Here is a 230,686-nt window from a genome sequence, read left to right on the forward strand (position 1 = left end):
TAATTTTTAACATCAAATTTTGCATTAACATCATATAAAATTTCTTATAGAAGTCGTCATACCATTTTTCAGCGTTTGGTATTTGTAAAAAGTTATAGGGGCCACCTAATAAATCAGTTATTCGCCGACAAATGTTCAAGTAATCCTCGAGTAACAGTTCATTATGATAATCAGCCTGTATCGTAACAATCACTAATTTTCCCCAGATAACGTTTGATTGACGAAAAAGGGGCTTTATTTGTAAATCTTGAAAAAGCCAATGTGGAATTTGCATTAGTGAGCTTCCTCTAACATAGCAATAGTTTTGCCAGCTTCGATAATTGGTTGAATTATAAAATATTCCAGTTTGAATTTGCTTCATTAGTTTTCGATAAACGCTGAGATTTCCTTTACTTGCTTTTACAGAGATTTGAGCTGATGAAAGCCACTTCGCATAGTCATAATAAGTTGAAAATTGCATGACCTGATAATAAATTTTCTGACTACAATCAATTTTAAGCTGGTAATGCACTTCCAATACTTGTAATTTTGAACGCCAATACAATAAATAAATTCCTAAATTTTTCCTGAAATAAGCAAATTGCGCAATTTTGTCGCCAGTTAATTTTCTTTCGAGATAGGGTTCGCCTAAAATCCAAATTACCGGGATTTTTAAAGACTGATACCCTTTATTTCGCTGCTTATGCCGTTCTGCCGATAGCGGACTGCACTGAAATTCAATAGCTGTTTGATGCTGGCCATTTGTTAACAAAACATCTGGACGCTGCTGAATCGCAGGAAAGTAAACTTCTAAATCACCCTCTAGGTTGGCACCTTTGAAAAAATTAAGAATTGCTAGTTTTCCAACAAGATGGCGTTCCGATTCATTTTCTAGTAATGCAAAACACGCGGCATTTTGACGATGTGCAAAGTGTGGCAACAGGATTTTTCCCCGTCTTAATCGCACTTGCTTGTGACACACGGGACAAAAGTATGAATCTTTCTTCCGCAACTTTTTATCAGCAATGACTAATTGATTATCCTTGGTTAATGCTGTCAGCATTTCTATCATCTCCAAAGATAAATACGAAAAAAACCACCAATTATTTTTAATTGGTGGTTCCTCTATTTGATAAAATACTTTCTGGTTAATTCAAATGCTGAATTTTCCATTATTCGTTTACCATGCTCTTCAAGCACATCAACAGTGACTTGTGTCTTGTCAGCATACTCGTAAGCAACTGCCAATTCATCACTAATAGATCCCTTTGATGCTTCATTTAAATCATAAATAAATTCAAGATAGTAATCTCCTTGATACTTGTAAAGACTTGTTTTAGCATCTGATAAATGCATCAGTTGAGCAATAGCAATCAATCCTTCGAAATCATGAAGCTTGATAATAACGTCATGAATTGGTACTTCTACCTTACTTCCGGCTTGTTTATTGATTGTGTATCCACCCTTGTCTTTCGATTGACTTGTTGACGAGCTCTTCCCATCAGCTACATTATTATCCGTCGCCATTAATTGTTGTCTCAAAAAGTCAGGTACCTCTTCTTCAGTACCATCCTCAACCATTGACTCAGAATCGTCTTCCTCATCATCCGTGTCACCCTTACTAATAAAGAGTTCTAATCCATTTCGATTTGGCAAGACCTGGAATGTCACTGCATCATTTTGTTGAAATTGGTGATCCACATCCACTTCTTCTAAAATGCTGTAAAAGAAGTTTTCAATTTGCTTGTGATTTCCGAGCAGATCAAGGACTGTGATGCCACGTTCTGATAAATCTTCGTTCCCAATGAGAACTCGAATCGTATTTTCATTAATTCTTTCCATCTTCATGAATAAGCACCCCTTTCTCTGCGCTTAGGGTATAATCCTACAGCTTCAATTCTATAAGAATTTGAGTAAAAGTAAAGGATAAGCGTTCCTTTTAGGTGATTATAATGGAATTTTTAATATTTGTAACTTAATTTAACTAAATTTCAGGGCTCTATACTTTTTCCTGTTGATGAACTACCAATGTGGTAATCTATTAACAGGATTTTTTTGAAAAAAAAAGAGGCCCACAGGTCCCCACACACAAAAAAATCCACCCACTACAGCATCATCAAAGGATGTGAGAAACCATGAACCCTATAGATAATAATATAAAATTTTCACTCAGTATTAAAGACCCAAATGTTATTTTTTTCAGTTATAAGCATCAATTCATAAAATCAAAACCTGCTAAAGTCTATGTTGCCAATGTAAAAGCCACTTATACAAGGTGTCCTCAATGTGGTTTTGAAAACTTTAGTCATAACGGACACTATGTGTCACGCGTTTCATATCCGTCGGCCAACGCTAGTGAGCCCGTCTATCTTGAACTTCATAAAGAACGATTAATCTGTAAAAATTGTGGAAACTCGGTAATGGCAACAACAGACCTCGTCAATAAGTATTGTAATATTTCCAAAGCTACCAGACAAAAAATATTCATGCATCTTCAGGATGATCGTACTCAGACTAGTATTGCTTTAGATAATAGTGTTTCTCCCAGTACCGTTTGTCGCTATTTAGACAACTATGATGATCTATTTCGGAGAAATTATCATTCTTTACCTGAGCACTTATCTATGGATGAATTTCGTGGTGTTGGCGGCGATTTCCACTTTCTTTGTATTAACGGTGATGGTGATCATGAAATTCAACAGATCCTACCGGATCGCTTTAAACAAACTATTATTGATTACTTTAATAAGTTTGACAGCACCGCTAGAAAGCAAGTAAAGACAGTTTCTCTGGACCTTAATAGTTACTATCAAGATATCGCCAGATTGGTATTTCCAAATGCCAAAATAATTGTCGATCGTTTTCATATTGTTGCGATGATGACTAGATCTTTTAACCAAAGTCGCGTTCAAATTATGAAAGAATACAAGAAACAATCCAAGGAATATCGGATGCTTAAATTCTCCTGGAAACTTTATTTAAAACACTTCGATGAGCTTGAGATTAAAAAAACATTTTTCGATCGACACCTTAGGAAACAAGTAACTCAACTCGAAAGAGTTCAGTTAGGTCTAGATGTTGATGAAAGACTGTTAAATACTTATAACGCCATGCAAGGCATTATGATATGTCTTAAAAATCACGACAAAGATGGTCTTGTTCAATATTTATATAACAACGATAAGCTTAGCTCGCAAATGAAAGATGTTTTAACCACATTTAAAAAGAATCTTGAAATAGTCCTCAATGCCAGTGAATCAAAGTATTCTAATGGTCCAATTGAAGGGATCAATAGAATGATTAAGCAAATTCAAAGAACTGCCTTCGGTTTCCGAAATTATCACCACTTAGTTTCAAGAGTTAAATTACAACAAATGAGAACCAAACCAAACAAAAAGACACTGTTAGAAGTTGCATAACTTCTAACAGTGTCCCAAATTCATCTATCAACAGGATTTGACAAAGAGCCTAACTTCTAACAGTGTCCCAAATTCATCTATCAACAGGATTTGACAAAGAGCCAATTTCAGCTCGTTGCCTTGCTTCTTCAAACTCAAGGACTCGAACGTGCTTCGGCAAAAAGCGTCTAATTTCATCATCATTATAGCCGACCTGTAATCGCTTGTTATCAATCAAAATTGGTCGCCTAAGCAATCCCGGATGAGCCTCAATCATGCTAATTAACCGGGTTAAGGGGATATCATCTAATCCAAACTTTAACTCTTGAAATTCTTTCGACCTTGTTGAAATAATATCTTCAGTTCCGTTTTCTGTCATTTGTAAAATTTGCTTTATCTCATCTCGAGTTAGCGGATTAGCAAATATATTTTGTTCAGCATACTCAATATCATGTTTCTGTAACCAAGCTTTTGCTTTTCGACAAGATGTACAACTGGGTGACGTGTATAGTGTGACAACCATAGTGTGACCTCCTTCAGCTAAATAAATCGTTGCAACATATTAAGTATAAACTATAGTAATCATAATTTAAACCCAATTCACTGAAAGACCACACTAATGTCATGGTTAATTCACTATTTCTAAATTTGATAAACTTTTCGTAATTCAGCGTGTTGAACTGGAATTAAGTTTCCTGCACTTTGTTGTGCCTGACGTGTTAATTCTTCTAAATCTCCATTTTGCGGTAAATGAGTCAACAATAAGTTCTTTGCCCCAGCAAGCTTAGCCAACGTGCCTGATTCACTCGCTGTCAGATGCCACTTTTTTCCTCGTTTATCATCAAAGAAGTTCGTATCAGTCAGCAGTAAGTCTGAATTTTTTGAAAATTCCACCATTTTGTTAAAGTAATTCGTATCTGCTGTAAAAACCAATATTTTACCAGTTTCCCGTTCCGTGATGCGCATGGCAAAAGCAGGAACAGGATGCTGGGTTTCCAGAAAACTAATTTCAAATGGACCAAGTACAAGTTCTTTATCTTCACTATATGGCCTTCCAATCGTGGAATTTGGCCAATTAAGTGCTCCAAAGTTTAGTGGGTCTTGCGTATGACCATAAATTGGTAATAAATCCTGTGACCGATTTTGTGGGTGAAGCTGCCAATAGTATTGAAGGACTCCTATGTCTGCAGTATGGTCATGATGATAATGGGACAAAACGACCGCATTTAATTGAAGCGGATCCAAAACTTTTTCTAGACTTAACAATGCCCCGCTTCCGCAGTCAATTAAAAGATTGAACTGATTACTTTGCACAAGATAACTACTAGTACCAACACCATTTTGAGGATAGCCACCGTAGTATCCTAAGACAGTTAATTTCAATTTACTCGCCCCTTTATGTTGTAACTTTTAGTGTAAATCCTCTTTTATCCAAAGTAAACATTTTCTATTAGCCTCAATAATTAGTATAATGAAAGTAGGTTAGGAGGTCTTTTGTATGTTAAAGCAAATATCTATCACCTTTGGCAGCTACGCCATTCTGAATCAACTTAGAGAAAAGCACTCAGATCGACAACAGTTATTGGTGCAATCAGACAATACAAACGATGACATTGCGCTCATCGATGTTTCTGGTCAAAAAAACATTTTTAAATCTGGGGTTGTTTACGATATCAAGTCTCATGCTGGGGATTCGGATTGGAATAAAAACTTCTATTCCTTTATCTATCTTAAAAATTTATCACCTGACGACCAAAAAGTTTTCAATGCGACCGCAAATCAATTGGTCAATTCTCCAGAACTCCCACAAGGTATGCAAGCAATTTACTTTATGAAAGAGTTGAAAAATAGGGGCAATAATATTATCTTGACGACGTGGACGGACACTCAAGAATTCAACAGTTGGACTCATAGTGACGAGTATGCAAGATTTAAAGGCTTTGATACACCACTCCACGATTACCGAATTGTTACCTACTTTAAATATGTTGAAAATAATAAATAAATTTAACCTTAACGGCCCTAACAGATGAACTCTGCTAGGGCCGTTTGCTACTTAATTTTTAGAGTTAATGCGTTAATAGCAACAATAATTGTACTTAGTGACATAACGGCAGCCCCAACCATGGGATTGAGCATAAATCCAATCGGAGCCAAAATTCCAGCAGCAAGCGGAATCGCGAGTATATTATATCCGGCCCCCCACCACAAATTCTGAATCATTTTTCGATTTGTTGCTTTTTCAAGCTCAATTAAGGTGATAATTGCTTCCGGATTCGAGTTAACTAAAACCACATCAGCAGAGTCGATTGCAATATCCGTTCCAGAACCAATTGCAACGCCAATCGATGCTTTCGCTAAACTAGGAGCATCATTAACACCGTCTCCAACAAACATAGAAAATCCGTGTTTTTCAAAATCAGTTACGGCTTTCTGTTTTTCTTCTGGCAGAAGTCCAGCTTTAATTTTCTCTATACCCAAATTATGGCCAACCGTTTTTGCCGCCATTATGTTGTCTCCTGTTAACATAACTGGAATAATTCCCAAACTTTTAAGGCTTGAAATGGTTTCCTTTGCTGTGGATTTAATTTCGTCAGCCTCCGCAACAAGTCCAATAACTTTAGATTTAGTTAGTAAGAAACTAACTGTGTTGCCATCATTTGCGAGCGTTTTGAATTGGTCACGGTCGTATGAAATTTCGTTCCTATCCAAATATCCGGATGACGCAATCTGATATTCATTGCCATCAATTGTTCCTTTCAGCCCGACCCCCACAATCTGTGCTGTATTTTCAGTATGTGCTGCAGTTATTTCTTTCTTTTTTGCAAAGTCCAAGATTCCAGTAGCTAGTGGATGAGTCGCGCTACTCTCAAGTCCAGCCAATATTTTTGTGATCTCGTCATCCGTAAAATCCTCTGATAAACTAATTAAGGCTGTTACTGTAAATTTACCTTCAGTGAGAGTCCCCGTTTTATCAAGTAAAACGTATTTTAATTTATTTATTTTTTCCAGGACTGTTTTGTTTCGAATTAGTAGTCCATTTGTCGCTGCGATAGAAGTACTTCTTGCAGTTACGAGTGGTATTGCGAGCCCAAGCGCATGTGGACAGGCAATGACTAATACGGTTACCGCAATTGGTAAGGCGACCGTTAAATCACTCAGAAATAGCCAAATACTAAATGACAATATACTAACAAAGAGTGCAGCATAAAATAAATAGCCAGCAACTTTATCAGCTCTATTTTCTAGTTTTGATTTATTCGTCTGAGCAGACTGAACTAAATCCATAATTTGAAAAAGATAACTATCCCGACCTACCTTAGATATCTTAAATCTAAATGTCCCGTTACCATTCAGTGCGCCTCCAATGACTTTATCATTCTTTCCTTTTCTAATTTCCTTTGATTCTCCAGTAATCAGAGACTCATTAACCGATGTTTGACCATCAATAATAACGCCATCTGCAGGAATTTGTTCTCCTGCTCTAACTTCAAGTATTTGATCCATTTTTAATTTGGCTACATCAATATCAATAATAGAATCGTGATCAACTAAATGCGCCTGTTTTGGTATTAACTTTGCCAAATGATTAACATCAGATCCCGCACTCATAACAGCGTTCATTTCTATCCAGTGGCCTAAAAGCATTATATCTATTAATGTTGCGAGTTCCCAAAAGAAATTAGTAATCATCGACGTAACTTGAAAAATGTTGTTTGCAATAATAGCGTATAAACTATAGACATATGCCACTAATATTCCCATTGAAATCAGCGTCATCATCGCTGGCTTTTTCTTATGAAGTTCACCCCTTGCCTCGCTAAAGAAAGGTTGACCACCAACAAGAAAAAGTACGGTTCCAATTACAGCAACTAAATAATCAGATCCTTCAAAGAAAAACTGAAATGGCAGTTTCATTCCCATCATAGGCGACATTAGAATAATCGGCACTGTTAGCACAAGGGAAATCCAAAACCTAAACTTCAAGCTTTTCATGTTCATCATTGGCGGCTCGTGACGAGTACCCTTTCCATCATGTTCACCATTTACGTGCTTCATATCGTCCATATTATTCTTCCTCTTTTGTACGCTTTGAAAGACAGTCACATGCAATTTCGTCTGGAGCAGTTTTTAGCTTATTATTTAATTCATTGATTAAATTGTTAATGTCATTTTTGCTTAATTTTAAATTTTTAACAACACTGAGTAGCGTGTCCCCCGCACACATCGCACACATATTGTTAAAAGTTTCTACAGCTAATTTTTCATTTGACTTATTCTCAGCTATCAGTGGGAAATAAGTGAATGAATTTCCATCTTTTTCGGCTTCTAAATAATCTTTTTTAACCAATCGACCGATTAGCGTTTTAACAGTAGATGCTTTCCAATCCATTTTATCGGAAAGATAAGAAGTAATTGTGCGACTCTTAGCTTTTTTCAATGTCCAAACGACACGCATAACTTCCCATTCGGCTTCCGAAATATTTAGAATTTCTGTCATAACTTCATCTCCTAATTGTGTTTACATATGTAGTCTACCATGGATGCCTGAATCCGTAAACAATGGCCCTCGAAAACTAGTTTTTTACACAAAAACTGACTAACATTAGTGGTGAATCATAATTCGACGGAATTATGATTCACCACTTTTATATTCTGTTAAAGTGGAAATGAAGTTGACATGTCGAATTGCTTTTTGGCGCACCTTACGGTGACGTCGTAACAAAAAACGGCAACTTCATCCGGTTCACCAATGAGCTCGCTCGAAGTCTGTTGGCTATTAAAGTCGTGTATTGAAAATTGAGATGAGTGAATCGATGAATACAACTTTTATGTAGGTGGTGTTTGATGATGCTTGATATGGAAATCATATTTGGTATTGATGTCAGTAAACATAGTTCAAACGTAGCCATTTTGATTGATGGCAGGACGTTTAAAGAATTTAAAATAACCAATAACCGACCAGGTTACAAAATACTTGATGATGCGCTTAACAGTTTTAGATCGCCGAAGGTAATTTTTGAATCTTCTGGCATCTATTCCCGAAGTATACGGTCCTTTCTTCAAAGGGAAAATTGGAATTATACGGAAATTAACCCATTAGCAGCAAAAAAAAGACATGGATGGGTTTAGGCATAATAAAAATGATCGGTTAGATGCCGTTTCATTAGCAATGGCAATGGCACAACATCATTATCAGTCGACCTTTAAGGAAAAAGCTGTGTATGGCGAGCTTCACGACTTGGAGCGAACCTATCAAGAATTCAACGAAGATATTGTACGAGCTAAAAATCGATTACATCAAAAGTTGCAGCTTACTTTCCCAGAGGTGGAACAATTTATAAGCACGACCGATGGTGCATTGTATTGGCACGTCGTGCAACAATTTCCACATGCCAGCCTTGTATTAGCAATCGAATTACCAGCGTTAGCCCAATTCATTTTAAAGGCTACACCAAAAAACATGAGTGAGAAGCGTGCATTCGCTCTAGCTAGGCATCTTCATGATTTGGCAAGTCAATCTGCCCCCGCAGTTGATTACAACGCTCACGCAGTTCACTCCGTTATTTATCTAGCTAACGAGGTTGAACACTTAAGCGGACTTAAGGCAGATATTATTGAGGAAATGACTAAGATTTCAAGCTTACTTGCCGAAATCCCAATCTTAGAATCAATTCCGGGATTCGGTATTAAAACAGCAGTTTGTCTCTTAGCTGAGTTAGGTGATATTAGCCGATTTCATAGCTCCAATGCCATTAATGCATACGTTGGAATTGATTTGATCCAGTATCAATCTGGGGATTTCGAGATGATGCAGCATATTCGAAAGCGCGGTAATCCATATGCAAGAAAAATATTATTTAAAGCTGTCTTAAACATGATGAGTGTCGCCAAATATCATCCATCGAATATCAGTATTTTTTATCAACGCAAAAAGCAATCTTCTAGTGAATCACACACTAAGAAGATTGCCATAGCTGCGATGGGACGTCTGATTAGGACCATCTACCACCTAATTAAAAATAATGAATTATATGATTCAACACAATTCTCACCAGAGAAATAAATCATAATTCATTCACACACAATTATAACACCTCAAAAAATCAATAACACCAGAGGTGCTATTTATCATACATTTATTCGGTAATACAATCTATAAAACACGGGAAAAAATCTTAAAGTACTGCTCAAAAAAAAGAGAACCCCATAAAATAGAGGTTTCTCTTGACTAATCGTAGAAAAATAGCCATTACCTAATTGAAGTAGGTAATGACTATTTTTAAAACAACATCATAAACTTAATAAAATTGACGGTCCGTACGAGACTCGAACTCGTGATCTCCTGCGTGACAGGCAGGCGTCCTAACCAGCTAGACCAACGGACCATAATTGCGGGAGCTGGATTTGAACCAACGACCTTCGGGTTATGAGCCCGACGAGCTACCAGACTGCTCCATCCCGCGATAATTTTAATAAAATGATGACCCGTATGGGACTCGGACCCATGTTACCGCCGTGAAAGGGCGGTGTCTTAACCGCTTGACCAACGGGTCATATTATTGTTAACGGAGAAGGAGAGATTCGAACTCTCGCGCCGCTTACGCGACCTATACCCTTAGCAGGGGCACCTCTTCAGCCACTTGAGTACTTCTCCAAAAAGTGGGCCTAAATGGACTCGAACCATCGACCTCACGCTTATCAGGCGTGCGCTCTAAACCAACTGAGCTATAGGCCCATTGAAAATGAACGAAGCGGGTAACGAGAATCGAACTCGCGACAACAGCTTGGAAGGCTGTGGTTTTACCACTAAACTATACCCGCATAACTAAATGGCGCGGGACGGAATCGAACCGCCGACACACGGAGCTTCAATCCGTTGCTCTACCAACTGAGCTACCGAGCCAAAACGGTCCGTACGAGACTCGAACTCGTGATCTCCTGCGTGACAGGCAGGCGTCCTAACCAGCTAGACCAACGGACCATAATTGCGGGAGCTGGATTTGAACCAACGACCTTCGGGTTATGAGCCCGACGAGCTACCAGACTGCTCCATCCCGCGATAATTAAAAAGGAGGATGAGAGATTCGAACTCTCGCGTGGTTTGACCCACCTGACGGTTTTCAAGACCGTTCCCTTCAGCCAGACTTGGGTAATCCTCCATGATATTTAAATGTGATCCGTAAAAAGCATATAAACTCACATACACCAATGGACCTTGTAGGACTCGAACCTACGACCGAACGGTTATGAGCCGTTTGCTCTAACCAACTGAGCTAAAGGTCCAGGTTCTGAGACCTAATCGCGGCGGGGGGGATCGAACCCTCGACCTCCCGGGTATGAACCGGACGCTCTAGCCAGCTGAGCTACACCGCGAAGTGTTAAATAAAACACTATTAAAATTTTATTTAATCGGGAAGACAGGATTCGAACCTGCGACCCCCTGGTCCCAAACCAGGTGCTCTACCAAGCTGAGCTACTTCCCGTTAAATGCACCCAGTAGGAGTCGAACCTACAACCTTCTGATTCGTAGTCAGACACTCTATCCAGTTGCGCTATGGGTGCAAAATATTAAGTTAATGCCGAGGACCGGGATCGAACCGGTACGGTCATCACTGACCGCAGGATTTTAAGTCCTGTGCGTCTGCCAATTCCGCCACCCCGGCGTTATTTTGGCATAAGCGGAAGACGGGATTCGAACCCGCGACCCCCACCATGGCAAGGTGATGTTCTACCACTGAACTACTTCCGCAATAATTTGGTACAATGCCGACTAGAAGATTCGAACTTCCGACCCCCTGTTTACAAGACAGGTGCTCTGACCAGCTGAGCTAAGTCGGCATAACTATAAGTCGGTACGCTTCTTTGAAGCAATGAGCCGTGACAGTCTCGAACTGTCGACCCTCTGATTAAAAGTCAGATGCTCTACCAACTGAGCTAACGGCTCAATGGAGGATACAGGGCTCGAACCTGTGACCCTCTGCTTGTAAGGCAGACGCTCTCCCAACTGAGCTAATCCTCCATGATCGCGTGGCAACGTCCTACCCTTGCAGGGGGCGATCCCCCAACTACTCTCGGCGTGCTAAAGCTTAACTTCTGTGTTCGGCATGGGAACAGGTGTATCCTTTAGGCTATCGCCACCACACTATTGAGAACTTGAGCTCTCAAAACTAGATAATATCAATTCCTTCAGAGAACACCACTTTGTGGTTAAGTCCTCGACCGATTAGTACTGGTCCGCTCCATGCATCGCTGCACTTCCACTCCCAGCCTATCTACCTGATCATCTCTCAGGGGTCTTACTTCCTTAATGGAATGGGAAATCTCATCTCGAGGTGAGTTTCACACTTAGATGCTTTCAGCGTTTATCTCATCCATACATAGCTACCCAGCGATGCTCCTGGCGGAACAACTGGTACACCAGCGGTATGTCCATTCCGGTCCTCTCGTACTAGGAACAGATCCTCTCAAATTTCCTACGCCCGCGACGGATAGGGACCGAACTGTCTCACGACGTTCTGAACCCAGCTCGCGTACCGCTTTAATGGGCGAACAGCCCAACCCTTGGGACCGACTACAGCCCCAGGATGCGATGAGCCGACATCGAGGTGCCAAACCTCCCCGTCGATGTGGACTCTTGGGGGAGATAAGCCTGTTATCCCCAGGGTAGCTTTTATCCGTTGAGCGATGGCCCTTCCATACGGTACCACCGGATCACTAAGCCCGACTTTCGTCCCTGCTCGACTTGTCTGTCTCGCAGTCAAGCTCCCTTCTGCCTTTACACTCTATGAATGATTTCCAACCATTCTGAGGGAACCTTTGGGCGCCTCCGTTACTCTTTAGGAGGCGACCGCCCCAGTCAAACTACCCACCTGACACTGTCTCCCACCACGATTAGTGGTGTGGGTTAGAGTGTTCACACAGCCAGGGTCGTATCCCACCAGCGCCTCTGCCGAAACTAGCGTTCCGGCCTCTACGGCTCCGACCTATCCTGTACAAGCTGTGCCAACACCCAATATCAAGCTATAGTAAAGCTCCATGGGGTCTTTCCGTCCTGTCGCGGGTAACCTGCATCTTCACAGGTACTTTAATTTCACCGAGTCTCTCGTTGAGACAGTGCCCAGATCGTTACGCCTTTCGTGCGGGTCGGAACTTACCCGACAAGGAATTTCGCTACCTTAGGACCGTTATAGTTACGGCCGCCGTTTACTGGGGCTTCATTTCTGGGCTTCGCCGAAGCTAACTCATCCACTTAACCTTCCAGCACCGGGCAGGCGTCAGCCCCTATACGTCATCTTACGATTTTGCAGAAACCTGTGTTTTTGATAAACAGTCGCCTGGGCCTATTCACTGCGGCTACACTTGCGTGCAGCACCCCTTCTCCCGAAGTTACGGGGTCATTTTGCCGAGTTCCTTAACGAGAGTTCACTCGCTCACCTTAGGATTCTCTCCTCGACTACCTGTGTCGGTTTGCGGTACGGGTAGTTAAACATTCACTAGAAGCTTTTCTCGGCAGCGTGACATCAGGTGCTTCCCTACTTAATTCGGTCCTCATCACAACTTGTCTACTCGGTCACCAGCATTTGACTGCTAACCAGACTCGTTGCTTGAACATTCTTATCCAACTGAATGCTCACCTTAGCCTTCTGCGTCCCTCCATCGTTCAAACACGTTTAACTAGTACAGGAATCTCAACCTGTTATCCATCGTCTACGCCTCTCGGCCTCGACTTAGGTCCCGACTAACCCTGGGAGGACGAGCCTTCCCCAGGAAACCTTAGTCATTCGGTGGACCAGATTCTCACTGGTCTTTCGCTACTCATACCGGCATTCTCACTTCTAAGCGCTCCACTAGTCCTTACGATCTAGCTTCTCTGCCCTTAGAACGCTCTCCTATCACACAACCTTACGGTTGTATCCACAATTTCGGTAGTATACTTAGCCCCGGTACATTTTCGGCGCAAAATCACTCGGCTAGTGAGCTATTACGCACTCTTTAAATGGTGGCTGCTTCTGAGCCAACATCCTAGCTGTCTATGCAACTTCACCGCCTTTTCCACTTAGCATACATTTAGGGACCTTAATTGGTGGTCTGGGCTGTTCCCCTTTCGACGATGGATCTTATCACTCACCGTCTGACTCCTGGATATAAATCTATGGCATTCGGAGTTTATCTGAATTCAGTAACCCATGACGGGCCCCTAGTCCAAACAGTGGCTCTACCTCCACGATTCTTTACTCCAAGGCTAGCCCTAAAGCTATTTCGGAGAGAACCAGCTATCTCCAAGTTCGTTTGGAATTTCACCGCTACCCACACCTCATCCCAGCACTTTTCAACGTACACGGGTTCGGCCCTCCAGCGCGTTTTACCGCACCTTCAGCCTGGACATGGGTAGGTCACCTGGTTTCGGGTCTACATCTACATACTGAAACGCCCGTTTCAGACTCGCTTTCGCTACGGCTCCGTCTCTTCGACTTAACCTTGCATGTAAACGTAACTCGCCGGTTCATTCTACAAAAGGCACGCTATCACCCATTAACGGGCTCTAACTAATTGTAGGCACATGGTTTCAGGAACTATTTCACTCCCCTTCCGGGGTGCTTTTCACCTTTCCCTCACGGTACTGGTTCACTATCGGTCACTAGGGAGTATTTAGCCTTGGGAGATGGTCCTCCCGGATTCCGACGGAATTTCACGTGTTCCGCCGTACTCAGGATCCTGAACTGAGGGCTCTCGATTTCGCTTACTGGACTTTCACCATCTGCGGTTAGGCTTCCCAACCTATTCAACTATCGAAAGCTTTGGTAACTCAAATGTTCAGTCCTACAACCCCAACAAGCAAGCTCGTTGGTTTGGGCTGTTCCCCGTTCGCTCGCCGCTACTTAGGGAATCGATTTTTCTTTCTATTCCTGTGGGTACTTAGATGTTTCAGTTCCCCACGTCTGCCGTTACTTGAGTATGTATTCCCCAAGCAACAATCATCGACTAAGATGATTGGGTTTCCCCATTCGGAAATCTCCGGATCAAAGCTTACGTACAGCTCCCCGAAGCATATCGGTGTTAGTCCCGTCCTTCATCGGCTCCTAGTGCCAAGGCATTCACCATGCGCCCTTCATAACTTAACCTAGCTATCACTTCGTGATAACGGTTAATTGAGTATGTTACGCGATATAAACTTGTTTCAAAACTCAAAAAATACGCGGTGTTCTCGGCTTTAATTAATTTATTACAATAAAATTAAAGGAAAAAATTGATATTATCTAGTTTTCAAAGATCAAATTCCTTGACCCATTAGGGTCAATGGAGAATAGCGGGATCGAACCGCTGACCCCCTGCTTGCAAAGCAGGTGCTCTCCCATCTGAGCTAATTCCCCATATTAACATGTTTTCGCATGTCGAGTGGGCCTGAATGGACTCGAACCATCGACCTCACGCTTATCAGGCGTGCGCTCTCACCAACTGAGCTACAGGCCCAAATAGCTGTTCTCACATTTTTGAGAGTAAACCCCTCAAAACTAAACAAAGTTTCGACTTATGTGCAACCTTCCGTATTATCCTTAGAAAGGAGGTGATCCAGCCGCAGGTTCTCCTACGGCTACCTTGTTACGACTTCACCCTAATCATCTGTCCCACCTTAGGCGGCTGGCTCCCGAAGGTTACCGAACCGACTTTGGGTGTTACAAACTCTCATGGTGTGACGGGCGGTGTGTACAAGGCCCGGGAACGTATTCACCGCGGCATGCTGATCCGCGATTACTAGCGATTCCAACTTCGTGTAGGCGAGTTGCAGCCTACAGTCCGAACTGAGAACGGCTTTAAGAGATTAGCTTACCCTCGCGAGTTCGCGACTCGTTGTACCGTCCATTGTAGCACGTGTGTAGCCCAGGTCATAAGGGGCATGATGATTTGACGTCATCCCCACCTTCCTCCGGTTTATCACCGGCAGTCTCACCAGAGTGCCCAACTTAATGCTGGCAACTGATAATAAGGGTTGCGCTCGTTGCGGGACTTAACCCAACATCTCACGACACGAGCTGACGACAACCATGCACCACCTGTCATTCTGTCCCCGAAGGGAACGCCTAATCTCTTAGGTTGGCAGAAGATGTCAAGACCTGGTAAGGTTCTTCGCGTAGCTTCGAATTAAACCACATGCTCCACCGCTTGTGCGGGCCCCCGTCAATTCCTTTGAGTTTCAACCTTGCGGTCGTACTCCCCAGGCGGAATGCTTAATGCGTTAGCTGCAGCACTGAAGGGCGGAAACCCTCCAACACTTAGCATTCATCGTTTACGGCATGGACTACCAGGGTATCTAATCCTGTTCGCTACCCATGCTTTCGAGTCTCAGCGTCAGTTACAGACCAGACAGCCGCCTTCGCCACTGGTGTTCTTCCATATATCTACGCATTTCACCGCTACACATGGAGTTCCACTGTCCTTTTCTGCACTCAAGTTTATCAGTTTCCAATGCACTTCTTCGGTTGAGCCGAAGGCTTTCACATCAGACTTAACAAACCGCCTGCACTCTCTTTACGCCCAATAAATCCGGATAACGCTTGCCACCTACGTATTACCGCGGCTGCTGGCACGTAGTTAGCCGTGGCTTTCTGGTTGGATACCGTCACAACGTGAACAGTTACTCTCACGTTCGTTCTTCTCCAACAACAGAGTTTTACGAGCCGAAACCCTTCTTCACTCACGCGGCGTTGCTCCATCAGACTTTCGTCCATTGTGGAAGATTCCCTACTGCTGCCTCCCGTAGGAGTTTGGGCCGTGTCTCAGTCCCAATGTGGCCGATTACCCTCTCAGGTCGGCTATGCATCATTGCCTTGGTAAACCATTACTCTACCAACTAGCTAATGCACCGCGGGTCTATCCAAAAGTGATAGTCGAAACCATCTTTCAAACGAAAATCATGCGATTTTCGTTGTTATACGGTATTAGCACCTGTTTCCAAATGTTATCCCCTACTTTTGGGCAAGTTACCCACGTGTTACTCACCAGTTCGCCACTCATCCGATGTTAATTATCAGTGCAAGCACTTCAAATCAACGGGATGCGTTCGACTTGCATGTATTAGGCACGCCGCCAGCGTTCATCCTGAGCCAGGATCAAACTCTCATTTTAAAATGATAAGCTTTAGCTCATTATTTGTTTTTGTTGCTTACGAATTGACTTCGTTTGTTACATTTTGGATCCAACCTCGATGGGTTGAATCGCCCTGCACATTTGATTCGTCGAAACTTTGTTCAGTTTTCAAAGGTCTATTCTCGCCGCTCATAACAACTAAGCAGCTTAATAAGTATAAAATACTGTGTCTGGAAAGTCAAGCTCGAAATTGAATAAATATTCAATTTCGTTTGCTGACTACTGGAAATCGACAACTATTAAATCTTATCAAATGTTGCTCATCATTGTCAAGCATTTTTGAAGTTGGATTTAGAAAATTTTTCATTTCGTAAATCGGCATCAATTGCCGTTCCCAATGAATCACAACAGGTAATATCTTATCAACAATTGTCACTCTGGTCAAGAGCATATTTTGATTTTAATGAAATTAAATAAAAAGAAGACAATCAGTTTTGATTGTATTCCATGTAAATTCATTCATTTAAGTTCGGGGGCATCAGTCTTGTACTCAGCTGTTACTTTCCCCTTGTTCTTAGCTTGTGCACTTGTCGGCTCTTTTTTCTGTGCTTTCTTCAATTGATCTAAGCCGTTTTCCAACTTATAGTTATACTTTTTCTTATTAGTCTTTTCAAAGCCATCTGGTTCATAGAACCTGAGCAAATCGCCATAAATTACACGATCCGACAGTGATAGCTCAGTTGTCACATGGTTTTGTAAGGCAGAGACGTCAGCCTTTTGCTGCTTTGTAAGCTTTAATTCGTCTCCTGTCTTCGTATCATAAACCGTTGTCCCAACTTTCGTATACTTCGGACTGACAAAATTACCATTTCTAAATGCAACGAGTTGTTTCCGATTTTTAGAGAGTAAGTCATTTCCGAATTGAACAGTAGTGGTATTTTTTATGCCTAATAAGTCTAGCAACGTCGGTAGAACATCAATTTCACCACCGTACGTATGATTGACGCCGCCCTTTAGTCCATCTGCATGAATCATAAATGGTACTTTCTGGAATTGAGCTAAATCATAGCTAGTAATCTTACTTTTTCCGAGTAATTTTGCAATTGCTGGTCGGTGATTGTTTGAAATACCGTAATGGTCACCATATAAAACGAACATACTGTTCTTATATAAGCCCGCCTTTTTAAGGTAGCTAATTAATTCACCAAACGATTGATCCAAATAGTGGGCAGTCTGTGCATATGAGTCAACAGTCTTGTCGCCCGTCTTAGTTTCTGGAAAATCTGTATCCTCTTTCCCAATTTCATATGGGTAATGATTAGTAAGCGTGATTAATTTAGCATAGAAAGGCTGTGGTAATTGCTGCAGGTATTTTGCAGACTGGTCAAAGAATATCTTATCCTTCATTCCATAGCCTACATTATATTCTGCCTTTTGCTTATAGTAGCTAGAACTGAAAAAGTAGTCATATCCCCATGATTTATAAGTGTTATCCCTATTCCAAAAACTAGGGACATCGCCGTGAAACGCCGCCGTCGTATATCCATTTTGATCTAAAATTGACGGTGCGGCCTGGAATGTATTCTGAGTTCCATAGGTGGTCATTGCTGACCCCTGAGATAAACCAAATAAAGAGTTCTCAAGCATCATTTCGGCATCGGAAGTTTTCCCTTGGCCCACTTGATTGTAGAAGTTGTCAAAACTCAACGTATTCTTGTTATGGAAAAACTTGTTTAAATTAGGCGTAACTGTCTTACCATCCACCTTATAATCAATTAAAAACTGCTGAAAGCTTTCCAAATGAATAACAAACACGTTTTTGCCCTTCTCCGTACCATAATATTCGGTATTTGCAGAAGCGCGGTTCTTTTTTAAGAATTTCAAGACACTACGCATATCGCTTGAACTTGCATTAGCTCTTGTAGAACTCTCTTTTTGCGATTGATAGGCACTAAACGCAGCAAACTCATTTAAACCAAGGTACTTAACAATGTAATTATTATCAAATGTCCGAGTCAATAAACCAGATCGATCAGCATTAGCCATCCCAAACTCGGCACCTATTAAACCTAACGACACCACAGTCATTGTGAAGGCATATCTGCGTTTCAATGGTCGCTTATCAATCTTGATCACCTTAAAAACTAACAACAAGATTAAGAGAATGACGTCTAAATAGACTGCAAAGTCACTCGGATGAATGATTTCACTAAGACTCTTACTCAAATTATTCGATACATCCCCAGATCCTTTTATAATACCGACAGAAAGAAAATCCGAGAATTCTCGATAGTAAACGATATTTGCAAAAATCCAGGTTGACTCCAAAAAGCTGATAATCATCATCAGCCAATAGGCCAAGCGTCCACGGAAGTATAAAGCAATTCCAAATATCAGTAAGCCTGCAGGAATTGGATTTATGAGTAACAAAAACTCTTGAACACTTCCTTTAGCGCCCAACGTAAATTCAGTTTGATAAACAATATAGGTTTTAATCCAAAATAGAACAATAGTTAGAAAGAAAAATCCCCATATGGAGTTCCTTTTTCCTAATACCTTTTTAAAAAAGTTCGACATATTCGAGCCTCCGCATAATATTAACAAGCTAAATTATATCTGAAATTCAGAAATTATCAATTTCTAACAGAATTCTTCAGCAAAACTTCAAACTATCCTGAAGTAAGGCCTGCTTTCCACAGTTCACATTCGATCATTTGTCCGAGTTATTTTCCTGAACCTTATTTGGCTTAATCCACATGGCAACTAATCCAGATATCATTCCAAAATAATAAGTCAGCAGCCGCCATAGTATCATAGCCAAAACTAATTTGCTATGACTAGGTATGAAACTCGCAAATAGCGCCTCAAAGCTGAATTCTGCTCCCCCTGCACCACCAGGAATCGGAAACAACGATATGACCATCACGATGAGCACGTGCAAACTTGTTACCATTAAGATATTTACCTGCGAGTAACCTAACGCAAGCATAATGAAGTATGGAATTAAATAGTAGAAGAACAGTTGGAGAAAAGTGAGCCCAATTACCTTTAAAAGCAACGGCCAACGGTGGGCAATTCTCACACTTTCTAGATAAAAGGTATCAATTTTACTATCAAATTTTTTCTGTTGTTCCTGATATTTGTCATCCTTTGAAAACCATTTAACCGGAACAAGGAGAATTCGGATTAACCTTTTTGTAAACGATGGCCAATACATAATTAATAGTAGTCCAATTATGACTGCCAAGTGAATTAAGAATCCCAAAATAACAAATAGCGACAAGTAGCTCAGCTTTGATGCTAAGTAATGGAACCCAATAATCAAGCTAATTAAAAAATTAATAACAATTAGGCCTTGGAAAACAACAAACTTCATCAATAAAACAGAACTAGCACGACCGCCATCCACACCAGTTTGGAGCATCGCAAATAATTGAGCAGGTTGTCCACCCGATGAGAAAGGAGTAATGCCATTAAATAGCTGTTCTATCATCGGAATTCGTAAAGCGTCTTTAAAGGTAAACCCTTCTAATCGGTCGTCCATAAACACCTTTACAATATAACCTTCAATTCCAATGTATAGACAAATACAGATTACTGCAACGAACATCCAGTATGGGCTAATGTTGACTAAATCATGCATCAGCGTTTTAAAGTCGACATCTCTTAGCGATAGCCCAATGACCAAAAGACCAAACAAAAACATAATGGCTACAACGATTTTATTTCTTCTAGTCACTTATTTACCCTCTTTGGCTTGTTCCCGGTAGAAATCTTCCCATATTTTTACAAGTCGATCTTCCGAATAATAGGCAGCAGCACTTCTTGCAACTTCCTGAAAATGAGTAATCATTTCTGGTGAGCTCTCTAACTCAACCAACTTATCAAACATTTCGTTAACATCTTTTGCTGGAACGTAGTCGTCTTCAATTATCGCTGGATACAGATCTAAATCTCGTAATAGAACTGGGGTTCCGGTGCTAAATGATTCCAAAATGGACATTGGAAATAGCTCACTATAGGATGGTAAAAGAAAAACATCGCTTAAATTATAGTAATCAACTAACTTGTTTCGATCTACAATTCCAGGGAAACTAAGATTTTCCGGTGGATTATCGACAACTTTTTTTAGTTCAGAATACCCATCCGTGATGCGACCAAATGAGAATCCCCCCGCCCAAATAAATTGTATGTTAGGTAGTCGCTTGGCTAATTCAATAAAGTCGAAAAGACCCTTTCGCTCCTGTATTTGACCAACACCCAAAACAATAAATTTCTTTGTATATCCATACTTCAAGCGTAACTTCTTTTTTTCTTCAGCGCTGGATTCATAAAATTCTGTACGACTAACAAAATTGGGAATGTAGGTTATATCCTCTTTTTTGATTCCATACGCCTCTAATTTTGGAATAAAAGTAGGATTTACAACCACTAAGTGATCCATCCGCTTATAAAACGCAATGACGTAGTGATAAAAGATTGATCGAAACGGCTGCGGTATTTTCAGACTTCCTTCAAGCGTTTCCGGTAAAAAATGCACATATCCTATTTTTCTTCCTAAAAACGAAAAAAAAGTAGACAGAAAAAAAGGAAAGTTGATTGTATGGTAATGACTAATATCAGCTTTACGATATTTATTTATTTCAACAGATAACTTATTTTTTGCACGGTTAGAAAGTAACTTGACTAGTTCAAGATAAGCACTTCCAACCCCCTGTCCCTTAACCTTATCAGCTGTTGAAAACATATTAATTTTTAGCATTTCCAGAGTCTCCCCATCTACTATTAATCACTAATTCCTTCTGAGCTTTCATGTACATCTTCGTATGACAATCTTGCATCTTGATAGAATTCAATGATGTTTTGACCAAAAGTATCCGATGATATCTCTGAAAGCCGCTTATCCAAAATTTCCTGATTTTCATATTTTTTATCATTTATTAAATAGTCTGTGACTAACGACACCATTTCTTCAGGCTTATCAAAATTAGCCCCTAAGGCTCGATCAGTTAGCAACTCTTCTGTGTAAGGGCTTCTTTTAACGACCGTTTTCAATCCAGCCGCTAACGCTTCAATGTACGTTAATCCCTGTGACTCAGAATCTGAGGCAGACAGAAAAACATTGGCCATATGGTAATAGTGGAACACCTTGTTATTATCAATTTCTCCAGTAAATTTTACATTCTCCTGAAGGTTTAGCTGTTTAACCTGATCCTCCAACGCCTCTTTTGCGGGGCCATCCCCAACAATCAATAGTTGTGCATTAGGAACAGTGCTCAGGATTTCTGGCATGCCATCAATAACCGCTGCAATATTTTTTTCAAATGCAAGCCGGCTTAACGATAAAATAACTGGTGTCTCTGGCTGGTACCCCAATTGTTTCCTCAAGTTTTCAGAATCTGGTTGCTCAAATTTATGTAAGTCAACCCCTGTCGGTATAATTCGAATGGGTGTTTTTACGCCATAAGACGTCAATGTATCAAGTACTCGTTCACTTGGCGCAACAATCCCCGTCATATGATAGCAAAACGCTAATGTCATTTGTTTAACATGAACGGGTTTCAGTAGTTTCCCCTTCGCAACGTAATGCAAATAATCCTCATACATCGTGTGGTAGGTATGAATACATGGTATCTCTAAATTTCTTGCGACAAATTTTCCAATCCAGCCCATCGAGAACTCAGTTTGAGTATGAATAATATCTAAATTTAGTTCTTTCGCAATTTCGTATGCATGAAACAGTCCCCGAACTGCTATTCTGCGATCTGTAAATGAAACAAATGGGATACTCGGAAATCGAAATATGTTCCGCTCGTACGTATCCTTATCGACGTGTGGATCCGTTGTGGTAAATATATATACTTGGTTGCCTTGCTTTTCCAATTCATCTCTCAAAGTCTTAATTGAAGTAGCAACGCCACTCACTTGAGGAAAGTAAGTATCCGTAAATAACCCTATGTTCACGTTGATTCCCTCCTAAGTCTTGCTGCTTACTTGATTAGTTAATATCTCGATTCAATTCAATTGCTTTAATTATATTGGTTTGCCTTTTTCATTGCAAACATGTTTCAACGTTTACGAGACATTCATCCAAATCTTAATTATCAAACCGTGTCTACTTGGGATTGCTAGTAATTATAAAGATTCAATAAAAAAGAGCCAAGACAAAATAGTCTCGACTCTCCTAAATACGATTTATTTATTAAAAATCATTTTAAACTATCCATGGCTTCTTCTACCATGTTTTTAACTTCATCATTTGTTTGAGCTTGTAATGCTTTCTCAACTAATTTTGCAGCCTTCTTTGAATCAAGTTCCTTGAACAGCGAACGTGTTTTCAAAATTGAAGTTGCACTCATTGAGAATTCATCCAATCCCATTCCAAGTAATAATGGAACTGCAATTTGATCTCCAGCCATTTCACCACACATTGCAGCAACCTTACCCTCTTTGTGGGCAGAGTCAACAACGTGCTTAATTAGCCGAAGAATAGCAGGGTTATAAGGTTGGTACAAATAAGAGACTCGTTCATTCGTACGATCCGCAGCCATAGAGTAACCAATCAAATCGTTCGTTCCGATACTCATGAAGTCCACTTCTTTAGCAAACTGATCTGCAAGAACAGCTGCTGCAGGGATTTCAATCATGATTCCCAACTTAATGTCGCCAACTTTTTGACCTGCATCAATCAGCTTTTGACGTTCTTCGTTATAGATAGCCTTAGCTGCACGGAATTCATCCAGCGTTGCAATCATAGGGAACATAATCCATAAGTTTCCAAAATTAGAAGCTCGCAACAATGCGCGCAACTGCGTTCTGAAAATATCATCGCGATCCAAACTAATTCTGATTGCTCGATAGCCCATAAATGGGTTCATTTCAGCAGGAAGTGGTAAATATGGAAGCTTCTTGTCGCCACCAACATCCATTGTTCGAACAACAACTGGTTTATTATCTAGCTTTGAAACAGCAGATTTATATGCCTCAAATTGTTCATCTTCAGTTGGCAGTTCCGCAGAATTCATATAGAGGAACTCACTTCGGAATAAGCCAATCCCTTCGGCTCCATTATCAAGAACAGCCTGAATATCTTGAGGTGTTCCAATATTTGCAGCAATGGTGTGATGCACACCATCCTTTGAAAGCGTCTCAGCAGTCTTAAGCTTCTCCCACTCGTCTTTTTGCTTTAAGTAATCTTGTTCCTTCTTTTCATACTTAGCAATTTCTTCATCAGTAGGATCCACCAAAGCTTCGCCGTCCAAACCATTAACGATGACAACATCGTCTTCATTGATGGTCTTGGTTGCATCTCCTGACCCAACAACGGCTGGTATTTCTAGTGTGCGAGACATAATGGCTGAATGTGATGTCCGGCCCCCGATATCCGTAATAAAGCCCTTAACGTATTTTCGATCTAATTGTGCTGTATCACTTGGTGTTAAATCATGTGAGACAACAATAACTGGTCGGTTAATTAAAGCTGGATTTGGAAGTTCGACACCAAGCAAATGAGATAGCACACGTTTACGAACATCGCGGACATCCCCGGCTCGTTCTTGCATGTAGGCATTATCAGTCATTGCTTCAAACATTGAAATATACTGGTCAGTTACATCAGTTAATGCTTGTTCTCCATTAACCTTTTGATCACTAATTTCTTTGTTAATTGCACCAATCATTTCTGGATCAGAAAGAATTGTAATATGTGCTTCAAAAACTTCAGCTTCTTCTTCGCCTAAAGTTTCTTTAGCTTTGCTCTTAATGATTTCAAGCTCAGCCTTTGAAGCATCCATTGCGTCTTGCATCTTCTGCACTTCACCATCAACATCAGTGATCGTTTGCTTACTAAATGATAGATCAGGATCTACCAATCGATAAGCTTTCGCAATTGCAATACCATCACTGGCAGCAATTCCTTTTAGTACCTTTTTCATTATTCAGATAAGCCTTCTTTTTTCATGGTTTCTGAAATAGCTTCGATGGCATCTTTCTCGTCGTCACCTTCAGCTGAAATAGTAATGTCGGTATTTTGACCAACACCTAATGACATAACACCCATAATAGACTTCAAATTAACTGATTTGTCGCCATATTGTAAGGTAACTTCTGAATTGAACTTACTTGCTGATTGAACCAAAAGTGTTGCTGGACGTGCGTGGATACCTGTTTCTGCAGTTACGTGAAAATCGCGTTTTTCCATAATTAATCGATCTCCTTAAATTTTATCTGATTTATTTAGACACCTATTTCAAGCCTAGCCACAATTGTGAAAACGCTAAGAAACCCTTGAATTTCCGTGCCTTTAACTTTAAGAATAGCAATTCTTGCCTAAAAATACAAGCATTTCATTAAACGCTTTCATTATGGCTAGTTCTACTTTTCTTCTCTATCGTAAATATATTGAACTTTACCGCCTAATTGAGCCTTGCCAACAATTTTTTTACGATCATCTGCCGCAAGATAGGCATCATGAAACGCCATAAATTCATCCGGCTCTACCTCAAAATCTTCAATCTGACCATTTCTAAGCTGTTCTAGCAGTGCAACATAATCCCTCGCCATCTTATCACCTCTCTTCCTCCTCGTATTATTAAAATTAATATCTTTTAGTTTTTTGTTCAATGTTTAGATGTTGCGTGATATTCTCTAGTTGTTCATTGGATTTAGGTCCAACTGGTATAGGCTTAATTCCTCCTGCAGTTTAATCTGCTTTAATAGCATGCCGCCCAGGCAATTCGAACAACCGCAAACCACAAGCTGTAGTGACTGAATTGATTTGTTTTCACTCGCGTGAAAACGCAGCTAAATTAGTTTCTGTCTAGTCTACTTATATTGCGAGGATGCCCGTAGAATTGTAATTAGGGAACATCATGCAGCACCTAAGCTTATTCAATCAAATAAAAGTGAAAGGAGGTCCTATCCCATGAACTTATTTATTGGTATTGACGTTGGTAAACTTAATCTAAGTTATTGTGCAATTAACTCAGATGACCAATGCCTATTTCAGGATGAGGCAAGTAATGATTTAAACGGTGCTTCTCAAATCAAACAAGCTATTCTTGCAGAAACCAAATTATCGGATTACCAAAAGGTAATCGTTGGTATGGAGGCAACTTCTGTCTATAATTTTCATCCAACTACGTTTCTGTCTGAAGACCAAGAGTTACAAAAAAATCAGCTCGAGGTTATTACCATTAATCCTTACACTTCTCATCATTTTAGTGAATTGTTTGATGATGGTAAAACCGACGAGGTAGATGCAAAACAGTTAGCCGAATTAATTCGTGTGAAACCATTGGGAACATCAGTTGTGCGTCAGGAAAAATATATGGCATTACAACGCTTAACCAGGGAACGGTATCATCTTATTCATCAACTAGTAGATGCTAAAAATCAATTTTTAAATAATCTCTACTATCGCTGCAATACCTTAGATCAAACACTACCCACATCTGTTTTTGGTTCGACGATGATGTCTTTAATTACTGATGAAGAACTAAGTCTAGATGAAGCTGCTGCAATGCCACTAGATCAGTTAGCTGTTAAATTACAACAGCTAGGTCATGGTAAATTTGGTAATCCAGAAGAAGTAGCTAAAGCCATTAAGAAGGCCGTTCGGTCTTCCTATCGACTATCTAAAGCAGTTACTGAATCAGTAGATTCAATTCTGGCGGTTTATGCTGAAATTATTCGTACACTTCAAGCACAAATTACAAAGCTCGATAAATCAATTCAACAACTTTCAGTGCAAATTACCGAAATCAAATGTCTCACTAGTATTCCTGGAATCGGTGCCGTATTTGCGGCGGGTATTGTATCCGAAATTGGTCAAATAACTCGTTTTCCAAATGAAAGTCACATTGCTAAATATGCTGGCTTAGCTTGGATGCCACATGAATCAGGAACTAGTATCCGGCAATCCACTCCTCGTACCCGTAAGGGTAACCAATATCTACGTTACTACTTAGTTGAAGCTGCCAACTCAGTAAGACGTTACGATCCAACATTCCAACGTTACTATCAAAAAAAATATAAAGAGGTTCCTAAGTATCGTCACAAACGAGCTGCCGTTTTAACAGCACGTAAGTTGGTTAGATTAGTAGACGTTCTAATTCGAAATAATCAACTTTACGTACCACCAGAAACTGGTATAGCTGAATAAATGACGATAACGGAAACGAGCGTAGCTCGGTGAAATTCTTACTTTCAGCGGGCTGGGGTAGATATGCTCTAAATTAACAAATTTTACGGGCTTTCAGGCTTATCACCTTCTTGACTTATTACCACAAGGCTATTTTACCCTATTTATAGTAGAAAACTCATCTGAAGATTAAATAGTTGCATTATGGGACAGATTGAAGTAAAACTAAACGTAATTAGCAGTGCTTGTGTTTGACTGCTAGTTCCAAAAAGTTCCGATTAACGGGCTAACTTATTGAGTTCTAAAAGTTGCACTCTAACTCGAAACGGGTATAATAAAAATAAAGGTCAAAGAAGGTCAAACTTTTTCAAGACCTTCAATCCTACTTTTGGTGTGAACCAGAAAGGAGCTTAAAAATGCTCTGTCAGAACTGTCACGAACGTGAAGCAACCATTCATCTATTTGTTAATGTGAATGGTCAAAGGCAACAGGTCGATTTATGTCAGAACTGTTATCAGCTTCTTAAAAACCAACAAGGAAATATTGAAAATGGAGGTAGTCAAATGGCACAAGATCCATTTGGATTCGGTAACTTAGACGATATCTTCCGCGCAATGCAAGGCGGATCTCAACCAAATTCCAACCAATCTAATTTTCAGCAACAGGTTCCGCCTACCCAAGCCAGTCGAGGAAACGGCGGTCAAAACGGTGGTACCCTACTTGGTCAATTTGGAACGAATTTAACTGAAATGGCTAAAAATGGAAAAATTGATCCTGTCATTGGTCGAGATAAGGAAATTAGTCGGGTCATTGAAATTTTAAATCGTAGAACCAAAAACAATCCCGTTCTCATCGGTGAAGCCGGTGTTGGTAAAACAGCGGTTGTTGAAGGCCTCGCGGAAAAAATCGTTGAAGGCGCCGTTCCACAAAAACTAATTAACAAACAAATTATTCGCTTAGATGTTGTTTCGCTTGTTCAAGGAACCGGAATTCGAGGTCAGTTTGAGCAGCGAATGCAACAGTTAATGAAGGAAGTCCAAGAAAATTCTGACGTCATTCTCTTCATTGATGAAATTCACGAAATTGTCGGAGCTGGAAATGCTGAGGGCGGCATGGATGCAGGTAACGTTTTGAAACCCGCCCTTGCCCGCGGCGAATTCCAACTAGTTGGTGCAACAACTTTAAATGAATACAGAGATATTGAAAAAGATCAAGCACTTGCTAGACGGCTGCAGCCAGTTACAGTTGATGAACCTTCCCCCGAAGAAGCTATCAAAATTTTAAAGGGTATTCAAAAGAAGTATGAAGATTATCACCATGTTCATTACACTGATGAATCAATTGAAGCAGCAGTCAAACTTTCCGACCGCTATATTCAAGATCGATTCTTACCTGATAAGGCAATTGACCTACTTGACGAGTCCGGTTCAAAAAAGAACCTAACGATTAATGTGGTTGATCCCAAGGATATTGAGCAAAAGGTTAAGGATGCCGAAGCTCAAAAGCAAAACGCCTTAAAGCAGGAAGATTATGAAAAAGCAGCTTATTATCGTGATCAAGTCACGAAACTTGAAAAAGCGAAGGATAGTCAATCAACTGAGTCTGCTGGTGGCGTTCCTAAGGTTACTGAAGAAGATATGCAGAAGATTGTTGAAGAGAAAACGGATATTCCAGTTGGCGAATTGCAATCTAAAGAACAACAACAGTTGAAAGATCTCAGCTCTGATTTGGAATCTCACGTCATTGGTCAAAATGAAGCGGTAGATAAAGTTGCTCGGGCCATTCGTAGAAACCGAATTGGGCTAAACGGGACTGGCCGTCCAATTGGTTCATTCCTGTTTGTCGGTCCTACCGGTGTTGGAAAAACCGAGCTTGCTAAACAGTTAGCAAATGAATTGTTTGGCTCGGAAGATTCAATGATTCGTTTTGACATGTCTGAATACATGGAACCCCATTCAATTTCTAAATTAATCGGGTCCCCACCTGGCTATGTTGGATACGAAGAAGCTGGTCAATTAACGGAACAGGTTCGGCGTCATCCTTATAGTTTGGTACTTCTTGACGAAGTTGAAAAGGCTCATCCAGACGTTATGCACATGTTCCTACAAATTCTGGATGATGGTCGATTGACTGATTCACAAGGTCGTACCGTTTCCTTCAAGGATACGATAATCATCATGACGTCAAATGCCGGATCTGGTGACGCTGAAGCTAACGTTGGTTTTGGTGCTGCATCAACCGGAAAAACTCATTCTGTTTTGAATCAACTAACCAACTACTTTAAGCCTGAATTTTTAAACCGGTTTGACGATATTATTGAATTTAACTCTCTCAGCAAAGAAAACTTGATGAAGATTGTTGATTTGATGATTAATAACGTGAACGGAATGCTTGCACAACAAGATATCCACGTTCATGTAACCACCCCAGTGGAGGAAAAATTAGTTGAATTAGGCTATGATCCTTCTATGGGTGCCCGTCCACTCCGACGTGTCATTCAGGAACAGATTGAAGATCGAATTGCAGATTACTATCTTGATCATTCGGACACGAAGAACCTTACCGCCAAAATGAGTAATGGTGACATTATCATCGAGACGGCAACAACTACTGAAGAATAAGACAAAACCCCAAGTCAAATTGACTTGGGGTTTTTGTTATCTTCACGAACCCCCCGTAAATGCGGTATACTGTGACTATTACAAAAGATAGAACGGAGGTGAGCTTGTTGCCATTATGGAACTGGATTAAGAGTATCCTGACACCTAATCAAAATAAATCACACAGCTATCAATCCAAACATAGACCGAAACATCATCCAATTATCAAGAACAGAGTGAGCTCACCTGCTCCAACGACCACTTCCAAAATAAATCGACCGAAAAATTCAGATAATTCTACAGAAGAATCGGTAAATTCAGTTCTAGAAACCCATGAAAGACCAGATTCATTGCTCGTCATTCTGTATCTTGATGAACGTCATAAAATGCTTCTTCAGCCCCAAGTTATTGGCGGTCAGATTGGTAATCCAATTAACTTTCAAGTCCAACAGATCGACAACTATTCAATGACCGGAATTGACGGCTATACGGCCAATTTTCCATCCGAATATGCCATCATGACCCTACGGTTTAGCAAACAACATGGTAAGCCTGTCATTAGTTACGCAATAGACTATGACACGAATAATCTTTTGGCCCCTCCTGATTACCATGAAGGACTTCTAAATGAGCCATTCAGTATTGAACCAACAAAAATTAATCACTATAAACTAATTCGCGTTCAGGGACAAATGATTGGCGCCTTTAACCAACAAGTTCAAGCAGTATTCGCGTTTTATCGTCAGCAAGATTGGCAAACTGTTCAAGAAGTTGGTATTTATATCAAACTCAATAAACAAAAAACAATTTTTAATGAACCTGATGGAGACCAACAAACCTACACTTTCCCGAAAAATTCAATTTGGCGAGTCTTTCGAGAAATTGTCAAAGTTGATGGCACTACTTGGTATAACCTTGGTGGTCCGCAATGGCTAACAAGTAATTGGACAATTATCAGGACCCAACCAATGCAACCTGCATTAGATACGAAGCTTCACTCATTTCATGCTGTTGCGACTCAACTTGATGCCTCAATAGATTTTGTGCAAAATGAATCCGTTAATTACTATGATCAACCATACGGCCAAATTATCGGCAAACTAGCACATGGAACCAAGGTAAAGATCATTGAGCAACTCCGTGATGAGCAGAAACTGCTTTGGTATCGACTAGACAATAATGGCATTATTTCAGAAAAGTACATCAAACTCACAAAATAAGGACCGTGGCGAGTAATCGCCGCGATCCTTATTTTTTAATCTTCTGTAATAGCTTGATATTCGTTATCAACCCTATTTCGATTTTGCAGACGTTTATTAATTTCTAGCACAATCGTTGGAATAAACATCGTTACAACGACAATCAACCAAGCCATTGGTGGTAATGAAACTAACTCAAATAGATTTTGGAGTGGCGGTAAAATTGCAACTGCCAGAACTAGCACAACCGCAATGGTCATCCCCATGTTCAACGTTGGGTTTGATTTAAAACTCGCAACTCTGAGACTTTCTCTCGTTTTAATTGCGTAGATATCAATCATTGACCCCAAGGCTAGAACTAAGAAGAGCATTGTCATTCCTATAGCTGCGCCACCATTTGACATCCCAAAACGACCAAACGCGTAAATACTAAGGGTTAAAATAGTAAACGTGACGGCTCTAATCGCAACGCGCGTTCCTAATCCATTTGCAAATATACTCGTTAACTGAGTAATTGGCTTTTGTTTCATAACGGACTTTTCGCCTGGTTCACGACTTAGGTAGAAGCCTGGAATCCCGTCAGCAAGCACGTTAATTAATAATAGCTGCTCAGCAATTAGTGGCGCGCCCCACCCGATTGCCACGGAAAAGATCATAAGGAACAGTTGGGCAAAGTTAACCCCAATTAAAAATTCAACTGCTTTCAATATATTTTGATAGACTGTTCGTCCTTCTGAAACCGCAGCAACAATGGTGGCAAAGTTATCATCCGTTAGCACCATATCAGCGGCTCCCTTAGAAACTTCGGTACCCGTAATTCCCATTGCGATCCCCACGTTTGCGGCCTTCAGTGCGGGCGCATCGTTCACGCCATCTCCAGTCATGGCCACAACGGCACCTTGCTCCTGCCAAGCGGTCACAATCCGAATTTTATCTTCAGGTGATACTCTAGCGAATACCGTTGTCCCCTCAATTTGGTCCATTAGCTGCTCATCCGATAGCTTTCGTAATTCCGTACCCGTTAGGACGCTATCACCAGCATTTAAGATCCCAATTTTTTTAGCAATTGCTTTCGCAGTTTCTAAATGATCTCCCGTAATCATGACGGTTTTTATTCCAGCGCCATGCGCTTCACTAATTGCAGCTATTACTTCTTCTCTAGGTGGATCAATCATCCCTACTAAACCTAATAAGTCTACTTCATCCTGTAAGTTCTCAATCGATTCAGTTGGAACACCATCAAAAACTTTATATCCAACTGCTAGTACTCGTAAGGCTTCACGACCAAAAGCATCGTGATTTTTAAGTGCCTCCGCATATTCAGCCGTATCTCGATTAATCGGTAACCGGTCAAAGGCACCTTTGACAATGAGTAAGCTTTTATTATTTGGTAGCTTTTGTAAAGTTGCCATTGTTTTCTTTGTTGAATCAAATGGATCTTCAGCCAACCTCGGCGAATCATTTTCCAAAGAATTTCGGGACATTCCAAATTTGTGTAGTAATCTAACGATTGCTAATTCAGTTGAATCCCCGATTTCAAGCGCCAAATCATTTTCATCCTTGGTAATTTGAGCATTTGTCGCGAGTCCAAACATTTTTAAAAGTTTGGCTTGATGATCATCTAATACATCGACTTCATTGACCGCTGTAAGACCACCTTCGTTTACCCACAATTTAGTAATCGTCATTTTATTTTGGGTAAGGGTTCCAGTCTTGTCAGAGGCAATGACGTTAACATTTCCAATTGTTTCAACCGCACTAACCCGACGCATAATCGCATTTCGTTTTGCCATTTTTTTGACACCATGGGCAAGACTAATTGTGACGATAATTGGTAACGTTTCCGGTACGGCTGCAACCGCAAGTGAAACGCCAATCATTAGGCTACTTGCTAGTGGGTCACCATGAAGAAACATCCCTAGAAGAAAAATAATGATTCCTCCCGCAATGGCAACTCCAGATAAAGAGCTGACCAATCGGTTCAATCGATTTTGAAGCGGTGTTTGCTTGACCTTTGTTTGATTCAACATGCCAGCAATGGATCCTAACTCAGTCTGCATACCAATTTCGGTAACCACAGCCGTCGCATTTCCTTGGGTAACAGCAGTTCCCGAGAAAACAATATTTTGATAATCTCCAATTTCTTCGGGTTCTTCTCGTAACGGCTCTGAAATCTTATCCACAGGCAAACTTTCACCCGTTAGAATTGCTTCGTCTATTGAAAGGTTACTTGCCGTAATAAGGCGCGCATCCGCAGGAACCTGACTTCCTGGTTCAAGTAAAATAACGTCTCCGACCACTAATTCTGTTGCATCAAGCATTATTTTTTGGCCATTTCTCAACACTTGAACTTCATGCACACTGAGTTTCTTTAACGCAGATAAGGCCTGCTCTGCACTATGTTCCTGATACATGCCAATCATAACGTTAAGAACTAAAATACTTCCAATCACAATTGGCTTTGTCCAACCGCTATCAGTTGTTAATGCTAAATAAATTGATAAAACAACTGCAAACAGTAAAACAAGTGACGCGATGTCGGAAATATGTCGACCAATTTGCTGAAAAATATTGGGCTTCTTCGCCTCTGTTAAAACATTTTTTCCGTTTTCTTCCTGTCGACGAACAACCTCGGCGTCGTTTAAGCCGCTAGTTTGATTCGTCGAATAGTTCTGTACAATTTCTTCTATGGGTAGCTGGGTATTGGTCATCTTCATCTCTGACAGTCCTTTCTTGGTACTCTGTTAGGGATCAATAATCAAACTCGCTTATTGATATAGTTTCGTTAATTCCTCTAACTATCATTCTAAAGGAAAATCCACTTTTTAACAACTATTAATTATCGTTACCATAAAATAAATCTAATATAATTCACAATTTGGACAAACAAAAAGACTTCCCATCAGCGATGTGAAGTCTCTTCGATATCATTCAGGCCTCTTGCTTTGCCTGATTCGTCTTTAACTCTTTTTGCTTTTGTAATTCGGCCAAATGCACTTCATGCGTTAAAAATGCGTGAGTTCGTGCAGCATAGTCATTTTCTTTTCCTAATTTAACGAGGTAGCCATTAATGAAATCAACTTCCGTTGGGCGATAATTATGCATATCCTGATACATTGAGGGATAGTGCAGTGGATTAGCAACTTTACTAACATAATTAACGCTGTCTAATTCTTCTTGACGTGTATTAATCATCTTGACACCGGCTCGTTCACAAACATCATATGCTTCATTAATTAATTGTCGACTCATATCATCTGCACCTTTGTACGCAGCATATTCGCCCATTGTCATTTCAAACATGGTACATAACGTGTTCACAACTGAATTAAAAACGACCTTTGCCATCAATGTTCCTTTAAAGTTTGTCGTCAACGTCGGATTAAACTGTGCTTTTTCTAATTCAGTCACCAATTTATGCGTGAAATCATCAGGTTTTTCAGTATAATTCGCTAAATTCATTGTTCCGGCACCGCGCGCACCGATGAAATCGACATCGCCTGGCCCGTTTAATACGGTCGCAACCAAGGCTGTTCCGGCAATTAGTTTCTCTGGCGCAAAGTAGTTAAGTAATTTTTCTACGTGTCCCATCCCATTCATGCAGGTAAAAGCGTATTGAGTTGGCTTAAAAAATGCGTGACACCGTTTCAAAACGTCCGCTAGTTGCATTTGCTTCGTGAAAAAAATGTAGCAATCGGGATCTCCCTTATATTCTTCCGGATAATAGACATTAACGGGTACTAATTCCCGATCTTGATGATCACGTGAAACGTAAACGCCACCCTGCTCACGCATCTTTTCGACATGCGGTTCCCAGGTATCCACAAAATCAACCTGATTTCCTGCCTCTTGTAGTAAAACGCCATAACGCAATCCCATTGCGCCTGAACCAACAACCGTAAATTTCATATGTATGTCTCTCCTTATCATTTGACCTAATTATGTATGCCTTAAATTGGATCCTTTAATATCTAAAATTTCCAATCAAGTTAGGTAATAATTTAAGCCTAAAAATGTGAGAAGTCAAATTAATTTATAATCATATTTTAATAATATTGAAGGTATCAAAAAAACCTATCTCGAAAGATAGGCTTTGATGTTTAAAGATTAATATCCATATTAAAGGTTAGTTTTGAAAGATTCAGGCTCTCTGAAAGTAAGTCATAGGTAAATTGCGTTGTTTTCTCATTCATTTCCGTCGCAATTTCATGGTTCTGACGAGTTAAGAAAGCAGTCAATTTTTCTCCACTAAGTGAACTGGCTTCTCGATCTGCATCAGCAATATGAGTTCGGAATCGTTCCTTCGCTGCTGTCACAAAATCGGTGTCTGATTCAATAAATTGTTGGTAATGAGATTCCACCACCGCTGATAACTTTCGGTACGTCCAGTAAGCACTCTTACCATCCATTTTAACCGGAGTAGTTTGGTAACTAACATCTGTATCCGTTGCATTTGCGTAAAAGGGAACGTATGGACTAAATGCCGGAACGCCAAAGTTCAACCAGAAAATAGCTGATTGTGCTTCCGGTACATCATTTCTAATTTGTAACACGTGTGAGTTTTGCGTCCGATTCATTGAAATTGGTCGGAACTTCGTCTTCAATTCCTCTGGACCATTTCCTAATGGATCATAGTCCGTTTCATTATAGTGAGAGCTTAAGATATACTCAATATCCTCAACACTAATCTTTTTATCTGTATGGCAAATAAATGGTAATTCATTCGAATCTGGTTCCTGTTCGATTTCTGGATTTAAGTAACGTTGGCCAAACCATACTCTAGGTGTATTGTAATGGCGGTCTTTTTCATTACTTGTGCCAAAAATATGGCGGAAATTCCAGCCCTTTGCATCAGGATTTAGGTGATTTTTCTTAACAAATTCCTGGATACCTTCTGAAAACTTAAAATTGATGGCATCATCAAAGTCAACGTTTTGAATGGCAACTTGATTTGCAGTAATCACGTATGCATCATCAGGGATTCGTTGGGCAACCCAGTGGTGTCCCGTTACAATTTCCATATACCAAACTTCGTCCTTATCACTAAAAAGAACCCCGTTTCCTTCAGGAGAGCCAAACTTTGCAATTAAATTACCAAGATAGTCTACGCCCTCCGCTGCAGAATCAATAAAAGGTAAAACCATCGTCTGAAGTGAATCTTCAGCCAATCCATTTTTAACGAGCGGATCATAAGCGAGTGATTTAGCGTTTCCGTAGACACTTTCAGTCGCACTCATTGCAACGTTATGCTCGTTAAAACCGCTCTCATCGTACACGCCCTCTTTATCGATGTTAACGTTTGGCGTTGCCATGTAACGATAACCATTTTCAGGTAATTCAGCCGTGAACCCATTTTGATTGGAAACTAGGGTCTCATGACGATCACTGACAGCCTCATGAACGTAGAATCGTTGTGGCGTTAGTGGCAAAAATGTATCATCATTTCGGGCAATCAAAGTGGATCCGTCAATCGACGCTTTTTTCCCGACTAAAACGGATGTACAAGCTGATAAATGTTTCTTTTTCATAATTAGGACTCCTCAAAAATTTAGATAGTTTCATTTTACACCTTTCACAAAGAATATTTAGATCCCCCATTAATAAAAGACCGGAAATTCTCATGATATCGAAAATGAAAGCGTTGACATTTATGCTATATCGTTTAAAATAAAATTGTAGGCAATTAGTTTATTCCTACTTGTGATTTTTATTACAATCTTTAGAGTATCTATATTTGGGAGGCAATATCATGAAGGTTATTGTTATTGGCTGTACGCATGCCGGAACATTTGCAACACAACAAATTTTAACGGAACACCCTGACTTTGATGTCACTGTATATGAAAGAAATGATAATCTCTCGTTTCTTTCCTGCGGGATTGCCCTTTGGGTCGGCGATCACGTTTCAGATCCAGATAAAATGTTCTATTCATCTCCAGAAGCACTTACTTCACTTGGCGCAAGCATGAAGATGCAACACGATGTTTTGAGTGTTGATACAGATGCCAAAACACTCGAAGTCAAAGATTTAGTTAGTGATGAAACTAGTACTGAAAGCTACGATAAGTTAGTCATCACCACTGGTTCTACCCCTGTCATTCCACCTATTGAAGGTGTTAAAGATAATGACAAGGTAAAGCTTTGCAAAAACTTTGCGGATGCTAAATCTATTAAGGCTGCTTCAAACAACATTAAATCTGCAGTTGTGATTGGTGCTGGTTATATTGGTGCTGAACTTGCAGAACAATTTGCTGTAACTGGTAAGAAGGTTACCTTAATTGATGGCTTAGATACCGTTTTGGCTAAAAATTTTGATTCAGAAATTTCAGACAGAGTTGCTAAAGATTATACCGACAACGGTGTTACCTTAGCAATGGGCGAAATGGTTAAATCATTCTCTAATGATGGCGATCAAATTACGGTCACCACTACAAAGGGAAGTTACACGGCTGATTTAGCTGTCCTTTCAGCTGGATTCCGTCCACGGACCGAATTAATGAAGGGCAAACTAGATATGCTGGATAACGGCGCAATTATCACTGATGAATATATGCAAACCTCTAATCCAGACATCTTCGCAGCAGGCGACTCATCAGTTGTTAAATACAATCCAACGGGTAAGGATGACTATATTCCTTTGGCCACTAACGCTGTTCGACAAGGTATCTTAATTGGCCATAATATCGTTAAACCAACTGTTAAATATCTAGGCACCCAAGCCTCATCAGCAGTTGCCCTCTTTGGTAAAACCTTAGCTTCATCAGGCTTAACTGTCGGCGGTGCAAAAGCTCGTGGCGTTGAGGTTGATAGTGTAACTCTCGAACAAAATTATCGTCCAGAGTTCATGCTTTCAACAACCCCAATTCTCATGCGCTTAGTTTGGGATCCTAAAACTCACGTCGTCCTAGGTGGTGCTTTCTATAGCGAATATGATTGTGCTCAATCTGCCAACCTCATTTCACTTGCCATCCAAAACAAGATGACTATTGAAGACTTATCAATGGTCGACATGTTATTCCAACCAAACTATGACCAACCATTAAACTACGTAAACGCTGTGGCAATGCAAGCTGTTGCTAAAGCAACGAATGCTTAAAAACATCATGGTAATCAAAAAAGTGGCCGAGACAAAACATTAGTTTTGTCTCGGCCACATCTTTTTACTATTACTTTTCCTAATCAGGCTCCAAAAGGCACTAACTTCGTGTCGTTGTCGATTGCACTAAGCCAAAGATCGGCAAGTGTAAGTCGCAACTCCCTACGCCTAACTACGATTAACAAACAATCCAGGTACGGGATTATTCGTTAATCTAGGCTACGCTCGGAAGCTAACCACCTTTTGTCACACCTTCTTTTACAACTTTTCTGATAACTCAACGTTCGGATACTTATCCTTAAACCAATTTTCAGCAAATCGATTTTCAAATAGGAATAACGGATCTCCATTACGATCTTTAACCAAAATATTTCGACTTGATCCCATCTTTTCATCAAGTTGATCCGGATTTATCCATCGGGCCTTTTTGGTACCCATTGGTTCCATAATAACATCGGAATTGTATTCATTTTTCATTCTAAACTGGAAAACTTCAAATTGAAGTTGACCAACTGCTCCCAAGATATAATCACCAGTTGAGTATGATGTATAGAGCTGAACCGCCCCTTCTTGAACTAGCTGTTGGATCCCTTTGTGGAATGATTTTTGCTTCATCACATTTTTTGCGGAAACTCTGACAAATATTTCCGGCGTAAATTGTGGTAATTTATCAAACTTAACATCATTTTTGCCAGTATAGATACTATCGCCAATTTGGTAATTTCCAGTATCGTAGAGACCAATGATGTCACCGGCAACTGCACTATCGACGTTTTCACGCGTATCCGCCATAAACTGAGTGACGTTTGAAAGTCTCATTTTTTTTGACGTTCGCTCTAAGGTAACGTCCATCCCATGCGTAAACTTGCCAGAACAAATTCTCACAAATGCAATCCGATCTCGATGATTAGGATTCATGTTCGCCTGAATTTTAAAGACAAATCCTGAAAAGTTTTCGTCAGTAGGTTCAATTTCACCATCATTTTGCGTGCTATGGGCAGCCGGTCGTGGCGCATACTTCAAGTATATTTCGAGGAACGTTTTCACGCCAAAGTTCGCCAACGCAGACCCAAAGAAAACTGGTGTTTGATCGCCAGAGATAATCTTATCTTCATCAAATGAATTCCCAGCGTCTTCGATGAGTTCCATATTATCGCGAGCGTCTTGATACCAAGAATCCTGTTTTAGCTCTTCGTCATCACTTAAATCGCCATTTTCATCAAGGGCTAAATGATCTGAATCGGCATTTGCACCCTCACCAGATTTAAATAGTGTAACTTGGTGATTATAGCGATCATATAGTCCCTTTAATTCTTTACCCATCCCAATGGGCCAGTTCATAGGGTATGCTTCTATCCCCAAAACTTCCTCTAATTCACCAATCAAATCCATTGGTTCGCGACTATCACGATCCATCTTATTCATAAAGGTAAAAATCGGGATACCTCGCATCTTACATATTTGGAAAAGCTTCTTTGTTTGGGGCTCAATTCCCTTAGCAGCATCAATAACCATGACAGCTGAGTCCACGGCCATTAAGGTACGGTAGGTATCTTCAGAAAAGTCCTCATGTCCTGGTGTATCCAAAATGTTAATTCGTTTGCCTTCATAGTCAAACTGCATGACCGAACTTGTCACAGAAATACCACGTTTTTGCTCGATTTCCATCCAATCCGATTTAGCGAAGTTGCCACTTTTACGGGCTTTAACAGTCCCCGCCTCTCGGACAACGCCTCCATACAGCAATAATTGTTCCGTAATGGTTGTTTTCCCCGCATCAGGGTGAGATATGATGGCAAACGTTCTTCTTGAGTTCACAGCGTCTGCTAATTTAACTTCACTCATGTTAGTCTCCTTTTTTCGGTCAAAACCGAAACTCGATATTCAATCACAATGCTTGTATTGTACCACAAACTGTACTTTTCTCGCTGATATTTTAACGACCTATGCTAAACTAGAAACATTAAAACGAATCGGGTGATATTATCTTTGCAAATACTCAAATTTATATTTTAAAATCAATCTTAATAATAGGGCTTTTTATCCTTGCAGTGGGTGCGGTGGGCTTTTTGATACGGAAGCGAAAACACACCTCCCAAACTGGCCCTATCGGTTTTATGATGATTGGTGCTTTAATCTCGCTCATTTCAATTATCATTATGGTTACTTTCTTCAAATCATACGCGGGCGTTCCACTTAAGAAAGCTGATTATTACGAAGTAACTAGCTATGTCAAAAATATGAAGATTGCAATGAACTCCCATAGCTCGCAAAAGGAAAATCAAGCAGAAGATAATATTGTCTATCTTGCAAAAGCCAGTAAGTTTAGTGCTTCAACGATAGCCCTGACTAAGACTGCTAAAAGATCAAGCAACCTTCAAACTAAAAAAACATCCTACACAAAATTTTCAACTGACTTAGTTCAAAAACTAACTGATAATCCAGATGAGCAAAAGATCTTAATCCATCAAATTAAAAGTCATGCTAAATTAGATTAACTAGATTACACTTTTTAAAAATTTGACCCACCGAAAAACCCCTGATAATGGATTTTATGCCATTATCAAGGGTTTTTTTATTAACTATTTTTCTCAATTTGATGGACTACATAGTTCACAACTTTAAGTGAACTTAATCCGTCATTTATGGCACAGAAGCGTTTGTAAAACTTCATGAATTTCTTGTTTTCAGCCATATCTGAATTTGCTAATCCAGATTGAATACCTTCTAGAAGTTCCGATTCATTTTGGGCAATCTGACCAGGAAGCTCCCGTTCGTAATCAAGATAAAAGCCCCGTAGTTCATCCTTATACAAGTGATAATCATACGGATAAAATAAAATTGGTCGTTTCAAATAGGCGTAATCGAAGAATACCGATGAATAATCTGTAATCAGCATGTCTGAAACTAAATACAAATCCGATATATTTGGATAACTGGAGTAATCATAAACAAAATCCTGATAATCACTAATGTCTAACGCGTTCGAAATTAAGTAGTGCATTCTTAAAATCAAGACCGTATCTTCGCCGAACTTTTTCTTAAAGTCGGACAAACTAAATGGTAGCTCAAACGTGTATTTACCCTTCGCAGCAAATTGGTTATCACGATAAGTTGGGGCATACATGACAACTTTTTTATCTAACGGTATCCCAAGCTTAATTTTCAATTCACGGACATCATCTTTTGAAGAATTAATTAATTCATCATTTCTAGGATATCCAACTTTTAAGATTTGGTTATTGTACCCAAACGCCGAACGAAAGATTCGTGTGGAATAATCATTAGGTGAGACCAATGCATCCCATCTATTTGCTTCCTTCACAAAGTTCACGTGATACTTCGCCGTTGTCGTACCAGGCATCGACACATTTTCAATGTCCAATCCTAATTTTTTCAGAGGTGTTCCATGCCAAGTTTGAATATAAGTCAGGTAATTTGGCTTTCTTACCCACGAAGGAAAACGGGCATTACTAATCCAATATTGGGCTTTTTCCAATGTGCGGACCCATTTAGCGGTTCGTCGAATAATGTAAGCAATTCCGTTCTCTTTACAGAAAGCCTTCTGACTCCGATCAATCGACCAGATGAAATTAAATCCAGGATATAATTCCTTAAATAGCTTATAGATTGCGTATGGACTATCACTAACCTGACGCCCTCCAAAGCTTTCAAAAATAATAGTAGATTGATCAAATGGCCGGTGTCCACGTTTAAATAATCTCCGTAAGCGCACCAAGTTTACTTTTTCCATGAGGTCGCGTCCCGTTTGTGCACCATTAGCAGCCTTTTCCGGAATCGTGGCTAATTTTTCGCTGAATGTTGGTGCGGGAAAGCTCTTAATTAACAGTCCGTTATCTAAGCTCTTATCTAACATCAAGACCTGTTCCTTGGTAAGCTGAGCCTGAATCTTTTGACCAGCCAGCGTTTTTGCGAGCATGATTCGTTGCTCTAAAAGTTGACCATCATAGTTAAATTGAATATATATTTCTTGAATCGAATCAGATGGAATATCTTTCAGCGGTATTCTCGCAATAAATAAGCCCTTAAGACCACTCTTTTCAATCGGGTACTCCATATGGCTAGTTGTATCTTTGCCGCGAAGAATCATTTTCATGTTTTCCAAGGGAATTCCATCAATTAATCGATGACCCGTAATCTGTAGTTGATCTTCAGATAAATTGGCTGCACTGGCCGTGAAAGCCATCTTTGATTGATGGGTATGTAAATTTAACACTGCCATTTCTGCACTATCGGCGCTCGCCTGAATATAACTCTCTAGTGAGGTTTGATGGCGATCACTCAGGTATTCACTTTCCACCTGAATCATATAATCATTATCTGAATTGGTGAAACTTAGGTAAATTTGCCAATTAAATTCACTTTGACCATTATTTTCAAATTCAAATTTTATTGGATTAATTTTTATCCTAAATATATTATCCTGGTCCATTTTAGTAACCGGTATATTAATTGATGCTAGGCTACTCTTTTCAAGAAAATTTACCGTTAACTTTTCAAGAGGGCTTGGCACATCAATCAGTTCAAATTCCAGTTCTTGTTCTTGTTTTAACTGACGTAAATCTGAAAGTATTACTCGCACAATTAACGGCTCCTTAATAATTAAAAATCAGTTGTTCTGATAAATAAGTTGCTAGTCTAATGTTGTCATCCATATCAACATAAAAATCTGCATTAGAATCTGCACACTGCTTAAGCACCATGACGTAAAACTTAAAGACGTCTTGATATTGCTCAAATGTCTCATTATCCAGCACTTCGAAATCTCGAACTTCCTGGCTAAATTGAGAAACGATTTCCATCTGACTATCCACTACTTTATTATTTGACTCATTGTCGTTAGTTAAACGAACCGCTGCAGGCAACTTGATGACTGAACTGCTACCTAAACTATAAGTCAATTGTTGCTGGCAACTTTGATCAATGAATTGGAAAGTAACTTCACCCTTTTGGTTTAGCAGCTGACTTTCTTCTAATCGTCCTTGATTAAAATAATTCAGACTAATTAATTTTCCATCTGCATTATAGTTAGCACTACGGAAAGGCTGATGGCTCTCGTTAAATTGGGTAACTCTTACCAAATGACCATTCGTTGCGTTCACTATTTTTTCAGCTTTAATATTTCCAGTCTGAATAAACCGAGTAGCGGTCAATTGATCAGTCATCTTAAACTCAAACTTAGTTAATGATTCATCAACGACCACGACTTCATCCCCTTGTAGGGCAATTCCAGGTTTGGACGCAAATATTTCGCTTAAATCTTGAACATTAATCTTAGCGAGTTGCTTTTCTTTAAAGGCTTGATTGAAAAGTTCTCGTGCCTTACGAGTTCCAGACATATTTACAAGTGCCAATACAACCTTAATTTCATAATTACGATCCAATAATTGCTTAATTTTTCTTTTTAACCGATTTTTTTGCACACCGTTTAAGGACGTTATCAAAAATACTGCTTGATTCATTATTTGCCTCCGCATGAAAATAATAAAATATCCCTAGCCGTGACTGGGGATATTAAGCGTTCATTCAGTTATTCTATTCTTTCCAGTCTTTTTTATCTTGCAATCCTAGGTCCTGCTTAATCTTAGTCGTTGAAATTCCTTCAGTTCTTGGAAGATAAATAACTTCACAATAATCTTTCAAGAAATCAAATTTACCTTCCCAGTCATCACCCATAACGAACGTGTCAATATCGTACTTTTGCACGTCCTTTATTTTTTGATCCCAGTTAGTTTCCGGAATTACTTCATCAACATAGCGAATTGCTTCCAAAATATACTTGCGATCTTCGTATGAAGTATAAGCACGTTTCCCTTTTTCAGCGTTGAATTCATCTGATGAAACGCATACTGTCAAATGATCGCCAAGAGCTTTTGCGCGCTTGAGCAATCTAATGTGGCCCTTGTGTAGTAAATCAAAGGTTCCATAAGTAATTACTTTTTTCATATTATCTCCTGCTTAATTATAAATTAATACACTTATTATATCATGAATTGACACTCTTATCACAACACCATAAATACTAGCATATTTAGCTCTAAGGTCAACAAAATTTAAAAAATCATGCTTTTTCTTTAGGCTTTTCAGGTTCACTTTTCCTAGACTCTGACTGAAGTTGCCAAATGTTATAGAAATATTGAACCATTACTTTCACAACCGCATACAACGGTATTGCCAATATCATTCCCATTAAACCAGCAATGTTCCCCGCCGCCAGCAATATCACAATAATCGTTAGTGGATGAATTTTAAGTGTCTTTCCAATGATGTTTGGATAGACGACGTTGCCGTCCACTTGCTGCACAACTAAAACAACGATAACAACGTAAAGAATTTGTAAGGTACTATCTCCAAATGCCACGATTAAAGCCGGTAGAATGCCAATGTAGGGCCCAACATACGGAATGATGTTACAAATACCCGCAAAAACGCCAAGTAATAGTGCGTACCCTTGTCCAACCAAAACATAACCAATGGCCGTGAACGTTCCAACGAATAGGCACTCAATAATTTGCCCACCAATGTATTTAGAAATCGTTTTACTCATTTTAGACAGCAGGTCAATCGTTTGATCCGCATGGCGAGTTGGAATTATTTTTTTGATTGAAGGTAAAAACTTATGCCCATCTTTCAACATGTAGAACAACATTACGGGTACCGTAATTGCCACAACTGCAAAGCTCGTAATGGTACTGATAACAGTCCCAATACTTTCAGTTAATTTATTTAAAAAACTACTTGCATAAGAGGATGCCGATTTTTCAACTTCATTCATATACTGACTCAAATCAACATTTTTTAACCACGGTTGATTGGCCATTTTCTCAACCAAGTCCTGAGTTGTCGAAGCCAAAGCCGGTATATTTGAAATCATGTTTGCAACTTGCTGGATTAATCGTGGTAAGAGCCAAACTAAGCCAAGAATCAAAACAGCTAATAATACAAGAAATACAACGGTAACTGACCACGTATGGCTAATATGTTTTCCTCGTATTTTGATTTTTTCGAGTAGCCGAACAACTGGACTTAGTAAATAATATAAAATTCCTGCTAACAAAATTGGGATAAAAACCACTTGGAAAAATGTGCCAATTGGCGCAAATAAGAAACTAATTTTCGTGCAGACCCAAATAACTGCCACAACAATCAGGATTTCCAACGACCAAAACATCATGGGTGAATTTTTTATTCTTGAATACAACGTCATTCCCCTCTCCTGAACTAATTAGGGCTTATTATACAATACTGACCTTATTTTTCCCACGAAAAAAAGGTTGCCCATCTTATAAATGTGCGACCTTTTCGTCTTACCCATTAAAATACGGAAATTAATCTAACTGATTTAGTCCCAAAATATCATTAATATCACTCTCAAAAATAGGAATATTTTTGCAAAACAAAAAGCGAGATTATAAAAATCTCGCTTTTCCGACCTGAAGGTAATGATATAAATAGACAGCTTACTTATGTTGCGAAAGGTCTTGATACCGCTTGTACCATAGATTTACGTACTCTTCTGAAAACGGGCCCTTTTTATTATTAATCCAATCGACCAACGTCAGTACGTTGCCCTTTAAAATTCGATCAATCTCGGGTCCATAATTCCAACGTTTACTAAAATCTTCATACTCATCAGCATCCAATAGCCGCTTCTCACCGTCTGGAAAAACTTTAACGTCTAAGTCGTAATCGATATACTTTAAAGCTTCTTTATCCAGAACAAATGGTGAAGCTAAATTACAGTAATAAGAGATCCCGTTATCACGAATCATCGCAATAACATTGAACCAGTAGTGCTTGTGGAAATAGACGACTGCGGGCTCTCTAGTCACCCAGCGGCGGCCATCATCTTCGGTGACCAATGTATGGTCATTTACCCCAATAATGGCATTTTCACTTGTTTTAAGTACCATCGTATCGCGCCAAGTTCGATGTAAGCTGCCATCGTGCTTATAGCTTTTTATAGCTACAAAGTCACCTTCTCTAGGTCCCTTAACTTCACGCGCCATCATAACCCTGCTTTCTGCGTATAGCGGGTAATTCACAATTCTTTGACATTATATCAGATATTCGGATTATTGCGTAGTTTTTTGGCTAATCGCCGCTAGAAATAAGCTTCTCAATCAACCCGTTAATGTCTTCCATTGTGAAGCCTTTACGAAACAGCGCTTGTTTCGTTTTCATGATGCGCGTTCTCTCGCGTTCACCGCGAAAATGATGCCAGCTTTTCTCCCCTTGCTTTTGAAGGAGTTCTGCTTGCTTATCCATATCAGGTTTTACTTCGAGTTCACTCATTATTTGGGTAACGACATCCCCACCAAATCCGTTCGACATTAACCCTTGTCGAATCTTCTGATTCATCATTGATAACGGATTTTTTTCATACCGCTTAGCTAATTTTTGACCAAGTTTGAGTCCATTTTCGACCTGAACTTCTTCTGGATAATCTTGTAGTCCCTTTTCGATATCTATCTCTCCAATTCCTTTTTGACGCAAATGGGTTGTTATTGTTCTGGGACCTTTTGTTTCCAATCGAACCTGCGTATGAACATAACTTTCAGCATAGTTCGTATCATCTACAAAATTTTGTTCACGCAGTTTTTTTAAAACCTGTTCAATAACCTCTGGTGAAATATCAATTCCCAAAAGCTTATCGCTGACTTCCTTTTCTGATCTAAGTTGTGATGCAATGTAGTCGAGTGCTCGATTATACGCCTTGGAAACCTCATCCGCCTTGGTTAGCTCCGCAATCAAGTCATCCGTCAATTCCATCCCTTTGAAAACTCTAAATTTAATCATGACTGATTCGCTAATTGGAAAGGCATATTTATCATTTACGTAGACGTTATATCTACCTTTACGTTTTTGCGTCTCAATTTTTGAAATAACCTTGCTCAACTAAACCCCTCCTAGATTAATAGCCAAAAATTCACAATTGACCAAATTTTTGCTATACTTCATACGTAGAAATTGAAAGAATGAGGATGACTAAATGGCAACTGCACATGTAGTATACGCAACGATTACTGGCAATAACGAAGATGTTGCCGACATTATCACTGAACAATTTGAAGACTTAGGAATCGATGTTACTGAGACCGAAATTTCTCAAACAGATGTAACCGTCTTTAGTGACGTCGATATTTGTGTTATTTGTCCATACACTTACGATGAGGGTGCACTTCCTGAAGAAGGCATGGACTTCTTCGAAGACTTACAGGAATTAGACCTTTCAGGTAAGATTTTTGGCGTTGCCGGGTCCGGTGATGTTTTCTATGAAGATGATTACAACGTTGCAGTTGATAAGTTTGCGGACGCCTTTAAAAAAGCCGGCGCAAATCAAGGTAGCAATGCCGTTAAAATTAACCTTGAACCCGACGAAAAGGACATTGACGCCCTTGATCACTTTACAAAAGAATTAGCTTCTAAAATTAACTAGATTCGTTTCTGTGGTTTCTTAACCGGAGTCCGTTTAACCTGCTTAGGTTGAATGGGCTTCTTTTTTGTCGGAACGGGTGCTTGTTTTCGATTATTCCTTCTAAACTTAACCGTTTGCGCCCGAGTTCGATTAATGAGCCTTGAAAAATTTAAATCTTGCTCTTCAATTTGACCAGTAAACAACTCCTGAACCGCTGAATTAATGACTGCTCCAATCAACAATATTTCGCCAAGATAATTTAGCCAGAACATCAATACAATGAAGGTTCCAATAGTCTTGTAACCAGTAATACTTCTTGCAAAATAACGGAGATAAACGGTGAACAGTTGTGACAACAGAATCCAGCCCGTAGTCGTAACAATTGCTCCCGGCCAAACGTAACGCCACTTTACTTTCGCGGTAGGCACAAAGTAAAAAAGAAGTAAGGACAGCACAAACACACTTAGCATCGATAACGGCCACTTAATGTTAGCAAAGGTATTCGTAATATAGCCCGGTATCTCAACAAAATTTCGGAGCCCTTCTAATGCTAATTGTCCAAAACTGAAGACCACCATAATTAAGAATAGAAAAACAATTAATAGTAACGTCCAAACAAATGAAATTAGCCGATTGAGGATGGCGTTTGGTTTCTTGATTCCATACGCTAAATTAACCGTTCGTTGAAACGCCGCAATAGCCCGACTTGCCGACCATAGTGTCACCACAATCCCGATCGACAGAACGCCACTACCCCCCTGCCCTAAAAATGAATCAACAATTGGTTTTAGGGTGTTGAAAACCGTTGTCGGGATAACTGGCTTAACGTATGACATGATGTGACTTGTGCTAATATTGAAGTACGGTAGCATACTCCCAATCACCAATAGGATTGGTAAGGTTGAAAGTAAGGTATAGTACGCCAAAACGACCGACGAGTCAGACACGTTGGCCATTTTAAAGTGTTTAATTGTAATCTGGATAAGGTCCTTCGTTTGATTTTTAACCCTTTCCCACATGACAATTTCCTCTCGTTAACTAAATTGTTTTTTAATGGCAGCTAAGATTCGCTCTGCAGCATGACCATCGCCATACGGATTTTTCGCATCCGCCATCTCTTTATAAACTTCGTGATTTGTGAGTAATTCCATCATTGCAGATCGAACTTTTTCAGGATCCGTTCCAACTAATTTTAACGTACCTGCGTCAACTCCCTCAGGCCGTTCGGTTTCATCTCGTAAAACAAGAACAGGTTTCCCTAAGGATGGTGCTTCTTCCTGTACGCCGCCAGAATCAGTCATAATAAAATAGCTTCGGGCTGCCATGTTATGAAAATCCACTACATCTAAAGGCTCAATCAGGTGGATTCTTGGATCTTCGCCTAACTCTGCCTTTGCAGCTTCTTGAACTACTGGACTTAGATGAACTGGGTAGACAACCTCAACGTCTGGATGCTCGTCAACTACCTGACGAATAGCCTTGAAAACCCGTCTCATTGGCTCACCTTGATTTTCTCGCCGATGCATCGTCAACAATATTAGTTTGTTTCCCTTAGCAACTTGACCTAACACTGGATGATCGTATGACTCAGAAACGGTTTGTTTAAGAGCATCAATCGCTGTATTCCCAGTGACCACAATATTTTGAGCGTCGTGATTTTCTTTAATCAAATTAGCACGGCTTAAATCAGTTGGTGCAAAATACATATCTGCAAGGACGTCTGTCAGTTGGCGGTTCATTTCTTCAGGATAAGGTGAATACTTATCCCAGGTTCGTAATCCTGCCTCCACATGTCCCACCTTTGTTTGATGGTAAAAGGCACTAATGCTTGCAGCAAATGTCGTTGTTGTATCGCCATGCACTAAAACAATATCTGGCTTTTCGGTTTCAAGAATGTCATCAAGCTTCAACATCACTCGGCTGGTAATTTGACTAAGTGACTGATTTGGTTTCATAATATTTAAATCATAGTCAGGTTTAATTTTAAAAATTTCAAGAACTTGATCCAGCATTTCTCTATGCTGTGCCGTGACAACCGTAATCGGTATGAAATCAGCTTTATTTTTCTGCAGCTCTAGCACGATTGGTGCCATTTTAATTGCTTCGGGACGAGTCCCAAAAACGGACATTACTTTGATTGCCATTATAAAATAACTCCTATAGTCTTTTCTCTTATTATAGCAGACCCAATCTTCAGAGACCATTTGGCTGCCGCCATAAATATTGGCATTAATGCTTCAAAGAAGTTTCAAATACATTAATTTACTCTCATTTAGCTTTATTAAATATATTATATTGGATAGAATAGGACATGATGTTTGTTAATTGAACACAAAAGGGGCGGATTCAAATGAGTACCATTAGTATCGTTGTGCCATGTTACAACGAAGAGGAATCAATTAACCTCTTTTATAATGAGGTTGAAAAAGTCTTTACACAAATGCATGACTCAAACATGCCATATGAGCCAGAATACTGGTTCGTAAATGATGGATCCTCGGACAACACTTTAAAAATACTTCAAGACTTACAAAGTCGCGAATCTCAAAATGTCCATTTTATTTCATTTTCACGAAATTTTGGAAAAGAAGCAGCTCTTGCGGCAGGCCTAACTGCTACCACTGGTGAGCTAGTAACCGTTATGGATGTTGATCTTCAAGATCCCCCAGAGTTACTTCCAAAAATGATTAAACTAATTGAAACTGAAAACTATGATTGTGTTGGCACGATTCAGCATGACCGAGCTGGTCAAGGTAAAGTTCGTGCCTTCCTGTCTAGTGCTTTTTATCGAGTCGTTAACTGGGTTTCGAATGTTCGGATTGAACCCAATGCTCGCGATTACCGCTTAATGACCCGTCAAATGGTAAATTCAGTGTTATCTCTCCCTGAGTACAATCGTTTCTCAAAAGGAATTTTCGCGTGGGTGGGATTCAAGACCACTTATATCCAATACGAAAGCCAGCCACGTGCTGCAGGAAAAACTCACTGGTCAATGAGTCAGCTACTAGAATATTCACTTGAAGGAATTATCGATTTTTCTGATGTCCCCTTGAAGTTAGCCACATGGATTGGCGCAATATCATTCCTACTCTCGATATTTGGCCTCATCTTTGTTGTGTTAAGAGCTTTAATCGTAGGTGGTTCGGTTGCAGGCTGGGCATCACTGGTTTCAATTGTTCTACTACTTGGCGGTATTCAATTATTCTGTCTTGGGCTCTTGGGAAATTATATTAGTAAAATTTACTTAGAAACAAAGCATCGACCAAAGTACATTATTAAGGAACAAAAATAGGGGCGAAATGTTGGATAATCTTAAATCACTTTGGTATAAATACCATGACATCATTACTTACGTTTTCTTTGGCGGCATTACAACGCTTGTCAACATCGTTGTTTTCGACCTTTGCAATTACGTGATGAACTATCAAATTGCCAACATCATCGCCTGGTTTGCATCTGTAATCGTTGCCTACGTTACGAACAAGCTTTGGGTTTTCAATTCTCACTATGATAATTGGAATGCGGTCTTTAAGGAGTTATTTCTCTTCTTCGGTCTCAGAATTGCTTCATTAGTTTTGGATCAAGCAATTATGACGGTTGGTATTTCCCTTCTAGGCTGGGATGCATTACTTGTGAAGATTCTGGATCAAGTTGTTGTCATTGCTTCAAATTACATTTTTTCTAAATATTTTATCTTTAAATCAAAAAAATGAACGCCAAAAATGGCGTTCATTTTTTTATTTTAAATATTTTGCTAAAAACTCTGGATCCTGTGACGTTAGAATTTCGGGACCATCGTCCGTAATGACTAAAGTATGCTCATATTGACAGCTCAAACTTCCATCAAGGGTTCTAACGGTCCAGCCGTCCTTTTCATCTGGATCATCGGCTTCCCAGCCACCCACGTTGACCATGGGTTCAATTGTAATCGTCATCCCAGCCTTTAATCGTAATCCGTGACCGGCATTCCCATAATGAGGAACGTTGGGTTCTTCATGCATTGTAGGTCCAATTCCGTGACCAACATATTCACGAACATCGCCATAACCGTTATCATCTTCAACATACTTTTGGATAGCGGCACCAATATCGCCAATCCGATTACCGACAACGGCTTGTTCAATTCCTAAATCCAGTGCCTTTTTGGTAACCTTCATCAATCTTTTTACTTCATCGCTAGGCGTTCCAACAGCGAAGGCCCATGCTGAATCTGCCATATAGCCATCAACACTGATAACTGTGTCAACCTTGACCAAATCGCCATCCTTTAACAGAACATCTTTTCTGGGAATAGCGTGACAAATTTCATCATTGATACTAACACAGGTGGCATATTTATAGCCTTCAAAGCCCATTTCTTCAGCCTTAGCGTGGTGTTCGTTGATCCACTTTCGACTAAACCGTTCAATTTCCCAACTCGTAATACCGGGCTTAATAATATCTCTCAAAGCTACGTGCATCCCGGCTAATACAGCGCCTGCTCGACGCATCCCCTCGATTTCTCGTGGTGATTTTAACGTAATCAAATAGATTCCTTCTCTCAAATATTTAGTGATTATTTCTTAAATCCAACAAAAATTTAGAAACGATTGTTAACTCTTCCATTGAATAGTTTTTGACCATTTCTCGGTGCTGCTTATCAATGATAACATCCATCTCAGCTTCAGCCGCGACAATTTCACGCCCAATCGCTGTTAATTGGAACGGGACGTCTTGTCGGTGAGCGGTTGATTGCACTTTATTAATAATTTCATCGTGCATTAACATCTTAACTGATTTATTAATTACACCTTCTGCAAAGCCTAATTGACTAACAAGTTCATTTTCACTGATAATTTTTTGTTCGCCAATTGTTCTTAACACTTTTAAACTCATCTGCGAAAGTTTAGAAATTGCATGCTGAACTTCATGACTTTTGACATGAATTTCTAGCCATTGACGCTTAAAATTGTCATCCTGTGAGTGAACGTTGATAATTTCAGTTAATGGATTCTCAATGCTTTCTTGGAAGTATTCAAATTTGTCCACCGACCTCATCCTTTCATACAGTTCACCTAAAACTATATCACAAAAATGCATCGCTTGTTACTTTCTACCACTTATCATGATTATTTTGAAAACACTTCTCCATCCAGCTCGCATCATTTTTCATTTTGATCAATTTTAAAAAAATTTTAGAGATAAAAAATGTTTGTCTCTTTGTCTCCAGTCGGTACTTTCGACATGTTGATCAGCTACTTTGTCTCTTAAATAAAAAAAGGCAGTGACATTTTCATCACTGCTTAAAAGTTATATTAATATGATAAGTTATGATAAGTGTTGTAAAGGGCCTTCACATCACCACTAGAAATAGATATCTTGTTACTGATATATGGATACATAATTGATGGTCGCTTTGAATTATGCTTCATCCCAATTGCATGACCTAACTCGTGAATCGCCGTGCGTCTGAGATTTCCATTTGTAATATGAAACTTCTTAATATTATCCGTTAGAAGGTAACTCGTTGCACCCTTAACTAACGTATCACTTGACTTGTAATATGATGTATACGTTAATCCAATAACATTTTTTCCAGAACTATAATCGCCCAAAATCTTCAATGACTTTTGACGAAGGTAGATATCTGGTTTCTCAGAACCACTCGATACAAACTTAACAACGTGCACATTGTTCCAGCTCTTTATCGCGTAGTTATAGGCTGATTTATATTTACCAGACATTCCAACAAACTTATACGTAATCTTTCGTACTGACCAATGACTGCCATGATTGACCTGCATAGGTGTTAAAGCTGAAACATCAATCTTTGGATTGGAACTTCCTGCTGGTAATGCAGGATTAGCAGTGGATAATTTTACCTTTTTAATGGCATCAACTCGTGTCTCAACAAGTAGATTTTTGGCAGTATATGAAGTTAAGTCAATGTTTGCAGCAGATGCTCGGGTTGAAAAAATGAAAATCAGGCTCATTAGGGAAACAGACAGCAAAAATAGGAAACGAGTAACGTTTCGGGAGTTAAAACTTTTTATCAAGAAAAATCTTCCTTTAATTTAATAACTAGAAAGTCCAATGCTCCCTCATCGGACTCCCTAATCAATCGTTTTTACTTAAGTTGATAAAATCATAAACCAAAGTGGTTTCCCTAGATAATTGACAATTCAAGCATGGCTTCTATTATACGTTTATTCTCTACTTTGTCAATGCGTTTTTTTAATTATTGCTTATTATTTCAATAATTACATACAAAAAAAGACAAACGCTTTCATTTTGTCTTTTTGTGAATTCCTATACAAGTATTTATCTAACAATCATAACGGAAATTGGTGCGTATTTAGCCATATAGGCTGCTTGGCTACCAAAGTACTTACGAACCCCATCCTTGGACAAGGATCCAACAACAAGTAAATCCGGATTGACTGCGGGAATAACCTTTTTAACGATTGTCTCTCCAGGATCACCTTCCGCAATGACGGTTCGAACATTTTCAACGCCGAAACCTTCAGCCAACTTTCGATAATCTTCCAAGTGATTTTCAAGGTCACCTCGTTTACCATGAACATAGTCTTTGCTCATGATTTGGTAAACACTCATTTCATCTGATTCTAAGACCGAACAAATAAATAGCTCAGCTGAATCTTGCTTCGCCCTGTTCATTGCATACCTAAAAGCTAATTGAGCATCTGGTGAATCATCCACCCCAACCAAAATTCTATGGACTTGTTTGGGATCAAAATTTGGTATCTCTGACATGTCATCAACCTCGTTTCTTAAGACGTGATTTTCTCTACGCTTATTATACCAGCTTTCTCATTCAGACATTACAATTTAGCAAGATTAGGCCACCAAAAAGGGCATTACGTATTTGCGTAATGCCCTTTTATGTTCCCACCCGGACTCGAACCGGGATCAGCCGCTTAGGAGGCGGGTGCCCTATCCAGTTGTGCTATGGGAACAAAACTGAATCCAAACAATATTTTCGCATGGATTCAGACGAAAGTAAAGCTACACTTTGTCAGATTGTTCACGACGCTTCTTCCGCATCCCTTTATTTTTTTGGTGCTTTTTGTGCCCTTTTTTCTTAATTGGCGTTTCAACTACTTTAGCAGAGCTATATGGTTCTCGCTTAGCACGCTCTGCCCCTTTATGGGTTTCCCGACCAGTTGGTGTAGAAGTTGAGTTGGTGGTGCTGGCCTCAACTCGTGCTTTGGGCTGATCTGGAATTCGTTCAACTAGTGCCTTCTTAAAGAAGTAAACTCGTTTATATTCGTAATCACTTTTGGCCATTTGGTGTCGAAAATCACGTAAATCATGATCGTCTCCCATTGAAACCACTAACCCTGGTTCACCCATTCGACCTGTTCGTCCAGCTCTGTGAACATAGGTATTAGGAGTTGATGGAAGGTCAAAGTTCACAACTGCCGGTAGCTTAGGAATATCTAGTCCCCTAGCTGCCACATCAGTCGTCAAAAGTAATTTGACCCTGCCTAATCTGAAATCTTTTAGGGCCTTTTCTCGCTGTACCTGTCGTGCATCACTTGTCAGTTCAGCAAAAGCAACGTGTTCATGCCGGAAACGGCTTACGACATACTTTAACGTACTCATTTCATTGAAGAAAACAAGTGCTCGAAAATTTTCCATCGTTGAGAGTTTCTTAAGTGATTCTACGCGTTTTTTAGGTGATATTTGAAGCAAATCATGTGCAACTTGTCCCTGAGTATCATCTATCAAACGGACATCAAAGGTTTCCACCTCTTGACCAAACCACTTTGGTAATTCATGCAGGATTGGCGTTTCCGTGGCCGAGAAGAAACCTAGTTGAACGTCTGCCGGAGCTTGTTCAACTGTATTTCTAACCGTCTCTAGCGTCTCACCTGCTAATAAATCGTCAGCCTCATCGATAATAATCGTCTGCATTAGGTGCAGTTTTAATTTACGGTCCTCCACCAAGTTAAGAACTCGACCTGGCGTACCAATAATGATTTCTGGCCGTTTTCTCAGTTGCTCCATTTGGCGTTTAACATTCGCACCACCGGTTAGCGCCAGCACCTTAACATCGTACGACTTCGCCCAATCACGAATGACACTCGTCGTTTGCATTGCTAATTCTTGAGAGGGTGAAAGAATCAAAATTTGACTGCCATCCCCCGGTACCACTTCACCTAAAATGGGTAAAATAAAGGCAACCGTTTTTCCAGAGCCCGTTGGTGCAAGTCCTAACACACTCTTATGTTGACTCATTGGTTCAAACACAGCCTCCTGAATTGCAGTTGGCTTTTCATACCCGCGTTTTTCAAATTGTTCCTTAAATTGTTCTAACATTCATATGCTCCGATCATTAATCATCTGGAAATTCTAGTTTACCAGATTGACGTAAATTAAATAGTACTTTATTAACGTTAATACTTAAACTTAACCATTTTTCATAGTTTTCTCGATTCTTTGGTGCTTCTGGCGCCTCTAATATCTCCGCAAAGTCATTAGCTTCATCAACCATTGGATTGCCTTCAGGCGTGTCACCAATTTGTGTCACCTTACCATCTTCATCGTGGTATTGGACGTCCGTTAACTCGCCGGCATCGTCAATGACAATCGTATCCTTCATCCCATAAATTTCTGAACTAGCAAATGAATTGGTAATCTTACCGAAGTTTAAGGTTACATCAAATTCGGGATATCGAAGGATTGCCGTTCCCTTTCCGTCAACCTGAGTACTAATAAACTGTGGATAGTAGGCAACATCATCAGGCATCCCAAATAGTGCAATTGCATCATATGCTGTATACACACCAAGATCTTGTAAGGCGCCACCGGCAAATTTAAGGGTGAAGATATTTGGCGTTTCACCAGCCAAGACTTGATCATATCTAGAAGAATACTTCATATAAGTGAAACTGGCTCCTTGGATGCGATCCATCGCTGCAACCTGTTTTTTGATTGCGTTGAAATTCTTCGTATGAACATTTCTCGCAGCTTCAAGTAGGTGAGCACTGGGATTTTTAGTTAATAGTTCTTGAATTTTCTGCATTTGCTTTTGGTTTGTAAACGCAGGTTTTTCTACTATAATGTTTTTCCCGTGGTCTATGGCCAGCTTTGCCTGTGCAAAATGAAGACTATTTGGTGAGGCAATGTAAACTGTATCAAACGTGTCCGATTTAAAGAACTCAGCCAAATCATCATAGAATTTTGTTGCGCCATTTTTTTCGCCAAAATCTTTGGCCTTTGCTAACGTTCTTGAGTAGACGCTAACCAGTTCATACCGCTTTGTTTCAGCTGCCGCTTCTACAAATTGTTGCGTAATCCAATTTGTCCCAATAATACCTAATTTTAACATTTAATATGCCCTCCAATTAGCTAACAATCGTTAACTTCATGATAACAGTTAATTTACCTAAAGTGTATTTAAACCATTTTCACAGTAATTTACAATCCGTTTGCTATTCTCAGTCAAATAATCATGTTATAGTTGACGTGGAAGAGTTGGCTCTGTAGGGGAGGATGATCATATGAACAACAATAATGACGGATTACGGCACGGATTGTTTGACCAGTTCAAACGCCGCCTATCCAAACGTGATCGTTCTCACGTGAAAGAACCACTAACTGATGATGTCTCCCCACTATTTTATTCAGGAACCTGGCGTTACGTGGATGATCAACATAATCGTATCCACCAACTCGAAATTAGTCCTGACATGTCGGTGAAGATTGATCACCAGCCATTGCAGGTTACCGTGAAAAGTATGACAAAGGAATCGTTAATCTTCATCGATAAGTTCGGTTACCGCTTGGTTTTAACCGCAAATGACAAGCAGCCCACTCACCTATTTGATGAAGCCGATAATCAGGATTATTTAATCTTGATTGCAGATAAATAAAATAAAACCGTTCGAAAAGCAGGAGCCCTGGATAAAGTAACCTTTATCCGAGACGCCTGCTTTTTCTGTTTATTTAGTATTCGTAATTGCATTTAGATAGTTACGCCACTGCTTCTGATTGCCAGTAAAGACACTCTGTGACACCTGTTGTTCACTGCCACTTAACGTCATTTTGCCTTTGGGATTATATTCAATAAATGGCATCCGATCATTCGTCCGTTTTAACTTGCCATCCGCCATCCAGAAGGCTGCCTTTGGAACGCTTGCCTTCACCCATGTGTGCCAAATTGAGTCAGTGGTCCAAATAACAACACTTCTCTGGTAATGAGTAGAAATGAGGTTAGCCAGTTTTTTTAATTTTACCTGTTGGGCCGATTGATTAATGCTGTTTTCAGAATACGAACCATAATAGCTGACTTGCAGAGCTATTGGAAGGACGCCATCCGACTTTCCGATTGCCCGACGAAAGTTTACGTATTGGGCTGATGCAGAACTGGAAAAACTGAACATGTGGTAAACGCCAATTTTCAAATCCGTTCCTTGAGACTGGCTAAATGAATTACTAAATTGGTCATCAATGAAGCTTGCTCCTGAACTTGCTCTGAGATAGGTAAATTTAACACCTTTTTGTGCCAGCTGGTGAAAATCAATATAGCCGTCATCCTGACTTAACGTCACTCCCTTTACTGGATAGTGACTCAACTGCTTATTCTGGTGCTTTTGAAACAGCCAAAATCCACCAATCAAAATAATTAGAAGAATCAGAACTGTCAAAATCCGTGTTCTACGACGTGTACTTCGATGACGATACGTTGATTCATATATAGGTTGAACTTTCTTGCCCATAAACGACACTCACCCCCCGAAACATCTTTGCTCTATCCTATTTTAACACGGATCACTTTAATGACGCGTTTTCTCAATAACATCATGAACGGACTTCATGACGCCTTCCATATCATGAGAAATTCGAACGGCCGACATCATGAAGAGCGTATCCATAATTGTCATTTGGGCAATTAAAGAATACATTCCTTCAGATCGATAGTTAACTTCCTCTGCTAATGATAGTAAGGTTACATCCGCCTCATTTGCCAAGGTTGAATTAGCGAAGCTTGTAATCCCGATTATCGGGGTTCCCTGTTCCTTTAGTGTTTCAACGAGTAACAAGGTCTCATGATTTTCTCCTGAATGGGAAATAACGATGGCACAATCATCCTCGTTCATTCTGGCTGCTTGCATCAATTGAATATCATAGTCAGGATGGAAAACGCAATTTAAAGAGGTTCTTAAAAATTTATGATAGCCATCTAAGGCAACGATAGATGAGGCGCCAAGGCCAAAAAAGTTTAGTTGTTTTGATTTAATAATTTTTAGGACAGCACGGGCCAATTCAGATTCTTTAAGGGCAGCCTGTGTCGACTCAAGCGCACTGATTTGTGAATGAAATGTCTTCTGAGTAATTGTTGCAAGGGAATCCCCCCTGTCAATTTCTTTGAAGATTGTCTGACCACTCGTTGAATTTGTCTCAATCTGGGCAAGTTCAACTGAAAACTCACGAAAATTATGATAGCCCACTCGTTTCACAAATCTTGAAATAGAAGCGGTTGAGACGCCTACTGTGGCCGCCAAACTCTTGATGGTTTCTCGGCCAGACTTATTTGGATTTTTCAAAACATAGTTAGCTATTTTTCGATCCGTTTGACTTAAATTCGGAAAATAGGAGCGAATATTACTTAACGTTGAATGCATGATTATGTATCCCCCAATTGATACTTTTTTTCATTTTGTAAATATTTTACACTAAAACACTTGAAATGTGAAAAGTATTTTCATATAATAGTTTCGTTACTAAATTTTTGCTAAGGAGCGTTATTAATAATGAAGCTAGGATTAGTTGGTTTAGGAAAAATGGGTTTGAACCTTGCAAAGAATGCAATGGATCACAACCACGAAATCGTTGGTTTTGATTTAAGTCAAGACAACGTTAAAGAAGCAGTTGCTGCAGGTGCTGAAGGCGCCGACAGTTTGAAAGACATGGTTTCCAAATTACCATCACCAAAGATTGTTTGGGTTATGGTACCTGCTGGCAAACCAACCGATTCAACTATCGAAGATTTAAGCAACTTATTGGGTGCCGGTGACATCTTAATCGATGGCGGTAACTCATTCTACAAGGACTCACTTCGTCACAACGAATTATTAAAGAACAAGGACATTATTTTCTTTGATTCTGGTACATCTGGTGGTATGGAAGGCGCTCGTTCACACGGTAACTTCATGATTGGTGGCGACAACAAGGAAGCATTTGAAACAATTCGCCCATTATATGAAGATATTTCCGAAGAAGACGGTTACCTTTACACTGGCCGTGCTGCTTCAGGCCACTACCTTAAGATGGTTCATAACGGTATCGAATATGGTGAAATGCAAGCTATCGCTGAAGGTTTTGAAGTTCTTGAAGCAAGCGATTTTGACTACGACAACGAAGCAGTTGCAAAGGTTTGGAGCCATGGTTCAGTTATTCGTGGATGGCTCATGGAATTAGCAGAAGAAGCATTTGCTAAAGATCCAGAACTTGAACAAATTGCTGGTCGTATGCACTCATCTGGTGAAGGTGCTTGGACACTTGAAGAAGCACTTAGCCACAAGGTTCCAACGCCAGTTATTGCAATGGCTTTGATGACTCGTTACCGTTCAATGCAAGATGACACATTCACTGGTAAGGTTGTTGCAGCCCTTCGTAACGGCTTCGGTGGACACGCAATGGACAAACCTGGTAAATAATTAACTTAAATTGACCTTAGGTTATACGCACTATTTGAAAAGGGGTAAATCAATTGGATTACATGATTGGTATTGACATTGGAACAACCAGTGTCAAAACAGTACTTTATGATACTGCGGGTAAGGTATTAGGCTACTCCAATAACCTCTATCCCCTCTATCAAGATCAACCAGATATGGCTGAAGAAGATCCAGAAGAGATCTTCTCCGGCGTTCTGGATGGTTTAACAGCCGTTTTAAGAAAAGCTGACCTGAAGACTGGAACATTAAAAGGTGTTTCTTTCTCAGCTGCCATGCATAGTTTGATTCTACTGGATGAAAACTACAAACCATTAACGCGAGCTATCACTTGGGCGGACAATCGAGCCGTTAAGTATGCTGATGAATTACGTGAAAATGGCGTTGGTAAACAGCTTTACGAAAAGACTGGAACACCGATTCACCCAATGACACCACTTTCTAAATTAATCTGGCTCAGAAATGACCAACCTGATTTATTTAAGAAAGCTTCATGGTTCGTTGGAATAAAGGAATACGTTCTTTATAAGTTGTTTGGACAACTCAAAGAAGAGTATTCAACTGCTAATGCAACAGGGATGTTCAACATCTTCAATATGGATTGGGATGACCAAGCGCTAGAAGTTGCTGGTGTAACTCGTGATCAACTACCTGAATTAGTGGACACCACTGATAAGATGGTTGGCTTACGTGATGAATATGCACGAGTAATTGGCATCGAAAAAGACGTCCCATTCATTATGGGTGCGACTGACGGTCCTCTTTCTAACCTTGGCGTAAATGCAATCGACCCTGGTGTCGTCGCAGTTACCATTGGTACTTCAGGCGCCGTTCGGGTTATTACCGACAAGCCTCGCATTGATCCAAAGGCCCGTGTTTTCTGTTACTATCTTGCCCCTAACAAATGGGTGGTTGGTGGTCCAGTCAACAATGGAGGAATTGTCTTCCGTTGGGTTAGAGATCAACTATTTGCACCAGAAAAGATTACCGCTGAACAAATGCAAATTGATTCATACGATTTGTTAACGCAAATTGCAGAAAAAATTCCAGCTGGTTCTGATGGTTTGATTTTCCACCCATTCTTAGGTGGCGAACGTGCCCCAATTTGGGATGCAAATGCACGAGGCTCATTCTTCGGTCTAACTAGAACTCATACACGTGCTCATATGGTTCGCGCTGCGCTAGAAGGAATTGTTTACAATCTTTACACCGTTATGTTGGCGTTAGAGGAAGTCGTTGGAAAACCCAAGAGTATCCAAGCTACCGGTGGTTTTGCACGATCAGCTCTTTGGCGTCAAATGTTGGCTGATATCTTTGAACAGGACGTGACTATTCCCGAGAGTTTCGAGGGAACTGCTTTAGGCGCCGCTGTCTTGGGTATGTATAGTTTGGGAATCATTGATGACCTAAGCGAAGTTAAGAAGTTCGTTGGGGTTACAAATGTCCACCATCCTAATCCAGAAACATTTGAAGCATATCGGACATTGGTTCCAATTTATATTCGTCTTAGTCGTTTACTTCAGACTGAATACAAGAATATTGCTGAATTTCAGCGTAATGAGGAACAAAAAAAGCAAAATCAGAATGACGACTAGTTATTCAAAACTTATTCACTTGCCTTTCTCAAAAAAAGGCGTATATTAAAAAGGTCTTAAAGCTAGTGGCTCATCCGAGTCACTACTTTATAAATAAACAATGAAAGGGCTTACTATCTCATGGCAATTCTTGCACTCGTTATCGGTGTCGTATTTCTACTTTTGTTAATCATTCGCTTTAAAGTAAACACATTCGTTGCTTTAATTCTTACGTCCGTTCTTACCGCCCTTCTTCTTGGTATGGACATGACTAAAATTGCAACCAGTATTCAAGATGGTATTGGAAGCCAACTTGGTGAATTATCACTAGTCTTTGGTTTTGGTGCTATGCTTGGTCGATTGGTTGCTGATGCTGGTGGTGCTCACACCATCGCAACTACCTTAATTGATAAATTTGGTCGCAAACGGCTTCAACTAGCCATCATGCTTGCCTCATTTATCATTGGTATCGCCTTATTCTTCGAAGTTGGTATGGTTCTCTTGATTCCTATCGTCTTCGCAATCGCTCTTGAAGCCGGCGTACCAATTCTTTACCTAGGTATTTCAATGGCAGCTGCTTTATCAGTTACTCACGGATTCTTACCACCTCATCCAGCGCCAGTTGCTATTTCAGCAGCATTGAACGCAAACACTGGTAAAGTCCTTATCTTTGGTTTAGTTGTCGCAATTCCAGCCGCTTATGTCGCTGGTCCACTCTTCACTAAGTTAGCTCAAAAATTTGCACCATCAGCTTTTGAGCAAAAGGGTAACCTCAGCTCATTTGGTGAAATGAAAACCTTCACTAAAGAAGAAGCGCCTTCATTTGGTATCTCAGTGTTAACTTCCCTCTTCCCAGTTATTTTGATGGCAATTACAACCATCTATTCAATGGCTGTCAATGGTGGAGAAACACCAAAAGATCCAACAATGGTTGACCAAATCATTAGTTTGATTGGATCACCAAGTATCGCCATGCTTATCTCACTTGTGTTCGCAATGTTCACAATGGGCTGGGGTCGTGGTCGTGCAACGACTGACATCATGGCTTCACTAGAAAACGCCGTTAAATCAATCGCCATGCTTCTCTTGGTTATTGGTGGTGGTGGTGCCTTCAAGCAAGTCCTAATTGATGGTGGTGTTGGTAATGAAGTTGCCAAGATCTTCACTAACTCAGGAATGTCACCACTAATTCTTGGTTGGTTAGTCGCCGTTGTCCTCCGTGTTGCGCTTGGTTCAGCAACTGTGTCAGCATTAACAGCTGCCGGGATTGTTGCTCCATTAATGGCACAATCTGGTGTAGATCCAGCTCTGATGGTTCTTGCCATCGGTGCCGGTTCACTTGCTGCATCTCACGTTAACGATGCCGGTTTCTGGATGTTCAGAGAATACTTTGATTTAACCATCAAACAAACTCTTTCCATCTGGACCGTACTAGAAACAGTGATTTCTGTCGTCGGTATCATTATCGTTATGATTTTAAACATGTTCTTCCATTAAAAGTTAATCTATTAAGGCTACGACACAGTGATGTCGTAGCCTTTTTTGTCGCCTTGCGTTTTCCAATTATGGTATACTTATCGGGCTGAAGTTTTTGAATAAGGAGTATTTATATGGAAGAGAAACATTTAAAAAGAGAGATAGGTTTTTTCACTGCATTTTCTACCGTCATGGGTACCGTTATCGGTGGTGGTGTCTTCTTTAAAGTAGCAAGTGTCGTTAGCTCTAATTATTCAGCTAGCATGACAATTATTGCTTGGTTGCTTGGTGGAATCCTGACACTCTGTGCAGGGTTAACTAGTGCTGAAATCGCTGCCGCCCTCCCGCACACTGGTGGGGCAATTAAATATGTTGAATATACATATGGTAAATTACCCGCCTTCTTAATGGGTTGGGCCCAAATCCTCGTTTATTATCCAGCAAATATTGCCGCACTTTCCATTATCTTCTCCACCCAATTTTTAAATTTATTTCATTTGCCAATCATTTGGCACATCCCAATTGCCATCATTTGTGGTCTAAGTATCACCCTGATTAACTTTTTGGGTGCCCGAGTTGGCGGACGACTCCAATCAATCACACTGATTTTTAAGCTCATTCCGATCATCCTCATTATTATCTGGGGGATCTTTACCCCTGGCCAAGTTGACGTTTCTTGGTGGCCGGTTGCAACGGGTCACCATATCGGATTTTGGACCGCGTTTGGTGGTGGACTGCTTGCCACAATGTTTGCTTACGATGGTTGGATTAACATCGGAACCATCGCTGGTGAACTCAAGAATCCTGAAAAGGACTTGCCCAAAGCAATTGCATTGGGCCTCTTATTTATTACCATTGTGTATGCGCTCATTAACTTCGTCTTTCTAAAAACAATTCCAATCGACCAAATTGCCGGTAATCAAAATACCGCGGCGGAATCTGCCATGGCACTATTTGGCCAATCTGGCGGTAAATTAGTCACGATTGGGATTCTAATATCCGTTTACGGTGCCATCAACGGCTATACGCTGACAGGTATGCGAGTACCATTTGCAATGGCAGAAGAGAACTCACTACCATTTAGCAAATACTTCAAGCGTTTGTCGCCACACACTTATGTACCTTACTTTGCTGGTAGCGTTCAGTTGTTAATTGCCGTCATCATGATGTGTCTCGGTTCTTTTGATTTGTTGACTGACATGCTTGTGTTCGTTATGTGGATTTTCAACGTAATGATTTTTATTGCCATCTTTATTTTACGAAAACGGGAACCCAAACTTAAGCGACCGTACCTGGTTCCCTGGTATCCTGCCGTTCCAATTATCGCAATCGTTGGTGGGATCTTCATTCTCCTGCTAACCATCTTCACTCAGCCTTTATTGGCAATGGTTGGCCTTTTGTTAACAGGGATTGGTATTCCAGTTTACTTTTATAAGCAGCACAAAAATAAGGAACTATGATTTTTTCAATCATAGTTCCTTTTTGTTTACATTTCGAAGGTCGGAAACAATTTGTGAATTAATTGTTCCGGTTCGTATTTTTCAATATCAATCATCAAGATAACTTGGGTGATGCTTTCATAAGTCAACATCAGTAGGTCGCCACCCTGCTCATCCTTAATTTGATAGTACTGAATCCCTCGTTGAATCGCAATTAGGATAACCTGTTGTGCCTTGTGCGAAAGTCGACCAATTGCTGGCAAGAGCTTTCGCGAACTTAATCGTTCAGTCCGCCAACGAGTTGCAACACTCAACGCAAACGAATCAATAGCTTGATTTCCAGCTCGATTATAAATCATCACTGCCGGTGTTAACTCGGGATGCGTCATGACTTCAAATAAATCATCTAAAGCTGCCGTTTGCTCAATGTGCGCATTTAGCTCTGACGCCAACACTTTAAGGTCGCTAAAAATAGACACGCCTTCATTCTCAAGGTACGTATGAGCAGTTGGTAACTCTAGAGCAACGCGATTATTCTTTTCAATCCCTAATTGTAAAATTGCAGATAGCCGACTAGTATCCACTGGTCGAACCATCAAATCAATCATAAAGAATTTCATAAAGTACAAGGCGTGACGACTAATCCCATTAGAGGTAAATGGTGTATTATCCAAGGCACGTATTTCAAGATAGCGCGCACCGATTGACTTTAAGGTGTCAGGTGTTTCTGACCCCCGCATCCTGATTGGCGCCTGGTAATCAGCAATTGTTGCCAGCTGACCCAATTTAATTTGCTGGTTGAGATCTGCAATGTGTGCTTCTACAGACGCATAGCTCAATTTTTTAGTTGTTAAATTTACGAAACCCAAATCGCTATTTCGGATACTCCGAACAGGATGATCAATTTTTGAAAATGCTGAATGAGTTGACTCAGGACTGGCGCCAAATAGATACGTTAATAACCAACGATTACAAATAAAGTTTTGCATCATTCGCAAGTAAAGATTATTTTTAAACTCAATAACTGTTGCATACTCTGATTGATAGTGGCTGTACAGGCGATTGATCACTGGATCAGGGATGCTGTAGTTAACATGTACGCCGGTTGTAAGCTCGTCGCTATTAACTGTACCATTTGTTGTTCCATTGGCCCGAGGCGGCGCACTAAGCGGCCAAATTCGATCGTCACCTTCTAGTGAGCGATAAAAAGCAGTCTGAAGCGTATCTAACTGGTCAAGAACACCACCAATATTCGGATTTGGATCCGTCACAACTTCAAATTTAGTTTTCGTTTTATCCGCCTTTAGGTAGGGATGATATTCGTGCTTACCCAATTTACGGGGATAGGGTTGCTCGCTTAACCGACCCTCTTTGTCAACTCGATACGCTTCTACTTCAATTCCAATCAGACTATGAAAAAGCTGCTCAGCAACTCCTTCATCCTTGATTACTTGTAGTAAATTATCCAGCATATCCATCCCCCGTTTTACCGTCTTTAGCATTAATTATACCCAATTCAGAATTAATGAACAGTAAAAATCACTCGGTTATTTAATGATTTCTTTAATGAGCTCTGGTGCTGAAGCTGAATCAGCGATTTTAACGTTCTGGTAAATTTGTTCCTTGATATCATCAATTTGTTCCGTGTCACTGTAAATGGTCATGAGTGACTCGCCCTTGCTGACCTTATCACCAATCTTCTTATGGAGCACGATACCAACTGCATAGTCCAACTGATCATCAGCTTTTTGTCGGCCACCGCCTAAAAGCATGCTGGCAATTCCCATCTCATCTGCTTCAATTTCGGAAACAACGCCACTTTCCTTTGCAGGCAGTTCAATCTTAAATTTAGCTTGAGGCATAATTTCTGGATGATCAACGACACTTCCGTCTCCACCCTGGGCCACAACCATCGCTCTAAACCGCTCTAGAGCTGATCCATCTGTAATCGTTCCTTCGAGCTTTTCCCGAGCTTCGTCAAGCGTTTGTGCTTTGCCAGCAAGAACTACCATGTGGCTGCCTAACGTTAATACCAGCTCAAGGAGGTCTTTGGGACCATTGCCCTTCAGCAAATCGATGGATTCTTTAATTTCAAGGGCATTCCCAATCGCATTACCCAGGGGTTGATTCATGTCTGAAATGAGTGCCATGCAGTCCATTCCAACTCCCTGACCAATTTTTACAAGCGCCTTAGCAAGTGCTCGCGAGTCATCAAGCGTCTTCATGAACGCACCTGCACCAGTTTTAACATCAATCACCAGCGCATCTGTTCCTGATGCAATTTTCTTAGACATGATGGAGCCGGCAATCAATGGAATTGAATCAACCGTTGCCGTAACGTCACGTAGCGCATAAATTTTCTTATCAGCAGGGGCAATATTCCCTGTTGCGCCAATAATTGCCAACTTTTCTTTCTGAACCTGTTTCTTAAAGTCGGATTCGCTAATTTCCACCTTGTATCCTGGGATCGCTTCCAATTTATCCAACGTACCACCCGTATGGCCTAAGCCACGACCGGAAATCATTGGAACTGGGATACCCAGCGCTGCAACTAGTGCAGCAAGCGGAATACTGGTTTTATCTCCAACACCACCGGTTGAGTGCTTATCAACTTTGATGCCTTCAATTGATGACAAGTCCAAATGATCGCCAGAATGCATCATCGCCATCGTCAGTTTAGTCTGCTCACTATCCGTCATCCCATTGAAATAAATTGCCATTAACAAAGCACTCGTCTGGTAATCAGGGATAGACCCATCAACGACGCCATCAACAAAAAATTGAATCTCATCATCTGATAATTTATTTCCTTGTTTCTTTGACTCGATAATATCTAGCATTCTCATATTATTCACCTCATCTATTTAGTCATAATCCAAAAGTTTTTGCGCTGCATGCTGATCAATTACCAAACAGTTGGCATAACCACCCTTTAATGCAGCGTCAGTCGAAGTCACCTTTTCATCACCACAAACAACCAAAATTGCGTGAGCCTTTGTTTTCAAATCAGGTAGTGAAATCCCAATTGTTCGCTCATTCAATGTTTCATCAGCAATCTGGCCGTCCTTATCAATAAATCGAGAAAAAATATCACCAACTGCGTGTTTTTTTAAATAGGTAATTTCAGCCTTTTTTAAATATCCTAACTGAAAAATCATCGCGTTATCTCGAACCGTTCCAACCGAAAAAACAGCAATATTTGCTTCTTTAGATAGTTCCGTCACCTGCTGAATATGCCGTTCTTGTTCAACGAGTTGCTTAGTCTGCAAGTTATCAAATATCACTGGTAGCGGTAAGTACTGGGGGTAGGTTTGAAATGCATGGGCAAACGCGTTTATTGACTCAAACGCATAAGTCGGCTGCTCCGAGTAGGAAACGCCACCCTTCATTTGCACAACCGTGACACCTGGTACTGCCATCTCTGACAAATGAGATCCAACTGAGTAAATAGTTTTCCCCCACCCAATCCCAATGATATCTTGTGGCTTCGTGATAGATTCAAGGTACTGCGCCGCTGCTTGTCCAACCACACTTAAGCGTTCTTTAACGGCCAGCCCTCTAGTGGGAACCACGTGAACGTCAATTTGATACTTGCTTCTAAGTTGAGCCTCTAACGTTGAGACATCCATTAATAAATCGTTTATTTGAATTCGAACGATTCCTTGATCTCGAGCAAATTGTAAAAGCCGAGACACTGTTGGTCGCGAAATTGACATTGCTTTTGCAATTTGGCTTTGACTCATATTTTGTTCGTAATATAATTTAGCAACTTGGAGCCCGTGCTCAAATCTAACTTGTCGTGACTCGCTCAATCAATTCCACTTCCTTCACAACGGGGGGCGAATGCATCAAACGCCATTCGTCCCCCTCCTCAGTATTATAAACTAGCCTTTAACGGCTGTTTCTAAAGCAACCTTAATCATGTCATTAAACGATTTTTCTCGTTCTTCAGCTGTCGTTTCTTCACCCGTAATCAAATGGTTACTGATCGTTAAAACTGCTAAAGCGCGTACATGGTACTTTGCTGCCAATAGATAAAGTGCAGCAGTTTCCATTTCCGTTGCTGCCACGCCATAATCAACTAATTTTTGGCGGTCCATTTCATCATTATAGAAACGATCTTCAGAAAGAACGTTTCCAACTCGAACTGGAATGTCTAATTCATCAGCTGCATGATAAGCCGTATCCAGTAGGCCAAAATCAGCGATAGGTGCAAAATAGATTCCACCGCCAAACGTGTTATGGATAATGGATGAATCTGTGGTTGCACCCTCTGCCAAAATCACGTCACGAACGTGGACATCTGGGCTCATACCGCCTGAAGAACCAACCCTGAACAACGTTTTTACGCCATATTCATTAATTAACTCATTCGTGTAGATGGAAATTGATGGAATTCCCATGCCCGTTCCTTGAACGGATACTCGTTTTCCCTTATAGGTTCCTGTATAACCAAATGCGTTTCGCACTGTGTTATACCGAACAGGATTTTCAAAAAAAGTTTCGGCAATATATTTTGCTCGCAGTGGATCACCAGGAAGTAATACTGTATCTGCAATATCGCCCTTTTTTGCTTCAATATGCTCACTCATGAAATTTCCTCCTTAAGGGAATTATTTTAGTTCGTCCAAGAAACTTTGTCCGTTACCATTTCCAGAAACCTTGAAGTTATCAAGAACAGTTGCACCAAAATCAGCAAATGGTGAACGAATTCCTAGACTACCGGACTCTTTCATACTTGGCGAATAAGCAAGTAATGGGACAAATTCACGGGTATGGTCTGTTCCCCTAAAACCAGGATCATTTCCATGATCAGCGGTAATGAGCAAGAGGTCATCTGGTTTCATGTTGTCTAAAACCGTTCCCAAACGTTTATCAAATTCCATCAATGCATTTCCGAAGCCTTCTGGATTACGACGATGACCATACATCGCATCAAAATCAACCAGGTTAATAAAGCAAAATCCGGTGAAATCTTCAGTCATCACGTGATCGACATGATCCATTCCATCCATGTTGCTTTCGTTATGGTAACCTTCATCAATTCCGTGACCCGAGAATATGTCATTAATTTTACCAACACCAACGGTATGAACACCAGCTTGTTGGAGAAAATCAATATCAGTATCACCAGTAGGCTCCAAAGTGAAGTCGTGACGGTTTGCGGTTCGCGTAAAGTGATCCTTATCAGGACCCACGTATGGCCGTGCAATAATCCGACCAACCGTGTATTCAGGTCCATTAACGATGGAACGCGCGTACTCACAAATTTTATATAGTTCCTTGAGCGGAATAACGTCTTCATGGGCAGCAATTTGGATAACAGAGTCACCTGATGTATAGACAATCAGATCCCCCGTTTTCATCTGTTGCTCGCCAAGTTCGGCAATGATTTTTGTCCCTGATTCTGGTCGGTTACCAATTATCTTACGTCCTGAGAACTTCTCAAGCTTAGATAAAATTTCTTCAGGAAAGCCATTTGGAAATGTACTGAGCGCTTTTTTGACTGGCAAGCCCATCATTTCCCAGTGGCCGTCCATACTGTCCTTACCCGCCGATATTTCTTGCATTTTGCCATAGTAGCCAATTGGCTTTTCTACTGCTGGAACACCCTCAATAGGAACCGCTCTCAAATTTGAGATTCCTAATTTCTGAAGATTGGGGATCTTTAATTTACCGGCAAAATGTTCACCAACGTGGCCTAAAGTATCAGCACCACCATCATTGAACTTATCAGCATCGGGAGCTTCCCCAGTACCAACTGAATCTAAAACGAGACCAAAAACACGCTTATAAGTCATAAAATAACATCCTCTCTGGAAATTTTAGTAGCCTTTAGATGTATCCTTAGAACCTGTTAAAATAGCGACCGTTGCACTAACACCTAAGCGAGTTGCACCAGCTTCAATCATTTCAATGGCTTCCTCATATGAGTGAACACCACCAGAAGCCTTAACACCAAAATCAGGTCCAACGGTTTCTCTCATAATTTTAACATCTTCTAGTTTAGCACCAGATGTAGAGAATCCGGTAGAAGTTTTCACAAAATCTGCTTCGCCCTCAACTGTTAATTTGCTAGCAAGCTTGATTTCATCCTTGTTTAAGAGTGCTGTTTCAATAATAACTTTTAATAGTTTATTTTTTGCATGAACAGCTTTTGACAAAGCTTTAATATCTGCTAACACAACTTCGGTATTTCCACCGCGAAGTTCGCCAATATTGATAACCATGTCGATTTCCTCAGCACCAGCGTCAATCGCGTCATTTGCCTCATAAACCTTGGCATTTGTTGACATTGCGCCCAAGGGAAAACCAACAACTGCGATTGGATTAACAGTTGTGCCCTTTAATTGCTCCGCAACAAATGGAATCCAGTACGAGTTAACACAAACGGAAGCCGTATTATACTTTGCGGCCTCTTCACAAGTCTTTTGAATATCAGCCTTAGTTGCCTCTGCCTTTAAGTTAGTGTGATCAATATATTTTGCTAATTGTTCTGTCGTTAATTTCATTGTTTGAAACCCCTTTCATTTACAAACATAGAATACCTTATTTTTGAACAAATGTAAAATAATACAATGAAATTCTGTTCAAATTCTCATAAATAAAAACAGCCACCCTTTTAAGTGACTGTTTCATTGCTTATTTTCTAGCTTCCTGACGCGCATTTGCCAATCCAATCCACCGTTTACTAATTGAATTATCGATATTCAAATGATCGAGAATCTTCATGACGGTATGGTTCACAATGTCATCCACCGTTTTAGGCTGACTATAAAAAGCCGGAATGGGTGGAATGATTGCAACGCCCATTTTCGAAAGTTTCAACATATTTTCCAAATGGATTTGATTAAATGGGGATTCCCTTGGGACAATGATTAATTGTCGTTGTTCCTTCAGCGTCACATCAGCTGCTCTAGCAATTAAATTATCGCCCAAGCCCGTTGCAACGGCAGCAACTGTTTTCATACTTGCTGGAACAATGACCATTCCATCATGAAGAAAACTGCCACTCGAAATGGTGGCGCCCATATTTTGTTCCGGATAAACAAAATCAGCCAATGCTTTAACCTGTGCATCTGTATAACCGGTATCCTCCACGGCAAGGTTTTCTTTAGCCCATCGACTCATGACTAAATGAGTTTCCACATCGGGGTCTTGCTTTAACGCCTCTAGCAAACGAATCCCGTATATGGTGCCGCTTGCACCTGAAATACCAACAACAATTTTTTCCATGTGACCCCCCCTAAATTAATCTAAATACTTCTTCCAATCTGTAACTTCTTTAAATTGCGCCCGCTTAAACGTGTCCCGCATATCATAAGGGGATGTTCCATCTAAAACTAGCTTTGAACTCATTCCTCTAATTCTGATTCGCGCAGGATCATATTCAGGCAATTCGGATGGATCAAGTGGATGATTTCGCATCCCCTCTAAAACCATAATATCGCGATCAGCTTGGAACCGCGTATTAATGGTCCACATGACATCATTCCAATCAAAAATATCAACGTCTTCATCAACTAAAATAACCGTTTTAAGTTCCTTAAATGATGAAAATGCCAACAATGCGGCTTGGCGTTGAATCCCTTCATCGGCCTCGTTGTCTTTATGAATTTGCATAATCGTCATGAGCTTTCCACCACCAGCTGGTGCATTGTACACATTTAGGACCTTACCTGGAATTGCACGATCAACCAAATTTAGAATAGAAGCTTCTGTGGGAATTCCAGCCATTGAGACGTGCTCTTCAGACGGACCAATTGTTGTTTGAACGATTGGATTGTCCTTCCGATGCGTCACGGCCTTTATTTTAACCACGTTGACGGCAGGATTTGCTTTACCATTGTATCCTGGAAATTCTGGCATGGCGTATCCTGAATTCGTATTGATATCTTCTTGCATTTTCTGGTTTGGCATAATTTCAGCCTCGATAATCCACTCGGAACGAGCGATTCCCATGGCATCGACTGCGACACCAGGAACAATTTGGACAGCTTCGTTTCTGAGTGCCCCAGCGACCTGAAGTTCATTATAGCCAAGCGGTGTTGTCGGTGGCTCAAATGTCGCACCAATCGTGATTGCTGGATCTAAGCCAATATTGATTGTAATGGGCATTGGCTTGTTTTGATCTTCATACTCTTTCAAAAATGCCCCAATATGACGGCCACCAGGCATGATGTACATGCCGATGGTGTCTTTATCTTCCAAGACCATTCGATGAATCGTAACGTCGCTTTCTTGGCCGTCTACGCTATGACCATAAACAACCCCCATCGTAATGTAAGGACCAGCATCAACTGGTGTATTAGTTGGTGCTGCAAGTAATTTACGAATATCAAAGTCAGCGTCCGTTGCCAAATGGACAACCTCTTGCGCTGGCGCATTCGCTTTTGTAACCTCAACGGGAGCCACTGGATGAGTCACAGCCTCATTTAACATTTGACCCAACGTTTTGTAGTCATGATGCAAAATTTTTCCAACCCGTTTCCTAGATGCCTGTAAGCCAATCAAAACTCGGCTACCTGGAAACCCTTTTACGTTATTAAACATCATTGTTGGGCCTTCACTCGTTGGTCGTTGAACGGTTCCACCTGAACCAATATAACGATAGACACCAGCTAAATCAGCATCTGGATCAATTTCGACATTGGTTTCATGATACTGTTTAGGATCATCTTTTATTTCGCTTAGTACTTTTCTTAAATCGTATGGTTGTTCTGACATGAAAAGAACCTCCTCTTTTACTTACAGTATTTAGTATCGTTCATTTCTTGACTCAAAACAATTCGAAAAATAGCAGACCTATTCCGTAATGGAATGTGTCTACTATTTTTGGTTTTGTTGCGCAAATTTCCAGAACTGGTCACTTGCCAATGACTGGTTCTTCTTCGTTCGCACAAATGCTAATCTACTGTATTTAAGCGGCGTAATGGGAATCGCAACGACCTGGTCAAAATGGCTTAAATCAAATGATTTATTCATCATAATTGAAACTCCCATTCCCCGATTTAGCATTCCCAAAATCAAATCTATTCGTTTACCCTCATAAATAATGTCTGGTTTAACGCCCGCCTCCCTGAGTGAAGCGACTACCGGCGCCAATAGTTGGGTAGAATCATCTAACAGTAGAAATGATTCCCCCTTCAACATATTCACTGAAATCTCTTTTTGTTTCGCTAACGGATGAGTTTTCGGCAATAATGCGACAAAATAGTCTTGTTCGCTAGTCAACACGTCAAAACGAGGAATCCTATCAAAAAGCCTCGTAAAAATAATATCAGCACTTTCGTCGGCTAATTGATCAAAGAGCGAATCCGTTTCAACTTCATTAAATTTAAGCTCAATTTGAGGCTGTTGTTTGGCAAATTCCGTAATAACGTTAAAAGCGCCATACTGGGAAACTGATGGAATTGTTTTAATAATCAGACTATTTGTTCGTTGATTATTTTGCAGTTCAATCACTTTTTGCAACTCGCGCTCTTTCTCCAATAGTGAATTTACCAGAGGGAGAATCTTTTTGCCTTCTGCCGTCAAAGAAACGGTTCGATGGGCTCTGGAGAATAACATCACATGCCATTCTTTCTCTAACGAGAGAATATGCTTAGAAACGGTCGCCTGCGTTGAATAGAGGCGTTCCGCCGTTTCACTATAATTTTTAGTTTGGGCTAAATCTACAAAAGTAGCTAATTTTCGAGTTTCCATATTTACGCCAATCTCTTTCATTCCTATTTGGAATATTTTAACACAAAACTTGAATTGCTAGTATTTTCTTTTATCTGTAAACTTTTCGCTTGATTAGGCAATATAGTCTGACAGATATTAGGAGGTCTTTGTTATTATGCCAATTGGTATAACAGTAAACGCCCTTTCAGTCCTTCTGGGCGGTATTTTTGGTGCCCTAGGTGGCAATAAAATGTCAAAAGGGTTTAAGGAAAGTCTCAACATGGCATTTGGTGTTTGTTCAATGGCCATGGGAATTTTCGCAATTGCACCTATGAAAAATATGGCGGCGGTTATTTTCTCAATTATCATTGGAACAGCCATCGGCCTTATTTTTCACCTCGGAGAATGGATCAATCGTGGTGCTTCAAACATGCAAAAATTTATATCAAAATTCATCCATGCACCAGCAGCGCTTGATCAAAAAACGTTTGATGCAACTTTGGTCACGGTTATTGTTTTATTCTGTGCAAGTGGTACTGGCATCTATGGTGCTTTAACTGAAGGAATGAATGGGGACGCGACCATTTTAATTTCGAAATCAATTCTTGATTTCTTTACGGCCGCCATTTTTGCTGCCAATTTAGGCTACGTTGTTTCACTGATAGCGGTGCCTCAATTTGTTATTTTCATTATCCTATTCTTTGCCGCACACTTAATCTATCCCCTAACAAATCCAGCCATGATTCTTGACTTCAAAGCCGCTGGTGGCGTGCTGATGCTTGCAACCGGATTCCGAATGGTTCAAGTCGTCATGTTTCCTACTGCGGATATGATTCCGGCAATGATTGTTGCCATGCCAATATCCTGGTTTTGGATGGCAATCATTCTCCCCATGCTTTAATCTATTTCAACCAAAAAAGCCGACATTTTTGTCGGCTTTTTCTATTTGAATTTAATTTCGTAACAATATTCTAATTGCTTATGATAATCCAACTCAATGAAGTCCGTTGGTCGAACTTGGCCGTCTTTCTTCTCAAAATACTGTAGCCCAGCAATACCGAGCATCTTATACACAAATTGAGAACAAAACATGATGTTAGGTCGAATTGAATGTTTCGTGACCAATCCCAAAATATTGTAGGCACTACCGTCTTCGTTAATTTGTTTAACCTTCTCTGCGACCGCTTGTTTCTGTTCGCGAGTCGCTTGGATTCGATAAACAAGAATTGACGCATCCGGTTTTTGATGAAAGGCTTCTACAGTTTCGGGATTTAATCCAGGTGGATACACATTAACGCCACCATTATAACTAATAATTGTTTTTAAGTCTTTATCAAACGATAACGATGCATGATTAAATTGCTTCATCGTAAACATTGCAATCATTTCGCTAGCAGGACTTCCGGTATTTGAAATCACAATGTAAAGATACGGATCTGCCAGACTTTCCTCAACTTTTTCAAAGTACGCTTCAGTTAAAGAACCATTATTAATATAATTGGTGGAACTATGACGATGTAAATCACCAAAAGTCGCACTCAGATTTTTTACCGATAATGTGGACTTTAACTTATCGGCACTTTTTGTCGCATTAACAACCTTATTTAGGTTGTTTTTGAGAAAGTTAAAGCTCAATGTAGCGGCTTCCTCCACTGAAGGCGGGTAAAAATCTGCCGGTTTATTTGAAATAATAAATCGTTCTAACATAAGTGGTAAAGGAATAATCGCAGTGGCAAATACTTTAGCGATTAAATGACCAATTATCGATGTATGGGACTGTGCAACAAATACAACAGTGGTACAGAAGACAATTTGAACCGCCATCGCGAGAATAAATGAGATGATTAATCCAAACTTTACCGACCGCTTTGTTGTTCCTAGCATCGTCCGAATTGCCATTGCTAAAGCAAAGAAAACGTAAATTAAAATATAAATTGGTGCTGTGCCAACGACAAACAATCCAAGTAGGATAATAATGACAACCCAACTTGTTGCTTGCCTATATTGAAGCAGATCGTTCAATATGAGTCACTCCCAGTTATTATCTATTGCCGTTCCAATTTGGTGAATGCTTACGAAACTACGCTCGCTCAAGTACAGTTACCGACTCAACATGAGTCGTCTGTGGGAATTGATCAACTGGTTGAATCGGTTGATTAACTTTGTAACCTTGATCAGCAAATAATTGCACATCACGAACTAAAGTAGCGGGATTACAGCTAACATAGACAACCTTCTTGGGTTGCATCTTAGTGGCACTCTCAATTAGAGAAGCTGCTAACCCTTTACGTGGAGGATCTACCACAATCACATCCGGTTTAAGACCAGCTTGTTGCCATTCTGCCATCTTATCTTCTGCCTTACCAACCTCAAACTGAATATTATTCAAATGATTCTTTTGAGCGTTCACTTTTGCATCTTCAATAGCATCCGCAACAATTTCCACACCATAAACTTGCTTGGCGTGTTCAGCCATTGCCAAAGAAATCGTTCCGATTCCACAGTAAGCATCAATAACCGTTTCCTTACCACTTAAACCGACTTGTTCGATCGCTAGTTTATATAACTTTTCAGTTTGGACCGGATTAACCTGGTAGAAAGAGGTTGGTGAAATAGCGAAAGTTAAACCAAGGAGCTTGTCGCTGATGGTTTCTTTACCAAATAACACCTTGTTCTTCTTACCCATAATAACGTTTGTCTTAGCTTGGTTAATATTCTGAACGATACTAGTTACTTCTGGTAGTTGGGCGGTAATTTCCTTTACCAATTCATCAACCATTGGTAATTTTTGGGTTCTGGTTATGAAACAAATCATCGTTTCGTTTGAATAATAACCACGACGAATCATCAGATTACGGACAACCCCAGTGTGTGATGCTTCATTAAATGGTTCAATATGATATTTCCGAAGTAAATCTCGAACCACAACGATGGCTTCATCAATCTTAGGATCTTGAATATAATAGTCTTCAATTGGGACTAAGTCGTGAGAATGTTGACGATAGAACCCCGTCTCAAACTGGCCATTCACCATTCGAACTGGCACTTGGGCCTTGTTACGGTAGTGAGTAGGATCATCCATCCCAATTGTTGGTAAGACGTCGATACTTAAATCAGTTTTGTTTAGTAAATTTTGAATTTGGTCATGCTTGAATTTTAACTGTGCATCATAGGCTAGATGTTGTAAGGGCGCAATTCCGGTCTGCGTTAGCTTTTTATCGCCAGTCTCTACCCGATCTGCAGATTTTGACAGCCACTTCTCAACTCGACCAAAGCTAAAGCTCTTCTGAACTTTTGTGACCTTAACGGTTACTTTCTCGCCAGGAAGTGCTTCCGCAATAAAGATTGGAAAATCTTCAATTTTGGCAACGCCCATTCCTTGGTAGGTCAAATCTTCAATGGTTACTTCATACGTACTATTTTTCTCAACTGGTGCTTTAATTTTCATGTTTTCTCCGTTCTATCTATTAAAAGGGATTTTACTGTACTTGTGACATAATACAGCAAAATCCCTTATTTTCAAAGTAACCGAAGCTATTCGGCCTTCTTTTTTGTTTCAGGCAACTCATCAGGAAGCCCTTTTACCTTCTCAACAAATTTTCGTTCAGCCTCAATCATGTCTGGTGTTTCGGTAGTCAACAAACTGTTTGGCATGTCATCAACGTTAGCAAACATTTCAATATGACGAGGTAAATCAACAAATTTCATAGGTGCATCCCCACCATACTCGCCATCCAAATTGATCATCATTTTAGAGTTTACGGGTTTCGCAACCAACTTGTTCGTCTTCTTATAAATGATTCTTGGATCATCGACATGCTTACCGCCAGTTAACACAAGAACCATTAGATGAAGCATTTCAGCCAGGTTACTTGTCTTAACGATAATCATTGTAAACTTGCCGTCATCCAAAGATGCGTCTGGAACAATTTGTTCAAACCCACCAATGGAGTTCGTGAGTGCCAAAAGGAACATTGACGCCTTCCCTTTATATTCACCACCATCATATTTTAAATCCATTTCAATTGGTTTCATTTGGGGAAGTAATTCCGCTCCCTTTACTAAGTAAGCGAGATAACCAAATATTGACTTCAAATTGGATGGAACGTCGTAAGTGAGTTCGGTTAAAAGTCCGCCGCCCGCAATATTGATGAAATAATTATCACCAGCCATGCCAATATCCATGTTAATGGTCTGTTTCTTCAGTACAATTTTGGCAGCAGCTAGTGGATCCTCTCGAGGAATATGCAGGGCACGGGCAAAATCATTCGTTGTTCCAGCCGGAATAATTGCCATTTTCGGTCGCTTTTTCAAACCGGCAAGTCCGTTAACGACCTCGTTTATGGTGCCATCTCCTCCGGCAGCAACGATTAACTCAAAGCCCTCTTTTGCAGCTCGATTTGCTTCATCTTTTGCTGAATTTGGCTTTGGTGTCGTTGCGTATGCGCTAGTCTCGTACCCAGCCTGTTCAAATACCGCTAGTATATCAACGAGATCGTTCTTTAACGCTTCCCTACCTGATGATGGATTATAGATGATTCGTGCCCGTTTACGCATAATTTTCCTCCAGTGAGTTTAACCTTTCAACGAGGCTATGAGTAATTTGTTGACGACTTGTGGGTTGGCCTTACCATGAGTTTGTTTCATGATTTGTCCAACTAAGTATCCAACGGCTCTATCCTTACCATTATTAAAGTCCTCAATTGATTGTTGATTATCTGCTAAGATTGCATCAATAATCGGTTGAAGCTTTGCTGGATCAGACAATTGAACCAATCCGTGAGCCTCAACGAATTGCTTTGGTTCATTTCCTTCAGTGATTCCTTTGAAAACCTTTTTAGCCATCTTTGATGAAATAGTTCCGTCAGAGATAAGCTTTACCATTCCGGCAAGGTTATCAGGAGTTAGTTTTGTATCTTGCAAATCTAAATGATTGTCATTTAAAAAGGCGTTTACGTCTCCTTGGAGATAATTGGCTGCCATTTTAGCATCGGCACCCGCATTAACCGTCGCATCAAAAAAGTCTGACATTTCCTTTGTTTGGGTTAAAACCATTGCGTCATAGTCCGTAACGCCTAAGTCATTCACATATCGATCACGACGGTTAGCTGGCATTTCTGGCATTGAATCACGAACCTCTTTAATCCAGTCGTCAGAAATCTCTAAAGCTGGAAGATCAGGTTCAGGGAAGTAACGATAATCATCGGAACCTTCCTTAACTCGCATCAAAATAGTTTTACCGCTATTTTCGTCAAAACGGCGAGTTTCTTGCTGAATTGTTCCGCCAGACATCAATACTCGTTGCTGACGTTGCTCTTCAAACGCAAGACCTTTTCGAACGTAATTAAATGAGTTCAGGTTCTTCAACTCAGTCTTTGTCCCATATTCCTTTTGACCGATTGGTCGTACAGAAATATTAACATCGACCCGCATAGAGCCCTCTTCCATCTTAACGTCGGAAACTCCGGTAAATTGAATTCGTTGGCGCAGAGCTTCCAGGTAAGCGTATGCCTCATCTGGAGAACTAATATCTGGCTTCGAAACAATTTCAATCAATGGTGTCCCTTGACGGTTCAAATCAACGTACGAGTGGTCCCGTTCATGTGTGTTTTTACCGGCATCTTCTTCAATATGCATTTCGGCAATTCCGATTTTCTTTTTATTGCCTTCAACTTCGACTTCAATCCAGCCATCATGAGCGATCGGCTTTTCAGCCTGAGTAATCTGGTAAGCCTTTGGATTATCTGGATAGAAGTAGTTTTTACGATCAAAGTGGTTATGCTTTTCGATATCGGCATGAAGTGCAAGTGCTGCCATAATACCTGAAGCTACAACGCCTTTATTAGTCGTTGGTAATACCCCAGGATAACCCCAATCAATTACGTTGGTATTAGCGTTAGGCTGATCACCAAATTCTACGGGTGATGGACTAAATATTTTTGAGTTTGTTTTTAATTCAACGTGGACCTCAAGTCCAATTGTCGTTTCAAAGTTCATTAAGCTTGGCCCCCTAACTCAGGTGTTTTCTTATGGAAATCAGTATTTTGTTCGAATACGTATCCAGCTTTGTATAGTGTTTCTTCATCAAATGGTTTCCCTATCAGTTGTAACCCAATTGGCATTCCATTACTAAATCCTGCAGGAATTGACATTCCTGGAAGTCCAGCAAGGTTAACTGGAATCGTCAAGATGTCGTTCATGTACATCGTCATTGGATCTGAAATTTCAGCACCAATACTAAAGGCAACTGTAGGTGCAACTGGACCCATGATGAAGTCATGATCTTCCATGACCTTTTGGAAATCACGAATAATTAACGTTCTAACTTTTGCGGCCTTCTTGAAGTATGCATCATAAAATCCTGCTGAAAGTGAATAGGTTCCCAGCATAATTCGACGCTTTACTTCATCTCCAAAGCCCTCAGAGCGAGATTTAACGTAGACATCTTCTAAGTTCTTTACGTCATCAGCACGATAGCCATAACGGATACCATCAAATCGCTGTAGATTAGATGATGCTTCTGAAGAGGCGATAATATAGTAAGCAGCAACACCGTACTTGTTGTGAGGAAGAGATACCTCATCAACGGTTGCACCTAGCTCACGGTATTTATCTGCCGCTGCAAGAACAGCGTTCTTAACGTCCTCATCGACACCCTCACCAATAAATTCCTTTGGTAAGCCAATCTTCATCCCTTTAACAGTCGTTTTTTCATTCAATTCAGCTGCAAAGTCTGGGACTTCTTTGGTTGATGTTGTCAAATCATGATCATCATGCCCAGCAATAGCAGAAAGTGCGACCGCATTATCTTTAACTGAACGAGTAATTGGTCCAATTTCATCCAAACTTGAACCAAAGGCAATTAAGCCCCAACGAGAAACTCGTCCATATGTAGGCTTCATTCCCACAACACCATTAAATGATGCTGGTTGGCGAATTGAACCACCCGTATCTGAACCAAGTGCCAATGGAACTTGACCAGAAGCCACTGCAGCAGCAGATCCACCGGACGAACCGCCAGGAACTTTCGTCTTATCCCAAGCGTTTGTCGTCACTTTAAACGCTGAGTTTTCAGTTGAACCACCCATGGCAAATTCATCCATGTTGGTTTTACCAACATTAATCGTTTGCTTAGCAGCTAACTTCTCAACTGCAGTTGCGCTATAGATTGGCTTAAAGTTTTCAAGCATCTTTGAGGCGGCCGTTGTCGTTAAGCCTTTTGTTACTAAATTATCCTTAATTGCGACCGGAATCCCTGAAAGAAGGTTTTCTGGATCAATCCCTGCCTTATCAATTTCTTGGGCGGTCCTAACGGCTTCGTCTTCGTTTAAATTTAAGAAGGCTTGGGTCGTTTGGTCCGTTTGCTTCATATTGGCAAATGTCTGTTTCGTCAATTCTTCAGCAGTTATTTTTTTATTCACCAAATCATCGTGAAGACTAGTTAAATCTTTATCAAAATAATTCATGCTTAATCCTCACTTTCATCAATAATGGTTGGCACTTTAATATAACCATTTTCAGTTTCTGGGGCGTTTGCTAATAGGGCTTCCTTTTGATTCCAATTGTCAGCAACATCTTCCCGCATAACGTTTAACTGGTCACTAACACTCGTTGTGACTGGGACATCAGTTGTATCAACTTCATTCAATGTTTCAAATAGCCCAATAATATCACCCAATTGATCAGTGAAATAGTCTAATTGTTTGTCATTTAGCTCAAGCTTTGCTAACTCAGCAACGTGTTTAACTTGGTCCTGCGAAATGTTATTTGCCATTATAGATCCTTCTTTCTTAATTCACATTTAATCATTAAAAGCTCATCTAACTAGTTTACCACAACGAAATATTGATTCATCATCTTAATAGCTATTAAAAACGTGAGACGTAAATTTCTTGGCTTTAGCCGTTCTACTCAAGAAGCTCTGAACACCGTCCGTAGAACTAACTGTAATGTCGATTGGGACATTAGACGGCAGATACTTTTGCGCCGCTGATTGTAGGTATTGCGTAAAATTAATGATTTCAGTCTGACTATAAAATTGGGTCGTTATCTTGATATTCATTCCATCAAGTTGCTTATCCGTGTACTGTGCTTGGGCAGTAACCCCACTTAAATTAGGAAAGAAATCTTCTACTTGAGATTTAAAATTAGTGAACGAAGTTGTGTCATTTGTGTTTGGAGAGGATTGGCTATCAGAAAGTGGAAAAACGTAACTCTTCTGATTAATTGACTTCCAAGAACTAACAGATGTCGATTCATTTTTATTAACAGAGTAGGAGAAGAAATTCCCACCGACTAAACTATCGTTAGAAGCCTGTTTATAAAGAGCAATAACGATTGGCACATTTTTCAATGCTGATTTTTTACGTAATCTACTTAATACTTCATTGGCAATTTTCCTACCCTGTGCTTTAACTTGCGCATTACTAATATCAGTTTCATACGTTGCACCGTACTGTGTTTTCTTGTAATAATCGACAGAATTAATACCAATTCCTATCGTAATGCCACCCAGCGTGAGCTTACTGTCCTTTTGAATCATGTAGTCTTGTTCTTCAATCTGTTGCAAATATATGGGATTTCTCTTTGTTGGGCTAGTTGACCCATTACTTTTAGGATTTAAACCATCAGGGTTCGATTTTGACTCGCGATCTAACCAATTACTGACGGTTGACTTGCTAAGATATTGACCTTCTCGAAACGCATACTTACTCGTTGAAAACTCATTTTTCGAGACATTCAATAGTCCGGTTTCAAAGCTCTTCAAGTTCAATTGGTTGTCAGCATTTTGGGTGTTGCTAACCCCTCTAGACTTGCTCGTCACATATTTTCCATTCTTAATAACGCCTTCGTATTGGGAATCATCTGACTGACCCGTTAATTGAGTCCCCTTTGAAGTTGACGTTCCACCTCCTGAAGACATAGAAGAACTATCTAAATTTCCACAGGCGCTCAAAAACAAGATGATTCCTAGCAAACTAACAATTAATCTTATTCGCTTCACGGCTAATTTTCCTCCTAATTTGCTGCAACATTTAATCAGCTTTTGTCCATTTCTTCAATAAATCGATCTTCGTCCCAAACCTCTATGTTAAAGGATTGAGCCTTCTTCAATTTACTACCAGCATCTTTACCAGCAATGACCAAATCAGTACTCTTCGAAACACTCCCAGTTACTGAGGCACCACGATTCGTTAACCACTCACTTGCCTCTGGTCGGGTCATTTGTTCAAGCTTGCCAGTTAGAACGACCCGTTTAGAATTAAATGTGCTTGAAGGGTCAATTATTTGCTCCGAACCACTTGTATAAGTCATGTTTATTTCCAGTTCCTTTAATTCGCTGATAAGTTGCTGAACTTGACCATTAGCAAAGTAGGTCGTAATGCTATCTGCGATAACCATGCCCATGGAATTAATTTCAGCAATTGTTTCTCCATCAGCCTGCATTAAGGCATCTAAAGTTTTAAAGTGCTCCGCAATCAATCGGGCCGCTTTATTTCCAACATGCCGAATTCCTAACCCAAACAAAAGTCGTTCGAGTGAATTATTGCGACTATTAGCGATTGCTGTCAATAGCTTAGCAGCCGATTTCGCACCAAATTTATCTAAAGTTAATAACTGATCCTCAGTCAACCGATATAAATCTGCAATATCTTTAACAAATTGGTGCTCAAAAAGCTGGTTCACAATCTTTGGGCCTAACCCGTCGATATTCATGGCGTTTCGTGAGGCAAAATGGTTCATCCCCTCAGCTAGTTGAGCCGGACACTTGGGATTAATACATCTTAAAGCGACTTCTTCATCTAAATGAACGAGGTCGGCACCACATGAGGGACAATGAGTTGGAATCTCATATGGCGTGCTGTCGGCGGCTCGTTTATCCGCGACATACTCCGAAATTTCTGGGATGATGTCGCCGGCTTTATGGAGTAAAACGGTGTCTAACAATCGAATATCCTTTTGAATTAAATAATCTGGATTATGCAAAGACGCTCTTCCCACAACCGTTCCCGCTAACTTTACTGGATCCATGATTGCAGTGGGAGTGACAACTCCGGTACGGCCAACCGTCCATTCAATATTTCTAACCACTGTTTCGGCCTCTTCAGGAGGAAACTTATAGGCAATTGCCCAGCGTGGTACCTTGACCGTAGCGCCTAAAGAACGCTGCAGTTGTAATGAATTTACTTTGATAACAATGCCATCAATACCATAAGCCAAATCGCTTCGCTTTCGTTGAAATTCATCAACATAGGCGTCGATATCAGCCACATTATTGGCAACCCGATAGGTCGGATTTATCGTAAATCCTAAATCATGAAGTTCTTCTAGCATTTCAGCCTGAGTTCGAGATTCTAGTGGATCAAATGACGCCACATTATACATAAACGTACTGAGCTTTCGAGAAGCAGTTACTTTAGGATCGAGCTGCCGTAAGCTCCCAGCAGCAGCGTTACGCGGATTTGCGAATACCGCTTCGCCATTAGCCTCGCGAGTTTCATTTAGTTTGGCAAACGATTCTTTGGGCATGTAGCATTCTCCACGAACATCGAGATTCAGCGGTCTTTTTAATTTAGTTGGAATTGACGGAATCGTTTTAAGATTCTTGGTAATGTCCTCACCAATTGAGCCATTTCCTCGCGTGGATCCTTGAACTAAAATTCCATTTTCATATCGTAAGGAAATTGCTAACCCATCTATTTTAAGCTCGCAATTGTAGTCAACTTTTCCCCCAACATTATTGGTAATTCTATTTTCAAATTCAGCCAATTCAGCTTCAGAAAAAACGTCTCCCATGGAGAGCATTGGAATTTCGTGCGTCACCTTAGAGAAATCAGAAATAACCTCATCCCCAACCTGCTGCGTTGGTGAGTCTGGTGTGATCAGGTCGGGATAGTTGGTTTCAATTTCAACCAATCTTTGATATGCCTTATCATAAGTAAAATCTTCTACAACAGGGTTGTCCTCTGTGTAATAGGCAATTCCCCACGCTTGAAGCTGTTTCCGTAGCGTTTCTGCTTCTTGACGAATTGATTCAGTTGCTTGACCTGCCATTTCCGACCCTCCAGTTCTAATTTTCTATTTTTTTAATTGGGGCAAATGATGCTAAGAGCCGCTTAATGCCTTCAGACGGGAACGCAATGTCCAATTCCATGTCTTCACCGGTTCCAGTCACCTTAACAACGGTACCCGTTCCCCATTTTTTGTGTTCAACTTTATTTCCAGTTTGCCAGTTAAGTTTGTCAGCACCACTTCCAGCATTAACCACCTTAGTAGCTGACTTGGTTCCCACTCGTCGATAAGACGTTGACGTTGACCGAGCTTGTGGGCCATCAAATGGCAGTTTCTTACCGCCAGCCGTTTGAGTTGGTTCGTTATCAATATGAAGTAACTCTGGCTCTATTTCCTCCACAAATCGGGATGCAGGATTGTTTTGGCGGCGACCATAAAGCGTTCTTGAATACGCATTCGTTAAGTAGAGCTGCTTTTCCGCACGCGTGATTCCAACGTAGGCAAGTCGTCGCTCTTCTTCAAGCGCATCATCCTCTGTAATTGCGCGAGAAAGTGGAAAAATTCCTTCTTCTAATCCAACCAGGAAGATAACTGGAAATTCCAGTCCCTTTGCCGCATGAAGAGTCATCAAAGTGACCTGATTTTGATTTTCATCAACATCATCTTGATCCGACACCAGTGCCAAATCAGAAAGGAAATCTGCCAGTTGGCTTCCAGCTTCACTAGCCTCTTCATCCCACGTCTGATCGAATTTCTGAGTAACAGACTTAAGCTCCTCAAGGTTTTCAATACGTGATTCAGATTCAAGTGACTTAGATGCCTTTAAAGCGGCCATATAGCCAGTTTTCTCTAGGACTTGCTCCGTTAATTCCGTCACGTTCATCTTTTTTGCATCCTCTTGCAATTGACGAATCGTTTCACCAAAGGACACAATTGCATTTTGGGCTCTACCAGTTAAATCATTCGCAATTTCAGCATTCTGAGCTGCTTCTAACTCTGACCAGTTATTATAGTTCGCAAAATCACGTAGTTTATCCAGACTGCCGGAACCAATTCCCCGCTTAGGTTCATTGATTACTCTTTCCAAACTAATTGAATCAGCTGGATTAGCAATCAGCGTCAAGTATGATAGAACATCCCTAATTTCTTTTCGATCATAGAACTTATGGCCACCAACCATTGAGTAAGGAATGTTGGCCTTGAGCAAAGTTTCTTCAATTATTCGAGACTGTGCGTTAGTCCGGTATAAAATTGCAAAATCGTTATATTTTTCATTTTGTTCCTTGATGCCCTCTTGAATCTTCGAGACAACGTAGTGGGATTCATCATTCTCACTTTGGGCACGGTAATACGAAATTGGGTTTCCTTCACCATTTTCAGTCCAAAGATTTTTATCCTTACGATAGGCGTTATTTCCAATAACGTCATTTGCAGCCTGTAATATTCGTTTCGTTGAACGATAGTTTTGTTCAAGTAAGGTGATGTGGGCACTTGGATAATCTTTTTCGAAATTCATGATGTTGTCCATATTGGCACCACGCCAACCATAAATACTTTGATCTGCATCACCAACAACACAAAGGTTTTGATAACCCTTTGCCAACAAATTAACCAGTGTGTATTGTGCATCATTTGTATCCTGATATTCGTCAACATGGATATATTGAAATTTATCTTGATATTGTTTTAAAATTTCAGCTTCCTGATTAAACAACTTGATTGTCAACATAATCAAGTCGTCAAAATCAACTGCCTGATTTTGCGCGAGTTGCTTTTGATAAGCCTCGTAAATTTCGGCCGCCTTTTCTTCAAACGGACCACTCGCTGATTTTCGAAAATCACTCGGCGTTTGTAATGAATTTTTGGCATTTGAAATAGCACCCAACACGGCTCTAGGATCAAACTGTTTTGGATCTAAATTTAAATCCTTCATAATCCGTTTGACTAGTGTTCGCTGTTCGCTTGTATCCGCAATTGTAAATGCACGATTATAGCCTAACAAATCAATATGACGTCTTAAAATCCGGACACAAAGCGCATGAAAGGTAGAAGCCCACACATCATTGCCGCTTTCTCCCAGTAATTGGACAATCCGAGTTCGCATTTCTTTTGCTGCTTTATTTGTAAACGTAATTGCTAGGATTCGCCAAGGCATAATCCCCTTCTCTTCAATTAAATATGCAATTCTATGGGTTAACACTCGCGTTTTACCACTGCCTGCTCCCGCCATGATTAATAACGGTCCCTCGGTTTGAAGAACGGCTTCTTGCTGCTTGTCGTTCATTCCTTTTAATAAACTTTCTTTAGACACGCAAAATTCAACCCTCTCTTGAAAATAGTCGTTTCAATTATAGCAAAATTTCATGTTAACTGCTGAGATTTCATTGCAGTCATTCTAAAAAAATAAGCTGACAAATGTCAGCCCATTAGTTTTATTGATTATCCGTTGCTTTTGATTGATTCCAGATTCCAGTATCGTCTAGCTGATCCAATGCTTCATTTAGGTCAACCGCCTGTAAAATAACGTTTCCAGCTGAATGGCTATCCAATTGACCATCAGCTTTAACATTCCGATAGAAAGTAAAATGCCAGTTATTTTTAAGAACCCATTGGGTATTAATCGCAGCTAACTGCTTAGTCGTAAAGGGTGCCAAAACAGTTGGCATCAACGTTTGTGGCTCACTTAATGGTAGACCAGCAATTGCTCGTAGATGTTGTTCATATTGATTAACCGTTGTGCCACGATCAAATATCTGCCCCGTTTGGCTGACAGCTGGTAAAATCCTTTTAACGTAAATATTGTCATTTTGCGTAATTGTAAAGCTAACTTCAAATAGTCCCGTATATTGAATGTTTTGGGTCACTTCATTTGAAATTCGACGCAATTCCTGAGCGATTCCAACATCTAATTGAGTCGGAATAAATGCCCACTGTACAATGCCCTTATTTCGAACCGTTTCAACAATTGGGAAAAGAACCGTTTGTCCATCCTGCCCCCTGGCCATTGTAATGGACAGTTCACGCGAGTTCGGTACGATTGACTCTAGAATGTAGGTCCCAAAATCAAGTAGTCCAGACGCTTTCGCAATGTCAGTCTGGGTATTGATGATGAGTTCCTTTCCATTAACTAAATCCTTTTGAATTGGCTTCAAAACGCTTGGATACCCAATTGAATTGATGGCTTGATAAACATCATCCAAACTTACAATCGTTGCATACGGCGCGATGTTGACGTTTAGTTGTTCAAAAAATGCGCGTTCCAATAGCCGATCTTGAGACATCTCAAGCATCTCAGAACCTTGAGGAACACTCGTAAATTGTTCCAAATAGCTAATGACATCGGAACTAACGTGCGTAGAGGTAAAGGTTACAACCTGACACCGTTCTGCAAATTGACGTAGTTTCTCCTTGTCATTTAGCTCTCCAACAACTTTAAAATCAGCCAATTGCAACGTTTCACTGGCTTCATCGGAACCATAGGCATCAACTTGAAAGCCGATTTTTCTTGCAGCTGTGACTAACCTAGGTCCACTAATATTGTCACCAATTATTCCAATTGTGTCATTAGGATATAAAATAGCCTTATTCACCTCAACTCACTACTTTCTTATAATATTAATCCTAATCTTAAGGGTCGCTTTGTAATATTTCAAGCGTTACGCCCAGTCTTTACCGATTCCTTATCCTTTTGACCCAGAATCCTCCAGAAACAAATTTTGGTTCATAGGAAATTGTAAAGGCTTTGGGCTCCGCCTCTTTCACTATTGCGTATAAATGACGCTCCAGCTTACGAGGTGTCAAAATTTCCAGCACCAACCGCTGACCTTCCAAGCCGGATGCGGCACTTTGAGTCACCCCAAATCCGTTTTCTCGTAAAATTCCGGGTAGCTGGGTGTCCGTTTCGGGTAGGATTACGGTAACCATCATGTAGCCTAATGCTAGCTTATCTTCAATGATGATTCCGACCCAAACACCAACACCATATCCTAGGGCGTATGCCAGAATGTTCCAGTAATTGGTCAATCGATCTAAAACAAGTGATAATCCGATGACGTAAACGGTGATTTCTACAACACTTACTAGTGGCGCTAAATTTCGATACCCTTTCATTGTCAGTAAAAATCGAAGCGTGTTTAACGTAATGTACACTAAATTAACGAAGAAAATGAGTAGTACTATCGGCCAATGAATTGCCATATTCTACATCCCTTCTATAAATGACTTAGTCCTGAACAAACGTCACTTCATTATTCGCAAGTGATGCTATTCTTGCAAGAGCTTCAACATGAATACCTGTTTCTTCAAGCATTTTACGGCCCTTTTGAAAACTCTTTTCAATAACGACACCGACACCGGCAACTTCAACTTTAGCAGCTGATGCAATTTCTAAAAGTCCTTGGACCGCTTGTCCGTTTGCCAAAAAGTCGTCGATAATTAGGACGCGATCATTTGGTAAAATGAAACGCTTGTCAACGCTAATTTTGTTGCTAACTTGTTTCGTATACGAGTACACGGTTGCTGTATACAGATTATCAATGAGCGTTAATGATTTATGCTTTCGGGCAAACACAACTGGAACATCCATCTGTAAGCCGGTCATGACTGCGGGCGCAATTCCTGACGATTCAACCGTTAAAATTCGGGTAATTCCTTCATCCTTAAAGAGACGTTTAAATTCGCCACCTAATTCGTACATTAATTTTGGATCAACTTGATGATTTAAAAAATTATCCACCTTTAGAACTTCCCCGGGTAGGACAGTCCCATTTTTGCGAATCATATCTTCGAGCAGCTTCATTGAAATACCTCCATAAATTTTAGTAACTTTGATCGTAGCGATCCAGTCGATAGCGTTTTATTAGCGTTATCAACTTTTCAGGATAATTTGGATCTGTTGCGTAACCGTCCTTATATAACGCCTTTGCAGCTTGCTTATAGTTTGTAGCCTCTAATACTGAATGATACTGACTGGAATTCCAATCCGTTCCATTAACAAAAAGCTTGGCGTGAGCAACCATTGACTCCTCATCACTGCTGAAGCGACGAAATTTGGCTTTAATGGTGACCCATTTGCCATCGTAATACTCTTGCGTTGCCAAAACTTTTCCAACCTGTTTTGAACTTGCTTTAATTCCAAACAGATTATGGTATTGCGATGCCAGGGTACTATTACCCCAATCCGATTCTAAAATTGCCTGGCTCAGGGTAATGCTTGCTAAAACATTGTATTGCTTCTGCAATTTTTGAGCTTGCTTCGCCTTTTCTTCAATAAATCGCTGGTGTTGGCTTGTTGTTTTCACTGATGTAACCTGCACGTGCGGTTCACGAAGCGAGAGTAAGTGGTTTCCAAAAAGAGCAACCATGCCCAGGAAAATGATGAGTAGTAGCAGCTTCTGCCACGTCTTATCTTGCCGACGTTTTCGTTTTTTGGTCAAGAATGATTGATCCTTCCTCATTGTTTTCTTCAGTTTAACCGATAACCGAAGTCATTGACAATGCCCTTTTTATTTTTACCAAAAATTTGCAGCACATTAATTGACAAAAATCGCCAATTCAGTTACATTACAGAGCGATGATTAAAAATTGGGAGATGGAATTGAATGAACATTGGTGATGAAGTTTCTTTTAAGCTTGATGGTGAATCATTTACTGGATTTATCGATAAAGCTTATCAAAACTCTTATATGGTCACATTTAAAGCAGACAATCCAGAAATCGTGGATAAGTATCACGACCGTGTCGTAATCAACAATAAAAAGCTAACACTCATCAAGGCCGCTCCTCAGCCAGAGGTTGATCCAGAAGCTGACGATTCTTCCGAAGATGAAGAAAAGTAATTAAAAACACTTGGTAAATTAGGGTAATTCCCCCATTTACCAAGTGTTTTTTTATTTAAAATTTAATCCAAGCGCTTTAACTTGCCCCATGATGATATCGTTACACAAATCTTCGTAGCTAATACCAGCCGCTTCGGCTTCTTGTGGTAATAAGGATAGTGGTGTCATCCCTGGTAGAGAATTCGCCTCAATCACATAGAGACCATTATCGTTCCATAAAAAGTCGACCCGTCCGTAATTAGCCATTTTAAGCACTCTAAAGGTCTTTAGTGCAATTGCCTTCATCTCATCGTGAACTTCTTCAGGAATGTCAGGTGGCGTCTGGAATTGCGTTGTGGTGTCACTTTGGAACTTATGCTTGAAATCATACCAACCATCATTGACGCTAATTTCAATTGCTGGTAATGCCTTCCCGTTCACAACTCCCAGCGAGAATTCGCGACCCTTTATGAATTCCTCAACGATAACTTCAGTATCAAATCGAAACCCGTCATTAACTGCTTCTTCAATCTCATCTTGAGATTCAACAATTCGAGTTCCAATGCTTGAGCCGCCGTTAGAGGGCTTCACAACTACTGGAAAATCAAATGGTATTTCGTACTTGGGATGATCCTTATAAATCGTGATGAATTTTGCAGTTTGAATATGGTTATACATCATTACTTGTTTAGAAATATTCTTATCCATTGCAATTCCAGAAGCTAATGGACCGCTTCCTGCATATGGAATGTTATTTAAATCTAGAACTGCTTGAACTTTCCCATTTTCGCCGTCTTCACCGTGCAGGCCAATGTAGACCATGTTTGCATGGGAGATAACTTTCAACACGTTTGGTCCAAATAATTGTTTAGAACCATCTGAACGTAACGCATTAATATCGTCATCCGTTAATACCTCATCGCTGATATCTAAATCAACATCTTGTTGCTGGTCCGTAAATAAGTCCTCTACATCCCTCACGTAATCAAGATCAATTCCTAAGAATAAATCAATCATTGCAACTTGATGTCCCTTACTTCTTAAAGCGTTAGCGACTTTTGCGCTTGATGACAAAGAAACGTTTCGTTCTGAGCTGCGTCCTCCAGCTAAAACTACAATCTTCATAGTCTCAAATCCTCCGAATTGTTTTAGAAACTTAAGCTTATCATGGAATTTCAGCGATTTCAATTAATACCAAAAATCCTCACAGAAATTTCCTTATTTCTTAACACTTTTTCTAAAACGCATTAGAGGAGTTGCAATTAACGGCACCAATACGGCTGCCATAATAGCTTCCGGAATTCCATTTGTCGCAATTACGCCTAACAAATAGGGCATTAACGCATTAATGTGTAATTTGGTTAGTGGAATACCCCCAAATTGATAAAAAATAAAAATAAAACCGAGCACTAAAATTGTGTTAACCAGTGCACCTGCCAGTCCTGACAGTGCCATCGCTAATTGATTATTAAATCGTTTATATAAATAGTGGAATAAGAGGCCAGCGACGACGCCTACCATAATTCTTGGTAGAACTGAAATCAGCGGGTTGACCATCACGTAAACCGCCATTGGACTAGTTGGCCAGGCAAATGCGCGTACCCATGCCGTTAATCCCCAAACACCGCCGACAATCGCACCATTTTTCGTTCCTAAAATAATTGCAGCAATAGAAACTGTCACGTGAATCGTAACTAGGCTTAATGGTCCAATTGGAATATAGCCAAGAATTGGAACCACATTCTGAATAATAACAATTGCGATGAACAACGCTAAGATACTGATTTCATATGCCCGATTTTGCTTAATAATAATCACCTACTAGGATAAGTTATGTGCCTAGATTATAGCATATTCTCCCTAGTTTATATTTTTTAAGAATCATCATAAAAAGCCCTGGGAGTTTTCCCAGGGCTTCATTCTAACCAAGTGCCTCTTTTGCAATTTTGACTGTTTGATCAGCTTCTTGTGCTTTAACCGATTGAACTTTCGTCTTTATTCTCCAGCTAATATTATTCATAGGCGCATCTTGCCCTGAAGCGTAGATAACAGCAGAACCCTTTGACACTGGTTGGGTCGTTATTTTTTGTTGCTTTAACTGGTTCTTTGATTTCAACGCATTGGCGGTGGGCGTTGTCCCACTCAGTTGCGCTGTATCACTAATAGAGGTAACCTGCCAATTCTTTTGTTTCCAGGTCACCATGATATGGCCCATTACCCCTTGTTCAGTAGCCGTCGTCCCATCACTCAACGTAACCGGTTCTCCTTCGCTTGATTGTGAAGGTAAAACAGCATTTGCAGCCTGTGTCGAGTTAGCCGTCTTAACCTGATACGTTGCAACATTGGCTGAAGAGCCCGTTTGCCGATACGAAACTTTTGCATTCTTGGCACTCCCAGAAACCTTTACCGCCTTAGCAGTATCATGTCCAGTAGAAATGGCATTCGGGATGGACAACTGTTTGGTAGAAGTAGCGGAACTTCCACTGACAGCAGTTAACTGATTTAGTTGGATAAATAACAACCCAACCACCAATAACCCTATTAGCGTTCCAAGGATAGATAATACTCGCCATTTATTAACTTTTTTCATCTTTGCCAATCCTTTCTAGCTTACTGAGACTGCATTGGCGTTAATATAGCCCATCCAGGTATTCCCATCGTACAAGGAATAATAGACGCGACCGTTACCACAAGTATACTTATACTTAATGGTGTACGTCTTTCCTATTAGCGCCGTTGAGCTATACTTAGCCTTCGCCCACAAGAAATTATTCCAAAGACTGTATCCCAATTTTTCAATCGTAGCCTGGTGACCATATGATGTTGCAGACATAACGCTCATCGCGCTCTTATTAGCATAACCAACCCATTTACCATTCTTACCATAAAGAGAATAGTAAGTAGACCCATTGTAGTGGTCATAGTAATACTTTGCGGTGTAATTTTTTCCAACGACAGTTGTCCCATTTTTAGAAGTGAAAGCCAATGATTTCCAAATTGTATATCCTTTTTTGGCTGTCGTTACAATTTTGTTATAGCTGATTGCACGTGAGGATAAAAACCAGCTTGTATTTTGCGAGTGCTTAACACTAGCATCAACATCTTGACTAAGCGCAGAAGCATACCAATCATCCGTATACTGCCATAGATCATGGGCAACAGTCGGTTGACTACTCGTGTATGCAGCCAACCAGTACCCATCATATTTTTTCATCGCCGTTGCAGCATATGAATTTGTAAAACTTGCATATGAATAGAAAAGAATTCGTTTGTGCGGAACCTTGGCCCTCAACGCAGTGTACCAAGCAGAGGTCGCACTGTTGGTCGTCCCACTAGTGACTGTTTGATCTTCATAATCATTTACATAGAAAGCAGCATCTGGCGCCCGACTATACAAATCCTTTGCCTCTGTTTTAGCGTCGGCTGTACTTAAGTATTGACTAAAAGAGTACACGCCATATTTCAAACCGTACTTCTCACAAAGTGCCGCGTTATTTGCAAAATCAACGTCCTTATAATCACTACCATACTGTACCCGTAAAATGATAAACGGAACGGTCTTTTTTAGGTTCTGTACTTCCGTTGCTGTCAATTTTCCCTGCCATTCGGACAAATCGGGAATGGAAGTTCCAACACTGGCCTCAGCCACAACGCTCTTCAATTGAATAAAGCTGAAACATAAAGCGATAATAATGAATAACCTCCAAAGTATGCGTTTTTCCCCCGCAATTTTTACACTGGATATCATAAATTATCACGCTTTCTATTTTAATTACGAAATGGTTGCTGGTCTCGCGTATCCCACAAGGTTCCACCAAGGTGCTGCAATTTTTTCAGTGATAACGCCATTATTTTGCGCATCTAGCATCTTCCCACTTCCTATGTAAATACCTGTATGGGTCACGCTTGACTTAGAAGAGCCGAAGAAAACTAAATCACCCTTTTTAATATTCGAACTACTTACATGCTGATACGTATTATATTGAGACTGAGCAGTTCGTACTAGCGTCTTATTCATGGCCTTCTTAAAAACGTACGAGGTAAGTCCAGAGCAATCAAAAGCACTCGGTCCATTTCCACCATAACTATATGGTTTGCCTAATTGAGCTTTTGCTACACCGTACAGGGTTTCATAGGAAGCTCCAGCCTTCAAATAGCCATGCCAAATCCAACCATGCACGCTTCCTGACACGTTTGTCACGTAATAATAGAGATATGTCACTCCGTCAGATTTCTTTACGTACATCTTTTTGGTAACCATCCAAGTCGTGTTTGGATAATTTGATAAATAATGCGTTTTGGCGCCAAATGTCACCTGTTTATCTTTTACTGAAAGATCATACATCCATCCGGTACTTGAACGACGAACATAGGCGGTTGCAGTCATGCTACTTTCACTAACTTCAGTGGTGGCGGCGTCCGCCTTAACCGTCATGCTTACCATAAAAAATAGGACACTTAGGATTGCAATAATACTTAATTTCAACTTACTTATGTGATGCATCATCAAGCACTTCCTCTTTTAGTTTATGCAGATCATATTACGCTTAAAGAGTGTCAGAATATTTACCTAAAAATGTCAAATTTTGAAAATAGTGTTATTTGTCACATGATTCTCGGAAAATTGTAAATTGACATTAAAGAAAAGACGTCAGCCCTTTATACAAACAGGATTGACGCTTTCTTAAAGTATTACCGAAAATGACCAAATGTAACATTTCTTTCGATATTATCCTTACTTTGAAAAACTTAATCTTTTCAAAGTAAGCTGATAGTAAGTTTCTGACTGAAACCAAAAAACACTCCACAAATTTGTGAAGTGCTTTCAAGCATTGATAGATTATTAATATTAACGCTTTGAGAATTGTCCTGCCTTACGAGCTTTCTTAAGACCCGGCTTCTTACGTTCTTTCATACGAGCATCACGAGTCAAGAGACCTGCACGCTTTAGTGGTCCACGAAAATCTGGATCTACTTCAAGTAATGCACGGGCGATACCATGACGGGTAGCGCCAGCTTGACCTGAGAATCCACCACCATTGACGTTAACAAGTGTGTCGTAGTTACCTAACGTTTCAGTAACGTTAAATGGTTGAACGACAACTTCACGCAAGTTACCGAATGGGATGTATTCAGTGATATCTTTGTTGTTCATGATGATTTTACCAGTACCAGGTACTAAACGTACTCGTGCTACTGAGTTTTTACGACGGCCTGTGCCGCGATATTGTACTTGAGCCAATTCAGTTTCCTCCTTAGATTAGGTTCGTAATGTCCAAAGCTTCTGGTTTTTGTGCTTCATGCTTATGTTCAGTTCCTGCATAAACGTGAAGCTTCATGCCGATTTGGTGACCTAATGAAGTATGAGGAAGCATTCCCTTAACAGAAGTTTCAATTAACTTCTCAGGTTCCTTTGCTCTAAAATCACCAGCGGTGCGTTGCTTTAAACCACCAGGATGGTTCGTATGATGGTAGTAAATCTTACCAGTAGCTTTCTTACCAGTTAAAGCCACCTTTTCTGCATTAATAACTATTACGTTATCACCTGTATCCACATTAGGGGTGAACGTTGGTTTATTTTTGCCGCGTAAGATAGAAGCCACAACTGTTGAAAGACGTCCCAATGGGATATCTGTTGCGTCTACTACATACCATTTGCGATCTACGTCACCTGATTTAGCCATATATGTTGTACGCACGTTAAATTCCTCCATATTCTGTGTTTGTTTGACACCTAACAAGTTTCCGGGGCTTATCGTGGGGCAAACAATACCAGCTACAATGATACAAATAATTCACCATAAAGTCAATGAAAATTTCTAACATTTTAGCTCAATCTACCTTTGATATTTTGGTAACTTGGTCGGATGCTCAGGATCTTCTCCCTCATAATAAACATGCTTTAAATATAATCCACTCGCAGAAACCGTTCGTCTGGCATTTCTTCTGTCGCCAAGCTCATAAAGTCGCTGAATATCATGCACCGGTCTAGTTCCAGATCCAATTTCAATTAGGACCCCAACCATGATTCGGATTTGGTTATATAAAAACCCGTTTCCATAGAACTCAAAAATAAGTTCATTATCATCTTTATTTTGCTTAACTGTCGCTTCATAAATTGTCCTAACATTGCTTCTAGCCGTTGACCCAGAGGCGACAAAACTTGTAAAATCGTGTTCGCCAATGAGATCCCCCAATGCTAATTCAATCTTTTCAATATCAAATGGAAATTTCCAATGACCACAATAATTTCGTTTAAACGGATTTCTAAATTCGCCCAAATCAATCCGATACATATATCGTTTTCCCGAGACATCATATCGAGCATGAAAAGTGCTTGAAACCTTTTCGACACGTAACACTTCCATATCGACTGCTAACATGCTATTCAAGCCTTTTCTCATATTATCAGCTTCAATATCAAATGGAAAATCAAAATGGACGACCTGCCCCAATGCATGGACTCCTGCATCTGTTCTACCTGAACCATACACTTGAAGTGGTGGCTGAGGCTTTTTTGCCATCATATTTACTACTTTAGTTAATTCACCTTCAACGGTTCTAGTATTCGGTTGCCGTTGAAAACCAGCAAAGTTTGTACCATCATATGCCAATATTATTTTGTAACGTACTCCCATGAACTTCCTCGTTTCTAATTTCTAATAAATAGTAAAACGACACCTGCCACAACATAAATGAGCCCACTGATTGAATCTTGTTTTCGCCATCTTAATTCTCTATATTTTGTTCGATTTAGTCCGTCCTTATAGCCTCGGGCCTCCATTGCAATGGCAATGTCAGAGGCACGATTAAAGGCACTCACAAATAATGGAATTAATAGTGGAACCACCGTTTTTACTTGTTGCTTTACTCCACCGCTTCCAAAATCCACGCCTCGAGCGCGCTGTGCATCCATAATTTTAGTCGCTTCATCCATTAAGGTTGGCACAAATCTTAATGCTAAAGAAAGCATTAGCGCCAGCGTTTCAACAGGAAAATGAATCTTTTTTAGTGGCTTCAGTAACTCTTCCACCCCATCTGCAATTTGTAGCGGCTGCGTCGTTAAAGTTAAAAGGGTAGACATCATAATAATTGCTAAAAACCTCAAAAGAATATAAACCGCGCTGATAACACCTTGCTGCGTGATTGATATCCACCCCCACGACCAATAAACATGGCCACCAGCGCCAAATAAAATCTGAATAATAACGGTGAACACCATTAGCCAGAGTAGTGGGCGAATTCCCTTGATAAAAAATCCAAGGGAGACTCCTGACAGTAAAATTGAAGAAATCAAAACGGCGAAAACTAGCACATAACTCATCACATTGTTAGCAAAAAAAACCAACAATATAAAGAAAAAACTAATTAATAGTTTAGCGCGCGGATCCATTTTGTGAACCCAGGATTCTCCAGGAATGAAGCGACCAAAAATAAATTTATCCAAGCTCGCCGCTCCCCTCTACGTCAATCTGTTTTGCCAACTCAATTGCAAGTTCATCTTCATTTAAAGGCAAGTGATCAGGAAAAGAGAACCCCTTTTTTTGCATAGAAATTGCAAATTGAGTTGTTTGCGGTAATTCCAAATGATGTTTCTGAAGCCATTCAATATTACTAAATACTTCTTGTGGTGATCCAATCTTTTCAACTTGACCCTCATCCATCACAATGACTTGATCAGCGTATTTAGCGACATCTTCCATTTGATGGGTTACCAAAATAATTGTTTTTCCCTGTTCCTGATGTAGTTTCTGCACCAGTTCCATAATTTCATTTCGACCACGAGGATCTAAACCAGCCGTTGGTTCGTCTAAAATGAGGGTTTGAGGATCGGAAGCTAAAACACCTGCTATTGCAACCCTCCTCATTTGACCTCCGGATAATTCGAATGGCGATCTCTCCAAAATATCGCTGTCTAGCCCTACTTCTTTCACTAATTTGATTGCCTGAGCTTCAGCCTTCGCTTCGCCCATTCCAAAATTTAATGGACCAAACATCACGTCTTTTTTGACAGTTTCTTCGAAAAGTTGATTTTCTGGAAATTGAAAAACCATTCCCACGTGCTGTCGCAATACTTTTAAATTTTTATTACTTGTATCAGCTGTGATTTGTCTCCCATCAACATCAATGAAACCTGTGCTTGGCTTCAATAGTGCATTCATTTGTTGTACAAGTGTCGATTTTCCACTTCCAGTATGACCAATGATTGCAGTAAATGAATGATCTTTAATTTCAAGGTTAATATCATGTAAGGCTTGATGCTGAAACGGTGAGTTCATTTGATAAAAGTAATTTACTTTGTTAAACGTGATTGACATAGCCAGTCTGACATCTCCTTATCATTCAAGTAGCCATCCGGTACGCTCACCCCTAATGCCTTGAGAGAACGCTTTAGCCGTGCTGAATACGGAATATCTAAACCAATATTCAGTAATTCATTTTCTTTTTCAAAAATATTTTCCGGTGTGCCCTCTTCAACTATGACTCCATCATTAATGACAAGAACCCGATTTGCATGAGAAGCCTCTTCAATATCGTGAGTTATCGAAATAACCGTTAGATCATGTTCGTCTTTAAGTTTCCGAATGATTTTTAAAATTTCTTCTCTGCCCTTTGGATCTAACATACTGGTTGCCTCATCCAATATAAGGATTTTTGGTAAAACCGCAATTATACCAGCAATAGCGACTCGTTGTTTTTGACCACCAGATAATGAGCCTGGCTCTCTAGCTTCAAACCCAGTCATACCAACCTGACTTAATGCATCTTTGACCCGACTCTGCATAGTTTCTCTCTTAAAGGCTCGATTTTCCATACCAAATGCAACATCATCTGCAACTGTTGCTCCAACAAATTGATTGTCGGGATTTTGAAATACTAAGCCAATATTTTCACGTAACTGCCAAACATTATTATCAGTTAATGTTTCACCCAAAATTTTAATTTCGCCACTCTCAGGTTCCAGCAGACCATCAACAAGTTTAGCTAAAGTACTTTTACCACTGCCGTTATGACCAACAATAGCTAGCCATTCTCCCTGTTGCACATTAAATGTAATATCTTTTAATATTTCAGGTAGTTCCTCTGAATATTTAAATTTTAAATGATTCACGTCAATAATTCCCATGTCACCAAGTCCGTTCATGAAAGTATGAATATATTCTTTTGCAATTATACCAATATTTTAAGTGCAAACCTATTAATTCGTATAATTGCAAAAAAAAATCACTTACAAAAGTAGGTGCGAGGATGATCCCCATTCAAGCTAGACTCGGAAGAAGATTCCATCATCATAACGCTCTATACCTAAATTTGAGTGATTTCATAAATAACCGTATTACAAGTAAGCTGTTTAACTAATTAATCAACCAGTTGTAAAACAACCATTTGTGCTCCGTCTCCACGACGAGGCATGGTCTTCAAGATACGTGTATAACCACCATTACGGTCTGCATATTTTGGTGCTAATTCACCAAAAAGCTTTTGTAATGCAGTCGTTACTTTAATATCATCGCCATCTTCGTTTACATCCGCAACAACATCGCGTACAAATGAAGCAGCTTGTCTACGTGCGTGTAAATCGCCACGCTTGCCAAGTGTAATCATTTTATCGGTAGTTGAACGAACTTCTTTAGCGCGAGCTTCTGTGGTCTTAATTTGACCATTAACTAAAAGATCAGTAGTAAGATCACGAAGCAATGCACGCCGTTGTGAACTAGTACGTTGTAATTTCCGGTAACTCATGAATAGATACCCTCCTTTATTTGTTAGTCTTCTTTACGCAAAGACAAACCTAGATCTGCCAACTTTGCTTTTACTTCTTCTAATGATTTACGACCAAGATTACGAACCTTCATCATATCTGCCTCAGATTTATCATTTAATTCCTGGACAGTGTTAATTCCAGCACGTTTCAAACAGTTGTAAGAACGAACAGAAAGATCAAGCTCTTCAATAGTCATCTCAAGCATTTTCTCTTTGTGTGTCTCTTCTTTTTCAACCATAATTTCCGCATTCTTGGCTTCATCAGTTAAGTTGACAAACATGTCTAGATGTTCCATTAAAATCTTGGCAGCTAAACTAATAGACTCACTAGGATTAATTGAACCATCAGTCCAAACATCAAGCGTTAACTTATCATAATCTGATTTGTGTCCAACACGTGTATTTTCTACTTGGTAGTTAACACGTTCAATTGGGGTATAGATTGAATCAATCGGTAAGACACCAATTGGCATATCCTCATCTCTGACCTTATTTTGATCAGCGGAAACATACCCGCGACCCTTATTTGCAGTCATTCGCATATGGAAAGTAGCGCCTTCTGCAACTGTTGCAATGTAAAGATCTGGATTTAAAACAGTTACATCACTATCAGCTGTGATATCACCAGCGGTTACTTGTGCTGGACCCTTTACGTTAACCTCAAGCGTTTCAACTTCGTCATCCGCACCTTCGAGCTTCAATGAAATCTTCTTTACATTCAAAATAATCTGAGTAACGTCTTCCACAATTCCCTCAATTGAGGAGAATTCATGTAAAACACCATCAATTTGAATACTAGTCACTGCTGCTCCTGGTAAGGAAGATAATAAAATACGACGTAGTGAGTTGCCAAGTGTTGTACCGTATCCCCTCTCTAAAGGTTCAACGACAAACTTACCGTAATTATCGGATTCATCAATCTTGTGAATATTAGGCTTTTCAAATTCAATCATTCTTATCTTTTACCCCTTTCAAACCGCGTTTAGTAACAATAAAGTCAATCTCCTCATGAAGTTTACCCCCATCAAAGAATAACTTCATGCTAAACTCGACGGCGCTTCGGAGGACGAGAACCATTATGAGGAACTGGAGTAACGTCACGAATTGCAGTAACTTCTAGTCCAGTAGCTTGAAGTGCACGAATTGCAGCTTCACGACCAGAACCAGGACCTTTAACTGCAACTTCTACAGACTTCATACCATGCTCCATTGAAGCCTTTGTAGCTGCCTCAGCAGCCATTTGAGCAGCAAATGGAGTAGATTTTCGACTACCTTTAAATCCAAGGGCACCAGCTGATGACCATGCAACAGCATTCCCTTGAACATCAGTAATCATAACTAACGTATTATTAAAAGTTGAGTGGATATGTGCTACACCAGACTCAATATTCTTTTTTGTACGACGTTTACGTGAATTTTTCTTCGTAGGCATAAAAAGTCTAAACCTCCTTCTATAGTTTTATTATTTCTTACGTCCTGCAACAGAAACGGACTTACCTTTACGGGTTCTGGCATTATTCTTCGTGTGTTGTCCACGAACTGGCAAACCACGACGATGCCTCATTCCACGATAAGATCCAATTTCTTGGAGACGTTTGATATTCATACTAACTTCTCGACGTAAGTCACCTTCGACAGGATAACTGTCAATAGCAGTACGAATCTTATCCTCTTGATCGGGAGTTAAATCGCGAACACGAACATCTTCTGAAACTCCAGCCTCAGTAAGAATCTTTTCTGAGGTTTTTTGACCGATACCAAAAATATAAGTTAAGCCAATAACAATTCGCTTATCTCGTGGTAAGTCAACTCCAGCAATACGAGCCATTAAACATACACCTCCAATTTAATAAATTATTTACCTTGTCGTTGCTTATGCTTTGGATTGGCTGAGCAAATTACCATAACTCGACCATGTCGTTTGATCACTTTGCAATGATCACACATCTTTTTAACAGATGGTCTTACTTTCATGAAAAATTCCTCCTAAATTAAACAGTACGAGGTCTAAAAATTACTTGAAACGATAAGTAATACGGCCCTTTGTTAAATCATATGGAGACATTTCAACAGTCACACGATCTCCAGGTAAAATACGGATGTAATGCATACGTATTTTACCTGAAACATGTGCTAATATCTCATGTCCATTTTCTAATTCAACTCTAAACATCGCATTAGGTAACGTTTCAGTGACTTTGCCTTCAACTTCGATGACATCTTTAGCCACAAAATGTACCTCCTTCATTGATACCTTGGTACGCTGTGTCGTTATTTAAATTGAACTCTTGCGAGTCAATAAATAAACAATAATCCGAGTAATAATACCATAACTCCTGCTATGAAGCAAGATTCCAGCTCTATAGTAACAGAACGGACTACAAATTACAGGTTACTCAAAATCTGTTTTATTTCTTTGTAGACTTTATCGATATCTTGTTCACCATTTACTGTGTACAACAAACCTTTTTCTTCATAAAAATCAACTAACGGAGTGTTCATTTTGACATTCACATTCATGCGATTTTTAACAGTTTCGGGTTTATCATCATCACGTTGGTAGAAATCATGACCACCACAGACATCACAAGTGCCTTCGACTTTAGGAAGATGGTAAATCTTGTGATAAGTCGCACCACAAGTCTTACAGATAAATCTACCAGAAAGCCTTTTAACTAAAACTTCTGGATCAACATGGATGTTAATAACAGCATTCACATCACGTTTCAGTTCGGATGAAATCGATTCTAATGCGTCGGCTTGTTCCAAATTTCTTGGATAGCCATCCAACATATAGCCATCATTTACATCATCTTTACTTAATCGTTCTTTAACAATGCCATCAGTAACTTCATCCGGAACCAATTCACCTTTGTCAATAAAAGCTTGAGCTTTCAAACCCATTGTCGTTTTATTCTTCATTGCGCTTCTAAAAATATCTCCGGTGGAAATATGAACAATGTTAAAATCATCAACAATTTTTTGAGCTTGCGTGCCTTTACCGGCGCCAGGAAGACCCATCAAAACGAGATTAAGAGTTGCCATAAGAATTCTCCTAACTAATATTTCAAATTGCAATTAAAGCATTTACGTACTGAATACTATTTATTCAGTAGGACGGCTGCCTTGGATAAATCCAACATATTGACGCTTCATCATTAAACCTTCGATTTGTTGAATGGTTTGGATAGCGACACCTACAACAATTAGTAGGCTCGTGCCTCCCAAGCCAATCGATTCATCAAGACCCCAGATGTTTTGTGCTAATAAAGGAATTAAAGCAACCAACCCTAAGAATAACGAACCCACAGTACTCAGTCGCATCAACAGACTTGAAACGTAACTTTGCGTTTCTTTTCCTGGCCAAACGCCGGGAATATAACTACCCTGCTTTTGTAAATTCTCAGACAATTTTTCAGGGTTAACCTGAACGAATGCATAAAAGAATGTAAACAAGATAATGAGAACCGTATAAAGTATAGCTCCATCAGTCGATTGCATATTGAAAACACTTGTCAAGACTTTATACCAGGTATCTTCAGAATGATTATTAGCAAAGACTCCTAAAACTGCTTGTGGAGTTGCTATAAACGAACTGGCAAAGATAACCGGAATAACTCCAGCAACGTTAACCTTCAACGGTAGATAACTACTATCCGGTGATCCAGAAACACGCCTAGTATATTGAATCGGTATCTTTCTATCCGCTTGTTGAACCCAGGTTACGAAAGTAACTATAAGTAGAACAATGATAATCAAAGCAATCACAAAAATGACACTTTGCCACATTGTTCCCTTTGAAGCATTTACGAAATATTGTTGATAGACTTGATGTACCCCAGTTGGAATACGAGCAATAATACCAGCAAAAATGATCATTGAAACACCATTGCCTAATCCCTTATCAGTGATCATGTCACCAAGCCAAGTTGTTAACATGGTTCCACCCGTTAAGATTAAACCAATGGTTGCGTACGTTCTTACACCTGGATTTTCAACAAGATTCAAACTACTTAAAGTATTAAACCCTGCAGTAATACCAATAGACTGCACAAACGCAAGCACAATTGTTAAATATCTCGTTGCTTGATTTAGCTTTCGACGGCCAACTTCACCTTGCTTACTCCATTCGACAAATCTTGGAACAATATCCATTTGAAGTAATTGAATAACAATTTGGGCAGTAATATAAGGTGAAACTCCCATTGCAAAAATGGAATAATTGGTTAATCCGCCACCACTAAAGGTATTTAGAATGCTCACTAATCCAGAAGACGCGACGCTTTGAAGTGCTTTCGCATTAATTCCTGGTACAGTAATATATGCACCAATTCGAAATACTATCAAAACAAATAGTGTAAAGAGAATTTTCTTACGAATATCCTTAACTTTAAATGCGTTTCCAAGTGTTGAAAGCATTAAATCACCTCAGTTTTACCGCCAGCAGACTCGATTGCTGTAACAGCAGTCTTTGAAAATTTACTTGCTTTAACAGTGAACTTCTTGGTTAATTCACCTTCACCCAAGATCTTAATACCATTTAATTCATTCTTAATAACGCCTGATTCAACTAATACAGTTGGTGTAATTTCTGCACCATCATCAAAACGTTCCTCTAAAGTAGCAACGTTGACAATCGCATATTCTTTACGACCAATGTTAGTAAATCCACGTTTTGGAATACGACGGTAAAGTGGCATTTGTCCACCTTCAAAACCTAAACGTGTCTTGCTACGAGCTTTTTGCCCTTTTTGGCCACGACCTGAAGTCTTACCTTTGCCTGCTGAACGACCGCGACCCTTACGAGTTCGTAAAGTTCTAGATCCCTCAGATGCTTGCAATTCGTTCAATTTCATGAATTTAGCACCTCCTAACTTGATAAATTATTATTTAATTTCTTCTACTTTAATTAAGTGTGCAACCTTGAATAGTGCACCACGTACTGCATCATTATTTTTTAAAACAACGGTGTGGTTTACACGTTTTAAACCAAGAGCTTCAACGATTTTTCGTTGCTTGGGGAGACGGTGGGCAACACTATGAATTAAAGTTACTTTTAAATCTGCCATCCTTTAACTCCTCCTTACTCAGCTAGATGCTGAACTGAAACGCCACGCAACTCTGCGACTTCTGCAGCACTCTTTAAATTTTTAAGTCCTTCAAAGGTAGCACGAACAGCGTTGATTGGTGTATCAGAACCAAGTCGCTTACTAGTTACATCATCAACTCCTGCAAGTTCCATGACGGCACGAACTGCACCACCTGCAGCAACACCAGAACCTTCTTCAGCTGGCTTCAAAAGAATTCGGCCACCATCATAAGTTCCAATGATTTCATGAGGAATTGTTGTACCAACGATTGGTACTTCAATAAGGTTCTTGTTTGCAGCTTCAACAGCCTTACGAATAGCTTCTGGAACTTCTTGAGCTTTTCCAGTACCAAAGCCAACGTGACCTTTATGATCGCCGACGACAACTAAAGCAGCAAAGCGCAAACGACGTCCACCTTTAACAACCTTTGTAATTCGGTTGATTGAAACGACATTATCTTCAAGATCCAATTTTTCGGGATCGATAAACTTAGCCATGTGCGGGTATTCCTCCTTTTTTAAAATTCTAATCCGTTTTCTCTAGCTTGTTCAGCCAATTCTTTAACACGGCCATGATATAAATATCCGCCACGATCGAAAACGACATTCTTAATCTTCTTCTCTGAAGCTCGTTTTGCAATAAGTGAACCAACCGTTGCGGCTTGTTCTGACTTATTACCATCTTTAACTTCGTCATCTAGAGTAGAGGCACTGACTAGCGTCACACCCTCTACGTCATCAATAATTTGAGCGTAGATGTTTTTGTTTGAGCGGAATACATTTAAGCGTGGGCGCTCTGCAGTACCAGAAATTTTATTTCGAACACGCATATGACGCTTTTGACGTGTTTTATTCTTATCTGGTTTAGTAATCAAAATAGTCACCTCTTTAATTAATTAACAGCTAAGCTGCTTTATTTACCTGTTTTACCTTCTTTAAGTGTAATGTGTTCGTTTACATAACGAATACCCTTACCCTTATATGGTTCTGGTGAACGAACTGCACGAACTTCGGCAGCAAAGTCACCAACTTCTTGTTTACTGATACCACTAATATTAATAGTTGTGTTATCGGGAACTTCAACTTTTAAGTTGTCGCTAACTGTCATTTCGACAGGATTTGAATAGCCGACACTTAACGTTAACGTTTTACCCTTTAACTGAGCACGGTAACCAACACCAACAAGTTTTAGATTCTTACTAAAACCTTGTGTAACACCCTCAACCATGTTGTTAAGGTTTGCGCGCATCGTTCCGTGAAGAGCACGAGTTTTATTGTTGTTATCACTACGATCAAAGTTAACTTCGCCATCGCCAATTTTCATTTCGATAACTGGAGAAAATGTTCTTGTAAGTGAACCTTTTGGTCCTTTAACTGTTACATCATCACCATCACGTTTTACTTCGACGCCAGCTGGAACAACAACTGTTTTATATCCAATACGACTCATTTAAGGGGCACCTCCTATCTTCTAAAATTTTTACCAGATGTAAGCTAATACTTCTCCACCGATCTTCTTTGCACGTGCTTCTTTATCAGTCATTACACCTTCAGAAGTTGAAATGATTGCGATACCTAAACCATTAAGCACACGTGGAACAGCGTCAGCTTTGACATATGAACGTAAACCTGGCTTTGAGATTCTCTTTAATCCAGAGATTACACGATCGTTTTCACGACCGTATTTAAGGAATACACGAATGAGACCTTGTTTGTCATCATCGATATATTCAACATCGCGTACAAAACCTTCACGTTTCAAGATTTCAGCAATATCTTTTTTGATTTTTGATGCAGGAACTTCAAGTGATTCGTGGCGAACCATGTTCGCGTTACGAATTCTAGTCAAGAAATCTGCAATTGGGTCAGTCATTGACATTTAGTTTTACCCTCCTTTTTAGTAGGTTTTTTTTACCAACTAGCTTTCTTCATACCAGGAATTTGGCCCTTGTGAGCTAATTCTCGTAAGCAAATACGGCATAAATGGAATTTTTGATAAACTGAATGTGGACGTCCACATCGTTCACAACGGGTATAATTCTGTGTCGAGAACTTAGCAGGACGCTGACTTTTTACAATCAATGATTTTTTAGCCAATGTGGAACCTCCTTATTTATTTAGCAAATGGCATTCCGAATTGTGTTAATAGTTCACGGGACTCTTCGTCACTTTGTGCAGTTGTAACAATAACGATGTCTAAGCCACGAACTCGGTTAACATTATCGTAATCAATTTCAGGGAAAATCAATTGTTCCCTAACACCTAATGTATAGTTACCACGGCCGTCGAAGGCGCGGTTGCTTACACCATGAAAATCTCTAACTCGAGGTAATGATACATTTACCAACTTGTCCAAGAATTCATACATACGTTGACCACGTAAGGTAACTTTAGCACCAATAGCATTTCCTTCACGAAGTCGGAAACCAGCAATAGACTTCTTTGCTTTTGTAACTAATGGCTTTTGACCTGAAATCAAAGTAAGCTCGGCAACTGCTTCATCCAAATTTTTTGCATTTGTAACGGCGTCACCGACACCCATGTTTAAAACGATTTTATCAATCTTAGGTGCTTGCATAATTGACTTATAACTGAACTTTTCAACCATTGCTGGTGTGATTTCATTTTTGTACTTTTCTTCCAATCTGCTTGGCATGGATAAAATATCCTCCTTTCAGTAGAAATTAATCGATTGTCTTTCCTGATTTTTTACCAAATCTAACTTTATTACCATCTTCAACTCTAAATCCAACCTTTGTTGGTTCATTGTTTGATGGATCAATTAACATAACGTTAGAAACTTGAATAGGTGCTTCCTTTTCAATAATTCCACCTTGTGGAGTTGATTGGGTAGCCTTTTGATGTTTCTTAATTTTGTTAATACCTTCAACGACAACACGATTCTTTGCAGATAGAGTCTTGGTAACAGTACCTTCTTTACCCTTATCTTTTCCGCTGATTACACGAACTTTGTCACCAGTTTTAATGAACATTCTATTGAGCACCTCCTGTCTTCCAATGGTGATTTATAGCACTTCTGGGGCTAAGGAAACGATCTTCATATAATCGTTATCACGTAATTCACGAGCGACAGGGCCAAAGATACGAGTACCTTGAGGGCTCTTATCGTCACGAATTAAAACAGCAGCATTTTCGTCGAAACGGATATAAGATCCATCGACACGTCTTACACGTGACTTAGTACGAACGATGACCGCTTTAACAACGTCACCCTTCTTTACAACGCCACCTGGTGTTGCTTGTTTAACAGTTGCAACAATTACATCACCAATTCCGGCATAACGACGCTTTGAACCACCGAGAACTTTAATAGTTAAGATTTCACGGGCACCTGAGTTATCAGCAACCTTTAAACGACTCTCTTGTTGGATCACAGCTAGTGTCCTCCTTTCATTTCCAAATCAGAATACGATAAACGACACTTAGATAATAACTGATTTTTCAACAATGTTAATAAGGCGGAAACGCTTTGTTGCAGATAATGGACGAGTCTCCATAATTTCCACGATATCACCTGTTTTAGCTTCGTTATTCTCATCGTGAGCTTTATACTTTTTGGTATATTTAATACGTTTGCCATAGGTAGCATGTGTTTTTGTAGTTTCAACAGCTACCGAAATGGTTTTATCCATCTTGTCAGAAACAACACGGCCTCTATATACCTTACGATCATTACGAGCTTCACTCATGTATTAGTACCTCCTTTTTATCGTATTCTACTTACTTAATTCTTGTTGACGTAAAGCGGTTTTGATACGCGCAATGTTCTTACGTACTTGCTTTAGTCTAGCTGTATTTTCTAGTTGACCAGTAGCCAATTGGAATCGAAGGTTGAACAACTCATCCTTGTATGACTTTTCTTTGTCAATCATTTCAGCAATGGTTAATTCATTAATCTCTTTAGCCTTCATTTAATTCGCCACCTACTTCCTCACGTGCAATAACTTTAGTACGAACGGGAAGCTTCATAGCAGCTAAGCGTAATGCTTCATGTGCAACCTCTTCAGAGACGCCGCCCACTTCAAACAATACCTTACCATACTTAACTGGAGCAACCCAACCTGCTGGAGTACCTTTACCATTACCCATACGTACTCCAACACCTTTTTCAGTGTAAGACTTATGAGGGAAAATCTTAATCCAAACTTTCCCACCACGCTTCATGTAACGCGTCATAGCAACACGGGCAGCTTCAATTTGTCGGTTGGTAATCCAACTTGAATCTAATGACTGCAAACCGTAATCACCAAAAGCAACCGAACGGCCACCCTTCGCACGACCACGAAGCTTTCCGCGATGTTCACGACGGTGTTTAACTCGCTTAGGTACTAGCATGCTATTTCCCTCCTTTTTCTGAAGTATTTCCTTGATCTGCATGACGCTTTTCAGGAAGAATTTCACCACGATAAATCCAGGTCTTTACACCCAAAGCACCGTAGGTTGTATGTGCTTCTACCCATGCGTAATCAATATCAGCACGAAGAGTATGCAATGGAACAGTACCATCTGAATATGATTCGACACGAGACATATCTGCACCATTTAAACGGCCAGCAACTTGTGTCTTAATTCCTTTAGCACCAGAACGCATACTTCTTTGCATTGATTGTTTCATAGCACGACGGAAAGCAACACGACCCTCAAGTTGACGAGCAATGTTTTCTCCAACTAATTTAGCATCCAAATCAGGCTTCTTGATTTCAATAATATTGATATGAACTTTTTTACCAGTTAAGTTGTTTAATTCCTTACGGAGATTTTCAACTTCTGATCCACCCTTACCGATAACCATTCCTGGTTTTGCAGTATGAATTGAAACGTTTACGCGATTTGCGGCACGTTCAATTTCAACTGTTGAGACGGATGCATCGGCAAGTCTTTTTTCGATATATTTTCGGATTCTGAGATCTTCACGTAAATAAGTAGCAAAATCTTTTTCAGCGTACCATTTTGCTTCCCAGTCACGGATGATTCCAACTCGTAATCCGGTAGGATTAATCTTCTGACCCACGCGTTATCCCTCCTATTTTTCAGATACGACTACAGTGATATGACTTGTCCGCTTGTTGATTGGTGAAGCAGAACCCTTTGCTCTAGGACGGAATCTCTTAAGAGTAGGACCTTCATTTACAAAAACTTCACTAACAACTAAATCTTGGCGATCTAAGTCGAAATTATTTTCAGCATTTGCTACTGCTGACATTAATACTTTTTCTACAATTGGCGAGCCACCACGTGGTGTGAATTTCAAAATTGAAATTGCTTCAGCTACGCTTTTACCTCTGATAAGATCAACTACAAGGCGGACCTTACGAGCGGCAATACGAACTGTTTTCGCCGTTGCTTTTGCTGATGTAACTTGTTCAGCCATTGGTTATCCTCCTTATTTATACCTGCGTCTTCTTATCATCGGTACCATGTCCTCGGAATGTACGAGTTGGTACGAATTCGCCAAGCTTATGACCGACCATGTCTTCTTGAATGAAGACAGGGACATTTTTACGACCATCGTAAACGGCGATCGTATAGCCAATGAAGCTTGGGAAGATAGTAGAACGACGAGACCAAGTCTTTATAACAGACTTTTTATCTTGGTCCTTTTGCGCCTCAATCTTCTTTAAAAGATGTTGATCGGCAAAAGGTCCCTTTTTTAAACTACGACCCATTATGAAACCTCCTCTTCATTTATGGTTATTCATTCAATAGGCGGTTGCTTTATTTACTCTTACGATGACGCACAATGAAGTTCTCTGAACGAGCTCTCTTAGAACGCGTCTTCTTACCAATGGTCTTCTTACCCCATGGAGAAAGAGGTGATGGACGACCGATTGGAGCTTTACCTTCACCACCACCATGAGGGTGATCATTAGGGTTCATTACAGATCCACGAGTATGTGGTCTCTTACCAACCCAACGGTTACGTCCAGCTTTACCTATGTTAACTAGTTCATGTTCTTCATTTCCAACAACACCGATTGTTGCACGGTTAACAGATAAGATCATACGAACTTCGCCAGAAGTTAAACGTACAAGGGCATATTTGCCTTCCTTACCTAATAGCTGTGCAGATGCACCAGCAGAACGAACAAGTTGTCCACCCTTACCAGGCTTCAATTCGATATTATGGATTGTTGTACCAACTGGAATGTTTTGCAATGGCAATGCATTACCAATCTTAATATCAACATCAGTACCTGATGCAACCTTATCTCCAACCTTTAAGCCCTTTGGAGCAAGGATGTATGTCTTGATACCATCAGCATAAACAAGTAAGGCGATATTTGCAGTACGATTTGGGTCATACTCAATTCCCTTTACTGTTGCTGGCACGTTATCCTTGGTACGCTTGAAATCAATAATACGGTACTTCGTTTTGTTACCGCCACCACGGTGACGAACAGTCATGTGTCCATAATTGTTACGTCCTGCAGTATGGCTCTTTGACTCTAATAATGACTTTTCGGGCTTTGACTTAGTGATTACTTGACTGTAATCAAGACTAGTCATATTTCGACGGCCATTACTAGTTGGTTTATATACTTTTAGCGCCACGTTGTTTTCCTCCTAAAATAAATTTTCGCTTATTCTTCGGCGAATAATTGAATTTCTTTTGAATCGGAAGATAAAGTGACAATAGCCTTACGACGCTTCTTAGTATAGCCTTCGTAACGACCTTGGCGCTTTAACTTGCCTTTAACATTCATAATATTAACTTTGACAACTTTAACATCAAAAATATCCTCAACGGCTTTTTTGACTTGTGTTTTGGTTGCCCGTACATCAACGTCGAACGTATAACGCTTGTCATCAAATAAAGCAGTAGATGCTTCAGTAACAACTGGGCGTAAAATAATATCGCGTGATTCCATTATGCGAGCACCTCCTCTACTTGAGAGAGGGCAGTTTTAGTAATGACCACTTTGTCGCTATTTATTACGTCAAGAACATTAACACCATCGGCGCCAATTACCTTTACGTTGCTTAAATTACGAGCTGCAAGTGCGGCATTATCATTGCCATCCTCAAGTACTACTAATGTCTTAGTGTCTAATTTAAGACCTGCTAAAACATTTGAAAATTCCTTTGTTTTTGGTTCCTTGAAGCTTAATTCATCAACAACCACAAAGCTTGAATCCAAGACCTTTTGTGATAATACTGACTTCAAAGCTAAACGAGAAACTTTACGTGGTAAGTGATAACGGTATGAGCGAGGAGTAGGTCCGAAGACTGTACCACCACCAACCCATTGTGGCGATCTTGTTGAGCCTTGACGAGCTCGGCCGGTTCCCTTTTGACGCCATGGCTTCTTACCACCACCACGAACTGCACTACGGTTTTTAACTGCATGAGTTCCTTGACGGAGTGAAGCACGTTGCATCAAAACGGCATCGAATACGACGTTGTCATTTGGTTCTATTCCGAAAATTGCATCACTCAAATCAATGTTGCCATTTTCAGAACCATTCTGCTTGAATAAGGTTACGCTAGTCATTTATATTCTCCTCCTTTCTTATTTTTTTGGTGCGCGAATCGCACTCTTCACTTCAACAAACGACTTGTTAGCACCAGGGACGTTACCCTTAATTAACAATACGTTGTTATCTGTGTCTGCACGAATAATCTTTAAGTTTTGAACAGTAACTGTGTTGTTACCCATACGACCTGGTAACTTCATTCCTGGGAATACACGGTTAATGATGGCACCTAATGAACCTGGACGACGGTGATAACGAGAACCGTGGGTTTCTGGTCCACGGCTTTGTCCATCCTTATGAACGTTACCTTGGTATCCATGACCCTTAGTTGTACCCGTTACGTCAACATATTCGCCTTCGTTGAAGATATCAACTTTAATTTCATCTGCTACCTTGTAATCTCCCAGCTCAACATTTTTGATTTCACGAATGAAGCGCTTAGGAGCCGTTTTTGCTTTTGCTACATGACCTTGTTCCGGCTTGTTGCTTAACACATCGCGTTTGTCTGAGAAACCAAGTTGTACAGCTTCGTAGCCATCGTTTTCCATTGTCTTAACTTGTAAAACAACGTTTGGAGTTGCTTCAACTACTGTAACTGGAACTAACTCTCCGTTTTCAGTAAACACTTGCGTCATACCGACTTTTCTACCTAAGATTCCTTTTCTGGTCATGAGTACACCTCCGATATATTGTATTTATTTTTTGAAAATTATAATTTGATTTCGATATCTACACCACTTGGCAAGTCGAGCTTCATTAATGAGTCAACTGTCTTTGGTGTTGGATTAACAATATCGATTAAACGCTTGTGAGTACGCATTTCGAACTGTTCACGTGACTTCTTAAACTTATGTGGTGAACGTAAAACGGTATAAATGGTTCTCTCAGTTGGCAATGGAATTGGGCCAGAAATTGTGGCACCAGTTCTCTTTGCTGTTTCAACGATTTTATCCGCTGATTGATCCAAAATACGGTGTTCGTACGCTTTCAAACGAATACGAATTTTTTGTTTTGCCATTGTGTTCCCTCCTTCGTCTATTTTGAAAAATAAGACTAACTCCGTGAAAATTACCGCCACACCCTATGGCAAAGCGGCCGGGTGTGTCGCAACCTTCCACATCAACGCTATGAATATGCCGACAGATAGTATTATCCTGTAAAAACCAGCACTAGTATATAGTACAAAAAAAAAGCCCTTTATGCAAGGACTTTTCGCTATAATCTACTATTAATTTTAATATTCAAAATTTTTCTAGATTATTTTATTATTCAGCAGCTGGTGTGCCACCATTTTTCTTAATAATATCAGCTTGGATACTCTTTGGTACTGCTTCGTAGTGATCGAAGGCCATGGTAAATGTACCACGTCCTTGTGATGCTGAACGAAGAGTCGTTGCGTAACCAAACATTTCAGATAGAGGAACATATGAATGGATTTGCTTAGCATTTCCACGATCTTCCATACCTTCAACACGTCCACGACGAGCGGTAACTTGACCCATAATGTCACCCATGTACTCTTCAGGAACGACGATATCAACTTTCATGATTGGTTCCAAGATAACTGGTGCAGCCTTTTTAGATGCGTTACGTAATGACATTGATGCAGCAACCTTAAACGCTGCTTCACTTGAATCGACATCATGGTAACTACCATCATATAGCTTAGCCTTAACATCAACAACTGGATATCCAGCAAGAACACCATTTGCCAATGACTCCTTCAAACCTTGTTCAACTGATGGAATAAATTCACGTGGCACAACACCACCGACAATAGCGTCTTCGAATTCAAATCCTTTACCAGCTTCATTTGGTGTAAATTCAATCCAAACGTCACCATATTGACCTTTACCACCTGATTGACGAACGAATTTACCTTGTGCAGAAGCAGCTTTCGTAAATGCTTCACGATAGGCAACTTGAGGAGCACCAACAGTCGCTTCAACCTTAAATTCACGTTTCATACGGTCAATGATAATGTCCAAATGAAGTTCTCCCATACCAGCAATCAAAGTTTCGCCAGTTTCAGGGTTAGTTTCAGCTTTAAATGTAGGATCTTCTTCAGATAGCTTTTGTAAAGCGTTGTTCATCTTATCCTGATCGGCTTTCGTCTTAGGTTCAACGGCAACCTGAATAACTGGGTCAGGGAATTCCATTGATTCAAGATGAAGAGGACGGTCAACACTAGTAAGTGAGTCACCAGTTGTTGTGTTCTTCAAACCAATAGCAGCTGCAATATCACCTGAGAATACTTCAGGAATCTCTTGACGGTGATTTGAATGCATTTGAAGTAAACGACCAACACGCTCACGCTTGTCCTTGGTTGCGTTTAAAACGTATGAACCAGATTCTAGTGAACCTTGGTAAACACGAATATAAGTTAAACGACCAACGAATGGGTCGGTTGCAACCTTAAATGCTAATGCAGCAAAGCTAGCATCATCATCAGCACGAAGCTCGATTGCTTCGTCAGTTGCTGGATCAGTGGCATTGTATGGACGAACATCCAATGGTGATGGTAAGTAATCAATAACCGCATCCATCATCATTTGAACACCTTTGTTCTTGAATGCTGAACCAGCTAACACTGGGAAGAATTCAAGATCAAGTGTTGCCTTACGAATAGCAGCTTTGAGTTCATCATTTGTAATTTCAGTACCTTCAAGATACTTCTCCATGATGTCATCATCAACGTCAGCAACTGCTTCAACAAGTGAATCGCGACGTTTTTGTGCTTCTTCTTTATAGTCATCAGGAACATCAACTGTGTCCCATTCAGTTCCTAATTCATCTTCGTCATAAAGGTCAGCCTTCATTTCGATAAGATCAATGACACCTTCGAAGTTATCTTCGGCACCGATTGGCATTTGCACAGCATGTGCATTAGCTTGTAAACGGTCACCAATTGATCTTACAGAAAAGTCAAAGTCTGCACCAATCTTATCCATCTTGTTAACGAAAACGATACGGGGAACGTTGTAGTCAGAAGCCTGACGCCAAACTGTTTCAGTTTGAGGTTCAACACCTGCTTGCGCATCAAGAACGGCGATAGCACCATCTAATACTCGAAGTGAACGTTCAACTTCAACAGTAAAGTCAACGTGACCTGGGGTATCGATAATGTTAACTCGGTGACCCTTCCATTCAGCTGTTGTAGCAGCTGAGGTGATCGTAATACCACGTTCTTGTTCTTGGGCCATCCAGTCCATTTGTGAAGCACCATCATGGGTTTCACCAATTTTATGAATTTTACCAGTGTAGTACAAAATACGTTCAGTAGTTGTCGTCTTACCGGCATCGATATGTGCCATAATTCCGATATTCCGTGTTTTTTCTAGCGGAAATGCTCGTGTATTAGCCATGTTAAGTGTGTAACTCCTCTCAATTAATTAACTTTGTTAAAAAAGATGGCCATACCATGATTGCTATAGCCATCTCCCTCAATTTTCGTAATCTTCCAGTTATGCTTATTGCATTAAATGAAGAAACATCCCTGGTACTTTACTACGACATCGAGGCTGATTTTACCAACGATAGTGAGCAAAGGCACGGTTAGCATCTGCCATTTTATGCGTGTCTTCACGCTTCTTAACAGAAGCACCTGTGTTATTTGCAGCATCCATGATTTCGCGACCTAAACGTTCAGTCATTGTATGCTCTCCACGTGAACGTGAGTAGTTAACAATCCAACGTAAAGCCAATGTTGAACGACGATCCGGTCGAACTTCAATAGGAACTTGGTAGTTAGAACCACCAACACGGCGAGCTTTAACTTCCAATACTGGCATAACATTCTTCATAGCCTCATCGAACACTTCAACGGGGTCATTGTTTGTTTCCTTCTTGATTAAGTCAAATGCACCATATAAAATTTGTGATGCAGTTCCACGACGTCCATCCATCATCAAGTGGTTAATCAAACGAGTAACCATCTTTGAATTGTAAATTGGATCAGGAAGGACTTCACGTTTTTGTACGTTTCCTTTTCTTGGCATCTATATATCCTCCTCGTATCAATCGACTGAAGTCATCGTCTTCGCAATGCACTTCAGGTCATTTTAATTTAATTTATTCCTTAGGCTTCTTGGTACCATACTTAGAACGGCTTTGACGACGATCTTCAACACCGGCAGTATCTAAAGCACCACGGATAACGTGATAACGTACACCAGGTAAATCCTTAACACGGCCACCACGAATTAAAACAACACTATGTTCTTGCAAGTTGTGACCAATACCAGGAATATATGCAGTTACTTCAATTAAGTTAGAAAGACGGACACGAGCATACTTACGTAAAGCTGAGTTAGGCTTCTTTGGTGTCATCGTTCCAACACGAGTAGCAACACCACGTTTTTGTGGGGCTGGATTTGAAACTTGCTTCTTCTTGTAACTGTTATACCCAAAGTTTAAAGCTGGGGCATTTGATTTAGAACTTCTAGATTTACGACCTTTACGAACCAATTGGTTAATTGTAGGCATCTAAGAGTCCTCCTTTCTTTTCCGTATATGATTTTAAGTCCACACATCCAGGCGGTTCATTTCAAAACAAAAATAAAAGACCTGCGTGTTTCAATTAATGTGCAATGTTTTCAGTCAGCATGACTGCATAATGCAGGAACCTATCTACAAAAAGCACCTTTAAAAGGATACCACGGCATTTAAAGTGTGTCAATAATACATCAACGATTCCTTTTCGTATTTTATCAATGAGGTGATTATTTGATATTCTATTTACGTTTTTTGCTTTTTATTTTTGGAAGCGCCATGTCTTCTTTTATATATGCAACAGTAGACAGACTTTCCCGCCAAGAATCCATCGTTTTCCCACCATCTCATTGTGTCGCATGCTTAAAGAAGTTAACACCGTTGGAACTCACTCCAATCTTCGGGTATCTCTACTGTCATGGCCGTTGTCGAAGCTGCTACAACCCAATTGGATTCCGATCGTTCCTTATCGAGTTCTCTGGTGGCGTTATTTCATCTGCAATGATAACTTTTCCGTTTAGTCTTGCTAACTTATTTTTAACTAGTTCCATGTTTCTACTGCTAGCGCTTAGTCTCTTTGATTGTGATTCGATGATGGTTCCAACTTGGTTACTCGCGATATTATTTATTAACTCATCTCTTTACAATCTTTTCACGTCATTCCAGCTAGGCCTATTTCTCGCTCTCCTCATTGCTTGGCTCATCTTTCAGCCATTTGGCAAGTATATCTCTCAAATGGGTGGAGCTGATATCGACATCATGTTCATCATCTTTTGGATTGACGGACTAACGTTAACAACGAGCATTATCTTAATCGCTTGTTTATCTGCCCTCGTTCATTTCAAATTCTATTCCACTAATCCAAAAATTCCGTTTATCCCTCATTTGACGGCTTCATATATTTTGTTCAATATTTTTCTCCACTAAAACTGACTAACATTAGTGGTGAATCATAATTCGACGGAATTATGATTCACCACTTTTATATTCTGTTAAAGTGGAAATGAAGTTGACATGTCGAATTGCTTTTTGGCGCACCTTACGGTGACGTCGTAACAAAAAACGGCAACTTCATCCGGTTCACCAATGAGCTCGCTCGAAGTCTGTTGGCTATTAAAGTCGTGTATTGAAAATTGAGATGAGTGAATCGATGAATACAACTTTTATGTAGGTGGTGTTTGATGATGCTTGATATGGAAATCATATTTGGTATTGATGTCAGTAAACATAGTTCAAACGTAGCCATTTTGATTGATGGCAGGACGTTTAAAGAATTTAAAATAACCAATAACCGACCAGGTTACAAAATACTTGATGATGCGCTTAACAGTTTTAGATCGCCGAAGGTAATTTTTGAATCTTCTGGCATCTATTCCCGAAGTATACGGTCCTTTCTTCAAAGGGAAAATTGGAATTATACGGAAATTAACCCATTAGCAGCAAAAAAAGACATGGATGGGTTTAGGCATAATAAAAATGATCGGTTAGATGCCGTTTCATTAGCAATGGCAATGGCACAACATCATTATCAGTCGACCTTTAAGGAAAAAGCTGTGTATGGCGAGCTTCACGACTTGGAGCGAACCTATCAAGAATTCAACGAAGATATTGTACGAGCTAAAAATCGATTACATCAAAAGTTGCAGCTTACTTTCCCAGAGGTGGAACAATTTATAAGCACGACCGATGGTGCATTGTATTGGCACGTCGTGCAACAATTTCCACATGCCAGCCTTGTATTAGCAATCGAATTACCAGCGTTAGCCCAATTCATTTTAAAGGCTACACCAAAAAACATGAGTGAGAAGCGTGCATTCGCTCTAGCTAGGCATCTTCATGATTTGGCAAGTCAATCTGCCCCCGCAGTTGATTACAACGCTCACGCAGTTCACTCCGTTATTTATCTAGCTAACGAGGTTGAACACTTAAGCGGACTTAAGGCAGATATTATTGAGGAAATGACTAAGATTTCAAGCTTACTTGCCGAAATCCCAATCTTAGAATCAATTCCGGGATTCGGTATTAAAACAGCAGTTTGTCTCTTAGCTGAGTTAGGTGATATTAGCCGATTTCATGGCTCCAATGCCATTAATGCATACGTTGGAATTGATTTGATCCAGTATCAATCTGGGGATTTCGAGATGATGCAGCATATTCGAAAGCGCGGTAATCCATATGCAAGAAAAATATTATTTAAAGCTGTCTTAAACATGATGAGTGTCGCCAAATATCATCCATCGAATATCAGTATTTTTTATCAACGCAAAAAGCAATCTTCTAGTGAATCACACACTAAGAAGATTGCCATAGCTGCGATGGGACGTCTGATTAGGACCATCTACCACCTAATTAAAAATAATGAATTATATGATTCAACACAATTCTCACCAGAGAAATAAATCATAATTCATTCACACACAATTATAACACCTCAAAAAATCAATAACACCAGAGGTGCTATTTATCATGGTAGATTGTAAAATTTAAGTTGAACATATTAGTGGACAGAAAAACCCATAAAGGTCTTTAATGGTGTCACCACAACATTCCATTAGAAAGAAGGACCTTTATGGGCACCACTATTTTATCATTTGAAGACCGCGTTGTCATCGAAACACTTCATCATGAAAAGCACTCACTTCAATATATTGCCGATTATTTAGGCTTTAGTAAAACCACTATCTTTAATGAGGTTCATCGCTTAGCTGGTGAGTATCACGCAGTTAAGGCTCAAACTGACCATGAAGTTAAACTTAGTCATCGTGGTCGTAAAACCATCTTAACGACTAACCTAAAGCGATTGATTGAAGAAAAAATCAAGATCCAAAAATGGTCAATTGAACAAGTGGCTCATGTAGTTAGAATTGCCTACAAAACCATCTATAACTGGATTGATCAGGGACTACTGGATATTAATGTGACTGATTTACCTGACCATGGTATTCGTCGCAAACGATCTAAAGAAACCGTGGTAGTTTTAGTCATGGACGTTCCATCGAAGATCGTCCAGCTGAAATTTCTGATCGTAATACTTCAGGTCACTTCGAAGCTGATACAGTTTTATCTGGAAAACGTAAAGGTCAAGCAGTAGCTACGTTTGTCGAGCGTAAGAGTCGGCTTACCATCGTTAAACGGCTTAATGGACGAGATAGTACTTCAATGACCAAGGCTATTTTAGAATTGGCTAACCAGTTAGGAGATAATCTCAAGACCCTTACTGTTGACCATGGGAAAGAATTCGCCAACTACAATTTGATTGAAGAACAGGCCGGTGTTCCGCTGTACTTTGCGCACGCTTATTCGCCACATGAACGAGGCAGTAATGAAAATCGCAACCGAGTACTACGCCGCTTCATTCCCAAAGGTCAACCGATCGATGAGATTACCGATGATGAATTGATTCAAATTAACTGGTATTTGAATTGCCGACCACTCAAATGTTTAAATTGGCGAACACCGATTGAGATCTTTTTGCGTGATCTGCGTTACTAAATTTGTTCAAGTTATTTCTTACAATCTACCTCATACATTTATTCGGTAATACAATCTATAAAACACGGGAAAAAATCTTAAAGTACTGCTCAAAAAAAAGAGAACCCCATAAAATAGAGGTTTCTCTTGACTAATCGTAGAAAAAAGCATCTAGGAAAATTCCCTAGATGCTTTTTCGAAATTATTTATTTTGTTCTGCTTCCTCAGCCTTCATCCGGCGTTCTAATTCATTAATTGAATAAACACCTTCAGTAGACGAGTCACCAGCTTCTTTAGGTTCGATATTTCTGTAGGCTGGCATACCAGTACCTGCAGGAATAATCTTACCGATAATAACATTTTCTTTCAATCCAACAAGTGGATCGTTCTTACCGCGAATAGCAGCATCAGTAAGTACTCGGGTTGTTTCCTGGAATGATGCAGCTGACAAGAAACTATTCGTTTCAAGAGCAGCCTTAGTAATTCCTAGAATAACTGGACGAGCAGTTGCTGGAATGCCACCAGAAATCAAAGTCTTGTAGTTATCGTCTTTGAAATCTGCAATATCCATCAACGTACCAGGTAATACATCAGTATCACCGGGATCCATAATTCTTACCTTACGAAGCATCTGACGAACCATAATCTCAACGTGCTTATCTAAGATAGTTACACCTTGCATACGGTAAACCTTTTGAACTTCATGAAGCAAGTAATTTTCCGTTGAAAGAACATCACGAACTCGGATTAATTCCTTAGGATCAATTGAACCTTCGTTTAACGCATAACCACGACGAATGGTATCGCCCTCAGCAACTCGTAAACGAGCGTTAATTGGTAATGTGTATGAACGAGTATCTGATTCACCCTTAATGGTAACGTCCTTTGTTCGTTCTGCTGGGTTTTCCTCGATAGATTCAACCACACCAGTAACTTCAGTAATCTCAGCCTTACCTTTTGGATTACGTGATTCAAAAATTTCTTGAATTCGTGGAAGTCCTTGGGTAATATCTTCGTTTCCGGCAACACCACCGGTATGGAAGTTACGCATGGTTAATTGAGTACCGGGTTCACCGATTGATTGAGCAGCAACAGTACCAACTGCTTCTCCAACTTCAACCTCGTCACCAGTAGCCATGTTACGGCCATAACAATGCTCGCAAACACCATGGACAGTGTTACAAGTAAAGGCTGAACGAATTGTTACTTCTTCAATTCCGGCATCGACAATCTTTTGTGCAATGTCTTCATCAATCATTTCGTTCTTGCCAATAATAATGTCGCCACTCTTAGGATCTACGACTGACTTCATCGTATAACGACCCAACATACGGTCATAAAGTGGTTCAATTAATTCATTTCCATCAAGAACAGCACTAATCTTCAAACCTCTGTCAGTACCACAGTCAACTTCACGAACAATGACGTCTTGCGCAACATCGACTAAACGTCGGGTTAAGTAACCTGAGTTAGCAGTCTTCAAGGCCGTATCGGTCATACCTTTACGGGCACCATGGGTTGAAATAAACATTTCCAACACAGAGAGACCCTCACGGAAGTTCGCAGTAATAGGAAGTTCCATGATTTCACCGTTAGGAGCGGCCATTAAGCCACGCATACCGGCAAGCTGAGTAAAGTTTGAAATGTTACCACGAGCACCAGAGTCACTCATCATAAAGATTGGGTTCTGTTGATCGAAATTATGAATTAACTTATCTTGCAAATCATCCTTGGCGTCATTCCAAATTCCAATAACACGTTCATAACGTTCTTGGTTTGTGATCAAACCACGACGGAATTGCTTCGTTACAGTAGAAACCTGTTTATGAGCTGCCTCAATGATTGCTGGCTTTTCTTTAACTTCGGTAATATCTGAAATACCAACTGTCAAACCAGATTGCGTCGATTCGTCATAGCCTAAGTCTTTCATGCGGTCCAATAGTAATGACGTTTCAGTCACCTTGTACTGCTTGTAGACTTCAGCAATGATGTCACTCAAGAATCCCTTCTTAAATGGTAAGACGATTTCAGCGTTCTTTAGATAATCATGAATGTCTTCACCCTTATCTAAGAAATACTTATCAGGTACATAACCATTCAAGTTAGTGTTTGTTGGTTCGTTCAAATATGGGAATGAACCAGGAAGAATATTATTAAAAATAATCTTACCAACGGTTGTCATCAAGATCTTTGAACGTTGTTCGTCTGTAAATGGTTTTGTTTCAAGCGCAGAAGTTTGAATACCAACACGTGAATGCCAGTGAACCAAACCATTGCGATAGGCAAGAACAGCTTCATTACCATCCTTGAAAATCATTCCTTCGCCTTCACGACCGGCTTCTTCCATAGTTAGGTAGTAGTTACCAATAACCATATCTTGAGAAGGCGTCACAACTGGCTTTCCGTCTTTAGGTGCCAAAATATGATGTGCGGCAAGCATTAGCAAACGGGCTTCTGCTTGAGCTTCATCAGATAAAGGAACGTGAATAGCCATTTGATCCCCATCAAAATCGGCATTGTAAGCTTCACAAGCCAATGGATGAAGACGCATAGCCTTACCACTAACTAAAACGGGTTCGAAAGCTTGAATACCCAAACGGTGAAGAGTAGGTGCTCGGTTAAGTAACACTGGATGTTCCTTAATCACATCTTCTAGAACCGTAAAGACATCCTCATCTTCATGATCAATTTTGCGTTTAGCATTCTTGATGTTTGAAGCTAAGTTACGTTTAACAAGTTCCTTCATGATAAATGGTTTGAATAATTCCATTGCCATTGGAACGGGTAGACCCATTTGGTTCATACGAAGTGAAGGTCCCACATCGATAACTGAACGGCCTGAGTAGTCAACACGTTTTCCAAGAAGGTTTTGACGGAATCGTCCTTGCTTTCCTTTCAGCATATGTGAAAGAGACTTCAATGGACGGTTACCTGGACCAGCAACTGGACGGCCACGACGACCATTATCAATCAAAGCATCAACGGCTTCTTGGAGCATCCGTTTTTCATTTTGAACGATAATTCCAGGAGCATGCAAGTCTAATAAACGTTTGAGTCGGTTGTTACGGTTAATAACTCGACGGTACAAGTCATTCAAGTCAGAAGTGGCAAAACGGCCACCCTCCAATTGAACCATTGGTCGAAGATCCGGTGGGATAACTGGAACAGTATCCATGACCATCCACTCCGGCTTGTTACCTGACGTAACGAAGGCTTCAAGGATGTCCAAACGACGAACGGCACGAGTCCGTTTTTGTCCAGTAGCTTCTTTAAGCTCTTCCTTAAGTTCGGTAACTTCTTTTTCCAAATCAACATCATTAAGAAGCTTACGAATGGCGTTTGCACCCATTTCGGCTTCAAACTTGTTACCATACTCAAGTTTCTTATCACGATAATCACGTTCAGAAAGAAGTTGTTTCTTCTCTAATGGCGTGTTACCAGGATTAATAACAACGTATGATGCAAAGTAGATAATCTCTTCTAGTGCTCTTGGGCTCATATCCAAGACAAGTCCCATTCGACTTGGGATACCCTTGAAGTACCAGATGTGAGTAACTGGGGCAGCAAGCTCAATATGTCCCATTCGTTCACGACGAACTTTAGAACGAGTAACTTCTACACCACAGCGATCACAAACAACACCCTTATAACGGATTCGTTTGTACTTACCACAGGCACATTCCCAATCTTTAGTTGGACCAAAGATTCGTTCATCGAATAGTCCATCTTTTTCAGGTTTCAACGTTCGATAGTTGATAGTTTCAGGCTTCTTCACTTCGCCATAAGACCAACTACGGATCTTATCTGGAGAAGCAAGGCCAATTTGCATGCTTTCGAACTTATTTACATCGACCAAAGAATCGACCTCCCTTTTTAGTCTTTAGTATTCGTGTTGGATTCGTTAGTAGCTTGCTCTGCACTGGCTTTAGTTGCGGCCTCAGTATCAGCAGCTTGCTGTTTTTGTTCAGCTTGTTGTTCGGCATATTTGCTTAAAGCATCTACGTTTACAACATCATCATCATCATCCATATCACGAAGTTCAATTTCTTTATCATCAGCATCTAGAACTTTCATATCAAGACCTAGGGATTGTAATTCTTTGACAAGCACTCGGAATGATTCTGGAACACCTGGCTTAGGAATTGGTTCACCCTTGACGATTGCTTCATAAGTCTTCACACGACCAACAACATCATCAGACTTGTAAGTCAAGATTTCTTGGAGTGTGTAAGCAGCACCATAAGCTTCAAGTGCCCAAACTTCCATTTCACCGAAACGCTGTCCACCAAATTGTGCTTTACCACCTAATGGTTGTTGTGTCACTAATGAGTAAGGTCCGATTGAACGAGCATGAATCTTATCGTCAACCATGTGGGCGAGTTTCATATAGTGCATAACTCCAACGGCAACTCGTTTGTCAAAGGCTTCACCAGTGCGACCATCGTAGAGAACTGTCTTAGCATCATCAGCCATTCCAGCTTCCTTAACAGCGCCCCAAATATCAGAATCTTGGGCACCATCAAAGACGGGAGTTGCCATATGAACGCCAAGTTTACGAGCGGCCATACCTAAATGAATTTCAAGAACTTGTCCGATATTCATACGTGAAGGAACACCCATTGGGCTCAACATGATATCAATTGGCGTTCCATCTGGCATATAAGGCATATCCTCTTCAGGAATTACAACTGAAACAGTTCCTTTATTACCATGACGTCCGGCCATCTTGTCACCAACTTGAAGCTTACGCTTTTGAGCAATGTAGACACGAACCATCATGTTAACGCCAGGTGATAGTTCATCACCATTTTCACGAGTGAAAATTCGGACGTTTTGAATAATACCGCCACCACCATGAGGAACCCGAAGTGATGTATCACGGACTTCGCGGGCTTTTTCACCAAAGATTGCATGAAGAAGACGTTCCTCAGCTGATAACTCGGTCACACCCTTAGGCGTTACTTTACCAACTAGGATATCACCGTCTTGAACCTCGGCACCAATGCGGATAATTCCCTCTTCATCAAGGTTCTTAAGTGCATCTTCACCAACGTTAGGAATTTCACGGGTCATTTCCTCAGGTCCGAGCTTTGTATCACGAGCTTCTGATTCATATTCTTCAATATGAATTGAAGTATAAACATCATCTTTAACAAGACGTTCGTTAATGGCAATGGCATCTTCGAAGTTATATCCTTGCCAAGTCATAAAGGCAACTAATGGGTTTTGACCTAAAGCAAGTTCGCCGCCCTCCATTGAAGGACCATCTGCTAACACTTCATCAGCATCAACGTGGTCTCCAACTTTAACGATTGGACGTTGGTTATAGTTCTTACCACCGTTTGAACGTTGGAATTTCATTAGCTTGTATTTATCTAGGGCGCCATCTTCACGACGAACACGAATTTCTCGTGCATCGACATATTCAACAGTTCCGTCATGTTTACCAATTAAAGCAACACCGGAATCATGAGCAGCCTTATATTCAATACCAGTACCGACTAAAGGTGAATGTGGGTCAACCAATGGAACGGCCTGACGCATCATATTAGCACCCATTAAGGCGCGGTTTGAATCATCGTTTTCCAAGAAAGGAATACATGCAGTCGCAACAGAAACAACTTGCTTAGGCGAAACATCCATGTAATCAATGTTATCAAGAGTAGTTTCAATGTTTTCTGACTTTGCACGCGCCATAACGACGTCGTTAACAAATGAACCATCATCATTTAATGGAGAGTTCGCCTGTGCAACAACGAAGTTATCTTCTTCATCAGCAGTTAAATAATCGATTCGGTCAGTAACTTTATGGGTATCCCAACTGACACGACGGTATGGTGTTTCAATAAAACCATACTTGTTAATTCGGGCATAACTGGAAAGACTGTTAATCAAACCAATGTTAGGACCTTCAGGAGTTTCAATTGGACACATACGACCATAATGAGTGTAGTGAACGTCTCGAACTTCATATCCGGCACGATCACGAGTTAAACCACCAGGTCCTAAGGCAGACAAACGACGCTTATGAGTCAATTCTCCAAGCGGATTCGTTTGGTCCATGAATTGAGACAATTGTGATGAACCAAAGAATTCTTTGATTGAAGCCACAACAGGTCGAATATTAATCAATTGTTGTGGGGTCACAGTAGAAGCATCTTGAATTGACATTCTCTCACGAACAACACGTTCCATACGAGAAAGACCAATTCTAAATTGGTTCTGTAGTAATTCACCAACAGAACGAATTCGACGATTACCCAAGTGATCAATATCATCTGTGTTACCAATGCCTTCTTGTAAATCAAAGAAGTAATTGATGGCAGCAATAATATCAGCTGGGGTCACATGTTTGTATTTCAAGTCAATGTTGCCATTTCCAATAACTGGAATAGCACGTTCTGGATCATCAGGTGATTGAACTTTAATAATCTGAAGATCCATAGGTGCTGTCACAACAGCTTGATCTGAAGGCGTATAAGTAACTGTCTTAAAGTCGTCACGTTCCAAATATGGCGTTAACGTCTTCAACAAGTCCTTATCAATTAATGTGCCACTTTGAGCCAATACTTCACCAGTATCTGGATCAGCCAATGTTTCAGCTAAAGTTAAGCCCAATAAACGATTCTTCAATGCTAACTTCTTGTTTGTCTTATAACGACCAACAGGAGCCATATCGTAACGCTTTGGATCAAAGAAACGTGCAGTCAAAAGACTACGTGATGAGTCAGCAGTCTTGGGCTCGCCAGGACGTAGACGCTCATAAATATCTTTTAGAGACTCTTCAACTCGTGAATCATCAGTATTCTTATGAACATCTTTTTCAAGTGTTAAGCCAAGACTTTCATTATCGCCCAACATTGAGATAATTTCGTCATCTGAGCCGAATCCTAACGCACGAACCAATTCAGTCATTGGAATCTTACGAGTTCGATCAATTCGGACATACGAAATATCCTTGGCATCTGTCTCAAATTCGAGCCATGCACCACGGTTAGGAATTAAGGTTGTACCAAAAATAGTACGACCATTTTTATCTTTATCTTCATTAAAATAAACACCTGGAGAACGGACTAATTGAGAAACGATGACTCGTTCGGCACCATTAATAATGAAAGTTCCTTGTTCCCTCATTAATGGAAAATCGCCAAAGAAAACATCTTGAGACTTGATTTCGCCGGTTTCGTGGTTTGTTAAACGTAAAGTGACATGAAGTGGTGCTGAGTAATTAGCGTCATGTTCCCGCGCTTCATCAGCAGTGTACTTCGGTTCCAACAATTGATAATCAACGAATTCTAACGAAAGATTTCCTTGGAAATCATCGATTGGCATGATGTCTTCAAACATTTCCCGCAAACCTTCATCCAAGAACCAATTATAAGAATTGGTTTGAATTTCGATTAGGTTAGGTAAATCAAGGACTTCCTTGATTCGGGCATAACTACGACGGGTACGGTGTTTCCCGTATTTAACTAAGTGTCCTGCCAAGTTGTTCACCTCTCCAAATTATTCTGCGACGAAACCCCCAATCAAATATTACATTTTGATTACAAATGCATATTTGACCCAAAAATGGGCAAAAAAAATCCAAAAATAAGATCTCTCTTACTTTTGGTCTTTATAGTAACACCAACGGACAATAGATCGTTGATGTTAATTTCAGTCACAGTTACATACAGACGATATAATACTCGTTCAATCATTAACTGTCAAGCATTTAACTACGACCCCTTGCCAGCTCGACCGCCACGCATCGTGACAAATTCTTCAGCCTGAGTGGGATGGATTGCAACCGTTTGGTCAAAATCCTGTTTCGTCGCACCCATTCTGATTGCAACGCTGAATCCCTGCAATAATTCACTCATCCCTTCACCAATCCCGTGTAAGCCAACAACTCGCTCGTCAGCGCCAGCACACACTAGTTTGAAATGACTTTTTTGACTGGACTCAGATAGTGCATCCCTCATTGGCGTAAAGTTTGACTCATAAACTCGAACCTGTTTGGCACCAAATTGGTGTACCGCTTCCGCCTCCGTTAAGCCCACGCTTCCAATCTCTGGATGCGTAAACACAACCGTTGGAATCTGCGAATAGTCTAAGTAACTGTCAGTTTGTTGGTTAAACAGTCTTTCAGATAATCGTCGACCTGCCGCGATGGCAGCTGGCGTCAGGTTCTTTAAATTAACGACATCCCCGACCGCATAAATTCCATCAGCCGTCGTTTTCTGATATTTATCAACGGTAATGGCGCCCGCTTCGTCAACCTGCACATTCGTCTTCTCTAAATTTAAGCTTGCAGTATACGGTGTTCGACCAATTGCCCAAATGATTTGATCTGTTTCAACTGTTCGACCCGATTGTGTTTTGATTTCTAACGCCCCGTTTGCTTTATTAACAGAGACGGCCTCATCTCCCGTTAGCAGTGACACAGAATCTCGATATTGGGCCGTAATATTTTCAGAAATGATTTGATCAAATGTCGGCAGTAGGCTTTGATGGCGGGAAAGAATTGTCACATCGCTTCCTAGTAAATGAAGCAGTCCAGCAAATTCAGTTGCAATATAGCCGCTACCCACAACGGTAATCCGTTTTGGTAATTTGGTTAGACTAAAGAAGTCTTCAGAAGTGATTCCTAAGTTGCCACCAACAATATCAGGACGATTTGGTCGGCTCCCAGTCGCAATCAATATGTGAGAAGCTGTATATCGTTCACCATTCGACTCCACAGTATGGCCATCCACAAAGGTTGCTGCCTGCTTTAAATGAATAACCCCATTATGGTCCAATCCGTTAAAGTAGCTAGTGTGTATCCGGTCAATATAAGCTGATCGGTTTGCCACAAATTGGTCAAAATTAAGCGTCATTGCAGGTTCACTAAAGCCATAATCTGGGGCTAATTTTTCATCCAAGATTAGATTGGCCGCCTGACACATAACTTTCTTAGGAACACACCCAACGTTGACGCAGGTCCCACCAATTTGGTTTGGTTCAAAAAGCAGAACGCTTGCGCCTCGTTCAGCTGCACGATTAGCTGACGCAATGCCTCCAGATCCCCCGCCGATTACAATATAGTCTACTTTTTTAGTTTGCATCCTAATTTCCTCCATAAAAAAGGCCGAGACAATTGTCTCAGCCCTCCTATTATTTGCTTGTCACTGGTTGATTCCCTTTATCGGTTTTAGCCTTTGGTTCCTTTACCGTAATGGTAATGTCGCCCTGTCTAGCTCCGATTGTGACTTGATCAGTCGCCTTCAATCGGCCACTTAACAATTCCTCACTAAGCTTATCTTCCAGCTTCGTTTGTAATGCACGTCGAATTGGACGGGCACCGTACTCTGGGTCAAACCCAGCCCCCGCAATGACATCAATTGCAGCGGGCGTAATCTTAACTGCAATTCCTTGATTCGTGATGCGGTTAATAATGTTCTTGGTCATCAACTTCACAATCTGGTGAAGTTCTTTTTTGTTCAATGAATGGAAAATAACTGTTTCATCAATTCGGTTTAAGAACTCGGGACGGAATGACTGTTTCAATTGCTGCTTAATGGTATCAGCCATTGCCTTATAATCGCCAGCCTTATCCTCAGCACCAAATCCAACTGTCTTTTCGTCTCGTAGCAACGTTGCACCGAGATTAGACGTCATGATTAGAATTGTGTTCCGGAAATCAACACGGCGACCCTTTGAATCAGTTAGGAATCCATCATCAAGAACTTGGAGCAAAATGTTGAAGACATCAGGATGAGCCTTTTCAACTTCATCAAATAGCACAACTGAGTATGGCTTCTGGCGAACTTTTTCCGTTAATTGTCCACCCTCATCATACCCAACGTATCCTGGCGCTGAGCCAATCAATCGACTAGTTGAATACTTTTCCATATATTCACTCATATCAACTCGAATCATGTTGTCTTCTGAACCAAACATTGCTTCAGCCAAGGCTTTGGCAAGTTCCGTTTTTCCGACACCAGTGGGGCCAAGGAACATAAATGACCCAATTGGACGATTCGGATCCTTCAGACCACTTCGCGCACGTCGAATGGCACGAGAAACCGCCGAAACAGCCTCTTCTTGTCCAATCACTCGTTTGTGGAGAACTGATTCCAAATTAATGAGTCTGTCGCTTTCGCTCTTCTGAAGTTGCGTAATTGGAACTCCTGTCCATTCAGCAACTACTTCGGCCACATCCTCAGCACTGACAGTCAGTGAGTAGTTTTGACCTTCATCATTTTGTTTCGCTGCTCGTTCTTGCTTCTTTTGAATCTTAGCTTCGAGTTTCACTTCTTGATCACGAATTTCAGCAGCCTTTTCAAAAGCTTGATCTAAGATAGCAGCCTCGCGCTTATCGTGCAAATCGCTTAATTCATCTTCCTGTTTAGACAGCTTGCTTGGTTGTCCCATATGGTCAATACGGACCTTTGCAGCTGCTTCGTCCATTAAATCGATTGCTTTATCAGGCAGGAATCGGTCACTAATATAGCGACTAGAGAGCTTAACAGCTTGATCCAAAGCATCGTCAGAAATGTTGACGTGATGATGATCCTCGTATCTTGGTCTTAGCCCATGCAAAATTTCAACCGTTTCATCTTCCGTTGGCTCATCTACCTGAACCGTCGCAAAACGACGCTCCAAGGCAGCATCAGACTCAATGTACTTTTGATATTCATCAAGTGTTGTTGCACCAATGGTTTGAAGTTCGCCTCGCGCTAACGCAGGCTTCAGAATGTTCGAGGCATCAATTGCGCCTTCAGCTCCACCAGCACCAATTAACGTGTGTAATTCATCAATAAATAGAATGACTTGGCCATCGTTGTAAATTTCATCAATGACCTTCTTGAGGCGATCCTCAAACTCACCACGATACTTAGTTCCAGCAACCAATGATCCCATATCAAGCATCATTAATCGTTTTTGCTGCATGTCTTCCGGAACGTCGCCCGCAATAATCTTTTGCGCAAGTCCTTCAGCAATCGCTGTTTTACCAACACCAGGTTCCCCAATTAAAACGGGGTTGTTCTTGGTTCGGCGACTTAGAATCTGGATGACCCGCTTAACTTCCTTAGCACGGCCAACCGTTGGATCCATTCGATCCTCTTTGGCCATTTGGGTTAAATCACGTGCCAAAGAGTCCAAGGTTGGTGTTCCACCCTGTTGCTTGCGCTGACGCTGATTGCTCTTTCGTTTTGCTTGTGTTTCGCTAACACCCAATTTACGTAAAATGACCCGACGAGTCTGAGTCAAATCTAAGTTTAAATTCATTAAAATTCGAGACGACAAAATTGTTTCATCGCTTAAGAGGGCCAGCAAAAGGTGTTCTGTTCCAATTTTTGTTGCTCCCAATCGTTTAGCTTCTTCTCCAGCAAGAGCAAGAATATCCTTGGCCTTTGGTGAATATGGTAAGTAAGATTCCTTGCTGACGCTGGTCATTGTTCCATAGCCAGTAAACCGTTCAATCTCTTCTCTCACATCATCTTCGGTAATGGAAAACTGATCTAGGACCCGATTTGCAATCCCATTTTTTTCAATTGTCAGGGCAAGTAAGAGGTGTTCTGTCCCAACTGCTTGATGCTTAAAGTACTTTGCTTGTTCTTGAGCCAATACCAAAACGCTTTTAGCGCTGGGAGTAAATAAATTATCCATATAAAATCCTCTCTTCCTTAGCTCTCGTAACGTAAATGATTCAAAATTCCAATCAAAATTCGCGCTCTAAAACTATTTTCCTGCATGCGATCGTCCGCTGCCAAAGTTTGCTTATCAATAGCTGCTAAAATTAAATTGGCCTCTCGCCTGTTTACAACTTCATTATTGTACAAATTTTGCACAATTGCGAGCCCATCTCTCTGAGAAATGGATTCCCCAATCGTCCCAATTAAGGAATCGATTACACCTACATCATCCAGCAAATTCACTTTTTCGATACGGATGTAACCGCCACCGCCTCGTTTACTTTCAACGATGTACCCATTTTGAATCGTAAAACGAGTCTTCATAACATAGTTAATCTGAGATGGAACAACATTGAATAGATTAGCAATTTCGGAACGACTAATCTCAACTTGCTCGGAATCCGCCAAAATTTGCTTCAGATACTTTTCGATAATATCGGAAATATTCTGACCCTGCACGTTATTCCCTCCCAACTTTTGTTTGACTAATGTTGACTATTATTATACGAATGTTTTCCAAAAATGCAAAGAAATAGGACTGAAATTTAACCGACAATTAAAAAGACAAACCATTTCTTGAGTGAACCCAAAAAAGTTTGCCTTTCTTCTATATATAATCGTCTTAATTTGATATTTCAAACAAATGCTGACGGCGAGTCATCGCTGAACTTTCAGAAATTAATTTCAACCATTTAAGACTCACTAATTGATTTTGCTTCACGTTGATGGCGTCTACCATTTTTTGATTCCTAATGATTAGGAGGCCGTCCTTAGCGCTAATTTCCACGAACACCGACAATGGTCGTTTGCCGTACAGCATCTGACACTCAAACCTACCAGCAGTCGGAATTTGCTGCAATGAGTTCGTTAATTCGATGCCATATTGACCATCAGTAGCCTTGATTAGCCGACCATTCGTTTCATATTTATATCCCAACAAGGTGTTCGCCAGTTCAACTTTACCGGCCTTGATCAACGCTCTAATTCGAGTTGAGCTCACTTTCACATCCGTATGCGTCAATTTATGCACCACTTTCACATCAAACTGCTGATGAGAATAGCCTTTTAAGTCATCGCCCGTTGCACTAGCACCCGCCCCAAACGTGTAATCAAATCCAACCACGACCAGTTTGGCGTTTAACTGCACAATGTATTGATCGACAAATTGTTGAGGTGATAGGCTTGCAAATTTTTTCGTGAACCTCGTAATATATAAGCAATCAACTTTGTTCTTTTCCATTTGCGTAACTTTTTGGTCGACCGTATTCAGATACCTAAAGTTTTCGGAAGATGCTGTTTTAAAAATTTGGGAAGGATGCTGATCAAACGTCATCACGGATAACGGTAAGTGGTATTTATTGGCCAATTTGCGTGCCGTTTGAATAACATGTTGATGGCCACGATGGACGCCGTCAAAAAAGCCAAGTACGAGAACAGTCTCTGGTTTAGTTTGACCTTTTAAGGCTTCATCATCACTCAAGTAGTCAACTTGCATCTTTATCCCTCCCAAATTAATTTTATGTAATAGAAAAGCTGAATTTCCAAAACGAAAATTCAACTTTCCCGGGTACAATCATCATTTTAATCGATTGTTATTTAGCTGCAGCTTGCTTCAAGAAGTAGCTTAATGGCTTCAAAGCTTGTGCGTCATATGTTTTAACAAACTCATCGACTTGTTTCTTATCTTGCCATGATGGGTCGATAAACATGTGCTCAGTAGTAAATGGCATCTTGTGTGTTAATTTGACGTCAATAACAACTGGCTTGTCAGTCTTAGCAGCTTCATCGATAGCCTGCTGGAACTCAGCTTTGTTGCGAGCAGTAAAGCTAACGGCACCTAAACCTTCAGCAACCTTTGCCCAGTCAGTATCGGCAATTTCAGTACCTGATTGTGGTTGGTGAGTATCATCACGTTGTTCTGCTTCAATGTAACCTAAAGTTGAGTTACTGAAGACAACGTTTACGATGTGCAAATTGTACTTAACCTGAGTTAAGATTTCTTCAGTAAGCATTGCGAAACCACCATCACCACTTAGACTGTAAACATCGCGGTCTGGATAGTTAACTTTGGCAGCAATAGATGCTGGAACACCCCAGCCCATAGTTGCGTACTTACCTGAAGTACTCCACTTTTGGTCACTGTGCATATCAATTAGACGTTCGAAGTTGATGTTAACGTTACCGACATCAACACTGAATACGGCCTTATCGCTAGCAGTCTTGTTAATAACGTCAAAGATTGGTTCTGGACGAACAGGACTCTCATCGCTGTCTTTGAAGCTGTCTTGCCATTCAGTCCAGTTCTTCTTGTTAGCAATAGATGCATTGTAGAAGTCTGAAGCTGGCTTGTCTTCACCGGCATCAAGAATTGCCTTCAAGGCCTTCTTTGAGTCAGTCAACATAGCAACATCAGCTGAGCGACGTTTGCCCAATTTTTCGCTTTCAATATCAATTTGGATAACTTTAGCTTTCTTATTAAATAGGAAGATACTAAATGGAGAATCGTTACCAACCCAAAGAATTAAGTCAGTACTGAATCCAGCTTCTGAACCTGGCTTAGGAGCAACACGTCCGGTTGAGCCTAAGTATGCTGGATAATCTTCATCCAAGATACCCTTTGCGAGTACTGAAGAAACAAGAGGCATGTGGAATTTTTCTGAAACAGCCTTTAATTCTTCTTCTGAATCTTTGGCACCTAAACCAAAGTAAATCATTGGTGATTTTGCATCTTTGATTAACTTAGTTGCTTCAGAAACACTTTCTGGAGTTGGGTCTGGATAAAGAGGCGTAACTTGTGACTTAGCATTTGAAACGTAAGTATCATCAATTTCTGCCCAGCCTAAGTCCTTAGGAATGGTCAAAACAGCGACACCCTTCTTCTCATATGCTTGACGAATTGCTTCGTCAGCCATTTGTGGAAGACTTTCTGCAGTCATAGCGGTTCTGTTCCAAACAGAAACATCATCAAACATTGGCTCTTCATCAGTAGCTTGGAAGAAATCCATGTTCATGCGAGATGTAGGAACTTGAGCAACGATTGCCAATAATGGAATACGGTCAATCTTTGCATCGTATAAACCATTCATCAAATGAACGGCACCAGGGCCAGCTGAACCGAAGCAGACACCAATTTTGCCTGTGTACTTATAATCTGCAGAAGCTGCAATAGCACCAGCCTCTTCGTGACGTACCTGGATATAATTGAAATGATCTTTTTGATTATGGATAGCGTTCATTGTTGAATCAAATGAGCCACCTGGTAACCCGTAAATGTGATTAACGCCCCAGTCTTAAATGACTTTGAGGACTGCATCTGAGCCACTAATTTTATCTGCCATGAAAATTTCCTCCTTGCAATTATTTAAAACGTGGACAATTAAATCGCTTTCATAATTTGTTTTAAAAATACTGAAGGTGGGGTTTGTTGTGGATCGTTTCAAACATTGTTAATTAGTTCGTCGAATTGTAAAGAGCAACCGTTTTGAAAGCGGTTTAACTTTCACAAACTCAATTACAAATCTTAGTATAGTTCTCAATATTTCAAAGTCAAATCACTATTTGACCAAATAAGTAGGCTAATAAGGCATGATATATAAGGGTTTCACCACTTCACACCAAATTGTAAGCAAATTGGTTGGCTAGTGTAACTTTAGGTTTCCCTTTGTGATTATTTTTTCACAAAAATCGGTTTTAGATTCAAAATACCGTTAATAAAGCGTTTTCAATTTGTTTTACCTGTTCATTTCTGGACAATCAAAAAGCACCGGCCTAAAAGACCAGTGCTTTCTAACTTTTTATCATTATCGGGAAAACAGGATTTGAACCTGCGACCCCCACGCCCCGAACGTGGTGCTCTACCAAGCTGAGCTACTTCCCGCTTTTGCTATCTGAATACAACAAAAAATGCACCCAGTAGGAGTCGAACCTACAACCTTCTGATTCGTAGTCAGACACTCTATCCAGTTGCGCTATGGGTGCATAATAATAAAAATATTAAATTGTAAAAATGCCGAGGACCGGGATCGAACCGGTACGGTCATCACTGACCGCAGGATTTTAAGTCCTGTGCGTCTGCCAATTCCGCCACCCCGGCAGGGTTGGTATAAAGCGGAAGACGGGATTCGAACCCGCGACCCCCACCATGGCAAGGTGATGTTCTACCACTGAACTACTTCCGCATATGATGCCGACTAGACGATTCGAACGCCCGACCTCTTCATTACTAGTGAAGCGCTCTAACCAACTGAGCTAAGTCGGCATATGCATACCTAATTATAAACTATAAGGTATAAGTGCGGGTGAAGGGACTCGAACCCCCACGTCATTAAAGACACTAGAACCTAAATCTAGCGCGTCTGCCAGTTCCGCCACACCCGCATGGTGTTATAAACTGGGAATGAGCCGTGACAGTCTCGAACTGTCGACCCTCTGATTAAAAGTCAGATGCTCTACCAACTGAGCTAACGGCTCAAGTGGAGGATACAGGGCTCGAACCTGTGACCCTCTGCTTGTAAGGCAGACGCTCTCCCAACTGAGCTAATCCTCCATGTACATACGCCTCAAAAATGGTGAACATTACGATCGACATCTCCGAAACAACTATCCTAGTTTATCATCTAGGAAAAAGCTTGTCAACAAACTTTCAATCTTTTTTGAATAGATATTCAGTCAATAAATGAAAACCATTTCTTCCAGCAATAAATATATTACACTTTTTGAATTTAAAACGCTAGTCTTTTTTTAAATTGATTTACTGAAACGTTACTTTTATTCATAAACGCCTTTCTTAACAGCATTCCGCCCACTAAAAAAGGCCCCGTTTGTTGAATCAAACGGGGCCTCACAAAATTCAATTTTATAACTTAGTCTTCCTTAGTAATAATTTCTGCGCCACCCATGTATGGACGGAGTACTTCAGGAATCGTAACAGTTCCATCTTCATTCTGGTAATTCTCCAAGATAGCAGCAACTGCTCTTCCTACTGCCAATCCTGAGCCGTTTAAGGCATTTACGTATTGTAGCTTACCATTTTCATCTCGATATTGAATATGGGCACGACGAGCCTGAAAATCGGTCGTATTTGAACAGCTTGAAATCTCACGATAACGATCTTGGAATGGTAACCAAACCTCCAAGTCATGAGTCATTGCGGCGGTGAAGCTCATGTCGCTCGTTGTCAGTGTGATAACGTGATACGGAATTCCCAATAATTTGAGAAGTTCTTCAGCATGATTTGTCATCATCTCAAGTGCTTCCCATGAATCTTCTGGCTTCGTAAACTGAACCATTTCGACCTTGTTAAATTGATGTAACCGAATAAGGCCTCGAGTGTCCTTGCCGGCACTACCAGCCTCTGAACGAAACGCTGGGCTCAAAGCTGTAAACCGCACGGGTAATTTTTCTGCTGGTATCACTTCATCGCGATAGTAGTTCACCAAAGGAACCTCAGCCGTTGGAATTAAAATTTCATCCTCATCCTCAAGCTTATAAACGTCCTCGGTAAATTTTGGAAATTGGCCAGTTCCGTACATTGAGGCGGCATTTACCATATAAGGCGGCAAAACTTCTTTAAAGCCTGCCTCCTGATTTTGATCAAGGAAGAAGTTGTAGAGTGCTCGTTCAAGTCTTGCTCCTTGGCCAACGTAGTACAGGAATCGACTACCAGAAACCTTAGCACCCCGTTCAAAATCCAGGATTCCCAGATCTTCACCAATCTCCCAGTGAGATTTTGGTTTGAAATCAAAGTGACGAATATCGCCCCATTTACGAAGTTCAACACTACCCTCTTCAGTCAATCCAATCGGAACGTTGTCGTTTGGAATATTTGGTAAGCGCGACGTCTTGTCTTGAACCTTCACTTCCAATTCAACAAGTTCTTCATCCAGCGCTTTAATATCTTTGCTGACTTTTTGCATCTCAGCAATCTTGTCGTTTGCACTTTCCTTGTTGCGTTTAAGTTGTGAAATTTCATCAGAAACCTGATTTCTGGTCGCCTTCATGCCCTCACTCTTGACGATAAGGTCCCGACGCTGCTGGTCCAAAGCTAAGAGCTCATCAATTTCCTCTGCCTTAATCCCACGAGTAGCCAACTTTTCTTTTACAAAGTCCGTTTCTTGACGAATCATTTTTAAATCTAACATCCTTATTTCCTCTTTTCATTTATTTTTAGGTATCAAAAAAGACCTTCTCCCAGATATTGGGACGAAGGTCTTCGCGGTACCACCCAAGTTCATAGATAAAGCTTACCTATACACTCATGAAAATAACGGCTTTCACCGTGCAGCATTACCTGCCCGCATTAACGTACTGGAATTCGAGTCTAATAGTTCACACCGGCCACTATCTCTCTTAACACTCTACTTAGGTACATCGCGTTTAATAATTACCTGTATCATACGCTATTTAATAATTTTTCTCAAATAATTACAGAGTTGCAATTTTTTGATCGATTAGCTGAAGCACTTGCCCACGTGCGCCTGGATTTTCCACGAAATCATACTTATCGCCATCAATTTGAATTTTATCTGACTTATCGTAGTTTTCGTACCAGTCACTATAGCGTTCATCTAATTCTTTATAATATTCGAATAAGCTGGGATCTTGGTCAACTTGCTCATAAGAACGTCCGCGCTTTTTAATTCTCTTCAACATGGTATCAAACGAGATGTTGATGTGAATCAATAAATCAGGATTTTTCTTATGGGTATCTTCCGGTAATTCCTCCATCATGTTGCTTAGGAGTGAATCATAGATTGATACTTCAGTGTTAGTTGCCCGACCTAAGTCTGCATTCAAATGGAACAGGAGTGAATCCTCAAAAATAGAACGATCTAAGATGCTGCGGTCATCAGAAGCGGCTTTCTTAATGCTATCCAATCGCTTATTTAAAAAGTAAATTTGTAGCAAAAAGGCGTATTTTTTCGGATCCTTGTAAAATAATGGCAAAATTTCATTGTCATCTACGGATTCATAAAATGCAGGTTTGTGTAAATGTGTCGCTAATAAATTAGTAAGACTGGTTTTACCAGCCCCGATCGTTCCAGATAATACAAGCATGGGGGTCTCTCCTTTAGATTAAATTCAACACAATATATTGTACCATCCGAGTGGCAAAATGCAATATATCGTGGCAAATCCCCCAAACATTTTTAATCGATTACCGTTTTAGCATCAAATACATCAATATTTTCTAAGCCACCATAGACGCTGTACCAAGGCTTTGCACCTTCACTAAGAATGGAAGCTAAATCGTGAATATTCTGCTTCCCTTTGGAATCCAACCACTTTGTCAGTCCGTCAGCGCCCTCATTTAAGTAAACATCAATTCCTTCAATCCAGGTTGCTCGCCCACTGAGCACTCCTGAAAATCCTGAATCAGCTTCTGACGCAAGTTGTAATTCCTTTTGGAAAACGGGCGTTGGCACACCGGCACTTAAGAAAATGTATGGCCGAGTGACGAGTCCCTTCATTTGATGGAGGTAGTCCTTTGCGTCCTTTTCTTCATAGACCGGGTCAACGTTAGCATCCGTTAAACCAGCAACATAATCTGGATTGAACGGCACTTCCAGCTTCAAAACGTCGACGTGATACTGTGGCTTTGTGAATTCAGAGATGGAACGTAAAACAAGCTCTGGCTTTGCTTTTGCAAATTCGCGAGACTTGCTGCCACCAATCTTATCGTCATAGGTAATAATTTCCAAAAAGGTTGGAATGTCCGCAGCCGCAGCTTCGGTTCCATACCGCTCGACAAACGCTTTCTTGGTGGCTTGAATTTCTGCCGGATCGTTAGGATTAAAGTACAAAAGCACTTTTAATGCATCCGCACCCTTCCGAACCATCATTTGAGCAGATTGATTTTCAATAAATCGGGGCAACCTGCCAGGTGTATCAACGTCATACCCAGTTTGCTCGTACGACATGATAAGGCCGGTGTTTGAATCCTTAGCTTCGATTGCTTTAAAACCCATCTCTTCGTCAATCAACATTGCTGACGCTTCAGTACTTAATTCTTGCGCAACTAATTTTTTAAAGTCATAAACCAAATCCATATTAAATCGTTTGCCGTTTCGCTCCGTACCAGATTTGATCATTTTAACGATTGAGCCTCGTTGATCAAGTGCCAGTGCATTAATAATGCCATTTTCCGTACTTAATCGATTCATGCGTTCAAATTTACCTTTGGAAATTCGCTTCATTGTCATAGTCTCACTCCTGTAGGTTATTAATATGTATACCATTATGGATATAGTCCTTTAAAAAAGCAAGAATATTAAATAGAAATAGCAAAAATAGCACACCTCATCTAAAATAAAGGTGTGCGACAGTTCCTTATATATCAGTCTCTTTCAAAGATATGAGAGAGGTTTATTTTTTCTAATGAAATTAATTTCGTATGATGTTTAATCTTGTAATAGCTATATAGACCAATAAACAATGGAACGCTCAAATAGGTCACTAATATTTGTTGCCAATCAAAATTTTTAAACGCGCTTAGGTCCTGGCCAACAATAATTAACACGCAAAGAATTAACGCAAATATCGGGCCAAATGGGAACCACTTTGCGTGATACTTCAGTTCGCTAAGCTGATGGCCCTGCTTAACGAATGCTCTTCTGAACCGATAGTGGGACAACGCAATGCCTAACCACGCAATGAAGCCAGTTAATCCTGAAGCCGATACTAGCCAAATATAGATCTGTGGGCCTGCGATACTTGCGATAAAGGTAAGCGCCCCAACAATGGTTGTCACAATTTGTGCTCGGAGTGGAACGCCATTTCGTGTTGTTTTCATAAAACTTGACGGCGCGTATCCTTGAACTGACAACGAATACAACATTCTGGTGGAAGCGTACATTCCCGAGTTTGCTGCAGAAATGACGGACGTCAAAATAACCGCATTCATGACGCTGGCTGCCGTTGCCAAACCTGCTCGTCTAAAGACTAACGTAAACGGACTAATTGCAACGTCCGATGCCGACGAACCTAACAAATCAGGACTCGTGTACGGAATGATGCAAGCAATCACAAAGATTGAGAGAATGTAAAAGAGAACAATTCGCCAGAATACCTGGTTAATTGCCTTTGGAATACTTTTCTCAGGATCTTCCGACTCGCCAGCTGTAATCCCCACCAATTCAGTTCCCTGAAATGAAAATCCAGCGACGACAAACACACTCAAGATAGCGGGAACACCACCGACAAACGGAGCCTTCTTATAGGTTAAATTTTCTAGCCCCGTTGCGTGACCACTCATGATTCCTAAGATTGTTGCAAATCCAATGATCAGAAAAATGATGACGGTAACCACTTTGATCATTGCCATCCAAAATTCTGACTCTCCAAACGCTTTGACGGTTAACGCATTTAACAGAAAAATAATGATTAAAACGATGATGCTCCAAATCCAGCCCGGAACATCTGGTAGCCAAAACTTCATTACCAGTGCGGCCGTAGACGTATCTACCGCCAAGGTAATTGCCCAGTTGAACCAATAGTTCCAACCCATCGCAAATCCCATCGCTGGATCAATGTACTTAGTCGAATACGCCGCAAACGACCCAGAAACTGGCATATAGGTTGCCATTTCACCTAAGCTGGTCATTAGAAAGAAAACCATAATCCCCATCGCAATGTACGCGACAAGTGCGCCTCCTGGTCCCGCAGTTGATATTGCAGACCCACTAGCCACAAAAAGGCCAGTCCCAATACTACCGCCAAGTGCAATCATTGAAACGTGACGGGTTTTAAGCTCGCGTTTTACCTGATGACTTTCCTGGTCATCTGCCATGACTTTCACACACCTTTTGACCCCAATAAGGGTCTTTATTAGTCTTTCCGCTTAGATTGTAACCTGAAATAGTAGCGCTTACAAGACTGCCGACATTAAAAAGCTCCTCAGCATTTTTTGCTGAAGAGCTTTTCTGATAGATTAATCATTTGGATTCATTTTATGTTCCTTAACAGTTGGTGAAACGTCCACCTTATCCAAAGGAATCAACTTTGTATGCTTCTTAATTTTGTAAACAATGTAAAGAATTAGGACAAGTGGCACGCTAATGTACGTAACCCCAATCTGTTCCCAGTTAAAGTTGGCAAATGAACCAGGGTCCTGACCAATGATAACCCCAATACAGAGAATTAATGCCAGCAATGGTCCAATTGGGAACCACTTTGCATGATACTTGAGTTCTGAAAGGTCATGTCCTTGCTTAATAAAGGCCCGACGGAATCGGAAATGTGAAATGGCAATCCCAATCCAGGCAATAAAACCAGTTAATCCAGAAGCAGCCACCAACCAAAGATAAATTTGTGGTCCAGCAATACTACTGATAAAGGTTAAAGCAGCGATAACCGTTGTTGCACACAATGCCAGCATTGGAATTCCATTGTGGGTTGTGCGACCAAATGCTTTTGGTGCATAGCCTTCGTGGGCAAGAGAATAAAGCATCCGAGTTGACGCATACATCCCTGAATTTGCTGACGAAAGAACTGACGTTAAAATGACCGCGTTCATGATACTTGCAGCAGCAGCTAATCCGGCACGCTGGAAGACCAATGTAAAGGGACTAATTGCGACATCGGTTGCTGAAGAACCTAATAAATCATGACTTGTATATGGAATAATCGTTGCGATGACGGCAATTGCTAAAATATAGAATAAGATAATCCGCCAGAATACTTGGTTGATTGCTTTAGGAACACTCTTAGTTGGATCCTCTGATTCACCAGCGGTAATACCGACTAATTCAGTTCCTTGGAATGAGAACCCAGCAACAACGAAGACACTCAGAATTGCTGGAAAACCACCAACAAATGGCGCCTTGTGTGTCGTCCAATTTTCAAGTCCAGTTGCGTGACCACCCATGATACCAAAGATGGTTAATAGCCCAACTGCCAAGAAAATAATGATTGTTACAACTTTGATTAATGACATCCAAAATTCAGTCTCACCATACGTCTTAACTGAAAGTGCATTAATTAAGAAAATAATGACTAACGCAATTGCGCTCCAAATCCAGCCAGGAAGACTAGGCAACCAAAATTTCATCACCAAGGCTGCTGTACTAATATCAACGGCAACCGTAATGGCCCAATTAAACCAGTAGTTCCAGCCCATTGCAAAACCTAGCGCTGGATCAACGTATTTGGCTGAATATGCAGCAAATGAGCCAGAGATTGGCATGTTTGTTGCCATTTCACCCAAACTAGTCATTAAAAAGTAAACCATGAGTCCCATCGCAATGTAAGCCACGAGTGCCCCGCCTGGTCCTGCAGAAGAAATAGCCGAGCCACTGGCAACAAATAATCCGGTTCCAATACAGCCACCCAAGGCAATCATTGAGACGTGACGGGTTTTTAATCCCCGCTTAACGCCTTGATCAGTTGACACTTCGTTTTCTTGTGGTGCTTGTTCCATGTAAAACTCCTCCTCATTTGAAGAGGCTTTCCCAATGACTTAGACAAATAAAAAGCCCTTTGCAAACACAAAGCGTCTGCGAAAGGACCGGTCAAATTCATTCATTCCGAGTCGAAAATCGTAGAAAGCGCTCCGTAACCCTATTTGGTTACGACAGTCCCTAGGCTATTAAACTAGGACCCAACAGAGTCAGCATTTAAGACTGATCCATTTCGGCAATCTTCCCTTTCACTCAAGCTCTCAGATACTTAACTATCTCGCATGAGTTACTGATGAAGTATTGCACCTCTTCTATTCGATATAAACTTAGTATAAGCAATTTTCATCAATTTGCAACTTTTTTTCAAAAATGATTGACTTGTTTCCATCGCTCAATCGTTAATTGATAAAAAAACTCGATCTTTCCCGGCTGAAAGAGATCAATTGGCGAATGACGATACGCATCTTGATAAACAAAGTGATTTTTCTCCAAGACACGAATTGAGCCGTCGTTGCCCTTAAAGCAACTGGCATAAAGTGATTCAAGCTTTAACGATTTAAAAGCATACGCGCAAACTGCTTCCACCGCCTCCGTCATGTATCCCTGACCCCATTGACTTTCAGCCAACATATAGCCAACTTCACGGCTAGTGACGTCTGGTTCACCAGACGCCTTCATTCGCTCATACAAACCAACGCAGCCGATTAGTTCTCCGGTTACTTTTGAAACAACCGTGAGGACGTTTGTCCGGATCATTTCAGAAAGCACATCATCAAGCTCCAACGCGGAGGTCGCAGGAATAAAGCCCGCTGACTCTGCCACTTTGGGATTCTTGACAAGTTTCCAGAGCGCCTTCTTATCAGTCGGATTCAACGGACGGATGACTAACCGATCCGTCTTTATAGTTACTGGCAAATTTTTATCACTCCTCTCGGCAATTCCAAAGGTGCGTTACAATATTCCTATAATAAATGAATGAGGTGAGTTCGTGCAAATTATTCAAGAAAAGTTATCAAATCAGTCTGCCGCCTACATAAAGGGGTACATTCGGGACTCAGATGTTGAAAGCAATCATTTCAAATACCCTGCTATGGTCATTATACCCGGTGGTTCCTATACTCACATACCTGAAGCTCAATCAGAAACGCTCAGCCAAGCCTTCCTTGCGAAGGGCTATCAAAGTTTCTATTTACGATATAGTTTTGTGAACGAGGTGCATCCCCTATTCCCATCACCTCTGGTCGAACTAGCTCAATCGATTGCCTTAATTCGAGAAAACGCCGTCAAGTGGCACATTGATCCAAATCGAATCGTCATTGCCGGCTTCTCAGTTGGTGGTCACTTAGCGGCACTTTATAATGACTATTGGTCTACCACGTGGCTCCAGAAATTAACAAAATTAACTGAGGCGCAATTGCAAATTAATGCGGCCATCATTAGTTATCCCGTGATTGATCCTAAGCTTGGCTTTCCCACTGATGAGGAAACAATTCGTGAATGGACGGATACCCCTGAAACGTACGCTGCACAAAACTTCGTTAACAGTCACAACGCTCCCAGTTTTGTTTGGGCAACCGTTAACGATCCAGTCGTTCCAGTAAAAAATAGTCTCGCCTACGTCAATGCCCTCGTCCAGCACGGCATTGATTGTGAGCTTCACCTTTTTCATGACGGTCCACACGGCTTAGCACTCGCCAACCAACAGACCTCTTGGAAACAATCTGCGGATAACCCGCACGTTGCCCACTGGCTAACTTTAGCAACAGAATGGTTGGCTGATATTTTATCTAAATAACTGCAGCAAAAAAGGATGTGCACCCACATCCTTTTTTTTACCCCTTCGAATTTGAAAGAAAACGCCACTTAACTAAAATTGGTGCCAGCCAAACGTAGAGCCATTCTGCTACTTGAACCCAAGCGTAGGCTAGGAGCATTGCCCCAATAACATCAGATGGAAAGTGCGCGCTCAGGTAAACCCGAGAAACTGCCACTAAAAACAATAATAAAATCATAATTGCACGAATATAAATTCTGTTGAGGCGATTCTTCATCAGCGGCACCACTAAAATCCAAACGAGGGTCACCAGAATGAAGAATCCAAATACGTGACCACTTGGAAAACTAAAGCCATCATCCGCTGCCAAGTGCCCATATGGACGAGGACGTTTCACAATCTCTTTGACTAACTGGGCAATGACATCACCACCAGCCAGGGTGCAAAGCGCCCAAATGGCAGGAATCTTGTACTTAAATCCCCATAAAAGGATTGCCAAAATCACCGTCCAAATGATATCCATCTTGGGACTCGCAATTGCTGAAAATCCCGTGAAGATTGCCGATTTCATCACCGAATCGTTATTCTGAACCATTTGGGCAGAAATTCCGTCAATGAATTCCAATAAACCAGCCTGGTTAGCGACAATCGCCATTAAAAATCCAAATAATACTGCACTAATAAGAAACCGAAGTGTTCGGGTCCAATCTTTCACAATCATATTCTTAAAACCTTCCTATGTCGTTAATAACGTGAGTATACCATATGATTTAACCCTAATTTAGAAATCTGAAAGGATTTTAATTGAAAGTTCATAGTCATAGATTAAATGTGGTACTCTTAAAATCAAACACTAGAGGAGGAACATCACCATGATTTCAACGACACTTCTATTAATAGCTGTCGGTTTATTTGCCGGTGTAGCCGGTGCTATATTAGGCTTGGGTGGCGGGATTATTATCACCCCCATTTTAACCCTAGCAATGGGACTCGATATTAAGTACGCCATCGGGGCAAGCATCATTTCCGTTATCGCCACTAGCTCGGGGTCAACCGTTGCTTACTTGCGAGACGAGGTCTTAAATCTTCGAGTTGCCATGTTTTTGGAAATTGCGACAACGATTGGCGCCATTTTGGGAGCACTTTTAACGGGTGTTCTTAATCCAAGTTACCTATATGTATTATTTGGCTTATTATTACTATTTTCATGCTGGAACATGATCAAAAAACTGCGCGCAGGTCGCGAACTCACCACAACCGTGAAGAGTGACAAATGGGCAAAGAAACTGGATCTAAACGGTTCGTACTTTGATAAATCAGAATTAAAGAACGTTGATTATGAAGTGACGAACGTTCCCGGTGGCTTCTCAATGATGTTTGGCGCCGGATTTGCCAGTGGTTTGCTCGGAATTGGCTCGGGGGCCTTCAAAGTGATGGCAATGGACACCATCATGCACATGCCCCTTAAGCCTTCCTCAGCAACTAGTAACCTGATGATGGGCGTCACTGCCGCCGCAAGTGCCACCGTTTACTTTTTCAACGGATCAATGCTTCCCCAAATTGCGGTTCCGCTCGCCCTCGGTATTCTCGTAGGCGCAGTTATTGGTTCTCGAATTATGCAGGTCTTACCCGCACGAGTGATCCGCATGATATTTGTTCCCGTTATTTTCTACGTCGGCCTTCAAATGATCTTAAAGGGATTCGGGGTGAGCTTTGGATGACCTCTAAAAACAAATCACAATCAACTGATGAAATGGTTTCCGTTGAACGACTGATTGGTCGAATTCTGCAAATTGGTGTTTTTACTTCTGCGATTATTCTAGCGTTAGGCCTGCTCCTCTTCCTGATGAACCAGACCACTGGTTACCCAGCTGGAACGCACCCGAAAACGCTCTTGGCAATCTTACAAGGTGCCATCGCTTTTAAACCATACGCCATCATGATGTTAGGACTCTTTTGTCTCATCTTGACGCCGGTCTTACGGGTGGTCGTTTCAATTTATGCCTTCTACAAGGAAGAGGATCACCTTTATGTCGTAATCACAGTTTTAGTTCTCATTATTTTATTAATTAGTTTTATCATCGGCTATTTAGGATTTTGATACAAATAGGGCCCACGACAAATTGTCGTGAGCCTTTTTTACATCATCAGAATGTGACCATCACAATCTCGGGTTCTTCCGATTTTCCTTCCACCAGCGTTTGGCGTTTCGGGTCGGAATCCGCAATCGTAACTTATTAAATGATTCCGCCAAAATAAATCCAAAGGCAATTGCACCAGCAATCATAATGACCTCAAACATAAACTTAATGCCCAACTGTGAGTTACCAAAGGCAAAATTTTTAACCATTTGGTAAGCTTGACCCCCTGGCACTAACGGCACAATGCTCGGAATATTAAACAAAATCATTGGCATCTTCTTAAAGCGGGCCGCCTGCATGCTGGCAATCCCAATCACAACGGCCCCCAGCAGATTAGCAATGACGTAGCCGCCCACAAAATTTAGGTATAACCAGTACACCAAAAATCCTAATGTCCCAACAATTCCGGCTAAATTAAGCGCTTGTCTGGGAATGTTAATCAAAATACTGAAAGCAACCGTTGCCACGTATGTACTGACTAAAATTATAAAAAGGTGCATCTCGACGCCTCCATCACATAAACCGCAAAACGAGCGCAATCCCAAATCCAATTGCCGCCGCACTCATCAACGCCTCCACACCACGAGCGGGACCACTGACGAGATTTCCGGCCAACGTATCTCGTACAGCATTCGTAATCGGCACTCCCGGAACTAAGGGCATAATACTTCCGATAATGACATCATCAATATTAGTCCCAAAATTTAACCTAACAGCTAAAATGGCTAGAATTCCAATCCCCGCTGCAGCAGCAAATTCACTCAAGAAGCGGACCTTAACCCATTTGTTGAGCCAGTAAAAAATCGTCCATCCCGCTGCACCAATTAAACAACTAATCGGAAAGTTTGCAAACGAGTGTCGGAATACCAACTCCAGCGGTCCACTAACTAAGGCGGCTCCTAAAAGTTGAATCCAGAAGGGAAAATACTTTGGATTAAGCTCCAACTGAATCAGCGCTTGCTGAAATTCAGTTAGAGAAATGGTGTGCCCAGCAAATTGACGCGACAAATCGTTGACGACTGAAATTTTTTCGAGGTCAAACGTTCGTTTTCTTACCGGTTCAATTTGGGCATTCTGCTTGCCAGAAACGGACATCATAATTCCCGTAATCATGACAAAGATTTGGCCTTCTGGAACACCAGCATTTCTTGCAATTCTCGTCATCGTATCCTCGACCCGGGTAATTTCTGATCCGTTTTCTATCATAATTCTACCGGCGCGTAAGGCTACTTGAACGACCAAGTCTTCTTTTGAGTGCTGTGTTTTCTCCATTTAGGAAGCCCCCCTTTTTTATTTATTTTACAAAAATGTAGTGAGCTGCCTTGTAACCAATGCTGAGTTCCTTGTTATCCGTTAGATTTTCAACCGTCACTGGTCCTTCAAACGGATCATGCTTAATTACGTGTAGTTTGTCGCCAAGGTCCAGCTTAATATCGCCCAAATAAGTTAATAGGTCATGATTATCAATAAAACGGTCCACAACAACTGTTTGACCATCCTCAGCATCATTCAACACTTGGTGTGAATAGTCGTCAAAGTGACCATTTTCATCCGGAATAATACCGCCGTATGGACAATGTTGTGGATGCCCGAGAAACGTATCCAACGAGTTGACTAGCTTCGTACTTGTCACATGTTCTAGAACCTCGGCTTCATCATGAACATCTGGTAACGCATAGCCCAGCTTATCAACTAAAAAGCTTTCCCAGATACGATGCTTACGAACTAGAACAACGGCTAATTCTGTCCCCTTTTGGGTGAGGGATATTCCAGAATATGGTGTATGAACAACTAAGTTCTCCTCGGCCATTTTTCCAACCATTTCAGTTACGGACCCTGCCGCAATATTTAAACTAATGGCAACTTGTTTGTTTGAAACTTCGCGTTTTGTTCCGCCAAGCTCGAAAATAATTTTCAAATAATCTTCCTTCATCGGAGTCATACTTGCCAAATGAGTCAACGCCTTTCAATTTTATTAGTTAAATGTCGCGTCCTTGATCATAAATCAATTTTTCACCCTCACCGCGACTTGCTTCGGCCTGGATGGTTACGTGTGCAATTTGATATTTGGACTTTAACAATTTTTCAATTTTTCGATAAACTGGCTCAACGTCACTTAAACACATATCGGCCATATTGACGTGGGCAGAAAAGACCACGCTATTTTCGTCAACCATCCACGCATGAACGTGATGGACATCATTGACCCCTTCAATTTGAATTAAATCACGGCGAATTGCCTCATAATCTAAACTTGGCGCACCTTCCATCAAAATATTGATAGCTTGCTTTATAATTGGCCAGCATTCAAACATGATATAAATTGCCACCAAAATTGTCACAATCGGGTCAATAATGGTAATTCCATAGAACTTAATCAACACCGCGCCAAGAATAACCCCAACTGAAGACAAGGTATCACTCATCATATGAAGGTAGGTCGCCTTGATGTTCATATTGTGATGGGAACCCCGACTTAATAGAATAACTGAAATAAGATTTGCCACTATTCCCACAATCGCGACAATTAGCATTAATGTCCCGTCGATTGTCTCAGGTTCCGAGAATCGTTTAACGGCTTCAGCTATCAAAAATAGCGAAATAAAAACGAGTAAGGCTGCATTCAAAAGTGCGGCTAATATTTGTGCTCGTCGGTAGCCAAATGTATTTTGTGAGTCCTGTGATTTTTTGCTGATTTTATGAGCAATGTAACTGATAACAATGGATAATGAATCCCCCAAATTATGAAAGGCATCCGATAGCAGCGCGAGACTACCAGATAGTAAGCCACCAATAATTTCTAAGACCGTAATACAAACGTTTAGGACAGTCACGCCAAAAAAGCGTTTGCCGGATAAAGCATCATGCATGTTGACTCCTCCTATTCGTCTATATTATCGCACTGTCAGTTGAAAATGAAAATACTAAAAAAGAGATTGCTCAATTGCAATCTCCCAAAGACGTCTTTATCTGCCAGTCACGTGTGATGGAACCTTTACTAATCGTTCGTATGCGTAGTCCCATTCATTATCAAGACCCATGTTAAGTAGCTTAACCATGCCAGTTTGCTCATAACCTGATTTTAATATCACGTGTTGCATCCCTTTATTATCTGGATGTGTGTCGATGCGCAGGCTGTTAATGTCAGGCATTGTTTTTGCAACTTCTTCATAAATGCCATCGAGTAACTTATAGCCTAATCCTTTGCCGTGGTGGCTACTTGAAACAGCAACACGGTGAACAGCAACGCTATTCATGGTGTCCGTCTCAGTGAGCCATTGGCCATCGATTGTTTGATAACTTGCATCTTGGCCAGGGATTACTGCTGCAGATCCAACAATCTCGCCATCATCCTCAAGAACCATTACGTATCGTTTTTCAATATCGTCCACAATTATTTCAGTGTTGGGATAACCACCTTGCCATTGATCGACACCCTGTTCGGCTAATCGGTCACGGCCGTCCATTACGATTGTTTCGATTGCTTGAAGATCCTTCATTTCTGCTCTTCTGATTTGCATTAGTAAATCCCTCCTCGTTTTATCCAATAACTAAGATTTTGTTATTCTACACACTTAAAAGAGGAGTTGCAACAGTTTTGAACGCGAATTTTCATAAAAGTTTCATGAGATATTTTTCTCATAAAAGGGGCTTGTAAATCGCGCTTTTTACCCATAAAAATGATAAAAAAAGCCATCCGAGAATTTCTTAAACTCGGATGGTTTTGGAGGAGGCACCCCTGTGCGACCAGAAAATAAAAGGGTTACTTAGATTTTCCGTTTACACGTTGCTTCACTGACACGATTACTAACCGGCGATTAGTCGCAGGTACTCAAAGCGCAATTTCGACGCGCTATCAATTAGTCGTTTACGTTGGTAAAGTCTTCTTAACAACACGTAACAACATGACACTACCAATCCAGCCATAAGATCGATTGGCGTTGAGAAATTTTTGGTGCGCACGGGCTTCACGCCTTCCTCTAACTCTAAAATACCATGGTGGCGACCAAACAACAATAAGAAGCGCTTAAATTAAGAAAAGCAAAATGAAATCACTCGAAGTTTCGAGTGATTTTGATTGTTATCTATTAAATTAAACTTGGTGTATTTGCTGAATCGGCTTCAACCTTAGCCGCTTGGCAAAGTGGCATCAGTTCTTTAAGGTCATCTAGAGACGTTCCGTTATCACGGAAACACTCAACCATGTCTAGCCAATACTGATCGGAATCAGTAAAACGCCAGTCTGACGCTGCCTGGTTTTGGTGGCTTGGTAATAACCCAGCTGCAATGTATTCACGAATGCGATCCTGATTCACGCCGGTTGATTTCGCAAAATCTGTTAACGCCATTTCCATGGTAATGCCTCCCTTCAAAATTTATATCGTCGTAATCATACAACCCTAATAATGGAAATGCAACCTTTTTAGGCTTTCTTTTTTGACCATCTAAAAAGATGCCTAGATTGCCCGATTCTCGGGCCACTAAAATGAAAAAATAATGAGAAAAAGTCCTTTTTATTCCATTGAAAATACGCTAAACTTTAAACATGCATTGGAGGCGGAAACGTGAATTCTGAACTTACATTTAAAGCCGGCGTTAAAGACGTCGTGCCAACCCTATTCGGCTACATAGGTGTTGGAATTGCATTTGGCATCATTGGTCACACTAGCCACCTTAGCATCTTAATGATTGCCTTCATGTCCTTTTGGGTCTATGCGGGATCGGCTCAGTTCATCATCGCAAACATGATTCTGGTCCACGATCCGATTTCAGCAATTGCAATTTCCACGTTTCTAGTCAATTCACGCATGATCTTAATGGCGACCACCCTTGCCCAATACTTCCGAAAAGATTCCATCCTAAATAATATCGGAATCGGAATTTTAACAACGGATGAAACCTTTGCGTTAGCAATGAATAAACTAAACCGTACCAAGCAGCACCTGACCGCGCGTTGGCAGCATGCCGCAAACCTGCTGGCCTATCTGATTTGGATTTTGGCAACGATCGTTGGCGCTTGGATTGGCAGTCTCATTTCATCGCCCGAAAAGTTTGGCCTCGACTTTGCCTTGGTTGCCATGTTCATTGGCCTCGTCTACTTGCAGCTTATCACTGACAAAACAAAGGGCTTCCGGACCCAATTACTCGTCATGCTGTTTGTTGTCATTTGCCTCTACTTTTCGATGGCGGTCATGTCCGCTAATATTGCGGTTCTCTTTTCAACAATTTTGGGGTGTGCATTTGGGATGGTGATTGATAAATGAATCTCTACATATTTTTAACGATTGTGGTTTGTGGCATTGTCACAATTCTATCAAGAGTCGTTCCTTTCTTACTGGTGAAACGATTTGAGTTGCCAGCCTTAGTTATCAAATTTTTATCCTTCATGCCAATTACGATTATGACGGCGCTCATGTTTGAAAATCTATTGGTCGCCAAAACCGGTCACTTGCCTCTATTTGACTGGCAAAATGTCCTTGCAACCATTCCAGCAGTCATCGCTGCCATCATCTCAAAGAGTCTTCTGATTGTGGTAGTCGTTGGCATCATTGCTATGGCTGTGATTCGTTACTTTAATTTTGGCTAAGCAAAAGGCCTAGGATCAATCACTTTTTCGTGACTGACACTAGGCTTTTTTCATTCCCTTAATCATGTGATTAACGGCAACTATTCCAATTGCTAAACAAATTCCGATTGCTAGGAACGACCAATTATGAAGGTAATCCGTTGCCCAACCAAAGACAAAGGACCCAATTGGCTGCAAGCCATCAATCGCAATAAACCAAATTCCAAAGATTCTTCCCAAATACTGATTATCGGTTAAGTCCTGTGTCACAGTAAACGCCCTAATATTAAATGAGGCCATTGAAAATCCATAGACCAAGGCAAAGACCAGCAGTACGGGATAGAACTTGAAAATACCAGTAATCATTAGCATGCCACTCGCAATGATCAAATCTCGATAATTCTTTTCTCGCTGTCCCCGTCCCGATTCAAATGTCAGTCTAAGTCCACCTAGAATGCCCCCGATTGCCAATGCACTCAACAAAATACTATACAGTGCCGATTTACCCCCATAAAAGTGGTTAACGTCGTATGGCAAAACTAAGCGGGCTGCAGCGTACATCACGTTTGCAACGCCACTTAACGCCACATTTTCAATTAGCAGCGGGCTTTTTAACACATACTTGAATCCAGACGCCAAACTATCGAAAATGCTAAGCCGCTCACGAGTCGATTCTTGCATTTTATAGGGCATAAAGACGAATAGTAAAAATGATATCGTAAACGAAATTCCATTAATTGCCAAAAACTCACGAAAGTTAATCCACTTTATTGTCAGCAATAATCCGCCAATCAGTGGGGCAACCACATCCGCAAGATTAATGGTTGTGTTTGATAATGCATTAAATCGCTGCAAGGCCTTTGAGTGAATGACTTCTGGCACAATCGCTTTCGCAGCCGGCAAACTAAATGCCAGACCAACATCAAGAACACCCGTAAGCGTCAATAATTGCCAAGGAGCTGGATTGTTCGGATTCACGATGAATGCAAAACTAAAACAGGCCGCTAAACTAATGAACTCCGATGCTACCAAAATTCGCTTTCGATTATAATTATCAATCAATACCCCACAGAAAAAATCGCCAAGCAGGAGGACAATTCCCCCGAACGCTTGCACCATTCCTAGTAAAGATGTGGTTCCAGTTGCCTTCACGACAAACCAATTTAGCCCAAAAATGTAGAGGGAGTCGCCCATCCGCGAAATAAATGGCGACAAAAATAGTGGCCAACTAAAATTACGAACCTTCATCACAACTCCCCCCTCTTCTTTACAGCTTATGACGCTTCAATCATTCGCCACTCGCCCTCATTTGCCTTAGAAATATCATTCAAAAATTTCAGAACTCGTTTGGCGCGATCGGGCTGCTGTTCATAAAGTGTGTTGAGCCCCTGACCCGTTGTTACTGGGTTTCCAAGATTAAACTTTTGATCATCAAATTGGCCTTCAGCAAACGCAACAACCGTTTCGCCCGAATCAATTTTAGTGATAATGAAGAAGAAACTAAAGTCATCATCATCGGCCATATAGGCGGGCATTGCCCAAATATCATCGGCAATTTCATTCATTTCGTAGTCTAAAAATTTAAAGTCTTTGTGATTCTTTTGTGTGACGGGATTTGCCAGAATCAACAGCATCTGCTTAAATTCATCGTCACCCAATTGAAGATTATCCTTCATCGTTTGTGCCTCCATTTAGTGATATTGTTTCTATTCTATCAGTGGCCATCGGTTTAGTCATGAGTTATTTTAGGAATCAAATGAAATAAGCCCCGAGTTTGGAATTTCCAAACTCAGGACTTTTTAGATTAAAGTTTAATGGTGGCTCGATTATCAACCTGCTTTTGCATGTGATAATACTCGTGGTCCCCAATCATCCGCTTGCCGACAACCTCAAAGCCATGACGCCCATAAAGTTTCATCGCGTCTGGATTTTCAAAGTCGACATTCAAACCGATGACAGACTCGTCGTCTGCCTTAGCATATTCTGGAAGTGCTCTTAAAAGCTGGCTTCCAACGCCATGCCCTTGATAATCTGGCGATACAGCAATGGAATCTAAGTACCATTCGTTGCCATTTGTTTCTGAGTCAAACGTCATTGGCTCATCAAAATCGTTACTCTTAGCGGATAAGTTCTCTAGAACCCGATCAACCGCTTCCTCATTTTCGCCAGGGTACCCAAAGGCAACCCCAACAACTTGGCCATTGGCCTCGGCCACCACGGTGGTTGCCTTATCGGACAAATAAGTTCTTGTTCGATAAGCCATCGTAATGACCTTCTCTAATCCAGGTTCAGGAATATCTTCTAATTCCTCAAGCTGCATTTCATCAAAAATCAGATTAATTAAGGGCGCTATCTGGCCCGCATCATCCGATTTGGCTGTTCTAATGGTTAACACAAAAATCCTCCTATTTGTTACTTAGATACAAGGATACTGAACAAACCCCTAAAAGTCAAAGCGGTTGTCCTTTTGATTTTTGCTCTAGTCCATTAACCGACTGTTCCAATGATTCCTGTCGCAATCTTAGCTCAACCAATTCACTCCGAATTTCACTTAGAATTTCAATTTCAACTTTTGAAACTTCAAGCGAATGGGGCATTTGATTTTGAGATAGGTGATCCAACTTAGCATGCAAAATTCTTAATTCATGTTCGGATTTTAAATTAACGTGAAAATCATTTTCTGCGTCAAGCCGGTCGCGATCCGCAGACCGATTCTGACTCATCATAATGATGGGCGCCTGAATTGCGGCAATACAACTCAAGAATAAATTCAGTAGAATAAACGGATACGAATCAAAATGAATGCCAAACAATTGCAGAGAATTGAACACCATCCAGAAAACCAGGATGCAAACGAAAATAATGATGAATCCCCAACTACCACCAAAACGAGCCACATCATCGGCAATCTTTTGCCCAAAAGTGAGACTGTGCAGTAATTTATCATTCACATCCGTGACTTCATAATCATCGCTTTGAAGCGCTTTAGTCAGTTTTCGATTAATTTTGCCACTCTGCTTTAAATCGGTATTAATCAAAGCATCGACACTGGCTAACCTGTAACGCAATAAGTGGTGACTACAAATAAAATCATTCGGTGTTACCTTTGGATGATCCGCCTTAATTCGATTCCGTAATTCAGTGGAAAGCTCTTTTAAGTAGACGCCCTCTTCGACCTCATATTCTCGATTATCAACAATGCAAGAAACGTGTTGCTTCTTTTCAGCCATTTGTTCACCTCAAAATCCTTTAATAGACCCATTGTACCATGCTCGCTGGAAACAAAAAAAGTAGCTCGCTCAGCTACTTTCAAAAGTTATTCAATTGCGCCATATCTGCCGGCAAGTCTGCCTTAAACTGCTGCAACTCACCCGTAAACGGATCCGTAAACGATAACTCACTCGCATGGAGTGCTTGACGGCTAATGCCCAAATTCAACGGACCATGATACAATTCATCGCCCAACAACGGATGACCAATTGCTTGAAAATGAACCCGAATTTGATGCGTTCTGCCAGTCAACAGATTAACTTTTACCAGCGAATAATCATCGTTCTGGCCCAGGACCCAGTATTCCGTTTGTGCGGATTTCCCATCTGGTGCCACAATCTGATTAAAGCCCTCATCCGCTCGTCGAATTGGCTTATCAATTAAATCATGGGCTTTTTCCATATTTCCCGCAACGATAGCAATATACGTCTTTTTCAATTCATGATTAGCCAGTTGCTCGCTAAAGAGCGAATTAGCATATCGGTGTTTTGCAACTAAAACCAAACCACTCGTAAAGCGGTCCAATCTGGTAATAATATGGGGAACTAGCTGCGCTGAATTTTCATTCATCAAATGGCCCTTAATCCGGTTAACCAGCGTGTCCTCACGATTTGCAGGACCAGGAACAACCGTCAGCCCAGCCTCCTTATTGACGACCAGCCAGTGATTGGTTTCAGCCACGATGTCTAACGGCTCATAACTTACTGGAACATTTGGATCGGAGGGTTCATCCGGTAAATTGAACCCAATGGTATCCCCCACCGAAACGAATTCGCTTGCATCCACCAAGTCACCATTTAATTGAAAAGAAGCATCACTTTCCTGTTTAGCCGCACTAATTAAGCGGTGACTAACACCCTTTGTTCCTAAAAACTTTTTGACAGTTTGATCCGGACCCGTTTCCTTTTGCCATTCAAATTGCATCCCTTTTCCAACCTCTTTCATCTATCAGTAAGATGATACCAGCTTCAACCCCAAAGTTAAAGCAAAGTTGAAAGTGCAGGTTGATCAGCTTCCGTAATGCCGTAAGTATCCCGGAACTTCTTGATTGTTTTAGAATCAAATTGGTCAGGATCAATTGGCATGAAACTCGTGTCAACCGGGTCCTCATTTTTGATGCTGGCTTCGATGACGATGGGTCGTTTGTCTCCTTGTGCTTGCAAATCTAGTGCCTTGTTAAATACCTCATCTAGTTCAGCCTGCGTCTGGGCGTGCAAGCCGACAGCCCCCATATTCTCAGCAACGCCAGCCCAATTTGCCCCGACAAATTGAACCCCATAGTCCGACTGTCCCCGGCTAGATTCTTCGTGGGAAATAAAGCCAAACGCTGAGTTTTTCATAATAACGGTGATAACGGGGGTTTGGTACTGCACCTGCGTTAGTAAATCTTGAGAAACCATTGTGTAGCCGCCATCGCCCATGATGCTAATGACTTGGCGATTAGGTTGTTCCAATTTGACGGCCAGCCCAGCTGCTAATCCATATCCCATTGTGCCAATCCAGGACGACATGCTCATCTCCTGATCAGCATTAAAGGGGAGTTGTCGAGTAGCCCACGTGACGTTGTTACCAACATCGAGTGCAAAATAAGCGTCTTGATCAGCGCGTTGCTTGATGGTATTAATGACGGCTTCAGCGGTTAACTGCCCTGGTTGAGAAGCGCGTTTGGCTAAGTAATTTAGCCAATTTTGGCGATTGGTTCGATTGGCCTTAACCCAACCGTTAAATGGTTGTAGGTTTCCAGCGTCAATCAACTTTTGAAGATAGGCTTTGCCATCTGCTAACACCGCCTGATCCACGGCACGTTGACGACCCAAAACGGATAAACGGGTATCAATTTGAACGACTTTAATAGTCTTTGGTAAGAAGCGGGCAAACGGATAGTTGGTCCCAACCATGATTAGCAAGTCAGCTAACTGGCCGGCTTCAAAAGCGGGTTTGGACCCAATTCGTCCCATTGATCCCAGCATGTTTCTGAAATCAGACGATACAACGCCAATTGCAGGCGCACTCGTCACAATGGGAAGCTGAAACTTTTCCGAGAAAGCTTGAATAAGTTCCCGATTTCCCTTCATCCCTTGACCAACTAGCAATAAGGGCCGCTTGGCTGCTTTAATCAAATCGAGTGTTTCGGCCACATCTTCATCCGCAATTTTACTTTCAATCGTTGAATGGCTAATTTGCTTGGTTTTAATTGGTTCAAAATTAATTGTCTGCGCTGGTAAGTCATCTGGCATAATAATGACGGCAGGGCCATTGTGTCCGTATGCATAACGAATGGCAGCATCCACAACGTCTGGAATCTGTTCTGCCGTGGTTACTTGTTTATGAAAATCGGTAAAGTCACTGAACCAAGCATCCTCATCCATTTCTTGAAGATAAGCGGTGTTAATTGCTTTTGTGACTGTTTGACCAACGATGGCAAGAACAGGCACATGATCCATTTTGGCGTCGTATAATCCGTAAAGTAGATGAAGTGCCCCTGGTCCGACTGACCCGCACATGACCCCAATTTTGCCGGTTGCCTTGGCCGTTGCGACAGCAGCCAGCGAGCCTACTTCCTCGTGGCGAACTTGAATGTACTCAATTTTATCCCGTTCTTGATAAAACCCATCGATTACCGTATCGGCTGGAATACCGTATACCCGTTTGATATCCCAGGATTCTAAAACTTGTGCTAAAGCTTGTGAAGCTTTCATTTCTGCCATAATTCACACCTCAATTAGTTTAATTGTCCCCTTAAATGTACACTATTTTTAGCAATCAAGAAAGGGCTTACATTCTCAATCAAATTCATTGCGATTTGACCCCCACCTTAGATATAGTAGGGATAACAATAAAGGAGGACATTTCAATGGCAGAGAATAAACGAATTGCCGTCTTAGTAACTGATGGCGTTGAAGATGTTGAACTTACTTCCCCTCGAAGCGCCTTACAAAAAGCCGGGTATTATCCAATTTTAATTGAAGATAAGTCGGGTAAAATTGTGAAGGGTAAACACGACAATCCATTTACGATTGATGAAAGTATCGCGGACGTTAACCCAGATCAGTTCATTGGGCTCTTGCTTCCCGGTGGCTATTCGCCCGACAGCTTACGTGAGGATCCCCGCTACGTCAAGTTTGTAGAAGCTTTTATGGATCAAAACAAACCAGTCTTCGCAATTTGCCACGGCCCCCAGCTGATCATCACTGCGGACAAGGCGAAGGGACGACACATGACCGCCTTCAAAACGATTCAGGTAGACTTGAAGTATGCTGGCGCAGATGTTGAGGATAAAACGGTTGTCGTTGACGATCAATTAGTGACGAGCCGAAATCCTAATGATCTCCAAAATTTCAATGATGCTATGCTCAAGGTGTTAGACGCAGTTCCAGTTTCATAAACTTACAAAAGGAGCTGAGACAAAACAAATGTTTTGTCCCAGCTCCTATTCTATTTCCGAATATTCTTATTTAGTCGGGTTCCAAAAGGCTGCTTTCTCCGCCTAGCTACGATCAACAAATAATCCCAAGTACAGGATTACTCGTTAATCTAGGCTATGCTCATAAGCAAACCGCCTTTTGTCTCACCCTCATTTTTTATACTGTCATATGGTGATTTTGATAGTGTTCCCTCAGGTACTTTGAGGTTAAGCCATTTGGTTGTTTCACAAGATCATCTGGTCGACCCTGCGCCATTATCTGGCCCCCGTCGGATCCGCCCATTGGTCCTAAATCAAAGAGGTAATCTGAGTTTGCCATCAAGTCTAAGTCGTGGGTAATGAGCAAGATTGTTGCCCCTTGCTCAAGGAGTTGATCAAACACTTTCAACAACGTTTGAACGTCCAATGGATGGAGCCCAATCGTTGGTTCATCGAAAATGAAAAGACTGTTTGTTTGCCGACGTTTCAAGTGGGACGTCAGCTTCAGTCGTTGTGCCTCACCACCTGACAACGTTGGTGTATCTTCGCCCAAGTGCAGATAGCCAAGTCCCATTTCCTTTAAAACTTGAAGCGTATCAGCAATAGTCGTTTCATCCTTCAAAACTGGAATTGCTTCTTCCACTTCTAGCGCCAATAAGTCAGCGATCGAGTTCCCGCGCCACTTAATTTTCAAAATGTCCGGGTTAAACCGATTTCCACCACAAGTTAGACAGGTTTCCACCATATCCGGTAAATACTGGATATCCAGTGAAATTTGGCCGGTTCCGCCACAGGTTGGACAGCCACCCTCCTTATTATTGTAGGAGAAGTAGCTTGCTGTGTAGTGGTTCTTTTTGGCGTCGGGCAAACTTGCAAATAATTTACGCAACGCATCCATGATGTTCGTGTAGGTTGCAACCGTTGAACGCATATTTTTGCCGACCGGAGTTGCATCCACACTAACGACATGGCGGAGCTGTCCAGCGTCTAATTTGGCCACATGCTCTGGGAGCTTTTGCTTCTTAATTGAGCGTTCAAGCGCTGGCACCAAGCTATCCAAAATTAAAGTCGTCTTTCCGGCACCAGAAAAGCCAGTAATTGCACTAATTTTCTTCAGCGGGAACTTAGCCGTCAATTGATTTAAATTAAAACGGTGATTAACCGTTAAGCCAAATTGACCCGCTTTGAATAGCGCCTTTTCACTTGCTAATTTCCGAGATTGAATGGTTGCCTCGCCGGACAAAAATGGTCCAATCAGTGACTTATGATTCTTCTTTAACTCATCCGGGGTGCCGGTCGCAACGACTTGACCACCCTTTGCACCAGATCCAGGGCCAATTTCAATCACCCAATCCGCTGCGTTAATAATTGACGTTTCATGATCGACAACGACCAATGAATTTCCGCCTGCAATCAGCTGCCTGAAAATTTTAATCAGCCCAGCAATGTTATCAGGATGTAGCCCCACTGATGGCTCGTCCAAAATGTACAGAACGCCGGTCGTTTCCGTTCGCAACGTGCGGCCTAATTGAATCCGTTGTAACTCACCGGTTGAAAGTGTTGATCCTAATCGATTCATCGTCAAATAGTTCAACCCTAAATCGAGCAACGGCTGCAATTGATTTAACAATTCAGAACTTAAATTAGTCGCTAATGCTTGCATATTTTCCGGTAAGGCAGCCTTCATTTTAGTGACAAAATCCGTTAAATCACCAAGTGGCATTTCACTCGCTTCAGCGATATTCAACCCGGTAACCTCTTGGTGCAACCGATCCGGGTTCAACCGAGTTCCGTGACAGGTTTCACACGTACTAAATTTATAAAACTGATTCAATCGCTTTAGTGCCCGCTCGCTTTTAGTAGTTGCCATACTGTCCTCAATTGCGTTGTAGGCATTTTCAAATAGGGCATGCTCCATATGAAAAACCCGCCCAGTACCAGAAAGAATGTCGACGGGATACTGCTTCTTTTCACCGTGCAAAACCGTGTTCTTTTCCTCATCCGTCAAATCCTTGTATGGAATATCGGTCCGAATCCCCATTGCAGCCGCCACCGTTGGCATGAAATTTCGGCCTGGTAAACGCCATGAGGCAATCGCCCCGTCAGCCAAGCTTGAGTTTTCATCATAGATTAGCTTGCTTGCATCTATTTGCTTCGTTTTTCCCAAGCCACCACAGGTTGGACAAGCGCCATCCGAATTGAAGGCAAAGTCCTCGGCACCAAATGCATGAAATTTAACCCCACAAACGGGACACTCAATGACACTCATTTGGTCACCCACAACATCCATTGCTTCTGCAATCTTAATTGTTGGCTTTATTCGATGACCATTGGGACAAACCGGCGACCCCAACCGTGAGTATATCAACCGCAATACATTATAAATTTCGGTCATCGTGCCGACGGTTGAGCGCACGGAAGGAACATTAGGCCGCTGGCGCAGCGCTAACGCGGCCGGAATGTACTTAACTGATTTGACGTTTGGCCGCCCAACCTGGTTAATTCGGCGTCTCGTGTAGGTCGCTAACGCATCCAAATAACGGCGTGAACCTTCAGCGTACAGGATTCCCATCGCTAAGGAGGATTTCCCAGAACCCGAAAGGCCTGATACGGCGACAAACTGGTTCAGGGGAATGTCGACATCAATCCCCTTTAAGTTGTTAACTTCTCCACCACGGACTTCAATTTGGGTGGGAATTTTAATTTGTTGTGTCATCGAACCCCTCCTATTCGCTTTATATTTTAAACCAAAAAAAGAACAAAGGTGTGACAAAAGACGATTAGCTTCCGAGCGTAACCTAGATTAACGAATAATCCCGTACCTGGATTGTTTGTTAATCTAGGTTAGGCGTAGGGAGTTGCGACTTACACTTGCCGGTCTTTGGGTCTTTGGCTTAGTGTAATCGACAACGACACGAAGTTAGTGCCTTTTGGAGCCCGATTAAAAGAATAATAGGGGGACAGAAAAAAGGTGGAACAAAACTTTTGTTTTGTTCCACCCCATTCTTTCACACATCCCTATTTACCTGACATCACAATCTTTGAAACCTTAACATCCTTATTAATTAAACTAGATGCATAGAACATGTCTGCGATTTCCTGCTGTTGTTTCACAATCTTCGTTGTCACCTTACCCATTGAATAACTCCGACGTTCAACCGTCTTAGTCACAACTTTACGCGAAAGACCTAACGACTTCATCAACATCTTAATCAGCTTTTCATGATGGGTATCTGCCCATTTCATATCTGCTGCCAAGTACTTAGTGAGGTAACTAGAAACATCCGTATTCTTCTTAGCGAAGTTCTTCATTGCCACGACGAAGTCACGGTTGTAACTGACGCCGTTCTTACCCGTAATAAGCAACTTGGCGCCCATTTGAACCTCAGCTTGGGCTGTGTAAGGATCCCAAGTTGACCATGCCGCAACCTTCCCCTTTGAGAAGGCAACGCTGGCAGCTGATTGGTCCATGTTGACCCATTTAATATCGCTGGCTGACATTCCGGCCTTCTTTAAGGCAGATAGTAACAGGTATTGAGAACTCGTGCCCTTCGTGTACGCAACTCGCTTACCTTTTAAATCCTTAATTGATTTAACGGAGGAGTTCTTAGGAATGACGAGCCCAGTTCCGTTCTCCTTGGAAGCACCAGCGGCGATGTAGACCAGTTTGGTTCCAGCTGCTTGAGCCGTAATTGGTGGCGTATCACCCAAACGGGCATAGTCAATATTGCCACTCTTCAATGCCGTCATCAGCGCGGTTCCATCTTGGAACTGTTTGAATACAACGTGATACCCTTTTTTCTTCATCTTCTTGGCTAAATCACCACGTTGACGCGAAATGTCAACGGGATCGGCTTTTTGATAACCAATCGTGATTGTTTTTAAACTAGTCGTTGAAGCACTATTATTGGCCTGTTTGTAGCCATAAAATGCGCCACCAATTCCGAGAAGCACTATTAAAATAAGGAGGTACTTTTTCCATTTCTTACTCATGCTTCTCCTCCAACACTGGCAGCTAGTAATGATTCACGCAGCTTAGGGCGAACCACTTTACCAGTCGTATTCAATGGGAATTCATCAACAAAAATAACTTCGGTTGGCCGTTCGAATTTAGCCAACTTATGTTCCGTATATTTTAGAATCTTTTCTTTAGCTAGTGGGCGACTTGTTTCGCCTGCCTTTAAGATGGTCACAGCCGTCACAGCTTCTCCATATAAATCATCGGGCATCCCAATAACCGCAACTTGTTCAATGAACGGTAACTCATTGAGCACATTTTCGACCTTAGCGGGCGCAACTTTCTCACCACCGCGACTAATCATTTCCTTCCGACGACCTTTTACAAATAGGTAGCCATCTTCATCTAGGTAACCTAAATCACCGGTTAAGAACCAGTCATTGTGAAATGACTCTGGATTTGTCTCCAGGTAGTCAGAAATAACGTGATCACCACGAACCGCAATTTCGCCCACCACATCAGGCGCATCGACCATCTCACCGTCAACGATGAGTTTTAAGTCAGTTGCAAATGGTTTCCCAGCTGAGCCAACTTTGGGTGCATCTAACGGGTTAATCGTGCATTGACTCGCAGTTTCAGTCATCCCATAACCTTCTAAGATTAACGTGTGGAACCGATCTTCAAAATCCGTCAGCTTCTTAAGTGGCAGCGCAAAGGATGAACTTCGCAAGAATCGAAGATGAATCTGATCTTGATAGTCATCAAACTGTGCTTGTGATTTTTCGTTGAGCAACAAAATTGATAAAATTGTTGGCACAACCGAGGCCCAGGTCACATCACCTTTGGCAACTTGTGACCAGAATCGACTGGCACTAAATTTCTTAGCAATCGATACTCGTCCACCAGCCAGCCGCATTTGAAGCAACGACATAATTTGTGAATTAACGTGGAACATTGGCATCATAATCAAAGCAGTATCCTTCGACGTTGTTTCATGGCTATCACGATCATGAATTGCCCCGTTGTACAACAACTCGTGAGTTAGGCCAACACTCTTGGGCTTACCAGTTGTTCCGGAAGTATGCAGCACCAACGCAAGATCCGTTTCAAGAATGCGGGTTTCATTGGGCTTCGTCCGGTTAACCAAGACCCGATCATTCCAAAGAATTGGTAATTCCATGATTGTTCTTAAGGAAATGGTCGTTCTCGTAATACCAGCTAGTCCTGACAGTGGCTTTGCAAATTGCTGTTGAACAAATGCAACCGGATAGTCATCACTACTGATTAAGGCTGTTAGCTCCTCACCTGGTGTTGTATCAGAAATTGGATATGCCACAGCACCAATTTCCCAAATTGCTTGCATGAGGGGGGCGTAGACGACTGCGTTTTGTAACGCAATTAATACGTGATCGCCATAGCCAACGTTTCTTGCCAACATCGAATTTTTGAGCGATTCTACGTCCATTTGGAATTGACGACGGGTATACCAAATGCCGTTTTCTGCATCTTGCAGTATATTTTTGTCTTGGTCTACATCTAATTCTTTGATTAATGCTGTTGTTAATTTTGTCATATAATCGCTTCTTTCTTATGCGTGACTGGATTTTTTCTCTGCTTCAATTGCAATATTTTCTGAATTTGGTTGCTTGAATTTCCAAGGCCACTTTAACTTTCCACGACCAATTAAGAGGTCAAATGGCGGTACCTTGAGGCAGAAGTACGAAATGAGAAATGAACTCCCAACGACGAACGCGTAGCCAATTGGGATTCCCCAAAACATCAACCACGAAGGGATAAACGTTAATTTGCTTAACGTAAAGCTTAGGATTGCCAGTGGAATTGTTTGAACAAGGTAAATTCCAAATGATACCTTAGAGCTTGTTGCGATAAATTTTTCAACGGTTGGGTTTAACCCATGCATCCGATAAAATGCGTACTTTTGACCAATTAGGAAAACAACCGCGACCATCACCAACGCGTAAACCATTAGATACGGCTGTTGGGCAGTCATCATTTTGCTAAATGACAGTTTCAAAATGCGCCCGTTGTACTCATACAAGAGGAAGGTTCCAAACGATAAAAGGACCGCAATCGCGTAGACTTGCTTCTTGAATTTGGTGAGGAAGGCGGTCACTTTTTGATAATGGATCGCCGTATAACCACCGGCCAAGAAGTACGCCTGATACATGAGGACGTTATTTCCGTATGCCCTAAAAATGTATGGCCAACCACTATTATCAATGTGAGGTAATCCATATTTCACACCAATTAATAACGCGAGTTGAATGGTGAAACTAACGAGCAGAATCGTTCTGTGATGATCTTTAAACTTCCGGAATAGCCAAATGAAGGCTGGAAAAATCAGGTAAAGTTGGAAAACAACGAAGACATAGTATAGATAGAAATTATTTCCATGTAACACTGAGTAACTAAAATCTTTCCAGTACTGCATCCCGTTCAGCGCAATACCAGAGAACAAATCCACAAATAGGAGCAAAATTGCATTCCATGCTAGATAAGGGATTCCAACACTGGTATATCGGCGTTTCCAAAAAGTCAGCCATTTTGAATTCTTACCATAATAATTTAGGAAAAGAACCAATCCGGTCATGAACATGAAGCCCATTCGGGTAAAATGTAACGACAAGTGGGTCGCGTGAATCAGTGATTTACTCAGACTGTCATTCATCGCGGTCCCAAATGCCGTTGTTGTGTGATTAAGTAGGACACCAAAGATGAAGACGCAGCGCATAAAGTCCACTTCATATAGATAGGGTTTTCCGTGCCGCGTCATTTTTTGCTCAGCCATAAATAGCCTCCTCCCCCATAATGTCATGGAGGACGGTTTCAGCAGCAATGGCAACTTTTGCAACGTCATCACTCTCGACACCAGTCTCTTCAAAACGGCTCGTTCCGTCGCGAATGACGATGACTCGATCAGCCATTCTAACCGCCTCATTGACATCATGCGTCACTAAGATGGTCGTTAACTTTTGTTCTCGACAAATTTTTAATATCAGATCCTGCATTTGCCTTCTGGTCAGCGCATCTAATGCGCCAAGTGGTTCATCCAACAGCAACAGTTGTGGATGGGCCATTAAGGCTCTTGCTAACGCGACTCGTTGCTTTTGACCACCGGAAAGTTGGCTTGGATATTTATCCTTCTGATCCGACAATCCCACCAGTTCCAACATTTCCGAAGCTTCAGTCTGGGTCTCCTTATTTTTGCTTTGGAAACAAACATTTTCGCCAATCGTGAGCCACGGTAAGAGCCGATCATTTTGAAACATCACCCGAATGATGGGGTTTTCTTGGCTAAAATTAATTTCACCGTTACTTTGCTTTTCTAGTCCAGCAATCAGTCTGAGGAGGGTACTTTTCCCACCACCACTTTTGCCGACCAACGCAATAAACTCATGATTTTGAATGCTTAAATTAACATCATGCAAAATGACTTTGTCGCCATAATTTTTCGCCACATTTCTAATTTTTACGAATTCATCAGTCATTTGTGACATCTTCTTTCGCCTGACGCCAATCTAGTAGGTAGCTTTCCAGCCCCTTGGCAATTAAATCGGAAATCTTACCAAGCAATGCGTAAATTAAAATACATAGTAGGACCGTTTTCATATCCATAAATTCCTGGGCATTCGTTGACATGTACCCGATTCCAGAATCTGATGAGATTGTTTCAGCGACAATCAAGGTCGTCCACATTACCCCCAGCGCGTATCGAACTCCCATCAAAATGGTGGGTAGCGCGCCTGGGAAAATGATCTTGGAGAACAGTTGCACTTTTGTTAATCCATACGACTGACCCATTTCGACTAGCTCCGGATCAACTGAGCGAATTCCATGAAGCGTGTTGATATAAATTGGGAACATGACCCCAATTGCTACCAGAGAAATCTTGGCTGATTCGCCAATTCCAATGAGTAGAATAACGAGCGGAATCAACGATAGATGCGGAATATTCCGCAACATTTGGACGGTTGAATCAGTTAATCCGCGAAAAATCTTTGAAATTCCGTTTAGAAATCCAAGGATGAAACCAACGCTTCCGCCGATTGCAAATCCAACCAGTGCTCTAAATAAACTGATGCTGACGTTTTTCTGCAGTTCACCGCTTTGTGCTAAGCTAACGCCATCTTTAATGACGTCTAGCGGAGATGGCAGTGTGTCGCTTGACAGCCAACCAACACTGCTGCTGAGTTGCCAAATGGCGAAAATTCCAACTGGAATCAACCAAGGTAATAACCGTTGCCATCTGAATTTTCTCCTTTTTATCACCGGCATTGGGTGTGCATTTGAAATACTTTCCATTGGGCTCAGCCTCTTTCTTTGTTGTCTTTTTCAATCAATGAATTAAGTCTAGTCCGCACTTTTGCTTTTTATGTGAATATAACGGTGTAAAAATGTGAATATTTTTGCCTCCCTACGCAAGAATTTCTTAATAATTAGCGACACAAAAATAGCGCAAATCCTCCGTCACAAAAGGGATTTACGTCTCTTTTTGTGTTTTGAATTTGCGCCACAAAATATTCAATGATATTAAATGAATATTAAAAGCAATTTATTATTGACCTATTCGCTTGAGGATAGTGCGTCCAACATGCGAATGTTTTTTAGTTGAAAATGCGTAATAACTCCGATAATGATACTAAAAACTAACGTGATTAATGCGGACCACAAGAAACCTGGATAGTGAATGACAAGTGGAAATAAAATACTACCCGTTTGCGCCTTAATCATAATGAAGCGGTGGAGAAAGACGCCAATCCCCCAACCAACGATAATCCCGGCAATCGTAAAAATAACATTTTCTCTCGCAACGTATGCCGTGACTTCACGGTCATAGAAGCCCAGCACTTTAATCGTGGAAAGCTCCCGTAGTCGCTCCGAAATATTGATGTTGGTCAAATTATAGAGAACCACTAACGCAAGAGCGCCGGACATCACAATCATAATGAGGACAACAGATCCAAGTCCCCCGCTCCCCAATGAAGCGACGGAATAACGTGGAAAACTGACGTTCAATACACCATCCTGCTTAAGGAGCGTCCGACTCAAATTAGTTCGTTGATGCTTCTTAACCTGATTCGTTTTAAATAGAACAGAAGTTGCCGCAAATTTGACTGGCATCACCTTTTGGTAATAAGCCTTTGTCGCATACAGCCAGTGACCCGCGTAATTTTTAGTAATTCCGGTAACCTTAACATTAACCTGTTTCTCGTCAGAATTCAGCGTAATGTGGCTGCCAACCTTCGCGTTCATGTCGGTTGCTAACTTTTCCGAAATGATAACGCCACTGTTCGAAAGATGCAACTGTTTATTCGTTGATGCCGACTTTAGGCTGACAAATTTGGTGAAGTTCTTGCCCGTCTTGGGTGCAATCAAAGTAGCCGTATCATTGCTGTTAGAGCCGGCCGCTCTGACAGTCACCGATTTCATGACAGCAGACTTTTGGCTTGAAATTTTAGTTGAGTGAATTTGTTGACTTGCTTTGTTTAAAGTGGCGACACCTTGGAAATGTTGAATTTGCTCGTACTGATCTGGAATTAAATCGTTCACGGAATCTTGAATTCCAAACCCACTCAAGATTAATCCCGTACATCCCGCAATCCCCACAATGGTCAAAATCATGCGGCCTTTGTACCGAAAGAGGTTCCGATAACTGACTTTTTGATTGAAGTTTAAGTGATTCCACAATGGTGTAATCCGTTCAATCAGAATTCGTTTACCAGCTTTGGGCGCCTTTGCCTGCATCAAATTGGTTGGAACTTCACGAAGATTGATAACCAATACGATCAGCGCACTCGCCAGCGTCGCAACTAGCCCTGCGACAATTGTTTGTCCCATGTATGACCAAGGAACGACCCCGACAAAGTCATTGATGTTGTTATTTGCCAACAAGCTGAAGACGAACCGTGGCAACGTAAACATGCCAGCAACGCTACCAATTATCGCCCCTAATAGGCCTGCTAATAATGCATAAATGACATACTTCAATGAAATTTCCATTTTGTTGTAGCCAAGTGCCCGCATGAGACCAATTTCACGCCGGTTCTTTTCCACCATTCTAGAAATAGTTGAGAACGTAATCAAAATGGCAATGAAAAGGAAAAATCCTGGGAAAATAACCGCAATCGCTGCAATACTATGCGACTCATCAAAGTAATCTTGGTAACCAGGGTTACTTTGGCGGTCAGCGTACGTATAAGTTGGCTTAGCAAGGTTCTGCACTTGATCCCTAGCCTTCGTCAGCTTTTGCTTTGCCTGGGTTAATTTGGCCTGCTGAGTCGTTAACTGTGCAGATTGCCCTGCAGCAGCTGCAGCGGTCAACTGCGTTTGTTGCGCATCTACCTGCTTCAGTTGCTTATTAATTTTAGCCAGCTGCGGCTTTTGAACTTCTGCAAGCCGTTTAGCTGAACGGCCCTTTAAACTATTTTTAAGCTGGTCAGATTGTTGATCAATATAGCGTTGATACTGGTCGGTACCAGCTGCATAGTGAGCCGCATTTTTAAACTGAACCGCAACCATTGAATAAGTATCCTGTTTAAACACACTGTCTGAAGCATACGCAAAGTAATTGATGGTTCCACTACCAACGTTCGTCGTTCCCCTGTCGATACTACTAATGAATTGAGGGGAATTGACAAACCCGACAATTTTATAGCTTTGCCGCTTCAAATGACTGTTATTAGGAAGTTTGTAGGTCTCGCCCAGCTTATAGCCATCCGCTTTGGCAATGTTATCTAGTACGATTTGGTTTCCTTGACGCGGCAAATGTCCCGAGACGACTTTAAGCTTATCCAATTTGGCAGCTTTTTGATAGCCGTACACACTGACAACTTGATCTCGGTTCTTCTTCAGCGTCGTCATGTGAATCGCATCAGCACTCTTGACCGATTGACTTGTTTTAATTTTGCTTAGGTCGGTATCGGTCAGTCCCATCGTTGAGACCACCTTTAAATCACTCAACTTTTGTTGCGAAAAGTACTGGTTTCCGGATTCGTTCAAATCGGGACCAATACTCCGAATTCCCACATAAAGGAGTGAGCCTAACAGAATGATCAAAATGATTGAAATAAATTTGCCCCACGAGGAACTAATTTCGCGAATTGTCGCTTTAAAATACGTTTTATTCATTTCTTTCACCTACCACTCAATATCTTCGACTGGCGTAGGCTTGGCATTCGTTTCAATTGAGGTGACCTTTGCATCCTTCAACTGAATGACTTTGTCAGCCATCGGGGCAATCATCGAGTTATGAGTCACAATGAGCACCGTCATTTTAGATTTTCGCGCGGTATCCTGCAGCAACTTCAATATTTGTTTTCCCGTGTGGTAATCCAATGCACCAGTTGGCTCATCGCATAAAAGAAGCTTTGGATTTTTAGCTAATGCGCGCGCAATCGCGACCCGCTGTTGCTCGCCACCAGAGAGTTGAGCTGGAAAATTGTCCATTCGTTTGCTTAACCCGACGTGATCCAAAGTTTCGGAAACATCTAACGCATCTGGGGCAACTTGGCTCGCTAATTCAACGTTTTCCTTTGCAGTTAAATTAGGGACTAGGTTGTAAAATTGAAAAACAAATCCCACTTTATTCCGTCGATAACCCGTTAGTTGTTTCTCTGAGTAGGTTGCGATGTTCTCGCCATCCACCACAATGGAACCTTCCGTTGGCTGATCCATGCCACCCAACATGTTTAACACCGTTGACTTACCGGCTCCTGATTCACCTAAAATAATGACCAATTCGCCTTCGTCAATATCAAAGCTAATCTTATCGTTAGCAATGATAGCTGTACTTTCTTGTTTAAACCGTTTTGTTTCGTTCTTTAATTGGATAAATGCCATATTAATTAACCACCTTTGCTCTTGTAAGTATAGCATTCATACCATCCCACACTCACCTTAAAAAATAAAAAACTGACTCCGGATTTTCATCCAGAGTCAGTTAGTTTACCCTTTTAAATTATCACGACAAACATCAAGTAGATGCTTCAGGTCTTGCACCTGTTTTTCATCCAATCCCTGAGTCATCTCGTTTTCAACCTGTTTAACTTCTTGCTCAAAAGCTGGTCGATACTTGATCATGGCGTCCAAGGCTTCTTTTGAAAGCATAATGCGTTTATATCTTTTATCCTTTTCATCAGGGACGATTTCAATCGACCCGTTTTCGCTTAAACGCTTAATAATGCCATTGATCGTTGGCCGACTTAGATTAAAGATTTTCTCTAAATCTCGTTGATAGATAACGTCATCCGGATTGTCATAAAGGTAAGCAATTACGCTCATTTGGCCACCCGTTAGTCGCTTAGGGCTATTGGTCTTATCAATTCGCTTTGACAAGGCTTTTTCAAATAACGTGTTAACCGCCTTTAGTTTAGGGCCTATTAACTCATTTAACATAGCGTCCCTCCCTAGGCAGTCAAACTTTCAAATTGACTGTTGTACATGTTCGCGTAGAAGCCATTTGCATCCATTAACTCGTCATGAGTTCCGGACTCAATAATTTCTCCACTCTTAAGAACCAATATGTTATCGGCATTCTTAATGGTTGAGAGTCTATGCGCAATGACAAGAGAAGTCCGACCCTTTGTCAAAAGATCCATTGCCTTTTGGAGTTGCTCTTCAGTTCGTGTATCGACTGAACTCGTTGCTTCATCCAAAATCAAAATTGGTCGGTTTCGAACTAATGCGCGGGCAATCGTCATCAATTGCTTCTGTCCAACGGATAAGGTAACCGTATCATCCAAAATGGTGTCGTAGCCCTTAGGCAACGTTCGAATAAAGTGGTCAACCCCAACTGCTTTCGCAGCATCAATCACCTGTTCGTCGGATATGTTCTCACCGTTATACTTCAGGTTATTCATGATGGTATCTTCAAATAACCAAGTATCTTGTAAAACCATATCAAATTGATTTCGGATTGACCCACTTGAAAGCTGCTTAACATCTACATCGTCAATCTTGATGGTTCCCTTATCAAAGTTGTAGAAGTTCATCAACACACTAATTAAGGTTGTCTTTCCAGAACCAGTTGGCCCAACAATGGCCACCTTTTGTCCAGGTTTAACGTGGGCGCTAAAGTCTTTTATGACCGTTGTTCGCTCATTGTAACCAAACGAAACGTGGTCGAAGTCAATCTTCCCTTGTACCTTTTCAGGAAGTGGTGTGACATCTTCACGATCATCTGCCTCATCCTCTGTAACAAATTCAAGCACTCGTTTGAGACCAGCTTGAGCTGTCTGCAAACTAGCAAATGCCTGGGTAATTTGGGAAAGTGGCTGAGTAAAGATTCGCACGTAAATCATGAAGGCAACAACGACACCAATCGAAATATGCCCATTTAGGACAAGAACTGATCCAACCACACTGACCATGACGTAGCCAAAGTTACCAATGAAGCCCATCAGTGGTTGCATGATTCCTGAAATAAATTGTGCTTTCCAAACGGCATCAAACAATTGACCATTTAATAAATTAAACCGCTTCTTAACTCGGTTTGTATTATTGTAAGTTTTAACAACTTCATGGCCAGTATAAATTTCCTCAACGTAACCAGATACGTCTGCCAAACGGTTCTGTTGAGCAGCAAAGTATTTCTGCGAGTGCGCCAAAAGGAAAATGGTGATTGCAAAACCAAGTAGCGACGACACAATCGCCGTTAAACTCAAAATCCAGTTGGTATAAATCATCATGGCAATCGTTCCAACTAAGAGCACAACTGAAGAAATCAGGGCGCCTAAACTTTGGTTAATTGCTTGGCCAAAGGTATCCAAGTCATTGGTAATTCGACTTAAGGTATCCCCTTCGTCATGCTTATCAAAGTAGGATAAAGGCAACTTATTAATCTTTAAACTAATCTTTTCACGTAAGTCTTTCGTGAATTTCTGAGTCCCAGTTGCCATTATGAACCCTTGCGCATACGAGAACGCTGCTCCAATTACGTAAATAACTGCTAGGAAAATGACGATACTCGTAATCTGTTTTAGATCAATTTTTCCTCGCAACCCTGCGGTAATCAGATTGGTTACTTTACTCAATCGATTAGGTCCGATAATGGTTGGAATGTTTCCTAAAATTGCAAATATTAGCGCAAAAATCAAAGTGGAGCTGTATGGCTTAATGTAGCTCTTCATCACTTCGCCAAAGTTTTTAGTCTGTTTTTCCATTAGGCAAGCTCCTCCTTTGAAAGTTGTGAGTACGCAATTTCTTGGTAAACCTTGTTATCTTTCAATAATTCGTCATGGGTTCCAATTCCAGCGACATTTCCGTTATCGAGAACGATAATTTGATCAGCATCCATAATCGTACTGATTCGCTGTGCAACAATAACCTTTGTCGTTTCATGATTCTTTTTATTTAATGTCTCACGTAACTTCCGATCCGTTGCGTAATCCAGTGCTGAAAATGAATCATCGAACATCAATATTTCTGGTTTGCGGGCAACGGCACGGGCAATTGCCAAACGCTGCTTTTGACCACCAGAGAAGTTATCCCCATGTTGGGCAACGTTTGCATCCAGCTGATCATGTTTTCTTTCAACAAAGTCCAGTGCCTGTGCAGTATCCAAAGCATCTTTGATTTCATCATCGGAAAGCTTATCGGATTTATTTGTACTCGTTCCAAAATCAATATTTGACCGAATATCACCACTAAATAGCACTGCTTTTTGTGGTGCATAGCCAATTTTGTCGTTCAAATCCGATTCAGGATAGTCGCTAACATCAACACCATCGATCAATACTTGTCCCTCTGAAACTTCATAACGTCGGGCAATCAAGTTAAGAACCGTACTCTTTCCACTACCGGTTGATCCAATAAGTGCAAGAGTTTGTCCAGGCTTAGTTTTGAAAGTTAAGTGTTTAACTGCGGCTTCTTCTGCATCGCTAAAATGAAAACTAACATCCTTAAATTCAATAATTCTGTTGGCTTCTTTTTCAACTGGTTTTGTTGCGGGATATTTGATACTTGGCGCAACAGCCAACACTTCGTTAATTCGGCCTGCAGAAACAGTTACACGAGGCATAATGACGAACACAAACGAAAGCATCAAGAATGAGAATATAATTTGCATTGCATATGAAGAGAACACAATCATATTACTGAAATAGGTTAACTTTTGCATCCCTGAAGCAGCATCAATTAAGTACGCTCCGATGGCGTAAACAGCCAAAGTTAAGCCACTTGAAATAAGTGACATTCCGGGGTTCATTAGCGCCAACGCACGTAAGGCAAACATGTTGGTATCCGTTAAATCATTATTAGCTTTATCAAATTTATCATTTTGAAATTTTTCAGCGTTATACGCGTGAACAACTCGAATTCCGTTCAAGTTTTCACGGGTCACCAAGTTCAAACGGTCAGTTAACCGTTGAACAATTTTGAATCGAGGTTGGACCAACGTCAAGATGACGGCCAACATGACAATCAAAGCGACAACTGCAACTGCGGTAGCTGTTGACCACTGCCAACCTTTGCCGGCAATCTTAGTCATTGCCCAAACCGCCGTAATTGGTGCTTTAATCATCACTTGCATCCCAATCGCAATAAACATTTGTAATTGCGTAATATCATTGGTTGACCGAGTTAATAGACTCGGTACAGAAAACTGCGTGATGTCCTGGGTTGAGTAGTCCAAGACTTGGTCATACAGTTCTTTTCGTAACCTAGCAGCAAAGCCACCGGCCACACGAGCAGCAAAATAACCCACTATAATAGAAGAAAACAAACTCAAAACAGCATAGAGAATCATTTTACTTCCTGGATCCAAGATGTCTCCAGTAGTGGTTCCTGGTGTTTCAAGTGCTCTAGTAATCTTGGTCATATAGCCCGGAATTTCCAATTCCAGCCAAACCTGTAACGCGATAAACAACGTACTGATTCCGATATAAGCATAATCTTTACCAGTTAGTCGTTTCAATATTTTAAACATTGGTTCATCTCCCAGTTGTTATTTTCAAATCCATCAATAATTAGCATGCTAACTATTGTATTCTTTTCAAGCTTAGGGTCAAGGATTTGTGCTGACTTTTTAGAAAAAAAGGAAGATAGCGTTTTCGCTATCTTCCTTTATCACTTATTCCTATTCTTGCTTTTTACGTCTTGCAAGTCCTAAGAGTCCAAGAACACTCATCAAACTTAATCCAAGTAGGACAAATGGATTCTCGCTTCTTTCAGACGTTTGTGGCAACTTTTCGGCCTGTGATTGATTGCCTACTGATTGCTTAGTGTTAGTAGTCATTAAGTCAGCTTGTCCAGCACTTACCTTTTGACCAGTAACATCAGGATTCTGATTCCCAGGTTTTTGAGAATTTGGTTCATTCGAGCCACCTTGACCTGAATTGCCGCCCAATCCCCCATCTCCTGGTTTAACAGGATTTTCTGGGTTTCCGGGAACACTTGGATTCTCAGGAGTCGTTGGATTCTCGGGAGTTGTTGGATTCTCGGGAGTCGTTGGATTCTCAGGAATCGTTGGTGTTCCAGGTTCAGTAGTTTCACCACCGCCACCGGGTTCGGTAGGATCAGTCGGCAAAATAGTGAACATACCGGATACAAATGTCAGATTACTAAAACTATAGTCAATATTTGCAGCTGCAGTCCGGTCCTGAGCTGCTTGATTTAATTTAACCGTGTAAACACCTACTGCAGTGGGAATTCCACTTAATAATTGACCAGTTACATCATAGAATTCATAGTCACTATTTGTTAGCGGTACGGCATCCAATCCTTTGCCAAATGAACTGGTAAACGTTGGCGTTGGCGTTCCATATGCAATAGTTGCACTATTGACAAGAACCTCACTTGCTTTAGCCGGCGTAATTGATAAAGTTGCATCTTGTTTGTAGATAACACTAGATGCATCGGAAAGTGCTTCCTGAACCTTGTTTCGTCCTTTTTGTGACAAGACAACTTCATAAGTACCTGGATGTAATCCATCACTGGCACTGGCTAACTCAATATCTGAATCTTCCAGCTTCAGCGTCGTTCCATCAGGCAAAGTTACCTGATAGTTACTTGATTGTGGTGATTGAGTCGTACCATTGAATATTTCGGTTTCTTTCCCTGTTAACGTTACTTCCAAGGTGGAAGGGGCAATCGTAATAGTCCCCTTTGCATCAATCGCATCGAGTTGGTAATTTGAGTCGTTAAGCAACGCTTTTAACTTTGCTAAACCAGCATCACTTAGCGTATAGGTATATGGTCCAACTGCAGTTCCGTCACCAGTAACCGTAATATCAGCTGTCGTGAGAGACATTGACTTCGTACCATCTGGTAGTGTTACCGTTGCTGTTAAACCTGTAGCTTCACTAGCAAAGGTCTTACCATCAAAATTAAATCCACCGTCATTCAAAGTAACCGTTGTCTTGATTGGTGTGATGATGACCGCACCCAAGACGCCACTTGTATTAATCGTCATCCCAATTGTGTTTTCAATCTTGGTTACCCCAGTTGAACTCAGCGAGTAATCATATGAGCCAACTGCAGTACCATCTTTTGCAAAGGTGACATCTTCCTTATTCAGGCTAACCACAGCCTGTGGTCTACCATCTGAAAATGAAATTGTGGCTGTTAAATCATCTTCATCACTGGCCTTGGTTGTCCCATCATAGGCAAATGATTGACTATTTAATTCAGCACTTGGTGTTACATAATTTCTGATTGTAATCGAGGCGTTTTGAGAAGGATCAGCGTAGGAATAATTATAGTTATCAGCAGAGAAGCCCGTTTCAAGATATCCAATTTGGGTTGGCTCTGGTGTATTAACGGCAAAATTATCCGTTGTCCCTTCAATTGCGATTCTACCAGTTGTTGCTGATGCTGGCAGTGAGCTAACTTTGAATACGATTGAACGCACCGCACTCCAATCTGTAACTTGATCAGCAGTCACATAGCTGGAAAGATCTGGCTCACCATCTACTAAATCCGCCAATTGGGTCGAATACATCGCAGTGAGCGTTTGACCATCCGTCATTTCAACAGTTCCATCGGCCGTTTGGTAAGTAGTTGGTAGATTTACAGCACCACTCATTTTAAACGTATATTCAGAACCAGCTGCATCACCGACTGTTGGCAAATTAACGACTGAAATTAAATTAGTCGCTGGTGAAGCATTTGTATTCGTGATTGAATCGTAGAAGGTCAACGTTGGATCGCCATTTCGAAGTGACTCACCAGACATTACTGGGATAACATCTTCATTGCCCTTTGCGAAGGTAGAACCAAATACGGCCGTTACATTTTCAATCAGCCATTGGCCATTACCCATTAAAACGGCTTTGTCATCCCCATCAGTAAGTGAAGTATCAATCACTGCTGTTTTATTTTGAAGTTGCGTTACTGGGGAAGTAACGTACATTGTTGTCGGATAACTGCCCGGCAATGCGTCACTATTATTGTCCAGCTCGATAGAAATAAGGTAGGTTTCTTGAGTAGAAATCGACTGACCTGTTCCAGTGTAGTCAACTTTTACGACTTCTCGACCATCGTTAGCAACTGACTCTGAAATCACACCGCCATCAGGAACGTTAGTCATACTTGAAACGGTTGTGCTTGCTGGCAATACAAAGTAGTATATTGGTTCGTAAATTGAATTTGCAGTTTGATTCGTGTTTCCAGACATTGCCAATGACACTAAACCAGCAGATGTTGCTCCAGCAGCTTTATTGGTCTGGTGCACGTAACCAGTAGCCTTGGCAACCGTGTCGGCCGGAGTAATAACTGTTTGTGTAACTGATGATGTATCGTCAGTTGAGACAATTCCTGCATTTTTAGAAGAAAGCGAAATTGATGACTTTAGTTCATCACCACTTTGAACTGGATTTCCATTATCGTATTCATCAGACAATTTACCGTAAACAATGATTCTTTGACTTGTAGTCGTGCCAGTTGTTGCTCCTGGTGCTAAGTAATTTGGTGTTAAAACAATTGTCCGAATAGCAGAATTTGATTTAGGAGTAACCGTTCCTCCAGCTTGGACAATACCTGTTTCTGTGGTGCCATCTGCCAAAACGACACTGTATCCATATGACGTGGTTCCCTCTAGGTACGCAACTGTCGAAGCACCACCATCTGGCACCTTGAAGCTTGTTGCATCCAGCCCATCAGGAATATTGATGGTAATCTGTGCATCTCTAATACCGGCAGCGGTTGAGGTGGTAAAACCAAAGCTATTTAGATAGTCCGGATTATTACTTTCATCTGTATCCAGTAATAGTTTTGTATCTGCAACGCTACTATTTCCATATGCAACGAGTTTGGCGGTGGAGTCAGTAGGTGTTCCATCGTCATTTCCAACGGAGAGAATGGTTTCAGTCCAAGGATTCTTACTTTCCGCAGTCAGGACATCTCCGTTTGCATTAATGACCTGAGTCATCTTAACGTTACCATTTGCGGTCAATGTTTGCGGCTGATCAGTTTGCTCTAAATCATAACTACCAGCAATTTTATAGGCTGGTAACCCGTTAAAATTTTGGCTTCCTTTACCTGGTGCCACAGTAATGATAATATCACCGCCCTCACCATCTGGCTGGGTGATGGTTGTTCCATCTCCACTCGTCAAGCTATTCAGGCTTGATGTCAAATCCACGTTCAATTTAAAGCTTGCTGGTACTGGAATCGTGACAGTAGTTCCACCATAGTTTGCCGCAGAATTGACTCTATTTGACGTATAGTCGTTATTTAAGACCCCATCTGCTTCATTCATGTCAACCTCATAAACATAATCCGTGCTCGGCAATAGGTTGTTAATTGCAGTGGAACTCGGATTTGTCCGGACTGGATCTGAAATATCTGCATTGGGCGTAATCGTTTGCGTGAAACTAGCCTCTGACTGAATAACGCCATTTTTAGTTGTTGTAATTGTTTTAATAGTCGTACCAATTTCATCCATTGGAGCGGCTTGACCTTGATAGTTATTAATTTGATTCAGTTTTAAAACTTGGCTGTAACTTGCTGACGTCAGCAAGGTATTCGTAATTAGCATTGATCCGTCGGCATTTTTCGTTGTTGTCGTTGTCCCCATTGTGCTTGGCATCACTGGAACTGATTGTAAACTATAAGCAGCTGTATCTGCTGGTATTAAAATTTCATAAATATCACCTTTGTTACCACTAAAAGTGAAGGTTACTTTAATACCATTTCCATCTGATCCGTAACCAATCTTATCTGAAGATAAAGTGAAGCTAGAATCAGCAGCGGCCATCGTAATTCCTGAGTTTGTTGCAGCTCGTGTCACATTTGTACTATCAACTAAAGAATCATTAACGCTTTCATTTAATTTAGCAATTGTTGCGTCAGAGAGTCCCATTCTAGTTGATTTTCTTAACTGACTCTTTTTGATAGTTGCATCCAACTTAGGTGTAGTTGTTTTTTCCTTATTAGGTGTCACTTCGCTTGACTCATTAGACTCATTAGACTCATTAGACTCATTTTCATTATTAGATTTAGTTTTTGAGTCTATGCTTGAGCCATTATTCGTAGCTACTGTATCCGTTCCAGTCGTACCTTGATTCGTCTCTAAATCAGCTTTTTTCGAAGTTGGCTCGCTGGATGAATTTGTCTGACTTGTAGGTGAAGCAGAAACTTCACTCTCAGATTCTGAGGAATCCCCACTTTCCGAAGTTGAGGAACTACTATTACTCAAGGTAACCTGTTTATTTTGACTATTTGAGCTCTGTGTACTCGTGGCAGTAGTTGCGTCTGTGCTTTCTGTGGATTGCTCATCACTAGCATTTGCGGTCACTTGTCCCATTAATAATGCTGATCCAAAAGTGATTATCGTCATACCGGCAAAGACCCATCTTCGACCTACCTTATACATTTTGTAATGTTCCTTAGTGTCTTCCTCAGCCCTAATTAAATTGTTTCTTCTCATATTTTTACCCCCTAAATAATATGAAATACTTGTGATTAAAAAATTTAGTCCCTATAAACTTCCTAAACCGCTTTCATTATACGTCATTTTTTTCTCAAAAAAAACAATTTTGAATACTTTGTTTCATTAACAACTATCGTTCCTCTCCTTTTGGATATATCGGATATGGAACGTTATTTTTTATGAAAAATAGCTTCAAATATAATGATAAGTGTATTAAAAAGAGCCTAATTCCACTAAATTGCGGAATTAAGCTCCCCTACTTAAAAATCAGTGCCGTGTTTCTACTATTATCGTACCAACTCCACCATCAGGAGAATTAGTTGGGTTATCAATTAACGTGTAACCAGTAATCGTTTGCGCAGAAGCTTCATATACTAATCTTCTTTTATTTTCAACTTCCCGTCTTCAATCCGGTACACTTCATCACTCCACTGGGTCATCCGTTCATCATGGGTCACCATGATGATGGCCTTGTTTTGCTCATGAGCTTCTCGGGCTAAAATTTTCACAACTTCGTAGGCATGCTCTGAATCCAAACTAGCGGTAGGTTCGTCTGCTAAAATCAAACTGGGATCATTGCTTAATGCTCTGGCAATGGCAACCCGTTGCCGTTCCCCACCCGATAGTTCCTTGGGATATTTTTGCTTCAGATCTTCAATATCAAGCGACTTTAGAAGGGACTCAACTCGTGCTTGAATCGACTGATGCGTCAATTTTTCAACCAAATCAAATTGCTCAGCAACTTTCAAAAATGGAATTAGGTTGGACGCCTGCAAAATAAATCCCAACTGATTAAATCGGACCTCCGACAGTTGTTTAGCATTCATATGGCTAAGCTCCGTACCATTAATGTGGATACTCCCATCGGACGGACTTTGGAGGCCACCCGCAATGGTCAAAAACGTACTTTTTCCAGATCCTGAGGGCCCAATAATACTGACAAATTGTCCCGCCTCAACGCTAAAGTTCACGTCAGTCAACGCATCTACTTCAGTATGACCAGCACCGAATCGCTTATTAATGTGGGTCATTTTTAAAACTGGTGTCATCCTACTCGCCTCCAATCGCGTTAATCGGATCTACTTTGGTAACGGTTCGAATTGAGAACAAACCGCCAATAATTGCGACTAAAATTAAGACAATGCCATCTAATAACCATTGACCCAAATCAGTTGAATACGGCATCGTTTCAGGTAACCCAAATCCAGTCAGGTAACCCAGAACAAATGCAATCGCAACACCCACAACTCCGACAATCAGTGCCTGACCCACAATTGATTTTGCCAAATAACTGGTCTTAATCCCTTGCGCTTTCATGACCCCAAACAGGCTCGTCTTTTGAAGTGTCATGACGTACATAAAGATTCCAATAATTGCAGCGACAACTACAAATAAAAACCCAATCATCGCCCCAAGTGTGACATTTTGTGCTGAGTATCCCGGAATATTCTGGATAAACGTGTTCACACTAAGTTTATCTAGTTTCGTGTCGTCACTGCTCTGGCTGACCGTCAGTTTATTGGCCGATTGCTTTTTGATGGCAATTAAACTAAGTGGCTTTTCGCCATTATTTTTAAATACTTGGTCGCCATACTTCAAAGTCGCGAAGGCGTTTAAATTCAAATAGATCACTGGCACCTCACTAAACTTCGTTGCTTTACTAAACCCGACGATCTTATATAATTTGCTATCGCTGCCCAGCTTCACCTTTTGATTCAAATGGTAACCAAGGTTTGCCAAGTTCTGGGAAATAATGATCTCATGCTTATTTTGGTAGAGTCGACCCTTCGTCACATTAGGAACTACAAAACTACTCTTCTTCGCACCCAATACAGACACGTTTTGCTTTTCACTCTTTTTCTGATGCTGGACCGCCGTTGGAAAGTAACCAACGCCTGCTTTATTCTTATCGGAAACGCTAACCCACTTTAAATCTGACTGCTTCATTGAGGAAGCACTTGCAATTTTATTACTGTCATTAGAAAGGATAACCGAACTTGCCTTCCAGTCCACAACAGCCTGCTTGTTACCATCTGCTAATCCGTCTGCTAACCCGGTCAACATAAACACCACGTAGGCAACTAATACCATCACGCCGATAATAAGTGCGTAACGTAGCTTGGCGTAACGCATCTCTTTCCATGCTAAATACATGTCACAATTCCCCCTTAATTCATTTCATAAATCAAGAATACACTTACGGTGACAAAATGTCACTATAAACTTTAAATGTGCTATACTTTGCATATAGAAAATTTGGAGGACACCCATTATGCCAAAGAAAACGTTCGACCATTTACCAAATGAGCGAAAAAATGAAATTCGCAGGATTCTTTTACCCATCTTTACTGACCAAGCAGTCAGCCAAGTCACAGTTAGCGAAATCGTCACGGCATTGGGGATGTCGCGGGGCATCTTTTATAAATATTATGAAGACTTAGACGATGCGTACCAAGATTTGATTCGCCACTATGCAGGCCAAATTCACGGTAAAATTATCATGAACATCATGACTCATCAAAATGATTTCTTCACGGGAATCGAATTATTTTTAGTTCAAACAATCAACTTAAAAGCAGATAGTGTTGAGGCTCGGCAAGTAAAATTACTGACTGAAAATCCCAACAACTTTTCTAACCGGGCAAACGTGGTGCACGGCCTTGAACCTTGGAAACAAATCTTAAAGAACAATCACTTTGAAATCAATACGGATGAAGAGGCAACCAGTTTTCTCTACTTCACCATGAAATTAACGATTGATACGTTGATGGATTCGTACGCCAATCACTGGACGGAAGCGGAAATGTTAACGGATTATCGATTCAAAGTAAGCTGGCTAAAAAATGGAATAGCAAAATAGGATGAGCCTTGTCGGCCCATCCTATTTTTGTGAATTCACTAATTTTCTAACCCTGTCGTCACCTTAAACTCACGTGACTCATGCGCCTTTAAGTGAATTAAAGTACCAGCTTTTTGTGCTGCTGCAAATCCCTCCGGACGACTCGTTCCTGGTAACGCAAAGGCCCCCACCTGTTGATCTGGATTATACAAAATCCAACGAGTTGCAATTGGAAATTGTTCTGTCGCAAATTTGGTTAAGAAATTATGACCATTGCCGACATTCACCCTAAACTCGGCTTCTTTTCCAAATTTCGTTAAATCAGATGAGAAGAAAACAATTTCGGGATCATAGTGCTCTTTATCATCTAACTTATTGATTAGTTTTCCCGAGGCTTTTAATTTTTCGTTATAGGCAGTCCATTCCGGTGTTGGATGCACGTGACTTGGCACCGTTTGGCGAAGTTGGAACGCCTCGTCGGGAATATTGGAACTAATCTCTTCATTCTCCACGTACGCATAATTCATATGGCACATGTACTGAAGTGGCATTGGTTGATAGTTTGACAGGTTCGTCACGGTTAACTGAATATCGAAAAGACCACTATCCTTATGAAGCGTTACGGATGGTTCTGCTAAATAGTGATAGCCAAAGCCCTTCACGTATTCGTAATCACTGTGGATGGTGATGGCCCCGTCCTCAATTGTTAGGTATGAGTGATCCATTTCAGAAGTTGGAAATTCACCGTGAAGTTGGTAATCATCTTCTGGACCTGGCGTCCCGTTTGCTAAAAGACCAGATGTAAACTGGAAGCATCCGTACGTATCCGCAATTCCGGGACCTGGGAGTGGCTGGCTGAACATGTCCTTCATTTTCAATGAAATGTCATCAAAAATTGCATCCCAAATGATTAATCCGTGAAACGGCAACACCGTCAAATGACCGCGATTATTTGTTAACTTTAAGGCTTCAATTCCTGATGGATAAGTGAAGGTTGTGATTTCAAAATCATCATCCTCAAAAATCGTAAACGAATCTGAACTAAACATTGCGTGACTTAAATTAATTTGCTTCATGCCAATGGCCTCCAAAAAAATTGTTTAATCTTCAAGTGATTCTTGTTTGTGGTTGTGGACAATCCCCGTCGCATAAATTAGGACGACTGCAAAGCAGACAACATTGACGATAAATGAAATCGACATATCCGTCTTGTCAGCAACAAATCCCTGTGCAATCGGTATGAAAGCGCCACCAATTATGGACATCACCACAATTGCGCCACCCGTTTCAGTATGACGCTTATCCGTAATTGTATCTAGTGTTTGTGCAAAAATTGTTGCCCAACATGGGCCAAACAGGCCACTAGCCAGAATGGCAAAGTACACGGCGGACATGTTATGAACAAAGACAATGTAGAGCAAACTTAAGATTCCTAAAACGGAAAAAATTTGGAGGACTCGTGATGGTGACATACTCCTCATCATGAAGTTCGCAATCATTTTACCGATAAAGAAAGCGGCATAACTATAAACCATAAAGGTTGAGGCACTTCGTTCATTGATTGAGCTATCAACTTCCATGGCTAGTCGAATGGTAAATGACCACACCGCCGTCTGCATCCCCACGTACATAAATTCAGCGAAAATTCCCTGGAGAAATTTTTTGTTGTGCGTCAAATAGTTAATCGTCTCACCGATACTTGCCTTTTCAACGGTATGCTCTGGCGTTGACTTAGGCTTTCCACTTGGAAATTGGGTCAACGCAATGATAATCAGCATAAAAATGAGGACAAAGATGATGTACTTATATGGTAACAAGGTGTTTTGCAGTGCCCTTTCACCAAAGACCAATCGCTCATGACCACTGAGTCCAGCCATTTGCTTTTCCAAACTAGCCCCATTTCCGAAGATCAGGTATTTCCCTAGTAAGATTCCCCCCATGGCTCCCAGAGGATAGAACGTTTGTGAAATGTTCAGTCTAAGTGTTGAGAGTCGCTTGGGTCCGAGAAGTGAACTGTAGGTATTTGATGCGGTTTCCAAAAAGCTTAACCCACACGCCAACGCAAACAGTGCGACCAAGAAGAACCCATATGTTGCCATCCGTGACGCTGGGAAGAAAAGCGCACAGCCGATTGTGTATAAGGATAATCCCGTCATGATGGCGAGCTTGTACGACGTTTTTTTAATTAAAGTTGAAGCTGGAATGGCAATGAGAAAGTAACCAAGATAAAACGCGGTCTGGACGAAAGCGCTCGCCACGTTTGACAGCGTAAAAATGGTCTTGAATTGTGTAATCAAAATATCATTTAAACTTGCAGCGGCACCCCACATTGGAAATAATAGCGATACCAAAATATATTGCAGCATTGGGGTTTTATCCGTGTATCCATCAGTTGTTTCTTTGACATGGAGCTTAAATAAATGAAACCCCTTCGTCTTTTCCGTCACGTTGTTGTCCATTAATTTCATCCCTTCTGGATAAGTAGCTTCTTAAAAAGTAAGCGATTACATTATCTTAGAAACAAGAATAGCATATAATCTTTCAAATTAATATTTGCATTTCTAGGCTACTTTCTGAAAACATGGAAGAAAGCTTGAATTTAGTGCTGATGCTTTCATGAAATCCTCTTAAATTTTATTTTAGAATTGAAAGATTCATTATAAGGACAATTAGTTGCATCTTACCATGGATGTAAGCTGATTCCTGAGACAACTTTTAAGAGAGGGTATAATGAATAAATCATCTCTCAAAAGGAAGGAATTTTTACATGCCAACTCGTTACGACAAAGAATTCAAACAAAACATTATCAACCTATATAAGCAAGGCGAATCAGCTGCCCAACTGGCCAGAGAATATGGCATTGGCTATTCAACAGTTCATAAGTGGATCCAGGGCCAGGCCAAAACTCAATCCGGTAAATCGCCAGACGAAATCAAAGCGATGGAAAAGCGACTGGCTTCGCTGTCTGAGGAGAACGAAATCCTAAAAAAAGCCCTGGGCTTCCTTGCGCAGAAGTAACCAATATCTTTGATTACATTCACCAAGAAAGCCACCACCAGGTAACCAAGATGTGCCGAATCCTCGGTGTTTCCAGAGCTCAGTATTATCGTTATCGATCCCCCAAACCTTCAAAACGCCGGGCCGAAGATGCGGGCTTGAAACAACGGATTCTGCGGATCTTTGCGGAATTTAAGCAGCGATACGGTGTTATGAAGATCCACCATGAATTGAATCTGGAACTTCAACCACTGCAGCTTCGGTGCAGTCCACGACGGATTTCCCGGCTCATGAAGGAACTGGATATCCACTCCGTTACCGTCAATAAGTGGAAAGCGGCTTCGGCTTCCAAAACCAAGGTTGAACAGCGTCCCAACTTGCTTAAGCAGGATTTCTCGACCACTGGTTTAAATCAAAAATGGACCGCTGATATGACCTATATTCAAACGAAGCGTAATGGCTGGTGTTACTTATCAACCATCATGGACCTGCACTCACGACGGATTATCGGCTATTCGTTCTCAAAAAAGATGGATACTGATTTAGTCTTAAAGACCCTTGAAAGCGCGGTTAAAAATCGAACCATTACTGGGGACCTGATTATCCATACGGATTTAGGATCACAGTATACCAGCGATGATTACAATCAACGTTTAACTGAGCTACATATCCGCCACTCATACAGCCGTAAGGGTTGTCCGTATGATAATGCGCCAATGGAATCCTTTCACGCTTCCCTCAAAAAGGAATGTGTTTATCCAGTGCCGGTCTTTGAAGATTATGAAACTGCCGCTGCCGTCCTTTTTGAATATGTGCATGCTTTCTACAATAGGAAGAGAATTCATAGTTCACTGGGCTACCAGACCCCCTTACAAGTTGAAATTGCAACACTTACGAGCCAAATGGCCGCCTGATTTAATGCTTTCCAGGGTTCAAATAAGTTATTAATCGCGATTAATGATTTATTTGAGCTGTGGAAGGTAAACGCGGTTCTGAATGTCTCTTAAAATCTGTCTCAAATATTGACTTCAATCCACCATTTCAATGATATATTACGGGTAGAATCTATTTTAGAGGGGAAGTCTTCGTTATGCCTCATTCAAAAGAACAAGCCATTAACCCATTAAAAACGATTACTGCACTACTCATTGTTCCATTGGAATTACTGATTGGCGCTGCGGTGGCCAAACTACCGACAAGTCAGCTCATCAAGGTTTCGCTCAGCACCCTAGTATTTCTCGCAGGATTCATCGTTGCGATTAGTCTGTATCACGATGTGCTGGCGGCCGAATGGCAGATCTTCAAACGGCGTTGGTTCATCAAATTATTACTCGCAGTCGGGGGCGTCATTGTTTCCTATGCAATTCTCGCTGGGGCCCGGTTTGTTCTAACCAGCACCGGACTCGCAGCCAGCACGAACTCAGCGGACTTATTAAGTATCCAAATCGCGACGGTCGGCTTGGTTGGGAGCCTCACCGTTTTAATGGCACCGTTCAGCGAGGAAATCATCTTTAGACACGTTCTCTTTTATCAATGGAAGAATCGGGGGATTTTCACCTGGTTGATGTTCATCATCTCTTCCGTTCTGTTTGGCCTTGCTCACTGGAATAACTTTGATGGCAACGTTATCGCCATGATTCCCTATATGCTTGTTGGTGCGTGGTACGCCCTCATCTACTTTTTCTCAAAGAATATTTGGCAGAACATCTTAACCCATTTTTTGTTTGACGTCATTCAATTTTTGGGCGCACTGCTCGTTTTCGTTGTTGCACTCGTTACCGGTCAATAAGTTATTTAATCATAAGTGATTCTATACTATAATGGAGCTATGTCATACTCTTGGAGGAGCTTATGAAACGATCAAAACGATTTATGCTACTTTTCACGGCGATTTTAGCCTTGATTGCCCTTAGCGTCGCAACGATTCAACCGGAAACGGTTACGGCTAGTGCGACGACCACTAAAAAAGTCAAGAAGGCAAAGAAGGTTAAAAAGCATCATTATTTGCTCGTCATGGGACACGGGGCCGGTGATGGTGGTGCTCGGGGAAATGGTACGACTGAAGCAACCGTCATGCGTAAGAAACTGATGCCACATTTGGCAAAATACGCAAAGCAGATTAAGAATAGCAACGTGACTATTTATAATCCAAAACACAATATTGTTCGCGACACCTTAGTTTTCCATAAGGGCTCGTACAAAATCAAAAAAAGCACCACGGTCATCATGTTTCACTTAGATGCACCTAGTGGCCATGGTGGTCACGTGATTATTCACAAGAAACACCCAACCACCCGGGACAAAAAGTTAGCAAAAGTCATCAAGAAGTACGTTGGCCTAAATCCCGCCTATCATGGTTATAGCTACCGAGCCAACTTGCGTAACTGCAACGTTCTCCGCCGTCGCGGAATCGACTACAGTTTGGTTGAATCAGGCTTTATCACCAACAAATCAGACTACAAACACTTCAACAAAAACATCGATAAGATTGCAAAGGGCTACGTTGAGGCCATTGCAAACGAAAAAATTAAATAGAACTAAAAACAGTCAGAAAAAAATTCTGACTGTTTTTTAATTCCTATTTAGTCGATTCACGACATCTTTTCCTAATCGATTCATTGCCTTATATTGTTTAGCCTGGTTTCCAGCCTGTGACATCACCACGACTGAATAGACCCCCTGCTTTGTTTTAAACAAGGTCGCATCATTTTGCACTCCTTTGGCTGGGTACTCACCAGTTTTGTTGTAAACCACTGCATGGTTAACCAACTTCGGCAGCTTACTGTGATTCCGACAGTGCCGGAGTAAGGTTAACATTTTGCCATCGTATTTTTTGCCGAGTAAGTCGTGACGATAAGTTTTAGTTAGAAAATTTGTTAAATCCGTAACGGTCGTATAATTATCACCATTTTTCAGTGACCCCAACATAAACCGTTTCAATATCGTGTGGTTAAACCCATATTTTTTTGCAGTGTTCGTCACTCGTTTAAATCCGCCCACTCGCCGAATCAGTCGGTTAGTTGCGGAATTATCGGAATAGCCAATCATTCTTCTCAAATCGGCATTCACCGATTTAGTCAACTTCAGCCGCTTTGATTTCGCCAACTGATATACCGTCAGCATAACGTACACTTTGATGGTGCTGGCTGAACGCTGCTTTCCGACTTTGTGATTGCCTGTGGTAACAGACAATTTGTCCCCTGACAAACGGGTAACTTTGACTGACCATTTACCGCCAACTCCCCGCATATCCCGCTTAATCAATTTGGTAATTGCCTGTTGTTGCTTCTTCGTTGAACTCGCATTAACCGTATTATTCCCCACTAAAGTTAACGTCAGCAACGTAACGACTCCGATTATGACGAACCGCGGCACCCATTTTTGTAACTTCATTTTAACTCCTCCTTGAGGATTCAATTATTATCCAAAGCAACGGTGGGTGCAACCAAGGATCTAGTTGCTTTATGAATTGATTTTGGCTTACCATTAACCCATCAATCAGAAAAGAGTTGTTCAATCGTTATGCAAGAATCTGTTAACCAAGCAATTGAGAAAATTTCGCCCTTCAAGGCGCTTTCAAACGAACAAAAGCAATTAAAAGAGACCGTTGAGAAATTCATTATCGCAAACTTGCACGCGGAGCAGCACGCCGTTTTCACGATTCGCGGAGACGCCGGAACTGGCAAAAGCGTCGTCCTGAGTCAGCTTTTCAACGATCTGCAAACTGCCGCAGCAAATGAGAATAGTCCCCTTTACCACACCAAAAATATCTTCCTGGTCAATCATCCTGAACTTTTAAAAGTTTACCAATCAATCGCTGGGGAATTACCCCACATGCTTAAAAAGAACTTTGACCGACCGACGACGTTTATTAATCGGGCAGCTAAAAAGGATGAACACTACGACGTTGCCGTGATTGATGAGGCGCACCTCCTCCTTTCGCGTCCCGATCGTTATAATAATTTTGATCAGGATAACCAACTGATTGAAATTATCAAACGAGCCCAAGTGGTTGTACTTGTTTTTGACGAGTACCAGGTCTTAAAAACAAAGAGCTTTTGGAATCGGGAACGACTCCAAAAAATCGTCGACCAGTACATTCATGCGGAGTACGACCTGCACCGCCAATTTCGAATGCAGGCCAGTCCTGAAATCGTTGACTGGATTAATGCGTTTATTCGCGGAAAGATTAAGCCAATGCCGCAGTCAACTTCTGGAAACTTCGACTTTCGCATCATGGCCGATGCTGAAAAAATGTATCAGCTAATTCGTCAGCATGACCGTGAAGACGGCTTGTCCCGGATTGTTTCGACGACTGGCTATCCATCTACCTTGGATGGTGGCAAACATTATATCGATGAAGGAAAGTTTCATTTGCCCTGGGATCAATATAACTACTCCAAAATTCCCTGGGCGGAAAAGCCAGAGACCATCAACGAAGTTGGCTCGATCTACACGGTCCAAGGCTTTGATCTAAATTATGTTGGCGTCATTTTAGGGCCGCCCATCGAATACGTTCCAGAAACGGACGCCGTGACCGTTAACTTAAACAAGGTCACAGATGTTGAGATATTCAAAAAGCGGCCAGACATCACGGATCCCGCAACTATTGTGCAACTCAAAAAGCAGCTAATTATGAATACACTAAACGTCCTCTTTAAACGCGGCGTCCACGGCCTTTACATTTATGCCAGTCAACCCGAATTAAGAGCCCGCCTAACAGAAAATAAGCTTTAATTACGAATGGCATCATTTAGCTGCTATTTGGCGAAAATAACGTATACTGTTGTTAATCTGAAGTCATTGGAGTGTTAGTGATGTCAAACAATCATGATGAACTCATGGGTCGCAGGGAACTGCGAAACCAGAAAAAGCAGCAAAAACAAACGTATAAATATGATAAAAAGGCAAACAAAAAGAGGAAACACCATCGTTGGCGGAAGTTCTTACTTTGGCTGTTGGTAATTGTCTTGGTGATTGTTGGCTTTAACGTTTGGCGCAATTCTCGTTCTGAATTAACCGGTTCATGGGTCGAAATCAGCAATGCTAATGGTGCAACTTACACCTCTGTCGATGATATTGACAGTCTGAGCACGCTAACCCTAACGAGTGACAAATTCACTTATACCCCTAGCAACGAGCAAACCAGTTCCGTCACCGGAACCTTCCAGGATGAGAGCTCGAATTCTCAAGCTACTTTTGATTCCGACGTAACGGGCTACACCCTTTCTGCAGATAGTGATCAGGTAACGTTCAACAGTAGTAAATCGATTACTGGTTTGGGCAATCAAACTACCGTGACCCTTGTTCGAAAGAACTCCTCAGAATACAAGCAAATTAAATCTAAGATTGAAGCACAAGCTGAAAGTAGCTCAAGCAGTTCAACAGCAGGCTCAAGTTCTAGCACCACCGCTTCCAAAGCAAAGGATAAAATTAGCAGTGACGTTTCCGGCATCAAGGACAAGATTGAAAGCAACTCGTCCTCAAGTGAAGAATCTTCAAGCGATTTTCCTAATGAGTCTAGCAGTTCAGAAAGTACCACCAGTGATGGAGAAACTAGCGATGGCACCAGCTTTTTAGATCAGATTAAGAACCAGATTCAGGGTTGGCTAAGTGAAGTGGGCAATTAGTGCCTTAACCAATTTAAAAATAGACTGATTCCGAGCATAAAAGAGGTGGCTCAACATCTGATTGATGTTAAGCCACCTCTTTTTGTCTAATTTTTAATTTTTCTTGTCTGTAAGGTCAATTCCTTCAACATGATTTTTTAGGAGAATAACAGCGCCAATCCCACCAACAATGACAATCCCCGCAGCTGTTAAGGAAACAGCTGAGAAGCCTTTGTCATAGGCGTTTACAACGACCTGTTGAAACGCCTTCGCAAATGGTGCCCGACTTAACCGTTCTGAAAATGCGATGCCATGACCAGAAAACGGTCCAGCATCGATTAACGCCTTTTTCAAGCCTGCTAAAGCTTGCGCCGGCATTTTAACACTTCCAAGATGGTTGCTTAAGTAGGCTTCATACTTTGAATCCTGAACGAGTCCCAAGCCTACCACACCAACCGTGGTACCCAACTGACGGAAAACATTTAGTAGACCAGAGGCCATTCCCATTTCACTCGGGATGACACCTTCCATCCCGGTTGTATTTAACAACGGATTGACCATTCCGTTTGTAATTCCGATTAAAACCATCCCCGGCCATATTGCCTTAAAGGATACCGCTGGGCCAACCGCTTGAGCCATCCAAATGAATCCGGCTCCACCGATAAACAGACTAGTGATAATCATCCATTTCTTTGAGTAGCGAGCACCCAAAATCCCAACGACCGGTCCTAATATCAGCGACCAGGCACTCATCACCAGCTGCCGGAGACCCGTTTGAACGGCAGAATAGCCAATGTAATTTTGCATTAGGGCGGTCAAATACGCGTTGTACGCGTACATTGCCGATCCCAATACAAAGGCCACCAGGATAATGCCGATAAAGTGAGCGCGTTTGAACATACTAAGATCGACCATTGGTTGCTTCACGTGCTGCTCAACAATGACGAATATAATCATGAGCACCACTCCGAGTAGTAGCCAACCCATAATTTGGAAACTGGTCCAATCCAGGTGGGGATGACTTTCTTTGACGATTAAGCCGTAAATAATGGCAAATATTCCACCTGCTGAGAGGACCATTCCTCCCAAATCAATTCGTTGACCCTTCCCGTAACTTGGCGTTTCCTTTACGTAAATAATCGTCATGATGACGGCAATAATTCCAACTGGTACGTTGACGTAAAAGATAGAGGACCAGCCGAAATTTTCAACTAGGAATCCGCCAATCAACGGACCTGACGCGGTTGAAATTCCCATAATGGATCCTAAAATTCCAAGTGCCAATCCCCGTTGCTTACCTTCAAAGTTCGACGCCACAAGTGCCATTGACAGTGACATCATTCCTGAGCCACCAATTGCTTGAACGCCTCGTCCAATATCAAGCACCAGTAAATTGGTTGCCATACCATTCACTGCTGATGCAATTACAAATAAAAACATGGATGCCACAAAAATTTTCTTTCGACCAAACATGTCCCCCAGTTTTGACGCAATCAGTAGCGTCACCGCATAGACCAATGTGTATGCGTTCAGTACCCACTGTAAGTTGGTAAACGTTGTATCAAAATCTTTGGCCATTGTTGGCAACGCAACGTTAACGACGGTGACGTCCAGCAATCCCATAAATACACCGAGACCCATCGCCGTTAAAGCTATCCATTGCTTAATTGATGTTTTCTTCTGCATGTTATTCTCCCTCATGTTCCAATTCTTGTCTGTATTCTTTAATCCAACTTTGTTTCGTTTGGCAAATGGAGGTACTAAGGTCTAGCGCTTTAACCGCCATTCTCAAAGAGGCCACGTTCCCATTTTTAGTTTGGATTTGTTTCCTCAAATGTGCCTGGTCTCGTTGATAAAGTGTGAGATCCGATTGAACTGCCGCCGCGTAATCATTCAGAATTTGTTGTTGGGTTTGCTTATCCACACCAACCATTCCCCGAAATTTAAAACGGTAGGTGGATTCTCGTTTGGCATCATTCGCGACAGGTAACCGCATGAGCTCTTGAAAATGTTGCTCACCCAGTTCGGTAATGTGGGCCATTTTCTTATTCCGCGGCTCCCCAGACTTTTCCGTCACCAAAATGTCGCCATTCTCTTCGAGCCGATTTAATAGCGGGTAAATGACGCCATTTGAAATTTCTCGACGGGGCACCAGACTACTTTCTAGTACCTGTCCAAGCTTATAACCAGACATATCCCGATTTCTCAAAATGCTCAATATTAGTAATTCGTACATCGTTTCCCTCCATATGTCGTTACGACTTATCGATTATAGGTCGTTCCGACATATTATGCAAGCTTTTTTCTCAAAAAAATAAGAAGACCTGTGATAGCGTCCTCTTAATACAATCTTTATTTATAAGCTTAACACTTTGAAAATTTTCTAAAGCCTGTCTGTCCTGCTTTTACCTCCCACTAATGTTGACGTTTCTTTTTTCCAGCTAATCCAAACAAGCTGAGAATTGCCATTAGGCTTAATCCAAGTATCGTCATTTCCTTATTCTGACTCTCATCGGTTTGAGGAAGTTTCTGGCTTGATTGGGCTGAGGATCCATCCGTTTTGGCTTGGTTAACACCATGCTCCATACGGGTTACTGCTTGATGAGTTGTTTGTTCTTCGTCAAGCTTAGAATGGTTTGATAATTTATCATCAACACCACTCGTGTTAGCAGCACTACTGTCCTTACCACTTTCACCAGTGTCATTGTCGCCTGGGATAGTGCTGTCTCCACCAGGATTAGAATTGTCGCCACTTTCACCTGGTTCGGAATTTACTCCATCTCCTGGTTCTGTAGTGGATCCACCGCCTCCCGTAACAGGATCAGCTATATAAGTGACCGTAATCGTTGTATTTTCAGGGACAACTCCTTGATCAGTAATAATTGCTTCTGGAGATTCCATCGCTACTTTGGCTATGTCCACCGTATATCCAGTTAAAGTTGGCGTAGTTACTTCATAATAAACGCCTTGAGGAGTCCACGCGGTCTTCCCAGTAGTCGTATTGGTAACTGCCTTGTACCAAACTTTTTCCACAACATCAGTTGGATTGAGTGTTCCGGCACCTGTGTAATGAATCGTTCGCGTAACAACAATTTCGTCAACTGTCGGATTACCGTTTCCCGTATTATGGTCGATATTGTCAGTTGGGGTGTACTTAATCTCAAATGACACATCAGTTGGCTGTGTGGTTGTCTCTGAAACGGCTGTTGCGTCACTATTGTCAGAGTAGTCAGCCGTAAAACCAGAAATAACTGGCGTGTTAACTACTGCATACTGGTTATTTGGCGTGTAGACCGTGGCTCCAGTGGCGAGATCAGTATCTGTGGTCCATGTCACATCACTGCTTGCTGAAACTGGCGTTCTTCCACCGGCTCCTATATACGTGGTCGTTAAGGTTGTGGTTCCAGTAAACCCATCCGGCAACGTTGTACTGTGCTTGTGAACTAAGTGAATTACCACGTTGTCATCTGTATTTTCTCCAGCTAACAACGTCGTTGTCACGGTCGCAGCCTGTCCATCTGCTAATTGATACCCAGTTGGAACGTCTGCCGTAACGGTTTCAACATCATCGGTCTTACCACTTAAAGTTCCTACGTCACCAACTGTGGCACCTTCCTTGTCATCATCAACGTAGGTCACTGTGGCACTCGCCTCACCGGCACTATACGTGATCATTTTACTGGTATCGGTTGGCGCAGTCGTAGTCACCGCTGTGCTCGTTACGTCACTATTATCATCAGCATCTGCGGTATAACCCTCAAGCACTGGTGTTTCAAATTTTTCATAATCACCACTTGGCGTATACGTAGTAACCTTGGTTACCTCATCAGTATCAGTGGTCCAGGTAATGCTACTTGTTTGACTGCCTGGAGTTTTAGCCCCCGCACCTTTGTAACTAGTCGTTAAGGTTGTGGTTCCAGTAAACCCATCCGGCAACGTTGTACTGTGTTTGTGAACTAAGTGAATTACCACGTTGTCATCTGTATTTTCTCCAGCTAACAACGTCGTTGTTACGGTCGCAGCCTGTCCATCTGCTAATTGATATCCAGCTGGAACGTCTGCCGTAACGGTTTCAACATCATCGGTCTTACCACTTAAAGTTCCTACGTCACCAACTGTGGCACCTTCCTTGTCATCATCAACGTAGGTCACTGTGGCACTCGCCTCACCGGCACTATACGTGATCATTTTACTGGTATCGGTTGGCGCTGTCGTAGTTACCGCTGTGCTCGTTACGTCACTATTATCATCAGCATCTGCGGTATAACCCTCAAGCACTGGTGTTTCAAATTTTTCATAATCACCACTTGGCGTATACGTAGTAACCTTGGTTACCTCATCAGTATCAGTGGTCCAGGTAATGCTACTTGTTTGACTGCCTGGAGTTTTAGCCCCCGCACCTTTGTAACTAGTCGTTAAGGTTGTGGTTCCAGTAAACCCATCCGGCAACGTTGTACTGTGCTTGTGAACTAAGTGAATTACCACGTTGTCATCTGTATTTTCTCCAGCTAACAACGTCGTTGTCACGGTCGCAGCCTGTCCATCTGCTAATTGATACCCAGTTGGAACGTCTGCCGTAACGGTTTCAACATCATCGGTCTTACCACTTAAAGTTCCTACTTCACCAACTGTGGCACCTTCGTCGTCATCATCAACGTAGGTCACTGTTGCGCTGGCTGGATCCCCTGTGTAAGTGAATACAATATTTTGTCCAGCTTCAGTCAATTCAACCGAATTATTGTCGCTCGTTAGTGTGTATCCTGAAATGGTTGGGGCTGATACTTCATCTCCAACAAATCCATCATCAACCGTAGTTGGATCATTTGGATAAATAGTATTGCTAATATACTCACCATCTTGATTAACAACATCAACAGTGTACGAAATCTTTTGTAATGTCTTAAGACTAATTTGCGAGGTTGATGTTACCAAAGCACCACTGGCATTGGTCGCAAATGTTTGAACAGCTTCCTGATGATAATCTCCATCATCCGTTGCACTAGTTACTTCAATTGGTAAGTCTGCTTTTACCGCAGAGCTGCCTTCTAGATTCGTGGTTTCAAGGACGACTGCTTTCACAGTTGACCAATCAGTAATTTGGTCAGCGGGAACTAATCCTAAACTATCAAAATCAGAGATGTTTGAGATGCTAGCAGTGTCTATAGCACTAGTACTATACAACAAAGTCCCATTATCGGTTGCATCACCCGCACCCGTCATTTGTAAATAAGGACCCACATTAAATACTTGATAGGCATTTGCATAGGTTATTGAAGAACCATTATTGATAAATAGTTCAACACTTCCATCTTTACCATTATTTAAATCAGTATTCTTGAAAGTAGCTGACGTGCCGGCTACATCGCTAGAATCATAGTTCAAATAGTCGCTATCTGCATCAGACTTAATACTTGCAACTGGATCAAACGTTTGTGGTATAGCAGTCTGCCATAATGATGACTTGTAATACGTATAAAGTGCACCATTATCAATGGTCCAATCCGTATCAGTTACTTGATCAGCCACATTAGTAAAGTAAGTAGTGTCACGATAGACTACTGAAACTAGATTTTCGGGAGAGGTAATAAAAACGTTTCCATTGGCCAAAGTAGGATCAATCGAAACAGTATCTCCAGCTACCAGGTTATTTTTTACAACATAGTTAGCAGTAAAGTGAATCAATGGCGAATCACCAGTGCCTGTCCAATCAAGTTCGTAAACTTCGCGACCATCTAAATCCGCCAACTTTGTAACCTTAACATCATTGTAGTCTGTGTCTGTAGTATCAAAAACAAATGGATTATCACTATCGAACACTGTATTGTCAGGCGCAACTACATAAACAATTGGTTCAAAAGGAGTAGGATCATTTTCTGCACCATTAAAGGTTGCCTTCCCCATATCAATTTTATAAGTTCCCGTAATCTTATCACCGCTACTTAAAACAGTAGAGGGTACGGTATACGTAATTGAGTCTGCACTTAATGCAGAAACCGGCACATTCGTAAGTGTCTGTGTATTTGAATTAGTTGCATCGGAAGTGTTATCAGTGACTGTATATGTCAATGTATCTCCCGAAGTCAAGCTACTACCATCATCATAAGTATCTGCCAATGATCCTAAAAGCCAAAGTGCATAGGTATAATTATTATTTTGAGCAAAAGTTCCATCTACACCATCACCAGGATCAAGTGCTGTCGACATCACGTTAATTGTCGCAATTCGAGCTGTATTGCCAAACGAATATGTGTCACCCATCCCGACTGTATCGGTATAAGTCTGCCCATTTATATCAGTAGCTGTAATTGTAAACTCTGTACCTGTTTTAAAATTACTTGAAGGAGCCTGGATACCGGTAATACTCATACCATCTGGCAACGTAACGGTATAATCAACTCCAGTTTCATAATTACTGTTATCTTTTACACTAATGTACCCCATACCACCTTTGTTGACGCCAGACGTGTCAGACCCAATCAAAAGGGTATTAGATTTGTTTTGACTCCCTAATATATAAGAGGTGCTATAGTTTTCTGTCGCTAAAGTGTCACTCATTGCAGTTGAAGCACTCGTTGTAATTGTTTGGCCCATGAGTGTTCCAGTTAACGTTGCATTTCCTGTGGCAGTAACCGTTCCAATAGTTCCATCTGCATAACTACCTGCTAAATAAAGATTAAAGTCATCTAAATAATCGCCGTCTGGTAAGGTCACCAAAATGTCACCACCTGTACCATCGGGTTGCGAAAAGATCAAATCACTATTCTTTGCCAAACCAGTAGTACCATTTTCTCCATTAGAAGAACTTGAAAGTAAACCAGAATCAGCCGTATTTAAAATAAAGCCTGCTGGCACAGGAATCGTAACCACCGCATTAGTAAGTTGGGTACGATACCCATTGCCCACTTGCCAGCCATTTCCATCATAATCTGCGGCTCCAAGTCGAATCCGATAACCGTATTCTTCTCCAGCAACAATATTAGGAGAATCTGCCTCAGTTGGAACAACCCGTTTAATTTCTTTAATGATTGAATATTGGGTTGGGTTAGTCAACGTAACCGCCATGCTATTATCTGTAACCCCATTCTTAGAAACTGTCACATCAACAACAGTCCCATCTGGAATTTGGGCCTGGTTTTGTTTAAGTGCAGATGCTGTTAAATCGACAATATCAAACTCCACTTTATAGCTCACAACTGCGGTGGTCGTACCATCATATGTAAAGGTAATTACGTTGCCATCTTGAGCACCGCCATCATCAAATCCCGTAATGTTAAATTCATCTGGTAGGGAAACAGTAAAAGAGTCCCCCGGATTAAAAGTTCCGCTAAAGGTTAATGTTTGAACTTCGCTTGGTGCTGGCTTGCTACCATTTAGCTCATCGGCATCTGCAAGATTAATCGTTGCTACCTCGGTGGTAACACCATTTAAAGCCACAGTAATAGACTGAGCCAAAGTTGTCTCATCCGCCAAAACAGCATCACTTAAAGTTAACATTCTCGAACTCGCCTTGAATACAGTCGCTTTAGCTGACTGACCGTCAAAGGCTACATCAACATTTGAGCTATCAGCTTTGATATCCGTATTATCAACAGCTTTTTTATCTATATTGTCCAGCGTATCCGCATTAGTATCAGCCTTTGTATCACTATTGGTATCAGACTTTACGTTTTCTGAATCAGATGTTGTTTTCTTTTCTGAAGTCGTGCCCGCATCACTGGAATCTGTCGTATTTTCATCGGCAGCTTTATTTTGTACCACACTTCCACTCTGGTTAGAAGATGAACCAGATTCTGTAGTTGAACTGCCAGCTGAATCTTCATTTTTTTCATCAGAAGAACTCGTTTTTTGCACACTAGATGAACTTGAACTAATAACCGCTGTATTCGATTCATTGTTTGATACCGAACTGTTGTTGGCCACTGAACTAGAAGATTCATTATTCATTTCACTTGTACTTGCATTTACATCTTGAGAACCAAAAAGAACCATCGACCCAAACGTCATAAGTGTAATCCCAGCAAACACCCATCTACGCCCTACTTTGTACATTTTGTAATGTTCTTTCACATCACTATTGGCTTTAACAAAATTGTTCCCTCTCAAATTTGTTACCCCCTAATTTTATATTCAATTTGTAGTTAATCCCTCTATAAATAAAAGATCATGTTAACGGTTTCATTATATAACAAAATAACAAATAATAAAACATTTTCAGCCTAACTGTTTGATTACAATTATCTACACCGACAATTAGTATATTAGCATTCAAAAGATAAAGCTAATCATATGTATAACAATTACGACTGGTTCATCTCATTAACAATAATCTGTGAAAGCTTGAAAAGGATGTCACCCAAATGGATGACACCCTTTTATTAGTATTTTTTCTAGTTCCAGCCTTTTACGTTTATTTTTCTGAACGATTCATGACAGGGAGAGCAAAGACGTCAGCCTGTTAATTCAATTGTGAAGACTTCAGTTAGCTCTGAATAAATTCATTACTACTTTTCCCTCATTTTCAGTAAACGTTCCAAAACGAGTCTTATTATCCCTACAGCCATAGCACCGCCAGCAAAACAGCATTAACGATTGCAGTTACCAATGGTCCAATCGCTTTAAACAGGCTTATTTTAATCCCAATAAGGCCATCAAGTAATTGCACAATAATCATGATAAGTGCTATCACCATCAAAGCAGGCGTTGATTTTATCAAGATAAGTCCAACCATTATCAATGCAATTGCGGTACTGCGGGATAACGCGTATTTGGCATTAGTCAAAGCAGTCTCAGGTTGAGCACTATGATAAGCGTCAATTGAAAAACCGAGGCTAACCAACGCGCTAATCAATGTAAATGCTGCACAAAGATAATAAGCCATTTTTTCTCCTATCTAATTAAACAGGAATCATTGCTATGCAACGATTCCTTTCGGTTTACCAAGGCAACGTTCCCTCATTTTCAGTAAACGTCCCAGTTACCTCATTATTTGGATCACTTGCCATTGCCACCACTCGAGCGGCCCCCTCTTCAACTTCCTGCATCCCTGGTATTTTAAGTGCATCGGCTGGGCGGCCTCCAAATCCCGTTGCAGTCCAGCCCGGATTAACCGAATTGACAGTGATGTTCGTATCGGCCAACTCCTTACTAAAGCAAATCGTTGCAAAGTTGACTGCCGCCTTTGAGGACTGGTAACCCAGTGAACTCACCTGATAGAAACGAGACTTTGGGTCACTGGCCAAGCTTAACGACCCCATATTACTCGAAAGATTGATAATTTTTGCCGAATCAGCCTCCCTTAATAACGGCAGCATCGCCTGCGTCACATCGATGAGACCAAAGAAGTTCACGTTATACTCCTCACGCATGACATCGGTCGACATCAGTGAAGGCTTTTGATGGGCATCGTTTGTCATCCCCGCATTGTTAATCAAAACGCTAAGGTAGCCATAGTCAGAATTAATCTTGTCTGCTGCCTGCTTGATACTCGTCTTATCCGTCACATCAATTTGAATTAAATCGACGTTCAACTTCAGTTTCTTCAACTCTTGGACGGCTTTCTCGCCCCGTTCCTTATTTCGAGAACCGAGCAAAACGTGCTGTCCTTTTTGGGCGAGTTCCTTCGACGTTTCAAATCCAACTCCTTGGTTGGCACCAGTAATAAGGGTCACTATTTCATTCGTCATTTGATTAAACTTCCTTCATTATTATAAATTTTTTTCGAGCAACCATTGTTCAGCTTGTTGATACAATTTTTTTATATCATCTGGTCGATCAATACCCAGTAACTCCTGACTGATTGAGCCACCAGCTGCCAATCTGACATAGGCTAAGAATTGATAGGATGGTCGAAACTTTTCCAGTTCTTTAGGATCGACATCCAAATGGGTTCCGGGGACAACTGGATAAAGATTATCACTTTCATTAATCGAAATCATTTTTGAAATTTTCCAGTCTTGTTCTCGTTTTTCTACATAATAGATTAAACGCCGAAATGATTCAATTTCCATTTGAACGCCCTTCACCATCATTCGCATTCTGGTGTTTGTTGGTAACTCAACGTAGGCTCGTTCGCCATTTTGATGAACAACGGGGGTGCTGACGCTGCCCACAATCGAAAATCGGGGATCGACTTCAGCAGGTTCTTGATTCAAAAAGGTGTCAATACTGCCACTTTGCCAGCTGGTCGCAACGGTTGCATCTGGGTAGTAGCAATCTGCAATCGCCGGATTATGTCTAACTCGGTACAGTCTTTCTCTGGCAACAAGTTCACTAATTTCCGCAATATCGTTCATGGATGAATTCCTCCAGTATTTGCTTAATGTGCTGACAATTATAGATTTATCAATGCCCTTTTTCCAGTAAAAATAGTGAAAATATTGTACAATGCTGTTAATGATAAAATTGCCTGAACAAAAATTTTGGAGGCTCAATTATGAGTGCAAATGAAGCCCTACTGATTATCGATTATACAAACGATTTCGTTGCCGACAAAGGCGCCCTAACTTGTGGTGAACCCGGTCAGAAAATTAATTCTCAAATTTTAGAACTCGCCAATCGGACACTGGCCGATGGTGGCTGGGTTTACCTTCCCACTGATGTGCATACCCCCAATGACCCCTACCATCCAGAAACCAAACTCTTCCCACCTCATAACGTCCGCGATACATGGGGCCGTGATCTATTTGGCTCATTAGCCCCCTGGTTTGATGCTCACAAGAATCATAAACGGGTTAGCCAATTTGATAAAACCCGCTATAGCGCGTTTGCGGGAACCGATTTAGACTTACGATTGCGTGAGCGCCACATTGATACCCTTCACTTAGTGGGAGTTTGTACCGATATTTGTGTGCTACACACGGCAGTCGATGCCTATAATCTTAACTACCAAATGGTTATCCATAAGCAGGCCGTGGCGGCGTTGACGCCCGCTGGAAACGACTGGGCACTGGATCACTTTGAACATGTGCTTGGCGCTAAGGTTGTTGACTAGAAATAAAAAATCGCCCTATCAACTTAAGATAGGACGATTTTTTATTAACGTTTACTTCGATTCACTTTCTGCTTCTCACCAAGGTTAACCGCATAAATTAGCATTCCAATTGCGACAATTACCAGCAAGGTCAAAACCAGCAAAGCGTTCCGCGAGCCAATCGCAGTCAACCTGGCCAGAGAACCATGACCCGATAACTGACTCATCGCAATGATGGCGGAAACGATTGAAGTCCCCATTGCGCCGGCAAATTGTTGCAGTGTATTTAAAATAGCATTCCCATCGGTCTGTTGGGCAGCATTCAGAACCGATAGACTATTCGTCATGATGTTTCCAAAGATAAGGCCAATCCCAATCATGTAAATCACATAAATCACTAGGATCGCCAGATTGCCCATATTCAGGGCTAGTAGCGTAAATAATGCCAGTCCAATCAGGACGATAAACACACCTGTGAAAATTGGCTTTTTTGCGCCAAGATTATCTAGTAACCGACCACTAATTGGCGACATGGCTGCCCCGATAGCTGCGCCAGGAAGAACAACGAGTCCGGCAATGGTGGACGTGGAACCATTCACTAACTGCATATAGTTTGGCAAAATAAATGAGAGCCCCAGTGACGCAACTTGTAAAATGAAAAAGGCGACCACGTGACCAGAAAATGAGCTGTTTTTCAGCACTCGGATATCAATAACTGGTTGAGAAATTCGCAGACTTCGGTAGACGAGGCCCACGAGTCCAATTAAACCAATTAGCATTGCACCGCCAACCGACAGGCTCATGAACGGGTGTCCTCCCATTTGGCTAAAACCTAGAATGAGCCCAATAAAGGTCACGAAAATGAGGAGAACGCTCAAGCCATCAACTTTTACCGCTTGAATCGTTGATTTTTGTTCAATCGTTTTTATTCCCATGAAGAAAGAAATAATTAGAATAGGAAGTAAAATAATAAAAATAAACCGCCATCCCAAGCTGGCAACCACCACACCACCAAACGTTGGCCCAATGGCTGGCGCAACGGCCGTAATAAGCGTGCCAATTCCCATCATTAACCCAAGCTTCTGCTGTGGCACTTGATCAATAATAATGTTAAACATCAAAGGTAGCGCAATCCCTGTCCCACAGCCTTGAATGATCCGACCTAAGAGCAGGACTGGAAAAATTGGCGCCACCGCATCTAAAATCAATCCTAAAATAAACAGGAGATTTGCTGTTATAAATAAAGATTTCATTTTAAATCGTTTTTTGAGTGTGGAAGATAACGGTACAATGATTGCAACGGTCAGCAGATACCCTGTCGTCAGCCATTGAACGGTACTAGTCGTCACCCCGAATTCTCGCATCAACGTTGGGAACGTAATATTCATTGCCGTTTCGACAATCACCCCACAAAAGGACATCAGGCCCGTAGCGATGACCGCCGCAATCACCTGTCCTCGAATTTTTTGATTCGTATTAATCATTTTAATTATCGATCTCCATTCTTCTTATAATTTTTACCAGCTTCGTCTTTTTTAAGAAACGTTAAAATTGAACTAAAAGCGCGCAATTGAGTAGGCGTAAAATTTGCTTCCAAACTATTTTGTTGAACCTCTAAGTAATCACCAACAACTTGAATAAGGTCTTGCGACTTGGCCGTTAAGTGGACCTCCTTCTGACGTTCATCAGCAGCCGACTTCGAAAGGCTAATAAGTTCCTTCTGAGCCATTCGCTGTAAAAGTGTGGTTGCACTGGATCGGCGTATTGAAAATTCAACTTCAATATCCTTTTGAAGGACAGACTGATTTTTCTGTCTTGCCAAAAAGTCGATTGTCGACAATTGAACGCCAGTCAATCCGTATGATGCCGCAAATGCATCTAAATGACGGCTCATCACGTTCGTTGCTTGCTTGGCTAATCGACCATAATTTAAATTAGTTTCTGCCATATGTTCTACCTCATTTCGTTAGGAAGCTAACGTTTTTATGCTATTCTCTTTTGCTAAAATATGCAAGTGTTAGTCGCCTTGACTTGAGGGATAGCAAATAAAAAATAGGACATAAATAGGCGTCAAGATTAGTCAATTTCAATACACTAATCTTGGCGCCTGTTTTTCTTAACCAGTATAATGTTTTAATTTCCCACCAAATACCGGAAATCCACTTGCACCGCCATAATCCAGTGGCTTTACATGCTGCAATATTTCCATATCTTCATCTGATTGGCCGTCCCTTAATTACCTCTGCTCAAATGAAACACCTCAGCAATTTTGATGAATGGAGTCATGATTTACTTGATCAGTTTAATTTTATTGGAACCTATAATTTGTTTTATAATGCGAGTCTACTAGTCAAAGCTGGCGCCGGAATTGCCCTTACCTACGAACATTTAATTGACACTGCGGGCGAGAATAGACTCGTTTTTCGGCCACTGAATCCGGAATTAACGGAACCTAATACATTAATTTGGAACAAAAGTCGTCGATTACCAAATGTGAGCCAATTATTCTTAGATACTCTGAAAAATTTGATTTAAATTCTGGATTATTTCAAATTCACAAAGTCGTTTAAATTGATTCTCCACCAGGAAAATTTTATGGTTAAGGTGTCACAATACAATAGAGGCGATTGAATAATGGCTGAAGCTAATGCTAAAATCACAGATTTACCAACAACGATGAGAGCCTGGCAGGTTACCACGCCTGGTCCGATTGATGGTGCTCGTTCCCCATTAGAATTTATCACCAAACCAGTTCCAACTCCGGCAGCTGGTGAAGTTCTTGTCAGAGTGTTAACGTGTGGCGTGTGTCACACCGACTTGCACGTATCTGAAGGTGACCTTCCCGTTCACCAAGAACACGTAACCCCCGGACACGAAATTGTGGGCGAAGTGGTGGCCACGGGACCACAAACTAGTCGATTTAATTTGGGAGCACGAATTGGGGTTCCCTGGTTAAGATGGACGTGTGGCGTGTGTCATTTTTGCCGCTCGGGTCGCGAAAACCTTTGTCCAAATTCAAAATATACTGGCTGGGATCATGATGGCGGTTACGCTGAATACGTCACGGTTCCTGAAGGATTTGCTTATCACATTCCTGATCGATTTGATTCGACAACAGCTGCACCTCTCCTTTGTGCCGGCATTATCGGTTATCGTGCTTTTCGCCGGGCAAACGTTCCCGCTGGTGGTCGGCTTGGTTTATACGGCTTTGGCGGGTCCGCCCATATCACGGCTCAAATTGCACTGGACCAAGGAATCGAAGTTCACGTTTTAACCCGTGGCAAAGATTCCCAACAATTTGCTCTGAAACTGGGCGCAACTTCCGCAAATGGCGCTTATGATTTACCACCCGTCAAGCTGGATTCTTCCATCATGTTTGCCCCAGTTGGGGACATTGTGCCTAACGCGCTTAAGGGCCTTGCGCCTGGTGGCACTTTGGCATTAGCCGGCATTCACTTAACCGATATCCCAGAGCTGAATTATCAGCAACACATTTTCCATGAAAAAAACTTGACCAGTGTTGAGAGCAATACCCGAAAGGACGGGGAAGAATTTTTGCGGTTGGCTGATCGATTAAACATTCAACCAACCACAACCCCCTACGCCTTTGATAAAGCAGATGAAGCACTTCGCTTTGTTAAAAAAGGTGATATCACAGGCGCTTGTGTTCTCCAAATTGGCCAAGATTAAATTGGCGACCTAAAAAGAAAGAAGTCATGAAATGTTATTATTTTCTGAGTACTCAAATGATGAAAAACTTCATTATTTAAAAGAACAGGCACCACATGCCGAAATCCACGTTAACGATGAGACAAGTGAAAAGCATGGTGCAAATGGACGCGCTGCTAACTCTATGGCGGGAAAACTCCTCGCCTACGTTGAAGTCCAGGACGTTGACGATATTAAAGGAACTTTGAAGGCAGCCCGCAAATTTCATTTGCCCGTCATCCCTCAAAGTGGTGATACCTCAACCGTTATTGGTGCTGACGGCATTGACGATGGGATTATTTTATCAACTGCTAAATTAAATCACATCAAAAAAATCAGTCCAGATGATGGAATTGCGATTGTCGAACCCGGCGTTGTCAATGGTGATCTCGACCGCGAAGCTCGCAAACAAGGCCTATTTTATGCACCAGATCCTGGATCAAAGCCCATTTCGACAATTGGTGGAAATGTCGGTACCAATGCTGGCGGCATGAGTACCGCAAAATACGGTGCTACTAAGGATTCAGTTCTTGGATTAAAAGTTGTATTGGCGGATGGCCGCGAACTTAGTCTTGGTGGTCGAACCTATAAGCAAGCATTCGGCTACGATTTAACGCAACTGTTTGTCGGCTCTGAAGGAACTTTAGGAATTGTCACTGAAATAACGGTCAAACTTTTCCCAATCCCCGTTGGTCAGCCGGTTACTGGCGTTGCGTTTTTCAAAAATATGGCTGCACTCGCCAAAGCCGTTCGCGATCTTCGCATGTCTGGGATTGCCCCAGTAATGTTGGAGGCGCTAGATAGCAAAACCGTTGCTGCACTAGATGAATACGAAAATACCCACTACGCCAGCAATGATGCTTCAATGCTCATTTTTAAATTGGATGCTGGTGGTCAGGAAAGCCTCGATATTGCCCAAAAGATCCTATCTGATGATGTGGCAACTAACGTTCAGTTGACAACGAATCCTGAAAAGGCTGCCGAATTGATGAAGCTCCGCCAAGATATGCTTCCAGCGGTCTTTGCCCATGGAAATCACATCATGGAAGATATGGCCGTTCCCCTTTCCAAACTCGCCGAAATGATGGATTACATTTTACAGGTTGCGGACGAGCTAGACGTCGACATTTACACTGCCGGTCATGCTGGTGATGGCAACGTGCACCCAAGCCTACTGTGGCCAAAGGATCAGCCAGAACCACCTGTCAAAGTGCTTGAGGCAACTCGCCGTTTGCTTAGCAAAACACTCGAACTGGGTGGAACCATTTCCGGTGAGCACGCTGTTGGGATGTTGAAAAATCAGTGGACCAATGCGGAATTGGGATTTGATGTAGATGAAATTCAGCATGCAATTAAGCATTTATTTGATCCAATGGGAATTCTAAATCCTAAACGAAAGATTAATTAACTAGACGCAAAAATCCTTAACACCAGAAATTAAATTCTGACATTAAGGATTTTTTGATTTCTATTCTTCTTTGGAACGTTTCTTAAATCCAATTAAGCCTAATAGACCAATCATCATACTCAACCCGACACTCACTAGTTTATTTGATGTTGAGTCATTTGTTTGTGGGAGGTTTGTTTCTGATGATGCTTGTTCATGTTTAGTTGTATATTTTGTTTGCAGCTTCATTGCGTAGTGACTTGAAGCCGATTTTTCCGTTGTCTTTGTTTCAGTAGCTCCAGGTTCATTTGTTGGATCCGAAATTCCTGGATTAGGTTCTCCAGGCAATACTGGAGTTTCTGGTTCCGTTGGCGTCTCTGGAACTTCTGGCGTCGTTGGGGTTTCAGGAGTTGTCGGAGTTTCTGGTGTTCCTGGCTCAGCTGGTGGGGTCACCGTCCCGCCACCACTGGTTGAGGCTACTATGTGTAAAATGGCTGTTTGCGATAGGCCACCAACTGTAATTGTAACTTGGTAGTCACTTGGTGTATTCCAATCAACACCCTCAAAAGTAGATGTGGCTGACTGACTGACATCTTTACCATCTGAGTCAGTAGCGCTGGTAACAAAGTCAGGTGCTGTGGCATGGGGATCGCCAACGGTGTTGGTGACGTCGTGGACGACTAAGGTTGGTTGTGCAACGACTGTGACAGTAATCGTTTCATTCTCTCGAATGTCTGAATCAGGCATAGCTAGGTAATCCGGACCAGTAAAAGCAAAACTATAAGTAATTTGATATTTACCTGGCTTTGAGGTATCAACCGTCCCATCAACGACTGTTCCGTCAGGATTAGTTACAATGTTCCCATCATCAACCTTCCCAACAGTAATTGCACTATATGGTATAGATTTTTCAGCCCAAACTGGTTGATTTTGACTATCTACTCCATTAACAACATACAAAGTACCACTGTCATAGTTTTCACTTGGGTCCCAATCATCACCAACTTGTATTGTAGAGTCATGTGCAAAAAGATCGTACAACCCAATTGCCCAAGTGCGTTGAAGAATCATTTGGCCCGTAGCATCATAATAAACAATATTTGTTATGAAATGGGAAATATTCGTACCATCCGCATTATCTGCGGGTAAAGTGTATTCATTATCACTAAACTTAACATTGTCGGTAGAAGTTACATATACTGATAAACCGGTTGCGTTTGCAACTTGCACTGACATAATGTTGGGGTCAAGATGTATGTGCCCATGAGTCGCGAGTGGTAGAATACCGTTCGATTGTATATTGTTATACAGCGGCGTAACAGAATAAAAGGATTCTAAACCATCATAAGAAAAAATACCACTACCGGCGTTGACAATATTTCCTTCCACTTTTACCCCTGTGAGGTTTTCATTGTATCCAAAGGCACAATCACCAATTGTTGTCACATTAGCCGGAATTGTCAAATATTCACGGCTATTAAGATCGGTGGTTAAATCGTTTCCCCAAAAGGCATATGCTTCAATACTCGTCACATTTTCTGGAATTGAAATCGTAGTCAAACTATTATACGTAAATGCGCGATCACTAATTGAAATTAGTCCTTTTCCTAGTACTACACTTTGTAATCCTACACTAGGTGAATCAGCAGAAGTAGGAGCTTTTTGACCAAAAGCGCTAGTATCAATTGTAGTGACACTATCAGGAATAACGATGCTCGTAAGGTTAGGTGTGTTATAAAAAGCAGACAGCCCAATTTCCTTTAGATGTTTTGGTAAGACAACACTTTGGAGTGCTGTTTGATTTGCAAAAGCATTTGTACCAATAATAGTGACATCCATTCCGTTAATTGTGTCAGGAATAACAATATTTGTTGCCGTTCCCGTATAACCCCAGATAGTTAATTCTCCGTTACTATCATCAAAAGTAAAGTCGGACTCTGGAGTTGGGACATCAGTTGTAACATTTGCTCCTGTTGTATCATCTACTGCCGTTGCATTGAACATCTGTGTTGCCATTTTACTTGATTTTGGTAAACTCGTTTCTTTTACTAAAGTATCATTGCTGTTAGTTTGTTCATTGTCTGCAGTATCTTTTGAGTTAATATCTGGAACCGGTACGTTTGGTGCAGGAGTTTCTGGCTTATCTGCCTCAGCAGCCTCATTGTCTGTCTTGACAACAGTTTGGTCTGTATCCGCCTTTGGTGCTTCATTTTCAGCTTTCTGACCAGCTGCGTTTGATCCTGTTTCATTAGTTGCTGGTGTTTGAGCTGCACCTTCACTACCTGTACCGACATTGGCATCCTCATCAGTGGCAGGCGTTGTGGTAGCAGGTGTATCTTTTCCTGAATCAGTTCCTGTTAATACCGCCTCTTTCACACTCAAATCATTGCTCGTGCTTGCCGGAGCAGCCTCCGTTTGAGGTGTACCTGTTCCTGTATCATCGGTTGCCGCGCTGGCACTATTAGCCTGCGTTGATAATCCTAAAACACCAGCAGAAAAAAGCGTTACCCCTGCTATAATCCAACCCTTCTTGGATTTATACATTTTGAAATGCGTTTTCTTATCCCAAATATTCATTTTTTATTCCCCCTAGTTTTACAACTTCAATTATACCAAATATGTTCATGAAATCACTTATATTATACTGAGAATTATGTGCATTTGCTTACATTTTAAAAATCACGTTTACGCTTACAAGTTTAAATACCCCAAAAATAAAACACCTTCGTTATGAAGGTGTTTTAACTACCTATAAATAGCTACTCTTTTCTTTTCCGTCTGAAGCCTAATAACCCTACCAAGAACATTAGAACTCCAATCATCGTAAATGAATTTGTTTGACCATCATTTGTTTGTGGCAGTATTGATGCCTTGACGACTTTCTTTACACCACTCGCTTTAATCTGTTTATCTTGTTCGTTAGTCGTATTTGAAGTTGATTGAGATGATGTGCCACCGGTATGAGCAAATATCATTGAAGGCCCAGCGGTAGTCGTGCCAGAATCCTCACCGGAACTTTCTGCCGTACCTGCACTTCCTGGAGACGTCGATATTTCCGAATTCCCTGGTACTACGGGACTTTCAGGAGTCGCAGGCGTTTCTGGAGCCTCTGGGATTGTTGGCACTTCAGGGGTAATTGGTGTTTCTGGCTCAACGGGAGGTATCACGACGGGTGGTGTCGGCGTTGTCCTTCCACCAGGTGCAACTAAAGTAAGCCAAGCATCTGCAGAAAGCATGTTATCGTATGCTTTTATCGTTATTTTATAAACTCCTGGTTTTGTTAAATCGAGTTCATCTAAATTGGAAGATACATGTGATAGCGGGTCTTCAATATTCGGTATGCTAATAGAAACAATGAAATCCTCAGTTGATAAGTTATCAGTATTGCCAACGGTTCGTGTTATGTCTCGTGCAATAAGAACTCCCAAGAAGACGCTGATCGTTCGTTGAAATTGTACGTTACCACCTGAGTCTCGGTATGTTGCAATAAAAGAAAAGCTATCTAAAGTTGGATCGGTCACCCTAAAGACATCATTTTCAAAGATTACCCCTGAATCCAAAACTTCGACACTTCCAACTTGCATTTCCCCGCCAACGGTCAGTGTTATGAAGTTGCCATCTAAGGCGAATGAAAATTCAGGATCAGCGGTAAAGTTTCCATAGTTTTGAAAATTACCATAAAGCGCAACAGGCGAGCTTAGTACCTGAAGTTCATTGTTGGCAAAAATTCCTTCACCAAACTGATAGGTTTCCCCTGAAGTCTCTAAAATTTCAACCTCAATTAACTGATTATCCTTAAAAGCGTTATCCCCAATTTCTCTAATACTCTTTGGTATCGAAACCGTTATTAGCTCATTATCTTCAAAAGCAGATTCACCAATGTAGGTAACACCTTCTGGAATGACAACACTAATCAAATTTTTTCTTTTAAATGCTTCGTCGGCAATTCCCAAAACTTCAATGTCTCTAATAACATTAGGAATTTTAATATCTTGATAACCTTCAGAATTATCAAATTCTGTTATTACACCCTCATCATTAATTGTAAAAAGTGCCTCATCTGGCACAACGGTTATCCTTGCAGTAGCGCTTTTTATTTCAGTCGAGGTATCCATTGTAGAGTTTACTGACTCCATCTCCACGTTTTGGTCATTATCGGTATCGCTATGAGCCGTATCCACCGATGATTGGACCTCAGTATTAGCTTCTACGTCAGAAGCCACCACAGCATCAGCTACCTCAGTTGTATTTGAAGATACAGGCGCCTCGGCCTCCAAATTAGTTGGCGTTTCAGCTACGCCACTCTTCTCGGTTTCAGTCGAATTTTCGGGAGTTGGAGTTGTTTCAACAATCGTGGATTGATCTGCAGTCGTTGTGCCAGAATGATTCGAATTTCCGGTCGTTTGGGAAGCTTCAGTCGCAGTTTCAGTGACTTCTGAGCTCACGGATTGTACTGGGCTTTCATCTGCGGTTTCCACATTTGACGTCGTACTCGTACCTACAGCCACCGTAGCCACCTGTTCCGTCGTCGGCTCCGTTGACGCACTGGCACTTTCTGTTTGCGCAGAAAAGCCAATTAATCCTGCAGAAAACAACGTAACTCCAGCAATAATCCAGCCCTTCTTTGCTTTATACATCTTGAACCGTGTTTTTTTCTCGCAATTCGTCATTCCAGTTCCTCCTGTTGGGTACAAGTCTATTTGTCGCAGGGGTCGCTCGCAGTCCATCTCACAACTTATCATTTGGAAGCGTTTACTTACCTAATTATCATTGCATAATTGCTTAAAATTCGTCAAAAAAAATGCACCTTTAGATTAAAGGTGCATTAACTGTTACTTGCGGTTTAGTTTTCTTTTTTTCGTCTAAATCCTAGCAAACCAACGATAAACAGTAGGATACCAATTATCGTAACTGGTGTTTCCTTCACATCATTTGTTTGCGGAAGTATTGCTGCCGAAGTCATTTTGAGCTGATTATTTTGTTTTAACTTTGCCTCTTCACCGTTTGAATCACTAGGATTCTTGGGCTCTGCTACCGTTCCTGGATTTGCTGGCGTACTTGGTGTTGGTCTAGGGTCATCTGGTTCTTCAGGATTGCTTGGCACAACTGGGTTGACCGGTGTTTCCGGATTTTCAGGAGTCGTCGGTGTTTCGGGCGTTGTTGGCGTCTCCGGAATGTTTGGGGTGGTGGTTCCGCCATCTACGGCCGTATAAATCAGCGTAATTTCAGTCAACGCCGATGTCAATTTCCCAGCTAACGCCCCGTGCGCTTCTTTAAACGTATAATTGCCAATCGTCTTTTCAGGAGTCACTTGATACAAATTGCCAATATGCCCATTTTTGATTGTATCGGCCTTGATTGAATTTCCTTCGTCGTCAACATAATGCACAATCAGTGTTGCTTCATCCACCGCTGGCTCTTGATGAACATCGTACCTTGCCGTCACTTCATACGTATGGATGTTCTTCCAGGTTGCGTAAAGTGCAAGGGCATCATTATACTGCGTGTTTACTTCTTTGGATTCACTCGTGAGGTAAGGATTATCAGTTCGCCAATCATCCACATACCCTGGTCCCCAAACAGCATCAAGATCATAGGTCCAATCGTTCAACACCTTTGCATAAAACTCGGCCCTAGTCATTCCAAGCGTGTCGTAGAGTGCCCGAGTTTCGATGGGTTCCGTTGGAGCATCCAAATTAATGAACAAGTTGCTTTCAGTGATATTCCCCCTCGCACCCTGAACATAATAAGTTTCAATTGGAAAATTATCAAACGTAAAATCATAGTGATTATCCCAGCCATCAGTCGTAATCGTTTTATTGTGAATATCAAATACAACTCGATTCGGTTGGTAATATTGCGTCCCATCCGTCTGAATTTCGTATAAATCTGCACCTTCGATATTGAAATCAGTTGTCTTACTAGCTTCACCAAAAATCATGGTAGCGTCAAGAATCTTGTGTAAATGAAATGCCTTCGTACATATAATATGTATCTAACTTAAATAAATGATGCTTTCAAGGTGTCCTGGAGTCCTTTGAACCCTCGGTGGATCCGCTTCAGAGACTTCTCGTTATAAACATTAAACTGAGAAACCAGGAAGCGATCCAGTGAATCTTCCGTTGGAAATTGTTCTTTGTGGTGGGTGGTGCGCTTGAGATGCTTATTAAAGTTCTCAATCAGGTTAGTGGAGTATAGTGATTGCCGGATAGCTGGTGGAAAGTCCATGAAAGTGAGTAAATTCGGCATTTTAAGCAGATCTTTGATTAATTTGGGATAGGTCTGATGCCAGTTGTTGGCGAACTCATTCAGTTTCAGTTCAGCTGCTTCACGGTTGGCGGCCCGATGAACTTGTTTAAAGTCACTGATCACGGCCTTGCGGTCTTTTACGCGAACTTTGTTCATCAGATTCCGCCCAACATGAACCAGGCAACGTTGTCGTTTGGCTTTAGGGAAATGCCGATTCAAGCCTTCATCCAAACCAACTAACCCATCGGCCACAAACAACAGCACATCTTTAACGCCCTGCTTGATCAAGGTTCCCAGCAGTTCAGTCCAGATTCCAGTCGATTCCGTTGGCGCCACTTGGTAGTTCAGCACTTCTTTCGTACCATCTGGACGAATGCCAATCGCAATATGAACGGCTTCTTTTTGAACGGTATCCCGCTTTAACGGCAAGTAAGTGGCATCTAAGAAGATGGCCGCATATTGTGAAGCCAGTCGACGTTGCTGGAAAGCTTGAACCTGTTCATTGACGGCTTTAGTCATGTTGGAAACCGTGGCTTTGGAGTAGTGAGCACCGTACATTTTCTCAATGAGTTCGGCAATTTCAGCAGTGGTAATTCCCTTGGTATACAACTGAATGACCGTTGTTTCTAAATTATCACTGTGCCGACCGTAGGCTGGCAAGGTATGATTTTCAAACCGGCCATTGCGATCTCGAGGAATGGTTAAGTTAAGTTGGCCGTACTTCGTATCAAACGAGCGCTCATAACTGCCGTTGCGGTTATTACCAGTGTTAATCCCAGCGTATGAGTAGCGTTCGTAACCCAAAAACTCTGCCAATTCGGTTTGAAGCAGCTGGTTAATCGCAATTTCGAGGTGGTGACGAAAAACTTCGTCCAAATCTTGCTTTTGGGCTAGTGCAGCGATAATTTCTGTGGTAAGTTCATTCATGGGGAATGCCTCCTGTGATGTTTTCTGTGGTTACTAAATATCATAAGGGAAGGCATTCCCTATTTCTATACAATTCAGAAATCTTTTACGCATTTACACAAGATATTTTACGCTCTCAAAATCATCCATTGTACTTCATCGGGGCGAATCGTGTTTCCCGCCCGATCAACAAAGTGAACCACTGTTTTTTGATAATTCGGAACTATCTGTAATCGTATCTCCAGTACATAAGTATCAGTGGCCTCATCCTTCACCATTTTAAGACCATCATAATTCAAATCTGGCGTTAGCAACAACCTCAAATCATCCGTCGTATAAGCATTCACGACATTAAACGGTTTTGCTTCGTCTTCGTCAATCCAATAATTAACTAATTCTGCTTGCGACGTTACCATGTGATCAAATAAATTACTCCAATATAGCGGTTGAATTTTCGGTGTTTTACCAATCGCATATTCTCCTCGGAACGTAAATGTTGTGACCGGATTTCCATCTTCATCAACAACGTTCCATTTAATTGACACGGGCTTGCCCATTTCAGCTGGATCAATAGACGATACATCCTCATTTGTAATATGAATTGTGGACGATACCTGACGGGTAACGGAATCTTGGTCGGTCATAACCGTTACGTACCCGTTATTAAGTGGTAATCCTTCACTATCTACATCGGGAAGCTCAACTGGCCCATCAGGAAGAAAGGCAGGCTGACCCGATTGACGCTGAGCAACTTTTGTTTGATTGGCATTCGACTGTGAAGCAGCTGGTGGCGTTTCATCGCTCGGTGAATCTGCCGGCTCAGGCGTTTCAGACTGTGGTGCCTCAGTCACTGGTTCTGCTTCTGGATTTTCAACTGGTGCCGCCGACTCAGTTTGTTGTTCAGTTGGTGCTGGTGCTACCTGAGTCTCCTGCTGGGTTGGTGCAGGCGCTGTTACTGATTCTTCTGCCACTGCTGTACTAGTTTGATCCGCAGAAACTGACGACACACCAAATACCGCCACAGATAAAAATGTGACGCCTATTAGTAGCCATTTTCCCCTACTTTTATGTAGCTTGTAATGAACTATTTTGGTCATATTTCCCCATTTTTGTCGCATTTGCATTTCCTCCCCCAAAAAAGTTGATGTGCGATTCACATGAAAAGTTAATCTTTTTTATAGAATATCATTTAGCCACACGGATAACAATTAACATCTACTAAAATAATGATGAATAACTATTATCAGCTATAATAAATTGAGTCTCATTTGGAACAAAAAAATCCTCTAACCGTCAGCAAAGATTCATCATCTCGGCTGACCATTAGGGAACCTAATTTAATCGTTATTTCATTATTTATTGCAGGTTGAAACGATTTTTTTAACTGCCTCGTTTACTGCAGCTTTTTCCTTTTCAACCAGTGCCACGCGACTCTCGATTGTCTTGATGTCCATCTTGATTTCGCGAGTTAAGCCTGGCGTATTTAGCTTAGGTTCAAAGAAAGCCTTGAACTCTGCCAAACGTTCCGGTGTATGGAATACAGCCGTCGTCACAGTGATGAACGTTGCAAATTCCATATCGCCACCGACTGTATCTTCCAGCCATTGCCAATCATTTCTAATCCAATCCCAAGCGGCTTGTTGGCCCTTATCATTGGCTAAAACGCCACGGTACCAAGCTCGTAAATCTTGAGGTTTGATAAGGTCGGCATTTTCATAGTTATCAACAATTTTGGCGATTTGGTTATCGTCGGTTGTACTCGTCAACGCTGCACGAATATCGGCCTTGTAACTTGCATCCGGCGTTTGACGGTAATCAGCTACTAATTGATCAAACAATTGGTCGTTGCCAAAGTTCTTGACTTCGTTACGCAAAACAAAGACTCGAATATCTGCAGGTAACGTTGCCAAACTTGCCTTGTTTGCGGTGAATAACTTGTGTGCTGAAGCAACTGCTTCTTCATTTTTGGCATACAAAGCTGCATTCAAAACATATGGACGCGTCAGTTGATCATCGTTGGACTCGCCAGCTTTTGGTGTCCATCCCAAACGGGTAACCTGTCTGGTGCTCAATTTGTTAAACAGCGCTTGCAGTTGCGTTTCTTCATCGGATCCTGGCGTCACGAACTTCTTCAAGTTACCCGCAACTTGGTAAAGGGCTGCGTTGACAACTGAAGAAGGATGATTAGCAAAACGGGTCAGTATCGGCACAACGGACGCGTATGAAATTTTGCCGCTTTCAGCTAATAATCGGAAATCTTGCAATAGTTGTAGTTGTGAAATAGCATCCAACATTTCGCTATAGGCAAAGATATCCTTCAGCAAGGTCTCGTCATACTTCACGATAAAGTGTGAGTTGTTGCCGACATTTAAGCGGAACGGCTTGCCGTTTGATTGGCGTAAGTCTTCGTAGTTTCCAAGCTTGATTGTCTTTTCAGTCATGATGGTTGGTGTTTCATCATAATTTCCGTTCAACGGAATCTGCCATTGACGGCCGGTATCTTGGCCTTCTCCAACGAAAAATTGTTGTTGCGAAAGTGTCAATTGACCATCCACAACACTAACAGAAACCACTGGATAACCGGGTTGTTCCAACCAAGAGTTCATGATCGCGCCAACATCCAAATCGGAAGCTGTTCCAAGGGCACTCCATAAATCGGCCCCCGTTGCATTGCCATATTGGTGCAATTCAAAGTACTTCTTCAATCCTGCTCTCAAGGCGTCATCGCCAAGCAGTGCCCGGACCATCACAAGCATCCGCGCTCCTTTGGCATAAACAATGGCACTATCAAATAACGAATCAATTTCAGCTGGATTCTCAACGTTCACGTGGACCGACTGTACACCATCCGTCGCATCCCGTTGCAAAGCAGCCGGAACGTCTGACGTTTGGAACATTTCCCAAACGTGCCAGTCTGGTTCGATTGCGTCGATTGCGACATATTCCATCATGTTGGCAAAACTTTCATTTAACCAAAGGTCATCCCACCACTTCATCGTCACAAGATCACCGAACCACTGGTGCGCAAGTTCATGCGCAATGACCGTCGCCACTAATTGTTTCGTATCTAGTGCTGTATTATCAGGATCCAGGAGTAAGTAAGCTTCTCGATAAGTCACTAAGCCCCAGTTTTCCATAGCGCCGGCCGAGAAATCTGGCAAGGCCAACTGCCATGAATGTGGTAGTGGATATGGGGTCTGGTAGAAGTCTTCATAAAATTCAATTGAGCGCTTCGCAATATCAAGGGCAAAATCAAGTTCCTTGGCATCGTGGGCTTTAGTCCCAAATACCCCAACCTTGACGCCACTCTTAGTGGTCGTCAATTTACTTTGCATATCACCGAAAGCGAATGCCACCAAATAGGTCGACATCTTCACGGTCGTGTCAAAGTAGTGCACGCCAGCTTCTTGTCGAACTTCAGGCATGTTGGCAATAATCGTTTCGCCAGGTTTTTCGTCAAACTTGATAGCTAAGTCAAAGGTTGCTTTTGCCTCTGGCTCATCAATTGAAGGAAACGCTTGACGCGCGAAAGTCGTTTCAAATTGGGTTCCGATTAATTGTTTCTTTTCACCATTTACTTCGTAATATGATGGATAAATGCCCATCATGGAGTCTGTTAGCGGAGCTGTGTAGTCGATTGTAAAGGTCACGTTGCCCGTTTTTCCTAAATCAATGCGAATCGCATCCGCGCTGTCATCTGTTGTAAAAGCAACTTTTTGGCCATCAGCTAAAATAGATTCAATGTTCATATATTTTTGATGAATTGAAATTTTTTCGGCTTTTGCTTCACCAGCAATCGTTGTTTTACCAGTAATCTTCTTTGTCTCACGATTAATGTCTAAATAAACGTTATAGTGTTCCGGTTCAAATAATTGATAAAAATGCGTTGTGTCAGCCATAAAGTTCTCCTTTTAAAAATATTAGAATAATCTCATTATACGACTTTTTCGTGCAGATTTTCATTAGAATTCTTATAAACTGTACTTGTTTAAAAATAATTCAATTTGCGGCCAAACTTGCTCCAGGTACCCCTTTGCATGCTGCGTACCAGGTAAAAAGGTGGTCTCGACTGGGACGTTGTTCTGCACGAGTCGTTCTGCCAGTGTGAAAACGCCTGAAGTCGGGACAAATTCATTTAACGAATTCACTAACATCATGGGGCCAGCAGTGCTGCCAACTCGTCGGTATGGTGTCGCTTTTTCAGCTAACGTCATATCATTATTTAAATAGTTCATCAAGAACCACTTATAAAATGAATCGTCATGTCCCGTTTGATTGATGGTTGCGCTCGCTGCGTTGGTAAAGTCTTGCGTTGTATCAGGCTTTCCAACCACTTCTTCATGTCCTTCAAGCCAAGAATCAATCGCCAAGATTCCCGATAATGAGATGCTGGGAAATCCGTATTTAATTCCTAACTCAACCGCCATATTTCCTCCAGCAGAGGAACCAACGGCAATAATCGAGGGATTGTTAAACTTTTCCCGCAACCATTTTACTAGTTGATCCATGTCTTCCAAAGGTGCTGGGAAATGGTTATCAGGTGTTAAGCGATAGTTGGGAACGACCACTTGATAACCCAGCTTTGCAATGGCCGTCGCCAAATCAACATCTTTTTGCTTATCACCACGAAACCAACCGCCACCATGAATATCAATCACAACCGTTTTGCTTGAATTTTCTGTTGATTCATAATAATCTAACTGCAGCTTATTAGTCTGATCATAGGTCATATTTTTGGTCACCTTAACGTTGTCCATGGGAATTCCCCCTTCAGCTTCGCCACCATATTAGCACAGAAATTCATTTAGTTGCGGTGTTAAAGCCTATAAACATTAGGATTCGATGTCATTTTTCCGGGTTAAACTGACATTTGTCCAAAAAAGGGTTAGTATTTTAAGAACATAAACGATTTGGAGCTGAAATAATGAAAGCATTTGATTTTTTGAACACGGCATCCGCAACCCAAGATAATAAAAATGGTCGTAAAACCATGATGCTTGATAAAGGCATGGGGCTTCACGCGGTTGATGATTTAATTAGCACGGCAGGCGATTATATCAGTTTTGCCAAATTTGGTTGGGGAACTGCCGCCACAATGGACTGGCATTTAATCGAGGCCAAAACTGCTCGGTACCGCAAAGCCGGCATCATCCCCTACCCTGGTGGCACGCTCCTCGAAATAGCTGTCGCAAATAACCAGGCAGACGCCTTCTTCGAGGAAGCTGAATTACTCGGCTTTCAAGGGATCGAGGTCAGCGATGGCTCCACAACGGTTGATAAAGAAACCCGTCGCCATTTGATAAAACAAGCGAGAGATGCCGGTTTTTACGTCATTTCCGAGGTTGGTAAAAAGAATCCAGAACTCGACCACGAAATGAGTCCAGCAGAACGCGTTGCCGAAATTAACGATGACTTAGCAAATGGTTCAAATTACGTCATCATCGAGGCGCGCGAAGCTGGTAAGAACATTGGCATTTACGATGAAAACGGTCAAATTGCCGAGGACGAATTAGATGCGTTAGCCGCTAATGGAATCGATCAAATTATGTTCGAAGCCCCATTGAAGTCTCAGCAAACCGCTTTAATTTTACGATTCGGCAATCAAATCAACGTCGGTAACGTTGCGCATGATGAGGTCACTTCTTTGGAAACACTGCGCCGTGGCTTACGTGCTGACACAATCGGAAAAGTGTGAGGTTAATGATGAAACGGATCTTTATTATTCGTCACGGTAAAACTCAGTGGAATCTCGAAAAACGGTTGCAAGGAGCTGGCGCTAACTCCAAGCTCCTATTGGATGACGCTAATTTAGCAAATTACGGCCGACTCGCGACCTATTTAGACACTTACCAGTTTGCCGCTGCGTACGCCAGTCCAATTGAACGGGCAACCGAAACCGCACGATTAGTCATTGAACAATTCAAAAATAATTCTGACCTTAAAATTCAGCAGTTGGACGACTTGAAAGAAGTCTCCTTCGGCAAATGGGAGGGCCGCTCCAAGGCGGAACTCATGGACGAAAATTTGGAACTCTTCAAAAAGTTGTCCAAGCGCCAAAATGATCCTGAGTTGGCCGCGATTGGCGTTGAAAATTTCACGGAAGCTCGTCAACGTTTTGCAAATACCATTCAGTCTATTTCTGCTAAGCTTGGACCAGACGAAAACGCCGTTGTTTTTGCTCACGGTGGGATTAGTCAACTTGGCATCAAAGAACTGACGCATAATGAACATTTACTGGGACTTAAGAATTTATCCACTTCAATCATTGCTGAAAATCATAGTGACTTTTTCATCGATGTGTACAATCAAACCGCCTACTTACAGGATATCGATTTGAACGAAGGTAACGTCTCAATCCTATAAAAAAATCTCAACGTTAATCGTTGAGATTTTTTTAGTTTAACCCATGACGAAACGCTTCAATCATGTCCCAAGTCAGACTAAGCCGAGTATCATCATGAGGCATCTTTTCGCGGTCAAACCACTTTCGAAGTGATAGTTCCTCTTTGTCCGATTTGTATTCATAGGTCGGGTAGGCATCCGAACCAGCCACATCAGCGAAGAATCCCATTAAAACGGACTGGGAAAACGCCCATGGTTGGCTCTTATAGTAATGGATGTTGTTGACCTGCAGTCCAGTTTCCTCAAAAACCTCACGTCGCACTGCACCTTCCAGCGTTTCACCAATTTCAACGAAACCAGCAACTAGGGCAAAGTGGTTATAGCCTGATGCGTATTTGGTAAGCAGAAGTTTGTTTTGCTTCTTAACGCCAACAATAATGACTGGTGAAATTTTTGGAAAAATCTCCGCTCCACAGTTTGGGCAAACGAGTTTGCGTTCATCTTGACTCTTTTCTAAGGGATGGGCACAGTGACCACAATAGCGGTTCTGCCCATACCAATTCGCAAGGTGAGCGCTGGTTGCCGTGGCAAAAGCCGACCAGCGAGGCTCTAAATTTCGTAGATCATTTAACTGATGAAAATGGAAGTTACCCTGTTCTTCCAAATCAACGTCAAACGTGAAGAACCGTTTGTCCGCTACCGATAGGAGGTAGTTTGGCTTATCAAAATGATTTGAGTAGCCTTCGCTCAATTCCTTGAAAGTGGGTGTCCGACTCGTTTCAGTTTCATCAATCATTAAAACCTTTCCCCGTTTAACGATGACGACAAAGTCTGCGGGGGTTATTTCTTTGGAAAAATACTGTGTGTCTAAAATGTGTGGTTGAATGTCTTGAAACATTTTCTCGACTCCTTTTATCACATACGATACTCAAATCAAATAAAAAAGCAATAAACACTATTATTAAATAGCATTTATTGCTTCATTGAAACACGATACATTCTTAAAAATACTGAATTTTATTAGCCTTCGCTAACCTTCAACAATGATTTAATTGCGGTTCGTTGATCCATTGCTTCATAAGCATCCTCGATATGATCTAAATCAAAGGTTTCGGTGAAGACCTTTCCAGGATTAATCTTACCGTTCAATACAGCGTCTAACAAAATAGCATTATCATGAGTTGTAACAGCAGCAATTCCACCACGAAGTCCGGTATTGCGCCAGAACAAGTCATTTGTATTCATAGTTGGTGTTTGAGGAATTCCCACTCGACCAATAACAGCTCCTGGACGACCGACTTTAACTGCGGTTTCCACGGCCAGCTCATTGCCGACACATTCAAGTACGGCATCAGCACCACCATTAGTCATTTCCAAAACTTTTTTCACTGCATCGTCGCCACGTTCTGCAACAATGTCAGTGGCACCAAATTCTTTAGCAAGTTTTTGACGATCTTCATGACGGCTCATGGCAATAATCCGCTTTGCGCCGCGAAGTTTAGAAGCAATTACACCACAAAGCCCAACGGCACCGTCACCCATAACGACTACAGTGTCACCTTCTTTAACCTCTGCGGTAGCAGCAGCATGGTAACCCGTTGCCATAACATCAGCTAAGGTCAACAGATTATTCAACATGTCATCTGAATAGTCGCTAGGTTTGCCAGGAACGGGAACCAAGCCCCAGTTGGCGTTAACGTAACGTAAATATTCAGCTTGATAGCCGTTGTTAACATTTTCTGGAACATCCATACAGTCACCATCGAAGCCGGCTAAACAAGCAGCACAGTGACCACAGCCATGGGTGAAAGGTACGATAACAAAGTCACCGGGTTTCACATTCGTCACTTCACTACCAACTTCTTCAACAATGCCGATTGCTTCATGACCCACTCGTGAACCTGATGGCATCTTATTAATACCACGGAAGAACCATAAATCTGAACCACAAACACAAGCTCTAACAATTTTAATAATCGCATCTCCGGATAATTGAATCTCGGGTTTAGCGACCTCGTGAATTTCTACTTTTCCAGGTTCCATAAAAGCTGTTGCTTTCAAAAAATCATCTCCAAATTTTATTGTTAAATTTCACACATTTGTATCATATACCCTGAAGTACACTTCAAGGCAATCCTTTTTTTAATCATCTGGTTTCTTGGATCTAATACCAGCGATTCTGATAATAAAAATTTATGAATAACGTCCGAGTCCATCAAGTGTCTTTTTGCCAAGTCGTACAAAAACAGCCCCAGACTTTATCGTCCGAAACTGATTTATACTATATTAATCTGATAACGACAACACCCAAAATCATTGTTATTAAACCAATAATTTGAATGGGCGTGATTGGGTTTCGTTTGGCATCTAACCAACCAAATTGGTCAATCAATAAACTGCCGGCCATCAAACCGATTAGGACAATGACGACGGCAAGACCGGTTCCAATCGTTGGTGCCAAATAGGCATTGCCAAGTACATATAGCGAGCCAATGACGCCGCCAATCCACATCCACCAGCGATGCTGATCTGTGGTTTCCTTGTAACGAACTTTTGGCCGCATGATTAAAACGATGATAATCAATAGCACCGTCCCAATCAAGAATGAAATAAATGCGGACTTTATCGCGGAACCGACAACAATTCCGAGATGCCCATTTATCGCCGTTTGACTAGCACTCAACATCCCAGCAAAAACACCCCAGAGTCGCCAAAGCCAACTATTCAGTCCATCTTTTCCACTCCCCTGAACATCTGCCTTTGCCTGAACATCGACCAATGCCTTTCGACTTTCAAGATAGTTTGGTAATGCAACCGTGACAATCACACCGATTAGTACCAGGAGTGCACCCAATCCCCGGCTAACCGTCAGGCGTTGAACGGCAGAACTAAACCAACCACCATTATCAATTAAAAGCCCCATCAAAATTTGTCCTAAGACCGGGAAAATAACCGTTTGAACGCTGCCGATTTTGGGAAATAGCAGAATGTTTGACGTTAGATAAATCACTCCGAAAACGCCACCTAGCCAAAGCCACCAAGGTTGACTGGAAATTGTTGTCATTCCAACGATTAAAACTTGCCCCGACGCAACCACGACAATCGCCAGAAAAATGGTCCCAATGATAAAGGAAATCAATGACGATAAAAATGGCGAACCAAATGCATCCCTTAATTTCGAATTAATGGTCGTTTGGATGGGCAATCCGAACCCAATTGTAAGGCCGATTATGATAGCTATCATTAGTTCTCCTCCGTTATGTTCGACAATTAGGTTTCCTGTTCATTATAAGCCCTAATTTACTATTATCCTGATTACTTACCTTCCTAAATATTCGGATAATGAAAAAAGTTTCTCCTATCGCTAGGAGAAACCTATCACTTCGCACAGTTAAATTTCATCCACCGCTAAATTAATTAGTTGATGGATGTCTTTTGTGTTCTTCAATTCATATCGATATTGCTGATGCGTTTCCGGATCAACAAATTTTGTCCCCTTTGTAAAATGAATATCTTCCGTCCCAGCTTCCACAGAGGTTTTGTAATACCACTTTTTGAATCTCAAGAAGTCCAACTGCTTTTGCATTTCAGTTACTTTTTCTTCCAGCACCCGTTCTTCTTGATCTAAATAATCATATCGTTCCCGCAGTGTTTCATCACCCTGCAAGCATAGATTAATAAATTTGCCAATATCCTTAACTGGTACCCCGCTCTTTTTTAAACAATTAATCACTTCTAAAAAATTAAAATCATTGTCCTTAAACTCTCTTCTGCCAGCTGCGTTTCGGTCCACAAATGGCAAGAGTCCTTGCTTGTCATAGTATCTAAGTGTGGAAGTATTCGTTCCCATTCTTTCCGCGACTTCACCAATTGAATATTTCATTATTATAATCTCCATTTCACGTTTGACTTAAACCTTACTTCAAGTCGTATGATAACAGAGAATCAATTAATATGAAAAGAGGAAATTTATAATGGCAAATAAAACATGGCTCATTACGGGTACTTCAACTGGTTTTGGAAAGTCTCTAGCAACCTTCCTTGCAAAAAAGGATGATGTTAATTTGGTAGCAACGGCGCGCCATGCCGAAAGATTAGACTACTTGGATGAATTTAATCATGGCCAAATCAAAAAATTAACCTTAGACGTCACTAACCAAGCTGAAATTAAATCCGTTGTTAAAGAAACGATCGCCGCATTTGGGTCAATCGATGTTTTGATTAATAATGCTGGCCTTGGTTACTTTGGTACCTTTGAAGAAAGCAACCGCAACGCTGTGAAATACATGTTTGATGTAAACGTTTGGGGCTTGGTCGATATGACTCGCAGTGTGCTCCCGACAATGCGTCAACAAAAATCCGGCATCATTATCAACTTCTCCTCAATTGGCGGGTTATTTTCATTTCCGACCCTTTCCTTCTATCACGGAACAAAGTACGCCGTCGAAGGGATTAGCGAATCCTTGGCAAAAGAAGTTGCTGATTTGAATATTAAAGTTATGTTAATTGAACCAAGTGGCTTTAGAACTGATTGGGCAGGCCGTTCATCCGAAAAGGAAATGCCAAAAATTGCTGATTATCAACAATTTAGCGAATCTATCACAGGCAATGCAGAAGGCGCTCACCATGAAGCCGGCGATCCTGACAAGGCAGCAGCAATCATCTATGACCAAGTGACGAATCACGAATCAGACTTACCACTACGATTACCATTAGGTAAATTTGCAGCTGATACGGCTGTCCAAAAGTATACTGATTCTTTAGCAGATTTCAAAAAGTTACACGACCTGTCTGCATCTGCTGATCAACCAGAATAGAGGATTTAATAATGGAGAAATTAACAGGAAAGGTTGCCCTAATAACCGGCGCCAGCTCCGGCTTTGGCCGCGGAACAGCAATGGCGTTTGCTGAGGCAGGCTGTAATCTCGTTTTAACTGCTCGCCGCGAAGAAAAATTACAGCAAGTTGTCGAAGCTTGTAAGCAATTTGGCGTAGACGCAATTTACTTTGCCGGTGACGCACAGCTTGAGGAGACAGCTATTGAGGCTGTTAAATTAGCTATTAACCATTTCGGCAAGATTGACATCTTAATCAATAATGCGGGAATTGGTCGAACTTTATCACTGACTGAAACATCAATGGCAGACTATGATTTGATCATGAATTCAAATGTTAGAAGTGCCTACGCTTTTACTAAGTATGCCGTGCCAGAGATGCTAAAACGAAAAGACGGTCAAATTATTCTTACGTCATCCGTGACTGGAATCAAAGGTCACCCTGACGAAACAGCGTATACGTGCAGCAAGTTCGCGCTACGTGGCTTCGGTCAGGCTTTAGATAAAGAGTTACTTGGCAAAGGAATCCGCACATGTGTTTTCTGCCCCCATGCCGGTGCCACAGAATTTGAAGTTGGCTACGGTCGCACCCCAGAGGAAGTTGCAGAATCTGGGTTCTTAACGCCAGAAGATGTTGGCCAAGCACTCCTTAGTGTTTGTACCCAACCCAAGCACTCAAGAATCGTCGAATTACGCTTAGCTTCAAATAATGTCACCTATTAAAAAATCGACAACTGGATATATTTCCAGTTGTCGATTTTTGCTTATAATGATTTAATTTTACGTGCCGGTACGCCACCAACCAGCGTATTATCTGGAACATCCTTGGTGACCACTGCACCGGCAGCAATCACGACATTACTGCCAACTGTGACTCCTGGCATGATGGCAACTTTGCCACCAATCCAAACGTCATCCCCAATAGTGACTGGTGTTGCCTGTGCCAAGTATTTGCTACGTCCCTCGGCAGTCATTGGATGGTTAACCGTGTAAATATCAACGTTAGGACCGATCATCACGTTATGCCCCATCGTCACTGGTGCAATATCGATAATCGTCAAATTGTAATTGCTCAGGAAATCTTCACCCACATGGATGTTCTTCCCATTATCACAATTAAAGTTAGCTTGGACCGAAACCCGTTCGCCCGTTGAGCCCAGGATTTCTTTAATTTTGCTTGTTTGCGCTTCCGGATCTGTCGCCGAAATATCGTTAAACTCTTGGCATAAACGAGCGGCTCGCGCCTTTCGCTTAGCAACCTCCGGATCCAAGAAATAGTACTCCTGTCCGGCCATCAATTTTTCTAATTCAGTCATCACATTCACCTCAGTACTAGGGTAGCACTTGAACTAGGGTTTAAGTCAAAGGTAAGTTAGATTACTTTTTTCATCAATCAACGTCACACCTTGGGCCGGATTTGAATCGATGGCGCCAACAATTTCATGCGGTGTATACGGTTCTTCCAAATAATGCACGTCTTCCTTAGTCAACTTAACCGCCAATGCATCAACGGCCTCATCTAAATGGCTGACCTTCGTTGAACCGACGATTGGTGCCGTGACTCCCTTGGCCCATTGCCAAGCTAAGGCAATCTGCGACATCGAAACCTGGTACTTTTTGGCCAATTCATCAACGCGGGCAACAACCTTCAAGTCTTCAGTCTCCGCCCGGTCATATTTGCCCATGGCCACGCGATCCGTCTGACTTCGTTTTGTGTCAATTTGCCAATCTCGATGGCTAAGATGTCCAGCCGCTAACGGACTGTATGGCATTAATGACACGTTCATTTGCTTGCAGATGGGAATTAATTCACGCTCATCCTCACGATATAGTAAGTTATAGTGATTTTCCATTGCTTGGAATTGGGCCCAACCATGGTCTTTGGCGACTTGTTGCATATTATAGAATTGGTAGCCATACATGGCGGAAGCCCCAATTGCCCGAACTTTTCCTGACTTAACCAAATCGTTCAAAGCGGCCATCGTTTCTTCAATTGGCGTATCAAAATCAAATCGGTGAATGATGTACAGGTCTAAATAATCAGTTCCTAGGCGCTTCAACGACCCATCAATTTCTCGATGGATGGCTTCGCTAGAAAGTCGGCCCGGATTAAAATAAACTTTCGATGCCAGCACAACTTTGTCCCGTGCAATCCCATTCTCCTTTAATGCCTGACCTAAATATTCCTCACTGGTTCCCTTGGAATAAACGTTGGCCGTATCAAAGAAATTAATGCCTAAATTTAGCGCATGATTAATCACCTTTTTACTATCATCATAGCTAAGTGACCAGTCGTGCATGGTGCCGGGTTCACCAAAACTCATAGCGCCCACACAAATTTTTGAAACCTCTATATCCGTATTGCCTAATGTATCAAATTGCATATCATCACTCCCAATTATGATTTAAGCTGCTGCCAATTACCCGAAAAGATTTGATTTTTCTCCGCCTCTGATAGGTTCATCGCCAAAATGGCCTGCTTGATAACCTCAGTTGGACCATCGGGCGCAATTCCCAATGGTGTGTCCGTTCCAAATAACACATGATCAATCCCAAAGAAACTCACTGCAAGCGCCAAAGCTCCTGAGTTTCCTAAGAGGGCAGTATCTACATAAAACTTTTTAAATACCTGATATTTTTCCTGTCCCTGAATATGATAAATTCGTTGTGCAAAATAAGGCACCATTGCGCCCGCATGATGCACGATAATTTTTAATCCAGGAAATCGATCAAAGTACCCTTTATTAACAATATCATTCATTGCTAAGGTCTGTTCATATTCCCAGCCAAATGTTAAATTATTGTCCAATTTACGTTCATCAAAAACTGGATGGAGCCAAATGGGTTTCCCAATCTGCACCATCTTTGCAAAAATAGGCTCAAATTCTTCAGACGCAATTGGCTTCTGCATGGCTCTCGTAAATAATTGGACACCTGCCGCAAGTGGGTTATCAACAACCTGCTGGTCAATAAGTTTCAACGCAGCCTGGATATCATTCATTGGCAGCATCGCAACAAACGCTGGAAATTGATTTGGATAAGTTTTGACAATAGATTCAAGTTCGTCATTTGCCTGACGACACAGGTTAACTGATTCCTCAACTCCAGTAAAATCTTCCGGATTCAAATTAACCATGGAAATAATTTGCTGCTGATCCGTTTCCATTGTTGCGATTCGTTTTGATAAGTCAGTTAGCAACGGGTTCTTCATCCAGCTATTTTTTTCGAGGGCATCCGGCGCAACCTCGAGCATCTTTTTTAGAAATTTAGGTGCCAATACATGTGCAAAAACGTCGATCATTTGATCACCTCACATAAAACTTGGCTTATCCCCATCAGTATTCGGTTTATTAAGCCCAACACTTTCGTTCAAATGGGTCTTAGGGTCTGTCACTACTTTGAAAACAAAGTCCGCAACACTTTTGCGAGATACTTCAGTTCCCTTAAATGGTTCGCTCCCCTGTGTCGTTTCATAATCGACTTCATCGGTATTCGTTAACCAAGCAGGCCGAACTTCCGTATACTGCAGGCCAGACTCCGCAACTAATTTGGCAGCTGCTCTAAATCCTGGTAAATATGCCGCAATTGCCTGTTCATTCCATTTGCCGAAGTTACCTGGAACTTCATGATGGGCACCCAATGAACTTATATAGACGAAGCGTTGCTTGTTAGCATTTTTCATTGCATCGAGGACACTTTGAATTTGTTCCGCCAAATTAATGCCGCCTAGGTTCGAATAAACCAAGTCGACGTCTGCCATGGCCGTGTAAAGCTGTTCCGTATCCAAAACATCCCCATCTATTAATTGAACCCGTTTATTATTAGTATACTTATTCAACCGTTCTGCTTTTCTTAGAAATAAA

205 protein-coding genes, 30 tRNA genes, 3 rRNA genes, 3 pseudogenes and 1 riboswitch (2 of these 242 only partly in view) are annotated in these 230,686 nt (G+C 41.2%); of the genes and pseudogenes, 44 read left to right on the forward strand and 197 right to left on the reverse strand.

Annotated features, from left to right (window positions below):
* A protein-coding gene (locus FGL90_RS01135) for a competence protein CoiA (RefSeq protein ID WP_187240424.1) crosses the window boundary here: on the reverse strand, nucleotides 1–1,042 show its 5' portion. Its footprint begins 20 nt before the window's first position; only the first 1,042 of its 1,062 coding nucleotides appear in the window; the start codon lies at nucleotides 1,040–1,042; its stop codon lies beyond the left edge, outside the window.
* A 62-nt stretch (nucleotides 1,043–1,104) separates the two neighbouring features.
* Nucleotides 1,105–1,827, reverse strand: coding sequence for an adaptor protein MecA (locus FGL90_RS01140; RefSeq protein WP_147656550.1), 723 nt, complete (start codon nucleotides 1,825–1,827; stop codon nucleotides 1,105–1,107).
* A 287-nt stretch (nucleotides 1,828–2,114) separates the two neighbouring features.
* On the opposite strand from FGL90_RS01140, the gene FGL90_RS01145 reads away from it, so the two are divergent.
* A complete protein-coding gene (locus FGL90_RS01145) occupies nucleotides 2,115–3,398 on the forward strand; it encodes an ISL3 family transposase (RefSeq protein ID WP_010620868.1) in 1,284 nt (427 codons plus the stop codon).
* 73 nt (nucleotides 3,399–3,471) lie between these two features.
* On the opposite strand, the gene spx is transcribed toward FGL90_RS01145, so the two are convergent.
* On the reverse strand, nucleotides 3,472–3,900 hold the full coding sequence (gene spx, locus FGL90_RS01150) for a transcriptional regulator Spx (RefSeq protein ID WP_147656552.1): 429 nt from the start codon (nucleotides 3,898–3,900) through the stop codon (nucleotides 3,472–3,474).
* A 119-nt stretch (nucleotides 3,901–4,019) separates the two neighbouring features.
* Nucleotides 4,020–4,760: an MBL fold metallo-hydrolase gene (locus FGL90_RS01155; protein ID WP_147656554.1), complete on the reverse strand. Its 741-nt coding sequence runs from the start codon at nucleotides 4,758–4,760 to the stop codon at nucleotides 4,020–4,022.
* Between the two features lie 115 nt (nucleotides 4,761–4,875).
* Between FGL90_RS01155 and FGL90_RS01160 the strand changes: the two genes are divergently transcribed.
* Nucleotides 4,876–5,382: an antibiotic biosynthesis monooxygenase gene (locus FGL90_RS01160; protein ID WP_010620138.1), complete on the forward strand. Its 507-nt coding sequence runs from the start codon at nucleotides 4,876–4,878 to the stop codon at nucleotides 5,380–5,382.
* A gap of 47 nt (nucleotides 5,383–5,429) precedes the next feature.
* Here the strand turns inward: FGL90_RS01160 and FGL90_RS01165 are convergent, their stop codons facing one another.
* Complete coding sequence (locus FGL90_RS01165; protein ID WP_147656556.1) at nucleotides 5,430–7,445, reverse strand: copper-translocating P-type ATPase; 2,016 nt, start codon at nucleotides 7,443–7,445, stop codon at nucleotides 5,430–5,432.
* Nucleotide 7,446: 1 nt separating this feature from the next.
* A complete protein-coding gene (locus tag FGL90_RS01170; protein WP_010620140.1) occupies nucleotides 7,447–7,878 on the reverse strand; it encodes a CopY/TcrY family copper transport repressor in 432 nt (143 codons plus the stop codon).
* Nucleotides 7,879–8,225: 347 nt separating this feature from the next.
* Between FGL90_RS01170 and FGL90_RS10530 the strand changes: the two genes are divergently transcribed.
* Complete coding sequence (locus FGL90_RS10530; protein WP_263862590.1) at nucleotides 8,226–8,510, forward strand: IS110 family transposase; 285 nt, start codon at nucleotides 8,226–8,228, stop codon at nucleotides 8,508–8,510.
* Nucleotides 8,497–9,444 carry an IS110 family RNA-guided transposase gene (locus tag FGL90_RS01175; RefSeq protein ID WP_263862591.1) on the forward strand — a complete coding sequence of 316 codons (948 nt, stop codon included), beginning with the start codon at nucleotides 8,497–8,499 and terminating at the stop codon, nucleotides 9,442–9,444. Before FGL90_RS10530 ends, FGL90_RS01175 begins: the two co-directional genes overlap by 14 nt.
* Nucleotides 9,445–9,692: 248 nt before the next feature.
* Here the strand turns inward: FGL90_RS01175 and FGL90_RS01180 are convergent.
* The 31 genes from FGL90_RS01180 to FGL90_RS01330 all read right to left on the reverse strand — a co-directional run bounded on the left by FGL90_RS01180 (nucleotide 9,693) and on the right by FGL90_RS01330 (nucleotide 25,028).
* A tRNA-Asp gene (locus tag FGL90_RS01180) sits at nucleotides 9,693–9,766 on the reverse strand.
* 4 nt (nucleotides 9,767–9,770) lie between these two features.
* Nucleotides 9,771–9,844 (reverse strand) — tRNA-Met (locus tag FGL90_RS01185).
* A gap of 18 nt (nucleotides 9,845–9,862) precedes the next feature.
* A tRNA-Glu gene (locus tag FGL90_RS01190) sits at nucleotides 9,863–9,934 on the reverse strand.
* A gap of 13 nt (nucleotides 9,935–9,947) precedes the next feature.
* Nucleotides 9,948–10,035 (reverse strand) — tRNA-Ser (locus tag FGL90_RS01195).
* 6 nt (nucleotides 10,036–10,041) lie between these two features.
* Nucleotides 10,042–10,116, reverse strand: a tRNA-Ile gene (locus FGL90_RS01200).
* 15 nt (nucleotides 10,117–10,131) lie between these two features.
* Nucleotides 10,132–10,202: transfer RNA gene (locus FGL90_RS01205), tRNA-Gly, on the reverse strand.
* 9 nt (nucleotides 10,203–10,211) lie between these two features.
* A tRNA-Phe gene (locus FGL90_RS01210) sits at nucleotides 10,212–10,284 on the reverse strand.
* A gap of 4 nt (nucleotides 10,285–10,288) precedes the next feature.
* Nucleotides 10,289–10,362 (reverse strand) — tRNA-Asp (locus FGL90_RS01215).
* A gap of 4 nt (nucleotides 10,363–10,366) precedes the next feature.
* Nucleotides 10,367–10,440, reverse strand: a tRNA-Met gene (locus FGL90_RS01220).
* 10 nt (nucleotides 10,441–10,450) lie between these two features.
* Nucleotides 10,451–10,540 (reverse strand) — tRNA-Ser (locus FGL90_RS01225).
* 50 nt (nucleotides 10,541–10,590) lie between these two features.
* Nucleotides 10,591–10,664, reverse strand: a tRNA-Ile gene (locus FGL90_RS01230).
* 16 nt (nucleotides 10,665–10,680) lie between these two features.
* Nucleotides 10,681–10,754: transfer RNA gene (locus FGL90_RS01235), tRNA-Met, on the reverse strand.
* Between the two features lie 36 nt (nucleotides 10,755–10,790).
* Nucleotides 10,791–10,864: transfer RNA gene (locus FGL90_RS01240), tRNA-Pro, on the reverse strand.
* 5 nt (nucleotides 10,865–10,869) lie between these two features.
* A tRNA-Arg gene (locus tag FGL90_RS01245) sits at nucleotides 10,870–10,943 on the reverse strand.
* A gap of 15 nt (nucleotides 10,944–10,958) precedes the next feature.
* Nucleotides 10,959–11,044: transfer RNA gene (locus FGL90_RS01250), tRNA-Leu, on the reverse strand.
* A 14-nt stretch (nucleotides 11,045–11,058) separates the two neighbouring features.
* Nucleotides 11,059–11,130 (reverse strand) — tRNA-Gly (locus FGL90_RS01255).
* 15 nt (nucleotides 11,131–11,145) lie between these two features.
* Nucleotides 11,146–11,219: transfer RNA gene (locus FGL90_RS01260), tRNA-Thr, on the reverse strand.
* Between the two features lie 33 nt (nucleotides 11,220–11,252).
* A tRNA-Lys gene (locus FGL90_RS01265) sits at nucleotides 11,253–11,325 on the reverse strand.
* A 2-nt stretch (nucleotides 11,326–11,327) separates the two neighbouring features.
* Nucleotides 11,328–11,400 (reverse strand) — tRNA-Val (locus tag FGL90_RS01270).
* 6 nt (nucleotides 11,401–11,406) lie between these two features.
* Nucleotides 11,407–11,523, reverse strand: a 5S ribosomal RNA gene (rrf, locus tag FGL90_RS01275).
* A 61-nt stretch (nucleotides 11,524–11,584) separates the two neighbouring features.
* Nucleotides 11,585–14,503, reverse strand: a 23S ribosomal RNA gene (locus tag FGL90_RS01280).
* A gap of 176 nt (nucleotides 14,504–14,679) precedes the next feature.
* Nucleotides 14,680–14,752, reverse strand: a tRNA-Ala gene (locus FGL90_RS01285).
* A 26-nt stretch (nucleotides 14,753–14,778) separates the two neighbouring features.
* Nucleotides 14,779–14,852: transfer RNA gene (locus FGL90_RS01290), tRNA-Ile, on the reverse strand.
* Between the two features lie 87 nt (nucleotides 14,853–14,939).
* Nucleotides 14,940–16,505: ribosomal RNA gene (locus FGL90_RS01295) — 16S ribosomal RNA — on the reverse strand.
* The 16S, 23S and 5S rRNA genes sit together here with 21 tRNA genes alongside, the layout of an rRNA operon.
* 480 nt (nucleotides 16,506–16,985) lie before the next feature.
* Entirely contained in the window at nucleotides 16,986–19,043 is a 2,058-nt protein-coding gene (locus tag FGL90_RS01300) for an LTA synthase family protein (protein ID WP_147656558.1), read from the reverse strand.
* 133 nt (nucleotides 19,044–19,176) lie between these two features.
* Nucleotides 19,177–20,205 carry a lysylphosphatidylglycerol synthase transmembrane domain-containing protein gene (locus FGL90_RS01305; protein ID WP_010619690.1) on the reverse strand — a complete coding sequence of 343 codons (1,029 nt, stop codon included), beginning with the start codon at nucleotides 20,203–20,205 and terminating at the stop codon, nucleotides 19,177–19,179.
* The gene (locus FGL90_RS01310) at nucleotides 20,206–21,228 is read right to left on the reverse strand and encodes a glycosyltransferase family 4 protein (RefSeq protein ID WP_147656559.1); all 1,023 of its coding nucleotides are present in this window, start codon (nucleotides 21,226–21,228) and stop codon (nucleotides 20,206–20,208) included.
* Nucleotides 21,229–21,251: 23 nt separating this feature from the next.
* Nucleotides 21,252–22,430, reverse strand: a complete 1,179-nt coding sequence (locus tag FGL90_RS01315; protein WP_010619688.1) for a glycosyltransferase family 4 protein — start codon at nucleotides 22,428–22,430, stop codon at nucleotides 21,252–21,254.
* Nucleotides 22,431–22,675: 245 nt separating this feature from the next.
* Nucleotides 22,676–24,400 (reverse strand): phosphoenolpyruvate--protein phosphotransferase, encoded by a 1,725-nt coding sequence (ptsP, locus tag FGL90_RS01320; RefSeq protein WP_147656560.1) that lies wholly within the window; start codon nucleotides 24,398–24,400, stop codon nucleotides 22,676–22,678.
* Nucleotides 24,400–24,666 carry a phosphocarrier protein HPr gene (locus tag FGL90_RS01325; protein ID WP_010619686.1) on the reverse strand — a complete coding sequence of 89 codons (267 nt, stop codon included), beginning with the start codon at nucleotides 24,664–24,666 and terminating at the stop codon, nucleotides 24,400–24,402. Before FGL90_RS01325 ends, ptsP begins: the two co-directional genes overlap by 1 nt.
* 173 nt (nucleotides 24,667–24,839) lie before the next feature.
* Nucleotides 24,840–25,028 carry a hypothetical protein gene (locus tag FGL90_RS01330; RefSeq protein ID WP_010619685.1) on the reverse strand — a complete coding sequence of 63 codons (189 nt, stop codon included), beginning with the start codon at nucleotides 25,026–25,028 and terminating at the stop codon, nucleotides 24,840–24,842.
* A 361-nt stretch (nucleotides 25,029–25,389) separates the two neighbouring features.
* Here FGL90_RS01330 and FGL90_RS01335 point away from each other — a divergent pair, with 361 nt between their 5' ends.
* From FGL90_RS01335 to FGL90_RS01345, 3 genes are all read left to right on the forward strand, one after another.
* The gene (locus FGL90_RS01335) at nucleotides 25,390–26,628 is read left to right on the forward strand and encodes an IS110 family RNA-guided transposase (protein WP_010620861.1); all 1,239 of its coding nucleotides are present in this window, start codon (nucleotides 25,390–25,392) and stop codon (nucleotides 26,626–26,628) included.
* Nucleotides 26,629–27,023: 395 nt separating this feature from the next.
* Nucleotides 27,024–29,228 (forward strand): ATP-dependent Clp protease ATP-binding subunit, encoded by a 2,205-nt coding sequence (locus FGL90_RS01340; protein ID WP_010619684.1) that lies wholly within the window; start codon nucleotides 27,024–27,026, stop codon nucleotides 29,226–29,228.
* A gap of 107 nt (nucleotides 29,229–29,335) precedes the next feature.
* Nucleotides 29,336–30,427, forward strand: coding sequence for a MucBP domain-containing protein (locus FGL90_RS01345; protein ID WP_010619683.1), 1,092 nt, complete (start codon nucleotides 29,336–29,338; stop codon nucleotides 30,425–30,427).
* Between the two features lie 35 nt (nucleotides 30,428–30,462).
* On the opposite strand, the gene FGL90_RS01350 is transcribed toward FGL90_RS01345, so the two are convergent.
* The 3 genes from FGL90_RS01350 to FGL90_RS01360 form a co-directional block, all read right to left on the reverse strand.
* Nucleotides 30,463–33,123 carry a cation-translocating P-type ATPase gene (locus FGL90_RS01350; protein ID WP_010619682.1) on the reverse strand — a complete coding sequence of 887 codons (2,661 nt, stop codon included), beginning with the start codon at nucleotides 33,121–33,123 and terminating at the stop codon, nucleotides 30,463–30,465.
* A gap of 214 nt (nucleotides 33,124–33,337) precedes the next feature.
* The gene (locus tag FGL90_RS01355) at nucleotides 33,338–34,315 is read right to left on the reverse strand and encodes a ketopantoate reductase family protein (protein WP_010619681.1); all 978 of its coding nucleotides are present in this window, start codon (nucleotides 34,313–34,315) and stop codon (nucleotides 33,338–33,340) included.
* 191 nt (nucleotides 34,316–34,506) lie between these two features.
* The gene (locus FGL90_RS01360) at nucleotides 34,507–35,934 is read right to left on the reverse strand and encodes a C69 family dipeptidase (protein ID WP_010619680.1); all 1,428 of its coding nucleotides are present in this window, start codon (nucleotides 35,932–35,934) and stop codon (nucleotides 34,507–34,509) included.
* A gap of 221 nt (nucleotides 35,935–36,155) precedes the next feature.
* On the opposite strand from FGL90_RS01360, the gene FGL90_RS01365 reads away from it, so the two are divergent.
* Entirely contained in the window at nucleotides 36,156–37,502 is a 1,347-nt protein-coding gene (locus tag FGL90_RS01365; RefSeq protein ID WP_147656561.1) for an FAD-dependent oxidoreductase, read from the forward strand.
* 258 nt (nucleotides 37,503–37,760) lie between these two features.
* Here the strand turns inward: FGL90_RS01365 and FGL90_RS01370 are convergent, their stop codons facing one another.
* Nucleotides 37,761–39,347 carry a peptide chain release factor 3 gene (locus tag FGL90_RS01370; protein WP_010619678.1) on the reverse strand — a complete coding sequence of 529 codons (1,587 nt, stop codon included), beginning with the start codon at nucleotides 39,345–39,347 and terminating at the stop codon, nucleotides 37,761–37,763.
* Nucleotides 39,348–39,571: 224 nt separating this feature from the next.
* Here FGL90_RS01370 and FGL90_RS01375 point away from each other — a divergent pair, with 224 nt between their 5' ends.
* Nucleotides 39,572–40,000: a hypothetical protein gene (locus FGL90_RS01375; RefSeq protein ID WP_147656562.1), complete on the forward strand. Its 429-nt coding sequence runs from the start codon at nucleotides 39,572–39,574 to the stop codon at nucleotides 39,998–40,000.
* 80 nt (nucleotides 40,001–40,080) lie between these two features.
* Here the strand turns inward: FGL90_RS01375 and FGL90_RS01380 are convergent, their stop codons facing one another.
* The 6 genes from FGL90_RS01380 to recX form a co-directional block, all read right to left on the reverse strand.
* A complete protein-coding gene (locus FGL90_RS01380) occupies nucleotides 40,081–42,105 on the reverse strand; it encodes a CDP-glycerol glycerophosphotransferase family protein (protein WP_147656563.1) in 2,025 nt (674 codons plus the stop codon).
* A gap of 13 nt (nucleotides 42,106–42,118) precedes the next feature.
* Nucleotides 42,119–42,985, reverse strand: coding sequence for a hypothetical protein (locus tag FGL90_RS01385; protein ID WP_147656565.1), 867 nt, complete (start codon nucleotides 42,983–42,985; stop codon nucleotides 42,119–42,121).
* Between the two features lie 73 nt (nucleotides 42,986–43,058).
* Nucleotides 43,059–43,469, reverse strand: a complete 411-nt coding sequence (gene tagD / locus FGL90_RS01390) for a glycerol-3-phosphate cytidylyltransferase (RefSeq protein ID WP_010619674.1) — start codon at nucleotides 43,467–43,469, stop codon at nucleotides 43,059–43,061.
* 115 nt (nucleotides 43,470–43,584) lie between these two features.
* Complete coding sequence (locus tag FGL90_RS01395) at nucleotides 43,585–44,730, reverse strand: AI-2E family transporter (RefSeq protein ID WP_187240425.1); 1,146 nt, start codon at nucleotides 44,728–44,730, stop codon at nucleotides 43,585–43,587.
* Between the two features lie 253 nt (nucleotides 44,731–44,983).
* On the reverse strand, nucleotides 44,984–45,532 hold the full coding sequence (ntdP, locus tag FGL90_RS01400) for a nucleoside tri-diphosphate phosphatase (protein ID WP_147657871.1): 549 nt from the start codon (nucleotides 45,530–45,532) through the stop codon (nucleotides 44,984–44,986).
* Nucleotides 45,533–45,617: 85 nt separating this feature from the next.
* Nucleotides 45,618–46,421, reverse strand: coding sequence for a recombination regulator RecX (gene recX / locus FGL90_RS01405; RefSeq protein WP_147656569.1), 804 nt, complete (start codon nucleotides 46,419–46,421; stop codon nucleotides 45,618–45,620).
* Nucleotides 46,422–46,515: 94 nt separating this feature from the next.
* Between recX and FGL90_RS01410 the strand changes: the two genes are divergently transcribed.
* Nucleotides 46,516–46,962 carry a flavodoxin gene (locus tag FGL90_RS01410; protein WP_147656571.1) on the forward strand — a complete coding sequence of 149 codons (447 nt, stop codon included), beginning with the start codon at nucleotides 46,516–46,518 and terminating at the stop codon, nucleotides 46,960–46,962.
* Here FGL90_RS01410 and FGL90_RS01415 read toward each other — a convergent pair.
* Together FGL90_RS01415 and wecB are read right to left on the reverse strand one after the other, a co-directional pair.
* Nucleotides 46,959–47,960 carry a YihY/virulence factor BrkB family protein gene (locus tag FGL90_RS01415; protein ID WP_147656573.1) on the reverse strand — a complete coding sequence of 334 codons (1,002 nt, stop codon included), beginning with the start codon at nucleotides 47,958–47,960 and terminating at the stop codon, nucleotides 46,959–46,961. The genes FGL90_RS01410 and FGL90_RS01415 overlap by 4 nt on opposite strands.
* Nucleotides 47,961–47,975: 15 nt before the next feature.
* Nucleotides 47,976–49,088: a non-hydrolyzing UDP-N-acetylglucosamine 2-epimerase gene (wecB, locus tag FGL90_RS01420; protein WP_162097564.1), complete on the reverse strand. Its 1,113-nt coding sequence runs from the start codon at nucleotides 49,086–49,088 to the stop codon at nucleotides 47,976–47,978.
* Between the two features lie 203 nt (nucleotides 49,089–49,291).
* Here wecB and FGL90_RS01425 point away from each other — a divergent pair, with 203 nt between their 5' ends.
* Together FGL90_RS01425 and FGL90_RS01430 are read left to right on the forward strand one after the other, a co-directional pair.
* Entirely contained in the window at nucleotides 49,292–50,233 is a 942-nt protein-coding gene (locus FGL90_RS01425; RefSeq protein WP_010619667.1) for a glycosyltransferase family 2 protein, read from the forward strand.
* Nucleotides 50,234–50,243: 10 nt separating this feature from the next.
* Nucleotides 50,244–50,654 (forward strand): GtrA family protein, encoded by a 411-nt coding sequence (locus FGL90_RS01430; protein ID WP_225423043.1) that lies wholly within the window; start codon nucleotides 50,244–50,246, stop codon nucleotides 50,652–50,654.
* A 24-nt stretch (nucleotides 50,655–50,678) separates the two neighbouring features.
* Here the strand turns inward: FGL90_RS01430 and map are convergent, their stop codons facing one another.
* From map to FGL90_RS01465, 7 genes are all read right to left on the reverse strand, one after another.
* Nucleotides 50,679–51,467 carry a type I methionyl aminopeptidase gene (gene map / locus FGL90_RS01435; protein WP_010619665.1) on the reverse strand — a complete coding sequence of 263 codons (789 nt, stop codon included), beginning with the start codon at nucleotides 51,465–51,467 and terminating at the stop codon, nucleotides 50,679–50,681.
* Nucleotides 51,468–51,489: 22 nt separating this feature from the next.
* Nucleotides 51,490–51,969, reverse strand: a complete 480-nt coding sequence (locus FGL90_RS01440; protein ID WP_010619664.1) for a helix-turn-helix domain-containing protein — start codon at nucleotides 51,967–51,969, stop codon at nucleotides 51,490–51,492.
* Between the two features lie 266 nt (nucleotides 51,970–52,235).
* Nucleotides 52,236–52,976, reverse strand: coding sequence for a matrixin family metalloprotease (locus FGL90_RS01445; protein ID WP_147656575.1), 741 nt, complete (start codon nucleotides 52,974–52,976; stop codon nucleotides 52,236–52,238).
* A 265-nt stretch (nucleotides 52,977–53,241) separates the two neighbouring features.
* Nucleotides 53,242–53,694 (reverse strand): universal stress protein, encoded by a 453-nt coding sequence (locus tag FGL90_RS01450; protein ID WP_010619661.1) that lies wholly within the window; start codon nucleotides 53,692–53,694, stop codon nucleotides 53,242–53,244.
* A gap of 130 nt (nucleotides 53,695–53,824) precedes the next feature.
* Nucleotides 53,825–53,897, reverse strand: a tRNA-Arg gene (locus FGL90_RS01455).
* A 49-nt stretch (nucleotides 53,898–53,946) separates the two neighbouring features.
* Entirely contained in the window at nucleotides 53,947–55,263 is a 1,317-nt protein-coding gene (locus FGL90_RS01460; RefSeq protein WP_147656577.1) for a DEAD/DEAH box helicase, read from the reverse strand.
* A gap of 16 nt (nucleotides 55,264–55,279) precedes the next feature.
* Complete coding sequence (locus tag FGL90_RS01465) at nucleotides 55,280–56,275, reverse strand: Gfo/Idh/MocA family protein (protein ID WP_147656578.1); 996 nt, start codon at nucleotides 56,273–56,275, stop codon at nucleotides 55,280–55,282.
* A 172-nt stretch (nucleotides 56,276–56,447) separates the two neighbouring features.
* Here FGL90_RS01465 and FGL90_RS01470 point away from each other — a divergent pair, with 172 nt between their 5' ends.
* The gene (locus FGL90_RS01470) at nucleotides 56,448–56,819 is read left to right on the forward strand and encodes a DUF4828 domain-containing protein (protein ID WP_010619658.1); all 372 of its coding nucleotides are present in this window, start codon (nucleotides 56,448–56,450) and stop codon (nucleotides 56,817–56,819) included.
* Nucleotides 56,820–56,888: 69 nt separating this feature from the next.
* Here the strand turns inward: FGL90_RS01470 and FGL90_RS01475 are convergent, their stop codons facing one another.
* Entirely contained in the window at nucleotides 56,889–57,665 is a 777-nt protein-coding gene (locus tag FGL90_RS01475) for a GH25 family lysozyme (protein ID WP_147656580.1), read from the reverse strand.
* A 57-nt stretch (nucleotides 57,666–57,722) separates the two neighbouring features.
* Nucleotides 57,723–58,571: a MurR/RpiR family transcriptional regulator gene (locus FGL90_RS01480; protein ID WP_010619656.1), complete on the reverse strand. Its 849-nt coding sequence runs from the start codon at nucleotides 58,569–58,571 to the stop codon at nucleotides 57,723–57,725.
* Nucleotides 58,572–58,700: 129 nt separating this feature from the next.
* On the opposite strand from FGL90_RS01480, the gene gnd reads away from it, so the two are divergent.
* From gnd to FGL90_RS01500, 4 genes are all read left to right on the forward strand, one after another.
* Nucleotides 58,701–59,606, forward strand: coding sequence for a phosphogluconate dehydrogenase (NAD(+)-dependent, decarboxylating) (gene gnd / locus FGL90_RS01485; protein ID WP_010619655.1), 906 nt, complete (start codon nucleotides 58,701–58,703; stop codon nucleotides 59,604–59,606).
* 53 nt (nucleotides 59,607–59,659) lie between these two features.
* On the forward strand, nucleotides 59,660–61,219 hold the full coding sequence (gntK, locus tag FGL90_RS01490) for a gluconokinase (protein WP_010619654.1): 1,560 nt from the start codon (nucleotides 59,660–59,662) through the stop codon (nucleotides 61,217–61,219).
* Between the two features lie 120 nt (nucleotides 61,220–61,339).
* Nucleotides 61,340–62,695: a gluconate:H+ symporter gene (locus FGL90_RS01495; RefSeq protein WP_010619653.1), complete on the forward strand. Its 1,356-nt coding sequence runs from the start codon at nucleotides 61,340–61,342 to the stop codon at nucleotides 62,693–62,695.
* 113 nt (nucleotides 62,696–62,808) lie between these two features.
* Nucleotides 62,809–64,134 carry an APC family permease gene (locus tag FGL90_RS01500; RefSeq protein WP_010619652.1) on the forward strand — a complete coding sequence of 442 codons (1,326 nt, stop codon included), beginning with the start codon at nucleotides 62,809–62,811 and terminating at the stop codon, nucleotides 64,132–64,134.
* A gap of 26 nt (nucleotides 64,135–64,160) precedes the next feature.
* On the opposite strand, the gene FGL90_RS01505 is transcribed toward FGL90_RS01500, so the two are convergent.
* The 9 genes from FGL90_RS01505 to FGL90_RS01545 form a co-directional block, all read right to left on the reverse strand.
* Entirely contained in the window at nucleotides 64,161–65,615 is a 1,455-nt protein-coding gene (locus tag FGL90_RS01505) for a gamma-glutamylcysteine synthetase (RefSeq protein WP_225423044.1), read from the reverse strand.
* 45 nt (nucleotides 65,616–65,660) lie between these two features.
* Nucleotides 65,661–66,959 carry a pyrimidine-nucleoside phosphorylase gene (locus FGL90_RS01510; RefSeq protein WP_147656582.1) on the reverse strand — a complete coding sequence of 433 codons (1,299 nt, stop codon included), beginning with the start codon at nucleotides 66,957–66,959 and terminating at the stop codon, nucleotides 65,661–65,663.
* Between the two features lie 18 nt (nucleotides 66,960–66,977).
* Nucleotides 66,978–67,925, reverse strand: coding sequence for a sugar-binding transcriptional regulator (locus FGL90_RS01515; protein WP_147656584.1), 948 nt, complete (start codon nucleotides 67,923–67,925; stop codon nucleotides 66,978–66,980).
* A gap of 72 nt (nucleotides 67,926–67,997) precedes the next feature.
* The gene (gene deoD / locus FGL90_RS01520; RefSeq protein WP_010619648.1) at nucleotides 67,998–68,705 is read right to left on the reverse strand and encodes a purine-nucleoside phosphorylase; all 708 of its coding nucleotides are present in this window, start codon (nucleotides 68,703–68,705) and stop codon (nucleotides 67,998–68,000) included.
* Between the two features lie 21 nt (nucleotides 68,706–68,726).
* Nucleotides 68,727–69,914, reverse strand: a complete 1,188-nt coding sequence (locus FGL90_RS01525) for a phosphopentomutase (RefSeq protein WP_147656586.1) — start codon at nucleotides 69,912–69,914, stop codon at nucleotides 68,727–68,729.
* A 24-nt stretch (nucleotides 69,915–69,938) separates the two neighbouring features.
* Entirely contained in the window at nucleotides 69,939–70,625 is a 687-nt protein-coding gene (gene deoC / locus FGL90_RS01530) for a deoxyribose-phosphate aldolase (RefSeq protein WP_147656588.1), read from the reverse strand.
* 130 nt (nucleotides 70,626–70,755) lie between these two features.
* Nucleotides 70,756–71,349 carry a UbiX family flavin prenyltransferase gene (locus FGL90_RS01535; RefSeq protein WP_147656590.1) on the reverse strand — a complete coding sequence of 198 codons (594 nt, stop codon included), beginning with the start codon at nucleotides 71,347–71,349 and terminating at the stop codon, nucleotides 70,756–70,758.
* Between the two features lie 15 nt (nucleotides 71,350–71,364).
* The gene (locus FGL90_RS01540) at nucleotides 71,365–72,840 is read right to left on the reverse strand and encodes a UbiD family decarboxylase (RefSeq protein ID WP_147656592.1); all 1,476 of its coding nucleotides are present in this window, start codon (nucleotides 72,838–72,840) and stop codon (nucleotides 71,365–71,367) included.
* Between the two features lie 102 nt (nucleotides 72,841–72,942).
* Nucleotides 72,943–73,818, reverse strand: coding sequence for a LysR family transcriptional regulator (locus FGL90_RS01545; protein ID WP_147656594.1), 876 nt, complete (start codon nucleotides 73,816–73,818; stop codon nucleotides 72,943–72,945).
* Between the two features lie 136 nt (nucleotides 73,819–73,954).
* Between FGL90_RS01545 and FGL90_RS01550 the strand changes: the two genes are divergently transcribed.
* Nucleotides 73,955–74,680 carry a DUF554 domain-containing protein gene (locus tag FGL90_RS01550; RefSeq protein WP_147656595.1) on the forward strand — a complete coding sequence of 242 codons (726 nt, stop codon included), beginning with the start codon at nucleotides 73,955–73,957 and terminating at the stop codon, nucleotides 74,678–74,680.
* 41 nt (nucleotides 74,681–74,721) lie between these two features.
* On the opposite strand, the gene FGL90_RS01555 is transcribed toward FGL90_RS01550, so the two are convergent.
* From FGL90_RS01555 to FGL90_RS01615, 13 genes are all read right to left on the reverse strand, one after another.
* Entirely contained in the window at nucleotides 74,722–75,801 is a 1,080-nt protein-coding gene (locus tag FGL90_RS01555) for a hypothetical protein (protein ID WP_147656597.1), read from the reverse strand.
* Between the two features lie 58 nt (nucleotides 75,802–75,859).
* A complete protein-coding gene (rlmD, locus tag FGL90_RS01560; RefSeq protein ID WP_147656599.1) occupies nucleotides 75,860–77,227 on the reverse strand; it encodes a 23S rRNA (uracil(1939)-C(5))-methyltransferase RlmD in 1,368 nt (455 codons plus the stop codon).
* An 86-nt stretch (nucleotides 77,228–77,313) separates the two neighbouring features.
* A complete protein-coding gene (locus tag FGL90_RS01565) occupies nucleotides 77,314–78,336 on the reverse strand; it encodes a diacylglycerol kinase (RefSeq protein ID WP_147656601.1) in 1,023 nt (340 codons plus the stop codon).
* A gap of 18 nt (nucleotides 78,337–78,354) precedes the next feature.
* A complete protein-coding gene (gene gatB / locus FGL90_RS01570) occupies nucleotides 78,355–79,776 on the reverse strand; it encodes an Asp-tRNA(Asn)/Glu-tRNA(Gln) amidotransferase subunit GatB (protein WP_010619638.1) in 1,422 nt (473 codons plus the stop codon).
* Nucleotides 79,776–81,245, reverse strand: a complete 1,470-nt coding sequence (gene gatA, locus FGL90_RS01575) for an Asp-tRNA(Asn)/Glu-tRNA(Gln) amidotransferase subunit GatA (RefSeq protein ID WP_010619637.1) — start codon at nucleotides 81,243–81,245, stop codon at nucleotides 79,776–79,778. Before gatA ends, gatB begins: the two co-directional genes overlap by 1 nt.
* 2 nt (nucleotides 81,246–81,247) lie before the next feature.
* Nucleotides 81,248–81,553 carry an Asp-tRNA(Asn)/Glu-tRNA(Gln) amidotransferase subunit GatC gene (gene gatC, locus FGL90_RS01580; RefSeq protein WP_010619636.1) on the reverse strand — a complete coding sequence of 102 codons (306 nt, stop codon included), beginning with the start codon at nucleotides 81,551–81,553 and terminating at the stop codon, nucleotides 81,248–81,250.
* Between the two features lie 84 nt (nucleotides 81,554–81,637).
* A complete protein-coding gene (locus FGL90_RS01585) occupies nucleotides 81,638–82,783 on the reverse strand; it encodes a CamS family sex pheromone protein (protein WP_147656603.1) in 1,146 nt (381 codons plus the stop codon).
* Nucleotides 82,784–82,818: 35 nt separating this feature from the next.
* Nucleotides 82,819–84,834: an NAD-dependent DNA ligase LigA gene (ligA, locus tag FGL90_RS01590; protein WP_147656605.1), complete on the reverse strand. Its 2,016-nt coding sequence runs from the start codon at nucleotides 84,832–84,834 to the stop codon at nucleotides 82,819–82,821.
* A gap of 16 nt (nucleotides 84,835–84,850) precedes the next feature.
* Entirely contained in the window at nucleotides 84,851–87,103 is a 2,253-nt protein-coding gene (pcrA, locus tag FGL90_RS01595) for a DNA helicase PcrA (RefSeq protein ID WP_010619633.1), read from the reverse strand.
* A gap of 121 nt (nucleotides 87,104–87,224) precedes the next feature.
* Complete coding sequence (locus FGL90_RS01600; RefSeq protein ID WP_147656607.1) at nucleotides 87,225–88,382, reverse strand: ATP-grasp domain-containing protein; 1,158 nt, start codon at nucleotides 88,380–88,382, stop codon at nucleotides 87,225–87,227.
* Nucleotides 88,383–88,461: 79 nt separating this feature from the next.
* Nucleotides 88,462–88,989 (reverse strand): DUF2179 domain-containing protein, encoded by a 528-nt coding sequence (locus FGL90_RS01605; protein WP_010619631.1) that lies wholly within the window; start codon nucleotides 88,987–88,989, stop codon nucleotides 88,462–88,464.
* 25 nt (nucleotides 88,990–89,014) lie between these two features.
* A complete protein-coding gene (locus FGL90_RS01610) occupies nucleotides 89,015–89,590 on the reverse strand; it encodes a xanthine phosphoribosyltransferase (RefSeq protein ID WP_147656609.1) in 576 nt (191 codons plus the stop codon).
* Nucleotides 89,591–89,609: 19 nt separating this feature from the next.
* On the reverse strand, nucleotides 89,610–90,227 hold the full coding sequence (locus FGL90_RS01615; RefSeq protein WP_010619629.1) for a glycoside hydrolase family 73 protein: 618 nt from the start codon (nucleotides 90,225–90,227) through the stop codon (nucleotides 89,610–89,612).
* A gap of 165 nt (nucleotides 90,228–90,392) precedes the next feature.
* Here FGL90_RS01615 and FGL90_RS01620 point away from each other — a divergent pair, with 165 nt between their 5' ends.
* Nucleotides 90,393–90,629, forward strand: a complete 237-nt coding sequence (locus FGL90_RS01620) for a hypothetical protein (RefSeq protein ID WP_010619628.1) — start codon at nucleotides 90,393–90,395, stop codon at nucleotides 90,627–90,629.
* Nucleotides 90,630–90,680: 51 nt separating this feature from the next.
* Here the strand turns inward: FGL90_RS01620 and FGL90_RS01625 are convergent, their stop codons facing one another.
* The 43 genes from FGL90_RS01625 to rpsL all read right to left on the reverse strand — a co-directional run bounded on the left by FGL90_RS01625 (nucleotide 90,681) and on the right by rpsL (nucleotide 117,443).
* Nucleotides 90,681–91,733 (reverse strand): D-alanine--D-alanine ligase family protein, encoded by a 1,053-nt coding sequence (locus FGL90_RS01625; protein ID WP_010619627.1) that lies wholly within the window; start codon nucleotides 91,731–91,733, stop codon nucleotides 90,681–90,683.
* Between the two features lie 93 nt (nucleotides 91,734–91,826).
* Nucleotides 91,827–92,420: an ECF transporter S component gene (locus tag FGL90_RS01630; RefSeq protein WP_029327528.1), complete on the reverse strand. Its 594-nt coding sequence runs from the start codon at nucleotides 92,418–92,420 to the stop codon at nucleotides 91,827–91,829.
* 109 nt (nucleotides 92,421–92,529) lie between these two features.
* The gene (locus FGL90_RS01635) at nucleotides 92,530–93,198 is read right to left on the reverse strand and encodes a hypothetical protein (RefSeq protein ID WP_010619625.1); all 669 of its coding nucleotides are present in this window, start codon (nucleotides 93,196–93,198) and stop codon (nucleotides 92,530–92,532) included.
* Nucleotides 93,199–93,213: 15 nt separating this feature from the next.
* Nucleotides 93,214–94,257 (reverse strand): GH25 family lysozyme, encoded by a 1,044-nt coding sequence (locus tag FGL90_RS01640; RefSeq protein WP_010619624.1) that lies wholly within the window; start codon nucleotides 94,255–94,257, stop codon nucleotides 93,214–93,216.
* Nucleotides 94,258–94,380: 123 nt separating this feature from the next.
* A complete protein-coding gene (locus tag FGL90_RS01645; RefSeq protein ID WP_010619623.1) occupies nucleotides 94,381–95,115 on the reverse strand; it encodes a C40 family peptidase in 735 nt (244 codons plus the stop codon).
* A gap of 342 nt (nucleotides 95,116–95,457) precedes the next feature.
* Entirely contained in the window at nucleotides 95,458–95,850 is a 393-nt protein-coding gene (gene rpsI, locus FGL90_RS01650; RefSeq protein WP_010619622.1) for a 30S ribosomal protein S9, read from the reverse strand.
* 13 nt (nucleotides 95,851–95,863) lie between these two features.
* Nucleotides 95,864–96,307, reverse strand: a complete 444-nt coding sequence (gene rplM / locus FGL90_RS01655; RefSeq protein ID WP_010619621.1) for a 50S ribosomal protein L13 — start codon at nucleotides 96,305–96,307, stop codon at nucleotides 95,864–95,866.
* Nucleotides 96,308–96,445: 138 nt separating this feature from the next.
* Nucleotides 96,446–97,246: a tRNA pseudouridine(38-40) synthase TruA gene (truA, locus tag FGL90_RS01660; protein ID WP_147656611.1), complete on the reverse strand. Its 801-nt coding sequence runs from the start codon at nucleotides 97,244–97,246 to the stop codon at nucleotides 96,446–96,448.
* A gap of 14 nt (nucleotides 97,247–97,260) precedes the next feature.
* Entirely contained in the window at nucleotides 97,261–98,055 is a 795-nt protein-coding gene (locus FGL90_RS01665) for an energy-coupling factor transporter transmembrane component T family protein (RefSeq protein WP_010619619.1), read from the reverse strand.
* Complete coding sequence (locus FGL90_RS01670; RefSeq protein WP_147656613.1) at nucleotides 98,048–98,926, reverse strand: energy-coupling factor ABC transporter ATP-binding protein; 879 nt, start codon at nucleotides 98,924–98,926, stop codon at nucleotides 98,048–98,050. Before FGL90_RS01670 ends, FGL90_RS01665 begins: the two co-directional genes overlap by 8 nt.
* A complete protein-coding gene (locus FGL90_RS01675) occupies nucleotides 98,902–99,735 on the reverse strand; it encodes an energy-coupling factor ABC transporter ATP-binding protein (protein WP_033445207.1) in 834 nt (277 codons plus the stop codon). Before FGL90_RS01675 ends, FGL90_RS01670 begins: the two co-directional genes overlap by 25 nt.
* Nucleotides 99,736–99,968: 233 nt before the next feature.
* Nucleotides 99,969–100,352, reverse strand: coding sequence for a 50S ribosomal protein L17 (gene rplQ, locus FGL90_RS01680; protein ID WP_010619616.1), 384 nt, complete (start codon nucleotides 100,350–100,352; stop codon nucleotides 99,969–99,971).
* A 23-nt stretch (nucleotides 100,353–100,375) separates the two neighbouring features.
* Nucleotides 100,376–101,326 carry a DNA-directed RNA polymerase subunit alpha gene (locus FGL90_RS01685; protein WP_010619615.1) on the reverse strand — a complete coding sequence of 317 codons (951 nt, stop codon included), beginning with the start codon at nucleotides 101,324–101,326 and terminating at the stop codon, nucleotides 100,376–100,378.
* An 89-nt stretch (nucleotides 101,327–101,415) separates the two neighbouring features.
* A complete protein-coding gene (gene rpsK, locus FGL90_RS01690; protein ID WP_010619614.1) occupies nucleotides 101,416–101,805 on the reverse strand; it encodes a 30S ribosomal protein S11 in 390 nt (129 codons plus the stop codon).
* A gap of 30 nt (nucleotides 101,806–101,835) precedes the next feature.
* Nucleotides 101,836–102,201 (reverse strand): 30S ribosomal protein S13, encoded by a 366-nt coding sequence (gene rpsM / locus FGL90_RS01695; protein ID WP_010619613.1) that lies wholly within the window; start codon nucleotides 102,199–102,201, stop codon nucleotides 101,836–101,838.
* Between the two features lie 26 nt (nucleotides 102,202–102,227).
* Nucleotides 102,228–102,347, reverse strand: a complete 120-nt coding sequence (gene rpmJ, locus FGL90_RS01700; RefSeq protein ID WP_010619612.1) for a 50S ribosomal protein L36 — start codon at nucleotides 102,345–102,347, stop codon at nucleotides 102,228–102,230.
* Nucleotides 102,348–102,387: 40 nt separating this feature from the next.
* Nucleotides 102,388–102,603, reverse strand: a complete 216-nt coding sequence (infA, locus tag FGL90_RS01705) for a translation initiation factor IF-1 (RefSeq protein WP_010619611.1) — start codon at nucleotides 102,601–102,603, stop codon at nucleotides 102,388–102,390.
* 155 nt (nucleotides 102,604–102,758) lie between these two features.
* The gene (locus tag FGL90_RS01710; protein ID WP_147656614.1) at nucleotides 102,759–103,418 is read right to left on the reverse strand and encodes an adenylate kinase; all 660 of its coding nucleotides are present in this window, start codon (nucleotides 103,416–103,418) and stop codon (nucleotides 102,759–102,761) included.
* 60 nt (nucleotides 103,419–103,478) lie between these two features.
* Complete coding sequence (secY, locus tag FGL90_RS01715) at nucleotides 103,479–104,792, reverse strand: preprotein translocase subunit SecY (protein ID WP_010619609.1); 1,314 nt, start codon at nucleotides 104,790–104,792, stop codon at nucleotides 103,479–103,481.
* On the reverse strand, nucleotides 104,792–105,229 hold the full coding sequence (rplO, locus tag FGL90_RS01720; RefSeq protein WP_010619608.1) for a 50S ribosomal protein L15: 438 nt from the start codon (nucleotides 105,227–105,229) through the stop codon (nucleotides 104,792–104,794). The genes secY and rplO overlap by 1 nt, the downstream gene beginning before the upstream one ends.
* A 30-nt stretch (nucleotides 105,230–105,259) precedes the next feature.
* Entirely contained in the window at nucleotides 105,260–105,442 is a 183-nt protein-coding gene (gene rpmD / locus FGL90_RS01725; RefSeq protein ID WP_010619607.1) for a 50S ribosomal protein L30, read from the reverse strand.
* A 14-nt stretch (nucleotides 105,443–105,456) separates the two neighbouring features.
* On the reverse strand, nucleotides 105,457–105,960 hold the full coding sequence (gene rpsE / locus FGL90_RS01730; RefSeq protein WP_010619606.1) for a 30S ribosomal protein S5: 504 nt from the start codon (nucleotides 105,958–105,960) through the stop codon (nucleotides 105,457–105,459).
* A gap of 20 nt (nucleotides 105,961–105,980) precedes the next feature.
* Complete coding sequence (gene rplR, locus FGL90_RS01735; RefSeq protein ID WP_147656616.1) at nucleotides 105,981–106,337, reverse strand: 50S ribosomal protein L18; 357 nt, start codon at nucleotides 106,335–106,337, stop codon at nucleotides 105,981–105,983.
* Nucleotides 106,338–106,375: 38 nt separating this feature from the next.
* The gene (gene rplF / locus FGL90_RS01740; RefSeq protein ID WP_147656618.1) at nucleotides 106,376–106,912 is read right to left on the reverse strand and encodes a 50S ribosomal protein L6; all 537 of its coding nucleotides are present in this window, start codon (nucleotides 106,910–106,912) and stop codon (nucleotides 106,376–106,378) included.
* A gap of 30 nt (nucleotides 106,913–106,942) precedes the next feature.
* On the reverse strand, nucleotides 106,943–107,341 hold the full coding sequence (gene rpsH / locus FGL90_RS01745; protein ID WP_010619603.1) for a 30S ribosomal protein S8: 399 nt from the start codon (nucleotides 107,339–107,341) through the stop codon (nucleotides 106,943–106,945).
* 32 nt (nucleotides 107,342–107,373) lie between these two features.
* Nucleotides 107,374–107,559 (reverse strand): type Z 30S ribosomal protein S14, encoded by a 186-nt coding sequence (locus FGL90_RS01750; RefSeq protein ID WP_010619602.1) that lies wholly within the window; start codon nucleotides 107,557–107,559, stop codon nucleotides 107,374–107,376.
* A gap of 16 nt (nucleotides 107,560–107,575) precedes the next feature.
* Nucleotides 107,576–108,118 (reverse strand): 50S ribosomal protein L5, encoded by a 543-nt coding sequence (rplE, locus tag FGL90_RS01755; RefSeq protein WP_010619601.1) that lies wholly within the window; start codon nucleotides 108,116–108,118, stop codon nucleotides 107,576–107,578.
* A gap of 28 nt (nucleotides 108,119–108,146) precedes the next feature.
* The gene (gene rplX / locus FGL90_RS01760) at nucleotides 108,147–108,455 is read right to left on the reverse strand and encodes a 50S ribosomal protein L24 (protein ID WP_010619600.1); all 309 of its coding nucleotides are present in this window, start codon (nucleotides 108,453–108,455) and stop codon (nucleotides 108,147–108,149) included.
* 33 nt (nucleotides 108,456–108,488) lie between these two features.
* Nucleotides 108,489–108,857, reverse strand: a complete 369-nt coding sequence (rplN, locus tag FGL90_RS01765; protein ID WP_010619599.1) for a 50S ribosomal protein L14 — start codon at nucleotides 108,855–108,857, stop codon at nucleotides 108,489–108,491.
* 48 nt (nucleotides 108,858–108,905) lie between these two features.
* Nucleotides 108,906–109,172, reverse strand: coding sequence for a 30S ribosomal protein S17 (rpsQ, locus tag FGL90_RS01770; RefSeq protein ID WP_010619598.1), 267 nt, complete (start codon nucleotides 109,170–109,172; stop codon nucleotides 108,906–108,908).
* Between the two features lie 27 nt (nucleotides 109,173–109,199).
* Nucleotides 109,200–109,394: a 50S ribosomal protein L29 gene (rpmC, locus tag FGL90_RS01775; RefSeq protein WP_147656620.1), complete on the reverse strand. Its 195-nt coding sequence runs from the start codon at nucleotides 109,392–109,394 to the stop codon at nucleotides 109,200–109,202.
* Nucleotides 109,384–109,818, reverse strand: coding sequence for a 50S ribosomal protein L16 (gene rplP, locus FGL90_RS01780; RefSeq protein WP_010619596.1), 435 nt, complete (start codon nucleotides 109,816–109,818; stop codon nucleotides 109,384–109,386). The genes rpmC and rplP overlap by 11 nt, the downstream gene beginning before the upstream one ends.
* 1 nt (nucleotide 109,819) lies before the next feature.
* The gene (gene rpsC / locus FGL90_RS01785) at nucleotides 109,820–110,494 is read right to left on the reverse strand and encodes a 30S ribosomal protein S3 (protein ID WP_010619595.1); all 675 of its coding nucleotides are present in this window, start codon (nucleotides 110,492–110,494) and stop codon (nucleotides 109,820–109,822) included.
* 12 nt (nucleotides 110,495–110,506) lie between these two features.
* Entirely contained in the window at nucleotides 110,507–110,854 is a 348-nt protein-coding gene (rplV, locus tag FGL90_RS01790) for a 50S ribosomal protein L22 (RefSeq protein ID WP_010619594.1), read from the reverse strand.
* Nucleotides 110,855–110,870: 16 nt separating this feature from the next.
* Nucleotides 110,871–111,149 carry a 30S ribosomal protein S19 gene (gene rpsS / locus FGL90_RS01795; RefSeq protein WP_010619593.1) on the reverse strand — a complete coding sequence of 93 codons (279 nt, stop codon included), beginning with the start codon at nucleotides 111,147–111,149 and terminating at the stop codon, nucleotides 110,871–110,873.
* Between the two features lie 49 nt (nucleotides 111,150–111,198).
* The gene (rplB, locus tag FGL90_RS01800; RefSeq protein WP_010619592.1) at nucleotides 111,199–112,035 is read right to left on the reverse strand and encodes a 50S ribosomal protein L2; all 837 of its coding nucleotides are present in this window, start codon (nucleotides 112,033–112,035) and stop codon (nucleotides 111,199–111,201) included.
* 29 nt (nucleotides 112,036–112,064) lie between these two features.
* Nucleotides 112,065–112,352 carry a 50S ribosomal protein L23 gene (gene rplW, locus FGL90_RS01805; RefSeq protein WP_010619591.1) on the reverse strand — a complete coding sequence of 96 codons (288 nt, stop codon included), beginning with the start codon at nucleotides 112,350–112,352 and terminating at the stop codon, nucleotides 112,065–112,067.
* A complete protein-coding gene (gene rplD, locus FGL90_RS01810; RefSeq protein ID WP_010619590.1) occupies nucleotides 112,352–112,975 on the reverse strand; it encodes a 50S ribosomal protein L4 in 624 nt (207 codons plus the stop codon). The genes rplW and rplD overlap by 1 nt, the downstream gene beginning before the upstream one ends.
* An 18-nt stretch (nucleotides 112,976–112,993) precedes the next feature.
* Nucleotides 112,994–113,629 carry a 50S ribosomal protein L3 gene (rplC, locus tag FGL90_RS01815; protein ID WP_147656622.1) on the reverse strand — a complete coding sequence of 212 codons (636 nt, stop codon included), beginning with the start codon at nucleotides 113,627–113,629 and terminating at the stop codon, nucleotides 112,994–112,996.
* 38 nt (nucleotides 113,630–113,667) lie between these two features.
* Complete coding sequence (gene rpsJ / locus FGL90_RS01820) at nucleotides 113,668–113,976, reverse strand: 30S ribosomal protein S10 (protein ID WP_010619588.1); 309 nt, start codon at nucleotides 113,974–113,976, stop codon at nucleotides 113,668–113,670.
* A gap of 247 nt (nucleotides 113,977–114,223) precedes the next feature.
* Nucleotides 114,224–116,323: an elongation factor G gene (gene fusA / locus FGL90_RS01825; protein ID WP_010619587.1), complete on the reverse strand. Its 2,100-nt coding sequence runs from the start codon at nucleotides 116,321–116,323 to the stop codon at nucleotides 114,224–114,226.
* A 162-nt stretch (nucleotides 116,324–116,485) separates the two neighbouring features.
* Nucleotides 116,486–116,956, reverse strand: coding sequence for a 30S ribosomal protein S7 (gene rpsG, locus FGL90_RS01830; RefSeq protein ID WP_010619586.1), 471 nt, complete (start codon nucleotides 116,954–116,956; stop codon nucleotides 116,486–116,488).
* A 73-nt stretch (nucleotides 116,957–117,029) separates the two neighbouring features.
* Nucleotides 117,030–117,443 carry a 30S ribosomal protein S12 gene (rpsL, locus tag FGL90_RS01835; RefSeq protein ID WP_010619585.1) on the reverse strand — a complete coding sequence of 138 codons (414 nt, stop codon included), beginning with the start codon at nucleotides 117,441–117,443 and terminating at the stop codon, nucleotides 117,030–117,032.
* A 285-nt stretch (nucleotides 117,444–117,728) separates the two neighbouring features.
* Between rpsL and FGL90_RS10650 the strand changes: the two are divergent.
* The 4 genes and pseudogenes from FGL90_RS10650 to FGL90_RS01850 all read left to right on the forward strand — a co-directional run.
* Nucleotides 117,729–117,893: pseudogene (locus tag FGL90_RS10650) on the forward strand (prepilin peptidase); the annotation flags it as partial.
* A gap of 147 nt (nucleotides 117,894–118,040) precedes the next feature.
* Complete coding sequence (locus tag FGL90_RS10435) at nucleotides 118,041–118,376, forward strand: hypothetical protein (protein WP_225423063.1); 336 nt, start codon at nucleotides 118,041–118,043, stop codon at nucleotides 118,374–118,376.
* A gap of 254 nt (nucleotides 118,377–118,630) precedes the next feature.
* Nucleotides 118,631–119,848 (forward strand): IS110 family RNA-guided transposase, encoded by a 1,218-nt coding sequence (locus FGL90_RS01845; protein ID WP_147656624.1) that lies wholly within the window; start codon nucleotides 118,631–118,633, stop codon nucleotides 119,846–119,848.
* Between the two features lie 170 nt (nucleotides 119,849–120,018).
* Nucleotides 120,019–120,941, forward strand: a pseudogene (locus FGL90_RS01850) (IS30 family transposase).
* A 181-nt stretch (nucleotides 120,942–121,122) separates the two neighbouring features.
* Here the strand turns inward: FGL90_RS01850 and rpoC are convergent.
* The 21 genes and pseudogenes from rpoC to FGL90_RS01955 form a co-directional block, all read right to left on the reverse strand.
* Nucleotides 121,123–124,776, reverse strand: coding sequence for a DNA-directed RNA polymerase subunit beta' (gene rpoC, locus FGL90_RS01855; protein ID WP_147656626.1), 3,654 nt, complete (start codon nucleotides 124,774–124,776; stop codon nucleotides 121,123–121,125).
* A gap of 17 nt (nucleotides 124,777–124,793) precedes the next feature.
* The gene (gene rpoB, locus FGL90_RS01860; protein WP_187240426.1) at nucleotides 124,794–128,417 is read right to left on the reverse strand and encodes a DNA-directed RNA polymerase subunit beta; all 3,624 of its coding nucleotides are present in this window, start codon (nucleotides 128,415–128,417) and stop codon (nucleotides 124,794–124,796) included.
* Between the two features lie 224 nt (nucleotides 128,418–128,641).
* Nucleotides 128,642–130,012, reverse strand: coding sequence for a glutathione-disulfide reductase (gorA, locus tag FGL90_RS01865; RefSeq protein WP_225423045.1), 1,371 nt, complete (start codon nucleotides 130,010–130,012; stop codon nucleotides 128,642–128,644).
* 49 nt (nucleotides 130,013–130,061) lie between these two features.
* Nucleotides 130,062–132,560: an ATP-dependent Clp protease ATP-binding subunit gene (locus FGL90_RS01870; RefSeq protein ID WP_147656632.1), complete on the reverse strand. Its 2,499-nt coding sequence runs from the start codon at nucleotides 132,558–132,560 to the stop codon at nucleotides 130,062–130,064.
* Between the two features lie 17 nt (nucleotides 132,561–132,577).
* On the reverse strand, nucleotides 132,578–133,045 hold the full coding sequence (locus tag FGL90_RS01875; RefSeq protein ID WP_010619579.1) for a CtsR family transcriptional regulator: 468 nt from the start codon (nucleotides 133,043–133,045) through the stop codon (nucleotides 132,578–132,580).
* 163 nt (nucleotides 133,046–133,208) lie between these two features.
* Nucleotides 133,209–134,081: an FAD synthetase family protein gene (locus FGL90_RS01880; RefSeq protein WP_147656634.1), complete on the reverse strand. Its 873-nt coding sequence runs from the start codon at nucleotides 134,079–134,081 to the stop codon at nucleotides 133,209–133,211.
* A gap of 97 nt (nucleotides 134,082–134,178) precedes the next feature.
* Nucleotides 134,179–135,924 (reverse strand): annotated as a pseudogene (gene spxB, locus FGL90_RS01885) (pyruvate oxidase).
* Nucleotides 135,925–136,389: 465 nt separating this feature from the next.
* Nucleotides 136,390–136,463, reverse strand: a tRNA-Pro gene (locus FGL90_RS01890).
* Between the two features lie 27 nt (nucleotides 136,464–136,490).
* Nucleotides 136,491–136,564 (reverse strand) — tRNA-Arg (locus FGL90_RS01895).
* Nucleotides 136,565–136,593: 29 nt separating this feature from the next.
* A tRNA-Leu gene (locus FGL90_RS01900) sits at nucleotides 136,594–136,679 on the reverse strand.
* Nucleotides 136,680–136,692: 13 nt separating this feature from the next.
* Nucleotides 136,693–136,764 (reverse strand) — tRNA-Gly (locus tag FGL90_RS01905).
* Nucleotides 136,765–136,770: 6 nt separating this feature from the next.
* Nucleotides 136,771–136,844, reverse strand: a tRNA-Thr gene (locus tag FGL90_RS01910).
* 35 nt (nucleotides 136,845–136,879) lie between these two features.
* Nucleotides 136,880–136,963, reverse strand: a tRNA-Leu gene (locus tag FGL90_RS01915).
* Nucleotides 136,964–136,983: 20 nt separating this feature from the next.
* A tRNA-Lys gene (locus FGL90_RS01920) sits at nucleotides 136,984–137,056 on the reverse strand.
* A 3-nt stretch (nucleotides 137,057–137,059) separates the two neighbouring features.
* Nucleotides 137,060–137,132: transfer RNA gene (locus tag FGL90_RS01925), tRNA-Val, on the reverse strand.
* A 316-nt stretch (nucleotides 137,133–137,448) separates the two neighbouring features.
* Entirely contained in the window at nucleotides 137,449–138,726 is a 1,278-nt protein-coding gene (gene serS / locus FGL90_RS01930) for a serine--tRNA ligase (RefSeq protein WP_010619576.1), read from the reverse strand.
* 283 nt (nucleotides 138,727–139,009) lie between these two features.
* Complete coding sequence (locus tag FGL90_RS01935) at nucleotides 139,010–139,642, reverse strand: deoxynucleoside kinase (RefSeq protein WP_010619575.1); 633 nt, start codon at nucleotides 139,640–139,642, stop codon at nucleotides 139,010–139,012.
* A gap of 92 nt (nucleotides 139,643–139,734) precedes the next feature.
* On the reverse strand, nucleotides 139,735–140,787 hold the full coding sequence (locus FGL90_RS01940; protein ID WP_010619574.1) for a tagatose 1,6-diphosphate aldolase: 1,053 nt from the start codon (nucleotides 140,785–140,787) through the stop codon (nucleotides 139,735–139,737).
* A 134-nt stretch (nucleotides 140,788–140,921) separates the two neighbouring features.
* Nucleotides 140,922–142,373 carry an amino acid permease gene (locus tag FGL90_RS01945; protein ID WP_010619573.1) on the reverse strand — a complete coding sequence of 484 codons (1,452 nt, stop codon included), beginning with the start codon at nucleotides 142,371–142,373 and terminating at the stop codon, nucleotides 140,922–140,924.
* A 141-nt stretch (nucleotides 142,374–142,514) separates the two neighbouring features.
* Nucleotides 142,515–144,002: an amino acid permease gene (locus FGL90_RS01950; RefSeq protein WP_010619572.1), complete on the reverse strand. Its 1,488-nt coding sequence runs from the start codon at nucleotides 144,000–144,002 to the stop codon at nucleotides 142,515–142,517.
* 117 nt (nucleotides 144,003–144,119) lie between these two features.
* Nucleotides 144,120–144,301, reverse strand: a riboswitch (Lysine riboswitch).
* 44 nt (nucleotides 144,302–144,345) lie between these two features.
* On the reverse strand, nucleotides 144,346–144,897 hold the full coding sequence (locus FGL90_RS01955; RefSeq protein WP_010619571.1) for a GNAT family N-acetyltransferase: 552 nt from the start codon (nucleotides 144,895–144,897) through the stop codon (nucleotides 144,346–144,348).
* Between the two features lie 73 nt (nucleotides 144,898–144,970).
* On the opposite strand from FGL90_RS01955, the gene FGL90_RS01960 reads away from it, so the two are divergent.
* Nucleotides 144,971–145,777: an alpha/beta hydrolase gene (locus FGL90_RS01960; protein WP_010619570.1), complete on the forward strand. Its 807-nt coding sequence runs from the start codon at nucleotides 144,971–144,973 to the stop codon at nucleotides 145,775–145,777.
* A 37-nt stretch (nucleotides 145,778–145,814) separates the two neighbouring features.
* On the opposite strand, the gene FGL90_RS01965 is transcribed toward FGL90_RS01960, so the two are convergent.
* Complete coding sequence (locus tag FGL90_RS01965) at nucleotides 145,815–146,477, reverse strand: phosphatase PAP2 family protein (protein WP_010619569.1); 663 nt, start codon at nucleotides 146,475–146,477, stop codon at nucleotides 145,815–145,817.
* A 151-nt stretch (nucleotides 146,478–146,628) separates the two neighbouring features.
* Here FGL90_RS01965 and FGL90_RS01970 point away from each other — a divergent pair, with 151 nt between their 5' ends.
* Together FGL90_RS01970 and FGL90_RS01975 are read left to right on the forward strand one after the other, a co-directional pair.
* The gene (locus FGL90_RS01970; RefSeq protein WP_010619568.1) at nucleotides 146,629–147,477 is read left to right on the forward strand and encodes a sulfite exporter TauE/SafE family protein; all 849 of its coding nucleotides are present in this window, start codon (nucleotides 146,629–146,631) and stop codon (nucleotides 147,475–147,477) included.
* Entirely contained in the window at nucleotides 147,474–147,857 is a 384-nt protein-coding gene (locus FGL90_RS01975; protein WP_010619567.1) for a DUF1634 domain-containing protein, read from the forward strand. The genes FGL90_RS01970 and FGL90_RS01975 overlap by 4 nt, the downstream gene beginning before the upstream one ends.
* Nucleotides 147,858–147,917: 60 nt before the next feature.
* On the opposite strand, the gene FGL90_RS01980 is transcribed toward FGL90_RS01975, so the two are convergent.
* The 6 genes from FGL90_RS01980 to FGL90_RS02005 all read right to left on the reverse strand — a co-directional run bounded on the left by FGL90_RS01980 (nucleotide 147,918) and on the right by FGL90_RS02005 (nucleotide 152,252).
* Complete coding sequence (locus FGL90_RS01980) at nucleotides 147,918–148,397, reverse strand: threonine/serine exporter family protein (protein ID WP_010619566.1); 480 nt, start codon at nucleotides 148,395–148,397, stop codon at nucleotides 147,918–147,920.
* A 13-nt stretch (nucleotides 148,398–148,410) separates the two neighbouring features.
* Nucleotides 148,411–149,169 (reverse strand): threonine/serine exporter family protein, encoded by a 759-nt coding sequence (locus FGL90_RS01985; protein ID WP_147656636.1) that lies wholly within the window; start codon nucleotides 149,167–149,169, stop codon nucleotides 148,411–148,413.
* A gap of 22 nt (nucleotides 149,170–149,191) precedes the next feature.
* On the reverse strand, nucleotides 149,192–149,839 hold the full coding sequence (locus FGL90_RS01990) for a metal-dependent transcriptional regulator (protein WP_147657875.1): 648 nt from the start codon (nucleotides 149,837–149,839) through the stop codon (nucleotides 149,192–149,194).
* Between the two features lie 37 nt (nucleotides 149,840–149,876).
* A complete protein-coding gene (locus FGL90_RS01995; protein ID WP_147656638.1) occupies nucleotides 149,877–150,767 on the reverse strand; it encodes a cation diffusion facilitator family transporter in 891 nt (296 codons plus the stop codon).
* A gap of 96 nt (nucleotides 150,768–150,863) precedes the next feature.
* On the reverse strand, nucleotides 150,864–151,418 hold the full coding sequence (locus tag FGL90_RS02000; RefSeq protein WP_010619563.1) for a GNAT family N-acetyltransferase: 555 nt from the start codon (nucleotides 151,416–151,418) through the stop codon (nucleotides 150,864–150,866).
* Nucleotides 151,419–151,985: 567 nt separating this feature from the next.
* Entirely contained in the window at nucleotides 151,986–152,252 is a 267-nt protein-coding gene (locus tag FGL90_RS02005; protein ID WP_010619562.1) for a MerR family transcriptional regulator, read from the reverse strand.
* A 210-nt stretch (nucleotides 152,253–152,462) separates the two neighbouring features.
* On the opposite strand from FGL90_RS02005, the gene FGL90_RS02010 reads away from it, so the two are divergent.
* Together FGL90_RS02010 and FGL90_RS02015 are read left to right on the forward strand one after the other, a co-directional pair.
* Entirely contained in the window at nucleotides 152,463–153,161 is a 699-nt protein-coding gene (locus tag FGL90_RS02010; protein ID WP_010619561.1) for an AzlC family ABC transporter permease, read from the forward strand.
* Nucleotides 153,158–153,484, forward strand: coding sequence for an AzlD domain-containing protein (locus FGL90_RS02015; protein ID WP_010619560.1), 327 nt, complete (start codon nucleotides 153,158–153,160; stop codon nucleotides 153,482–153,484). Before FGL90_RS02010 ends, FGL90_RS02015 begins: the two co-directional genes overlap by 4 nt.
* Nucleotides 153,485–153,523: 39 nt before the next feature.
* On the opposite strand, the gene FGL90_RS02020 is transcribed toward FGL90_RS02015, so the two are convergent.
* From FGL90_RS02020 to FGL90_RS02045, 6 genes are all read right to left on the reverse strand, one after another.
* Entirely contained in the window at nucleotides 153,524–154,711 is a 1,188-nt protein-coding gene (locus tag FGL90_RS02020) for an MFS transporter (protein WP_010619559.1), read from the reverse strand.
* A gap of 26 nt (nucleotides 154,712–154,737) precedes the next feature.
* Nucleotides 154,738–155,139 carry a hypothetical protein gene (locus tag FGL90_RS02025; RefSeq protein ID WP_010619558.1) on the reverse strand — a complete coding sequence of 134 codons (402 nt, stop codon included), beginning with the start codon at nucleotides 155,137–155,139 and terminating at the stop codon, nucleotides 154,738–154,740.
* Between the two features lie 128 nt (nucleotides 155,140–155,267).
* Entirely contained in the window at nucleotides 155,268–155,858 is a 591-nt protein-coding gene (locus FGL90_RS02030) for a GNAT family N-acetyltransferase (protein WP_147656640.1), read from the reverse strand.
* 55 nt (nucleotides 155,859–155,913) lie between these two features.
* Nucleotides 155,914–156,693 (reverse strand): DUF1003 domain-containing protein, encoded by a 780-nt coding sequence (locus tag FGL90_RS02035; protein ID WP_010619556.1) that lies wholly within the window; start codon nucleotides 156,691–156,693, stop codon nucleotides 155,914–155,916.
* A gap of 79 nt (nucleotides 156,694–156,772) precedes the next feature.
* Nucleotides 156,773–157,657, reverse strand: a complete 885-nt coding sequence (locus FGL90_RS02040; protein WP_147656642.1) for an RluA family pseudouridine synthase — start codon at nucleotides 157,655–157,657, stop codon at nucleotides 156,773–156,775.
* Between the two features lie 56 nt (nucleotides 157,658–157,713).
* The gene (locus FGL90_RS02045) at nucleotides 157,714–159,441 is read right to left on the reverse strand and encodes a thiamine pyrophosphate-dependent enzyme (protein ID WP_010619554.1); all 1,728 of its coding nucleotides are present in this window, start codon (nucleotides 159,439–159,441) and stop codon (nucleotides 157,714–157,716) included.
* Nucleotides 159,442–159,587: 146 nt separating this feature from the next.
* Here FGL90_RS02045 and FGL90_RS02050 point away from each other — a divergent pair, with 146 nt between their 5' ends.
* Nucleotides 159,588–160,118 (forward strand): type 1 glutamine amidotransferase domain-containing protein, encoded by a 531-nt coding sequence (locus tag FGL90_RS02050; protein WP_010619553.1) that lies wholly within the window; start codon nucleotides 159,588–159,590, stop codon nucleotides 160,116–160,118.
* 196 nt (nucleotides 160,119–160,314) lie between these two features.
* On the opposite strand, the gene FGL90_RS02055 is transcribed toward FGL90_RS02050, so the two are convergent.
* The 14 genes from FGL90_RS02055 to FGL90_RS02120 all read right to left on the reverse strand — a co-directional run bounded on the left by FGL90_RS02055 (nucleotide 160,315) and on the right by FGL90_RS02120 (nucleotide 183,136).
* A complete protein-coding gene (locus tag FGL90_RS02055) occupies nucleotides 160,315–162,852 on the reverse strand; it encodes an excinuclease ABC subunit UvrA (RefSeq protein WP_147656644.1) in 2,538 nt (845 codons plus the stop codon).
* A gap of 302 nt (nucleotides 162,853–163,154) precedes the next feature.
* Nucleotides 163,155–164,129 (reverse strand): aliphatic sulfonate ABC transporter substrate-binding protein, encoded by a 975-nt coding sequence (locus FGL90_RS02060; RefSeq protein ID WP_010619551.1) that lies wholly within the window; start codon nucleotides 164,127–164,129, stop codon nucleotides 163,155–163,157.
* On the reverse strand, nucleotides 164,126–165,667 hold the full coding sequence (locus FGL90_RS02065) for an AMP-binding protein (protein WP_147656646.1): 1,542 nt from the start codon (nucleotides 165,665–165,667) through the stop codon (nucleotides 164,126–164,128). The genes FGL90_RS02060 and FGL90_RS02065 overlap by 4 nt, the downstream gene beginning before the upstream one ends.
* 15 nt (nucleotides 165,668–165,682) lie before the next feature.
* Nucleotides 165,683–166,903, reverse strand: coding sequence for an acyltransferase (locus tag FGL90_RS02070; protein ID WP_010619549.1), 1,221 nt, complete (start codon nucleotides 166,901–166,903; stop codon nucleotides 165,683–165,685).
* A complete protein-coding gene (locus FGL90_RS02075) occupies nucleotides 166,896–167,603 on the reverse strand; it encodes an ABC transporter ATP-binding protein (RefSeq protein ID WP_010619548.1) in 708 nt (235 codons plus the stop codon). Before FGL90_RS02075 ends, FGL90_RS02070 begins: the two co-directional genes overlap by 8 nt.
* Nucleotides 167,596–168,417, reverse strand: a complete 822-nt coding sequence (locus tag FGL90_RS02080; RefSeq protein WP_147656648.1) for an ABC transporter permease subunit — start codon at nucleotides 168,415–168,417, stop codon at nucleotides 167,596–167,598. Before FGL90_RS02080 ends, FGL90_RS02075 begins: the two co-directional genes overlap by 8 nt.
* 261 nt (nucleotides 168,418–168,678) lie before the next feature.
* Nucleotides 168,679–171,243, reverse strand: a complete 2,565-nt coding sequence (locus FGL90_RS02085; protein ID WP_010619546.1) for an ABC transporter permease — start codon at nucleotides 171,241–171,243, stop codon at nucleotides 168,679–168,681.
* 9 nt (nucleotides 171,244–171,252) lie between these two features.
* A complete protein-coding gene (locus tag FGL90_RS02090) occupies nucleotides 171,253–171,954 on the reverse strand; it encodes an ABC transporter ATP-binding protein (protein WP_010619545.1) in 702 nt (233 codons plus the stop codon).
* A 105-nt stretch (nucleotides 171,955–172,059) separates the two neighbouring features.
* The gene (locus FGL90_RS02095; RefSeq protein ID WP_010619544.1) at nucleotides 172,060–172,509 is read right to left on the reverse strand and encodes a MarR family winged helix-turn-helix transcriptional regulator; all 450 of its coding nucleotides are present in this window, start codon (nucleotides 172,507–172,509) and stop codon (nucleotides 172,060–172,062) included.
* Nucleotides 172,510–172,520: 11 nt separating this feature from the next.
* Nucleotides 172,521–174,275: an ABC transporter ATP-binding protein gene (locus tag FGL90_RS02100; protein WP_147656650.1), complete on the reverse strand. Its 1,755-nt coding sequence runs from the start codon at nucleotides 174,273–174,275 to the stop codon at nucleotides 172,521–172,523.
* Nucleotides 174,275–176,038: an ABC transporter ATP-binding protein gene (locus FGL90_RS02105; protein ID WP_147656652.1), complete on the reverse strand. Its 1,764-nt coding sequence runs from the start codon at nucleotides 176,036–176,038 to the stop codon at nucleotides 174,275–174,277. The genes FGL90_RS02100 and FGL90_RS02105 overlap by 1 nt, the downstream gene beginning before the upstream one ends.
* 150 nt (nucleotides 176,039–176,188) lie before the next feature.
* On the reverse strand, nucleotides 176,189–180,979 hold the full coding sequence (locus FGL90_RS02110) for an MBG domain-containing protein (RefSeq protein WP_010619541.1): 4,791 nt from the start codon (nucleotides 180,977–180,979) through the stop codon (nucleotides 176,189–176,191).
* A gap of 377 nt (nucleotides 180,980–181,356) precedes the next feature.
* On the reverse strand, nucleotides 181,357–182,031 hold the full coding sequence (locus tag FGL90_RS02115) for an ABC transporter ATP-binding protein (protein WP_010619540.1): 675 nt from the start codon (nucleotides 182,029–182,031) through the stop codon (nucleotides 181,357–181,359).
* Nucleotide 182,032: 1 nt separating this feature from the next.
* Complete coding sequence (locus FGL90_RS02120; RefSeq protein WP_147656654.1) at nucleotides 182,033–183,136, reverse strand: ABC transporter permease; 1,104 nt, start codon at nucleotides 183,134–183,136, stop codon at nucleotides 182,033–182,035.
* Between the two features lie 118 nt (nucleotides 183,137–183,254).
* Between FGL90_RS02120 and FGL90_RS02125 the strand changes: the two genes are divergently transcribed.
* Entirely contained in the window at nucleotides 183,255–183,842 is a 588-nt protein-coding gene (locus tag FGL90_RS02125; protein WP_147656656.1) for a TetR family transcriptional regulator, read from the forward strand.
* Nucleotides 183,843–183,880: 38 nt separating this feature from the next.
* On the opposite strand, the gene FGL90_RS02130 is transcribed toward FGL90_RS02125, so the two are convergent.
* Nucleotides 183,881–184,897: an aldose 1-epimerase family protein gene (locus FGL90_RS02130; RefSeq protein ID WP_147656658.1), complete on the reverse strand. Its 1,017-nt coding sequence runs from the start codon at nucleotides 184,895–184,897 to the stop codon at nucleotides 183,881–183,883.
* A gap of 24 nt (nucleotides 184,898–184,921) precedes the next feature.
* A complete protein-coding gene (gene fucP / locus FGL90_RS02135) occupies nucleotides 184,922–186,280 on the reverse strand; it encodes an L-fucose:H+ symporter permease (RefSeq protein WP_010619536.1) in 1,359 nt (452 codons plus the stop codon).
* A gap of 308 nt (nucleotides 186,281–186,588) precedes the next feature.
* Here fucP and FGL90_RS10535 point away from each other — a divergent pair, with 308 nt between their 5' ends.
* From FGL90_RS10535 to FGL90_RS02155, 4 genes are all read left to right on the forward strand, one after another.
* Complete coding sequence (locus FGL90_RS10535) at nucleotides 186,589–186,840, forward strand: IS3 family transposase (protein WP_002816285.1); 252 nt, start codon at nucleotides 186,589–186,591, stop codon at nucleotides 186,838–186,840.
* 50 nt (nucleotides 186,841–186,890) lie between these two features.
* A complete protein-coding gene (locus FGL90_RS02145; RefSeq protein ID WP_029327644.1) occupies nucleotides 186,891–187,733 on the forward strand; it encodes an IS3 family transposase in 843 nt (280 codons plus the stop codon).
* Between the two features lie 176 nt (nucleotides 187,734–187,909).
* Entirely contained in the window at nucleotides 187,910–188,608 is a 699-nt protein-coding gene (locus FGL90_RS02150) for a CPBP family intramembrane glutamic endopeptidase (protein WP_147656660.1), read from the forward strand.
* Nucleotides 188,609–188,670: 62 nt separating this feature from the next.
* Nucleotides 188,671–189,354, forward strand: a complete 684-nt coding sequence (locus FGL90_RS02155; RefSeq protein WP_147656662.1) for an N-acetylmuramoyl-L-alanine amidase — start codon at nucleotides 188,671–188,673, stop codon at nucleotides 189,352–189,354.
* A gap of 36 nt (nucleotides 189,355–189,390) precedes the next feature.
* Here the strand turns inward: FGL90_RS02155 and FGL90_RS02160 are convergent, their stop codons facing one another.
* On the reverse strand, nucleotides 189,391–190,212 hold the full coding sequence (locus FGL90_RS02160; RefSeq protein ID WP_147656664.1) for a serine hydrolase: 822 nt from the start codon (nucleotides 190,210–190,212) through the stop codon (nucleotides 189,391–189,393).
* A gap of 129 nt (nucleotides 190,213–190,341) precedes the next feature.
* On the opposite strand from FGL90_RS02160, the gene FGL90_RS02165 reads away from it, so the two are divergent.
* Together FGL90_RS02165 and FGL90_RS02170 are read left to right on the forward strand one after the other, a co-directional pair.
* Nucleotides 190,342–191,556 carry a DUF2075 domain-containing protein gene (locus tag FGL90_RS02165; protein ID WP_147656666.1) on the forward strand — a complete coding sequence of 405 codons (1,215 nt, stop codon included), beginning with the start codon at nucleotides 190,342–190,344 and terminating at the stop codon, nucleotides 191,554–191,556.
* A gap of 80 nt (nucleotides 191,557–191,636) precedes the next feature.
* Nucleotides 191,637–192,449, forward strand: coding sequence for a hypothetical protein (locus FGL90_RS02170; RefSeq protein ID WP_147656668.1), 813 nt, complete (start codon nucleotides 191,637–191,639; stop codon nucleotides 192,447–192,449).
* A gap of 93 nt (nucleotides 192,450–192,542) precedes the next feature.
* Here the strand turns inward: FGL90_RS02170 and FGL90_RS02175 are convergent, their stop codons facing one another.
* The 6 genes from FGL90_RS02175 to FGL90_RS10360 form a co-directional block, all read right to left on the reverse strand.
* Entirely contained in the window at nucleotides 192,543–194,114 is a 1,572-nt protein-coding gene (locus tag FGL90_RS02175) for an MFS transporter (protein WP_010619531.1), read from the reverse strand.
* Between the two features lies 1 nt (nucleotide 194,115).
* Complete coding sequence (locus FGL90_RS02180) at nucleotides 194,116–194,664, reverse strand: PadR family transcriptional regulator (protein WP_010619530.1); 549 nt, start codon at nucleotides 194,662–194,664, stop codon at nucleotides 194,116–194,118.
* A 179-nt stretch (nucleotides 194,665–194,843) separates the two neighbouring features.
* On the reverse strand, nucleotides 194,844–200,531 hold the full coding sequence (locus FGL90_RS02185; RefSeq protein WP_147656670.1) for a KxYKxGKxW signal peptide domain-containing protein: 5,688 nt from the start codon (nucleotides 200,529–200,531) through the stop codon (nucleotides 194,844–194,846).
* A gap of 448 nt (nucleotides 200,532–200,979) precedes the next feature.
* Complete coding sequence (locus FGL90_RS02190) at nucleotides 200,980–201,306, reverse strand: hypothetical protein (RefSeq protein ID WP_010619527.1); 327 nt, start codon at nucleotides 201,304–201,306, stop codon at nucleotides 200,980–200,982.
* 55 nt (nucleotides 201,307–201,361) lie between these two features.
* Nucleotides 201,362–202,111, reverse strand: a complete 750-nt coding sequence (locus tag FGL90_RS02195; RefSeq protein WP_147656672.1) for an SDR family oxidoreductase — start codon at nucleotides 202,109–202,111, stop codon at nucleotides 201,362–201,364.
* A 21-nt stretch (nucleotides 202,112–202,132) separates the two neighbouring features.
* Nucleotides 202,133–202,720 carry a hypothetical protein gene (locus FGL90_RS10360; RefSeq protein ID WP_010619525.1) on the reverse strand — a complete coding sequence of 196 codons (588 nt, stop codon included), beginning with the start codon at nucleotides 202,718–202,720 and terminating at the stop codon, nucleotides 202,133–202,135.
* Nucleotides 202,721–202,857: 137 nt separating this feature from the next.
* Between FGL90_RS10360 and FGL90_RS02205 the strand changes: the two genes are divergently transcribed.
* Complete coding sequence (locus tag FGL90_RS02205; RefSeq protein WP_133278386.1) at nucleotides 202,858–203,418, forward strand: cysteine hydrolase family protein; 561 nt, start codon at nucleotides 202,858–202,860, stop codon at nucleotides 203,416–203,418.
* A gap of 44 nt (nucleotides 203,419–203,462) precedes the next feature.
* Here FGL90_RS02205 and FGL90_RS02210 read toward each other — a convergent pair whose 3' ends face one another.
* Nucleotides 203,463–204,881, reverse strand: coding sequence for a DHA2 family efflux MFS transporter permease subunit (locus FGL90_RS02210; RefSeq protein ID WP_010619523.1), 1,419 nt, complete (start codon nucleotides 204,879–204,881; stop codon nucleotides 203,463–203,465).
* Between the two features lie 5 nt (nucleotides 204,882–204,886).
* Nucleotides 204,887–205,345 carry a MarR family winged helix-turn-helix transcriptional regulator gene (locus FGL90_RS02215; RefSeq protein WP_010619522.1) on the reverse strand — a complete coding sequence of 153 codons (459 nt, stop codon included), beginning with the start codon at nucleotides 205,343–205,345 and terminating at the stop codon, nucleotides 204,887–204,889.
* A gap of 215 nt (nucleotides 205,346–205,560) precedes the next feature.
* Between FGL90_RS02215 and FGL90_RS02225 the strand changes: the two genes are divergently transcribed.
* From FGL90_RS02225 to FGL90_RS02235, 3 genes are all read left to right on the forward strand, one after another.
* Entirely contained in the window at nucleotides 205,561–205,932 is a 372-nt protein-coding gene (locus FGL90_RS02225; protein ID WP_147656674.1) for a LysR substrate-binding domain-containing protein, read from the forward strand.
* Between the two features lie 99 nt (nucleotides 205,933–206,031).
* Nucleotides 206,032–207,087 carry a zinc-dependent alcohol dehydrogenase family protein gene (locus FGL90_RS02230; protein ID WP_010619520.1) on the forward strand — a complete coding sequence of 352 codons (1,056 nt, stop codon included), beginning with the start codon at nucleotides 206,032–206,034 and terminating at the stop codon, nucleotides 207,085–207,087.
* 31 nt (nucleotides 207,088–207,118) lie between these two features.
* Nucleotides 207,119–208,513 carry an FAD-binding oxidoreductase gene (locus FGL90_RS02235; protein ID WP_010619519.1) on the forward strand — a complete coding sequence of 465 codons (1,395 nt, stop codon included), beginning with the start codon at nucleotides 207,119–207,121 and terminating at the stop codon, nucleotides 208,511–208,513.
* A 60-nt stretch (nucleotides 208,514–208,573) separates the two neighbouring features.
* Here the strand turns inward: FGL90_RS02235 and FGL90_RS02240 are convergent, their stop codons facing one another.
* The 7 genes from FGL90_RS02240 to FGL90_RS02270 form a co-directional block, all read right to left on the reverse strand.
* Nucleotides 208,574–211,069, reverse strand: a complete 2,496-nt coding sequence (locus FGL90_RS02240; protein WP_147656676.1) for a leucine-rich repeat protein — start codon at nucleotides 211,067–211,069, stop codon at nucleotides 208,574–208,576.
* Between the two features lie 182 nt (nucleotides 211,070–211,251).
* Nucleotides 211,252–213,162: a leucine-rich repeat protein gene (locus FGL90_RS10540; RefSeq protein ID WP_187240427.1), complete on the reverse strand. Its 1,911-nt coding sequence runs from the start codon at nucleotides 213,160–213,162 to the stop codon at nucleotides 211,252–211,254.
* 173 nt (nucleotides 213,163–213,335) lie between these two features.
* Nucleotides 213,336–214,433: a MucBP domain-containing protein gene (locus tag FGL90_RS10545; protein WP_147656680.1), complete on the reverse strand. Its 1,098-nt coding sequence runs from the start codon at nucleotides 214,431–214,433 to the stop codon at nucleotides 213,336–213,338.
* Nucleotides 214,434–214,492: 59 nt separating this feature from the next.
* Nucleotides 214,493–215,668 (reverse strand): IS256 family transposase, encoded by a 1,176-nt coding sequence (locus FGL90_RS02255; RefSeq protein ID WP_147656682.1) that lies wholly within the window; start codon nucleotides 215,666–215,668, stop codon nucleotides 214,493–214,495.
* A gap of 107 nt (nucleotides 215,669–215,775) precedes the next feature.
* On the reverse strand, nucleotides 215,776–216,765 hold the full coding sequence (locus tag FGL90_RS10365) for a KxYKxGKxW signal peptide domain-containing protein (protein ID WP_187240428.1): 990 nt from the start codon (nucleotides 216,763–216,765) through the stop codon (nucleotides 215,776–215,778).
* 234 nt (nucleotides 216,766–216,999) lie between these two features.
* Nucleotides 217,000–219,546: a M1 family metallopeptidase gene (locus FGL90_RS02265; RefSeq protein WP_147656685.1), complete on the reverse strand. Its 2,547-nt coding sequence runs from the start codon at nucleotides 219,544–219,546 to the stop codon at nucleotides 217,000–217,002.
* Between the two features lie 72 nt (nucleotides 219,547–219,618).
* Nucleotides 219,619–220,404, reverse strand: coding sequence for an alpha/beta hydrolase (locus tag FGL90_RS02270; protein ID WP_010619515.1), 786 nt, complete (start codon nucleotides 220,402–220,404; stop codon nucleotides 219,619–219,621).
* A gap of 167 nt (nucleotides 220,405–220,571) precedes the next feature.
* On the opposite strand from FGL90_RS02270, the gene FGL90_RS02275 reads away from it, so the two are divergent.
* Together FGL90_RS02275 and FGL90_RS02280 are read left to right on the forward strand one after the other, a co-directional pair.
* The gene (locus FGL90_RS02275) at nucleotides 220,572–221,342 is read left to right on the forward strand and encodes a phosphosulfolactate synthase (protein WP_010619514.1); all 771 of its coding nucleotides are present in this window, start codon (nucleotides 220,572–220,574) and stop codon (nucleotides 221,340–221,342) included.
* Nucleotides 221,343–221,347: 5 nt separating this feature from the next.
* A complete protein-coding gene (locus FGL90_RS02280) occupies nucleotides 221,348–222,010 on the forward strand; it encodes a histidine phosphatase family protein (RefSeq protein ID WP_081484006.1) in 663 nt (220 codons plus the stop codon).
* Between the two features lie 31 nt (nucleotides 222,011–222,041).
* Here FGL90_RS02280 and nudC read toward each other — a convergent pair whose 3' ends face one another.
* From nudC to FGL90_RS02300, 4 genes are all read right to left on the reverse strand, one after another.
* Nucleotides 222,042–222,887, reverse strand: coding sequence for an NAD(+) diphosphatase (gene nudC, locus FGL90_RS02285; RefSeq protein ID WP_010619512.1), 846 nt, complete (start codon nucleotides 222,885–222,887; stop codon nucleotides 222,042–222,044).
* 122 nt (nucleotides 222,888–223,009) lie between these two features.
* The gene (locus FGL90_RS02290; protein ID WP_010619511.1) at nucleotides 223,010–224,050 is read right to left on the reverse strand and encodes a zinc-dependent alcohol dehydrogenase family protein; all 1,041 of its coding nucleotides are present in this window, start codon (nucleotides 224,048–224,050) and stop codon (nucleotides 223,010–223,012) included.
* A 220-nt stretch (nucleotides 224,051–224,270) separates the two neighbouring features.
* Entirely contained in the window at nucleotides 224,271–225,233 is a 963-nt protein-coding gene (locus FGL90_RS02295) for a DMT family transporter (protein WP_010619510.1), read from the reverse strand.
* 147 nt (nucleotides 225,234–225,380) lie between these two features.
* Nucleotides 225,381–225,872 (reverse strand): MerR family transcriptional regulator, encoded by a 492-nt coding sequence (locus FGL90_RS02300; protein ID WP_010619509.1) that lies wholly within the window; start codon nucleotides 225,870–225,872, stop codon nucleotides 225,381–225,383.
* A gap of 91 nt (nucleotides 225,873–225,963) precedes the next feature.
* On the opposite strand from FGL90_RS02300, the gene FGL90_RS02305 reads away from it, so the two are divergent.
* Both FGL90_RS02305 and FGL90_RS02310 read left to right on the forward strand, forming a co-directional pair.
* On the forward strand, nucleotides 225,964–226,806 hold the full coding sequence (locus FGL90_RS02305) for an oxidoreductase (protein ID WP_010619508.1): 843 nt from the start codon (nucleotides 225,964–225,966) through the stop codon (nucleotides 226,804–226,806).
* An 11-nt stretch (nucleotides 226,807–226,817) separates the two neighbouring features.
* A complete protein-coding gene (locus tag FGL90_RS02310) occupies nucleotides 226,818–227,546 on the forward strand; it encodes an SDR family oxidoreductase (RefSeq protein WP_010619507.1) in 729 nt (242 codons plus the stop codon).
* A gap of 41 nt (nucleotides 227,547–227,587) precedes the next feature.
* On the opposite strand, the gene FGL90_RS02315 is transcribed toward FGL90_RS02310, so the two are convergent.
* The 4 genes in view from FGL90_RS02315 to FGL90_RS02330 are tightly spaced (at most 45 nt apart) and all read right to left on the reverse strand, a layout consistent with a single transcriptional unit that may run on beyond the window.
* Nucleotides 227,588–228,139, reverse strand: coding sequence for a sugar O-acetyltransferase (locus FGL90_RS02315; protein WP_010619506.1), 552 nt, complete (start codon nucleotides 228,137–228,139; stop codon nucleotides 227,588–227,590).
* Nucleotides 228,140–228,184: 45 nt separating this feature from the next.
* Nucleotides 228,185–229,207: an aldo/keto reductase gene (locus tag FGL90_RS02320; RefSeq protein WP_010619505.1), complete on the reverse strand. Its 1,023-nt coding sequence runs from the start codon at nucleotides 229,205–229,207 to the stop codon at nucleotides 228,185–228,187.
* 14 nt (nucleotides 229,208–229,221) lie between these two features.
* Complete coding sequence (locus tag FGL90_RS02325) at nucleotides 229,222–230,124, reverse strand: amidohydrolase family protein (protein ID WP_010619504.1); 903 nt, start codon at nucleotides 230,122–230,124, stop codon at nucleotides 229,222–229,224.
* A 9-nt stretch (nucleotides 230,125–230,133) separates the two neighbouring features.
* Nucleotides 230,134–230,686: the 3' portion of an NAD(P)H-binding protein gene (locus tag FGL90_RS02330; RefSeq protein ID WP_010619503.1), read on the reverse strand. Its footprint extends 89 nt past the window's final position; only the last 553 of its 642 coding nucleotides appear in the window; its start codon lies beyond the right edge, outside the window — the gene reads right to left on this strand; the stop codon is at nucleotides 230,134–230,136.

This window comes from Secundilactobacillus malefermentans, from assembly GCF_008033155.1.
In the GTDB taxonomy this organism is placed as follows: Bacteria; Bacillota; Bacilli; order Lactobacillales; family Lactobacillaceae; genus Secundilactobacillus; species Secundilactobacillus malefermentans.

Bases quoted from the DNA above. Each gene is read 5' to 3' on its own strand.
- FGL90_RS01140 (WP_147656550.1), bottom strand. From the start codon at position 1,827: ATGAAGATGGAAAGAATTAATGAAAATACGATTCGAGTTCTCATTGGG.
- FGL90_RS01145 (WP_010620868.1), top strand. From the start codon at position 2,115: ATGAACCCTATAGATAATAATATAAAATTTTCACTCAGTATTAAAGAC.
- spx (WP_147656552.1), bottom strand. From the start codon at position 3,900: ATGGTTGTCACACTATACACGTCACCCAGTTGTACATCTTGTCGAAAA.
- FGL90_RS01160 (WP_010620138.1), top strand. From the start codon at position 4,876: ATGTTAAAGCAAATATCTATCACCTTTGGCAGCTACGCCATTCTGAAT.
- FGL90_RS01165 (WP_147656556.1), bottom strand. From the start codon at position 7,445: ATGGACGATATGAAGCACGTAAATGGTGAACATGATGGAAAGGGTACT.
- FGL90_RS01170 (WP_010620140.1), bottom strand. From the start codon at position 7,878: ATGACAGAAATTCTAAATATTTCGGAAGCCGAATGGGAAGTTATGCGT.
- FGL90_RS10530 (WP_263862590.1), top strand. From the start codon at position 8,226: ATGATGCTTGATATGGAAATCATATTTGGTATTGATGTCAGTAAACAT.
- FGL90_RS01175 (WP_263862591.1), top strand. From the start codon at position 8,497: ATGGATGGGTTTAGGCATAATAAAAATGATCGGTTAGATGCCGTTTCA.
- FGL90_RS01300 (WP_147656558.1), bottom strand. From the start codon at position 19,043: ATGTCGAACTTTTTTAAAAAGGTATTAGGAAAAAGGAACTCCATATGG.
- FGL90_RS01310 (WP_147656559.1), bottom strand. From the start codon at position 21,228: ATGCTAAAAATTAATATGTTTTCAACAGCTGATAAGGTTAAGGGACAG.
- ptsP (WP_147656560.1), bottom strand. From the start codon at position 24,400: ATGAAAAAGGTACTAAAAGGAATTGCTGCCAGTGATGGTATTGCAATT.
- FGL90_RS01325 (WP_010619686.1), bottom strand. From the start codon at position 24,666: ATGGAAAAACGCGATTTTCACGTAACTGCAGAAACAGGTATCCACGCA.
- FGL90_RS01330 (WP_010619685.1), bottom strand. From the start codon at position 25,028: ATGGCGAGGGATTATGTTGCACTGCTAGAACAGCTTAGAAATGGTCAG.
- FGL90_RS01335 (WP_010620861.1), top strand. From the start codon at position 25,390: ATGAACTTATTTATTGGTATTGACGTTGGTAAACTTAATCTAAGTTAT.
- FGL90_RS01340 (WP_010619684.1), top strand. From the start codon at position 27,024: ATGCTCTGTCAGAACTGTCACGAACGTGAAGCAACCATTCATCTATTT.
- FGL90_RS01350 (WP_010619682.1), bottom strand. From the start codon at position 33,123: ATGAAGATGACCAATACCCAGCTACCCATAGAAGAAATTGTACAGAAC.
- FGL90_RS01355 (WP_010619681.1), bottom strand. From the start codon at position 34,315: ATGAAATTTACGGTTGTTGGTTCAGGCGCAATGGGATTGCGTTATGGC.
- FGL90_RS01360 (WP_010619680.1), bottom strand. From the start codon at position 35,934: ATGAAAAAGAAACATTTATCAGCTTGTACATCCGTTTTAGTCGGGAAA.
- FGL90_RS01365 (WP_147656561.1), top strand. From the start codon at position 36,156: ATGAAGGTTATTGTTATTGGCTGTACGCATGCCGGAACATTTGCAACA.
- FGL90_RS01370 (WP_010619678.1), bottom strand. From the start codon at position 39,347: ATGAGTGAAGTTAAATTAGCAGACGCTGTGAACTCAAGAAGAACGTTT.
- FGL90_RS01385 (WP_147656565.1), bottom strand. From the start codon at position 42,985: ATGAATCAAGCAGTATTTTTGATAACGTCCTTAAACGGTGTGCAAAAA.
- tagD (WP_010619674.1), bottom strand. From the start codon at position 43,469: ATGAAAAAAGTAATTACTTATGGAACCTTTGATTTACTACACAAGGGC.
- FGL90_RS01395 (WP_187240425.1), bottom strand. From the start codon at position 44,730: ATGACGTTGTATTCAAGAATAAAAAATTCACCCATGATGTTTTGGTCG.
- ntdP (WP_147657871.1), bottom strand. From the start codon at position 45,532: ATGGCGCGTGAAGTTAAGGGACCTAGAGAAGGTGACTTTGTAGCTATA.
- FGL90_RS01410 (WP_147656571.1), top strand. From the start codon at position 46,516: ATGGCAACTGCACATGTAGTATACGCAACGATTACTGGCAATAACGAA.
- FGL90_RS01415 (WP_147656573.1), bottom strand. From the start codon at position 47,960: ATGTGGGAAAGGGTTAAAAATCAAACGAAGGACCTTATCCAGATTACA.
- FGL90_RS01425 (WP_010619667.1), top strand. From the start codon at position 49,292: ATGAGTACCATTAGTATCGTTGTGCCATGTTACAACGAAGAGGAATCA.
- FGL90_RS01450 (WP_010619661.1), bottom strand. From the start codon at position 53,694: ATGTCAGAGATACCAAATTTTGATCCCAAACAAGTCCATAGAATTTTG.
- FGL90_RS01460 (WP_147656577.1), bottom strand. From the start codon at position 55,263: ATGTTAGAACAATTTAAGGAACAATTTGAAAAACGCGGGTATGAAAAG.
- FGL90_RS01465 (WP_147656578.1), bottom strand. From the start codon at position 56,275: ATGTTAAAATTAGGTATTATTGGGACAAATTGGATTACGCAACAATTT.
- FGL90_RS01470 (WP_010619658.1), top strand. From the start codon at position 56,448: ATGAACAACAATAATGACGGATTACGGCACGGATTGTTTGACCAGTTC.
- FGL90_RS01475 (WP_147656580.1), bottom strand. From the start codon at position 57,665: ATGGGCAAGAAAGTTCAACCTATATATGAATCAACGTATCGTCATCGA.
- FGL90_RS01480 (WP_010619656.1), bottom strand. From the start codon at position 58,571: ATGCATTCAACGTTAAGTAATATTCGCTCCTATTTTCCGAATTTAAGT.
- gnd (WP_010619655.1), top strand. From the start codon at position 58,701: ATGAAGCTAGGATTAGTTGGTTTAGGAAAAATGGGTTTGAACCTTGCA.
- FGL90_RS01495 (WP_010619653.1), top strand. From the start codon at position 61,340: ATGGCAATTCTTGCACTCGTTATCGGTGTCGTATTTCTACTTTTGTTA.
- FGL90_RS01500 (WP_010619652.1), top strand. From the start codon at position 62,809: ATGGAAGAGAAACATTTAAAAAGAGAGATAGGTTTTTTCACTGCATTT.
- FGL90_RS01505 (WP_225423044.1), bottom strand. From the start codon at position 65,615: ATGCTAAAGACGGTAAAACGGGGGATGGATATGCTGGATAATTTACTA.
- FGL90_RS01510 (WP_147656582.1), bottom strand. From the start codon at position 66,959: ATGAGAATGCTAGATATTATCGAGTCAAAGAAACAAGGAAATAAATTA.
- deoD (WP_010619648.1), bottom strand. From the start codon at position 68,705: ATGAGTGAGCATATTGAAGCAAAAAAGGGCGATATTGCAGATACAGTA.
- FGL90_RS01525 (WP_147656586.1), bottom strand. From the start codon at position 69,914: ATGACTTATAAGCGTGTTTTTGGTCTCGTTTTAGATTCAGTTGGTACT.
- deoC (WP_147656588.1), bottom strand. From the start codon at position 70,625: ATGAAATTAACGACAGAACAATTAGCAAAATATATTGATCACACTAAC.
- FGL90_RS01535 (WP_147656590.1), bottom strand. From the start codon at position 71,349: ATGGAAAAAATTGTTGTTGGTATTTCAGGTGCAAGCGGCACCATATAC.
- FGL90_RS01540 (WP_147656592.1), bottom strand. From the start codon at position 72,840: ATGTCAGAACAACCATACGATTTAAGAAAAGTACTAAGCGAAATAAAA.
- FGL90_RS01545 (WP_147656594.1), bottom strand. From the start codon at position 73,818: ATGGAAACTCGAAAATTAGCTACTTTTGTAGATTTAGCCCAAACTAAA.
- FGL90_RS01550 (WP_147656595.1), top strand. From the start codon at position 73,955: ATGCCAATTGGTATAACAGTAAACGCCCTTTCAGTCCTTCTGGGCGGT.
- rlmD (WP_147656599.1), bottom strand. From the start codon at position 77,227: ATGAAAATTAAAGCACCAGTTGAGAAAAATAGTACGTATGAAGTAACC.
- FGL90_RS01565 (WP_147656601.1), bottom strand. From the start codon at position 78,336: ATGCGTAAACGGGCACGAATCATCTATAATCCATCATCAGGTAGGGAA.
- gatB (WP_010619638.1), bottom strand. From the start codon at position 79,776: ATGAACTTTGAAACGACAATTGGACTTGAGGTCCACGTTGAATTAAAA.
- gatA (WP_010619637.1), bottom strand. From the start codon at position 81,245: ATGAATTATTTTGATAAAGATTTAACTAGTCTTCACGATGATTTGGTG.
- gatC (WP_010619636.1), bottom strand. From the start codon at position 81,553: ATGGCAAATAACATTTCGCAGGACCAAGTTAAACACGTTGCTGAGTTA.
- ligA (WP_147656605.1), bottom strand. From the start codon at position 84,834: ATGGCAGGTCAAGCAACTGAATCAATTCGTCAAGAAGCAGAAACGCTA.
- FGL90_RS01605 (WP_010619631.1), bottom strand. From the start codon at position 88,989: ATGGCAATTCATTGGCCGATAGTACTACTCATTTTCTTCGTTAATTTA.
- FGL90_RS01610 (WP_147656609.1), bottom strand. From the start codon at position 89,590: ATGAAGCTGCTCGAAGATATGATTCGCAAAAATGGGACTGTCCTACCC.
- FGL90_RS01620 (WP_010619628.1), top strand. From the start codon at position 90,393: ATGAACATTGGTGATGAAGTTTCTTTTAAGCTTGATGGTGAATCATTT.
- FGL90_RS01625 (WP_010619627.1), bottom strand. From the start codon at position 91,733: ATGAAGATTGTAGTTTTAGCTGGAGGACGCAGCTCAGAACGAAACGTT.
- FGL90_RS01635 (WP_010619625.1), bottom strand. From the start codon at position 93,198: ATGAAAAAAGTTAATAAATGGCGAGTATTATCTATCCTTGGAACGCTA.
- FGL90_RS01645 (WP_010619623.1), bottom strand. From the start codon at position 95,115: ATGATGCATCACATAAGTAAGTTGAAATTAAGTATTATTGCAATCCTA.
- truA (WP_147656611.1), bottom strand. From the start codon at position 97,246: ATGGGAGTACGTTACAAAATAATATTGGCATATGATGGTACAAACTTT.
- FGL90_RS01670 (WP_147656613.1), bottom strand. From the start codon at position 98,926: ATGTCAATCACGTTTAACAAAGTAAATTACTTTTATCAAATGAACTCA.
- FGL90_RS01675 (WP_033445207.1), bottom strand. From the start codon at position 99,735: ATGGGAATTATTGACGTGAATCATTTAAAATTTAAATATTCAGAGGAA.
- rplQ (WP_010619616.1), bottom strand. From the start codon at position 100,352: ATGAGTTACCGGAAATTACAACGTACTAGTTCACAACGGCGTGCATTG.
- FGL90_RS01685 (WP_010619615.1), bottom strand. From the start codon at position 101,326: ATGATTGAATTTGAAAAGCCTAATATTCACAAGATTGATGAATCCGAT.
- rpsK (WP_010619614.1), bottom strand. From the start codon at position 101,805: ATGCCTACGAAGAAAAATTCACGTAAACGTCGTACAAAAAAGAATATT.
- rpsM (WP_010619613.1), bottom strand. From the start codon at position 102,201: ATGGCTCGTATTGCTGGAGTTGACTTACCACGAGATAAGCGAATTGTT.
- rpmJ (WP_010619612.1), bottom strand. From the start codon at position 102,347: ATGAAAGTAAGACCATCTGTTAAAAAGATGTGTGATCATTGCAAAGTG.
- FGL90_RS01710 (WP_147656614.1), bottom strand. From the start codon at position 103,418: ATGGCAACTCTTAATCTCGTTTTGATGGGTCTTCCTGGCGCCGGTAAA.
- secY (WP_010619609.1), bottom strand. From the start codon at position 104,792: ATGCTTTCAACACTTGGAAACGCATTTAAAGTTAAGGATATTCGTAAG.
- rplO (WP_010619608.1), bottom strand. From the start codon at position 105,229: ATGAAATTGAACGAATTGCAAGCATCTGAGGGATCTAGAACTTTACGA.
- rpmD (WP_010619607.1), bottom strand. From the start codon at position 105,442: ATGGCAGATTTAAAAGTAACTTTAATTCATAGTGTTGCCCACCGTCTC.
- rpsE (WP_010619606.1), bottom strand. From the start codon at position 105,960: ATGGCTAAGTTTATCGATCCCGAAAAATTGGATCTTGAAGATAATGTC.
- rplF (WP_147656618.1), bottom strand. From the start codon at position 106,912: ATGAGTCGTATTGGATATAAAACAGTTGTTGTTCCAGCTGGCGTCGAA.
- rpsH (WP_010619603.1), bottom strand. From the start codon at position 107,341: ATGTCAATGACTGACCCAATTGCAGATTTCTTGACTAGAATTCGTAAC.
- rplE (WP_010619601.1), bottom strand. From the start codon at position 108,118: ATGCCAAGCAGATTGGAAGAAAAGTACAAAAATGAAATCACACCAGCA.
- rplX (WP_010619600.1), bottom strand. From the start codon at position 108,455: ATGTTCATTAAAACTGGTGACAAAGTTCGTGTAATCAGCGGAAAAGAT.
- rpsQ (WP_010619598.1), bottom strand. From the start codon at position 109,172: ATGAGTGAAGCTCGTAATGATCGTAAGGTATATAGAGGCCGTGTTGTT.
- rpmC (WP_147656620.1), bottom strand. From the start codon at position 109,394: ATGAAGGCTAAAGAGATTAATGAATTAACCATTGCTGAAATGATTGAC.
- rplP (WP_010619596.1), bottom strand. From the start codon at position 109,818: ATGCTAGTACCTAAGCGAGTTAAACACCGTCGTGAACATCGCGGAAAG.
- rplV (WP_010619594.1), bottom strand. From the start codon at position 110,854: ATGGCTGAACAAGTTACATCAGCAAAAGCAACGGCGAAAACAGTTCGT.
- rpsS (WP_010619593.1), bottom strand. From the start codon at position 111,149: ATGGGTCGTAGTTTAAAAAAGGGACCTTTTGCCGATCAACATCTTTTA.
- rplW (WP_010619591.1), bottom strand. From the start codon at position 112,352: ATGGAATCACGCGATATTATTTTACGCCCAGTTGTTACTGAAGCATCT.
- rplD (WP_010619590.1), bottom strand. From the start codon at position 112,975: ATGACTAGCGTAACCTTATTCAAGCAGAATGGTTCTGAAAATGGCAAC.
- rplC (WP_147656622.1), bottom strand. From the start codon at position 113,629: ATGACCAGAAAAGGAATCTTAGGTAGAAAAGTCGGTATGACGCAAGTG.
- rpsJ (WP_010619588.1), bottom strand. From the start codon at position 113,976: ATGGCAAAACAAAAAATTCGTATTCGTTTGAAAGCGTACGAACACCGT.
- fusA (WP_010619587.1), bottom strand. From the start codon at position 116,323: ATGGCTAATACACGAGCATTTCCGCTAGAAAAAACACGGAATATCGGA.
- rpsG (WP_010619586.1), bottom strand. From the start codon at position 116,956: ATGCCAAGAAAAGGAAACGTACAAAAACGTGAAGTCCTTCCTGATCCA.
- rpsL (WP_010619585.1), bottom strand. From the start codon at position 117,443: ATGCCTACAATTAACCAATTGGTTCGTAAAGGTCGTAAATCTAGAAGT.
- FGL90_RS10435 (WP_225423063.1), top strand. From the start codon at position 118,041: ATGATGGTTCCAACTTGGTTACTCGCGATATTATTTATTAACTCATCT.
- FGL90_RS01845 (WP_147656624.1), top strand. From the start codon at position 118,631: ATGATGCTTGATATGGAAATCATATTTGGTATTGATGTCAGTAAACAT.
- gorA (WP_225423045.1), bottom strand. From the start codon at position 130,012: ATGCAAACTAAAAAAGTAGACTATATTGTAATCGGCGGGGGATCTGGA.
- FGL90_RS01870 (WP_147656632.1), bottom strand. From the start codon at position 132,560: ATGGATAATTTATTTACTCCCAGCGCTAAAAGCGTTTTGGTATTGGCT.
- FGL90_RS01880 (WP_147656634.1), bottom strand. From the start codon at position 134,081: ATGCAAGTTGACTACTTGAGTGATGATGAAGCCTTAAAAGGTCAAACT.
- serS (WP_010619576.1), bottom strand. From the start codon at position 138,726: ATGTTAGATTTAAAAATGATTCGTCAAGAAACGGACTTTGTAAAAGAA.
- FGL90_RS01935 (WP_010619575.1), bottom strand. From the start codon at position 139,642: ATGCTTGTATTATCTGGAACGATCGGGGCTGGTAAAACCAGTCTTACT.
- FGL90_RS01940 (WP_010619574.1), bottom strand. From the start codon at position 140,787: ATGACAATGAAGCGAATTTCCAAAGGTAAATTTGAACGCATGAATCGA.
- FGL90_RS01945 (WP_010619573.1), bottom strand. From the start codon at position 142,373: ATGGCAGATGACCAGGAAAGTCATCAGGTAAAACGCGAGCTTAAAACC.
- FGL90_RS01950 (WP_010619572.1), bottom strand. From the start codon at position 144,002: ATGGAACAAGCACCACAAGAAAACGAAGTGTCAACTGATCAAGGCGTT.
- FGL90_RS01965 (WP_010619569.1), bottom strand. From the start codon at position 146,477: ATGATTGTGAAAGATTGGACCCGAACACTTCGGTTTCTTATTAGTGCA.
- FGL90_RS01970 (WP_010619568.1), top strand. From the start codon at position 146,629: ATGATTTCAACGACACTTCTATTAATAGCTGTCGGTTTATTTGCCGGT.
- FGL90_RS01975 (WP_010619567.1), top strand. From the start codon at position 147,474: ATGACCTCTAAAAACAAATCACAATCAACTGATGAAATGGTTTCCGTT.
- FGL90_RS01980 (WP_010619566.1), bottom strand. From the start codon at position 148,397: ATGCACCTTTTTATAATTTTAGTCAGTACATACGTGGCAACGGTTGCT.
- FGL90_RS01985 (WP_147656636.1), bottom strand. From the start codon at position 149,169: ATGGAGAAAACACAGCACTCAAAAGAAGACTTGGTCGTTCAAGTAGCC.
- FGL90_RS01990 (WP_147657875.1), bottom strand. From the start codon at position 149,839: ATGACTCCGATGAAGGAAGATTATTTGAAAATTATTTTCGAGCTTGGC.
- FGL90_RS01995 (WP_147656638.1), bottom strand. From the start codon at position 150,767: ATGCATGATGCTTTATCCGGCAAACGCTTTTTTGGCGTGACTGTCCTA.
- FGL90_RS02000 (WP_010619563.1), bottom strand. From the start codon at position 151,418: ATGCAAATCAGAAGAGCAGAAATGAAGGATCTTCAAGCAATCGAAACA.
- FGL90_RS02005 (WP_010619562.1), bottom strand. From the start codon at position 152,252: ATGGAAATGGCGTTAACAGATTTTGCGAAATCAACCGGCGTGAATCAG.
- FGL90_RS02015 (WP_010619560.1), top strand. From the start codon at position 153,158: ATGAATCTCTACATATTTTTAACGATTGTGGTTTGTGGCATTGTCACA.
- FGL90_RS02020 (WP_010619559.1), bottom strand. From the start codon at position 154,711: ATGAAGGTTCGTAATTTTAGTTGGCCACTATTTTTGTCGCCATTTATT.
- FGL90_RS02025 (WP_010619558.1), bottom strand. From the start codon at position 155,139: ATGAAGGATAATCTTCAATTGGGTGACGATGAATTTAAGCAGATGCTG.
- FGL90_RS02035 (WP_010619556.1), bottom strand. From the start codon at position 156,693: ATGGCTGAAAAGAAGCAACACGTTTCTTGCATTGTTGATAATCGAGAA.
- FGL90_RS02040 (WP_147656642.1), bottom strand. From the start codon at position 157,657: ATGCAATTTGAATGGCAAAAGGAAACGGGTCCGGATCAAACTGTCAAA.
- FGL90_RS02045 (WP_010619554.1), bottom strand. From the start codon at position 159,441: ATGGCAGAAATGAAAGCTTCACAAGCTTTAGCACAAGTTTTAGAATCC.
- FGL90_RS02050 (WP_010619553.1), top strand. From the start codon at position 159,588: ATGGCAGAGAATAAACGAATTGCCGTCTTAGTAACTGATGGCGTTGAA.
- FGL90_RS02055 (WP_147656644.1), bottom strand. From the start codon at position 162,852: ATGACACAACAAATTAAAATTCCCACCCAAATTGAAGTCCGTGGTGGA.
- FGL90_RS02060 (WP_010619551.1), bottom strand. From the start codon at position 164,129: ATGAGTAAGAAATGGAAAAAGTACCTCCTTATTTTAATAGTGCTTCTC.
- FGL90_RS02065 (WP_147656646.1), bottom strand. From the start codon at position 165,667: ATGACAAAATTAACAACAGCATTAATCAAAGAATTAGATGTAGACCAA.
- FGL90_RS02070 (WP_010619549.1), bottom strand. From the start codon at position 166,903: ATGGCTGAGCAAAAAATGACGCGGCACGGAAAACCCTATCTATATGAA.
- FGL90_RS02075 (WP_010619548.1), bottom strand. From the start codon at position 167,603: ATGACTGATGAATTCGTAAAAATTAGAAATGTGGCGAAAAATTATGGC.
- FGL90_RS02080 (WP_147656648.1), bottom strand. From the start codon at position 168,417: ATGGAAAGTATTTCAAATGCACACCCAATGCCGGTGATAAAAAGGAGA.
- FGL90_RS02085 (WP_010619546.1), bottom strand. From the start codon at position 171,243: ATGAATAAAACGTATTTTAAAGCGACAATTCGCGAAATTAGTTCCTCG.
- FGL90_RS02090 (WP_010619545.1), bottom strand. From the start codon at position 171,954: ATGGCATTTATCCAATTAAAGAACGAAACAAAACGGTTTAAACAAGAA.
- FGL90_RS02095 (WP_010619544.1), bottom strand. From the start codon at position 172,509: ATGTTAAATGAGTTAATAGGCCCTAAACTAAAGGCGGTTAACACGTTA.
- FGL90_RS02100 (WP_147656650.1), bottom strand. From the start codon at position 174,275: ATGGAAAAACAGACTAAAAACTTTGGCGAAGTGATGAAGAGCTACATT.
- FGL90_RS02105 (WP_147656652.1), bottom strand. From the start codon at position 176,038: ATGTTTAAAATATTGAAACGACTAACTGGTAAAGATTATGCTTATATC.
- FGL90_RS02110 (WP_010619541.1), bottom strand. From the start codon at position 180,979: ATGAGAAGAAACAATTTAATTAGGGCTGAGGAAGACACTAAGGAACAT.
- FGL90_RS02115 (WP_010619540.1), bottom strand. From the start codon at position 182,031: ATGACACCAGTTTTAAAAATGACCCACATTAATAAGCGATTCGGTGCT.
- FGL90_RS02120 (WP_147656654.1), bottom strand. From the start codon at position 183,136: ATGTATTTAGCATGGAAAGAGATGCGTTACGCCAAGCTACGTTACGCA.
- FGL90_RS02125 (WP_147656656.1), top strand. From the start codon at position 183,255: ATGCCAAAGAAAACGTTCGACCATTTACCAAATGAGCGAAAAAATGAA.
- FGL90_RS02130 (WP_147656658.1), bottom strand. From the start codon at position 184,897: ATGAAGCAAATTAATTTAAGTCACGCAATGTTTAGTTCAGATTCGTTT.
- fucP (WP_010619536.1), bottom strand. From the start codon at position 186,280: ATGGACAACAACGTGACGGAAAAGACGAAGGGGTTTCATTTATTTAAG.
- FGL90_RS10535 (WP_002816285.1), top strand. From the start codon at position 186,589: ATGCCAACTCGTTACGACAAAGAATTCAAACAAAACATTATCAACCTA.
- FGL90_RS02145 (WP_029327644.1), top strand. From the start codon at position 186,891: ATGTGCCGAATCCTCGGTGTTTCCAGAGCTCAGTATTATCGTTATCGA.
- FGL90_RS02150 (WP_147656660.1), top strand. From the start codon at position 187,910: ATGCCTCATTCAAAAGAACAAGCCATTAACCCATTAAAAACGATTACT.
- FGL90_RS02155 (WP_147656662.1), top strand. From the start codon at position 188,671: ATGAAACGATCAAAACGATTTATGCTACTTTTCACGGCGATTTTAGCC.
- FGL90_RS02160 (WP_147656664.1), bottom strand. From the start codon at position 190,212: ATGAAGTTACAAAAATGGGTGCCGCGGTTCGTCATAATCGGAGTCGTT.
- FGL90_RS02165 (WP_147656666.1), top strand. From the start codon at position 190,342: ATGCAAGAATCTGTTAACCAAGCAATTGAGAAAATTTCGCCCTTCAAG.
- FGL90_RS02170 (WP_147656668.1), top strand. From the start codon at position 191,637: ATGTCAAACAATCATGATGAACTCATGGGTCGCAGGGAACTGCGAAAC.
- FGL90_RS02175 (WP_010619531.1), bottom strand. From the start codon at position 194,114: ATGCAGAAGAAAACATCAATTAAGCAATGGATAGCTTTAACGGCGATG.
- FGL90_RS02180 (WP_010619530.1), bottom strand. From the start codon at position 194,664: ATGTACGAATTACTAATATTGAGCATTTTGAGAAATCGGGATATGTCT.
- FGL90_RS02190 (WP_010619527.1), bottom strand. From the start codon at position 201,306: ATGGCTTATTATCTTTGTGCAGCATTTACATTGATTAGCGCGTTGGTT.
- FGL90_RS02195 (WP_147656672.1), bottom strand. From the start codon at position 202,111: ATGACGAATGAAATAGTGACCCTTATTACTGGTGCCAACCAAGGAGTT.
- FGL90_RS10360 (WP_010619525.1), bottom strand. From the start codon at position 202,720: ATGAACGATATTGCGGAAATTAGTGAACTTGTTGCCAGAGAAAGACTG.
- FGL90_RS02210 (WP_010619523.1), bottom strand. From the start codon at position 204,881: ATGATTAATACGAATCAAAAAATTCGAGGACAGGTGATTGCGGCGGTC.
- FGL90_RS02215 (WP_010619522.1), bottom strand. From the start codon at position 205,345: ATGGCAGAAACTAATTTAAATTATGGTCGATTAGCCAAGCAAGCAACG.
- FGL90_RS02230 (WP_010619520.1), top strand. From the start codon at position 206,032: ATGGCTGAAGCTAATGCTAAAATCACAGATTTACCAACAACGATGAGA.
- FGL90_RS02235 (WP_010619519.1), top strand. From the start codon at position 207,119: ATGTTATTATTTTCTGAGTACTCAAATGATGAAAAACTTCATTATTTA.
- FGL90_RS02240 (WP_147656676.1), bottom strand. From the start codon at position 211,069: ATGAATATTTGGGATAAGAAAACGCATTTCAAAATGTATAAATCCAAG.
- FGL90_RS10540 (WP_187240427.1), bottom strand. From the start codon at position 213,162: ATGACGAATTGCGAGAAAAAAACACGGTTCAAGATGTATAAAGCAAAG.
- FGL90_RS10545 (WP_147656680.1), bottom strand. From the start codon at position 214,433: ATGATTTTTGGTGAAGCTAGTAAGACAACTGATTTCAATATCGAAGGT.
- FGL90_RS02255 (WP_147656682.1), bottom strand. From the start codon at position 215,668: ATGAATGAACTTACCACAGAAATTATCGCTGCACTAGCCCAAAAGCAA.
- FGL90_RS10365 (WP_187240428.1), bottom strand. From the start codon at position 216,765: ATGCGACAAAAATGGGGAAATATGACCAAAATAGTTCATTACAAGCTA.
- FGL90_RS02265 (WP_147656685.1), bottom strand. From the start codon at position 219,546: ATGGCTGACACAACGCATTTTTATCAATTATTTGAACCGGAACACTAT.
- FGL90_RS02270 (WP_010619515.1), bottom strand. From the start codon at position 220,404: ATGGACAACGTTAAGGTGACCAAAAATATGACCTATGATCAGACTAAT.
- FGL90_RS02275 (WP_010619514.1), top strand. From the start codon at position 220,572: ATGAAAGCATTTGATTTTTTGAACACGGCATCCGCAACCCAAGATAAT.
- FGL90_RS02280 (WP_081484006.1), top strand. From the start codon at position 221,348: ATGATGAAACGGATCTTTATTATTCGTCACGGTAAAACTCAGTGGAAT.
- nudC (WP_010619512.1), bottom strand. From the start codon at position 222,887: ATGTTTCAAGACATTCAACCACACATTTTAGACACACAGTATTTTTCC.
- FGL90_RS02295 (WP_010619510.1), bottom strand. From the start codon at position 225,233: ATGATAGCTATCATAATCGGCCTTACAATTGGGTTCGGATTGCCCATC.
- FGL90_RS02300 (WP_010619509.1), bottom strand. From the start codon at position 225,872: ATGAAATATTCAATTGGTGAAGTCGCGGAAAGAATGGGAACGAATACT.
- FGL90_RS02305 (WP_010619508.1), top strand. From the start codon at position 225,964: ATGGCAAATAAAACATGGCTCATTACGGGTACTTCAACTGGTTTTGGA.
- FGL90_RS02310 (WP_010619507.1), top strand. From the start codon at position 226,818: ATGGAGAAATTAACAGGAAAGGTTGCCCTAATAACCGGCGCCAGCTCC.
- FGL90_RS02315 (WP_010619506.1), bottom strand. From the start codon at position 228,139: ATGACTGAATTAGAAAAATTGATGGCCGGACAGGAGTACTATTTCTTG.
- FGL90_RS02320 (WP_010619505.1), bottom strand. From the start codon at position 229,207: ATGCAATTTGATACATTAGGCAATACGGATATAGAGGTTTCAAAAATT.
- FGL90_RS02325 (WP_010619504.1), bottom strand. From the start codon at position 230,124: ATGATCGACGTTTTTGCACATGTATTGGCACCTAAATTTCTAAAAAAG.